We start from the raw sequence: 230,686 nt of genomic DNA, 5'->3' as shown, positions 1-230,686 counted from the left end.
CAAACCGTGTTTTATTGATATCTGCTCTATCATGTGATGATTTAACAGAAATTAAAGGTTTATTATATTCCGATGATACAAATGTAATGATAGATACCTTGATAGATCTAGGTATTCAAATATATCGTAAATCTCAAGACTGTATAGAGATTATTGGTAGGGATGATTTTAATAAAAAGTGTAACAATTTATTTTTAGGGAATGCAGGTACTGCTTTCCGTCCTATAGTTGCTGCTTTATCTTTTATGAATGGAAATTATATTATTTCTGGTGTACCAAGAATGCATGAACGACCTATTGCAGATTTAGTAGATTCTCTTAGAACTTTAGGTTGTAATATAAATTACATTGAAAAAAATGGTTATCCTCCTTTGGAAATAAAGCCGTTTATTCATAATGGATCAAATCATATTTTTGTGAATGGATCCGTTTCTAGCCAGTTCTTAACTGCTTTATTAATAGCCTCTCCCATTTTAGTTAAGAAAATAAATAATTCATTAACTATAGAGATTGTAGGTAAATTGATTTCCAAGCCTTATATAGATATAACACTGAATCTTATGCGTAAATTTGGGGTCAATGTAGAAAATGACTCATCTAATAGGTTTGTTATAGACAGGCTTTCTAGTTATAAAAGTCCTGGCAAGATTCTTATAGAAGGTGATGCATCATCAGCATCATATTTTCTTGCTCTTGGAGCCATTGGAGGAGGACCTGTCCGTGTTAATGGCATAGGGCATGATAGTATACAGGGTGATGTGGCTTTTTCCAAGGTGTTAGCAGAGATGGGTGCTGATATTAAAATTTATGATAGCTATATAGAATCATCAGGCTTTCTTGTCTCTTCTGGTAAAAAACTAAAGTCATTTGATATAGACTTTAATATGATACCAGATGCTGCGATGACTGCGGCTGTGTTAGCTTTGTATGCAGATGGTAAATGTTTCCTTAGGAATATAGGCAGCTGGAGAGTAAAAGAGACTGATCGCATTCATGCAATGCATACAGAACTAAGCAAATTTGGTGTTAAAGTAGAATCAGGAGAAGATTGGATTTCTATAGACCCTATAGACATATCTAAATGGCCGGAAGAAGTGAGCATTGATACATGGGATGATCATCGTATGGCGATGTGTTTTTCTTTAGCAACATTTGGCAATACAAAGGTTAAAATTATGAATCCTTCTTGTGTTAATAAGACATTTCCGAATTACTTTAGTATCTATAATGAAATTATATTTACGCAAAGATAATTTATATTTATTATGAATAATAAACATTTGGGTGAGTTAAGTTGAGTATTAAATTACCACCTATAATTACAATAGATGGACCAACTGCTTCTGGAAAGGGAACTATTGCAAGAATAATAAGCAAAAAATTAGGGTGGTTATTACTTGATAGTGGGTCTATATATAGAGCTCTAGCTTTTGCAGTTATAGAAAGCAATATATCGGTTAACGATTTTGAGAGTATTAATAAATTAGCAAGAAATTTAGAAATATCTCTTAGGGAAGGAGAGATATATATTGATAGCTTGATTGTCAGTGAAAAAATTCGTACTGAAGAAATTAGTAGAATAGCTTCTATATTAGCTACAGATCATAACGTTAGGCAAACTTTGCTAAAAAAACAGAGAAGTTTTTTATCTTACCCAGGTTTAGTAGCAGATGGTCGTGATATGGGAACGGTTGTTTTTCCTTATGCCTCGTTAAAAATTTTTTTAACAGCTGATATATCAATAAGAGCACAAAGAAGATATAACCAGTTGATTAACAAAGGTAATATTGTTAATATCATGAGTATAATGGATAATATCAGCGAGAGAGATGAGCGTGATGCTAGACGCCTACATTCACCGCTTGTGCCCGCTTTAGACGCACATGTTGTAGATAGCTCTGTCTTGGATATTAAACAAACATTAGGTATTATATTAGATTTATATAAATATAAATTCGGCCCTAGTTATAATTAATTACTTAAATTTTTTATTATATTATTAGGTATTTTAAACTACCGTTTTAATCGGTTTTTACTTTGGCCATATGGCCATATGGATTAACAACCCATGTCATCATTTTCCTCAATCACATTTGGCAGAGAAAGTTTCGCTGATTTATTTGCAGAAAGTCTTAAAAAACAAGATATGAAATCAGGCGAAGTTATCAGTGCTGAAGTTGTGCGTATTGATCATAATTTCGTTGTTGTAAATGCGGGCCTTAAATCAGAGGCTCTCATCCCTATAGAAGAGTTTCTGGATGATAAAGGTGAGCTAGAAGTTAGCCAAGGAGATTTTGTTTCTGTTGCCATTGATTCTTTAGAGAATGGTTATGGAGACACCGTCCTATCACGTGATCGTGCAAAACGTTTGTCTGCTTGGTTAAAATTAGAACAAGCTTTAGAAAGTGGAGAGCTTATCACAGGATCTATTACAGGCAAGGTCAAGGGAGGCCTTACTGTAATGACTAATGGAATTCGTGCATTCTTGCCTGGTTCTTTGGTTGATTTGCGCCCTGTTAAAGACACAACTCCATATGAAGGCAAAACTATGGAGTTTAAGGTTATAAAACTTGACAGAAAGAGAAACAATGTAGTTTTATCTCGTCGTCAGGTTTTAGAGGCCAGTATGGGAGAAGAGCGTCAAAAACTCTTAGAGAATTTATACGAAGGGGCTGTAGTTAAGGGAGTTGTTAAGAATATTACTGACTATGGTGCTTTTATAGATTTAGGAGGAATAGACGGTCTATTACATATTACAGATATGGCTTGGCGTCGTGTAAGACATCCTTCTGAGGTTTTGCAAGTTTGCCAAGAAATAGAAGCTAAGGTATTAAAATTTGATCAAGAGAAAAATCGCGTATCACTAGGAGTTAAACAGTTAGGAGAGGATCCTTGGGTAGATTTAGCTCGTCGTTATCCGCAAGGAACTCGTTTATTTGGAAAAATTACTAATCTAACTGATTACGGTGCATTTGTAGAGGTTGAGTCGGGCATAGAAGGATTAGTCCACGTATCGGAAATGGACTGGACTAATAAAAATGTCGATCCACGCAAAGTAGTTACTCTAGGGGAAGAAGTAGAAGTAATGGTTTTAGAGATAGATGAAGATAGACGTCGTATATCTCTTGGAATGAAGCAGTGTCGTCCTAATCCTTGGGAAGAATTTGCTGTAAACTTTAAAAAAGGCGACAAAGTTAAAGGAGCTATTAAATCTATAACAGATTTTGGCGTTTTTGTTGGTCTTCCTGGTGGAATCGACGGTTTAGTACATCTGTCAGATTTATCATGGATGGATAATGGAGAAGAAACGGTAAGAAACCTTAAGAAAGGAGATGAAATAGAAGCAATTGTTCTTGGTATAGACACAGCTAAAGAACGCATTTCCTTAGGAGTTAAACAACTTGAAGGTGATCCATTTCAAAACTTCGTATCATCTCATGATAAGGGAGCAACTGTCCATGGCACAGTGAAATCAGTAGATCCTAAAGGAGCTATTGTTAATCTTTCTTTAGATGTCGATGGTTATCTGCGTTCTTCTGAAATTTCTTCTGGTCGTATTGAAGATGCAACTTCAGTATTAAAAGTTGGTGATAGTATAGAGGCTCTTATTATTAATGTAGATAGAAAGACTCGTTCTATACAATTATCAGTTAAAGCTAGGGATACTATTGATACAGCTGATGTAATTCAAAGAATGTCAGACGCTAGTGCATCTTCAGGAACCACTAACCTCGGAGCATTGTTAAAAGAGAAACTAGATCAACAACGTAATGACGGCTGATTCTTTGAAGAAGATCGATTTGTTAAATGCGTTGTCCAGCAGATTAGATTATATATCTATTCATGACCTGGAACGAGCAATGAAAGCTATTCTTGATATATTTGAGGATTGTTTTGCATCAGAAAAGCGTATAGAGATACGTGGTTTTGGAAGTTTTTTTACAGCCAAGAGATGTTCTAGAATTGCTCGTAATCCAAGATCAGGAGAGGCTATTTTTGTTTCTGACCGATTAGTGCCATGTTTTAGACCGAGTAAGCTTTTAAGGAATAAATTAAGCGTAGGAAAAAAATAGATTTGTAAGAATATTTGTAGCATTGCTGATCTTTTAAAACACACAGTATTCATATACAGTATGGTACTGTGTGTTTTTATTTATTAAATAAATTAGATTATATCTATATAATCAATAGATTTAATCTTTAGTATTTTTAAAGCACGAAAAATAGATATTTATTATATGTTTTTATTAAGATACTAGTAAAATGCTTTTGCTTATTATAAGGCTCGTAATTTAATTAATCTTCTATTGTATTATATAAATTATATTCTAGAAGATAATTGTAGTAGTATTTTGATAAGATGAATTTGACTATTTTATAAATTTCAAAATCTGGTAAAAATATATTTTTATGGATACGATGTATATCACTCATCCTGCTAGTTACTTACATGAAATGGGCGTTTTACATCCTGATAGCCCTAAAAGAATCGATGCAATTTCTGATCAATTAATTATGAGTGGTGTAATGCCATACATAATTAATTGTCATAGCTCTTCAAGTGCTTCAGATAAAGATATTCTAAGAGTTCATACTATAGATTATCTTAATTATTTACGTAGTCATAGTCCTAAGGAAGGTAGTTACTATTATATAGATATGGATACTATTATGAATTATTATACTTTGGACGCTGCTTTTTATTCTGCCGGAGTTGGTTTATTTGCAATAGATTCAGTATTTAATAAACATGTGAACAATGCATTTTGTGCAACAAGACCTCCTGGACATCATGCTTGCAGTAATAGGGCTATGGGATCATGTTTTTTTAACAATATCGCTATAGCGGCAAGATATGCTATAAGCAAGTATAACTTGAAAAGATTAGCTATCATAGATTTTGATGTACATCATGGTAATGGAACAGAAGAGATATTTGCAAATGATCCATCTGTATTAATGTGCAGCTTTTTTCAACATCCATTTTATCCTGACACCAAACTAATTTATAGTGCAAATATGTGTAATATACCTGTTGAAGCTTATGCAGATGGTGCATTTATAAGAGACATAGTAAGTAGTAAATGGGTGCCAGCCATAGAATCTTATAGACCAGAATTGATATTAATATCTGCTGGATTTGATGCCCATAGGGAAGATGATATGGGACAGTTAAATCTTCATGAATCTGATTATAAGTGGATCACTGATATATTAGTAAATATGTCTGAAAAATATTCTTCTAATAGAATAGTTAGTTTCTTGGAGGGAGGATATGATATGTCATCTTTAGGACGTAGTGCTGTTTTGCATATACGTTCTTTAGCTAAAATATAGTTATTTTTTAGGTGTATTGATGAAAGTATTAGTAACTGTTAAATCTGTAATTGATCATAATACTAAAATAGAAATTAATAATGATTGTTCAACAATCAATTCAGAAAATTCTAAATTATCCATGAATCCTTTTGATGAAGTTGCTCTAGAAGAAGCAATAATTCTTAAAGAGAAAGGATTTGTTGATGAAATCGTAGCTTTATCTTGTGGTGATATTAATAGTAAAGATATTTTAAAAACTGCTATGGCTATGGGTGCAGATAGGGGCATTTTAATAGAATCTAAATTTAATTTGCAACCACTATCTGTAGCAAAAGCAATAAAGCATATCGTTGATAAAGAATTTCCTAAAATAGTCATCTTGGGAAAACAAGCTATCGATGATGATTCATGTCAGACTGGGCAAATATTAAGTAGTTTATTAGGTTGGCCTCAAATAAATTTCGTTAGTAATATAAATATCTGTATTGATAATTTGATTGCAATAAGAGAACTAGACAATGGTACTGATATGATTAGTACCAAGTTGCCTGCTGTTATTATAGCTGATCTCAATCTAAATAAGCCAAGATATATCACATTACAGAATCTATTAAGGTCCAAAAATAAAAAAATAGAAATGATAGATATGAATGATATCTGTATAGATTATACACCACGTATTGAATTATTAAAAATTGAAGAATTGCAATATGAAAGAAAAAGAATGTTTAAAAAAGATGCTTTTTCTTTATCAGAAATTATTAAATCAGAACTTGGAGAGTTAGATAGATGATACTTGTTATTCCAGATCATAATAATAATTCTTTTGATATTTCGACATTTAATCTTTTGAATGCTGCCTGTAAGTTCAATTCAGATATACATGTTTTAATTATTGGAGAAAATATTAAAGATTTAGCTTATAAGATAAGTAAATTTAGAAATGTATCTAAAGTCTTTATGGCTGATGCTCCTCATCTTATTGATCTTTTACCAGAAAACCACGCTGATAATATTTTGAAAATAGCAAATAATTATACTCACATAATATTTAATGATTCGTTTTATGGAAAATCTATTGCCCCTAAAATTGCTGCTAAACTAGACGTGGCTCCTGTTTCTGGTGTAATGAACATTATATCTAATGATGTATTTGCTCGTACTATGTATGCCGGTAGCATTATTGCTCATGTTAGATGCTTAGATCCTATTAAAATTTTAACTTTGCGAAGTTGCTCATTCGATAATAAAAACATCAATAATGATATTAATAATTGTGCTGATATAGAAAATATTACTGTTTCTTCAGATTTACAATTATCAAAATTATTAAAAGAAAAAAATAGAGAGATTAGTTCTAGTATTGATCTAACAGAAGCCAAAATTATAGTTTCTGGCGGTCGTGGTTTGGGAAGTAAAGAAAATTTTAATAATATATTGATGCCTCTGGCAAAAAAATTAGGAGCTGCAATTGGTGCTACTCGTGTTGCTGTTGATGAAGGATATGCTCCTAATAGCTGTCAAATTGGTCAGACTGGCAAGATAGTATCGCCTATACTATATTTAGCCATAGGTATATCTGGATCTATGCAACATTTAGCAGGCATCAAAGGCTCGAAGACAATAATTGCAATCAATAATGATATTAACGCTCCTATATTTAATGTTGCCGATTACTGTTTATGTGGTGATTTATTCGATATCGTTCCAAAATTATCGTCCTATTTATAGGCTTGATTTTATATTACATATCCTAGTACAATTAGAGACCCAATTTTTAATATCATCCTCTTTTGTATTAATAAGTAAAATCCTTAATTATAAAGTATAATACGTTAAAAGATGAACCAGGAGTTTGTATGAATTTAATTGCTGCATTAGAGCAAGAAGAAATAGATAGGCTGAGTCATAATAAGAATATTCCGATTTTTTCCCCAGGAGATACTGTTACAGTTAGTGTTAATGTAATAGAAGGATCAAGAAAGAGAATCCAGGCTTATGAAGGTGTTGTGATTGCCAAGCGTAATAAAGGACTGAATTCTTCATTTATTGTGAGGAAAATTTCTTCAGGAGAAGCGGTAGAAAGAACATTTCAGCTTTATTCTCCACAAATAGAAAAAATAGAAGTTAAAAGATTAGGTAGTGTTCGAAGAGCTAAGTTGTATTATTTACGCTCTAGATCAGGTAGATCAGCTAGAATAAAAGAAAAACTGATATCAAAGAAGTAACTAGGTAGTCTAATTATTATGGGTGAGTATATACTTGCCCATAATTTTTTTGTACAAATAATATATTCTCTCATCTATTATACCATTAATTTTAGATTCAATAATTTTACATCCAGGTTCGTGACAATGAGTACAGTTATAAAATTTGCATTTATTGTTAAATTCACGAAATTCTGAAAATGGTTTTATTATCTCATTAAAACTTAGGTGATTTAGACCGAAGTCTTTGAATCCTGGAGAATCTATAATATAGCTATTTTCAATTGCTAGTTTGTATAATTTAGTATAGCTCGTTGTATGTTTACCAGTATTTAAAAATCTAGAGTATTCTCTTGTTGTTGCATGGGCTTCTGGTATTAATAAATTTACTAATGTAGATTTTCCCATCCCACTTGGACCAACTAGTAATGTAACTTTATCCTTTACAATATTAAGGATAGATTTTTCTTCTGAACCTGGATATTTTGCGCTTATCTCTAATAAAGGTATTCCTAAAATTTCTGTAAAATAAAGCTTATCTCTGGCAATTTTTATAGATTCTTTTATGTCTTTTTTATTAAGAATAATAGTAACTTTTGTGTCGCATCTTATAGCCTCAATAATAACTTTAAATATCAACTCAACTGAAAAATCAGGCTCGGCTGCTACTATTATCATAACATTATCTATATTGGCTGCTATTTTTCTTGATTTTGTCATATCTGATCTTAAAAATAGATTATTTCTTTGAATAACTTCAGTAATAGTATAGTATCTGTTAGATTTATAGTCTATGTTAACAAAGTCTCCAACAACAGCTTCATTTTTTTTTCCTTTTGGAAAGCATCTGATAATAGATTCATTATGACTAATTATATAATTTTGTTTATATAGACCTATAACTCTTCCAGTAATATTTTTATTCATTTGAAAATTGCTAATTTTATATTTATGTGAAATAGTATACGATTATTTTTAATAATTAGCATATTAAAAATAATTAAAATTTATTTATTTATATAAGGATTAATTAAATAATGAATTTAGATAATAACAAATTAGTATGGTTAGATATGGAGATGAGTGGACTTGATCCATCAAAAAATAAGATCCTTGAGGTTGCAGTGGTCATTACAGATGAAAATCTAGACAAAATAATAGAGGGTCCTGTGATCGCAATTCATCAAAATAATGAAGTATTGGAGTCAATGGATAAATGGAATAAATCGGTTCATGGAAAAAGTGGATTGGTTGATAGAGTTTTATCTTCAAGTGTTTCAGAAAAAGAAGCAGAAAACTGTATTTTATTATTTTTGAAAAATCATATTAATCCCGGCAAATCCCCACTATGTGGTAATACAATCAGTCAAGATCGAAGGTTTATGAGTATATATATGTCTAGATTAGAAAATTTTTTTCACTATAGAAATATCGATGTTAGTTCTATAAAGGAACTTGTGAAAAGATGGTCTCCCAGCATATATAAAAATTTTTCTAAAGATAGTAAACATCAAGCTCTTTCAGATATATATGATTCAATAAATGAATTACGTCACTATCGTAAATATTTTTTTAAATTATAATAAAAGTTTCTTGATTACTTTTTCTTTATATAAAACATACAAAGAAAAAGCAGATATCGCTAATCCGCTGGTTGACATTATCCACATACTACTTGCCCCTATAGGTGCTCCACTAAATAAAATTTCATGTATAGGCTTATAAGTTTGCACACCTGGACCAAAATCAAACCACCATCCACCACCTAAACCTACAACTCCAAGTGATACAGTTTGTAATATAAAAGGTAATGCTGTGATATTATAAGCTCTAAGTATGTAGGAATTGAAACATTGAACAGAGTCAACAATTAGAAAGAATGGAACTATAAACATCATATTAGAACAGGTAACACTTATAGATAAATCATTTGTATAAAGTACTGGAAGTTTGTTGCTGAAATAATATATAGCTATGCAGCTAATCATAGCAATTAACATTGTTATTTTTATGCCTATTTTGCCTATTTGTATAGCAACATCATTGTTTTTTGCTCCTAAGAATTGAGCGGTCATTGAAGATGTTGCTAGACCAAGAGAGATAGGAATTATGTAAAAGACAGATACTATATTAGTTATAATTTGATGTGCTCCTACAGCCACTATTCCTTCTCTTGTTATAAGTATTGTCATGAATGAGAAAGTTAAGACCTCTACCAAATATGATCCTCCCATAGGTAACCCTAGTTTTAATATTTCTTTTATTTTTAAAATGTCAGGTTTTCTGATACGTATATTGAATTGTTTATAAAAATTATCTGTGTATATAATCAATATACCTATAAATAAACTGATCCATGATACTATCGTGGTAGATACGCTCGCGCCAGTTGATCCCATAGGTGGAATTTTGAGACAACCATAAATAAGAATATAATTTAAGGAAGCCTTACATATTACTGAGACCATACTAACGATTATCATAACTTTTGATTTAGATAATGCAGCGCAAAGGTTATATATAGTCCTAAAAATTAGTGCTGCAGGCAAGGCTATTATTAATATTTTTAAATAAACCACGACTTTGTTATATACATCTATATTTATGTCGCCTATAAAGTAGAACCATATTTCGGAAAAAAATAGTGGTATTGTGCCTACTATCGATAATACTATAGATACCCAAAATCCTTGTCCCCAGTATTCACCGATCTCTGTATTGTTACCGCTGCCAAAACTTTTTGCTATTATAGGAACTAATGCATTTATTACTCCAAGCAATCCAACAAATATTATCACATATATAGATGTTGCTAATGAAACTGCAGCCAGATCATTTTTATTAGTATGACCAGTCATTATAGTATCAAGCAGACCAAATGATATGCCAGCTAACTGGCTAACTAAAATAGGAAAAGATTGTCTGGTTAATTTTTTAAAAATCTCTAAATTTGATAATTTGCTCATATATTTGGTATATAAAATATTTATGAATTTTTATTTCAGTTAGTTTTACAATTTTAATTAATATTTATATTTTCTTAGAGAAACATGAGCTTATAGATTTATAGAAATGAAAAATGCATTAAGCTTAACAGTTGTAAAATAATTTAGAGTAATGTACCAAACACAAGTATGCCATTCTCAAAACAACAAAATTTAGAAGATCATACATGTGTATTGGCATTTTTGTTTCTTATTATTTGGTTTTGTTTATGCCTTTTAGATTAGAAAAGCGAGCACGGAATTTTTCTACACGTCCAGCCTCTACTATCCTTGTTTGTGCACCTGTATAAAAAGGATGAGATTTTGATGTTACATCGCATTTAAACAATGGATATGTCTTATTATCAATATCAATTGTTTCTCTACTTTGCACAGTAGATTTTATGATAAATTTATGGTTTGTTTGAACATCAAGAAAAACAACTTCTTGATAATTTGGATGTATGCCAGATTTCATAACTATTTTCCAATAAAGATTTTCATAGTAGTTTACTAAATTGTTATTCTACCATGGGATTTAAACATATACTTATAATTTGATATTATAGGTTTGCCTTAACAAATTTTATTGCAACATTTTCGATATCATATTATATATTTGATTGAAAATCTTGCAGATACTATTGAGTTAGCATTATACAATGTATGATAGTTCGATCAAAGTACTAGTGAAATTAATTATTTATGACTTTAAATATAAAATGGAATTCAAAGTTTCAATACATAAGAAAGATATAACTTTAGCTGCACCTAGGGGTTTTTGTGCTGGAGTAAAGAGAGCTATAGCTATTGTTGAGAAAGCTATATCATTATATGAATCTATTATATATGTTAATCATGAGATTGTTCATAATAAACATGTCATAGATTATTTTAAAAGTAAAGGTGTAGTTTTTGTCAATAATATTATTGATGTACCTGAAGGAAGTATTATAATTTTCTCTGCTCACGGTGTATCAAAGGATGTAATTGCTATAGCAAAAAAGAAAAAACTACTTATTATAGATGCCACTTGTCCACTAGTAACTAAGGTTCATCTTGAAGTTCTTAAAATGCGTAGAGAAAATAGAGAAGTTATAATCATTGGTCATAAAGGTCATCCAGAAATAGATGGAACATTGGGTCAAGATTTTAGTGGTATACATGTTGTTGAAAATGTAAGAGATGTTTATCTTTTAGATATTAATGATAATGAGTTAATTGGCTATGTAACTCAAACAACATTATCTCTTGATGACGTTGTTTGTATCGAAGAAGCCTTGAAGAATAGATTTCCTAAGATAGTTGGTCCTAAAAAGAGTGATATTTGTTATGCTACGCAGAACAGACAAAATGCACTGAAATATATTGTTAAAGATTGTGATTTAATATTAGTAGTTGGAAGTATTAATAGTTCCAACTCAAATCGATTGGTTGAATTAGCAAGGCAAAGTAGTGTAGAGTCTTACCTTATCGATAGCTTTGATTCTATAAATCCTATTTGGCTAATTGATAAAAAACATATAGGTATAACTTCTGGAGCTTCAGCTCCAGAAGTTATAGTCGATCAAGTAGTAGAATTCTTAAAAAGTAATGGATTTGGTGACCGTTTTGTCAATTTTGTATCCATAACAGAAGAGACTATATCATTCCCTTTGCCTAGATTTCCTTAGAGATTTTTGGTGCCGACAAGAGGAATTGAACCTCCGACCTTCGCATTACGAATGCGCTGCTCTACCTTCTGAGCTATATCGGCTTTTATTGAATATTGAGTCAACAAGCAGTGTTGTTTCTATAATACAAGGAAATATATAATATGAATATGCTAATTAGCAAGAATTTTTTATTATTAACCAAGTCTTTATTTGTTAAATAATACAACCAGAGTTTGTTTGTTTTGATATTTTCTTAATATTAATTGATTATTTTACTAATTTAAGTTTGCACAGTATATTCCTCTGGAATATACTGCATTTTTATAGGAATATTGCTTTTGTATTAAATTTCTTGTTGATAATCAAATTATCTTTAAGCAATATTCATTATTGTTTCTTTTATATAATTTTTTCTGTATTTTGAATTATTATATATCTAGCTGCTAAAATACTTTATTAATATTAATCTGAACTTGTGATTTGGAGTTGTCTTGGTGAAGACAAGTAAGACTGTTAAAGAGAATTTACATGATTCAAAAAATATTGTAAATTCTGATAAGAAAAACATAGTAAAAGAAAAATTAGGATTCTCATATCGACATAATAAGTGGAGCAAGTTGCGCACTCCGTTTAGAAGAAGAAGAATAGATAATGAGAAAATTACTACTATTAATGCGGATGATCTTGTTCAGGATGATAAAGATTCTATATTAAATAATCCTAAACATAATAATGATGAATCTCAGTACGATAAAATCGTATCTCCTTATTTAAACAAATCAAGTAATTTGGCTGAAATTAATTTAAAAAAATACTTGAATGAAGATGTTGTTCCAAAATTACATAAAGTTCTGGCTGATCTAGGTATAGGCTCCAGGAGAGATATGGAGGAGCTAATAATTTCAGGAAGGGTATCTGTTAATGGAGCTCCTGCTCATATTGGTCAGAGAGTTAAAGGTACCGATATAGTAAGGCTTAATGGTAAAATAATACAAAGAGCAGGTATAAAAAAAATTCCTCGTATTATCGTATACCATAAACCATCTGGAGAGATAGTAAGTCATGATGATCCTCAAGGTAGAGATAGTGTTTTCTCTAATTTGCCAAAAATCAATCTAGGAAAATGGATATCTATAGGTAGACTTGATATTAATACTGAAGGTTTACTGATTTTTACAAATTCTGGAGATTTGGCAAATTACTTCATGCATCCTAGAAATGAAATTGATCGTGAATATGCTGTAAGAATTCTAGGAGAGCTAAGTGAGGAACAAAAATCTAAATTAATTAATGGAGTGTTGCTTGATGATGGCCTAGCTTCTTTTAACTTATTGTCTTATCTTGGCGGTGAAGGTATTAACAAATGGTATAAGTTAGTAATCAAGGAAGGACGTAATCGAGAGATTAGAAGGGTATTTGATAGTATTGGTATTACTGTTAGTAGATTAATGAGAATACGTTACGGAGAAATATTTCTTCCAAGAAATTTGCATCGTGGAAAGTGGATAGAATTAGATGAATCCATGGTTTTAGCAATAATGGCAAAAAACGGATTATCAAAAAATGATTTGGACGGTAAAGGAAAGATTTCTAGCGGTATTGAACACTATAAATATCATGGAAAGCGTTCTGAAGAAGTTGATACCCATAATAAAAATGATTCTGCTAAAATTAAAAGAAATTTAGATCGTAATACTAAGATAAATAACAAAAATATAAAAATTAGTTCTCACGATATTAGCAATAACTCTATTTTGAAAAAAGATAAAAATGATATTTTAGTTAAAGAAATTAGATGCAAGAAAGATAATAATATTATTAGCCATATACCTAAAAAATATATAGATATTAAAGATAGATCAATATCAATCAATAAAACTCATAATGCTAATCAAGATCGTCAGCCAAATAATCCTAATGCACATGAATCGCATCTAGGTTTTTTGACAAAGAAGAAAAGGACTTTTTGAATTATTATGATGGTTATTTCTGTATGAATTTTTAGAAATGTCTGTTAAAATTAGAAATTAGCTATGGTTATATATTAAGCAGACTAGTTCGTATCTAATTATTGATGTAAGATAATCTAGTTAAATTTTGAATTCTTGTTTTATACAAGATACTTCTCTCTATTTTTTGTTTATAATGGTATATGGTAGATTTATTTGCATTGATTAAAAATTCTTTGCATGGAATTGCAAATGATATTGAGCTTGTTGATATTGAAAGACTTTCATCAGGTATACTGCGGGTTACTATTGATAAGACCTGTGGAATATCTATAGATGATTGCGAGATAGTTACTCGTCATCTATCTTGTGTATTTGCTGCAGAAAACATTGACTATAGGCAATTAGAAATTAGTTCACCTGGTATAGATCGTCCTTTACGTAAGGAATCTGATTTTACGCGTTTTTCAGGGGAGCGTATTGTTTTGAAATTAAACAATCCCTTTGACGGGCAGAAGGTTTTTCATGGGATTCTTCGTGTGCAAAATCCTTTATTGTTAAATAATAGTAGTGTTACATCTCCAATTAATACTATGTTCAGTATTGAATTTGATGATAACGAAAAGAAAAATAATTTAAAGGTCATTAATTTTAACATAAATGATGTTTGTTATGCAAAATTGGATCCAATTCTCGATTTCAAGGGCAGAAAGCAATGAGTCGTGAAATTCTTATGTTAGTTGACGCACTAGCGCGTGAGAAAAATGTTGCTAGAGAAGTTATCTTTGAGGCATTGGAAAGCGCCTTGGCATTTGCTATGAAAAAAAGATTTAAGGAAGATGCTGATATACGTGTTCTAATAGATCGAAATCTTGGCAAATATGAAGGATTTCGTAGATGGTTGGTTGTACCTGATGAAGATGGCTTGCAAGAACCAGATAGACAGGAATTATTATCAGAAGCAAAAGAAATTGATTCGAATATAAATGTTGGAGGTTACATAGAAGAACCTTTAGATCCTGTGGAATTTGGTAGGATTAGTGCACAAACAGCTAAACAAGCTATTTTGCAAAAAATTCGTGATGCTGAAAAAGAGCAAATATTAAATGATTTTTTAGAGAAAAATGATAAAATTTTATCAGGTATGATTAAAAGAATTGATAAAGGTGATGCTCTCATAGATATAGGAAAAATTGAAGCAAGATTACCTCGTTCCGAGATGATACCAAAAGAAAATTTAAGAATGGGTGATAGAGTAAGAGCTTTATTCCTTAGAGTGGAAAATAATATTCGTGGTAAGCAGGTGATTTTATCAAGAACATCTCCAGATTTTATTAAATATTTATTTGAAAATGAAGTTCCTGAGATCGAGCAAGGCCTACTAGAGATAAAAGCTGCTGCCCGTGACCCTGGGATCAGGGCAAAAGTAGCTATAATTGCTTATGATAAAAGAATAGATCCCATAGGAACTTGTGTTGGTATGAGAGGATTGCGTGTAACTGCTGTTCGTAATGAATTGGGTGGTGAACAGGTAGATATAGTTCTATGGTCTGAAGATCCAGCTCAGTTTGTTGTTAGCGCATTATCTCCTGCAAATGTAATATCTATAATTGTAGATGAGGATAGTCATTCAATGGATGTTGTTGTTGATGATGAGAATTTGCCTAAAGCGATAGGATCGAAAGGTCAAAATGTTAGGTTAGCTTCTGATTTGACTGGATGGAAAATTAATATAATTACTTCAGAGGAAAGCCTTAATCGTCACCAGATAGAAAGAAGATCTTTGCGTGATGATTTTATTAAAAAGTTAGAAATAGATGAATTTATCGTAGATAAATTGATAGATGAAGGTTTTACTGGAATTGAAGAAATTGCTTATATACCTTTACAAGAATTATTAGATATAAATGGCTTTGATGAAAATATCGTCAATGAATTAAGATCAAAAGCTAGAAATTCTTTATTAACTGAGGCTATTGTAAAAGAAGAAAATCTTGAAATAGAGAGTGAATTACTTCATATAAATGGAGTTAGTAAAGATATGGTTTTAAAGTTATCAGAAAGAAAAATTTTCACAAAGAATGATTTGGCTGAGTTAGATGCTATAGAATTATCCGAAATATCCGGATTGAATACTGATGAAGCGGCTGATATTATTATATCAGCTCGTGCACACTGGTTTGAGTAATGGTGTAAGTTAACAATAAGTTAAATCTTATTATTTTGTAACTGTTAGTTAGTCGCTATATAGGGAAGAAATCTTAATGTCGAGTGTTACCGTAGCTCAGTTTGCTGTTGAGCTTAGCATGCCTTCTGATATTTTATTGGATCAGTTAAAATCAGCTGGAGTAAATGTTAAAACAGTAAAAGATTTTGTCACAAATAGCGACAAGTTGAAGTTATTAGGATCTTTACGCCGTGCCAATGGCGAAGGTCAAAAAAAAGATCAAAAAATTGTTCTAACAAAAAGAAAAACCACCGAGATTTATCAAGCAGATGCAAAAGGTCGATCAAGAACAATTCAAGTAGAAGTTCTTAAAAAGCGTACTTTTATAAAGAAAGATCCATCTAAATATCAATCCGACGATATAGATAACAATACTGTAAATTCACAATCCATAGAAAACTCTAAAGATAATAAGATTACTAGTGAACCTAATTCAAATGCTCTTAATGAAATTCTTAATGGAACACCCGTTATAACTGATAATACTACTAGTAATAAAAATTATGAAAATAAAGTGAATTTAATAAAAGATAATGTTGATATTACCTCTAATAGGCATGAGAGTAATATATTGCCAACAATAGAAAATAAAGCACAAAATTCTAATAAAGAGTCAGAAAAATCGACACTTATTCCTAGATCTCAAATTATGAAAAATTCTAAAAACGAAACAAATTTTCGTCGTTCTTCATCACAAAACCACAACATAAAATCCAAAAGTGAAAAATTATTAGATAGACCTAATAAAGATGAAGCTAGGAAAGTTGTAGAGAATGAAGCTGCTGCTTTGCGTGAGATGTTGACTCGTCCTCGTAAAGTAGTAAGTTCAAGTGATTCTACTTCAGATAATTTTTCTAATACTAAATCTGCTGGTAAGAAAAATTTAATTAATAAAAAAGAATCAAAGTCTTCGACCCCTTTAAAAAAGGTGTCGAAATCTGCTGATGTTCCTTCTGGATGGAGTGATGATAGTAGCCGTAAAAAATCTCTTGAAAAAGATAAAAAGTCTGGTGTGCATAGTGATTCTGAAGAATGGAGAGTTGTAGGTGTAAAGACCTCCAAGAATTCTGGAGGAAAATTTTCTCGTTCTGCTCAGAACAACAATAAAAATGGTACCATTAATCAATCACAAGAGTTTATTTCCCGTGTAATTAATGTTCCAGAGACGATAAGTGTAGCTGAATTAGCTCATAAAATGTCGATAAAGGCCGGTGAAGTTATCAAAAACCTAATGAAATTAGGACAAATGGTTACAATTAATCAGGTCTTAGATCAAGAAACAGCTATGATTGTAGTTGAGGAGTTTGGTCATACTTCTATAGCAGCCAAGATAGATGATCCAGAGATTTTTTTAGATACTACAGATGCTTCTAACGCTGATAGTACGCACAGAGCACCTGTCGTTACTGTTATGGGACATGTTGATCACGGTAAAACATCTTTATTAGATTATATAAAAAGGACAAAGGTTACTAACAGTGAAGCTGGAGGTATTACCCAGCACATAGGAGCTTATAACGTTAAAACAGATATGGGTTCCATTACTTTTCTAGACACTCCAGGACATGAAGCTTTCGCAGCTATGCGTGCTCGTGGTGCTAAATTGACAGATATTGTAATTTTAGTGGTTGCTGCTGATGATGGTGTTATGCCTCAAACACGTGAAGCTATAAATCATGTTAAGGCTGCTAATGTCCCTGTTATAGTAGCTTTAACTAAATCTGATAAGTCTTCTGCTAATTTAGATAAAGTTAAGCAAGAGTTGATTACTGAAGAAATTATCCCAGAAGAGTACGGTGGTAGTGTTCCTTTTGTACCAGTTTCAGCAAAGACTGGTGATGGTATAGATATTCTTTTAGAAAATATTATCTTGCAATCAGAAGTTTTAGAATTAAAAGCTCAAGTAGATACTAAAGCGAAAGGTATTGTGATAGAAGCTAGTTTAGATAAAGGACGTGGTCCAGTTGCAACTGTATTGGTCCAAAATGGCACATTAAAGAAAGGTGATGTTATTTTAGTAGGAGCAACATTTGGTCGTGTAAGATCTATGCTAAATGAAAGTGGTAATCCTATAGAAAAAGCTGGTCCTTCTATACCAGTAGAGATACATGGTCTTACGGATGTTCCTTCTGCTGCTGATTTTCTGGTTGTTTTATCAGATGAGCGTAAAGCTAGAGAAATAGCTCTTTTTAGACAAGGTAAATTCCGTGACTCTAAGTTAGCAAGAAAACAAGCTGATAAATTAGAATCTATTTTTGATAATATTAGTGATAGCTCAATACAGTCTATATCTATAATTGTGAAATCTGATGTTCAAGGATCTCAAGAGGCTATAGCCTCATCTTTATTAAAATTATCCAACGATGAAGTTTGTGTAAAAATAGTACATGCAGCAGTTGGTGGTATTTCTGACAATGATGTAAATTTAGCTATTGCTTCTAACGCTGTAATAATAGGTTTTAATGTTCGAGCAGATTCTATAGCAAGAAAGAATGCAGAATTAAATAATATTAATATACGTTACTATAGTATAATATATGATGCTATAAACGATATAAAACAGGCAATGTCTGGAATGTTAATTCCAGAGAAAAAGGAAGAAATAGTTGGTTTAGTGGAAATTCGTGAAATATATAGTATACCTAAAATAGGAAAAGTAGCTGGTTGTATGGTTCTTGATGGTACCGTAAAAAAAGATTCCAGGGTTCGTTTGATTAGGAATAATGTAGTTTCATGGACAGGGCAGATAGAATCTTTAAGAAGATTCAAGGATGATGTCAAAGAGGTGAGATCAGGATTTGATTGCGGTATTACTTTAAAAGGCTATTCAGATATAATGAATAATGATCAATTAGAGGTATTTGAAATCAAAGAAATCGCAAGAACAATGTGATTTTTATTCTCAATAAGACATGAAAAATAATTCTACATTTAATCGAAACATTCGAATCGCAAAACAAATTCAGAAAGATCTGTCTGATATTATACGAAAATCCTACAGCTTAGATCAAGTTGGGGTGTGTACTATATCTAGAGTGGAATTGTCTGTAGATTATGCGCATGCAAAGGTATATTTTACTGTATTTGGATTAGATCATCTTTTAGTAGAAAATTTTCTTAATAAAAAATCTGGATGGCTCCATTCTTGTCTCTATAAAATATTAAAAATTCATACAATTCCTAATATACAATTTTTATATGACAGCCAATTTTATGAAACAGATAAGTTATTAGATTTAATAAAACAGGCTAATTCGCCTGATAAACGATTTATTAATTAGATTTATGGATCCTCATCAAATTGATGGTTTTTTCTTGTTAGATAAACCTGCCGGTATTACTAGTAATTTAGCTTTGCAAAAAGTAAGGCGTTTTTTAAATATAAAGAAAGCAGGTCACACAGGAACTCTTGATCCTTTCGCTACTGGGCTTTTAGTTTGCTGTTTTGGTAAGGCAACAAAAAAGTCTAATATCTTTCTCAATGCATCTAAATCTTATATTGCTACTATAAAGTTAGGAGAAGAGACAGATACTGGCGATTTAACAGGAAAAGTAGTATCACAATCTTCAGATTATAAATTTATTGATATTTCATCTATAGAAAAAACACTTGTCCATTTTATGGGTGAAATAGAACAAATACCTCCAATGTATTCAGCTATAAAAGTCAATGGTATGCCTTTATATAAATATGCACGTACTGGTATAGATATATACAGAGATCCTAGAAAAGTGACTATATATAATATTAATTTAATTAATTTTAGTGATCATACTTTTAAGCTAGAGCTTTCATGCAGTAAGGGCACATACATTAGGACACTTGCTCAGGATATAGGAAGGAAACTTGGTTGTTTTGCACATTTAATAAGTCTAAGGAGAACAAAAGTCGGTCCATTTCTATTAGAAAGCTCGACTACTTTGGAAAATTTATTAAATAGCCCCAAATCTCTCGATAGACTGTTATGTAACGAAGAGATATACAAAGATTTCATTTAACAATATAAATATTTTAAGGATTATATATGACTCGTGCTTTACGCAATGTAGCCATAATAGCACACGTTGATCATGGTAAAACTACATTAGTTGATCAATTACTAAAGCAATCTGGTATTTTTAGAAAAAATCAAAATATAGTTAAACGTGTTATGGACTCTAATGCTTTGGAAAAAGAGAGAGGTATAACAATTTTATCTAAAAACTGTGCAGTAGAATATCAAGGTGTGCATATAAACATTATAGATACTCCTGGACATGCCGATTTTGGTGGAGAGGTTGAGCGTGTTTTATCTATGGTGGATGGGGTTTTATTGCTTGTAGATGCAGTAGAAGGTCCTATGCCGCAGACAGTATTTGTTACAAGAAAAGCTTTAGCTTTAAATCTTAAGCCAATTGTAGTTGTAAATAAAGTTGATAGACCAGGAGCTCGTCAAGATTTTGTTATTAATGAAGTATTTGACTTGTTTGATCGTTTAGGAGCTACAGAAGAACAGCTAGATTTTCCAATTGTATATGCCTCTGGATTATCAGGGTATTCTGGAGATACTGCTGATGTTAGATCAGGGGATATGAGTGCGTTGTTTAATGCAATTTTAAAATATGTTCCTGAGCATAACAATTCTTCTAATGGTCCATTTCAGATGCAGATTGCCTCTATAGATTATAGTTCTTATGTAGGCAAGATCGGGATAGGAAAAATAAATCGTGGTATTCTATATCCAGGTATGGATGTTGCTATGAAATTGGGACATGACGGAGTACTTGAAAAATCTCGCGTTAATCAAATCTTAAAATTCTCTGGACTTGAGAGAATTTCAGTAGACAAGGCAGAGGCTGGTGATATTGTACTTATAAATGGAATTGAAAATATAGCTATCGGCACCACTTTGACTGACATTAACTGTGTAGAAGCATTGCCTGTATTACATATTGATGAGCCTACTTTGACAATGAATTTTATGGTCAATACTTCTCCATTAGCTGGTAAAGAAGGTAAGTTTGTAACTAGCAGACAGATATTTGACCGTCTATCGTTAGAATTAAAATCTAATGTTGCATTACGTGTTTCTACAACGGATGATGACACTGTATTTGAGGTTTCAGGTAGAGGAGAGTTACATCTTACTATTTTACTAGAAACAATGCGCAGAGAAGGATATGAGCTTGCTGTATCTAGGCCAAATGTAGTTTATAAAGATATTGATGGTGTAAAAAATGAGCCGTATGAAGATTTGACAATATATGTTGATGATATTTACCAAGGTGGCGTTATGGAAGAATTAGGACGTCGCAAGGGTAATTTACAAAATATGTTACCGGACGGATTAGGAAAAACTAGATTAGAATATATAATATCAGCTCGTTCACTCATTGGTTTTCAGAACGATTTCATGACTTTAACTCGTGGTAACGGTATAATGAGTCACGTTTTTAGAGAATATGCTCCTGTTAATGATGTTTCTAATTGTGGCAGACGAAATGGCGTTTTGATAAGTCAATATTCTGGTGCTGCAGTAGCTTATGCGTTATGGAAATTGCAAGATCGTGGAAGAATGTTTGTCAATCCTGGTGATGTGTTGTACGAAGGAATGATCGTTGGTATACATAGTAGAGATAATGATTTAGTAGTTAATCCTACAAAAGAGAAACAGTTGACAAATATAAGGGCTTCTGGAACTGATGAAGCTATACGTTTAACTCCACCTGTCCAATTATCTTTAGAATATGCTATAGAATTCATAGAAGATGATGAATTGGTAGAAATTACACCCAAAGCTATTAGATTAAGGAAACGTTATTTACAAGAACATGAAAGGCGCAAGGCTAGCCGTGAGCGTAATAACTAAACACAATTCTTTTTAAAAATTTAATTTATAAATTATGCCTGAAAAGTTATTGCTATTAGATGGTTCCAGTTATTTATATCGTGCTTTCTATGCTATGCCTGATTTGCGCAATTCATCAGGAGAGCCTACAGGAGCCATATACGGCGTCATTAATATGGTTCGCAAACTACTTTTTGACTATAATACAAATTACATTGCCTGTGTTTTTGATTCTTCAGAAAAAACCTTTAGGAAAGAGATATTCCCTTCCTATAAGGCAAATCGTGCGCATATGCCTGAAGATTTAATTAAACAGACAAAATATATTTATAAGATAATAGAGGCTTTAGGACTACCTATTTACTATTCCAATAATTTTGAAGCGGATGATATTATTGGATCTATAGCTGCAAAAATTTCAAAAATATCTGATCTTGATATCGTAATATCATCTGGTGATAAAGATCTGTCTCAGTTAGTGAATAATCGTGTATCAATAGTTAATACTATGAATAATGAGGTATTAGATGAAAAAGGAGTAACAAAGAAATTTGGTGTGCCTCCTCATCTAATTATTGATTATCTGATGTTAATTGGTGATTCTGTAGATAATATACCAGGTGTTAAAAATATTGGACCTAAGACTGCTGTAAAACTTTTAAATAAATATGGATCTCTAGATAATATTATATTAAATATCAAAGAAATAACTGGATTAATAGGTATAAATTTACGTGATTTTATAGATAGATTTGAATTAACAAGAAAGTTATTAACAATAAAATGTGACTGTGACTTGATTACAAGCATAAATTCAAAAGAAGATTTTTTAATAAAACCAGTAAATAATAACGTATTAATTGACCTTTATACAAAATTTGAGTTTAGTTTATGGTTGAATGATATAAATAAAGAATATACTGATAATCTTAGTATTAATTTAGAAAAATCATCTATGGATGATTCATTAAGTAATATTGAAATAGTTGATAGCATATGTAGTTTAGATTTGTTTTTAAGTTGTTTAAATAATTCGGAAATAGTTGCGGTTGATTTTGTTTTTACTTCAACAAGACCTATGTTATCGAAATTAGTTTCTATTTCTTGTTTATCAAATAGAAAGTTATTTTATATTCCAGTCGTAAGTCAAAAATCAGATAAATATTTACAAAAAAAATATATATTGTCTTTGCTTAGGCCATGGCTAGAAGATGTTACCAAGCAGAAAATAGTACATAATGCTAAAAATTGTTTCCACGTTTTATATAATGAAGGAATTGAGCTAAGAGGAGTAAAGGACGATATTATGCTACAAGCATATGTCCTAAATTCACATAACAATACATCTATAGATAAGCTTTCGGAAAAATTCCTTAAAATAAAACATAATTCATACAAAGAGATGTATGGGAAATGTACGGAATGTGACGATTTTATTAATTTTGATATCATTTATGCTGCTAATTATTCTGCTAAAAATTCCTTAATCATAATGGAATTATATAGAATATTTTCTAAATTACTTTCAGACGAAGTTGATTTAAATTCAATTTATAAATTAGAAATGGAAATATCAACTATTCTTAGTATTATTGAAATAAATGGAGTAGCTATAGATTCAGACAAGCTACAAGAACATGGTTTTAAATTATCTGAAATAATTTCACAATTAGAATTAAAGATTTACAATATAGTAGGTAAAAAATTCAATATAAATTCTCCAAAGCAGCTAGGTGAGATTTTATTTAATTTAATGAAATACCCTCTTGTCAAGAAAACATCGGCAGGAATACCATCCACTGATGAGTCTGTATTAAAAAAGTTATCTAATGATTTTCTCTTACCAAATATACTTCTAGAGTATAGATCTCTAACTAAATTAAAATCTACTTATACTGATAAATTACCTAGTATGGTTAATATCAATACAGGAAGATTACATACTAATTATTCACAAATAGGTGTGGTAACAGGCAGATTATCATCTTCAGATCCTAACTTGCAAAATATACCAATTCGTACAGATTTAGGTAAAATGATAAGACAAGCTTTCGTTTCTAGAGAGGGATACTTATTAATGTCAGCTGATTATTCACAAATAGAGTTAAGAGTCATGGCTCATGTTTCCGATGATTCTAACTTGAAAACTGCTTTTTCAGAAGGGAAAGATATACATTCAGTTACAGCTTCAGAAATATTTAACATAGATGTAAGTAATATTACTCAAGAGCAACGAAGGGCAGCTAAAGCAATAAATTTTGGCTTACTTTATGGTATGGGTATTTTTGGTTTGTCAGCAGCTTTAAAAATTAGTAAGAATGATGCAAAGCAGTATATTGATCAATATTTTTTCCGTTACCCTTTTGTAGCAAATTATATGGAAAATATATGCAAGAAGGCTAAAAAATACGGATTTGTTGAAACAATATTCGGTCGTAGAATATATATTCCAGAAATATCTAACTCTTCTTTACATAATCGTCAATCATCAGAACGAGCGGCTATAAACGCTCCTATTCAAGGTGCAGCAGCTGATATTATGAAAATGGCTATGATATCTGTTCAGAATTGGTTATTAAAAAATAATATGATGACTAGGATTGTAATGCAGGTTCATGATGAATTAATATTTGAAGCTAATGAAACAGAAGTTTCTGAGCTAAAAGATGTTTTACCTTCTTTGATGTGTGATATAGTTAACCTTAGCGTACCTTTAGTAATAGAAATTGGTATTGGCAAAAACTGGTCTCAGGCTCATTAAGCACAATTTATTTTAAGTATGATAATTACATATATATTAGTTACTACTATTTCTAGTGGTTTAATAGCCGTATGCATGGCTAATTGGTTAACCTATAATGTTTTTTCTAAATATTTGCACTATATGGTTAGTTCGTCGGTAGGTGTTTTTTTATCAGTATCTTTTTTGCATTTGTTACCAGAGGCATTCAATAACCTTTCTGAGCACTCTGATAATTTATTATTAGCAATGTTGGTTTCAATAGTATGTTTTTTTATTTTAGAAAAAATATCATTAATTAGGCATAATCATCATTATGAAGGTGATGGACATGGTCATGTTCATGGGCATGATAGATATGATGCAGGTAAAGGCGGTGTCGTTATTTTGATAGGAAGTTCTTTACATAATTTTTCTGATGGAGTACTAATTGCTGCCTCTTTTATAGTGTCCCCTTCATTAGGTGTTTTAACAGCATTATCTATTATTACTCATGAGGTTCCTCACAAATTATGCGATTTTGTGGTGCTAAGAAATGCTGGGCTAGACAGAAGAAGAATTTTTTGCATGATTCTTGCCTCTAGTTTTTGTTCATCCATAGGCGGTTTGTTTGGATATTTTGTTTTACAGCATATAGAGCAGATAACACCATATGTATTGGTAGTAGCTGCCAGTAGTTTTATATACATATCCATATCAGATTTAATACCTAGAATGAACGAACAGGAATATCCTACAGAGCATATCCCTCAATTAGTTTTTGTAATACTTGGAATTTTTATAACCTATGCAATTACTAGCTTTAGTCATAATCACTTAGGTCAATGTAATTGTTTTGTTAGCATATAAATCTATAAACCGTAACAATTTTTAGTATTTTTATAATTATTTATTATAAAATTTCATGCCAATTTTTATTCTTTCAGATCCTCGAGATATTCTATATTTATTAGTATCCCTTAAAGAGTAAACACATCCACAGTACTCTTGTTGATAGAATTTTTCTTTTTTACTTATTTCTATCATTCTTTGTGAGCCACCTTTTTTCCTCCAATTATATGTCCAGTAAATTAAATTATTATATCTTGAAGCTGCATTTATGCCTGATGAATTAATTTGATCCATATCTTTCCACCTAGAAATTCCTAAAGAGCTAGTTATAGTATCAAAACCATTTTCATGAGCATATAAAGCTGTTCTTTCAAATCTCATATCAAAACATGCCGTACATCTTTCTCCTCTTTCCGGCGAGTTTTCTAAACCTTTTATTCTGCCAAACCAATTATCAGTATCATAGTCAACATCTATAAAATTTATATTATTTTTCTCTGCAAATCTAATATTTTCTCTTTTCCTTATTTCATATTCTTGTTTTGGGTGAATATTTGGATTGTAAAAAAATATTTCATACTGTATAGATGATTCAGTCATTACTTCCATTACTTCGCAAGAACATGGAGCACAGCAAGAATGAAGAAGAACTTTTTTAGAATTAGCAGGCAATGTAATAATCGGTCTTTCTGATATTTTTGCGGAATTTTGCATGATAAATATTATCCAGAAATATTTACTTTGTAATATTATTTACGGTTTTATTTATTTTTTCATCATTTCAAAGAAATCGTTATTATTTTTTGTATTACGCATTTTATCAAGAATAAACTCCATAGACTCTATTTCATCCATATCATGGATAAATTTTCTTAAAACCCAAACTTTTTGTAAAATATCAGGCTTAATTAATAACTCTTCTCTTCTTGTTCCTGATTTATTTAAATTTATAGCAGGGTACACACGTTTTTCTGCAATACGTCTTTCCAAATGTATTTCTGAGTTACCTGTTCCTTTAAATTCTTCGTAGATAACCTCATCCATTCTGCTACCTGTTTCGATAAGAGCAGTTCCTAAAATAGTAAGAGAACCACCTTCTTCTATATTTCTAGCAGCTCCAAAAAATCTTTTAGGACGTTGCAAAGCGTTAGCATCAACTCCTCCAGTTAGTACTTTCCCAGAAGACGGAACGACGGTATTATATGCTCTTGCTAATCTTGTTATAGAATCAAGAATAATAACAACATCTTTCTTCATTTCAACCAATCTTTTTGCTTTTTCGATTACCATTTCAGCAACTTGTACATGTCTTGTCGCTGGCTCATCGAATGTAGAGGCTACCACTTCTCCTTTAACAGTACGTCGCATTTCAGTGACTTCTTCTGGTCTTTCATCTACTAGTAATGCTATTAAAACAGCATCAGGATAACTAGATGCAATAGCATGTGCTATATGTTGCATCATGATAGTCTTACCTGATTTCGGGCTTGCGACTATTAAGCCCCTTTGACCTTTACCTATTGGAGAGAATACATCTAATATTCTGCCTGTAAGATTTTCTTCGCTTTTTATTTCTCTTTCTAATAGCATATGTTGACAAGGATGTAATGGTGTTAAATCCTCAAACATGATTCTATGTTTAAGTAATTCTGGAGTAACTCCATTTACTTTATCTACTTTTACTAATGCAAAGTATCTTTCTCCATCTTTTGGTGTACGAACTTCTCCTTCTATTGAGTCTCCAGTATGGAGGTTTATTCTTCTGATCTGAGATGGTGATATGTATATATCATCAGTGCTAGCTAAATAAGAAGTTTCCGGTGATCTAAGAAATCCAAATCCATCCGGTAGGACTTCTAATACTCCATCACCAAAAATTTGTTCTCCTTGTTTGGCCCTTTTTTTCATTATTGCAAACATCAATTCTTGTTTGCGTAAGCGGTTAGCATTATCTATTTCTAAGCTCAAAGCTATTTCTAGCAATTGTGAAACATGTAGCGTCTTTAGTTCGTTTAGATGCATTGTGATTATTATTTTTGTTACATATGATCATGAATTATAAATGTTAATTTTTCTATATATTAAAAAGAAAAAATTTCATCTAGCATGGTCATTAAATGGTTGATTTAACAAGTGATGTGAAAACGATATTACATAATAGTACATATCGTATATTTTGTAGTTTCGACTAATATTTAACTGAGTTTATCAGTAATTTACTCTTAGTCAACAATCATTATAGATTTTCAATTTTTGATCTTGAAGTTGAGATTATATATTTTTAGTTCATCATTGCAGTATTTTTATAAACTAATGTTATATAGATAATCATTAAATACTGTTAATTGCTTATTTGTAATTAGGTTTTTCTATTTTATCTAATAATTTTAAAAAATTAATTTTATTGAAGTATTAGCTTTAATTTTATAAAAAACTATTGCAATGGTTTTGATCAAATGTTGGTTTTTTACAAATTAGTTTATTGATAAATATAGAAGAAATGTATTTGTAAGCTATAAGCTTGAAATATTAGTTATAAACAATTATTTTGATTAAGTGTTTTAATATAAAATGTATTTTTATGTTTAATATATTATTAATTAAATTTAAATAGTTTTAAATAAGGCAAAAATGAGTTTTAGTATTATCATAAAACCAAGTGATGAGAAGTTTACTGTAAAAACAAGTAAATCTATATTGGAATCAGCAACAGAATCTGGTATACATATTCCACATGGCTGTAAAATTGGTAATTGCAATAGATGCAAATGCAAAGTGTTATCAGGTTCATTTAAAATAAAAAATTATTTAGCAGAATGTACTGATGAGTACGATAACTTCAATATACTTGCTTGTAAAGCATATCCATTATCTGACATGGTTATAGAATGTGAAAATATTAATCATTCAAAAAAGCATTTAGGTAAAATTATAGCAATAGAAAAGTTAACAAATGACGTTATTTCTTTAGATATTAAGCTATTAGAAAAAGATCTTTTTATTTTTAAAGAAGGTCAATATGTAGATATGGTTTTTGATAAAAATATTAGAAGAAGCTATTCAATATCGAATGCTCCTCGCATAAATAATACTTTAAATTTTCATATTCGACATTTACCTGGTGGTTATTTTACGGACAAGTTGTTTGGATATGATCCTGAAATCATATTTCGAACAAACGATATTATAAATTTAGAGGGTCCTTTTGGTGATTTTACCCTAAAAAAAGAAAGCAATAATCCAATTATATTTTTAGCCAGCGGTACAGGTTTTGCTCCAATAAAATCTATGATTGAGTACATATTAAATTTTAAAAAATGGAGGCCTATACATTTATATTGGGCTGTTAGGAATGTTAAAGATATATATATGAGTAATCTTATAAATTATTGGACTAATGAAATACCTTATTTCAATTATACTCCGGTCATTTCAAGCAATTTATTAATAAATGATGATTGGAGTGGCAGGACAGGTAATTTACATAGTATAGTTATGGAAGATATATCTGATATGATAGAATACGAAGTATATGCAAGCGGATCTCCCGATATGGTTGAATTGTCCAAAGTTAATTTTATTTCACAATGTAACTTAACAGAATCAAATTTTTTTGCAGATCCTTTTTACACATAGTTAAATTATTGCTTGTGTTAAAGTTGTATAAATTTGCAGTTTTATTTATCATAAACAATTCTAATAAATATTATATTAATCTGTTTGAGGTTTGATTTGTATTATCAATATCAAATGGTTGTTTGTTAATAACTCTAAATAAATAATTGATATATTGATCTATGTCTTTTTTATTATTTTTATTCCCTAATATTGTATTTAATCTGGATTAATTATTTTTACAATTATATAGTTTTTAATAGTTATTACCCTAAGCGGTTATATTTTTTAATATAACTACAGTGATTTTGCTAAAAATTTAGTACTCTAAAAATGTTTATGCAAAATTAATTACTTATATATTTAAGTTTAATTTCTTTATTTAGCTAGTCTTTTAATGAAAACATCAGATATACGTATTAAGTTTTTGAAATTCTTTGAGTCGAAAGGTCATACTATATTACCTTCTTCTTCTCTTATTCCAACAAATGATCAAACTTTGTTATTTACAAATTCAGGAATGGTTCAGTTTAAAGATATTTTTACCGGACATGAAACTAGTAATTATAAAAGTGTCACTACAGCTCAGCGTTGTTTTCGAGCTGGAGGGAAGCATAATGACCTTGAGAATGTTGGTTACACTGCTAGACATCATACATTTTTTGAAATGTTGGGTAATTTTAGTTTCGGAGAATATTTCAAAAAAGAAGCTATACATTATGCATGGGAGCTATTAACTTCAGTATATAAAATACCAAAAGATAAGTTGCTTGTAACTGTATATTATGATGATAACGAAGCTTATGATATATGGAATAAAGAAATTGGCTTGAATCAATCTTCAATTATAAGAATAGGTGATAATAAAGGATCTAAGTACGCATCTGACAATTTTTGGCAAATGGCTGATGTTGGTCCGTGCGGACCTTGTTCAGAAATATTCTACGATCACGGACCTAATGTGGATGGAGGACCACCAGGATCTGATAATTCTGATGGTGACAGATACGTAGAAATATGGAATTTGGTTTTTATGCAATTTTATATCGACGTCAATGGTAACATAACTAATTTAATGACACCATGCATTGACACTGGAATGGGTTTAGAAAGAATTGCTGCTGTTTTGCAGGGAGTTCACTCTAATTATGATATAGATCTTTTTAAAAATCTAATCAAATCTTCTGCTAGAATGGTAAATATTGATGATTTGTCTAATAGTTCTTTAAAAGTTATAGCTGACCATATTAGAGCTACTGCTTTTCTTATAGTTGACGGAGTGCTTCCAGCTAATGATGGTCGAGGTTACGTTTTAAGGCGAATAATAAGAAGGGCTTTGAGACATGCTTACAAATTGGGAGAAAATAAAGTTTTTCTTCATAAATTAATTCCTGACTTGATTCAGGAAATGGGTACTGCTTATCCGGAAATAATATCAGGTTCTAATCTAATAGTTCGAGTATTAAAACAAGAAGAAGAAAGATTTATAGAAACACTATCTAATGGAATGAAAATTCTAAATAATAATTTAAACCATATGAAATCTGGTGACATGCTTAGCGGTGATATTTTATTTAATTTATATGACACATATGGTTTCCCAGCAGATTTAACTGCAGATGTTTGTAGGGAGCAAAATATTAGTGTTGATATAGATTCTTTCGAGCTAGAAATGTCTAAGCAAAGAGATAAAGCTAGGTTAGCTGGTAAGTTTAAAAATCTAAACAATCAAATAAATTATTATGATGGTCCTGCTACAATTTTTGATGGATATAAAATTTTTGATTTGTCAGCTAAGGTGGTTGCTATCTATTCTAAAGGTAAATTTGTGAATAGTATAGTAATGGAAGATAGTGCTGATATTGTCTTAGATCGAACTCCTTTTTATGCTGAATCTGGTGGACAGGTTGGAGATAAAGGATTTTTAATTAGTGATATTTCGAATTTTCGAGTTAATAATACTACTTTACATTCTAATGTTTTTATGCATCATGGATATTTAGAATCCGGTTCTATTAGAGTTGGAGATATTTTAAGAGCTTCTATAGATATAGATAATCGTAAGAATATTTCAAGAAATCATTCTGCAACACATATCATGCATAAAGCTTTGCGTACTGTTTTGGGTACACATGCATTACAAAAAGGGTCTTTGGTAGATTCTGAGAGAATTCGTTTTGATTTTTCTCATGATTTCCCAGTTAGTATTGATCAGATAAAGGAAGTAGAAAAAATTTCTAATGAAGAAATATTATCTAATAGTTTAGTAAATATAAGTAATATGGACTATTGTGATGCTATAAGTATTGGTGCTATTGCAGTGTTTAGTGAAAAATATGAAAACAGTGTACGGGTTGTAAATATTGGATCATCTTTGGAATTATGTTGTGGTACACATGTAAATAGAACTGGAGATATAGGTTTTTTAAAAATAATTTCTGAGAGTAGCGTCTCTGCTGGAATACGGAGAATAGATGCCGTTACGGGCAATAATACGCTTAGATTGATTCAAGATCAACAGGATATATTTTTAAGACTTTCATCTTCTTTAAATACAAATATATCTAATATAACAACGAAAGTAGATGGTCAGATTAATTATATAAAAAATATAGAAAAAAAGATTTATTTACTAGAAAAAAATATAGCTAATGTTATAGTTGATAATTTTGCTATAGATAAAATCAAATTTATAAAAGATATTGGTATACTGATATCAATCGTTCATGGTTTAGAGCATAACGTTTTATGTAACATAGTAGATTCAATGAAGTCCCGTTTTCAAAAAACCATAGTTTTATTAGCTTCTGTTTCATCTAACGGTAAAGTTAATGTAGTTTGTGGTATATCGAATGCTATTACAAATTTAATAAATGCTAAAGATATTATAAGTTTAGTATTAACTAAAATTAATGGCAAAGGAGGTGGCCGTAATAATATGGCTACTGGTAGTGGTTATAATGATAAGAAATTACCAGATATATTAGATAATATATTTGGTTTTATAAAAGAAAAAATTTAGGTATTTTATGAAAATACTAGATAAAAATCTTGATAATGATATGCATTATTTGGATGTTGCTAAATTAGCATGTCCACTTCCTATATTAAATACAAAGAAAGCATTATCTAAAATGGATAGTGGTGAAATTTTACGTGTTACTACTACTTCCAATATTGAATCATTAAATGATTTTACAATTTTCGCAGAACGTACTGGTAATTCAATAGTTTTTAAAGAAAAATATATAAAGGATGGAATAGAATTTACAGTAATCTATATCAGAAGGCGTTGATTTTTATTTTTTGTAATTTATACTTAATTGCTGGTAGAATTAAAATCTTTATGGTTTATTAAATTTTAGGATTATTATGGTTATTATTCGTTTAGCACGTGGTGGGTCAAAAAAAAGACCTTTTTATAGTTTAGTTGCTACAGACTCCAGAAATCGTCGTGATGGAAGGTTTATAGAGCGTTTAGGTTTTTATAACCCGCTTAGTTCTTCATTGGAAAACAAATTAAAAATATCATTGAACAGAGTTGAGTTTTGGAAAAATAATGGTGCCTGTTTGTCTCCAGTTGTCGAGAGACTAGTCTCGGAATTTTCGAAAAATACAAATTGTGTCTAATTATTTAGAATCTATTAATACCCCTCCTGGTGACTTAGTAGATTTAGGCCGTATTGTTTCTTCATACGGCGTTAATGGTTTGTTGAAGATATATCCTTATTCTGATGATAAAAGTATTTTATTAAACATAAGTGATTGCTGGATTTTCAATGACAAATCTAAATCGTGTAATATTGATGGTAAATTTAAGTTTTATCATCATAATATTATAAATGCTAAGACCCATGGTAGATTTATCATAGCAAAATTTAATGAAAATTTGAGTCGTGAAGATGCTAATGAATTGCGTGGCTATACAGTTTGTGTGTCCAGGAGTTTATTTCCAGCTGCAGATGATAATGAATATTATTGGGTAGATTTAATTGGTTGTATTGTACATGGGTATGAAAATGAAACATCATGCTGTATCGGAACAGTTAGTAACATTTTTGAAAATGGAGCTCATCCTATATTGATAGTTAAATCTGATAGAAATGTTACAAAAAATTATAACAATAAACTTAAAACAGAAGATATTTTAGTCCCTTTTGTAAAATCACACATAATTAATGTTAATTTGGCAGATCGCTGTATTTTTACTAATTGGCAAATAGATTAATGCGTCTAGACATAGTTACTATATTTCCAGAGATTTTTGATTTTATTAAAGATATTGGGGTTGTTGGTAGAGCTTACAGAAACAAGAAATGGGAATTAAATACTTGGAATCCTAGGGATTTTACAGATAATAAAAATAGGAGAGTAGATGATAGTCCCTATGGTGGTGGGCCAGGAATGGTTATATCTGCAGAATCTTTAGAAAATACTGTTAACTCTATAAAAGATAGACATAAGTTATATAAACTTGATGAGGCTCCTGTTATATTGTTTTCTCCAATTGGAGATATTTTTAATCAAAGTCATGCTCTTAGATTATCTAAACTATCTGGGATGATATTGGTCTGTGGTCGCTATGAGGGAGTTGATAAGAGATTTGTTAATAATTGTGTTACACAAGAAATATCTATAGGTGATTTCATCCTTTCAGGTGGAGAAATTGCAGCACTGGCATTAATAGATACCATAGTAAGATTACTACCTAATGTTCTGGGAAATAACAACTCTAAAGTTTATGAGTCATTTGACATAAATAAATCAGGATTATTAGATGATTATCCATACACCAGACCAAGAAACTTTAAAGGAAAGAAAGTTCCAGAGATTTTGCTAAGTGGAAATCACAACGACATAGCGAAATGGCATAGAGAACAATCTCTCACTATAACTCTTGCCCGTCGTCCCGATTTAATTATAAAAGCTCGCAACCAAGGTTTACTCTCAGAGGATGACGAGCGTTTTATATCTAATATAAATAGTTACAATATTTTATAATCTTATCTTCGAATTAAAAATTCAATCATATTTTATATTTTTTATCTCAATACATTGCTTATTAAGACTTATTAGAGTTTTTTCTAAAATCTCGAGTTTATTTTTTTCTTTTTCTACTACTTTTATTGGTGCATTTTTTACAAAACCAATATTTCCAAGTTTTATTTTTGATTTATCTATTTCTTGTGAAATCTTAAATAATTCTGTATTTAATCGAGACAATTCTTCTTTTGGATCTATCCTTACATTTAGCATTATATGAGTTGATCCAACTATTTTTAGTGGAGCATTGATTTTAGGAATATAATCAACAATCTCCATTTTTTCTAATTTAGAAAAATATATAAGATACGGAGTATTTATGCTTAATTCCTTTTTATCTCCTTTAATTATCAATGGCACTTTATGAGATGGTGGTATATTCATACTTCCCCTTAATGCCCTTATAGACTCTATTTGTGATTTCAAATCCAAAAATCTAGATTCTATTTTTTGATCTACTTCTTTTATATTTATTTTTGGATAAGATTGGATACTTATACTTGTTTTATTTAATGAAGGAGTTTGCATTTTTTGCCATAATTCTTCAGTTATAAATGGCATAATAGGGTGAAGTAAAAGTAAAATTGTCTCAAGAACATTAAATAATGTTATCTTAGTAGCATTTTTTTGAGAATCTGAAAATTGCTGTAAATTAACTTTAGCCATTTCTAGATACCAATCGCAAAATTCATCCCAAACAAACCTATATATAGATGTTGAAATATTATCTAAACGATATTCTGAGAATCCTTTTTCAATATCAAGAATAGTATTTTGTAACCTTGATTTTATCCATTTGTCTGCGAATGAAAATTCTACACTGCTTTTATCTATCATTGAAATATCTTTTGCATTTATAAGAACAAAACGAGAAGCATTCCATAGTTTGTTACAAAAATTATTATATCCTTCGCATCTTTTGATATCAAAATTTATATCTCGACCAAGTGTAGCATATGATGCCATAGTGAATCTTAAAGAATCTGTACCTAGACCAGTTATCCCTTTTGGAAATTGCTTACGGGTGTTTTTTTCTATACTACTTACTTGTTTATTGTTAAATAGTCCAAATGTTCTTTTTTTAATTAGATTTTCTAAATCAATGCCATCTATTATATCTATAGGATCAAGAGTATTTCCTTTTGATTTGCTCATTTTTTTGCCATCAGAATCACGAACAAGGCCGTGTATATAAACATCTCTAAATGGTATTTTGCCGGTCAAATATTTTGTTAACATTATCATTCTAGTTACCCAAAAAAATATGATATCAAAACCGGTAACTAATATGCTAGATGGAAGATATTTATTCAAATCTAATGTATCATTAGGCCATCCCAAAGTTGTAAAAGGTACTAAGGCTGATGAAAACCAAGTATCCAAAACATCTGGATCTTTTGTTAGAGTTCCTGTTATTCCTAAATCATATGCTTCTTTATATGCTTCTTCCTCATTTCTAGCTACAAATATCTGACCATCTTCAGAATACCAAGCTGGTATAGAATGTCCCCACCAAAGTTGCCTAGATATACACCAATCTTGAATATTGTTTATCCATTGCCTGTAAGTATTTTTCCAGTTTTCTGGGTAGAATTTTATTCTGTTTGTATCGACTTCTTCTAGTGCTATCTTAGCTAAGCTTTTATTAGAAAAAATTTGATTATTTGTATCTTTGCTTACAGAAACAAACCATTGGTTAGTAATCATTGGTTCAAGAATTGCACCTGATCTGTCTCCTTTTGGGATCATAATTAAATGTTCCTCTTCTTTAACCAAAGAGTTTGATTTTATTATATCCTCGATAACAATTTTTCGAGCTTGTGTACGATCTAATCCTCTATATTTTTCTGGAACATTGTCATTTAAATGAGCATTTTTGGTGAAAATCTCTACTATTGGTAAATTATGTCTTAATGCGCATTCATAATCATTAAAATCATGAGCTGGAGTAATTTTTACGCATCCAGTACCAAAATTTATATCAACAAAATCATCAGCAATTATTGGTATTTCTTTATTTATTAAAGGAACATTAACTGTTTTTCCTATAAGATCATTATATCTATGATCCTTGGGATTTACACATATGGCAGAATCAGCAAATATTGTTTCAGGCCTTGTCGTCGCTACTATTATTTTTTTAATTTCATTACTTTCAGTAGTAAATTCTTTTGATAGTGGATAAGATATGTACCACATATAACCATTAACTTCTTCTGTAACTACTTCTAAATCTGATACAGCTGTTAGTAAATGTGGATCCCAATTAACTAAACGTTTTCCTCTGTAAATTAGTCCATCTTTGTAAAGTCTAACAAATGCTTCTACAACACCTAAAGACATTTTACTATCCATAGTAAAATATTCTTTATCCCAATCTGCTGATACACCAAGTCTTTTTACTTGGTTAGTTATTGTATTGCCAGAATGATCTTTCCATTTCCATATTTCTTCTATAAATTTTTCTTTTCCTAAACTGGCACGGGAAATATTTTTCTTATCAAGTTGTCGTTCCACAACCATTTGTGTGGCTATTCCAGCATGATCTGTACCTGGAATAAATATTGTGTTATCTCCTGACATCCTATGGTATCTGACAAAACAGTCCATAACCGTTTGATTAAAAGCATGTCCCATATGTAAGGTGCCAGTTACATTAGGTGGAGGAAATTGGATTATAAAATCTTCAGTATTTTTATCATTTTTTACTTGTTGACCAGATTTAAAATATCCTTTTTCTTCCCACTCAGAATTCCATTTTTTCTCTATATAACTAGGGTCAAAACTCTTTGAGAGATTATCTTCATAGTTAGATAAAGTATCCTTTTTTGTATATTCATTTAATACCAACTTATTCATCGAATATGATTCCAAAAATGCATTTGAAGTGGTTTAGATATAAACTAATCCAGTGCTTGATCTTTTTATGTTGTTAATAAGTATTAACTAATACTTATTTTCCATATCTATTTAATACGATTATTTTATAATAAACAAATTAATCTGTACATTTTATCAAATACTAATCTTCTTTAGTATAAAAAATAAAGTTTCTTTTGTTAAATTAATTTGATTATTCAGTTAGAATATCACTCTGTTTTATAAAAACTATTATATAAATTTTATTGGATTCATCTTTATGTTAAAACAACGAACTTTGTCAATAATAAAACCTGATGCAGTACGCAAGAATGTTATTGGGAAAATAATAAATCGTTTTGAAGAGGCAGGATTGTGTGTAATTGCTGCGAAATTCAAAAAATTGTCACGTGATGAAGCTGTAAATTTTTATTACATACACAAAGATCGTTCTTTTTTTAAAGAATTGATAGATTTTATGGTTTCTGGACCATCATTTATTCAGGTTCTTGAAGGGAATGATGCTGTCCAAAAAAATCGAAATATAATGGGTAACACTGATCCAAAGAAAGCTGAAGCAGGTACTATTAGATCTGATTTTGCTGATAGTATAGATGCCAATGCAGTACATGGCTCGGATTCTATAGATAATGCATCTAAAGAAATTTCTTTTTTCTTTTCTGAGACAGAAATCTGTAGTAAGGAATATGAGTAATATAAATATTACAAAAGACTTTCATGAAGAAAAATTCTCTTGTTAATTTAATAGGATTGGATAGTGAGTCATTGAGTTTATTTTTGGAAGAAAATTCTATTAAAAGTAGCTTCCGTATTGGTCAGTTACATAAATGGATTCATAAATTTTCTGCTGATTCCTTTGATGTTATGACAAATATTTCGTGTCAATTAAGACATAAATTAAAAGAAATATCAAAAATAGAAGCTATGCCAATTGAAAGTGAAACCCTTTCTAAGGATGGAACAATAAAGTGGCTATTTGATGCTGGAAATAGCAATGCTATTGAGACAGTTTTTATTCCTGAAAAAAATAGACGTACTCTTTGTATATCTAGTCAGGCAGGTTGTGCTGTTAATTGTGCATTTTGTGCTACTGGACACCAAGGTTTCAACAGAAACCTCAGTGCCAATGAGATTGTAGGTCAGTTATGGTCTGCTCAAAGGTCTATCAATTTAAATTTAATTACTGGTATTGAAGATTTAAACAATAAAAATACAATTAAATCAGGTAATAATCTCATAACAAACGTAGTTTTTATGGGAATGGGTGAGCCATTGTTAAATTATAAGCAGGTTATAAAATCAATAAAATTGCTGCTTGATGTAAATGCATATGGTTTTTCAAGAAGAAAAATTACAGTTTCAACATCAGGTATCGTGCCTATGATAGATAAATTAGCAAGAGATTGTCCTGTATCTCTCGCTGTTTCTTTACATGCAGCTAATGATGATTTGCGTAATAAGCTAGTACCAATAAATAAGAAATATCCTTTAAATGAGCTAATTGAATCATGCAAAAGATATATTACAAGATCACCTAGGGATTTTATAACATTTGAATATTGTATGCTATCTGGAGTTAATGATACAGACAAACATATTAAGGAACTTATAAATCTTGTTTCGCAAATTAAGTGCAAGATCAACTTAATACCATTTAATTCTTTTGAGAGTTCTGACTTCAGGGCACCAACAATAGAAAAAATTAATTCTTTTGCTAATAAATTACTTAATAGTGGTATTATGACTACGGTGCGGAAAACTAGAGGCGATGATATACATGCGGCTTGTGGACAATTAGCCGGTAATGTTAAGAACGTAACCAAAATAGCGATGCATATTCCTATAAAAATTATATAGTCTGTTAAGTTGTTCAGTTAAATATTTTTGTTTTAATTGTTTATTTTTTCATATTGTTTAATATAGCTCAGATAACTATTTTATTTAGTTTATTTTTAATAATAAAAAATCATGTCTATGGCAGAAACACTAGAATATTATGATTTAAATCGTAGAAAAACTAATGCTGTTAGAGTATCTTGGAATGACAAAATCGTTACAATAGGCGGAGGATCTCCCTTAGTCATACAATCTATGACTAACACAGATACTACTAACTATATTGAAACTTCTCTACAGATTAAAGAATTGTTCTTATCCGGAGCTGAGCTAGTTCGTATAACCGTTAATTCTCCAGAAGCAGCCAGATCTGTTATAAATATAAGAAATCAATTGGATAAGATTGGAATTTATGTTCCATTAATAGGAGATTTTCATTACAACGGTCATAAGTTGTTATCTGATTTTCCAGATTGCTCTAAAGCTTTATCTAAATATAGAATAAATCCTGGAAATGTTGGTTCTGGACATCACAAGGACGATAATTTTAGCAGTATCATAGAGATTGCCTGTAAATATGATAAGCCAGTTAGAATTGGTGTCAATTGGGGAAGCATAGATAAAAATCTATTATCACTAAAATTAAATGAAAACAACAAACTTAAAGAAAATCAGCTTGATTATAAATCAGTAATGCTGGATACATTAATTGCATCTGCATTAAATAGTGCTAAACAAGCAGAGGTATTAGGTCTTGGTAGTGATAAAATAGTTATATCTTGTAAGGTAAGTCAAGTTAGAGAACTTATATACGTGTATAATTCTCTTTCTAATTCTTGTAACTACCCTCTACATCTAGGACTAACTGAAGCTGGAATAGGTGATAAAGGAATAGTTTCATCAACATCTGCATTATCTATATTGTTACATCAAGGTATAGGAGACACAATACGTGTTTCAATAACACCAGAAGGTAACAATCCTAGATCAAGAGAAGTTTTGATAGCAAAGGAAATTCTCCAGTCTTTGGGAATTAGGTTTTACTCTCCTTCTGTTATTTCTTGCCCTGGTTGTGGCAGAACCAATAGTAATTTTTTTCAAAAACTAGCTAGTGATATTGATATTTTTTTGAAAGAACATATGCCTATTTGGAAAGATTTATATCCAGGTGTTGAAAAGATGACTGTCGCTGTTATGGGATGTATAGTTAACGGGCCTGGTGAGAGCAAGAACGCTGATATAGGTATAAGCTTACCAGGTGATGGGGAGCTTTCTGTTGCTCCAGTATTTATAGAAGGTAAGCGAGTTATGACTCTAAAGGGTGATGATATATCATCAGAATTTAAAGTTATAGTAGCTAACTATGTTTCTACTCGCTATGGTAGATTTTCTCTATAGAAATTAAAAAGAGAATAGTATGTCTGACAATAATAATATTTCAAATAAAATCTTAGCTGTTCGGGGCATGAATGATATTCTTCCACCAGATAGCACCAACTGGGAATATCTGGAAAGAGTAATAATAGATTGGCTTCATAGCTATGGTTACATGAATTTGCGTGTACCGATAGTAGAACAGACTAGGTTATTTGAAAGAGGTATAGGATCAGTCACGGATATTGTTGAAAAAGAGATGTATTCTTTTGTTGACGGTTTAAATGGGGAATGCTTAACAATACGTCCAGAAATAACTGCTGGTATAGTTCGCTCATTTATAGAGCATAACTTTGCATATAAAAGGCCAAGAAGAGTTTACTCTATAGGCCCTGTATTTAGACATGAAAGACCACAAGCTGGTCGTTATAGACAGTTTAACCAAATAGATGTTGAAACTATTGGGTTTAATGATCCTGATATTGACGCTGAATTGATCATTATGGCTTCAGATTTATGGAAAAAATTAGGAATAAGTAATATACGTCTTGAGTTGAATTCAATAGGTTTACTTGAAGATAGAACGTTATATAAACAAGAATTAGTTAGTTTTTTTGAAAAAAATATTGATTCTTTAGATAACGTGAGTAGAAACAGAATGTATTCCAATCCATTACGAATATTGGACAGCAAAAACCTTGAAATGCAATCATTACTAAGCAAAGCACCAAATTTATTTGATTTTCTATCTACTAGTTCATTAAATCACTTTGAAAAGGTTTGTTCTTTTTTAGACAAATCAGGGGTAAAGTACAATATTAATAATCGCTTAGTTAGAGGACTGGACTATTACAACTTAACTGTCTTTGAATGGATTTCTAGCGAACTGGGATCTCAAGGTACGGTTTGTGGTGGCGGTAGATATGATGGTTTAATAGAGTCGCTTGGTGGTAAAAAAATTCCAGCTGCTGGTTTTGCTATAGGATTTGAAAGAATATTAGAAATATGGAAAAAATCAAATATTGATAACAATTGTAATAATAGCGAGTGTGATATTTACATAATGCATGATAGTTTAAAGAATCAGTTAATTTCATTAAAAACTAGTGAACAGCTACGTAATTTAGGTTTTTCTGTTATTTTACATAGCGGTAGAGACAATTTTAAACGTCAATTCAAAATGGCTGATTCTTGTGGTGCTCTTGTTGCTATCATATTTGGAGAAAATGAAATAATAAATAATTCAGTTAGTGTGAAATTTTTAAATAAGTATCAAAATGGAATTTGTAAGGAGCAGGAAATTGTGCCAATTGAAAAGTTAGCATCTTTTTTAAAAAAAAGGTTAAAAGATGACTAAATTATTACAAAAAAAATATTTTTTAACTAGTTTTCTTGAAAATCGTATTGTAAAAATATGTTTTCTATCTTTTTTTATTTTAGCTATAATTGCTTCCTTTTCATGGAAAGTTAACTCTAAAAACAGATTAGAAAAATCACTAGAATATTTCGAAGTTTTAAATAAAAACTTAAATGTAGATATTGTTGATTTAGATAAAGTTAAATATATTATGAATATATTACATAAAAAATATTCTGATACTAATTATGCATATTTTGGAAGTTTACTCACATCACGTGCATTATATGATAACGGTGATCTACAAGGTGCCTGTGATGAATTAAAGTGGGTTTATAATAATTCCAATAGCGTATTAATTAGATCTATTGCTAGCTTGCGAATCTCTTCTTTATTGTTAGATCAGTGTAAATATAAGGAGTCTATTGCCTATTTAGACAAACCAATTGACTCTTTTTTTACTTTATTTGCAGATAAAAAAGGCGATATATTTTTTGCTCAAGATAATATTAAAGAGGCTAATTATTGGTGGTCAAAAGCTATGGAGTCAATAGAGGAAAATGATCCTTTGTTACCTATTATTCAGTCAAAAATTGATTCATTGAGTTTTTACTAATACTTGAAATTTAACATCCTTATTTCTTTATGTGAAATAATAATTTTATTATTCTATTATTTGATTTTGAAATATATTTTATAAAGTTTTTATCGTGTCTTATAAGCCAGTAATTGTTTTAGTAGGAAGGCCGAACGTAGGAAAATCTACACTGTTTAATCGTTTTACGAAATCCAAGGACGCTTTAGTAGCAAATTTTTCTGGGTTAACAAGAGACAGAATTTACGGTGATGGTGCATTTGGTCAGCATGAGTTTATTATAATAGATACTGGTGGTTTTGAACCATTATCTAAAGATCAAATGTATATGAAAGTAGCTAATCAAACTAATCAAGCTATATTAGAATCTGATATAGTGATTTTCTTGCTCGATGGTAAAGATGGCTTGTGTAACACCGATTATGAAATTGCTAATTTTTTGAGAAAGTTATCTATCAAAAATATATTACTTGTGGTTAATAAATCAGAAGGGAAAACTATTGATACAGTCATAAGTGAGTTTCATGAATTAGGATTTGGATCACCATTTTTGATTTCTGCTTCTCATGGTGATGGTGTTGGACATCTTATAGAAAGTATTTTTGAATCTAAATTAAATTTTATCGATCAAAAATATGATAATGATGTTATTCAAGATATTGATCTAGACAAAAAAATAAGATTGTCTATAGTTGGCCAACCTAATGTTGGTAAATCTACCCTTATTAATAGCATCTTAGGAGAGGAGCGTTTAATAACCTTCGATTCTCCAGGAACAACTCGTGACTCCATAAATGTTAATTTTGATTTTTCAGGAAGATCTTATATATTTATAGATACTGCTGGTATAAGGAGACGTAGCCGTGTGTCAGACTATATAGAGAAATTCTCTGTTGTTAAAACTCTTCATTCTATAGAAAAAAGTAATGTAGTAATGCTAGTATTAGATGCTAATATTGGTATTTCAGATCAAGATGCGCGAATAGCAAGTTATATCTTAGAATCTGGAAAAGCAATTGTTATAGCTATTAATAAGTGGGATTCTATTTCAATAGAAAGGCGTTCTGATATAGAAAGAGAATTTAAAAGAAAATTACACTTTCTCTCATTTGCAAATATGCATTTTATATCAGCATTGAGAAAAACTAATATAAATAGATTATTATTTTCCGTAAATGATGCTTACGATGCTGCATTTGCTAAATTATCAACTCCAAAAGTAACAAGAGTTTTACTAAATGCTACGAAGCAACAGCCACCACGTAAAAATGGTATCTTTGTCCCGAAATTACGTTATGCTCATCAAGGTGGCCAAAATCCTCCTGTTATAGTTATTCATGGTAATTGTTTAACTAATATACAAGATTCATATATGAGGTATTTGGAGTCTTGTTTTAGGAAAGAATTTAAATTATCTGGAACACCTCTTAGGATTCAGTTTAAATCATCTAAAAATCCTTATATTTAGTTTTTTACTATTTAAGATAATGATTGTATGATCAAAACAACGACAAATTATATAAAATATGCTTTTAAAAAATTATTTGTATTTGGACTAAGTATAAACATTTTCATTTTATATTAATCAATAATTTAAAATTCAAAAGATTATATAATTGCATATTTAAAGTCATATTTATGGTGATTAAGCCTTACTTTTAATCTAAATTAGAATTTGAATTAAAACTATAAAAGATAAAGATTTTATGTTAATTTTTAAATTATTATTTAGTTTAAATGTCCGTAAAATAAGAAATTTATATCTAAAGTTGCAGCTTTATTTTCATTTTGCTATTAGAATTGATAAAAAGCTTTTAAAACTAAAATAAATCTATGTTTATAATAAATATATGGGACGTTACTGATGAATAATAAAGGACAAATGCTTCAAGATCCATTCTTAAATATATTGCGTAGAGATCATGTACCAGTTTCAATATATTTAGTTAATGGCATTAAACTTCAGGGACAAGTTGAAGCTTTTGATCAATATGTCGTACTGCTGCGTAATACTGTAACTCAGATGATATATAAGCATGCTATTTCTACTGTTGTTCCTTCCCGTATTGTAGATTTACAATATAACTCTGACTCGGAGTAATTTATTCAAAGCTTCTGGTTTATTAAATTTTATTAATAGGTATATATTTTAATTAATTTTATGCGTGCATTAGTTATTGGTGTTAATTTAAATAACAATAATTTTCAGTGTGATATTGAAGAATTCAGCATGTTGTCACAATCAGCTGGAGCTGATATCGTACATGTTGAATTATCTAGAAGAGACATACCAGATAATAAGTTTTTTATAGGATCTGGAAAAGTTCAAGAAATATTGTCATTGATAGATGATTTGTCTATAGAAATTGTTTTATTTGATCATGCATTATCACCTTCCCAGCAGAGAAACCTTGAAAATATATGGGGTATACGAGTAGTTGATCGAGTATCACTTATTTTAGATATTTTTGCATTAAGGGCAAAAAGCCACGAAGGTAAGCTACAGGTTGAGCTTGCACAATTGCAACATTTATCTACTAGGCTAACTAGATTATGGACTCATTTAGAACGTCAAAGAGGTGGTATAGGCATGAGAGGTCCTGGTGAATCTCAGCTAGAGATGGACCGCCGTATAATTGGTTCAAAAGTAAAGATTTTGAAGGAGCGTATAAAAAAGATTAAATCAAGAAGATTTTCTCAAAGAGGATTACGTGAGCGCAATGGTGCCTTTTCTGTATCTCTTATAGGATATACAAATTCTGGAAAATCTACTATCTTTAATATACTTGCTAAAGATAAAGTATATGTAGCTGATCAATTATTTGCTACTCTTGATATTACTTCTCGACGTATCTGGGTAGGAGATAATGTTGACAAAGATGTAATTTTATCTGACACAGTAGGTTTTATAAGAGATTTGCCACATTCAATAGTTGAAGCATTTCATGCTACTCTTGAGGAAACAGCTAGTGCTGATCTACTATTACACGTTGTAGATTCATCTAGTAAAGATATGTATGATCAAATTGAGAATGTAAATAAAGTCATTAAGGAGATAGGGGCGTCAAATATACCTACTGTTTTGGTATACAATAAAATTGATAAGTCAGAAATTGCTTCTAAAGTAATTTATGACAGTAGTGTGGGGCTTGTAGCAAAGGTTTTTATAAGTGCAGTAAGTCTTGATGGTGTAGATCTCTTGAGAAATGTAATATCTGATGCTAGTAGGGTAATAAGTAATAATGTCTAAGATGCTATTAAATCTAAACGATTCGGAATGTGGTCGTAAACAAGATAGGGAAGAAAAAGTGAAGAACCTATCAAATAATAATTCAATAAATAAAAATATCAACGAAGGTCCTCCTGATTTATCTGAGATATGGGATTCTTTGAATAAAAAAATTAACAATATTTTTGGAAAAAAAAATAATAATCTAGAATCAAATAATTCTGGATATAATGGATTCAATAATAAAAATACTTTTAATATTTTATTCATGTCATTCGTATTATTATTTGTTATATGGATGGCCAGTGGTTTTTTTGTAGTTAAAGAAGGTCAAGTCGCTGTTATTACTAGATTTGGAAAATATTTAAAAACAACTCATGCTGGTTTTAGCTGGATATTCCCAGCTCCAATTGAGAGACATGAGATTGTAAATATTTCACAACTGAGAACATTTGAGGTTGGTTCTAGGGGAGGTTCTAGGAATAAGGTTTTAACAGAATCACTAATGCTAACAACTGATGAAAATATAGTGGATATGCAGTTCGTAGTACAGTATAGGCTAAATTCTGATGGAGCTCCTAATTATTTGTTTAAAACAAGAGATCCAGATGAGTCGGTTCGTCAAGCTGCAGAGACATCCATGCGTGAGATCGCTGGTAAAAAAACTATGGATTTTGTTTTATATGAAGGAAGAACATTAGTAGCATCTGAAGTTCAAAGCCTTATGCAAAAAATATTAGATAATTATAATACTGGCATTCAAATAACAGCAGTAGCTATACAAAATGTTCAGCCTCCAGAACAAGTTCAGGATGCTTTTGATGATGCTGTAAAAGCAGGTCAAGATAGAGAAAGACAAATAAATGAAGGCCAAGCCTATGCTAACCAAGTTGTTCCTTTAGCTAGGGGACAAGCTTTTAGAATAATAGAACAGGCAGAAGGGTACAAAGCAAGAATTATTGGAGAGGCTAATGGTAATGCTTCTCGTTTTACTAGCGTTCTAACAGAGTATGAAAAATCACCAGATGTAACTAAAGATCGTTTGTATTTAGATACTATGAAAGATATATTCTCTAGTGTTAGTAAAGTAATGATAGATTCTGGTAACAACAATTTTATGTTTCTACCATTAGATAAAATGATTCAAAACACCTATAGTGATGATGAAAATTTTAAGTCAAATTTAAATTCGGAGTTACGTAATTATCAAAATATTAATTCTCAATTAGCCAGTAAAAAGCAAGATGGCAGTAAAAAGCAGACATGTTCTGAAAACCTAAAAAATGACTTATCTGTTTCTGAATTGAATAAGTTACAACGCAACCGTTAATATTATATAAAGTTATGCAACGTATATTTTTAATTTTATCTGGAATATTTCTATTAATATCAATTATTGGTTCTACCTTGTTCATTGTTCGTGAACAAAATTACGCATTAGTTTTTTCTCTAGGAGAATTAAAGAGAGAGATTAGCGAACCTGGTTTATACTTTAAATTACCATCACCCTTTCAAAATATTGTTTTTCTTGATAAGAGAATCTTAACAATAGAATCTAAGGATGCTGAAAGAATACAAACTTCAGAAAAAAAGAATTTATTGATAGATTCTTTTGTTAAATGGAAGATAGCAAATCCAAGGTTATTTTATGTTACTTTTGAGGGAAACGAGAGAGCGGCACAAGACAGATTGCAAGCTCAAATCAGAGACGCTCTGAATGCTTCTGTAAATATTAGAACAGTTAAAGAAGTTGTCTCTGTAGAACGGGCTAAAATAATGGCTGAAATATTAAATAATGTTGCTAATAGAGCTGGCCCATTAGGAGTAGAAATAGTAGATGTAAGATTACGTCATATAGAATTTGCTCCAGAGATATCAAAATCTGTTTATATGCGTATGGAGGCTGAAAGAACTCGTGTGGCGAATGAATTAAGATCTATTGGAGCCGCTGAAAGTGAGAAGATTAGAGCAGAGGCAGATAGACAACGTGAAGAAATATTGGCTAAAGCAAATGTTACGGCACAAGAAATTATGGGTAATGCGGATGCATCTGCTAGCGTTATATATTCTTCATCGTATGGAAAAAATAAGGATTTTTACAAATTTTATAAGAGCCTAGACGCTTATAAAGCTTCCTTTTCTACAAAAAACGATGTTATGATAGTAGATCCTAGTTCTGAATTTTTTCAATTTATTAAGAGATCATCAACAAAGTAGTGAATTTATTTTTAAAAGTATTTACTAATATTAATACAATACTTACTTTTATTATGAATATTTTATATTTATCAATTATTGCCCAAGGATCATTATAATGAGTAATTGGTTGCTTCCTGAAAATCTTGCAGATGTACTTCCTATGGAAGCTAGACAAATAGAAGATTTACGTCATAGGTTGTTAGAATTATACAAAAAGTATGGTTTTGAGCTTGTATGCCCTCCTTTAGTAGAATATATAGATTCTTTATTATCTGGAACCGGCAGCGATCTAAATCTGCGTACCTGTAAACTCATTGATCAACTATCAGGTAAAACTATGGGTATTCGTGCTGACATGACTCCACAGATTAGCCGTATAGATGCGCACTTACTAAATCGTAATGGTGTTACTCGATTATGTTACTGCGGTAATGTTTTTCATGCTCGGCCTGCAGATGCTTTGTCTAGTAGAGAGTTTCTTCAGATTGGAGCGGAGATATACGGCCATGCTGGTGCAGAAGCAGATTTGGAAATTATTCAAATGGCTTTAGATACTGTTAATGCTGCTGGTATAACCTTGCCAAGATTAGATTTATCACATCCAGGGATAGTTCGTAGTATCTTAGAACTAGATCATAATGCTTATAGCAATTCTGATTTAGTTGTTTCTCTATTAAGAGAAAAGGATGTTTCTGGTATATCTGAATTAACAAAGAAATTTATAAGACCTGATACTGTAAAGATGCTGCAGTCAGTATGTGCTTTATATGGAAACGTCGATGATGTCATTATAAATGCTCGTAAGATATTACCATCTGTTCCCGGTATTATATCTGCTCTAGATTCATTACAGATTTTGATAGATGCCTTGTTGCCAAACGTGCAATTAAGTATTGATCTTGCTGATGTTTGGGGTTATGGTTATCATTCTGGTGTTAAATTTGCCCTTTATGCTGATGGGTGGAGGGAGGTATTGGTTACTGGTGGTCGTTATGATAATGTCAGTTGAGCATTTGGTAGGGCTAGGCCAGCTACTGGTTTTAGCTTAAATCTGCGTTCATTAGCATCCGGATTAAAACTAGCAAAATCTAAAGCCATATTAGCTCCATGGGGTCGGGATCCTGTATTGTTAGAAACAATTCGTGGTTTACGTAGAAAGGGTGAGATAGTAGTTCAAATACTACCAGGTGATTATCCTGATCAAGATGAATTTTTGTTTGACCGTAGATTAGTTTTATTTGAAGGCATCTGGCAGGTTAGCTATATCTCTTAGTAATCTGGATATATACATATAAACTTATTAAATTTAAATATGATATGAGCAAAAATATAGCAATAATTGGCACTCAATGGGGTGATGAAGGTAAAGGTAAGATTGTTGATTGGCTAACAGATTCAGTCAGTGGTGTTGTCCGTTTTCAGGGTGGTCACAATGCTGGGCATACTCTCTGGATAAATGGCTTAAAAACAGTACTAAGATTAATTCCTTCAGGAATAATGAGATCTCATGTTACTTGTTTTATAGGTAACGGTGTAGTTCTTTCTCCAGAAGCATTATTAAAAGAGATTGCTGAACTTGAATCTGCTGGTATAGATGTTAGATCAAGGCTTCAGATTTCTAATATATGTCCATTAATATTACCTTATCACGTAGCTATAGATAATGCTCGTGAATTACATAGGGGTAAAGAAAAAATAGGTACAACTGGTAGAGGTATAGGTCCAGCTTATGAAGATAAGGTTGCTAGAAGAGCATTAAGAGTACAGGATTTATTTAATGAGACTTATTTTGAAGACTTGTTGCGAGATAATCTAGAGTATCATAATTTTATTTTAGCTAATTATTTTAAAGCAGATATCTTGGATTTCCAAGAGATATTGGATCAGTCTCTAAGTTTTGCTCCTATACTAGCTCCAATGGTTCATGATGTTTCCACTAATTTATTTAATATGCAGCAATCTGGAAATAATTTGCTATTTGAAGGAGCTCAAGGAGTTATTCTAGACGTTGACCATGGAACTTATCCTTATGTTACTAGCAGTAACTGTATTGCAGGTTCTGCTTCAGCTGGATCAGGTATAGGTCCGCAATCTATAGATTATGTATTAGGAATAACTAAAGCTTATACAACTCGTGTTGGATCTGGTCCTTTTCCTACTGAATTATCTAATGAATTGGGATTACATATTGCTACTGTTGGTAAAGAATTCGGATCAGTTACAGGAAGGCCTAGACGTTGTGGATGGTTTGATGGAGCTGCTTTAAAAAGGTCAGTAAGACTTAATGGAGTTTCTGGCTTATGTATTACAAAACTTGATGTGCTTGATGGTTTGAGTTCTATTAAGTTATGTGTAGGCTACCGTTCTGAAGGGAAATTTTGCGACGTTTTACCATATGGATCCTGTGCTGTTTCTAAATTAGAGCCAGTATTAGAAGAAATGCCAGTATGGAATTCTTCGACTGTTGGAATAAAAGAATTTGACAAATTGCCTATTGAAGCTAAACATTATTTAGGAAGGATAGCAGAGATCTGTGGAGTTCCTATAGATTTAGTATCTACAGGTCCTGATAGAAATGAGACTATAGTGCTTCGTCATCCTATTGGTTAATTTACATTTTAAAAATACACAGAAAAGGTCAAATCAATTATATTTGACCTTTTTATTTATTATATGTTTCATTATAAATTTCTAATTTAATTAAAAATTTCTTAATTTTAAAGTGTTTTTGCTAGTATAATAAACCTGTTTCTAGAAATTAATATTTTCAACTTATTAATGTATAGTACATAATTAAATATTATATGTTATGTATGACGTACTATATAAATAGAAATTTTTTAGGAAATCTAACGAATCATTGATCATATTTATTAATAGTTATTATAAAATAGTGTTATAATTCGAAGCTATGTGATATCACTGTAATGTGAATGTTGTTATTGTATCTAGCATATTGCTTGTGGTCCAAATTTTAATAATTTTTTGAGTGTATTATTTCTATGCCTATTGTTAGACTTAAAGAAAATGAACCGTTTGAATCAGCCATGCGACGTTTTAAACGTAATATTGAGAAAACTGGATTATTGACAGAATTAAGATCCAGAGAATTTTATGAAAAACTAACAGCAGAACGCAAACGAAAATTAGCTGCTGCTGTAAAAAGACATTATAAGCGCATCCGTAGTCAGCAACTACCACCACGTATGTATTAGAATCAATTTATTAGTCAGATAGTTGATACCTAGATCTTTTGTTCAGGATTTATTGGCTCATGTAGATATCTTAGATATTGTGTCTAAGTATGTGCAATTAAGGAAAGCTGGCTCTAATTTTGTTGGTTTATGCCCATTCCATAATGAGAAAACTCCTTCTTTTACAGTTAATAGAGTAAAACAAACCTATCATTGTTTTGGTTGTGGAGTTCATGGCGATTGTCTGTCTTTTCTTATGAGTCATTTAGGATTAAGTTTTACTGAGTCAGTGAAATCACTTTCATCTCAAATTGGCTTGGTATTTCCAATGATTGACAATAAGAAATCTCAAGATGAATACAAAAAAGAAAAGTCATATTATAATGTAATGGCTAAGGCCCAGTCTTGCTACTCTCGTTTATTAGATAATTCGTTTGTGGCTATTTCTTATTTAGAAAAAAGAGGTATAAGTCGTGAGTTTATAAAATTTTTTGATTTAGGATGGTCCGATGTTGGGCACAACTCTCTATCTAATATATTCGAAGATTACTATAATAATGATTGTTTAGTTGATGTTGGACTAGTTATTAAAAAATCTGATGAAAATCGGTATGATAGATTTAGAGAACGTATAATGTTTCCTATTAAAAATCAATATGGATCTGTAATTGGCTTTGGTGCTAGGACAATAGCTAATATTCAACCTAAATATTTAAATTCACCAGAAACAGTTATTTTCTCTAAAGGTAGGGAACTTTATGGTTTATGGGAATCTAGAATTAACATAAAATCAAAAGGGCTGATTATTGTAGTAGAAGGATACATGGATGTTATTAGTCTAACTCAGCATGGTATAAATAATGTAGTAGCTACATTAGGAACTTCTATAACAAAAGATCAGATAAAAAAATTATTAATTGTTAGTGAAAAAATAGTATTCAGTTTCGATGGAGATATAGCAGGTAAAAATGCAGCTTGGAAAGCTCTTTTGTTATGTATTTCAGAAATAAAAGATGGCAATGAAATCCGTTTTCTGTTTCTAAAAGATGGATACGATCCTGATTTATATATTAAAGAAAATGGTAAAGATGTTTTTGAGAATTGTTTAAAAAATTCTATACCACTATCTAAGCTATTAATAGATACTTATATTAATAAATATTCAATTAATGAAGCAGAAGGTAGAGCTGCTTGCTGGACTGAAATAAGTAAAATATTAAAACATATGCAAAATTGTCCTATGTTAAGAATTCAGATCGAAAAAGAAGCTTCACAAATTCTTAATTTTAGTAAAAATGATTTTAATAATCTAACGGATAATAATTACTCATATACAAATAAATCAATTTATAATAAAAATTCGCAAAATATAACCAATAGTTCTAAATCGCGAAATAAATATTCAATAGGTATAAAGTCTAAACCATCTTTTATGAAAAGACTACTTTATCTATTGCTATCTAACTTAACGTTGATTGATCATATTGGTGATCAACAATTAGAAATTTTGGATAAAAATCCAGATCTAAAAATAATTAAAGATCTATTATTATTAGCTGAAAATACAAGCTATAAAGATTTAGATTCTATAAAGAAAATTGTAGACCCTAATTCAGAATTAGGAATAGCTATAAATAGTTTTATACAGGAAGATCTACTTTATAAGAATAAATTGCCAAACCCTTTAAAAGAATGGGAGGATTCTCTTTTGCTTATAGAGTATCAGTCTATAAGCAATGAAATGAGAATTCTTGTTGAAAATGGCTTGTCCTCAGAAGAGGATATAGAAAAATATAAAGATTTATCAAAAAGAATAATATCTATTAAGGCAATAAATAACTCGTAATTATCTATTTTTTTAATATCTACTAATTCTAAATTATATTTTTTGTGCGGTAATATATGCTTGAAATTTTATTACGCATGTTAAATATCTATTCTATTTGTTCATAATAATTTTAATGTCACGGAAGCTATATGAGCCTTATTAAATCTAATGAAAAAAATATTTCGAGGATCAGTACATCTAGAAAGAAAGATAAAAAACCTATAGATGGTGATAATCTAAATGTGGAAAGCAATAATTCTGGAGATTTTTTGATTAGCAGTGAAGATCTAGATGATCAATTTTTTGAAGCCGATAATTCTAAAAATAGTTCTAAGAAGATTATTAATAATACTGATGATCATGAAAACGATTCTTTTGACGAAATAGAAGAAAATGATGTTGATATTCTCCCTTATCTAAAGGTTCAAAAGAGGATTAATAGAAAAAGAAAAAATGAACAGAAAGATTTAGTTTTAAATAGAAAACCTATTTCTCAAGAGGAGTATGAAGAACGCAGAAATGTTCTTAAATCTTTAATTAAGTTAGGTAAAGATAGGGGTTATCTTATCTACAGCGAGATTAATGATAGTTTACCAGATGATCTAGTAGACGCTGAATCTATTGATAGTATAGTTAGCACTTTTGGAGATATGGGAATTACAGTTTATGACCAGGCACCAGACGTAGATACACTGTTAATGAATGAGAATGCAGCGTTGGCTTCTAACGATGATGATGTCAAAGATGAAGCAGAAGCAGCTCTAACAACTGTTGATTCTGATTTTGGAAGAACTACTGATCCAGTAAGAATGTATATGCGAGAAATGGGTATAGTAGAACTACTGACTCGTGAAGGTGAGATAGAAATAGCAAAAAGAATAGAAGATGGCTTAAAACATATGATTATGGCCATCTCTTCTTGTCCGATAATAGTGGATGATATTTTACAAAATATAGAAAAAATTCATAATGAACAAATACCAATAGATGATGTTATTGATGGATTGATTGACCCGGAGGACGGTGAAGAATATGCAGGTATTGGAGTTGCGGACAATAATAATTTTGATGATCCAGTTGCTGGCGGGATGTCTATTAAACAATTAGAAGAATTAAAAGCAAAGAGCCTATTAAAATTCAGCAATATTTCTGAAATTTATAAACAAATGGGAGATAATTATAAAAAAAATGGATATCGCTCGGAAAAATATTTTGATATGCTTAGATCAATACAAGAAGAATTGCTTGGCGTACGTTTTACAGCAAAAATAGTAGAAAGGCTTGCTGATTGCATAAGATCGTATGTAGATAAAATAAGACAAATAGAGAGATCTATATTAAATATTTGCGTAGATAAAGTTGGTATGGCAAGAGATTATTTTATAGGCTCATTTGTTAACAGTGAGATAGATCTCAATTGGATAATTAATGAAATAGAATTTGGTAATAGCTATTCTGAATCATTGAAGAATTATGTTCCTATAATACAAGATTTACAAAAAAAACTAATTGATCTTCAGAGAGAGATTCTTTTGCCGATTAGTGAATTTAAAGAAATTAATAAAAAAATGACCATGGGTGAAGCTATGGCAAGAAAAGCAAAAAGGGAAATGATAGAAGCTAATTTACGTCTAGTAATCTCAATAGCAAAAAAATATACCAATAGAGGTTTACAATTCTTAGATCTTATACAGGAAGGCAACATAGGCTTAATGAAGGCAGTTGATAAATTTGAATATCGTCGTGGTTATAAATTCTCAACATATGCTACATGGTGGATTCGTCAAGCAATTACAAGATCAATAGCAGATCAAGCTAGAACAATTCGTATTCCTGTTCATATGATAGAAACTATAAATAAAATGAATCGTATAAGTCGTCAAATTTTACAAGAAACTGGTTTTGAGCCAGATCCATCTGTAATTTCTCAGAAAATGGATATACCTGAAGAGAAAATAAGAAAAATATTAAAAATTGCTAAAGAGCCTATATCAATGGAAACTCAAATAGGTGACGATGATGATTCTCATCTAGGTGATTTTATAGAAGATACAACAACATTAGCTCCTTCTGATTCTGCTTTACATGGATCAATGAAAAATATTGTAAAAGAAGTGTTAGACTCACTGACTCCAAGAGAAGCGAAAGTACTTCGAATGAGATTTGGGATAGAAATGAATACAGATCAAACTTTGGAAGAAGTTGGGAAGCAATTTGATGTAACCAGAGAAAGAATTAGGCAAATAGAAGCCAAGGCACTAAGAAAATTACGTCACCCTAGCAGAGCAGATAAACTCAAAAGCTTTTTAGATAATAAATAAAAACATCTTTTAATTAGTTTATTTTTATATTATAATTTAAAAAAGTTTGGGCCTCTAGCTCATGCCTGGTTAGAGCAGCGGACTCATAATCCGTTGGTGCCGAGTTCGACTCTCGGGGGGCCCACCAAGTATTATTCATGTATAATTGCTGATACAACTTATATTGAGAGTTGTTTTTATCTTATGATAAATAAAAATCAACAAATATTATGTTTATCATTGATATAGCTAATTAATAATTCTATACAGTTGGATCACTTTAATGTAGATTCAATAGTTTTTACTCAAAAAGAATAATGTCAATTAGATATGATTAATCTTATTTTTAATAATAAATTTATAGCTAATCTAAATTCTGCAATATCAATTTATCCTAAAATCTGTTTATTCTTGCCCTAGATATTTATATATAAAAATATCTAGTAAATACCGTTTAATTGATTGTTGTTTTGTTGTAATTTGTCGATTCCAATAATTTATATTGTTTGAGCGATAGCTGAAGCATTATTTACGCTTTAAATGATACAGATTAAAAAATTATGAAACCTATTATAAATAAAATGTCAAATTAACTTATGTTTTTTGAATTTCTATATATCTTTGTGGAAAATTAAAAAACATTTTATTTTTATTTGATATATATATTTATTTACGGATGATTTTAGTAATTATACTTGAGCATAACTTTTTTATTAGTAATTTAAAAATCAAAATATAATATGGATTATAATAAAAATGGATAATGTGTATTATAGCTATTTTTTTAAAAAATAACTTTTAAAATTTAATAATAAAATCATTCGAATAAATTCAAATTTGGAGGCAGTATTGATTACTAAAACAAAGAAAAAGAAATCTATTTCTAAAATAGACTTCGAAGCTGCCATGTCTGAATTAGAAAAGCTAGTAGCTTCAATGGAAGCTGGTGATATAACTCTTGATAATTCTTTAATTCTATATCGTCGAGGTGTTGATTTAGTTCGTTTCTGTCAAAATCAATTATCTAAAGCAGAGCAAGAGATAAAATTTTTAGATGAAGAGGTATTAAAGCCATTAGATGATGATTTATTAAAAGAAGATAAATTTTAATGAATGAGAACAATTTATCATTTTCTGACTGGATATCAAATATTATGAACAACATAAATGATAACCTAAATAAAATATTGCCAGATTATGATTCAAGTTCATCTATATTACAGAAAGCTATGAGATATTCAACTGTATCTGGTGGTAAACGTATACGTGCTTTACTTGTTTATGCATCATTCATTGCTTCTAATGATTATTTAGTTGAAAAAGATGATATCTTGATTGCTTTGGATAAGGCAGCTATTGCCATGGAACTGATTCATTCATATTCTTTGATTCACGATGATCTTCCTTCAATGGATAATGATTGCACAAGAAGAGGAAAACCTTCTAGCCACATAGTATTCGGAGAGGGAATTGCGATACTAGCCGGAGATGCACTACAATCACTAGCTTTTGAATTACTTTCCAGAATTTCAATTTCTCATGAAACTAGATTAAATCTTATAAAAAATCTTGCTCAATCTGCTGGTTATTTAGGTATGTCTGGAGGACAAGCTATAGATTTAGATAATATAGGTAATAATATCTCTTATGATCAATTAAAAAATATGCACTCAATGAAAACCGGAGCGATTATAGCCTGTAGTATAAAATTCGGTTACCTATTAGCTGGAGCTAATCAAATTGTGCGTTGTATGCTTGATGATTTTGCAAATTATCTAGGTATAATATTTCAGATTGTTGATGATATTATTGATGTAACTTCTAGTGGCGAACAACTTGGTAAAACAGCAGGTAAAGATCATAAATATAATAAGCCTACATATGTATCTATATTTGGAATTGTAGAATCAAGAAAAATATTAGATGAACTTAAAAATAAAGCTATAAATACAATAAAACCAATGGATTCATCTAATAAAAGATTATTGGAAATGCTTGATTTAATAGTTTGCAGAAATCATTAAAGATTAAATAAACATCGATATAAGAGTTTTAAATGGCTACTAATTTATTGGATAGTATTTCATCACCTTGTGATTTAAAAAAATTAAATAATATTGAACTTAAAAATCTTGCAAAAGAATTAAGGCAAGAAATTTTAGAATTAGTTTCTAAAACTGGTGGTCATTTATCATCTAATTTAGGAGTAGTCGAATTAACATTAGCCATTCATTATATTTTTGATGCTCCTTTTGATCGTATTGTATGGGATGTTGGGCATCAATCATACGTTCATAAGATACTAACAGGACGTCGTGGGTCAATGAACACATTAAGGCAGTATAATGGTATATCTGGTTTTCCTAATAGACTAGAGTCTTGTTATGATGCTTTCGGCACAGCTCATTCTTCAACATCTATTTCTGCTGCTTTAGGTATGGCAGTAGCAGCTAGAGCATTTAATATAGACAGAAATAATATTGCGATTGTTGGTGATGGAGCAATCTCATCGGGAATGTCATTTGAGGCCCTAAATAATGCAAATAACATAAAAGATATAAACCTAACAGTTATATTAAATGATAATCATATGTCTATTTCGGAGCCAGTTGGTTCTTTAAATAATTATTTTTCTCAATTAATGAATGGCCGCTTTTATGCTAAGGCTAAAAATGTTGGTAAGGTTGTCCTGAAACATATACCATCAGTGCTAAAATTAGCTAAGTCTTTAGAAAGCCATGCTAAAGATATAATAAAAACAAACATAATTTTTGAAGAATTTGGTTTTAAATATTTTGGTCCAATAAATGGTCATAATATAGATGATTTAATATATGAGTTAAATAAAGTTAGATCTTGTCCAGGACTGAAATTATTGCATATTGTTACAAAAAAAGGAAAAGGTTATAAATTAGCTGAAAAAGATCCAATTCTTTATCATGGTCCTGGTAAATTTAATATTAATACTGGTATTAAATTAACAGAAAAAAACATTACTAAAACATTTACTAATATTTTCAGTGAATGGATCTGTGACATGGCCCGTAGTGATAATAGATTAATTGCTATAACTCCAGCGATGAGTGAAGGTAGTGGATTGGTTAAGTTTGAGGAATTATTTCCTGAAAGATATTTTGATGTTGGTATATCTGAACAACATGCCATTACTTTTGCTGCTGGTATGTCATGCGAAGGCTTAAAACCAGTAGTTGCTATATATTCAACTTTTTTACAAAGAGGATATGATCAATTTATACATGATGTTGCTATTCAGAATTTAGATGTTACTTTTGCATTGGATCGTGCAGGAATAGTTGGGTCTGATGGTCCAACTCATGCTGGTAACTATGACATAGCATTTCTTCGTTGTATTCCTGGCATGGTAATAGCAACTCCTTCTGATGAAAATGAAGAAAGGATATTATTAAATACTTGTTATAAATATCAAGGACCTTCTTCTGTAAGATACCCTAGAGGTAATGTAACCGGAGTTGAAGTAAATATAAGCTTAGATACAGTAGAAATCGGTAAAGGATTTATAAGAAAAATAGGTAAAAATATTGCTATATTGTGTTTTGGTACTTTATTACAAAAGGTATTGGATGTTGCTGATCGTTTAAATACTAGTGTAGTGGACATGAGGTTTGTTAAGCCAATTGATCATGAAATGATATTAAATATAAGTAAAAATCATAAGGCTATAGTTACAGTTGAAGATTCTTCTATAATGGGTGGTGCTGGTAGTGCTGTGCTAGAAATATTACAGAAATTTAATTTATTAATACCCGTTTTACAACTTGGGATACCAGATTACTTTATTCCTCATGGAGATACAAATATATTAATGTCTAGTATAGGTTTGGATGTATATGGGATTGAGAATTCGATACGTTCTCGTTTTTATGATTTGCTCGATTGAGTAATACATATATTTTATTAGATGTGTATTTTTATTTTTCAATAAAGTGTATATTATTCTGTATCTTAGTTAAAACCATATTAATTTTATCAAGAAATGAAAACAATCAAATCAACTTTAGAAAATATTTCAGAAATACCTGATATACAGGATTTAGTAGATACTAGATGTATTCCTATTAGCAGGGTAGGTGTGCATAACGTACGCTTTCCTATAACTGTTTTAGACAAGAACAATAATATCCAAAATACTGTTGCTAACTGGACTATGACTGTTTCTTTACCTGCTAATAAGAAAGGCACTCATATGTCACGTTTCTTAGTTTTACTAGAAAAATTCAAGAATAGATTGATGGATTTATCTAGCTTCTCTGAAATGAACACAAATATGTTAAATTTATTAAATTCAGAAAACGGTGATATTAGTGCCTCTTTCCCTTTTTTCCTAGAGAAAAAAGCACCTGTCTCTAACGTAAGTAGTTTGATGAGTTACGATGTTCAGATAAACATACGCACTTTTTATAATAAAACTGAATTTGAAATAGTGGTTGTTGTACCAGTCACAAGTTTATGTCCATGTTCAAAAGCTATTTCTGAATATGGTGCTCATAATCAAAGATCTAATATTACATTATCTATAACTTCTAATAAATTGTTAAGCATTCACATTGAGGATCTCATAACTTTAGTAGAAAAAGAAGCATCATGCGAACTTTGGAGTATATTAAAAAGACCTGATGAGAAATACGTTACAGAGTACGCATATAATAATCCAAAATTTGTAGAAGATTTAGTGCGTGATCTAGCTTTTCGGATAGATACGATATTTCCTTATATAAGCAAATATCGCGTAGAAGCAGAAAATTTTGAATCTATACATAATCATTCTGCATATGCTGTGATAGAAAAAAAGATTAATAATTAGGTAAATAAAAATATATGCATAGTACACAAATATTGTATATAATTTAGCCTACTGTCTGTTATTTATTTTCCTGCCAGACTAATTGTTTAGCTGGCTTTTTTAGTTTGATTTCCATCTTTAAAAGAATCTGTCTAAATTATCCATTAGGAGTTAATTGTGCGTGATTATGAAATTGTTTTTATTATACACCCTGACCAAAGTGAACAGGTTCCAGTTATGCTCAAGAGATATCAATCACTTGTTACTGAGAAAGGTGGATTGATACATCGTACTGAAGATTGGGGACGCCGTACACTGGCTTATCCAATACAAAAATTGGTTAAAGCACATTACATATGTATCAACATAGAATGTGATAATAGTACACTATCTGATCTAGAAAATTCATTTCGTTATAATGATGCTGTGTTAAGATACTTGCTTATAAAGACCAAAAAACCTCATACTAGCCCTTCTATAATGATGAAAACTGTTGAGAAAGAAGTAGTATCTAAGGACTCATCAGAAAATTCTGAAGATGTATAGTTTAATCATATAGTATGAATAATCTAGAGATTGATGTAACTTTTATAGAAAATAAAGGTTTACGCTATACTAAAACTGGGATTCCCGTTTTAGAAATGCTACTAGAGAATTATTCAAAGGTCATGGAGTCAGGTCTTGAGCGTGAAGTTAGATTTCAAATACTTTCTGTCGCTATAGGGTATATAACTGATATTTTGATTAATATGCCCATAGGTTGTAAATTTAGCGCCAAAGGTTTTATAGCTCCAGCTTACAGAGGTTCTGCCTTGTTAAAATTTCATTTACAAGAAATTTATAATACATAATAAAATATATAAGATATACTGCAACATCTGACATTTTAGTAAAAGCATATGAAAGATGCTTTATTAATAACAAATGTTTTAGTGGATGATAGTAGTTATCATAAAAATAAAAGGTGTAAGAAATGTCATTCTTTGGACACACGAAAGAAAAACGTAAATTTGTACAGCAAAATCCTTTATTTAAACGTCGTAAATTTTGTAGATTCACTGCAGCAAAAGTTGATGAAATTGATTATAAAGATACGGATACGTTGAAGGATTTTATACAAGAAAATGGAAAAATAATCCCATCTCGTCTTACCGGCACTAGGGCAATTTATCAGCGTCAGTTAAGTTTAGCTATTAAACGAGCACGTTTTCTAGCTTTATTGCCTTATACAGATAATCATAACTAATTAAGCGAGCTAATTAAAATGGAAGTAATTTTATTAGAGAAAGTTTCTACTCTAGGAAATTTAGGCGATATAGTTCGCGTCAAAAACGGTTACGCTAGAAACTTTTTAATACCAAATAAAATAGCCAAAAGAGCTACTAAAGTAGCTATAAAAGAATTCGAAAACAAAAGGTCAGAATTAGAAAAAATCCAATTAAATAAATTGAATGATGCTAAGGAGCTTGCTGACAAGCTAGATGGATTTGTAATGCGAATTTCTCAAAAATCTAGTGTAGATGGTAAATTGTTTGGTTCTGTTAATAACATAGATATAGTGCATAATCTGAAGAAATTTGGATTTACCTCTATAGAAAAAACACAAATTTATTTATCGGAAAATCATATAAAGACTATTGGTGAGTTTGTAGCAAAAATAAAACTCCATCCTGACGTAGAAAAAGAAATTTCAATAGTAGTTACTAGGGAAGAATTATAAAAACAAAGCTGCCAGTGTCAACTGGCTTTTTGTTTAATTAATTTGATAATTCTTGATTGCTCTCATAATCTAAAGTGCTGTTATAATTGTTGTGTAAACTAAAATAGTGCTTGTATTGTTCAATAAAATATGACTATTAACGATAATAAATTAGACTATTTGCGAACACCACCAAATTCTATTGAAGCAGAACAATCCGTGCTTGGTGGTCTATTGATCGATAATAGCACTTGGGATAAAATAAGTGGCGTTATAACCGCTGAAGATTTTTATAGACACGAGCACCGTACTATATGGAAACATATTGATTCTTTAATAAATCTAGATAGACCAGCAGATGTAATTACTGTAAATGATTCTATAGTAAATTCTGGAAAAACAAATGATATCGGTGGTATAGAATACCTGAATTCTTTGGCACACAATACTCCATCAGCGGCTAACATAACAAGATATGCCGAAATAGTTCGTGAGCGTTCAATTTTGAGGAAATTAGTAGCTATCTCTGATGAGATTTCAGAAATAGCTTTAAATCCAAAAGGTAAAGAAGCAAGGCAGATATTAGATGAAGCTGAGGCCAAAGTTTTTAAAATTGCGCAGGATAAATCTTCTAACTCTGCTGGTTTTCAAGAAATACAACCATTGCTAGCTCAAGTGGTAGAAAGAATTGATGAGTTATATCATAGAGAAGGTGATACTGATATAACAGGCGTTCCAACTGGATTCATAGATTTAGATAAAATGACATCGGGTTTACAACCGGGAGAATTAATAATTGTTGCTGGTAGACCATCTATGGGCAAAACAGCTTTTTCTATGAATATAGGAGAATACGTTGCCATTGAACATGGTCTTCCAGTCGCCGTTTTTTCCATGGAAATGGGAGCTTCTCAACTTGCAATGAGAATGTTAGGCTCTATAAGTAAAGTTGATCAACATAAGATGCGTACCGGTAAATTATCAGAAGAAGATTGGCCCAAAATTACAGATGCTATTCAAGCAATGCAGGATATTCAATTGTATATAGATGAGACTCCAGCATTAAATGTAATTGAGGTTAAAGCCAAGACAAGGAGATTATCTAGACAATGCGGTCAATTGGGATTAATAATCATAGATTATATGCAGCTAATGTCTGGAAGCGGAGAAGAAAATAGAGCTACAGAAATTTCTGAAATTAGTAGATCATTGAAAAGTTTAGCTAAAGAACTCAATTGTCCGTTGATAGCTTTATCACAGTTGAACCGTAGTTTAGAACAGCGTCAGAACAAGCGACCAGTTATGAGCGATCTTAGAGAGTCAGGTGCTATAGAACAAGATGCTGATCTTATATTGTTTATATACAGGGATGAATTCTATAATCAAGACTCTCAGGAAAAAGGAATAGCCGAAATAATAATAGGTAAACAAAGAAACGGTCCTGTAGGAACAGTGAAGCTTACATTCCAAGGTCATACAACTAGATTTTTGAATTATGCAAGTAGTATATGAATTATTAAATTTTGCAATTAAATTTAGAAATCATCTTTATTGCTGAAACTAAAGAATCATCATTGGCTTTATTCTTCCATGATATATCAAAAGCTGTTCCATGATCAACACTTGTTCTAAGAAATGGTAGTCCTATTGTAACATTCACACCATGATCAATACCTAAATATTTTATAGGGATTAGTCCTTGATCATGATATTGAGCTACTACCATATCAAATTTACCTAATCTAGCCATCATAAAAATAGTATCTCCAGGCAATGGTCCAGAAAGAAGTATCCCTTCATTACGAGCTATCTCGATAGCTGGTTTTATAATATCTATTTCTTCTGTCCCAATTATACCATTCTCACCTGCATGAGGATTAAGACCAGCAACTGCAATGTGCGGATTCTCTATACTCATCATATTACAAGCTTTATATGCTAATCTTATAGTATCTATTTCTTTTTCTATAGTAATAATATTAGGGATATCTACTATAGGTACATGTATGGTAACTAACATAACTTTAATCAGATCATTTATCATTAGCATTGCATATTTTTTTGTATTTGTTAGCTCTGCTAATATTTCAGTATGTCCTGGATATTTAATACCAGCTTTAAACAATGCTTCTTTGCTTAATGGTGATGTAACTATAGAATTTATTTTCTTGTTAATTGCGTCTTTTACTGCAGTTTCAACATACATATAAGAATGATAACCAGCTATAGAACTAACTGTTCCTGGTCGAAAATATTTTATATTCATCTCATTACAACAGTTTACGACGTACAAGGAATCATTATCAAATGATATACTTTCTATGTCATTAGAGTTTATTGTTATTATATTTATATCGTGTCCTAACAGCTTTGAGGCCTTAGATAATACGAACTTATCACCATAAACAACACAAGACTTTAAATATTTTTTTAGATATGCCTTGATTATAATTTCAGGGCCTATCCCAAAAGGATCTCCCATGGTAATACCAATCGGTAAATTATTCATAACTGCGCTTTATAATAAATTAAATATAAATTTCAAGATTCACTTTATCTAAAGAACTTCAAATGTCTTGAATATGATGATTAATTTTTACAGATATCTATCTTTAAACAATAAAGCCTTCTTTATTTGTTTAAAAGTTTAATCTATCTAGAAATTTTATCATATATATTTTTTCATAATTGCGTTATATAAATGAAATAGGATTTCATCCTTATATGGAATTAAAGTTAAATGTATTCAAATTTTATGCATATATTGATTACTAGATTTAATAAAATTTCTAGATATAATACAAATTAATATGTTTTTAATGAATCAATTGCTGAATATTTATATTTTATTTTGTACGTTCTGCATAATTGTATTTTTAATTTCATGATGCTCTTATCTCTTATAGATTCAAAAACAAAATCTAATTTTTTAAAATTAATGCATATTATTTTAATCTCCAAGTATTAATGCGATTAATACTTGTCTGTCTTGCATTAGCATGGCGTTATATGTATATACTGCTGATTGTGTTTTCATTATTTCAATGCCTATGCCAATATTTGATACAATATTTGTTATATTATTAATTGTTTCACCATTATATTTATTACCAGCTCCTATCAATATGAATTCTATGGGTTTTTTTGAATTATCTGGATATCCGATGGATTCAAGCATATAAAGTAGAATTTTATAATTTATATTATGTACATCTAATATATCCCATTTCAATATTTTGCCGTTTTTACTAAATAAAATATTATCTGTATAGATGATCCCATTAATACTTATAGATCCTTCTTTATACGAATTTATAACATTATTTGATGTGTTATTTTCATAATGCAATTTCAAGAGTATTTCCTATAAAAAGTTAAAATACTAATACTTATATGTTTCTCATGATATTATAAATACGTGGATAATATTTCAAAAATGCATAAACTGAAAACATATTAAAATTGATCTCACATTCAAAAGATATAATTTCCGTGGACAAGTATTGTACGCTCATTCTTACTAAAGATTAAAATAAAATTGTATAAATTTTCACTTATAATAAAGGTAAAATTAATAATTAAATAAATAGAATATAGATATTTATAGATTTTTAATCATGTTTTTTCTGATATTCATATTATTTATCATATGTTGCCTTGGAATATTTTATTAAAGGATAGGTATATTAAATGAACTCTGTTAAAGTTGGTCTACTTGGTATGGGTGTTGTTGGTAGTGGCACATGGACTGTTTTAGAGCGAAATGCAAAAGAAATAGCTCGTCGTGCTGGTAGCATTATAGAGATAACTAAAATTGCTGCACTAAATGTTGAACATGCTCAATCTTTAGTCAATAGCAAAGTAAAAATAACTAAAGATGCTTATGAGGTAATAAAAGATCCAGATATAGATATAGTTGTAGAGTTAATTGGTGGTGACAAAATAGCCTTAGATCTAGTTATGGCTGCAATTGCTAATGGAAAACATGTTGTGACTGCTAATAAAGCTCTCTTAGCTAAGCATGGCAATAAGGTTTTTGCTAAAGCATCCGAGCACGGTGTAATGGTTGCTTTTGAAGCAGCTGTAGCAGGTGGAATTCCTATAGTAAAATCAATAAGAGAAGGCCTAACAGCTAATCGTATTGAGTTTGTTGTTGGTATTATAAATGGCACAACAAATTTTATTTTATCAGAAATGCGTTCTACAGGATTACCTTTTAATGACGTTTTAAAACAAGCACAAGAACTTGGGTATGCTGAATCTGACCCAACATTTGATATTGAAGGGGTTGATGCTGCTCATAAATTAACATTACTAGCATCTCTAGCTTTTGGTGTTCCAATACAATTTGAGAAATCGTATATAGAAGGTATTTCCAACTTATCTTCAGATGATATAGTTCATGCAGAAAGACTGGGATATCGGATAAAATTACTAGCTATCACAAAACGTAAGGCTGAAGGTATAGAGCTGAGAGTTCACCCAGCACTTATTCCTTCAGGATGTTTATTGTCTAACGTAGAAGGTGCTATGAATGCAGTATTAGTAAAAGGTGATGCTGTTGGTCCAACTTTATACTATGGTCAAGGTGCTGGTGGAGAACCAACTGCCTCTGCAGTAATTGCTGATCTAATCGATATCACAAGACTACATACTGCTGATCCTGAGAATAGAGTTCCACATCTAGCATTTCAACCCGAATCATTATGCAATATACCTATACTACCAATTGAAATGGTATCTACCTCATATTATTTACGCATGAGAGTTAAAGATAGACCAGGGGTATTGGCAGATATATCTAAAATATTATCAGATCTCAATATATCTATTGGGTCTATGATACAACAATGTTCAGATACAGAAAACGAAGCAGATATTATATTTATAACACACGATTCTATTGAAAAAAACATAAACATATCTATAAAGAAAATTGAATCTTTAGAATTTATGTGTTCTAAAATCACTCGTATAAGAATAGAAAATATCAGTTAGTAAAATATAAACACCTACTTGTGTTTTATATTTAGTAGGTGTTTATATAAGATCTTAATAATATATTTACTTCATCACTAGAACCTAATATTACACTGGTACGTTGGTGTAATTTTTCTGGAATGATTTCTAAAATTCTTTTATTTCCGTTGGAGGCAATTCCTCCTGCTTGTTCAACCAAAAAAGCCATAGGATTTGCTTCATACATAAGTCTAAGTTTTCCAGGAATACTAGGATTTCTAGAATCCCATGGATATAGAAAAATTCCACCTCTAGTCATGATTCTATGGACATCAGCAACCATTGATCCAGTCCACCTCATGTTATAGTTTTTGCGTAAAGGACCATCAGTTCCAATTAGACAATCTTGCACATAGTTATATATGTTTTCGTCCCAATGCCTTGAGTTAGATGAATTTATAGAAAATTCATTTGTGCAATTAGGTATATTCATGAGTTTATTATCAAGAATCCATTCGTTTATATTTTTATCTAGAGTAAAACTATGTACACCTTTGCCTAAAGAAATAACAATACTGGTCTGAGGCCCATATATTGCATAACCTGCTGCTATCTGATTTATACCTGGTTGTAAAAAATCATTAATAATTATTTCTTTGTTATTATTAATTTTTCTATTAATTCTCAATATGGAAAATATTGTTCCTACAGAAATATTGACATCTATATTAGAAGATCCATCTAAAGGATCGAACAGTAGTAAATAATCACCAGTTTTATAGTCATCTGGTATTCTATAAAAATCTTCCATTTCTTCCGAGGCTAGGCCAGCAAGACTACCTATACAATTATTTTCATCTACAATAATATCATTAGCTATAACATCTAATTTTGCTTGCATTTCTCCTTGAACATTTATCTTGTTATATTTTCCGAATATATTATTCAAATTTCCTTTGTCTAATAGATTACTAATTTTCCGACAAGATACTGCAATATTTTTTATCAAACCAGATAACTGGGAGTCATTCATTAACGATGTATATTCTTTATATAAGAATTCTAGCAAAAAATTATTATTCAAATCTATCTCCTTATTTTATTGTTAAAGATTTTTCAACTATTTCAAGAACATTTCTAGAAATATCTCTTTTATTATAAATCTCTAAGAGAGATGTTTGTGCTTTATCTTTTAGATTAGGAATTAAACTTGACCAATTATCTAAAACACGAACTAAGCTAGATGATAATTCTTGATTTAAAGAATCAAGTACTATCACTTGTTCTGACCAAAAATTATATCCTGATCCATCTGCATTATGCATTCCTCTTGCATTATTTATACAAAACTGAAATATCAAAGAACGGACTCTATTTGGATTTTTAAATGTAAAATATTTGTTACTCATAAGTTCTTTTATATCATTTAAATTTTTCTTTCTAGAAGCTGCTTGGACCGAAAACCATTTATCCATTACGTAGCTATTTTTATACCATTTATTATAAAAAAAAGATAATAATTCATTAGATATATTTGAATCTCCAAAATCTATAATGTTTGATAACAATTCTATACAATTAGTCATATTTTTAGATTTATAAAAATGTTTTTCAAAAATATTAAACATATCAGAAGTATTACTAGCCATTATATATCTTGCAGATAAATTTTTTAGCATTCTCTTATGATATAAATCTATAGAATACGTATTATCACAATCTTGATTATCAACGAACGTATTTTCCCATAAAGGTAGTAGATATTCACCTATTTTTCTAATCAATAAGTCGCGAGCTATAGCTATAGCAGATGGATTAATTATAGGCAAACGTTCTGCTATCGTTTTTTCGTTTGGAATAGTTAATATTTTTGCTTTATAACCACAATATAGATTCTTATTATTTATAATTTTATTATATATATATATTAAATCACTATTAATCTGTATATCTAATCCACAATTAATTTGATCTAATATACTAAACACCTGAGCTATCGATAATTCTTGAACGGCTTCCCATTTTGCAAAATAGTCATTGTCATGCAAAGCTATAATCTTAAGATCATTATTCTTATATTCGTATTTAACTTTCACTGGTGCTGAAAAATTTCTTAACAAAGACAATACAGGCAAATCAGATATTTCTTCAAAAATCCATTTTTGTTTTTTTTGAAAAAATTTCAGAGTGATAGTTTCACCATCTATAGATAGATTTTTATCTTTAGAAAAAATTTTATATGGATTACCATTTTTATCAAGTATAGAAATAGAAAATGGTATGAAAAACGGTTCTTTTTCTTTATTTTCTTCTTTTTCAGAGCCCACATTGTTACAATATTGTGATAAAGTTATAGTACAAGATTTTGATTCATGTTTATAGTCCATCTTTACTATTACAGTAGGTGTTCCAGCTTGGGTGTACCAGTTCTTAAAATTTTTAAAATTAGTACTATTATGATTCTTTGAGTAGTATATTGATTCAACTATATTAATAAAATCCTCACACGTCACTGCCATACCATCATACAATTGGAAATATTTATCCATTGCTGCTCGAAATCCTTCGGTGCCTAATAAATTATGTTGCATCCTTATTATCTCGGCCCCTTTTTCATATATAGTTGGAGTATAAAAATTACTAATTTCTTTATAATTATCTGGTCGAACAGGATGTGCCATGGGACCTGAGTCTTCTGGAAATTGATTTGAGCGTAAATATATAACATCATCTATGCGTTTTATGGCACGAGCGCTAATAGACATATCGCCATTCAAATTTTTAGATACCATATCAGAAGTAAATTCTTGTTCTCGAAAAACAGTTAATCCTTCTTTAAGGCTGAGCTGAAACCAGTCTCTACAAGTAACTCTATTTCCGGTCCAATTATGAAAATATTCATGAGCAATAGTTGATTCTATATTGTTGTAATCATAGTCTGTTGATGTTTCATGACTTGATAAGATATATGATGAGTTAAATATATTTAATCCTTTATTTTCCATTGCTCCCATATTAAAATCACGTACAGCTACCAACATAAATCTATCGAGGTCCAATTCAAGGTTATATTTTTTCTCATCCCATCTAATAGCATTTATTAATGATTGCATCGCCCATTCTGTGTAGCAAATTGATTCTTCACTATATATTTGTAATTTAATATTACGGCCGCTTATAGTTTTTATACTTCTTTCTCTAATATTAAAATTACCAACTACCAATGCAAATAGATAACTAGGTTTTGGGAAAGGATCTATCCATTTTGCCTCAGTGATATTATTGCTAATATCTTTTTTATATAATAAATTACCATTTGATAGAAGTATTGAGTATTTTTTGTTAGCCCTTACTGTAACAGTATACCTTGACATAACATCAGGACGATCTGCAAACCAAGTTATTCTTCTGAATCCTTCTGGTTCGCATTGAGTAAAGAAATTACCGTTTGATATATATAATCCGATCATCGAAAAATTTTTATTAGGAAAACATTCGCTAGCTATTTTAATAAATGATTTGCATGGAATTTCTTTGATTATTAATATATTTTCTTTAATAATATATTGACTCTTATTCAGACAAATATCATTAATAGATATACTTAACAATTTTATTTCTTCCCCATATAAAATTATGTTAGTACAATTTTCGAACTCTGCTTTACGTTCTACATACATTGTATTTGTTACTCTAGTCACTTTAAAATCCAGATCGAACTGTAAGTCTATTTGATCTATTAAATATGGATATGGTTTGTAATCTTGTAAATTTGTTTTACAGAATGATCTATGGTTATTCATTTTTAAGCGTTATTATCTCTAATGTTGATATAAGTAATATTTCAAAATTTATTTATTAAATATTTCTTATATTTTTTCATAAATGTTTTTAATAACAATTAAAATTTATTTTATTTTTATCTTATATAATCCACATAATTGTTGAATATCATGATAAAAACACGAGAAAATCACTATAATAATTTTTTATATGATTTTTTAATAACATTCACTATCTAAAATAAAAGGCTATTAAATTTTAATATGAATACAAGTAGCGCCAATGACTCATTAAATATAGCAAAATCTAAATTATTAGAACCATGGAATATAACAGAAAATTTAATTATTAATGCTATCAATGACATAATCACTAAAAATGTTGATTATGCTGATATGTATTTTCAACATTCATCTCAAGAAAGTTGGGGGTTGGAAGAGGGTATAGTAAAGAATGGAAATTTTTCTATAAGTAATGGAGTCGGGATAAGAGCGTTAAGTGGTGAAAAAACTGCCTTTGCATATTCTGACTCTTTATCTTATGAGGATATAATAAATTCAGCAAAAACAGTAAGATCAATTAATAATTCTGGAACAAATAGTTCAAAGATCTATATTCCTCCTTCTAGAGAATATAGATCGAATAGCTTATATGGTAATTGTAGTCCAATGGATAGCATGGAAACTAGTCAAAAAATTTTCTTATTAGAGAAAATAGAAATGATGGCAAGAAGATTGAGTACAAATATATCTCAAGTTATGGCTAGTTTATCATCTGAAAGAGATATAGTAATAATAGCTGGTAGTGACGGACGTTTTATTTCTGATGTAAGGCCACTTGTAAGAGTGTCAATCACAGTGATAGCAGAAAGTAATGGTAGAAGGGAAATAGGTAGATCAGGAGGCGGCGCTCGGGCAGATCTTCTATATTTTTCTGATGAAATTCTAATGGGTTATGTAAAACAAGCTGTTAATGAAGCTCTGATAAACTTAGAAGCTATTTCAGCTCCAGCTGGAGAAATGACAGTAGTTTTAGGTAATGGGTGGCCTGGAATATTATTACATGAGGCTGTAGGACATGGATTAGAAGGAGACTTTAATAGAAAAGGATCAAGTGTATTTTCTGGACGTATAGGAGAAAAAGTTGCATCTAAAGGAGTAACTGTTATAGATGATGGAACTATTCCAAATCGTAGAGGATCACTTAATGTAGATGATGAGGGAAATATAACAAAGAAAAATGTTTTAATTGAAGATGGTGTATTAAAAGGATATATGCAAGATATAATGAACTCTAATCTAATGGGAGTCCTACCAACTGGTAACGGTCGTCGCGAGTCATTTGCTCATATTCCATTGCCAAGAATGACAAACACTTACATGCTTGGTGGAACTAATAATCCAAAAGAAATTATTTCTTCTGTAAAAAAAGGCTTATATGCTGTTAATTTTTCTGGTGGACAAGTTGACATAACGAGTGGAAAATTCGTCTTTTCAGCATCTGAAGCATATATAATAGAAAACGGAAAGATCACTAACCCTGTCAAAGGTGCAACCCTTATAGGTAACGGCCTTGATGTCATGCAACAAATATCTATGATAGGAAATGATTCAGTACTAGATTCTGGAGTTGGTGTTTGCGGCAAAGATGGACAGAATGTTCCTGTTGGTGTTGGTATGCCAACTATTCGTATAGATAAATTAACAGTAGGAGGAACAGTTTAGCTCATAAAAATGTAATTTAATTTTCTAAAGAATTTACTCATGTGCTAAAATTAATAAAGCAAATTTTAAAGTATTATAATTATATCATGGAGCAATATAGTGTCTCATAATACAGATGACCTTCGTATACGCGAAATTAAAGAATTAAATCCTCCCGCTACGGTAATGAAAGAATTAGAATGTACAAAGGAAGCATCAGCAGTAGTACACTTGGCAAGAGATACCATACATAAAATATTGTATGGTATGGATGATAGGTTAATAGTTGTAGTAGGGCCTTGTTCTATACATGATGAAATATCTGCCTTAGATTATGCTAAAAGATTAAACGAAGTTAGAAAAAAACTCAAAAAAGAATTAGAAATAGTTATGAGAGTTTATTTTGAAAAACCTCGTACTACTGTTGGATGGAAGGGTTTAATAAATGATCCAGATTTAGATGATAGCTTCAATATAAATAAAGGCATACGTATAGCAAGAAGACTATTGTTAACAATAAATGGCTTTGGCTTGCCTGCAGGTTGTGAATACTTAGATATGATAACTCCACAATATATAGCAGATCTAGTTTCCTGGGGAGCTATTGGAGCAAGGACTACTGAAAGCCAATCTCACAGGGAATTAGCTTCTGGTCTATCTTGCCCTGTAGGATTTAAGAATGGTACTGACGGTAATATAAAAATAGCAATTGATGCAATAAAAACTGCATCACAACCTCATCATTTTTTGTCAGTAACTAAAGGTGGGCATTCTGCAATAATATCTACAGAGGGTAATGAGAACTGTCATATTATATTAAGAGGAGGCAAGAAGCCTAATTATGATGCCGAAAGCATTCAGAGCTCGTGTGAAGAACTTGGAAGAGCCGGTCTTGCCTCTAAGATCATGATAGATGCAAGCCACTCTAATAGTAATAAAAATCATAATAATCAACCAATAGTAATAGAAAACATATCTGAACAATTAGAGAGTGGAGATTCAAGAATAGTTGGTATTATGATAGAAAGTTTCATAGAATCAGGAAGGCAAGATTTAAGCAATGCTCATGATCTTGTTTATGGCAAAAGTGTTACAGATGCTTGTATTGATTGGGAAACAACAGTTAGTGTATTGGAACGTCTAGCCAAAGCCGTTAAAATTCGTAGGCAAGTTTTAGCTCATGAACATGATTAATGAAATTTAGATATATTACTATTTAGTTTTTTTATGTAAGTAATACTTATTCATTCTAATGTAATTATTTTACTTTTATTTGAAAATAATTTCATTAGGACCATGCTGGGATTTATTATGTTGCAATTATAAGAATAATTTATGAATCAAAATATTGATATGTTTCTTTTAAATAATGCAGATAATATTAATAATAAAAACAAATTAGTAGTAGTTGGAATGTCTGGCGGAGTAGATTCTTCTGTAGCCGCTTGGATACTTAAACAGAATGGCTATAAGGTCATTGGTTTGTTCATGAAAAACTGGGAGGATGAAGAATCATCTAATTGTACATACAAAGATGATTTATTAGATGCTGCAAGCGTTGCTGATAAAATAGGTATAGATTTTGAATACATAAATTTTTCTAAAGAATATAAAGATAAAGTTTTTTCAATTTTTTTGAAAGAGTATTCATTAGGTAGAACTCCAAATCCAGATATATTATGCAACTCAGAAATAAAGTTTCGAGTTTTTCTGGATTACTGCTTGAATCTTGGAGCTCAATATATAGCTACTGGTCATTATGCTCGCATAAGGAAAACAGGATCTAAATATCAACTACTAAAAGCTATAGATTTAAAAAAAGATCAAAGTTATTTCTTATATAGGCTAAATCAAGAACAATTATCTCGTTCTATATTTCCATTAGGAGATATATGCAAAACAAAAGTTCGAGAAATTGCTAAAAAAATAGGACTACATAATTTTAACAAGAAAGATTCTACTGGAATCTGCTTTATAGGCGAAAAATCATTTTCATCATTTTTGGAAAGGTTTATACCAGTCAAAGAAGGAGTTATTCTAACTATTGATGGAAAAAAAATAGGAACCCATAAGGGAGTTCATTTTTACACATTGGGTCAGAGAAAAGGTCTGGGTATAGGGGGAGTGAAAGATTACAGCTCTTATGATGCTTTAGATACAGGTGCTTGGTATGTAGCACGTAAAGATTTAAAAAAAAATATAATCTATGCAGTTAGAAGTAAACATCATCAATTATTAAATACAAGTCGATTACAGGCTGCTAATATCCACTGGATAGACAACTCAATGCCAGCTATAAAGAATAATTTATATCATGCTAAGACAAGGTATAGGCAATTAGATTCAGAGTGCAAATTATTAAATCTTAATGATGATGAATTAGAAATTATGTTTACAGAAAAGCAATGGGCCATAACACCAGGACAGTCAGTTGTAATTTATGATAATGATATTTGTATGGGAGGAGGAATAATTTATTAATTTCCAGCAATATTTTATACAAATACTAATAATAATTTAATGAATTTAAATATTCTAAGATAAGGGGTATGTAACATGAATATTTCAAAACAACTTAATGCAATTTCTCCATTAGATGGAAGATACTCTTTATATGTAGATATTCTTAGACCACTTCTTTCAGAAGCAGCTTTCATGGCACATAGAGTTGAGGTAGAAGTTGCTTGGTTGATCAATTTAGCAGATTCAAATCTTCCTGGTCTAAAATCTTTTTCTGATAAATCTAAAGAAAAATTAAATTATTTGGTAAAAAATTTTTCTTTAGAAGATGCAGAAAAAATAAAATCCATAGAAAAAATTACTAATCATGATGTTAAAGCTGTAGAATATTGGTTGAAAGATAAAATAACTAATTCTGGTAATAAAGAATTAATTGATGCTATTGAATTCATTCATTTTGCTTGTACGTCAGAAGATATTAATAATGTATCTTACGCATTAATGTTATCTAGGACACGTGATAATGTTATATTGCCAATAATAGAAAAACTAACTGATAAAATTGCTAGTATAGCAGAACTTCATAGTTCTCAACCAATGTTATCTAGAACTCATGGGCAACCAGCTAGTCCAACTACTGTTGGTAAAGAATTAGCTAATGTGGTTGTAAGGTTGTATCATGCAATCGAAAAAATAAAAGATGTAACTATATTAGCAAAACTTAACGGAGCAACTGGTAATTATAATGCTCATATAGCGACATATCCAAATATAGATTGGAAACTATTAACTAAAAATATAATATTAAAATTAGGTCTTACTCAAAATACTCATACAACTCAAATAGAACCACACGATTGGATAGCAGAACTATTTGATTCAATATCTCGTGTAAATACAATAATATTAGATTTAGATAGAGATATTTGGGGATATATATCTTTGGGATACTTTAAACAAATACCTAAAGAGGGTGAAATTGGTTCCTCAACAATGCCTCACAAAATAAATCCAATAGATTTCGAGAATTCTGAAGGTAATATAGGAATAGCTAATTCTTTATTAAGGCATATGTCTGATAAATTACCAGTATCTAGATGGCAAAGAGATTTAACAGATTCTACAGTATTGCGTAATATTGGAGTAGCTATAGGTTACTGTATTATTGCTTGGGAAGCATGTCTGCGTGGTTTAAATAAATTATCAATTAATAAAGAATCTATTGATAATGATTTGAATAATTCTTGGGAAGTTCTAGCAGAACCAATACAAACAGTAATGAGAAGGTATGGTATTGAAAAACCATATGAGCAACTTAAAGAATTAACGAGAGGCAAGAAGATCAATAAAGATGATTTATACATTTTCATAACCAATCTAAATATTCCATCAGAAGCAAAAGAATATCTAATATCTCTAGAGCCAAGATCTTATATAGGATTATCTGAGGAACTTGCCTTAAGCTTGAATGAGGTAAAATCAATTAAATAAAAACTGGTGGCGCATCCCTGACTCGAACAGGGGACCTGCGGATTATGATTCCGTCGCTCTAACCGACTGAGCTAATGCGCCACTTTAATGACAGTTAGATTCTAACATAATTATTTGAATGTATAATAACAATTATTACAAATAATCATATTTAAATTGAAAATTTAATATAGACAACTTTATGGTGCCCAGAAGAGGACTTGAACCTCCATGTCACTAAAGACACATGGACCTGAACCATGCGCGTCTACCAATTTCGCCATCTGGGCAAGTTTGCTTGTTAGAGTAAATTATCAAAATAAAACATAAGTTACAAATTATATACGGAAATACTAACATTGGCAAAATTAAAAGACACCAGCAATATTATCAACAAGTCCTTAATACATTCTGATCGCATTTGGGCTGATCCTAATGTTCCAAGTCGTGAAGATATTTTATCTGCTATAAGAAAAAGTGAAATTATTGTTAAATCAGAAATAGCAAGCATTTTTTTTATAAAGAATGACATTACTTTATCTGGCATCGATAAACGTTTACTTGCTATGGAAAAGGATGGTCTGATTACTATAGATGACAATTTAATAAGAGAAAATAAAAGAACCAAATTTATATATGGTCAAATAATATATACGAAATCAGGAAATGGGTTTTTGAAACAAAATATTCATAAAAAAAACAACCTATACCTTTCGCCGAAAGAAATGATGAAAGTATTTCACGGAGATTGGGTAAATGTTAAAAAGAAGGTAAATTCAAGAACAAAAAAACATGAATATATTATAGTTGAGGTTGTAAAAAGATCTACAAATAAATTATTGGGGAAAATCTCAATAGAAGAAGGTGTATATCTATGCATTCCTATAAATAATATTAATAAAAAAATCATATTAACTAATGCTAGTGATTATAATTTAAAAAATGATTATATAGCTTATGTACAGATAACTAGACAGCCATCACAACAACTTCAACCATTGGGTGTCGTAACATTATTGATTGGAGATATACATGACAATCAAATAGAAAACAAAATAGCTATAGAAAATTTTAATATACCTAGTTCTTTTTCTAAAGAAGCTATAGATCAATCTGAATTGGCTTTTAGCGATGTAACAGAACATGATATAAAAACTAGAACTGATTTGCGTAATCTGCCCTTTATAACAATAGATGACGATAATGCCAGAGACTTTGATGATGCTATTTATTGCGAAGAAATACAAATTAAAGATGGTGATAGAACAAAATCTTCATATAGATTATTAGTTGCAATCGCTGATGTAAGTCATTATGTCAAAAAAGATAGCGTATTAGATAAAACTGCTTTAGAGAGAGGTACCAGTATTTATTTTTCAAATGAAGTTATACCGATGTTGCCTGAAAAATTATCTAATGATATATGTTCTCTATTGCCTAATAAAGATAGACTAGTTTTGGTATGTGAGTTATTGATTTCATCAAAATTCTCAGATAAGGAAATAAGAAATAATTGCAAATTTTATGAGGCAATTATAAATTCAAAAGAAAGATTAACTTATGATAAGGTCATGGGAGTTATAAATGGTTTGAATATAACACAAGACATATTGGTTAATAAAAATATTAGTAATTTGCGTGAGTTGTTTAATATTTTAATAGAAAAACGTATTAATAGAGGCGCTATTGACTTTAATATAGCAGAAACTCAAATTTTATTTGATAAAAAAGGAAAAATTTCTGATATCTCTCTAAGAAAAAGAAATGATGCTCATAGAATTGTGGAAGAGTGTATGTTACTTGCTAATACGTGTGCGGCTCATTTTATAGAAAAAAATAAATTTGAATGCATTTACAGGATACATGATAAACCATCCAAAGAGAATATAAAAAATTTAAAGATATTTTTAAGTTCTATAGGAATAAATATATCTAATACTTTGAACAAACCAAAGCACTACCAAAATCTACTTAAATTTATATCAAATCATAGCAAATTTAACATATTGCAAACATTGTTACTACAATCACTACAAACTGCTACTTATAGTGTTGATAATATTGGACATTTCGGCCTTTCATTTGAATTATATACTCATTTTACTTCTCCAATAAGGAGATATCCTGATTTAGTTAATCATCGCATTATAAAAAATATACTATCTTCTGATGGTTGTTCTAATTTAAGTAAAATAAAGCATGTTTATACATATGATGATTTAGAAAAGATAGCAGATATCACATCTTGTTATGAAAAAAGAGCTCTCGAAGCATCGAGGTATGCAGATAATTGGCTGAAATGTGTTTTTGCTAAAAAATTTGAAAAAGAATCATTCTATGGTTTAATTTCTGCTGTAGTAAATACAGGTATTTTTGTCAATATAGATTCTATAAAAATAGATGGATTCATACCTATTTTAGAGATAACAAATAAATTTAAGCATAATAAGGGATTAAAATATATCGAATGTGAAATATCTAATAAGCGTTATCAACTAGGTGATAGTATTTTAGTAAAAATAAACAAAATTATTATTGAATCAGGACAAATATTTTTATGTATTGTGAAAGATTATAAAGATAATAATAATTTGATAGCATAACTATTATAACGATAATTGATGTGTTTAAAATTAAACTAATTATTGCTATAAAAATTTTAGGATTTAAATATATGTCTTCCATACAAACTATAATTGGTTTCCATTCAATATTAATGAGATTAAATCAAGATCCTGTTTCTATAAAAACTATATATATAGATAATAAAAGAAAAGATAAAAGAACTGCAGATATTATTAAAAGAGCTGAAGAAAACAAATGTAAACTATGTTACATTGAATCAGATAGACTAGATAATTTGTCTAATGGTATGAGACATCAAGGAATAGTAGCAACTTGTAGCAAATCCAATATAAAAATACTTAATATAGAAGATGTTCTTGACTCTAGTAGTGAAAATACATTGTTACTAATTCTTGATGAAATAACAGACCCACATAATTTAGGATCTTGTTTTCGTTCAGCAAATGCATCAGGGGTTGATGCTATAATATCACCTAGAGATCGTTCAGCAAATGTTACTAATCCAGTGGTAAGCAAAGTTTCTTGTGGTGCATCTGATATAGTACCTTATATACCAGTTACTAATCTTGCGCGAACTATGAGACTACTTAAAGATTATGGAATAACATTAATAGGAACTGACGGCAATGCTAGTAAAAGCATATATGAAATAGATACAAATAAACCAATAGCTTGGGTTGTTGGCTCGGAAGGAAAGGGTATGCGTAGGTTAACAAGAGAAACATGCGATGAAATCGTTAGAATTCCTATGAGCGGTGATGTCATGAGTTTAAATGTAGGGGTTGCAACAGCTATTTGTCTTTATGAAACAGTACGTCAAAGACAATTTACTTGATTATTGTAACAATTTAGCTAAATACATATCAAAAACAACATTTTAAATTTATTTGTACTTGACAGTATTATTATTAACAATGCCTAATAATGGTTATAGATCTAAATCATGGTATTTGAATTTCATATGTAATACGCATGATAATGTTTAGTTGGAATTGTGATTCAACTGCAATATGACAGTCTCCAAATTTTTAAAGGATAAAATAAATGAATAAGACAGAACTCATCGATCACATTGCCGTTAATACTGGCATATCAAAAGCAGCAGCTAACAGAGCGATTGATTCTTTCCTAGATGCTGTTAAAAATACAATGAAAAAAGGGGAAACTGTAACACTAGTCGGTTTTGGATCTTTTGCCGTGTCAACTAGAGCAGAGAGGACAGGTCGTAATCCACGTACCGGTGAAGCAATAAAAATAAAAGAAACCAGAATCCCTAAATTTAAGCCAGGCAAAGCTTTAAAGGAAGCTGTAAATTAAAATTATAAGTATTAGAAAATATGCTTGCTATTTTATGGATAAAGTGTATAATCTGACGTTATATTGGGTTGTGTGCCTTGATTTAATTAGGGTGCTTAGCTCAGTTGGTAGAGCGGCGCCCTTACAAGGCGTAGGTCACAGGTTCGAATCCTGTAGCACCCACCAAATAAGAAAAATGCCTATAATTCCTATGTGGATATAGGCATTTCTTGTATATCAAAGTTTCCCTAGTATTAGAAATTCCATTAATGCTTTTTGCACATGCATACGGTTTTCTGCTTCATCCCATACAACACTCTGTGGTCCATCTATAACGCTTGCTTTTACTTCCTCACCTCTATGTGCTGGCAGGCAATGCATGAATAAAGCATTACTATTTGCCATAGACATCATATTATCGTCTACTATCCAATCTGCGAAAGCTTCTGATCTTTTTTCATTTTCTGATTCGTACCCCATACTTGTCCAAACATCTGTTGTTACAAGATCTACACCTTTACATGCATCTCTAGGATCATCAAATTTCTTTAAAAAAGAACTTGAAATATTACCTACTATAGAACTATCCATATTGTAATCATTTGGAGAAGAAAAATGTAGAGTAAATCCAAGAATCTCAGCTGCTTGTAACCATGTATAAGACATGTTATTAGCGTCACCTATCCATGCTATTTTTTTTCCAAATATAGAATCTCTGTGTTCCAAAAAAGTAAATATATCAGCTAGAATTTGACAGGGATGAAATTCATTAGTCAAACCATTTATAACAGGAACACGTGAATGTGCTGCGAATTTTTCAATTCTAGCTTGGTCAAAAGTTCTAATCATTACTATATCAACCATCCTGGATACAACTTTAGCTGTGTCCTCAATAGGTTCTGATCTTCCAAGTTGAGAATCATTATTTGTTAAGTTAATAACTGACCCTCCCATTTGGTACATTCCTGCCTCAAAAGATACTCTAGTCCTCGTACTTGCTTTTTCAAAAATCATAGCTAATGTACGATCATGCAAAGGCATATGTGTTTCGTATTTCTTAAATTTTGATTTTATTAAACTAGCACGCTTTAAAATATAAAGAATTTCTTCTTTATTAAGATCTTTTAATTGTAGAAAATGACGTATATTGACGTTTTTACAAGAATGTTCTGTCATAGTTGTATTACCACCATTAATAAATAATTACATCTTGCATACTGTTATAAACAATAATAAGTTAAAATGACTTAACATGTTATTAATCAGAATTAACGAATACTATAATAATTTTTACATGTGAAAAATTATTATAGTATCCAGGAGTAATAATTATACGTAACAAAATATTATTAATAAAGGATAATAATTTAATGATAATAGAAACTATTATTGAAAATACAGCATATGATACTATTCGGTAACATAAAATAAAAAATTGAAAAAATTATTTTCTACAATTAAAAGAAATTTCAGATGGAATCAAAAAAAATTAATAAATTGGTTTTAGCCTCTACAAATTCTAATAAAGTTAAAGAATTTATAGATATTTTTTCGAAAAATGATGTAAAAATAATACCACAAAGCAGATTTGGTATTGATTCTGTTAATGAAAAACATATTACGTTTGTAGAAAATGCTATAGAAAAAGCCAGACATGTTTCTAGACTTACTAAGTTACCAACCATCGCAGAAGACTCTGGTTTATGTGTTGATGCTTTAAATAATAATCCTGGAATATTTTCATCTAGATATTCTTCATTAGATAAAAAAAACTGTAGCATATCGAATAATAGTTTATTAATAAAAAATCTACATAATATAGAGAATCGTAAAGCTTACTATATAAGTATTATCGTTTTCATAAATTATCCAAATGATCCAATACCATTGATTTCTGAAGGAAGATTGTACGGTAAAATAATAGATGAAGCATCAGGAAATAATGGATTTGGTTATGATCCTCATTTTTACATACCAATATTTGGGAAAACAGTTGCATCAATGACTAATGAGGAAAAAAATTCTATAAGTCATAGATCTATTGCAATAAATAAGCTAATGAATAAAATTATTTATGGATAGTAATTATGATTACAATTCCTATAAAGATAGAAGAGAAAAAGAATAATATTAATTCTGATAATATTGTTTATATAAAAAATCTTCCTCCTCTATCTATTTATATACATATTCCTTGGTGTGTTAGTAAATGTCCATACTGTGATTTTAATTCGCATAGTATAGATCCAAATTCGATTAATGAAATAATATTTTTAGAATCTTTGCGATGCGATTTGGAGCAATCTATACCTCTGATATGGAATAGATCTATTATTTCCGTTTTTATTGGAGGAGGCACACCTAGTATTTTATCAGTTAAAGCTATAGATAAAATACTAGAGATGCTAAGAACTTATCTGAAGATTTTACCTAATGCTGAATTAACTATTGAGATAAATCCTGGTACAGTCGACTCATCAAAAATGAAAGGTTTTAAAGATAGCGGGATAAACCGTTTTTCTATAGGAATACAAAGCTTTGATAATGATAATTTAAAAAAAATAGGAAGAATACATGATGGATTAGATGCATTAAAATCAATTGCCAGTGCTCGATATTTACTGGAAAATATAAATATTGATATAATGTTTTCATTACCTGGACAGACTATAAGCAATTTCATAAATGATTTAAAGATAGCAAAATCATTTGATACTAAACATCTTTCTATTTACCATCTTACAATAGAACCTAACACTTTATTTTCAAAAAATTTACCAATAGATCTACCTGATGAGGAAACCTCATCAGAAATGGAGGATTTAATAGAATCAGAGCTTAAAGAAATAGGCATGAGAAGATATGAAATATCGGCTTACTCAAAGGATAGATTCAAATCAATACATAATTTAAATTATTGGACATTTGGAGATTACTTAGGTATAGGTCCTGGCGCACATAGCAAAATATCTTTTCATAATAGAATAATAAGGCAGAAAAGAATTTATAATCCTAAATTATGGATGAATAAAGCTATAAAAATGAATAATAGCCATGTTATTGAAGATATTTGTATTCCGAATGAAGAATTGCCATTTGAGTTTATGTTGAATGCTTTAAGGCTAAAAGATGGGGTTAGTAGACAACTATTTAAATTTCGTACTGGTCTATCTATTGATGTGATGAAAGAAAAGCTAAATATAGCTTATAAAAAAAAGTTACTATCTGAAGATAATGAAAAATTTATAGCAACACATCTTGGATGGAAATTCCTTAATGATCTACAAGTAATTTTTATAAAATAATATAAATATAATAGAGACATTGTTACTTGCTTTGTGTTTTTAAATAAAATTTATAAATCTTATATTAAATATGAAATTGTAATGAATAATATAAATATTGAAAGAATTATAGACATCCACCATTGGAGTGAGAAAATTTTTTCATTCCGAACAACTAGAAACAGATCATTCAGGTTCAGTAATGGGCATTTTGTCATGATAGGCTTGATGTCTAATAACAAACCATTAATGAGAGCTTATAGTATAGCTAGTGCAAATTATGAGGAACATTTAGAATTTTTAAGCATAAAAATTCCAAATGGCTTACTAACTTCTAAGTTAAAACAATTAAAAGTTGGAGATGAGATATTAGTCAACAATAAGTCTGTTGGAACTCTGGTTATTGGTAATTTAAAACCAGGGAAGAGATTGTTTCTATTTGCAACTGGTACTGGATTAGCACCTTTTTTAAGTATAATAAAAGACTATAAAGTTTACGAGGTTTTTGAAAAAATAATTCTTATACATTCCGTAAGATTTATAAATGAATTGGCATATAAACATATGATTGAAGAACAATTACCAAATAATGAATTGATTGGTAATGAAGTAAGAGATAAACTAATTTATTACCCTACTGTTACTCAACAAGATTTCTGTAGTAACTTCAGAATAACAGATCTAATAAATTCTAACGAATTTTTTAATAAAATAGGAATGCCTAAAATCAATTGTAAAACTGATCGTGCTATGATTTGTGGTAGTCCTCAAGCTTTGATTGATATAAGTAAAATACTAAATGAACTAGATTTCAGAGTTTCCTCCAATTCAAATGGTATTGGTGATTACGTAATAGAAAGAGCTTTTGTTAATAATTAATTTTTAAGGTAAATTGTCATGAATAAACAAATAATTCACACTGATAAAGCACCGTCTGCTGTTGGACCTTATTCTCAAGCAGTATCTTGTTGTCCTAATAAAATAGTATTTTTATCTGGACAAATAGGTTTAAACCCTAATACCGGAAAACTTGAAGAAAAAAGTTTCGATCTTCAAGTTAGACAAGCATTCAAAAATATGCTTTGCGTTATAGAAGCCTCGGAAGCGTCTATAGAGAATATAGTCAAGACTACTATCTATTTAACTGATTTAAGCAAATTTGAAATAGTTAATAGTATAATGGCAGATTTGTTTCTCAAACCTTTTCCAGCTAGAACTACTGTAGAAGTGTCTAGTTTGCCAAAGGGAGCACAATTTGAAATTGAAGTTATACTTTCACTATAAATAGAATCTAAATTATTACCAGTGTTTTTAAATTCAATATATTGATATTTTCTTTAAACGAAGTATCATATTGCTAAAAGCACTGGAAAATAATTGAATTATTAAATAAATATGGAATTAAATGAACAATACAGTTTAATTCTTCATATGCCGTTTCGTTATGAAAATGAAACAGCTGTGACAAAAATAGAAACATTACAACAAAGTTCTTATTCTATAGTCGACGGTATCATTAGAGATGTTTATATAAAATATCACAATAAAAAAAAGAATTTAATTGTTATATTAACAGATGGTAGCGGGGATTTACAATTAAGGTGGATTAATTTTTATGATTCTTATTCAAAGCAATTTATTATTGGAGAAAAAATAAGGATTGGTGGCGAAGTGAGAAAAAATTTCTTGCTTGCTGAAATAGTACACCCGAAAGTATATAACTATCAAACAAATCTACCTAAGTTCTTAACTCCAATATATCCATCTATTAAAGGTATAAGCCAATTAAAAATTAGAAAAAATATATCAGAAATAATTAATAATCAAAATATATATGATACTTTACCGGACGATATAATTAAATCATTCAATTTGATGACATTTTCTGATGCTATAAAAATCATACATAGACCATCTGTAGATATATCAGTTAATTCACTTTTAAAAAAAACACATCCAGCTTGGTTTAGAATAAAATTCGATGAATTATTAGCAAATCAGTTATCTTTAGAGATTTCACGTAATAATCGAAAAAAAAATAAATCAAGATCGTTGAAAGCAAATAAAGAATTCTGGATCTATGTAAGAAACCTTATAGATATAACTAATATTGATCTAACAAACGCACAGAAAAGAGCTGTTAAGGAAATATCTTTCGATTTAACTAACAATTATCCAATGTATCGTCTCTTGCAAGGAGATGTTGGTAGTGGCAAAACAATAGTTGCTGTTATTGCTGCTTTGCAAGCTATAATAAATAAAACTCAAGTGGCTATAATGACGCCTACTGAGATATTAGCAGAACAGCATTTCTCTAAAATAAATATATGGTTTTCTACTCTAGGAATCAATACGGAATTAATTACTAGTAGTAAATCTATTAGGGAAAGAAATATAATTAAAGATAGCGTATTGAAAGGAAATACTAGCTTAATTATTGGAACACAATCTTTAATACAAGAATATATAAAATTTAAAGAATTAGGCTTATCTATAATAGATGAAGAACATCGCTTTGGAGTTGAACAAAGATCATCTTTATATAAGAAAGGATTTGAATCAGGAAATGAAATTACATATCCTCATTTATTATCAATGAGCGCAACACCTATACCAAGAACATTGGCTATGACATTTTTATCTGATATGGATGTTTCTATTATAGACGAGCTTCCTAAAAATAGAAAACCTATAATTACAAAATTAATATCAAATGATCGCCGAGAAAAAGTATTAATGCATGTAGTAACAGCAGTTAGAAGTGGTAATCAAGCTTACTGGGTATGTCCTTTAGTGCAAAACACAGAGAAAAATGATCTGCAAAACGCAGTTAATACTTTTCATTATATAAAAGATAAATTTACTGATTTGAATATTGGCTTAATACATAGCAACATATCTAGCCATGAAAAATTAAATACTATGAAATCCTTCCGAGATGGCAATTTAGATATTTTAGTAGCTACTACTGTCATAGAAGTCGGCGTTGATATTCCAAATGCATCTATGATGATCATAGATCATGCTGAAAGATTCGGGTTGGCTCAACTGCATCAGTTACGTGGTAGGATTGGAAGAGGCGATGCTGAATCTATATGCGTTTTATTATATAAAAACCTTTTATCAGAAGTTGCAAAATATAGATTAAAAGCAATGTTTGAAACCTCTGATGGATTTGAAATTGCACGTCGTGATTTAAAAATAAGAGGTCCTGGAGACTTTCTTGGGACTAAGCAATCTGGAATCAATATACTAAAATTTTGTGATTTAGAAAATGATACTAAAGTTATAGAATTAGCTAATAGAGCTGCTAGTATTATATACAATAAATATCCAGAATTTGTGGAAAAACATTTAGAGAGATGGCATAAAATCACAATATTTTCACAATAAACATATAGTATATTATTAGACTATCATGGTAGTCTAATAATAATAATTTTAAAAATTCCGTGCATTAGACAACACAGTGCCATATAATTCTTCAATATTCATTATAAGTTTTATTATGGGAGATTGACACTATACACAATAAAATAAATATCCATATATTTTAAAAAAACTAAATTACTAAATTAATATAGTTTCATAAAGTTTCTTAAATTTTATGAAAATGTTTTATATATTTCTTATGAACAACATACCACTCTGAGAGAAAACTACTTTTCTCAGAATCTAAGTCTCGTAGGAATTATTTCATACGAGAGGAGTCTATTATTATGCAAAGTAGTAGGAGCTTTAGTAAGCACCTAATCTGGATAGCACTTTCAATTATAGGTGCATCTTCCCTGGGAGTTATTGCTTTAAATCGCGGTGAAACTATAAACGCCTTGTGGCTTTTGACAGCTTCTGTATGCGTATATTTAATAGCTTATAGATACTATAGTAAGTTTATTGCAGAAAAAGTGTTTCAATTAAATCCTGAACGTATAAGTCCAGCTTGGAGATTTAATGATGGGATAGACTATGTTCCAACTAATAAACATATACTATTCGTTCATCATTTCGCAGCAATAGCAGGTGCTGGTCCTTTAGTAGGACCAGTATTGGCAGCACAAATTGGTTATCTACCAGGAATGTTATGGATTCTTGCTGGTGTGGTTTTCATTGGAGCTGTCCAAGACTTTATTGTATTATTCATTTCAACAAGACGTGACGGTAATTCATTAGGTGAAATTATAAAATCAGAGTTGGGACCAGTACCTGGATTGATAGCTTTATTTGGCACATTTATTATAATGATTATAATATTGGCTGTATTAGCATTAATAGTTGTTAAAGCCCTAACACACTCTCCTTGGGGAGCTTTTACAGTATCATCAACTGTTCCAATTGCTCTGTTTATGGGAATTTATTTGCGTTATATAAGACCTGGAAGAATTGGAGAAATATCAATTATCGGATTTACATTATTGATGGGTGCAATAGTATTCGGGCAGGAAGCAATGACCAATCAAACATTGTCATACATATTTGATTGGGATGGAAAAACACTTACATGGATATTAATTGGTTATGGTTTTATAGCTTCTATATTGCCTATATGGTTATTACTTGCCCCTCGTGATTACTTATCAACTTTTTTAAAAATAGGAACAATATTAGGTTTAGCTGCAGGCATAATTATTATGGCACCAGAGATTAAGATGCCTGCATTTGTACCACAGTTTGCTGATGGCAATGGTCCTGTTTGGTCAGGCAAGTTATTTCCATTCTTATTTATTACTATAGCATGTGGTGCTGTTTCTGGATTTCATGCTTTAATAGCATCAGGCACTACTCCTAAACTAATAGAAAACGAAGTTCAAACGAGGTATATTGGTTATGGAAGCATGATCATGGAATCTTTCGTAGCGATCATGGCTTTGATAGCGGCATGCATAATAGATCCAGGTGTATATTATGCAATGAATAGCCCAGCAGCTTTTATTGGAACAACTCCAGAAGAAGTTGCTCAAGTTGTATCTAACTGGGGATTTGTAATAAAACCTGATGAATTAGTACAGATTGCACAAAATGTTGGCGAACCAACTATTATCTCGAGAGTAGGTGGAGCTCCTACTTTAGCAGTTTGTATGGCACATATATTTCATCAGTTAATTGGCGGCCCTTCTATGATGGGATTTTGGTATCATTTTGCTATATTATTTGAAGCATTATTTATATTAACTGCAGTTGATGCAGGAACTAGATCAGGTAGGTTCATGTTACAGGATTTACTAGGAACATTTGTTCCTTCATTGAAACGGACTGATTCAATTTTTGCAAGCATATTGGCAACTAGCTTTTGTGTAGCATCCTGGGGTTATTTCTTATATCAAGGTGTAGAAGACCCTCTCGGTGGTATAAATACTTTATGGCCACTATTTGGAATGGCAAATCAAATGTTAGCAGCTATAGCTTTGATAATGAGTACAGTTATCTTATTTAAGATGAAAAGAGATAAATATGCATGGGTCACAATAATACCAACTATATGGTTATTGATATGCACATTATGTGCTGCATGGCAAAAATTATTTGATTCTAACCCTAATGTAGGCTTTATATCTCATGCAATATTATATAAAGAATCAATTAGTCAAGGAAATGTATTGTTCCCTGCTGTATCAATTGCAGAAATGCAAACAATCATAACTAATGATTACGTAAATGCCACTTTATGCTCTTTATTTATGCTAGTAGTTATAAGCTTAATGTTTTATGGAGTTAAATCCATATTACAAGCAAGAAGAAATATTAATCCGACTTGCATAGAATCAAAAATATAGGAAACACTTAAATGTTATTCAATTTTAGCAAAAGAGCAATAGAAGCTAGTAAATACCTTGGAGATACTCTTAGATTGATGGTTGGAATTCATAGTTATGAAAACTATCTTAACCATATTAAAAAAATACATCCAGATAAAGAACCTATGACATATGAGGAATTTTTTAAAAAGTGCCAAAATTCCAGATATGGGGCTAATGGTAATGTTAAATGTTGCTGAAAAAATAATAATTTAAATTATACTAATAAAAAAGCGTGACTTTATAAAGTCACGCTTTTTTATTAGTAATTTATAAAGTACAATCTCAAGAATATAATTTTAAAGTACTACGATGCGTATATCTAAAAAAGCCCTAACATTTGATGATGTTCTATTAGTTCCATCATACTCTGAAGTTTTGCCTAAAAATGCTTCTTTATTAACTAAACTAACAAGAAATATTAATCTTAACATTCCTCTAATATCTGCTGCAATGGATACTGTGACAGAATCAAGTCTCGCGATAGCCCTTGCTCAAGAAGGAGGGATAGGCATAATTCATAAGAATTTAACAATAGAGGAACAAGCAAAAGAAGTCTCATGTGTTAAAAGGCATGAATTTGGAATAGTTATAGATCCAATAACAGTAACTCCAGAAATGAAAGTAGGAGATGCTATATCTTTACAAAGGAAATTTGGTATTTCTGGGTTACCAGTAGTAAATAATGACACTGTTGTTGGAATTATAACTAATCGTGATCTAAGATTTGAAGACAATCTTAATCAGCCACTTAGAAATATTATGACTCCAAAAGAACGTCTAATAGTAATGAAAGAAGGTGCTACTTTAGATGAAGCTAAATCTTTGATGCATAAACATCGTCTTGAAAGAGTGCTCATAGTAACTGATGATTTTAAACTACGTGGTTTAGCCACTGTTAAAGATATAGTGAAAAATACTGAACATCCAATTGCTAGCAAAGATTCTAGAGGACAGCTAATAGTTGGTGCTGCTGTTGGCATTAATCAAGGAACCGAAGAAAGAATTGAAGCGCTTGTTAATTCAGGCGTTGACGTTATAATTGTAGATACTGCTCATGGACACTCTAAAGGAGTTTTAGATAGGATTAGGTGGATAAAAAATAATTTTCCTGATCTTAATGTAATAGGCGGTAATATTGCTACAGGAGCAGCTGCAAAAAGCCTAATAGAACATGGAGTAGATGGAGTTAAGGTTGGAATAGGTCCTGGATCTATTTGTACAACTAGAATAATATCTGGAGTTGGTATACCTCAAATAACCGCAATATCTGATGTAGCCAAGGCTATTAAAGGATCTAATATCCCAATAATAGCAGATGGTGGAATTAGATATTCAGGTGATATAGCTAAAGCTATATCTGCTGGTGCATCTTCGTGTATGATGGGTAGTATTTTTGCAGGAACAGAAGAAGCTCCTGGAGAAGTTACAATTTTTCAAGGAAGAACCTATAAATCTTATAGGGGAATGGGAAGTATTGGAGCAATGGCAAATGGATCTGCTGATAGATATTTTCAGAGCAATAAAAATACTGATAAATTAGTACCTGAAGGAGTAGAGGGGAGAGTTGCTTATAAAGGTAGTGTTATATCTATAATATATCAACTTCTAGGTGGTTTACGTGCTTCAATGGGTTACTGTGGTTGTTCTTCTATAAGAGATATGCAAGAGAAAACAGAATTTGTTGAAATTACATCCTCTGGTATATATGAGTCTCATGTGCATGATATAAGTATCACAAAAGAAGCTCCTAATTATAGATCAGATTAATTCAAAGTTATATACAGATAAATTTTATATATGAATCAACATATTTTAGTAATTGACAATGGCTCACAGGTTACACAACTTATAGCTAGAAGAATAAGAGAAATAGGTGTTTACACTGAGGTTGAGCCTAATGATATCAGTGAAAAAACTATACAAAAGCATATAAGTAGAGGATTGAAAGGTATTATCCTATCTGGTAGTTTTGCTTCTGCTTCTGAAGAAAATCTTAAATTAAAATTACCATCATCCATATTCTGTCTAGGTATTCCAGTACTCGGAATATGTTACGGGATGCAGGCCATGGCAATGGAATTAGGTGGCATGGTTAGTAGTCTGGAAAACAGGGAATTCGGCTATACAGAAGTAATAAATTGTGAGAATAGTCAATTGCTAGGTAATATCAATGATTTTTCGACAGATAATAAAGAAAAAATCTTGAGAGTATGGATGAGTCATGCCGACACTGTAACGTCTCTACCCAAAGGTTTTAAAAAAATATCCTATTCCAAAATAACATCAGCTATAGCTGGGATGGAGAACGTAGATAGAAAACTATATGCTTTGCAATTTCACCCAGAAGTTACACATACTATTCAAGGATACGAAATATTAAAAAGATTTGTAGTTGATATATGCGAATGCAATCTAAAATGGAACATGCCTGATTATGTGTGTAAGAGCATAGACGAAATAAAATCTTCGATTGGAAAAGATAAAGTAATATTAGGGTTATCTGGAGGTGTGGATTCTTCAGTAGCGGCTATATTAATACATAAAGCTATAAAAGACCAATTAACATGTATTTTTGTAGATAATGGCTTAATGCGTCTTGAAGAATTAAATCAAGTAAAAAAAATGTTTTCTGATAAGATGAAAATGAATATTATTTACGTAGACAGTTCAGAAACATTTATAAAGAAATTAGCTGGTGTAACTGATCCAGAAATGAAAAGAAAGATTATTGGAAATGAATTTATCAATATATTTCAACAAGAGGCCAATAAAATTAAAGATGTATGTTGGCTTGCTCAAGGCACAATATATCCTGATATAATAGAATCATCTCATGGCAAAAAAGTTATAAAGTCTCATCACAATGTTGGTGGCTTACCAGAAAAAATGAGCCTGAAACTTCTGGAACCTCTTAAACATTTATTTAAAGATGAAGTAAGAAAATTAGGAAAAGAGCTAGGATTAGATGATGAGATGCTTTTTCGTCATCCTTTTCCTGGTCCTGGACTTGGTGTCAGGATTATAGGAGAAATAAAACCAGAATTTTTAATACTTCTTAAAAAGGCTGATAATATTTTTATCGAAGAGCTAAAAAATAATATAAATAAAGAAACTAACAAGCAATGGTATTATAGCGTATCACAAGCATTCGCTGTTTTTTTACCTATTAAATCTGTTGGGGTAATGGGTGATAATCGTACCTATGAGTACGTTATTGCTTTAAGAGCTATAAAAACCAATGATTTTATGACTGCAGATTGGTTCCACTTGCCGTTTGATTTACTATCAAAAATATCATCAAGAATAATTAATGAAGTAAAAGGTATTAATAGAGTTGTGTACGATATTTCCAATAAACCTCCAGCAACAGTAGAATGGGAATAGCTTTTCTATGCGTATAATGTATATTATGTAAAGTTTTATATATTAGTTAAATTTTAAACATGTGATAGGTATAAGTGTGATTCATGTTGGATATAAAGTTCCCAATGGAAAACTAATAGAAATTGATTTTGAAATAACTGAAGACAAAAAATTTAAAAATGTTCAGATTAGCGGTGATTTTTTCCTGGAACCTCCAGAATTTTTAGATATTATAAATAATAAATTGAATGGTTTGCCTATATCATCAAATGAATTAGATATAAAATATGTAATAGAAAAATCTATAGATGAAAATGTTGAAATGTTTGGATTCTCTCCAGTCGATATTGCTATAGCAATTAAAAGAGCCATTATATGAATACAGCAAAAAAACTGGAAGATTGTGAATGGCAATTAATTCATACTGTACCACAAAGCCCGAATATACACATGGCCCTTGATTCTATCATTACAGAAGAGGTTAATAAAGGCATACGTTTACCAACTCTTAGAATATGGGAATGGGAATCTAGTGCTGTTGTACTAGGTAGATTCCAGTCATTTCGAAATGAAATCAATGAAGAAGCTGCGAAAATACATAATATTCAAGTAGTTAGAAGAGTAAGTGGTGGAGGTGCTATGTTTGTAGAGCCAGAAAACTCTATTACATATTCTATAAGCATTCCAAAATACTTTGTTTCTAATCTAAGTTTTCAAGAATCATATCAATTATTAGATAATTGGATAATAGAGACACTAAATAGTGTCGGAATAGAAGCAATTTATAAACCTATAAATGATATTATACTGACCTCTGGTCAAAAAATTGGTGGCGCTGCTCAGGCTAGGTTTTCAAATGCTATATTACATCATGTAACAATGTCATATAAAATGAATACTAGCAAAATGGTTGAAATATTAAGAATTGGAAAAGAGAAAATATCTGATAAAGGTATAACCAGCGCAAAAAAAAGAGTAGCAAAAGATGGTATAAGCAAATCAGGTATTTCAAGATCTAATTTTATTAATCATATGATCTATATTTTTTCAAAAAAATATAGATCAATAAATAAAATAGATTTAACAGAAGATACTATTGCTCATGCCAATAAGCTTTGCAGAGAGAAATTTGAAACATATGATTGGTTACACGTAGTTAAATAATACCGAAGTTTAAGTAACTTTTTTGAAAAGATCAAAAAAATTTTTTGAAGAGGACATGCCTATTTCTTCGATGTCAATATTACGCAATTCAGAAATTTTTTTTGCTACATAAAATACATTTGATGGGTCATTTAACTTGCCTCTGAACGGTTCAGGTGATAAATAAGGCGAATCAGTTTCTATTAACAATTTATCTAGTGGAGTTTTTAAAGCTAACTCGCGTACAGTGGCGGCATTTTTAAATGTTACAATTCCAGATATAGAAATAAAAAAATTTAAATCTATAGCCTCTTTTGCAATACTCCAACTTTCTGTAAAACAGTGCATTACACCACCAACCTCATGTGCTTTTTCTTCTTTTAATATTTTTATAGTATCAGTGGCTGATGAACGAGTATGTACTATCAATGGCAAATTTAAAATTCTAGCTGCACGAATATGTAGGCGAAATCTCTCTCTTTGCGATTCCAAATAATCGTTGCATTTATAATAATCGAGACCAGTTTCTCCTATCGCTATTATTTTTTTATGCAAAGATGCAATATTACAAATTTCATTTATTGAAAATTCCTCATCAGCACCATATTCTGGATGAGTACCTATAGACGCTAACAAATTATTGTGATTAGAAACTAAATTAATCAATGAATCTATACTTTTTTTTCCAACATTAACAACAAGTGCATGCGTTACTTTATTAATACGCATAGAATCTTGAATAATATGAATTTTGCTAGAAAGTTCTGGAAAATTTAGATGACAATGAGAATCTATAAACATATTTATATTTTTTACTTAATTTGTGAGATTATCTTTTGTAACAAAACATTAACTAAAAGTCTAGCATTAATATTGTTATTATTATTAATTAATAAGTTTTTATTATTTAAATAAATAATCATATTCATTATACTACTAATATCTATTTTATTAGATATTTTTAAAATAGTATTTTTTATTTCTATAAAATACCTAACATCATCATTAAATTTTGTTAACATTAAATCAAAATATAACTTCTGAAAAAAATCAATCCATTCAAATAATGACATTTTGTCAAAATTAACATCTAAGAAAGAATATAATTTAAAATTTTTATTTTCATAAATATTACAGAGTAGTTCCATAATCCACATAGGACAAATATCATTTGAGCTCTTAATAAGAAAAAATGATTTTAAAGGAGCTCCTCCTGTGAAAGCTAAATATTTTTCTATATTTAATGAATCTAATTTTGTAGCATTTGATAACCAATTTAAAGAAACGTTTTTTGCAGGTATTGGTAAATGTATTAATTGACAACGAGAAATAATAGTAGGAGATAATTTATGCAGAATGTTTGTTACTATTAAAAATACAACTCCCAAAGGTGGTTCTTCCAATATTTTCAATAAGGCATTAGAAGAGATTTCGTTTAAACAGTTAGCAGAATGAATAATTATAATTTTTTTTCTACCTCTATGAGCAGTTATATTTAACCAAGGCAATAAATCACGTATCTGTTGAATACGAATTTCTTTAGAGAGATGATTATTTTCTATTATATCTATATATCTAAATATCTTACCTTCTATAGATATTTCGAATTTATTCATGTATTCCGGATATATTAATTTTAAATCAGGATGATTGTTCTTAGCTATTAGTTTGCAAGAAACACAGATACCACATGCAATAGAATCATGGTCTGATTCACAAAGTAGTGAGGCTGCATAAGAAAAAGCAAATTCAAACTTCCCTACTCCATTCGAGCCATATATTATATTTGCATAAATTTTATTTTTATTTTTTAAATATATCTCAGCTAATTTTAACTGCCAAGGAAAAAAAAATGACATTTTTTATAAAAATCCTAAAAAATTGTTCATTATTTTATTTAAACTAGCTTGAGTATGTTTTAAATCTTCAGAGGAATCTATGATTTTTACTCTACTAGGATTCTTTTTGGCTATTTCTAAATAAGAATTTCTGACTTTATTAAAAAAAACATAATCGTTTTTCTCAAAACGATCTAATTTTTTTATATGAGAGATTCTTTGAATCATTAGATCAAAAGGTATATCAAACAATAAGGTCAAATCAGGAACTATATTTGTAATTAACAAATCTTCTAAAGTTTTAATAAAACTTGTGCTAACGCCTTTACCTGAACCTTGATAAGCATATGTAGCATCCACAAATCTATCACATATTACCCATATATTATTTTTTATTGAAGGTTCTATAATTTTTTTAAAATGCTCAACTCTAGCAGCAAAAATTAACATAGTCTCAGCTTCAGATGACATTTCGTCCTCTAAGATAATATGTCTTATTTTATCACCTAATTCGGTTCCTCCGGGCTCTCTGGTATTTATGACATTTAAACCTTTAGAGCGAAGCATGTTTGCTAACCATAAAGAATTAGTACTCTTTCCTGCACCATCAATCCCCTCTAGGGTTATAAATTTACCTAACAAAATGAAGACCTCTTTTTATAATAAAATTATATACTTTAGTATTATGTGAGGATAAATCCTCTGAGAAATCAGTTGTCCCATCTCCCTTAGATACAAAATAAATGTAATTATGTTTTTCTGGGTGAAGTGCAGCCATTATTGACGATATATTAATTGATGATATAGGAGTTAAAGGTAAACCAAACCTGGTATATGTATTCCAAGGAGTATCTTTTTTTAAATCAATATGTCTTAACTTACCATCAAACATAGCTCCCATCCCATATATAACGGTCGGATCAGATTGCAAACGCATACCTAATTTTAATCTATTAATAAAAACACCGCTTATAAGGCTACGTTCTTCGGCAATACCAGTCTCTTTTTCAATAATAGATGCTAAAATTAAAGCTTCATAAGGGGTATTTATTGGTAAATCTTTCTGTCTATTTTCCCATAAATTTGTAATAATAGTTTGATTCTTCTTGTAAGAAGTCTTTAATATATCTAAATCAGATAGACCAGGGGTTATATAATATGTATCAGGATAGAACAAACCTTCTGGATATAAAATATCAGAACCAATCATTTTCATTAAATCATCATCACTGATGCCAATTATTGTTTGTTTAAGATTTGGATTATTTCTTAGCTCTTCACGAAATTGATTGAATTTCCATCCTTCTATGAAAATTACTTTAGAATTAGCATTCTGTATGCAGTCCCCATTAACTAATTTCTTCATTAAGCTTATGGGACTATCAATATTAGTAATTTTATAAATACCAGCTTTAAAATTTTTATCAAGCCTACAAATGTAAGAAACACATATAAATTTATTTTCAGATATATCTAACCCACTATCTTTAATAGATGTTACGATATTTCTAGTATTATCTCCAGATTTAACAATAAATTCATAACTAATATTTTTGCTCGTATCTAAAGGTTTAATAATCCATACAAAATAATCCATTATTAAACATAAAAAAAAACAACCAGCAATAAAAAAAAATAATTGTACAACTGTAAAAAATTTCTTTAAAAACATTATAAATCTTGTTCAATAGTCAAAATAATATCAAGTCACTCTAATTACCAATAACGCCAAATAACGAACCTGTACTTGAGACAAATAACATAGATATTGCTCCAAGTATAGTTATTCTTTTAACAGCAGGCCATATGTTTGCCCCACCAGTTTTTGCTGAAATAGCACCCAATACGCCAAGACTAAAAACTGAACTTATTATAATAGTTGGAATAAATAATTCTATAGGAGCAAATAAAGATACAGCTAAAGGCACCATTTCTCCAATCGCAAATGATACTGCCGATGCGAAAGCAGCCTGTAAAGGTTTTGCTCTATTATGTAATGATATTCCTAGCTCATCTCTAGCATGAGCATCTAGAGCATCATGATTCGTCAATTCTATAGCAACTTCTTTTGCTAATCGATTAGAAAGTCCTCTATTTATGTAAATTTGTGCTAATTCTTCTAGTTCATCATCGTGATTTTTTTTTAAAGAGTGTTGCTCCATTTGCAGATCTGCAGATTCAATATCTGACTGTGATTTTACTGAAACATACTCCCCAACCGCCATAGAAAGCGCTCCAGCTATCAATCCAGATAAACCAGCGCTCATAATAGAATAGTAACCGCAATTAGCAGCAGCAATACCGGTCATTAAACAGGCCGTAGAAATTATACCATCATTAGCTCCCAAAACTGCTGCTCTCAACCAACCTGATCTGAAAATTCTATGATGTTCTTTTGCTGACATTTTCACCTACCTTTCTTAAAAGGTTAATATTTTTTCTCTGAATAATACTTTTAATTCTTCTGGACTTTTTTGGATCATTCAGCAACGGTCTATATATCTCTATTCTATCACCATCAGCTAATATAGTATCTATCGTCTTTATTTTACCAAATATACCAACATTATTATTGTAATAATCAATATCTAAGAAATAACTGTTAATTTTGGAAAAAATTATAGCTTCGTTGATAGTAGATCCTGCAGGTATAATTAATTTTTTTAAGAAAGATTTACCATCATTTTTTATATAACAAATAGATACAGATATATTAATCTTTTTCTCCATATATATGATTTGCTCTTTCTTTAAATTTACATATAAAACTATTAGCTATACGACTAAATACTGGAGATATAATCATACTTAATAATTTATTAGAAAAACTGTATTCTAACTCGAACTCAACTATACATGAATTTTTTACTTTTTCTGTAAAAGTCCAACTGCCTGATAAATATGAAAACGGTCCATCAACTAACTCTATATCAATTTTATTTGGATATTTATACTTGTTCATAGTTGTAAAACTATTGCTAATACCATATATAATCATAACTATAGAAGCTTTTGTTTGAATGTCATCGTGATACTCTATCTTTGATCCACCGCACCAAGGCATAAAATCTTGATACTCATCAATATTAGATACTAGATCAAACATTTGGTTAGAACTGTAAGGAAGTATAGTAGATTTATATATTTTATGCATAGCATACACACAATAACACAATAATATATTTAGAAAAAATTATGAAAATAACTGAGAATAGGAAATTATATCACGATTATTTTATTGAAGACAGCTATGAAGCAGGTATAGTGCTTTGTGGATGGGAGGTAAAGTCTATAAGAAACAAACAAGTTCAGATAAAAGATGGATATATAATAATAAGGGATACAGAATTATTTATAATAGGCATGAATATAACACCAATGATAAGTGCTTCTAATCATGTAAATATAGACCCTTATCGCAGTAGAAAATTATTGATGAAATCTGATCAGATAAAACGATTAATAGGAAAAGTAGAACAAAAAGGTTACTCTCTATTGCCTTTGAATTTACATTACAAGAAACATTTAATAAAATTAGATATAGCCTTAGGAAAAGGAAAAAAATCTTATGATAAAAGACAAACAATTAAAGAAAAAGAATGGGAAGAAGAAAGAAAGAATAATAAATATAAATTAAAATAAAAATAAAAATAAAATACGAAAATCCACGATGCCATCCACAAAATTAGATATCTTATAGATGGCATTTCAAAATATTATATTTTACTTATTATTAGCTAGAAGCTTCCAAGTATCAACAACAGAATCAGGATTCAAAGATATTGATGATATTCCCTTATCTTTTAACCATTTAGCGAAATCAGGATGATCACTAGGACCTTGTCCACAAATACCAATATATTTCTTGGATTTTATACACGACTGTATCGCTCTATTTAACATGAATTTAACAGCCTCATCCCTTTCATCAAAATCAGCAGCAAGTAATTCCATTCCAGAATCTCTGTCAAGACCAAGAGTTAATTGGGTCATATCATTAGATCCTATAGAAAAACCATCAAAATATTCTAGGAATTTCTCTGCCAAAATAGCGTTACTAGGAATTTCACACATCATTATAATTCTTAGTCCATTTTCTCCTCTCTTTAAACCATTTTCAGCTAATAAATCTATAACCTTTTTAGCTTGGTTAACAGTTCTGACAAAAGGCACCATTATTTCAACATTAGTCAATCCCATGTCATTACGAACTTTTCTGAATGCTTCACATTCCATAAGGAAACAATCTTTAAAGTCTCCAGCAATATACCTAGAAGCACCCCTAAAACCCAGCATAGGATTTTCTTCTTCAGGCTCATATCTAGATCCACCTATTAGCTTTCTATATTCATTTGATTTAAAATCAGATAAACGAACAATAACCGGTTTTGGCCAAAAAGCAGCAGCAATAGTTGAAATACCTTCTGACATTTTTTCTATAAAAAACTTACGTGGACTAGAATAACCTCTGGCAGAAGACTCTACTGCTTTCTTTAAATTATTATCAACATTTGGATAATCTAAAACAGCTTTAGGATGAACTCCAATATTATTGTTTATAATGAATTCTAAACGAGCTAAACCAACACCATTATTAGGTAATTGTGAAAAATCGAAAGCTAGCTGAGGATTACCAACATTCATCATTATTTTTAGATCTATGCTTGGCATATCTCCTCTACATACATCTTCAATCTCAGTTTCTATCAGTCCGTCGTATATATAACCCTCATCACCTTCTGAACATGAAACTGTGACATTTTGGCCATCTTTAAGGATATTAGTTGCATCGCCACATCCAACAACAGCTGGAATACCAAGCTCTCGAGCTATTATAGCAGCATGACAAGTTCTTCCTCCTCTATTTGTTACAATTGCTGAAGCTTTTTTCATTACTGGTTCCCAATTAGGGTCAGTCATGTCTGTAACTAATACATCACCTGCTTGAACTCTATCTATTTCTGAAGTATCAAAAACTACCTTTACTGGACCCGATCCTATTTTTTGTCCTATAGCTCTACCACTTATTAATATTTTACCAGTAGCCTTTAATTTATAACGCTGTTGAATATCTTTATTAACTTGTTGAGACTGTACTGTTTCTGGACGAGCTTGCAAGATATAAATCTTGCCATCAATTCCATCTCTACCCCACTCGATATCCATAGGCCTACCATAATGACGCTCGATTATAACAGCATATTTTGCTAGCTCAGTAATCTCTTGGTCATTTAAAGAATATTTATTTCTATCTGATAAACTAACATCAACAGTGCGGACTGCAGAACCAATACTAAGATCATCGTTAAATTCCATCTTAATTAATTTAGATCCGATACGACGGCTTACTATAGCATCCAAATTCTTTTCCAAAGAAGTTTTAAATACATAAAACTCATCTGGGTTCACAGCCCCTTGCACAACTGTTTCGCCTAAACCATATGAAGAAGTTATAAAAACAACATCCGAAAAACCAGATTCAGTGTCGATTGTAAACATTACACCAGCGCTTCCCTTATCTGACCTAACCATTTTTTGTATGCCTGCAGATAAAGCAACATCAGTATTATCATATCCTTTATGAACTCTATAAGATATTGCTCTATCATTATACAAGGAAGCAAAAACATGCTTTATTTTTTCTAAAATATCTACAATACCTACTACATTAAGAAATGTTTCTTGCTGACCAGCAAAAGAAGCATCTGGTAGATCTTCAGCAGTAGCCGAAGACCTAACTGCGAATGATCCGTTTCCATCAATATCTAATTTTTTGAAAGCATCCCTTATACTTTTTTCAAAATTCTCAGAAAATTTGGTATTCATTATTAAATCTCGAATCTCAGATCCTGCTTTAGATAATTCATAAATATTATCCGGATTCAAGTTTCTTAACTTTTCAGATATTTTTTCATCTAAGTTAGAAGATTTTAAAAAATCTCGAAAGGCATGTGCTGTTGTAGCAAAACCACTAGGAACTCTGACTCCAGCATCTGATAATTGACTTATCATCTCACCTAGAGAAGCGTTTTTACCACCAACTGAAGCTACATCAGACATACGTAACTTCTCAAATGGAATTATGTAAGACATTTAAATCACCTATAAAAATATAAAAACAATATGATTAAAGAATTAAATCTATTAATACATTTATCATATTATTCTGATAATAATGCCCATTATAATGAAAATTTTCAAACTATCACTATTTAAGCTCTAAAATGTAATATTAGATCAATTTTTTTAAAAGGATTTGAAATAAATGAAACAAAACATCATCGAAAGAACAGTGTATCTTGTATCAGATAGCACAGGCATAACCGCTGAAACATTCAGCAATGCTGTTTTATCGCAGTTCGATACAATGAAATTTAAACAAATACACTTACCATTCATATTCTCCCTAGAAAAAGCAAAAGAAGTAGTTAATAGAATCAATCAGAATGCACTTGATACAGGTAATCTACCTATCGTATTTAGTACATTAGTAAACCATGAGATAATGAATACTGTACGTAGTGCGAACGGAATATTTTTAGATATATTCGGTACTTTTGTAAGCAACATAGAACAACTTATAGGTCATAAGTCTAATAATTCTATAGGAAGATCACATAATGTGACTAATACGGAAAAATATCGCAATAGAATTGATGCTATAAATTTCAGCTTATCACATGATGATGGTCAATTCGTACATCAATTAAATCAAGCTGACGTTATTTTAATAGGTGTATCTCGTTGTGGAAAAACTCCAACCAGTCTGTATTTAGCTATGCAATATGCTATAAAAGCTGCAAATTTTCCGTTAACACCAGATGATTTTGAAAGAAATACTTTACCATCTACAATATTTCCATACAAAAATAAACTTTTTGGTCTATCAATACACCCAGAAAGACTATCAGAAGTTAGGAATGAAAGACGCCCTAATAGCAGTTATTCTACTATAGAGCAGTGCCGTTATGAAGTAACAGAGTCAGAAAAGATGATGAGAAGAGACGGTATACCATGGTTGTCTACAACTACAAAATCAATTGAGGAGATAGCAACTACTGTCTTACAAGAAATTGGTCTAGATCGTAAATTAGCCTAAGTGCATGCTGATAAAAGTTTTTACTGGAGAGAAACTTTTTCTATGTTCTTTACATGGGCCATATTTTTTCAACAAAATTATATGTTCTTTCGTTCCATAGCCTTTGTGTTTATTGAGCAGATAGCATGGATATTGATAATGTAAATTTAACATTTCTTTATCCCTTTCTGTTTTTGCTATTATAGAAGCAGCTGATATTGCTGGTATGGTGCTATCACCTTTCACTATTGTACTTACTTTATATTTTAAATTTGGTGATTGATTACCATCAATGAGAACAATGTCTGGTAATACTTGCAATTTTAATACTGCGTTCTTCATAGCTAGCAAAGTTGCTTGCAAAATATTTAAATTATCTATGTCACTAACATTTATACTAGAAACACTCCAACATATAGATTTTTGCTTTATTATAATGGATAAATCTTCTCGCTTTTTTGGAGATAATTTTTTAGAATCATTTAAACCTTCAATAGGAAATCTTTTATCTAAAATAACTGCTGCAGCATATACTGGTCCAGCTAATGCTCCTCTACCTGCCTCATCAACACCAGCTATGATATCTGAATAATTGTTTATATATTTTGATTGTGAATAAATCATTTTTTTTAAGTCTCAAATGTGTTTTATGCTATCAAATTAATTGTATCTATTTTCAATTCATTATGAATATAAATAAAATTTCTAATAATTTTGTTACAATAACTAAAAGATCATCAGTAAAAACATTATGAAATTAAATTCACAGAATATAAGAATGCTGCTGACCTAATTTCCATAACATTATTTTTTGGGTTATTAATGATAAAATATAATAAATAAATACTGGTCTTTTTAAACTAAAAACTCTCTAATTTGCCTTACTAACAAAATCGCATCATTAGCTTAGATAGCATAACAATTTCTGAAGGTATACTGCCTGGCAATATTGCTAAGAGATTCTTGATAGCGTTAAAATTTAAAATTTTTCTGGTATATTATTGCGATAATATATAATTAATTATATAAATCCTAATGTATATTTTTTATCATTAAGAATTAGGAACTACGCCAATGTCTCATAAAAAAACATTATCTTTTACTTATAGTAAATAACACAATGACCTACTACTACTTGTTCCTGAATTTACGAATACTTTAGTTCCTGTCAACTTGTGTAGCGTCCTATAGCGACAGAATATCAATATTATCTGAAACATTTTCAATAGCAGTTGAATGTATATTTCTATTCATTTAATTTGCGAATTGCACACATTAATTTAGTTTCAGCTACAATTTGAGAATCTACTAAGGCTCGTGCTTTGTATTTGCAAATAGAACGACTTAAACGTTCTGCATTAACCTCTAAACGTAATTGATCACCTGGCACAACTGGACGCCGAAAACGAGTTTCATCAATACCAACTAAGTAATATGCTGTATTAATATCAATCTTCCCAAGATTGCCATCATCTATAAAAGAAAACAAAGCTGCTGATTGTGCCAATGCCTCTATGATTAAAACTCCTGGCATGATAGGAAGATGTGGGAAATGACCATTAAAAAAAGGTTCATTAATAGACACGTTTTTGATAGCTACTATAGATTTACCGGGAATCATCTCAAGTACACGGTCTACTAACAACATAGGATAACGATGAGGTAATCGTTTCATTATATCCTGTATATTTAATTCCATCTATAAAATCCTAAAATTTTCTAATATAAAACTATTAAGTATATATTTATCATTTTCTAAAAAATTATTTAATAATTTTTCTTCTTTCAAAATGAGTAAAATAAGGATAAATACTGGTACATCTACTAGATTTTATAATATTTGATCTAATTGCATTAGAACCCAGACATATGAGCGTCATTTACAATAGTTAACTGACCTGAAACATAGCTGTACCAGCTATTATACATCTTTATTTGATTATGCTATACAAACTCAAACTATAGCTGTGTTATCCACCTATTTTCACATTGTGATATATCATTATCTGATTATCCAGCCTTACTCCATTATAATAGATAATAGTTTTATATAAAGCTCCTTTATAGGTTGTCTGTTACATTTATAATATAGTTGTGAAATAAAGATAATCATTTCTCCAAGTTTATAGATTTATCTTAATTGTATAAATCATTTATTTAAAAGGCTAATAACCTGATCTGTAATATCAATTCTAGGATTTACTGCTATAGCATCCTGTAGTATTAGGTCGAAATTATCTTGCTCTGCTATATTTTTAATGCTCTCATTTACCATTGAGATAATAGAAGAAAATTCTTCATTTCTCCTTCTATTGAAATCTTCTTGAAATTCACGACGCTTGCGTTGAAGATCCACATCTAGATTATTCAAGTTCCTCTGTAGCTGTATCTTTTCATTCTCTGATATAACCAAAGATTCTTTGTCAAATTTTTCAATTTGAGAGCGCAAGCTTAGACTTAGTTTTTGTAACTCTTCATCTCTTTTTTTAAACTCAACTTCAATTTTCTTTTGTGATGCCTTAGCAGGATTAGACTCTTTTAAAATACGGTCAGTGTTTACAAAACCTATTTTTATTTCTTCAGCAAAAGAATGAAAAGGTACGGTAGCAAAAAAAACGAAAATAAAAAGAGTTTTGAAAATCAGTTTATTTTTTGTATTTCTAGAAAAATTACAAATAAATTTATCAAACTTAAAGTTAAACATAATATAAATATCACTCTTAATAAAATAAAAAATCAAATTGCTCAAAAATTAGTTCCCAATTGTATTTGCAGATTTTGTATGTCATCGTCAATATGTCTATTCAAAGGCACTCCATAAGAAATCTGCATAATTCCAACTGGAGATTTCCAAGAAACACCTAAACCAGCAGAATATCGCCATCCACAATCAATAGAATCATTATATTTTTTAATGCTTTCATTAAAAACTCTACCAGAATCGATAAATAAAAAAGGCCTTAAAGTTTTATCTACAGATTCATTCGGAAGAGGTATATAAAATTGGGCATTAGCTAAAATACGTTTAGACCCTCCAATATACTCTCCAGTAAAAAAATCTCTAGGACCTACAGAGGAATTTCTATAGCCACGAACACTACCTATTCCACCTGCATACATATTTTTTATAGATGGATAATCTTTACTACCGTAACTTATTCCATAATCAATCAGTCCATTGATAGATACTATATATTTATCAGCAAATAGTAGATAACGTTGATAATTAGCAGTTATAAGAAAATACTTCATATCCATAAATGAAAAATCTAATTTTGCACCTTTAAACGAACCTACTCTTGGGAAAACATTACTATCACGAGTATCATCTGATATGCCTAAATTTATGTTAATTGATTTTGTGTTACAACCATATTGATTTACAAATCTATTATAAACTGAAGATAATTTGTTAAAGGAAATAATGTTATTTTGCTCTATGGAAGAACCAAAGGATAAGGCACTTGATTCTGAGATAGGAATCTCTAAATTAAATCCTTGCTTAAAGGATTTAATTTTACAATTATTACCTACTTCATGCTGATTATTGATTTTATAATCAAGCATTATAGTACTTTTGATTTTCTTATCTAAAAAATATGGATCCGTATATGATATAGTGGCTGAGCTGTTTGCTTTGCTACGATTTAGCTGTAGCGTTAACTCTGAACCATTTCCAAATAGGTTTTCATCACTTACCATAGCAGAAAAAACAGTCTTATCTGAAGAACCATAGCCAAAACCAATATTAAAAATACCTGTAGGCTTTTCTTCAACATCTATATTTATATCAACAAGATCGTTAGAATCAGGACATGAATTAAATTCCATCACAACCTTATTAAAAAAACCCAACCTATCTAGTTTTTCTTTAGATAATTTGATTTTTTGATGATTATATATCGACGATTCAAGCTGACGCAGTTCTCTTCTTATTACTTTATCATGTGTATAAGAATTACCTGTTATATTAATTTTGTTAATATAAACAGTATCTCCGATATCTACACTAAAAATAATATCAATCAAAGATTCTGCTTCTTTAGTTTCTATGAAAAAATTTATATCAGCCAAAGCAAATCCAAAATTGCCTAAATATTCTCTTATTGAAAGAATGGTATTATTAATATTAGATATAGAATATATATCACCATTCTTAATTTTTATTATATCAAAAACCTTTTTATAAAGCTCACATGAATTACATAGTAATTTTATATCGTTGATTTTATACAATGATCCTTCATCGATAGAAATAAGTATATCTACCATATCTTTATTATAGGAAAAATTAATCTTTTGATCTTGGACTTTAAAATCAGCATAACCGTTATTCATATAAAAAACACGTAATCTATCTAAATCAGATTCTAGAATATCACTGATAAATACATCATTTTTTTTGTACCAAGAAAACAAATTAGTAGAATTAGACTTGAATAACTTTAATAATGATTTTTCTGAAAAAATTTTATTGCCTTTTATATGAATACTTCTTATTTTTGATATAGGACCTTCATCAATATTAAAACTAATGTCAACTAATTCATTAGAAAGAATTTTTTTGTCTACAGATATTTCTATACCGTGTATACCTTTAGCAGAATAATTAAGCTTTATTTCATTTTTAATTTTGTTTAAAGAATTTAGGTTTAAAAAAGATCCTTCAATAAAATTAAATTTATTTAAAATATTTAGCATATACTCTTTACTAAAATTATTAACTCCGTGAAATTCAACTGAATGTAAAAGAGGCATTTCTTTAACACTAATAATAGCAATATCATTTTCTATTTTTATAGAAACATCATCAAAAAAACCGATATCATATAAATTATTTACGGTTCTAGATAACTCTTGTTCTGATATTTTTTCTCCTATTTTGAATGGCAATTTTTCAATAATTACAGATCTATCAACTTTATTAATTCCATCTATATATATATCTTGCACAACAAAATCGCTAGAAGTATAAGAAACTACAGGAAATAGAAATGCAGCAAATGCTAATAATATATTTACTCTAAATAAAGACATCGTAAACAGATCCTAATATGTTAAAGGAGTTTAATAATCCTAAAGAAATTTTCTCAAAAACAAATAAAAAATTCCTGTAATATCAGTGCAACACTTTATATTATTTAATCATACATGACAAATCTTACGAGCAAAATCACGAGTAATCCTATCTAAATGCAATATATCATCCAGATTATTTAAAGAATAAGGAATTTTTTGCTCATACCAATTTATAGAAGCATCTATAATTCTTGAAATACTTGTATATCTTATATTTTCATTAAGAAAAGCATCTACAGCAACTTCATTAGCAGCATTTAAAACAATACAATGAGCTTGTCCTAATTTTAAAGCATCAAAAGCTAATGATAAACATGGAAATTTTATAAAATCAGGCTGGTAAAAATCAAGTTTTCTAAGCTCTGTAAAATCTACAAAACCAACTTTATTTTTTGTTCTAATTGGAAAACCCAAAGCATAAGATATAGGAATACCCATATCTGGCTTACTTAATTGTGCTATGATTGAACCATCAATGTACTCAACCATAGAATGTATTACACTTTGTGGATGTATTAATATTTCAATTTTTCTTGTAGGAATATTAAACAACCAATGCGTTTCAATAACTTCAAATCCTTTATTTATCATAGTTGAGGAATCTACTGATATTTTAGGACCCATGTTCCATCTTGGATGCGAGCATGCCTTTTCTGGAGTTACATTCTGCAAACTATCTAGGCTATATCCACGAAATGGACCACCAGAAGCTGTCAACAGTATACGATTGATGCTATTTTCTATTTTTTTAAAATCAATGCCATTTTCATTTCCACATAGACACTGAAAAATGGCATTGTGCTCACTATCTATAGGAATTAATTCTGCTTTGAAAGTAAAAACATACTGCATAAAAAGGTCTCCTGCTACTACTAAGACTTCTTTATTTGCCAACAAAATACGCTTACCTGCTTTAGCAGCAGCTAGAGCAGATGGCATACCAGCTATACCTACAATTGCAGCAATAACAGTATCATAACTGCTGTCATAAGCCATATCCACAAGGGATTCAGAACCAATTAATATTTTAGGGATAAGATTTTTGTTAGTCCATTTTTTATGAAAAAGTTCTTTAGCTTCAAGATTGGGAACAACAACTACCTTAACTCTATATTTAATCGCTTGAGCAACTAAACAATCTATACTGCTATAAGCACTAAGGCCAAAAACTTCAATATCCCCATGAAACGTGTCAATAATTTCAAGGGCTTTTTTACCAATTGATCCAGTAGATCCAAAAATAAAAACGCGACGAAACACACTCAAAATGATACCTCTGATAATAAAAACGCCGTAGGAACAACTGAAATTATTGCATCAAACCTATCATATACACCACCATGGCCAGGTAGAAGATTGCTTGAATCTTTAATACCAGAATTTCTTTTTAGTAAAGACTCAAACAAATCACCAAATATGGCAAGAAAAGATAATATTATTGAAAATAGCAATGCTAAAAATAATGACCATTTATCTATTAAAATACTAGAAAAGCTGCCCTCAATGAAGCTGCTTACATAAAACCATATAAAGGAAGCACAAATACCTGATACTGCTCCAGCAATAGTTTTATTAGGACTTATTTCACATGCTAATTTCTTTTTTCCAATAGATTTTCCTACAAAATATCCAGATATATCTACTGCACATATAAAAATCAACATAGAGATTATAAACCAGGAACCGTAACTGATATAGTAAAATACTATAATAAACCAAACAGAAGAACATAAGAAAATTGAGAAAATAGATATAAATAAACGCTCTGCATTAGAGAATACCCTAGCATAGGATACAGAAATTAAAGATAAAAGTAACCAAATCACATCAATAATTAATATTGCTTTATATAGTATGTTACTGTATTTAAAAACGATATTTATACTTACAAAAGGCAATGACAATGTTGCAATCATAAATAATAAAATTGGTAATAGCATGCAGTTTTTTTTTGAAACATAGGCAGGAACGGACATTAGAAGCCATTCCCATAAAACAAATGATATAATTACAGATAATAATACTATGAAGCTTCCTTCATATCTTGACAACAAAGACAAAGCAAAGACCGATACTAGCATTATCGCCGTTAAAACTCTATGTTTCAGCATTTAATAACTCACTTTGTTTTATTATTGCCTTGAATCTTTTTCTATTTGAGCACTTGTTTTTCCAAATCTACGCTCTCTTGTGAGATACCAGCGAAATGCTTCTTCCAATTCATTAGAACCAAAATCAGGCCAACAAATATCAGTAAAGTATAATTCTGTATATGCTAATTGCCATATTAGAAAATTAGAAATACGCCTCTCTCCTCCAGTTCGTATTAATAAATCTGGCTCCGGAGCCCAAGGCATAGAAAGATAGCGTGACATGATATCTTCATTTATATTATCTATATTATCTAAAATATCAGGCTCTTTTTTTAACATTTTTTTTACGGCCTGTAAGATATCCCATCTTCCGCCATAGTTTGCTGCTATTGTAAGATAAAGATTATTATTATGTGATGTTTTACAAATGACGCTCTTTATTAGATCTTGAAGGTATTTACCAAACCCATTAATGTCACCAATTATACGTAGATTTATACCCTTATCTACTAATCTATCTACTTCATTTTCTAAAGTTTTTATAAATAAATTCATTAGATATTCAATTTCATCAGCAGGCCTCCGCCAATTCTCTGAACTAAATGCAAATAAAGTAAGATAACGAATATCTAATTGACTAACTCTATCTATAATTTGGCCAACAGATCTTACCCCCTTAAAATGACCTGAAGATCTTGGTAGTAATCTCTTATTTGCCCAGCGACCATTACCATCCATAACAATCGCAACATGCTTCGGAAGCTGTTTATTAATCAACATGACTTATATACGACAGACCATTATAAACAATAAAGTCCAAGATTGCATTTCAAAGAAATTATTATATCTTATCAAATTGCCATTATTTCAGTCTCTTTTTTAGAGATTATCTGGCCTATTAATACAATATTATGGTCTGTTATTTTTTGTATCGATTCCTGAGATCTTTTTTCATCATCTTCAGATATGTCTTTATCTTTAACCATTTTTTTTAGAAGATCGTTAGCCTCTCGGCGAATATTGCGTACAGCTACTTTTGTTTCTTCGCCTTCAGATTTCACAACCTTAACCAAATTTTTACGTCGCTCTTCAGTTAAAGGAGGCATAGGAACTTTAATACTATCACCAAATGATATTGGATTAAGTCCTAAATCAGATTCTCTTATAGCCTTATCTATTACATTAATCATCTTCTTCTCATAAGGCACAACCTGTATGTTCCTAGCATCCAATAGATTAACATTAGCTATCTTGTTTATTGAAGTAGAAGAACCATAATAATCTACGGAAATATGATCAAGAATACCAACATGGGCACGACCTGTGCGAATTTTTGCTAAATTAGATACTAATACATCAACAGATTTAGACATTTTGCTTTCAATAGAAAGACGAATTTCATCTATATTCATAAAAAATTATCCCATTAAAGATGAACTAATGTGCCTTCATTTTCACCTATCACTACACGTTTCAAGGCACTAGATTTATATATAGAAAATACATTTATTGGTAATTTTTGGTAACGACATAATGCAAAAGCAGTAGCATCCATGACTTCAATTCTACGTACAATAACCTCATCAAAACATATGCGCATATATCTAGTAGCTGTAGGATCTTTTTTTGGGTCAGCACTATATATTCCATCAACCTTAGTAGCTTTTAACACAATTTCAGCACCAATTTCCGCACCACGTAATGCAGCTGCTGTGTCTGTGGTAAAAAAAGGATTTCCTGTTCCTGCGGCAAAAATAACTACTTTCCCCTCTTCTAAGTACCGTAGAGCCTTGGGTCTTATATAAGGCTCTACGACTTGATCTATATTTAAAGCAGACTGTACCCGAGCATCTACACCAAAACGTTTAAGTGAGTCCTGTAAAGCAAGAGCATTCATGATAGTAGCCATCATTCCCATGTAATCAGCAGTAGCACGGTCCATACCTTGAGCTCCTGGGGCGACGCCACGGAAAATATTACCTCCACCTATAACAATAGCTAATTCTACACCTAACTCAATAACCTTTAATATCTCTTCCGTGATACACAAAATGGTTGATCTGTTTATTCCAAAAGAATCATCACCCATAAGTGCCTCGCCAGAAAGTTTCAACAAAACTCTTTTATATGGTTTATTGTACATGCTTGAAATTCCGATGATTTACATACCAGTAGTAAACAACTCAACAATCTAACCAAAATAATAAGCTAATAAAAATCTTTCGTTATGGCAGATAAACTACATAGAACTAACCGCCGCGACTTCTGCAGCAAAATCTATCTCTTTTTTTTCAATACCGTCTCCAACAACATAAAATACAAAACTTTCAACCGACGAAGATTTTCCATCAAGCATTTGTTTCACAGTCTGTTTCTCATCTTTGACAAACATCTGAGACATTAATGTAACCTCTTTCAGAAATTTTTGTACAGACCCATCAACAATTTTCTCTATTATGTCATTTGGTTTACCAGATTTTTTCGCTTTTTCTAGGGCTATTGAACGCTCAGAATTAATTTCATCTATGTTGACACCAGAAGCGTCTACAGATTTTGGTTTAGCTGCTGCTATATGCATAGCGACATCTTTTCCTACATCTTCATTTCCAGAATGATCTACTAATACACCTATTCGACCATTATGACTATATCCCGATAAAGATCCACTTGCAGCTAATCTGATAAAACGACGAATAGAAATGTTTTCACCAATCTTGCCAATCATAGACCTTCTAACACCATCTACAGTATCAGTATCAAAAACTGTATTACTTAATCCTAACAAATCAGCTGGGTTATTAATTGTTACTATCTCTGCTAGTTTGTTTACAAAAGAAATAAATTCTTTATTTTTAGCAACAAAATCAGTCTCGCAATTAACCTCAATCAGAGCTCCTGACTTCAAGTCATCTGAAATATATAAACCTATTAAGCCTTCAGCAACTACACGAGAAGCTGCTTTATTAGCTTTGTTACCTAATTTTATTCTCAAAAGACCTTCTGCTTTTTTTATATCACCATCAGATTCGACTAGCGCTTTTTTACATTCCATCATAGGAGCATCAGTCTTTTCTCTCAATTCTTTTACAAGAGAAGCATTAATATTGGACATACTATTCCTAAAATATCTAACAAAAATAAAACTAAAAAGTAAATGTTAAAGACCTATCTCGACAAAGTCTTCAGTATTTTCTTTAATGCTATCAACAACGTCATCTAAATTTTTTTTACGACCTTCCAACACTGCATCTGCTATTCCTTTACAATAAAAAGATATTGCTTTTGCAGAATCATCATTACCTGGAATAACATAATCAACCCCATCAGGAGAATGATTAGTATCAACAACCGCAACCACTTTTATTCCTAAAGCTCTAGCTTCTGATATAGCAATCTTATGATATCCAACATCTACAATAAATATTGTATCTGGAAGGTTATTCATATTTTTAATACCGCCAATGGATTTATTTAGCTTGTCTAGCTCTCTATGAAATAACAATCCTTCTTTTTTTATCATTTTGTCGGCATGACCACTGGCAACAATATTTTCCATTTCTTTCAATCTTTTAATAGAAGATTTTACTGTTTTAAAATTAGTAAGCATTCCACCAAGCCATCTAGAATCAACATAAGGCATATTACATCTACTAGCTTCACTAGCAATAAATTCACGAGCTGCTCTTTTTGTGCCAACAAATAAAATATTATTATTGCTAGATGAAGATTTCTTAACGAATTTTAATGCTTCTAGATAATTCTCTACTGTTTTCTCAAGATTTATTATATGTATCTTATTTCTTTGACCAAAAATATACTGTGCCATTTTTGGATTCCAGTATCTTGTCTGATGTCCAAAATGAACACCTGCCTCTAACATTTCTCTCATCATAGACATAAAAACCTCCAAGGGTTAATTTCTTACAATACGTAAGCATCTATAATAACAAGACACCCCTGATAACGTATCGTGCGATTTGTGAATTTATATTTTTATATATCATTTAATATTTACAGCTGACAATTATACACAAACTAGTTAATTATGGCTTTAAGAATTAAAATAATAGTTAATTTATTTTATAAAAATAGCAATTATTTATAAGTAAAGCAAAATAATTATTGCAATCAATAATATTGAGATTTAATATCAATTTCATCATATAATTATTTGTCATAAATTATTATATTAACTCTCTATAAAAGAAAAATTTTTAAAAATATAAAATGGGTATTATTAAAAATAAAAATGATCTAAATAAAATGAGATCTGCTTGCCAGGATGCTGCAAAGATATTAGATTTCATAACAAATTATGTAAAACCAGGAGTTACAACAGGATATTTAGATAAATTATGTCTTGAATATCTAACAGATGAACTGAAAGTTAAATCAGCAACTGTCGGTTACGCTCCACCAGGACATTCGCCTTTCCCAGGATCAATATGTACTTCCGTAAATCATCAAGTATGTCATGGAATTCCTGGCAATAGAATTTTAAAAAATGGTGACTCTTTGAATATAGACGTTACTATCATAAAAGACGGATGGTATGGTGATACAAGCAGAATGTACTATGTAGGTGATCAATCAATACAATCGTTGAGACTATCAGAAATAACATATGAATGCATGTGGAAAGGCATACAGAAAGTAAAAAATTATGCCAGATTAGGCGATGTTGGGCACGCCATACAAAAACATGCTGAAGAAGCAGGTTTTTCCGTAGTAAGAGAATTTTGTGGTCATGGAATCGGAAAAAATTTTCATGAAGATCCACAAGTGCTTCACTATGGGAAACCTAATACCGGAGAATTATTAAAAACTGGTATGCTAATTACAATAGAACCAATGATAAATGCAGGAAAAAAAGGAATAAAACAATTGTCAGATGGATGGACAATAGTAACAAGCGATCATAGTCTTTCTGCACAGTGGGAGCATACAATATGCGTAACTGATACCGGATATGAAGTTTTAACTTTGTCATCAGGAACACCAAAACCACCATCATTTATTGATAATCGAGATATATTTTAAATAAATCTGTTATAATCGATCTGTCATGTCAATTGACTTAGTTAAATTTTAAATGCGCAAAATTATTAAGAGCGAGGAGAAATTATTACCACATATTCTTTTTAGAATTTTAATTAACTCGTAATTAGCAGTATGTCTAATGACACAAAATAATCGTTTAATTTTCAATTTACTTAAATTATGCTACTTTCAGAATTCTTATCCCCCTTAACAAAAAGTTTTTTATTCACTTTTGGAACATTGCTTCCTTTTTTGAATCCACCAGCAATTGCTCCAATATTTCTTTCCATGACAGAAAATGCATCGCCGGATACAAGGTTAATGTTAGCAAAAAAAGTTGCTAGTAACGTAGCTATTATGCTAGTGGCTACATTATTGATTGGAAATGCTATATTAGCCTTATTTGGAATATCCTTACCAATTGTAAGGCTAGGTGGTGGAACATTAATAATATTCAGTGCCTGGAACCTTATAACTTCTTCAGACGAAGGAAAATCTATTGTAGATGAAAAACAAGAATTAATGAGTTTAGAGCAAGCAAATTCTCGAGCATTTTATCCTTTAACATTTCCTGTAGCTTTTGGGCCAGGAGCTATATCAGGTGCTATAGCAGTAGGTATTTATCTAATCGAGAGTACTAATAGTATTAATACAATAACCATGAAATTATCGGGGTCTGTTTTAGCTATACTTTTACTATCATCGATACTTTATATATGTATGAAATTTTCAGCGCAGATGTTAAATAAATTGGGACGAAGCGGTACTACTGTATTTATGAAGCTTTCTTCCTTTATTATGCTTTGTCTTGGAGTTCAAATTTGTTGGGCTGGTGTAAATGAATTAGTTAGAACTTTTCTATAATTCAAAATTATATACAAAAGATAATTTTACTTATACTAAGATTTTATAGAGCCTATTATGCAAAAGACTTATCGTAATAAATTATTTATTTTGGTTTCTATACTTTGCTTCACTTCGATATTCGCAGCTCTTATATCTCAACATGTATTTGATATGAAGCCATGTTCTTGGTGTATTGTACAACGTTTTATTTTTTTTATAATAGGGATTGTTTCATTCTTAGGCTACTATGTAAGAAGTGATATATTGTCTAGAATTATAGCTATAATAATATCAGCATTAAGTGTGTTTGGTGTATGGGCTGCATATATGCAAAAGGTATCTTATTCTGAGAGTTTATCATGTATGACAACACCAGCAGATACATTAATTAACAGCACAGGATTTGATTCATCAATTCCTTGGTTGTTTAGTGTATATTCATCATGTGCAGATGATCCTGTTTTCTTATTTGGTGTCGAATATTTCGTATGGAGCTTATCTTTATTTGTAATATTAGCAGTTATAGCAATATCAGCAGCTATAAGAAATACTAATTAACCATATTTCTTTTTAGGTAAAAATAAAAACAGCATGTCCTATGCATTATAGGAAACTTGCTGTTTTTATTTTTAACAACGATACTTATTAAGATACTCTACTATTGCTTAAATTAGCTAAATAATTGGAATCTATATCCCCAGTTATATATTTTCCATCAAAACAAGAAGCATCAAAATTTGTAAGAGAATTATTGATATCAGTAATGGATTTCTTCATGTCCTCAATATCCTGATAAATTAATGCATCTGCCCCTATGAATTTTGCAATCTCTTCGTCTGTTCTGTTAGCAGCTATAAGCTCATTTTGAGTAGGCATGTCTATACCATAAACATTTTGATACTTTATTTGAGCTGCAGCTGATGCAAAATAAACTTTATTTGCTCCAGATGAGCGTGCCATCTCTACAATCTCTTTACTAGTAGTACCGCGAACAATAGAATCATCTACTAATAAAACATTTTTATTCTTAAATTCCATACTTATTGTATTTAATTTCTGCCTAACTGATTTCCTACGCATAGCCTGACCAGGCATAATAAAAGTTCTTCCAACGTATCTGTTCTTTATAAGACCTTCACGATAATCAAGGTTCAAAGAATGAGCTAATTGCATTGCTGCAGGACGTGAAGAATCTGGTATGGGTATAACAACGTCTATATCTCCGGAATTTACATATTTAGTTAATTTTTTAGCTAAATATTCACCCATTTTTAGTCTAGCATCATACACGGGAACTCTATCCATAAAAGAATCAGGGCGTGAGAAATATATATATTCAAATATACATGGAGAAAGTTTATGGTTTTCTGCACATTGTTTACTAAATAAATTACCATCCAAATCTATAAATATAGCTTCACCTGGATCTATATCACGAACAAAAGTAAATCCATTACCTTCTAAAGCAACTGATTCTGATGCAACCATCCATTCAGTACCCTTATTTGTCTCCTGTCTTCCAATACATAGTGGACGTATACCATTAACGTCACGGAAAGCAACTAATCCATAACCTGAAATAATTGATACAACGGCATAAGCACCTCTTACCCGTCTATGAACACCAGATATAGCTTGGAAAATTGAATTTTCATCAAGAACAACTCCATGAACAGCTGATTGTAATTCATTAGCAAACACATTAAGCAGAACTTCTGAATCAGAATTAGTGTTTATATGTCGCAAATCAACTCTAAATAAAGATTCTCTTAATTCTTGCCAGTTAGTCAAATTACCATTATGCGCAAACATAATACCGAAAGGTGCATTAACATAAAATGGTTGTGCTTCTTGTTCATTTACATTAGATCCAGATGTAGGATATCTTACTTGTCCTATACCACAATTACCTGGTAAAGAAAGCATATTATGGGTACGAAAAACATCTCTCACAAGACCATGTGATTTATGAAGATAAAACTGCCTATTATCAGATGTGGCTATACCAGCTGCATCTTGCCCCCTATGTTGTAAAAGCAACAAACTATCATATAACAGCTGATTTACCTGACTACGTCCCACGACACCAACTATTCCACACATAAAATAATTCCTAATGATATTAAGATTTCTATTAATGAGATTTTTAAATCTCTGATAGTAGAAATTCCCTAATTTTATAAACTAGATCCATAGCTGGTTTTACGAGAACTGAATCCATAAACCAATACTCTGTGGACAACATACTACAACATAACAAAAATAACAGAATCAATAATAAGCCACGCAATACTCCAAAGACAACACCTAATGCACGATCAATAGAGGACATTCCTGTCTTAACGACAAAGAATGATATTAAAATATTAATAAAACTACATGCTAATAAAACAGAAAAAAACACAACTAAATAAGATAAACAAATGCTAATTAACTGAGAGTCTATGTATCTTTCAATAAAATAATTAACATCCGGTGCAAATAATATAGTTAATAAGAATGATATGAAATAAGAAAAAAAAGAAAACAACTCTCTTACAAAACCACGAAAGTATCCAGTTATGCAAGAAACCAGCAATACACCGGTTAAGATATAATCAAAAAGATTCACTTTATTACCAAATAAATATATCTACTAATTTATAAATACAAAAATAGAATGCAATCATATTAATAAAGATTAAATTAATTACTGCAATAAAATTTCAAAATCAAAAATTATAAAAAATAAAATTTTATTTGAGCCTTCAATTGTAAGATAACAGAATTTGCATAATTAGACTAGATAGTAAAAATTCTACATAGAATTTTACTAATAAATTAGATTGTAATTTGCAGATATTATCTCAAATATAATTGATAAATATCACTAACAGTTAACATAGAATTTTACTAATAAATTAGATTGTAATTTGCAGATATTATCTCAAATATAATTGATAAATATCACTAACAGTTAAAAAAGACCCAAAAACTAGTATACGATCATTTTGATCGGAATTTTGAAGTGCAGTATTAAATGCATCAATAACATTAGGGCAACATATCACGTTTGCTGATTCTAAATTATCTTTAATGATATTGAATAGTAAATCTGAAGATAAACCTCTAGCGCCAAAAGTACTGCAACAATACCAATAATCAACATAAGAATCTAATATTTTCACAACTTCCAATATGTTTTTATCCTTTAACATTCCTATTACTACATGTGTTTTAGAAAAACCATTATTATCAGCAAGATTTGCTACTAAAGAATTAGCAGCATGTGCATTATGAGCAACATCTAAAATAATGGTAGGATTATTCCTAATAATTTGAAATCTGCAAGGCAGAAAAGAATTTAAGATTCCATTACTTATATTTTCATATGAAATATTCAATCTATCTTTGACTGATCCTATTGCTGTTAACGCCATCGATACATTTAACAACTGATATTTTCCTAACATTTTCGGATACGGCAGTTTATCAAATTCATAATATTTACTGCAGTAAGACCAAGTATTATTATCATTAGTTGAGTATTTGAAATCCCTATCAACCAAAATAAAGTCTGCTTCTATCTTATCAACATAATCTAATAAAGATATAGGAGGACTAATATCACCGCAAATAGCTGGTTTATTTTTTCTATAAATATGAGATTTTTCTAACCCTATGAGTTCCCTAGATTCACCTAACCATTCCACATGATCAAGACCAATATTTGTAACAATTGAACAGTCAGAATCGATAATATTAACTGCATCTAAACGCCCACCCATTCCAACTTCAAATATTAAAACCTCTAATTTTTTTATTGAAAATAAATAAATAGCAGCCAGAGTAGTGAACTCAAAGTAAGTTAAGGAAATATTACCTCTTACTTTATCTATAAAATCTAGAGAATCAATAATATCATTATCACTTACATTAATACCATTGATTTTGAATCTCTCATTAAAAGAAACAATGTGTGGAGAAGTATATAATCCAACAGTGTAGCCAGATTCCAATAAGATCTTTTCTAAGAAACTACAAGTTGATCCTTTTCCATTTGTTCCTCCAACAGTGAACACTATACCATCTATTTTTATACCTATAAGTGAAGTAATTATTCTAACTCTATCTAAATTTAAGTCTATACTAATTGGATGAATAGACTCTATATACCTAAGCCAATCTGACAATGATGAATTTTTTTCATTCACGATAAGAATCTTATAAAGATTAATTAACTAAAACATTCTTTTTGTATATTAATAAGTTTCGAAATACCTTCTTCTGCTAAATCTAGCATAGCATTTATATCATTTCTAGAAAGTAATGATTTTTCTCCAGTAGCTTGAACCTCTACAAACTTTCCTTGAGAATCCATAACTACATTCATATCAACATCACAATTACAATCTTCTAAATAATCCATATCTAGTAATAATTCACTTCCTGATTTTCCAATAGAGATAGCGGCTATATGATTACAGATTGGGTTTTTATTTATAAAATTATTATCAAGTAAATAATTAACAGCATCAAAAGCAGCAACACAAGATCCAGTAATACTAGCACATCTAGTTCCACCATCTGCTTGTATAACGTCACAATCAAAGTGAATAGTTCGCGCTCCCAATAATTTTAAATCAAACATAGATCTAATACTCCTACCTATGAATCGCTGTATCTCCTGAGATCTTCCTGTTTGTTTACCGAAAACAGATTCTCTGTTAGATCTAATTTTTGTAGCACAAGGTAACATACTGTATTCTGCTGTAACCCATCCACAATGTACCTGTTTTCTCACAAAATCAGGTACATTTTCTACTATAGAAGCATTACATAAAACATAAGTATTACCTGCTTTAACTAAAACTGAACCGGCAGCTTGATTAGTAAAATTTCTTATAATTTCAAAATTACGTAATTGATTGAAAGAACGATTTAAAGTACGATTAAAGTTCATTTTATTTTAATAAAAACAAGAAAATTAACTAAAGATCATTAGTTTTTCTAATGATCTTTTTTATTTGTTATTCGAAACAAGCACGAGCATTACGGAACATTTTAATCCATGGACTATATTCATAATTCTTAACCCATTCTACAGGAGCCCATGATAGCGTTGCATTCCTTAGTACTCTTTCTGGGTGAGGCATCATAATAGTACAACGACCATCTAACGTTGTCACAGCAGTAATACCGCCAGGACTACCATTAGGATTAAATGGATAATTTTCAGTTCTATTACCATAATTATCTACAAAGCATGCGGAGACATATGTATTTTTCAGATCGCCAGATTTTGAATAATCTGCATATCCTTCGCCATGAGCAATAACAATAGGTATTCTAGAACCATCCATTTCTTTGAAAAATATAGAAGGAGATTTCAATATTTCTATAGTTGATAGACGGGACTCATATCTCTCTGATTTATTTCTAGTAAAACGCGGCCAATTTGTAGCTCCAGGAATAATTGAAGATAATGCCGATATCATTTGACATCCATTACACACACCTAAAGAAAAAGTATCTTTTCTGGCAAAATATTCGGAGAATTGATCATACATTAAATTATTGAACAATATTGTGCGAGCCCAACCTTCACCCGCTCCTAATACATCACCGTAACTAAATCCTCCAACTGCAACTAATCCCTGAAATGAAGATAAATTAACACGACGTGATAATAAATCAGTCATATGAACATCAACAGTATTAAAACCAACTTTATCAAACGCCCAAGCCATTTCTATATTGCTATTGCAACCTTGTTCTCTAAGTATTGCAATTGAAGGTTTGATGCTCTTAGAAATGAATGGAGCAGATATGTCATCTTTCATCTCAAAAGATATAAATGGATTTATTCCTGGGTTGGAAACATCATCCCATGTATCAAATTCTAATTTAGCACATAATGGGTTATCTCTTATTGAAGAAATGTTATAACTTACTTCACTCCATATCTTTCCTAAAACAGAACAATTTTCAGACCATATTACTTTATCTTTATAATTTATATTTATATTGTTAGTATTATTTATAGTACCTATTATGTAAGATGAAGAATTTAAATCGAATTTTTCTAAATATCCAATAATTTCATCTTTATTATCTTTAGGTATTTGAATAACAGCTCCTATTTCTTCCGAAAATAAGACTTTTATCAGTAAGTCATTCAAATTTTCATTATCGAGATTTTTTATATTAGATATAATAGAATCTAGATTTATAGACAACCCAGAATGACTAGCCAAAGACATCTCAATAAGAGTAGTAATTAAGCCACCATCAGAGCGATCATGATATGAAAAAATAAGATTTTTACTAGATAATAATCTTATAAGATTAAAGAAAGAAGCTAACTTATCAGGTGATATATCGGGAGACTCATTTCCAATCTGATCATACACCTGAGCAAGAATTGAACCACCCATACGATTTTTTAAATCACCTAGATCAATTAACATCAATAAAGTATCAACATCACTCATGAGCTCTGGTGTTAAACTTTTACGAACATCACTAATTGTTGCAAATGCTGTTACTATAAGCGATATTGGTGATACAACCTGTTTAGTCTTATTATCAAAAACAGTCTTCATTGATAAAGAATCTTTACCTACAGGTATAGATAATCCAATACTTTTACAAAATTCACTAACAGCCGCAACAGTGTCATATAAGTCAGCGTCTTGTCCATCAAAACCACATGCTGCCATCCAATTTGCTGATAACTTTATATCATCAAATTTATCGATACCAGCAGGTATTAAATTAGTAATAGCCTCTGCTAATGCTATACGACCAGATGCAGGTGCGTTAATAACAGCAATAGGAGAACGTTCTCCTATTGCCATTGCTTCTCCAGAATATTTTTCATAATCAGATACTGTGACAGCAAAATCAGATACAGGAACTTGCCAAGGACCAATCATTTGATCTCTGCAAATCATACCGCCAACACTACGATCTCCTATCGTAATCAAAAAAGATTTGCTTGATACTGTTGGATGTCTTAATACTCTAGGAATTGCTTCCTTAATTAATACATTATCAAGAACTAATCTCTTATTAGTTTTAATTACTCTATTAACTGAACGCTGTAATTTAGGAGGATTCCCGAAAATTGTATCTAAAGATATATTTACTGGATTATTTTTTAAAGAATTATTAGCATTAATGAGATCATTAATCTCTACATCTTTTTCAATATCAACAACTTTAAGAAGACGATCTTTAGTAGAAACACCAACTACAGAATACGGGCAACGCTCTCTTTTTGCTATATGATCAAATAAAGTTAAATCTTTTTTATCTATCGCAAGAACATACCTCTCTTGTGATTCATTGGTCCATATTTCAGCAGGTGACATACTATTCTCTTCTATAGGTATTCGTCTAATGTTGAAAATAGCCCCCATTTTAGAATCATTTACTAACTCTGGGAAAGCATTTGAAAGTCCGCCAGCACCAACATCATGTATAGATATAATTGGATTGTTTTCACCTAATTGCCAACAACGATCTATAACCTCTTGAGCTCTTCTTTCTATTTCAGGATTTCCTCTCTGTACAGAATTAAAATCAAGATCTTCGGAATTACTACCTATATCAGTGCTAGAAGCAGCACCACCACCTATACCTATACGAAACCCTGGTCCGCCAAGCTGTATTAATAAAGAGCCCTCTTTAATATTTTTTTTATTTGATAAACTGTCATCAATAATTCCTAAACCACCTGCGAGCATTATAGGTTTATGGTATCCCCAATGAATATCATGTACTTTTTGTTCAAAAACTCTAAAGTAACCTAAAACATTAGGTCGACCAAACTCATTATTAAAAGCAGCACCACCTAATGGGCCATCTATCATAATAGAAACAGGTGAAGAAACTCTTTTAGGCGTATCCTCGTAAGTAGATTCCCAAGGTTGAATTGAATTACTTAATCTTAAATGAGATACAGTAAAACCAGTCAAGCCAGCTTTAGGTTTAGATCCACGTCCAGTAGCTCCTTCATCACGAATCTCTCCTCCGGCACCAGTAGAAGCACCTTGAAAAGGTGCTATTGCTGTAGGATGATTATGTGTCTCTACTTTCATTAAAATATCCATATTAACATCTGAGGTAACATATTCTGCTATCCCATCTTCATTAGGTATTTTTGGATAAAAAAGAGAAACACTTCTGCCTGCCATAATAGCAGCATTGTCAGAATAAGCCACAACCGTTCCTTTAGGCTGAGCTAAATGAGTGGACTTAATCATTTCGAAAAGCGAATAATCTTTTCTTTCTCCATCAATTACCCATGAAGCATTAAATATCTTATGTCTACAATGTTCACTGTTAGCCTGGGCGAACATTATTAATTCAACATCTGTTGGATCTCTGCCAAGAATAGTGAAAGAATTGCTTAAATAATGAATTTCTTCCTTTGATAATGCTAGACCTAAATTATTATTAGCTTCCTGCAAAGCACTAATTCCATTATCCATTAAAGGAATAGTTTTAAGATCTGAAATACCAGAAGTTTTAAACAACAAATTGATATCAAAATCATTTTTAATGATAAATTCGGTCATCTTATCATGCAAAATGCTTAATGTTTTATCTAGATCTTGTTCATTAAAGATGACTTTTGGATCTGTCTCAATTATAAAGTGAACTCCGCGTTCTATACGATTTACCTCATAAAAACCACAATTATGAGCTATTTCTGTTGCTTTACTAGACCAAGGAGAAACAGTACCTATTCTAGGGACAACTATTAATTCCAATATATTTTTATTATTATTTATAGAATTTCTATCAAAAATGTTACCCCCATATGTCAATAATTCATTAAGCCTAGATAATTTTTTAGCATTGAGAATGCTCTCAACACAAATAAAATGATCATAATAAGATGAAATATTCGATACACAAAGACCAAAATCTTTGAATTTATTTAAAAGCTGATCTATGCGAAAGCTTGAAAGAGCAGCAGAACCTGGAAAATATTGTACTGTTGACACGATATGATCTTCACCTTCTTGTACATTATAAAATAATACCCCTACAATGAATTATTCTATCAGCAAAATCTATATATGGCTTTATAAAATAATATAATGTCCGAATATAATACTTCACTATGAATATTCGTTATATAGTAAAAATACTGTGCTCTATAAGAGTAACTCTGAATGTTGTTATTATGAATCATTTATGCTATCAATTTATAGTAAATAGTTAGCTAGAAGATTTTTTGTAAATTTAAAAACTAAACAATGCTAATTCATTAGAAGATTCATCTTTTCTCTATGTATTAAGTAAAAATACAATAAAATTACTTGCTATTACAAATGAAGTAATTTAATTTAGGAATTAGATTAACTACATTTTTAGTAGTAACATTTGCGATCTCAGCAAGACTACAGTTACGCAAATTTGCTAAGACTGAAGCTATTGATGCTATCTCGCAGGGGCTATTAAAAAATCCCCCATCTTTATTCAGCCAACTTGGCAACATGTATGGAGAATCTGTCTCTAAAACTATAGATGTTAAAGGCAATGAACTTACATTATGACGTACTCTCGTATTTCTTTTGTATGTTATCGATCCACCAAAACCTAGCAGAAAACCAAGATCAATAAAACTATTTGCTTGCTGATAACTTCCACTGAATGAATGAATAATACCACCACTATTATGTCTTTTTTTTAAAAAACCAAGCAAAATATCTTGTGATTTCACTGAATGTATTATTAGAGGCAAACTGAATTCTTCAGCTATTGAAAGTTGTTTGACAAAAAATTCTTTCTGGAGAGTGATATTTCTATCATCATAAATATTACGAAAATCTAATCCTATTTCTCCAATTCCTATGAATTTTTTATCATTAATCACATTAGTTACTAATTTATATAGAATATCCAAATTACTATGAGTATTTGGAATAACACTTAAAGGATGTATTCCAAGAGAGTAAAAAATACCACTGTTATTATGAGATAGATTTTTAATATCATCAAAGCCATAGATATTCGTAGATGGAACAAGAATAATATTAACTCCGAGAAATTGTGCTTTTTGATATATTTGGTCACTAATAGATTTAAATAAAATATCATCTAAATGACAATGTGTATCAATAAAAAACATTTAATATTGTCTCAAATAAAAGATAAATTTCCATATTCTAAACACATCCTTATATTAGCCTTGGAAGCAAGCTCTAAATCGTGTGTCGCTATTATAAAAGAAGTCCCATATTCATTTTTCATTTCTAAAAAATAATCAAACATTACCATAGAATTTTTTTTATCTAAGTTCCCAGTTGGCTCATCAGCTATTACACAATTCGGCTTAGTAATTAAAGATCTTGCTAAGGCAACTCTCTGACGCTCTCCTCCTGACAATTCACAAGGAGATTTTTTCTCTTTACCTCTTAAACCTAATTTTTCTAATAAATTTTCAGCAAGTTGACGAGCCTTTTCATATGAATTATCTCGAATAATTATAGGCAAAGCAACATTATCTAATACATTAAATTCCGATAATAGATGATGAAATTGATACATAAAACTAATACTATAGTTATGTATTCTGTCTATCTCACTTCTAGAAAAATTAGCTGTGTCTAAACCATTTATGATAATTGATCCAGAATCTGGTAAATCTAAAAGACCAATTATATGTAATAAAGTACTTTTACCAGAACCAGAGGATCCAATAATAGCAAGAATTTCAGATTTAAATAGTGAAAGATTAATATTATTCAATATATTAATCTTATTATTCTGATCGCTATAAGATTTACATACGTCAACTATATTTAAAACATAATCATTTTTATTTAACACGGTTTAATACTTTTGCAGGTTGTAATCTGGATGCTCTGTAACTAGGAAAAATAGTTGCCAGTAAAGATAATAAAACAGATAAACAAGATATTAAAATTATATCTCTAATTTTAATATCAACAGGAAAATTATTAATAAAATAAACATCAGCTGGTAAAAAATCTATCTGCATAACATTTTCAATAAGATTTACACAAGAATCCAGATTATATAGTATGAAAATACCTGAAATAATACCAATAATAGTACCAATTAAACCAATAATTAATCCTGCTGATACAAATATGATTAATATCTTGAAAGAACTAATACCTATAGTTCTCATAATAGCTATTTCACTTTCTCTATCTTTGACAACCATAATTAAAGATGAAAAAAGATTAAAAGCAGCTACAATAATGATCATCGATAAAATTATAAACATCATACGTTTCTCTGTTTGCACAGCAATAAATAAATTTTTATTGCTACAAGACCAATCTTGCACTAAAAATTTCCAATCTAAACTATCGCTAATTTTCTTGCTTATATAAGGAGCTGTTTGTATGTCGTTTAAAAGTATACGAATTCCACATCTACAGTTTTCTGAAAATAATTTAAAGGCACTATTTATATCTATAAATACAACGTTTGCATCGTAATCATAATATCCAGATTTGAAAATACCTGTCACAAGTAATTGTTTTGTTTTTGGTACAAAAGAATTTAGATCAGATGAAAAATCTGGAGTTATGATACTTAAGCGATCTCCTAAACTTATGTTCATTAGCATAGAAAGCTCATTACCGATAATAACACCGTTAGATTTCTCTAAATCAAGATTTTCTAAATTACCAAAGATGATATTCCTTTCCAAATCAGAGACATCAAAGTAGCTTTTCAAATCTATACCGATAACTTGAATTCCTCTTATTTTAGACAAACCTGATTCTGATAAAAGCATAGCTTGCGCTGCTACAAAAGGTGCATATGCAGAAATACCACTGTATGAATCTTTGCCGAGAACGTTATTCATAAAATCTTTTTTCAAATCATTATATTGAAACTTATTTGAAGAAATTTCTATATGAGATGTTGTGGAAAGAATTCTATCTTTTATTTCTTTCTGAAAACCATTCATAACAGATATCACTACTACTAAAGCAGCAACTCCAAGTGATATACCTATAACTGAAGAAATAGAAATGAATGAAATAAATTTATCTCCAGTTCTTTTTATAATCCCGACATATTTTGCTGCTATCCATAACTCATAAGGTAATTTGAACACAATATTAATAACCACTTAAAATAAGATATTACAAAGTAATATAGATACTATACTTTGTGATAATGTAGTAAACATTATTAATAATATAATATATTACTACGGAAAATGAATATTATAATACCAGGACTTATACTTCCTAAAGAAATGAATATAAAATCATTTGATATGATTCAAACTTATGCACCTTATCTATATGAATTTATAAATACATCATATGCCAAATCAAATTTCTCTAATTCTACAGAAGAAAATGGATGTACAGCCTTTGAAAAATGGAAATTAAAGAGCTGTGGGTTTGAAAATGAAAAAAATCAGTTATTTTCATCAGGTCTTGGACCTTTCCTTGCCAAAACAGAACCTAATGATCCTTATCCAGTTTGGTTACTAGAACTAATTCATTTAGATGTAGGTATAAATGGAGCAACAATTTCGAATCCAAAAATAGAAAAATTAGACAGTAGAGAAAGTATATCTTTACTTGAAAGTATATTACCTATTATACGCAAATCAGAATTTAAAATTGAATTTATATCTCCTGAAAGATGGCGTTTATTTCCACCATATAATATTGATATTGAATCCTTTAGTCCAAAATCAATAACGGGTAAGAATATAAATAATTTTTTAGATTACAAACCTAAACTAAGTAATTGGAGAAAATTACTGAATGAAATACAAATTATGTGGAATAAACATGATGTAAACATCAATAGACTTAATAATGGTTTAGACACAATAAACTCACTATGGTTATATGGAGGGGCTATGTCATGGAATTTTAAAAAATACGAAGGCATAATATTAGATGATCTGGAAAATATAGAAATATATGACAATATAGAATTATGGATAAACAAATTAGCAAATATTGACCTTTCAGTAAAAAGTCATCTTTTTAGTAAAAATAATAAGAAAAAAAAAGATATAACATTAACGATATTTGGTACAGATATCTCAATTGAGATATCTGTACCAAATATCTTCAAAAGAATAATATATGGCTATGGTAGAAAAAATAAATGGCAATATTACCTATAGTAACAATAAGATCAGTAGAAGAAAAATATCTTCATATGTTGGAGAAATTTGGAATACATCCTCTCCTAGCAAAATTATGGACATCTAGAGGAATAAACAATATAAATCAAATCCAATATGATTGGATATCCCTAATACCACCAAATTATTTAAATCAAGTAAATGATGCTGCTAAACATTTAACCGATGCCATTATAGAAAATAAAAGCATATTGATAGTAGCTGATTACGATTGTGATGGAGCAACAGCATGTGCTTTAGGAATAAGGGCATTAAGGGAAATGAAGGCAAATGTTGATTTTATTGTTCCTAATAGATTTAAAAATGGATATGGCCTATCTGTAGATATTATTGAACAAATATTATTAAATAGAAAATGTAAACCTGACATAATTCTTACGGTTGATAATGGAATATCCAGCATTGATGGGATACAGTATGCAAATGAGAATAATATCCAGGTTATAGTTACTGATCATCATCTTCCAGGAATTAAACTTCCAAATGCATTATCTATAGTAAATCCTAATCATCCTGACTGTAAATTTCCTTCTAAAAATTTATCAGGAGTAGGTGTTATATTTTATTTAATGATAGCAGTCAGAGCTGAAATGCGTAGACGAAAAATATATTGTAATAATACAGGTCCGAAGTTAAATGAATTAGTAGATTTAGTAGCATTAGGTACAATTGCAGATTTGGTTAAGCTAGATGCTAATAATCGCTTAATAGTTACGCAAGGATTAAATAGGATAAGAAATGGTTATACAAAGCCAGGTATAAAGGCATTATTTAAGATAGCAAATAGACAAATAAATAAAGCTGATAGCTGTGACCTGGGATTCTATATAGCCCCACGTTTGAATGCAGCAGGACGTTTATCTGATATGAGCCTAGGAATATTATGTCTGATAACAGATGAATATGATGAAGCTCTGCAAATAGCAATGGAATTAGATAATATTAACAAATATCGTAGATCCATAGAGAATAAAATGAACGAAGAAGCGTTATCAGACATAACAGATTATAATAAATTTGAAGAAAAAAATACCATATGTATTTATAATGAAAAATGGCATAGTGGTGTAGTTGGACTAGTTGCATCAAAACTAAAAGAGAGATTTTGGAAACCAACAATAGTATTTGCAAACTCTAGTGATATTGAAATAAGAGGATCTGCCAGATCAGTAATGGATTTAAATATAAGAGATATCCTAGATATCATAGCTAAAAATCATCCTAATATAATAAAACACTTTGGTGGACATGCTATGGCTGCAGGATTAACTTTAAATATTAATGACTACGTTGAGTTCACAGAAATATTCGAAAATACAGTAAAATCAATAACTAATAATAGTAAAATAACACCAAAAATTGAAACTGATGGCTCTCTTGAAATCGAATATACAAATCTGGAAATTTCTCGCTTATTAAAAAAGCAAGTATGGGGATCAGGATTTCCTTCTCCAATATTTGTCGATGATTTTAAAGTAATTTCACAGAAAACGATCAAAGGTCATCACAAAAAACTTATATTAAAAAGAGAAGAAATAAAATTCGATGCTATTTGGTTTAATAATATAGATAATTTGTCGGAAAATATAAAAGCAGTATATAAAATTGATGAAAATATATGGAATGGCAAGAGTCATTTACAACTGTTAATTGAGCATATACACAAACAATAATATTATGTTTATCCAGAAAATTTATTTGTTATAGGATATCTCCAGTCTTTACCGAAAGAACGTTCGCTTATTCTTATTCCTGGTGGCGATTGATAACGTTTATATTCGCTAGATCGTAATAGACTAAATACTTTTAAAACAATATCTTTGCTATAACCAGAATCTATTATTTCTTTTTTAGTTTTACGATCCACAATATGCAACTTTAATATGCTATCTAAAACATCATATGGAGGTAAGATATCTTGATCGGTTTGATCGAATTTTAATTCGGCTGTTGGTGCTCTTGATATAATTCTTCTTGGTATGATTTCTTTATTTCTATTATACCATTTAGCAAGTTTATATATCATACATTTAGATACATCTTTAAGAACAGAAAATCCGCCTACCATATCGCCATAAATAGTACAATATCCAACACTAGTCTCAGATTTATTACTTGTATTTAAAACTAATTTGCCACTAGAATTAGATATGGCCATTAATAAAACTCCCCTAATACGAGCCTGAATATTCTCATAGGTGGAATTATTATAATTTTCTGTTGAATCATTCAATGGAATTGAGTGCGACAAGATCTTATTAAATGATGAAACTATATCATCAATATTGATAATACTATAGTCTATTTTAAAATAGCTAGCTAAGGATAATGCATCCTCCATAGAGACATCAGATGTATATAAAGACGGCATCATAATAGCACTAACTTTGTCATAACCAACTGCCTCTACTGCGACTAAAAGTGCTAATGCTGAATCTATTCCTCCTGATAATCCCAATAAAATCCCAGGAAATTTATTTTTGTATATATAATCTCTAAGACCCAGGACTAGAGCATTCCAAATTCGAAATTCTTCAGAATCTTTCTTAACACAAGAAATAGTTTTTGTGAATCCAACTTCGTAATAATCGTAATCTTCATGCCAAGAATTTAGTTTCTTTAGATAATCACCTTCTTTATTAATTATAAAAGAAGATCCGTCGAAAACTAGTTCGTCCTGACCACCTACACTATTAGCATATACTATGTCACAACTTAATTCTTTGGCAGATTTTTTAGCAATATCAAGTCTTTTATCTTCTTTATTAATATCGAAAGGAGAAGCGTTTAGAACAGTCAAAACATCAATTTGCATACCATTGTACATTTTCATAACATCAGGGGTCCATAAGTCTTCGCATATAATTACACCTATGGTAATACCTTTAATAGAAAATATAGACGGTTTATTGCCATTATCAAAATATCTTTTTTCATCAAAAACTGAGTAATTAGGTAGAGCACATTTATAATAAGTAAATATTAAATTACCTTGATGTATCAGTGATGCTGCGTTGTATATTAATTTAGAGCTTAAGTATATTACGTGACCAACTAGCAAATTTAATTTTTTAAATTTTATCGATTCATTTATTAATTTATTTATAGCATTATTCTGACATTCAATGAAATCGATATTAAATAATAGATCCTCAGGAGGATAACCTGTAATTACTAACTCAGGAGTAACCAACAAATCAACTCCGTCATCACAAGCAGAACTTGCTGATAATAGCACTTTGTTTGTGTTTCCTTCAATATCACCAACACAAGAATTTATTTGTGCTATAGCAATTTTAACTTTATCCATAAATTACTCAACTTGTACTAAATTAAAAATTAAATAACGATTAATCTATGTTTTAGATTTTAGAAGATCAGTCCCAGAAGGTTTTTGATACATTGATAAATTAAACTCAGGCAAAATTGTAATTAAATGATCAAAAACATCTCCCTGTATACGTTCATGTTCAATCCAAGCTGTTAAAGATGTAAAGCAATATATTTCTAATGGAACACCTTCATTTTGTGACTCTAACATACGTACAACCATGGTCATATCTTTACGCAATTCATGATGCGATTTTAGAAAAGCTAATGCATAATACCTAAAAACACAAATATTAGTTACATTATTTCTGCTTGTTTTATCAAAAATATTATTATTAGAGTTATCACTAAACAACTCAGAGCTGCATATTCTAGAGTTGAAATATCCATCTAATAACTTAAAATGCATTAAAGATCTAACCTCATTAATACTCAAGAATTTTATGCTATTGATATCAATATTCATACTTCTTTTTATTCTTCTGCCGCCAGACTCAAACATTTGCCTGTAATTTCTATAGCTTTCAGAAAATAATTTATAAGTTGGTACTGTGGTGAATGTATTATCCCAATTTTGAACTTTTACAGTATGTAATGCTATATCACGAACAAAACCTTCAGCATTAGACTGAGGCATTTCAATCCAATCACCTATTCTTAGCATGTCATTACTTATAAGTTGAGTACTAGCTACTAATGACAACAAAGTATCTTTAAATACTAATAGCAATACTGCAGATAAAGCTCCCAAACCAGAAATCATTAATAGAGGAGAACGATCTATTAATATAGACAAAACCAACACAATACATATGACAGCAAGTAATAATTTGCCTATTTGTATATAGCCTTTGATAGAACGAGTTTGAGCCATAGTACTAAAAGAATATCTATCTTGTACTACACTTAAAATACCTCCTAATACTAAGAAAAAATATATTAAAACAGATGCTCTCGCTAAACGACCTACAAAATCAGCAAGCTTATCTATATGAGGGATGAGCTCTATGCCTCCAGAAATAACAAAAAATGGCACTGAATACCTTATGTATTGATATACATTGTATTTAGCTAAAGCATTATTCCAATCCTCATATCCACCAAGAACTAATAATCTATTAGAAATTGATAAGACTAAGTATCCTACAAGGATCTGCAAAAATAACGATATTAAGATTAATATCAAAATACCAAGAATACTCTGAACCCAGCATTGCTGAGGAACATAGTATCCAAAAAACTCAAAAAAGCTGTTTAATTCCATCAGAAGATCTTAATGATATGTTATGTTATTCAAAATTTTTAATAATTTTCTCTATAAAATTACTTGTCAATTGATGATGGAGGCAAATCAGTACAACTACCAATAGCGGACTCAGCAGCCATACGAATAGATTCAATGAGAGTAGGATGAGGATGGATCGTTTTGGCTATATCAACAATATCAGATCCCATTTCAATTGCTAACGCTAGCTCTCCAATTAAATCGCCAGCATGAGGCCCAACAATACCACCACCGATTATACGTTCACTTTTATAGTCAAAAATCAATTTTGTTAATCCTTGATCGGCGTTCATAGATATAGCTCTTCCAGATGCACTCCAAGGGAAAATACCTTTCTTTATCTTTATACCTTTTTTCTTAGCCTCATCCTCAGACAAACCCACCCAAGCTATTTCTGGATTAGTATAAGCCACAGAAGGAATAATTTTTGTATCAAAAAATATATTTTTCCCAGAAATATTTTCAGCAGCAACATGGGCTTCATGAACTGCCTTATGGGCCAACATTGGGTTACCAACCACATCACCTATAGCAAAGATATTATTCACATTGGTACGCATTTGATTGTCTACTATAATAAAACCATTTTCATTTACAGTTACACCAATTTTTTCTAAACCAATATTTAAACTATTAGGTTTTCTACCAACTGCCTGTAAAACTAAATCGTAACAAGCACTATTTTGAGCATCTTTACCTTCAAAGTAAACTTCAATACCATTCTTTTTAGACTCAGCCTTTATGACCTTAGTATTTAACATTAAACTATTAAAACGATTAGAGTTAATTCTATACCAAGCATTAACTAAATCTCTATCTGCCCCAAGCATTAAACCATCGGATATTTCAACTAAATCAAGACTTGCTCCTAATGAAGAATATATTGTGCCTATCTCAAGGCTTATTATACCTCCACCAATCAACAACATTTTTTTAGGAATTTTTGATAACTTCAACGACCCAGTAGAATTTACTATTCTGTCATCTTTAGGAAGAAAAGGAAGACTTATTGGACTGCTACCAGTAGCTATAATTGCATATTTAAAACGAACTATAACATCAGGAGACTCATTCTTAGATTTAACATATAAACTATTTGAATCAATAAATTCACCTATACCATTAATCAAGCTAACTTTTCTCATTTTTGACATGTTAGTTAGACCATCAGAAAGTTTTGATCTAATAGAGTTTGTATAGATATTTAATTTTTCTATATCAATATTTATTTGATCAATATTGATACCCATATCTTTTAAATGTTTTGTGCTGTCTAACAAAGAAGTACTATGCAATAAAGTCTTAGTAGGAATGCAACCAACATTCAAACAAACACCACCTAAGGAAGAATGTTTCTCTACCATAACCGTTGTTAATCCTAAATCTGCAGCACGAAATGCTGCAGAATAACCTCCAGGACCTGAACCTAGTACTAATAAAGCACAATTTATCTCAGAAATATCATCATTATTATGTATCAAGGGATTTATATGTTTATTTTTCGAAATAATATTTTGATCGATAGTAATGTCAATAAAATCAGTACCAGATTGAACTATATCTCCATTCTTTACTTTTATATTTTTAATAATTCCTTTACATGTAGATGGAACATTCATTACTGATTTCTCGGACTCCAAAGTTATCAGGTCCTGTCCATCCTCTATCGAATCTCCTACTGAAACCAGGATCTCTACTACATGGGCTTCAGTTATATCGCCCAAGCTTGGTACTTTTATTGTATAAGTATTGCTCATATTAATTTAATATATTGTTTACAAAAATACACGACGAAAATCATTCAAAATACTGCATAAATAGACATTAAATCTAGCAGCTAGTGCTCCATCAACAACTCTATGATCATAAGACAATGATATTGGCATTATTAATTTTGGAATAAACTGATTTCCATCCCATATTGGTTTAATAAAAGCTTTTGATATACCAAGTATAGCTACCTCAGGTGCATTTATTATCGGAGTAAATGAAATTCCACCAATTCCACCTAGTGACGAGATTGAAAAACAACCACCTTGCATTTCTGTAGGTAATAACGTCCCGTTACGGGCTTTTTTCGATAATGAATTGATATCTGATGATATATCAAGCAATCCTTTTTTATCTGCGTCACGTATTACAGGAACTACTAACCCATTATCAGTATCAACTGCTATGCCTATATTATAGTAATTTTTTAATATAATATTATCGCCTTCCAAAGAAGAATTTACATCTTGGAATTTTTTTAATGAAGAAACAACTGCTTTTACTATAAACGGTAATAGAGTAAGCTTTCTAGCGGAACCATCATTAGAATTCTCCTGATTTATTTTTTTGCGAAATAGCTCGAGATCAGTAATATCAGCTTCATCATTATTAGTTACATGAGGTATGTTTACCCAATTGCTATGTAATCTTGATGCAGAAATTTTTCTAATGCGACTTAATGGTTTGATATTAAAATCACCAAACTTCGAAAAATCGGTTTTGGGTAAATCATAACTATTTAATGAAATATTATTACTTTCTTTATCAAATTTATTTCTTATAAATTTGTTAATATCTTCATGTAAAATTCTACCTTTTTTCCCAGAACCAACAACTTTAGAAATATCTATTCCTAAATCTCTAGATAATTTTCTGACAGATGGGGATGCATAACTAATAACATTTTCATTAAATGAAGTTATTTCATTATCAATACTATCTTTTTGCAGAATAATATTTTTATTTATGATTTGCTTTGAAGATTTAGGATCGTTTGAATTAGTATAATTATCCTTATAATTTTTTGAATTGTTAATAGATCCTTCCACTTCTAGTGACAAAATAGGAGAATTCTCCGATATTTTATCACCAATTTTAACAATAATAGATTTAACTATACCTTCTACATTAGAGGGAACTTCCATTGAAGCTTTTTCTGATTCAACTGTAATCAAACCTTGCTCTAAACGAATTTTATCACCAACTGAAACCATTATTTCAATGACCTCAAAATCTTTAGAATCGCCAACATCTGGCATATTGAATTGTATCACTTCACTCATATTTTTATCCTAAACTCTTTGAGGATTAATTTTATCAGGATTAATTCCGTATTTTATTATGGCTTTACCTGGTATATCAGATCCTATTTTTCCATTGTTTGCTAATGCTTTCAAAGCACTTAGAACAATATAATGACGATCTATTTCAAAATATTCTCTTAATTTGAAACGAAAATCGGATCTTCCAAAACCATCGGTACCAAGTACATAATAATCTCTTCCTTTAGGGATAAAAGATCTTATCTGATCAGCAAAAGATTTCATATAATCTGTAGAAGCTATTATAGGACCAGATGAATCTAAAAGTTTTTCTGTTATATAAGGAATTCTATAAGAATCTGGAGACTTTTGCAGTAAATTGTAACGTTCCGCATCTAAACCATCTCGTCTTAATTCTGTAAAACTAGTGACGCTCCATACATCAGAAGAAATACCCCATTCAGACTCTAGCAAATCTTGGGCGGCTATAGATTCTCTTAATATAGCCCCTGATCCTAACAATTGAACTCTATTTTTACAAGACCCCACAGAACGGAATTTATAAATTCCCTTCAATATACCATCTTCATCTCCATCAATCAAACCTGGTTGCTCGTAATTTTCATTCATGAGAGTAATATAATAATATATGTCTTCTTGATTCTCTATCATGCGCCTTAGACCACTATGTATAATTACTGCTAACTCGTGAGCAAAAGCAGGATCATATGAAACACAGCTTGGTATTGTTGATGCTATTACGTGACTATGACCATCTTCATGCTGCAATCCTTCTCCATTAAGAGTAGTTCTACCAGATGTTCCTCCAAGTAAAAATCCTCTTGCTTTCATATCTGCAGCCGCCCATGCTAAATCACAAACTCTTTGAAATCCAAACATTGAATAGTAAATAAAGAATGGAATCATTGTGTAATTATTTGTAGAGTATGAAGTAGCAGCTGCAATCCAAGAACTCATTGCTCCTGCTTCATTAATACCTTCTTGTAGAAGCTGCCCATCACTAGTTTCTCTATAATACATAACCTGATCTTTATCAACTGGTTCATATCGTTGACCACCAGGTGTATATATTCCTAGTTGTCTGAATAAACCCTCCATACCAAAAGTTCTAGATTCATCTGCTAATATAGGGACAACTCTTGAACCTATCTCCTCACTTCGTAATATTATATTCAAAATTCGAACAAAAGCTTGAGTAGTTGATATTTCACGACCGTTAGAAGTCGGATCAAGTACAGGCCTGAAAGTTTCTAAAGATGGAATCTTAATGATATCATCGGACATTTGTCTTCTACGAGGCATATAACCACCAAGCGCTTGACGATGATCTCTCATATATTTCATCTCAGGAGAATTTTCTGAAGGTTTAAAATATGGTAAATCTGCCAACTTATCATCTGGTACAGGAATACCAAAACGATCTCTAAATTCACGTATAGATTCTAAATCTAACTTTTTATGCTGATGAGTTGCATTTCTAGATTGACTAAAGTGACCTACTCCGTATCCTTTTATTGTTTTAGCTAGTATAATACTGGGTTGACCTACATGTTTATTTGCAGAGTTAAAAGCAGCATAAACTTTATTAGGATCATGTCCACCTCTATTTAGTCTCCATATTTCACTGTCACTCATATGTGAAACAGCTTCTAAGAGTTTTGGATGTTTTCCAAAAAAATTCTCTCTTACGAATTTGCCATCATTAGCCTTATAAGTTTGGTACTCACCATCAACAGTTTCTTGCATTACCTTTCTGAGTATTCCATCTTTATCATTATCTAATAAAGAATCCCAATAACCTCCCCAAATCAGCTTTATGACATTCCACTCTGCTCCGATAAATATTCTTTCTAGCTCTTGAATTATCTTTCCGTTACCACGTACTGGTCCATCTAAACGCTGAAGATTGCAATTTACTACAAAAATTAAATTATCTAGATTTTCTCTTGATGCTAAAGAAATAGCTCCTAAGGATTCAGGTTCGTCCATTTCACCATCACCGCAAAATACCCATACCTTGCGATCACTAGTATCGAGAATACCTCTAGCATGCAAGTATTTTAAGAATCTAGCTTGATATATTGCCATAATTGGACTTAAACCAACAGAAACTGTAGGGAATTGCCAGAAATCTGGCATTAATCTAGGATGTGGATATGATGGAAGTCCATTTCCATTAACCTCTTGACGGAAATTATCAAGATGATTCTCAGACAAAAAACCTTCCAAATAAGCTCTACTGTATATTCCAGGTGAAGAGTGTCCTTGAAAATATACTAAATCACCAAGTTTTTCTCCATTGTCAGACTTCCAAAAATGATTATAGCCACAGGCAATCATAGTTGCTAAAGAAGCAAATGATGATATATGACCACCTAAACTACCTCCGTCTTCTGGGTTATGACAATTTGCTTTAACTACCATTGCCATAGCATTCCAACGTATATAAGCATTTATCCTAGACTCTATTTTTAGATTGCCAGGATGAATAGACTGTAAATGAACTGGTATTGTATTGACATAGTCAGTATTTAATGAGATTGGTGTCTTTATACCGAGACTACGTAGTTTTTCAATTAAACTCTCTATTAAATTGCGAGCTTGTTCTGGCCCCTTATGATTCAAAACAGCTTCTAATGATTCTAACCACTCTTTCCGTTCTTGATCATTATCGTCTTCTGTTTTATCTGAATTTTGATACAAAGAGGACATGCTATATATCTCCAAGTTTGATTAATATTTCAAACAAAATAATAATTTTAAAAAATAACAAAAATAATATTAATGATGACTATCTCATGTTTTAGTTATTACTAAATGAGTAAAAGCATTAACAAAATAGAACTTTAAATAAAAAATATAACTTCACATAATTATATATCTTTAGTCCTAATTGTATTCATAAATCAAAATCTTATTTTAAATTTAGTTTAAAATAAGAAAGATGCTATATTATCCAGAAGCAGTTGATTATTTACAATATCTAAAATAAATACTTATGCCAAATAAATTTAACTTAATAAATGTACAATTTCATTCAACAAAATAGGTTAATAAGCATGGAAACTAAAATTATAGACGGTCTTGCATTATCAAAACAAATATACGATGATCTAGAAAAAAGAATAAAAAAATTAAAAAATATTGGAATAACTCCTGGTTTAGCTGTAATCCTTGTTGGTGAAAGCAGTGCCTCACAAATCTATGTTAGAAATAAAGTTAAGGCGTGCGAAAAAATTGGAATAATATCCAGGCAAGAAAATTACCAAGATAATATATCAGAGAGTGAATTACTAAAACATATTTATAGACTAAATAAAGATAATAAAATAAATGGAATTCTTATCCAACTGCCATTGCCTAAACATATTGATACACACAAGGTAATAGAAGCAATAGATCATAATAAAGATGTAGATGGATTTAATGTTTTAAACGCAGGATTATTAATGACTGGAAATCCATTATTTTGTCCTTGTACTCCATATGGAATAATGAAAATCATAAATAATGAAAATATTAATATACGCGGAGCAAATGCAGTTATCGTTGGAGCAAGCAATATAGTAGGAAAACCTATAGCAATGCTCCTACTTCAAGCAGGAGCAACAGTTACAATATGTAATTCAAAAACAAAAGATCTTGAATCACATACCAGAAAGGCAGATATACTTATAGTTGCAGTTGGAAAACCGAAAATGATAAACGGATCTATGATCAAACCAGGATCTATATTAATAGATGTTGGTATTAATCGAAGTTCAGAAAATAAAATATGTGGAGATATAGATTTTACATCTGTCAAAAGTATTGCCGGCTCCATAACTCCGGTTCCAGGAGGAGTTGGCCCGATGACGATAGCAATGCTTTTAACAAATACGGTTGAGTCTGCAGAAAGATTAATTAAAGATTAGTAAAACTATAACCTATATGTATAGATGAATTATTTATGCATATAGATTAAAGCTTTAGATAGAATGATTTTATATTACTATTTTTCGACTACCATTTAAATACATTAATTGATTATCATGGAATTTTGTTAGAGTTTTTGCCGTGAAAATAAATTATCAATTATTCATTATTAAATTTTCATCTATCCACTTATTAGCAAATATCTCGGCCAAATTGACTGCCTCATATAAAGACCCACAATCACCAAGATATGAGAAAACATTATCAATCTCAGAACCACTATCAGATGTTATTTTTAAGAATACACCGTAACCACCAGTATCCATAGCAGCAGTCGATATATCTACTAATATGTCGTTTTGACTGTAAAAACACATAACATGACTACCTCAACTATAAATAAAAAGTCAGTATAAATAATTTTCTAAAGAATATTTTAAACGATACAACTTATCGAAATAATTAATTAGAACTAAAACTTTTTTAATTATTCAGAATCTATAATTGCATCTTCTAATAAAGCAATAGATTTCTCTATTTCTGTATTTAATATATTTAATTCAGAACCAGTTAAGCTTACAGCATAATTTAAATTATAGTAAGAACAGTCTTTAACTTTAGATAACATATTCTTTACTCTATGAATAGTAAATCCTTTATTATAAAGCAAATCCTTTATACGCTTTATCAAAAACAATTCATTTCGACTATAGAATCTACGATTAATTCTTTTATTTATTAACTCAGACTGCATAAACTCGCTATCCCAATATCTTAGTACATGTTGTTTGATTTCACATAAATCTAAGACTTCTTTTACTGTAAAATAGGGTTTCGAAGGAATGGATGGTAAATTTCCTGACATCATAGAAAGCTCAAATAAAATAAATATTAACTATCAGTTACAATTATTAATATAAAAAACTAAAACGTGTTTTTGTTATTTATATTTCTCTTTAGCTTGTTACTAGCATGGAAGGATACAACTCTGCGAGCAGAAATATCAAATGATATGCCTGTTCTTGGATTTCTTCCAGGTCTTTTATTTTTATCTAATAAGTGAAAATTACCAAAACCTGATAGTTTAACATTATATCCATCAGACAAAAATTTTACTACTTCCTGAAAAAAAGATTCTATGATAAATTTAGAATCACGCTTGGTTAATCCAGTCCTCTCAAATAATAAATTAGCTAATTTAGCTTTGGTTAGAGTGTTAAATTCTGACACTATAGCCTCCAATAACTTAATGAAATTATACACGCTGACTGACATTAAAAACTTTGATAAGCTCATTCAATATAAGACTCATACACAAAGAAATTCTCGCCTCATCTAAAGTAAATACATCTTGCATATAGAAACGCATGGTAATACTTTTTTGTTTTTTGATAGAATTATTAATATCATTCCATATATCAAAAACTATAAAATCTTTAACTATTGAGATATTATCATCAGATTTTATTAATAAATTAATTGCATCTTTAATTGATTGAAACTCAATATCAAAATCCAACCATATTGATAAGTCTCTTGTTACTATTGGTTGCTTTGAGTATTGTTTGAAACAAGGCAAATTTCTTTCCATTAAGTATTTTAAATCAATCTCAAAAACAATTGGAGGAGTTAATAATCCAGAATCAGAAGTTATTTTGGGATTTATTTCTCCAATCCATCCAACAACTTTATTGTCATTTAAAACTAAACTAGCACTACGACCAGGATGTAATGCATTATGAAAACACTTTTTAAACTTTATATCTAAATAAGTATTTCCAAACAAAGACTCAATATCAGATTTAACATCATAGAAATCAACTAATCTTTTCTTCAATCCCCACTGATCTTCAACAACAGAACCCCAAGCAGCACCAGATAGAAAAAATGACTGGCGAATACCACTTATATCCTCATGATTATCAACAACAGATTCGTCCTTAATAAAAACTCTACCCATCTCAAAGACTCTAGCACGAGTCAATTGTCTATTTGCATTATGTATTATATTATTAACTATACCTGCAATAAGACTAGATCTCATAACAGACAAGTGGCTAGAGATAGGATTGAGTATTTTTATTGGGTCTAGATTATTGCAGTATACGCGCTCCCATTCAGCATCAACAAAACTATAATTTATAACTTCCTGATATCCTCTATCAACCATTAAATGACTGAAATAATGTCTATTTAATTTTTCTTCAGAGACCGGTAGCATTTTAATATTGGTCAGTGGTGGAGAAATTGGTATATTTTCATAACCATACATTCTTGCCACTTCTTCAATCAAATCTTCTTCTATAGATATATCAAATCTGTATGTTGGAGAATCAACAGTAAAAATCTCATTAAATTCTTTGAAATGAAAACCTAATTTTGTAAATATACAATTAACATCCTCACTGCTTATATCTATACCTAGTACCTTCCTGCAACGAGATAACCTCATTTTTATAGGATTTTTATTAGGAATTTCTTTAATCACGTTGGAAACAGGACCGACAATACCTCCGCAAATCTCTACTATTAAACTAGTTAAAATATTAATAAAATCTAGTGTTTTAGAATAATCGACACCACGTTCAAATCTATATGCTGATTCAGAGTTTATTTTATATAATCTAGATTTTCCTAAAATAGCATTAGGAAACCAAAAAGCAGATTCCAAAAAGATATTTTTAGTTTCTATACAAACAGATGTTTTTTTACTACCCATAATACCAGCTAAACAAATAGGTCCATTGTTGTCACTTACAACACCTATTTTTTCATCAAGAATTATATTCTTGCCATCTATTAGGCTTATACTTTCTCTATTATTAGACCAACGAACATTCAAACTACCTTTTATGGAATCTAAATCATAGATATGAGAAGGTATCCCAAACTCCAACATCAAGTAATTAGATATATCTACTAATACTGAAATACTTTTTTGTCCAGAATTCTCTAATCTAGACTTTATCCAAGTAGGAGTGAGTACGTTTGCATTCACATTACGTATGATTCTACCAGAATAGTGCCCACACAATCCATTAGAAGATATATTTACCGGTAAAAAATCATTTATAGATTCAGATACGGATTTATACTCAGGTAAGTTGATTTTGGTGTCAGTTATGGCTGAGACCTCTCTAGCTAAACCGACAATAGACAAGCAATCAGCTCTATTAGGTGTTAATTTTATTGTAAATATATTATCAATATTTAGTAGGTCATTTAAATCCATACCAGGAATAAAACTTTCATTCAATATTGGTAGATTTTTAGCACTATCTAAAATTCCTACTTCCTCAGAGGAACATATAACACCATTGAAGGTTATACCCAGCGATAAAGATTTATATTTATTAAATATAGAAGAATCTGGATCTATGCAGAACATAGGAAGAATCATTCCAGATCTAACGGAAGAAATATGACATATAGCATAGCAAATGCCATGCGAAGAACCACTATCTACTGTACATATATAGCAATCATCATTACCTTCTGACAAAACTATCAGTTCTAATATTTTAACTGATATAACTTTGTTAGAGAAAGTGCTTGCAGAATAAGATATGTATTCTACCTCTAGACCAGCCATTGTTAGTTTTTCAGCTAGATCGTTACTTGTAATATCAGGATTAACTATAGATCTTAGCCAAGATTCTGGAAATTGCATTATAAAAAACCAACTTTAATATCTAATTTGACGTAAAAAACGTAGATCATTCTCGTAAAAACAGCGTAAATCGTTAATTCCGTAGCGCAACATTGTTAAACGTTCTAAGCCAGAACCAAACGCAAAACCTATATAGTCTTCAGGGTCTAAACCAAAATTACGAATTACATTTGGATGAACCTGTCCAGAACCTGATATCTCTAACCATTTTCCACGATTTGCGCCAGTAGTAAACATCATATCTATTTCTGCTGATGGCTCAGTAAACGGAAAGAATGATGGACGAAATCTGATTTTTAAATCATCATCTTCAAAAAAACATTTTAAAAAACTAGTATAAACTCCCTTAAGATCAGAAAACGATACATTTCTATCTATCCATAATCCTTCTACTTGATGAAACATAGGCGAATGCGTAGAGTCGCTGTCTACTCTATAAGTTTTACCGGGTGATATAATCTTAATCGGAGGTTTATTGATACTGGAATATCTAACCTGCATAGGACTTGTATGAGTTCGCAATAGAAGCTGCAAATTATTTTTATCTTTTATATCTATATAGAAAGTGTCTTGCATTGAACGAGCAGGATGTCCTATAGGACTATTTAATGCTGTGAAATTATTCCAGTCATTTTCTAGCTCTGGACCATCAACAATGTCAAATCCTATAGAATGAAATATTTGCTCAATTCTTTCCCAACTACGCATTATGGGGTGTATAGACCCAGTACTTATACCTCTACCGGGCAATGTTACATCAATAGCTTCAGAAGAAAAACGAAGCTCTAATTCTTTATTCAGTAATCTTTCCCTATATTGAAATAGTAAAAACTCTACCTTTTTCTTAGCTGAATTTATAATAGAACCATAATCTTTTCTATTTTCTAAGCTTACAGTGCCAATTTCCTTGAACAAAGAAGCAAAAACACCATTTTTACCTAAAAAATGAGCTTTGGCCTTTTCAAGGCTACCGGAATCTTTAGCCGATTCAAATGCATTCTCAGCCTGTCTAATAATATTATCTAGTGATAAATTCATTTGTTTGCTAAACACTTTTTCTCTGTAAATATATTGCAATATATTTACAGAGAAACATTAATTTATAAAATATCTTTTACCTTCTGAACTAAGAAAGAAAACCCATTTTTATCATTCACAGCCATATCTGATAAAACTTTACGATCAATTTCTACCATAATTCTTTTTAAACCAGCCATGAATGTACTATAGTTTAGATCATGCTCTCTGACTGCTGCATTTATGCGAGTAATCCACAATGAACGGAAAGTACGTTTTTTATTTCTACGATCACGATATGCGTATTGACCAGCACGCATAACAGCCTGTTTAGCAACTCTAAAAACATTACCACGGCGACCTAGGTAACCCTTGGCTGCATTGATTACTTTTTTATGACGAGCGTGTGCGGTAACACCACGTTTTACGCGAGGCATATTAGTTCTCCATTAATTTAAGCGTAGGGCATCATGGCTCTAACTAGGGCCACATCTGAATTATGAACCACTGCAGATCCACGTAATTGACGCTTCACTTTAGTATTTTTCTTTGTAAGAATATGGCGCTTAAAAGCTTGTGCCCGCTTTATGGAACCGCTACTACGAAACTGAAAACGTTTTGCAGCGCCTCTTTTAGTTTTCATTTTAGGCATAATTGCCCCTAAAAATATTGTTGTTATATAGCAAGAATGGTGACCATGCAGAAAAAATTTAGTATGGAGCTTTAACCAAATTACCACTTATAAAAAATAAACACCAAATCGTTATAGATTAAGTGCTATTGAATTGTAGCATGATCATCACAAAAACTAAATAAATATGAGCAAAATCTATTTGTTATTTTCCAGTTCTTCTACTCGTAATTCCAAATTAGTAACCAATTGATTTAATTTAGATAATTCTTCTCTTATAAGTTCTAATACTTCTACTTGTGAGTCTAATTCTTCATTAGTAACTAAATCTAATTTAGACACAGCATTATTCACTAAAAGATTAACCCCGTTTTCTATATCTCTCTTTAAGCTGGAAGCGCCGCTAACAATACTATTTCCTATATTCTCTTGCAGTTCCTCAAACCATTTATTCTTTTTCATAACATTGAATCCTAAGACAAATTGAAAAAATTTCATTGAATACTAAAAATATAAATCAAATATCCACATATGTTGTAAAAATAACCTTAAATGTTGGAATAACGATATAAATGTAGGAAAATTATTATAACTAGTGCTCACTCTATTGACTATATAAAGGAAAAAGTAGCATTATCACAATGTTGGAATGTTTAATCTCGCTAGTTATATTGTTGCTTAGGTAGCAAGAATCTGGCGCTCTATTCATTTTTATTTTTTTATCTGCAAGCGTGTGATTTAAAGAGGCAGTCTGCATGTCCAGTACAAACGACACATTTAATACCGATCGTAACCAAGCCAAATCAATAGGAACAGTAAAATGGTTCAATGATGCTAAAGGTTTTGGTTTTATTACTCCAGATAATGGTGGAGAAGAGATATTTGCTCACTTTTCATCAATTGAAATGGATGGTTTTAAAACATTAAAAGAAGGTCAGAAGGTATCTTACGAAACTGTTCAAGGACCTAAAGGAAAACAAGCACTTAATATTACATCTGCTTAAAGTAACAAGAGAGAGTAATTACTCGGTTGTTACATTAATTAAATATTTGTTAATTAGATATTTATTAAGATTTAATTTTGAGATTTTTAATTTTAGTAAAAGGACGGCAACACAATTATGTTGACGTCCTTTTACAATTTATAGAAAAAATCACATATCTAGTCAGCAAAATTTGAATCGACAAATTTCCAATTTATTACTTTCCAAAAATTATCCAAGTATTTAGCACGCGCATTGCGATAATCTATATAGTAAGCATGCTCCCATATATCACAAGTTAACAAGGCCTTATCTTCAGTAATAATAGGACAGTTTGCATTGCTTGTATTAATGATATCTAAAGCACCATCTGTTTTTTTAACAAACCAAGTCCATCCAGATCCAAAATTACTTAATGCTGACTTAATAAAATCTTCTTTAAAATTCTCAAAATTACCCCACTTTGATTCTATCGATTTTAATAGTAATTGAGACGGATGTTGATTTAAAACAGGTGTAAGGCTATTCCAATAAAAATTATGATTCCATACTTGTGCAGCATTATTAAATATAGCACCAGTAGATTTCTTAATAATTTCTTCTAAGGTGGATCCTTTTAGCTCATTGTTGTTAACAATAAGATTATTTAAATTATCAACGTAAGTCTTGTGATGCTTTCCATAGTGAAACTCTATAGTTTCTTTAGAAATATAAGGCGACAATGAATTCACATCATATGGCAAAGTGGGAAGAGTATAAATCATAAACGTAAAAACTCCGTTAAAAAATTTTATTTAATTTTACTGCCATATACTATGGCCTCTATAAAACCATCGGATACTTGAATCTTTAATTTCTGTCTATCTGATACATGATCATAATTTTTAACTACATTACCATCATCATCACGAACAACAGAATAACCTCTAGATAAAATATTTTCAGGATTTAAAGCACTAAGACTAGCTATTCTAGCTTGAAGCAAAGTCTTTTTTGTAACAAGATTCTCAATATAAATTCTTTTAAGTCTATCTACCAATAACAAAAATCTCCTCAACCTTATACTAATATTTGGTGTATGAAAATGCAAACTATTCGAAATCAAACTAAATCTTGATTTATTAGAAGCTAGCTTATTTTTAATGCAAGAGATTAATAATTTTTTCGAAATATTAATTCGCTCTAAATTATTTCTAATGTTTATTAAATGTGATAAAAATTTTTTAGATGTATTGTCTAAAAATTGGAAGTAGTTATCTAAAATATGTCTTTGGGATCTATTTATATGTTTCCAAAAAAACTGAATCTTATCTATCAAATCAAGAATATTAGGACAAGAAAGTTCAGCAGCAGCTGTAGGCGTAGTAGCTCTTAAGTCTGAAGCGAAATCAGCTATAGTAAAGTCAGTTTCATGACCTATTCCGCTTATTATAGGAATAGAACTATTAGATATAGCTCGAGCTAAAGACTCATCATTAAAACAACATAGATCTTCCAAATTGCCACCTCCACGAACTAGTAAAAGTGTATCAACTTCTAATCTATTATTTGCAATAATAATTTGCTCTAATATCTTATTTGCCGCATCAACTCCTTGAACGGGAGTATTATATATGATAATTTTAATATAAGGAGCTCTTCTTTTTAATGAAGATATAACATCTCTGAGAGCAGCTGAACGCAGAGATGTTATAATACCAACCGATAGTGGTATTGTTTTCGGTGTACGATTAGCTTGATTAAATACTCCGTCCTCGTATAATTTATTTTTTAAAGCCAAAAATTTTTCATATAATCCACCAATCCCTGATCTTCTTACTAAAAGAGATTGTAATTGGTAATCCCCTTTCGGCAAATATAAAGAAGCATTTGAATAAACTTCTACTTCATCACCGTCTTTTGGTATCTGTTTTATTGAATTTGTTCTGCCCTTGAACATAACAACTCTTACTGAAGATTTACTATCTTTTAGAGTAAAATACCAATGACCAGAGTTAGCAATTATAAAATTAGAAATCTCCCCTTTAACCCATATAAAAGAAATTTCTTTTTCAATTAATAAACTGACTTTTCTATTCAACTCTGAAACAGTATAAACATCACTTATATCGTTATTGCTATAATTTTCCATTTAATTAACCAATTAGCTATCCACAGGGCAATACAAGATATAAATATCGCGTATATCTTAACAAAAAATAATTAAATAATAGTAAGAGGTTACTAAATACATTGTATCTCATTGATAAATATGATTTTTTGACAAAAGTGTATAATTATTGTACAAACTACTTAAATAATAAGCAATACAATCTATTTGTAAAGTTAATAACAGAATTATCCACAAAATCTGTGGATATATTTTTTTACATAAATTTCTATGTACAATTATCGTATAACTTATCAAATACTTTCCAAATTACTAGTTGATTCTGACTATATGAAATCTCTTTAATTTAATGAGATGAGTAAGTTATAAAAAACTCTTGAGTATATATTACATAAATAATAGATGAAAAAAGTCTTATCAAGCAACATACTATATCTATTGTCATATATAACAAGATTTTTGTATTCATTAAAAACTATTTATATAAATCTACAATACTAAAAATTTTTAAAATAAAAACCCTTATCATTTTATTAAATATCTAATTAGGAGTAAAATGAAAAACACCACTTGTGAGATCAATATCTAAATAATTGAAATACAGATTATTTAAATCTATCAGTATAAACAGATGTTATGGGATTGATTTTGAAAAAAATACAAAGGTGGGTTTCAAATATGTAGATTTTTTCGAAATTCGGATATGAGTCCACATTAATTACAAAAAACAATGTTTCCAATTGTTGATATTATAATTTTATACTATGGATTACAGCACATTGCCATGTATAGAGATTTTGATATTAAATTTTAATATAAATAGAGAATGGAAGATTAATCCCACCACCCTGGCTGCTCAGAGAAAAATTTTCAGATACGGTCAAGAAAATATATTTGTAGTAATATGAAGAAATGATGGAAACAAATGTATATTGAATAACAAAATATTTATTAATACTTTTATTAACTGTATGATATATACATAATCCTCTTTATAACCAACAAATTATTGTAAACTCAATAACTTTTTATTTTATTATATATCAGCTAATGATATCTTAGTAACATTAAAATATGTCGTTAAATGTTCTAATAATAAAGATTCTATAATTTAGTAAATAAATACTGCTGAAGAATTTTCAGATAATAAATTTTTTCAATATTTGTCAGATCAGATGCATCAATCCAGCATAAAATTAAAAGATCATTTATAATATTTGTGACAATTCACATAATTCACATTAAATAATAATGAAAGATAAATTTATAGATATACTTGTTTGTCCTAAATGTGGTGGAAAACTAAGTTATGATAGAAAGGAAAATGAGCTTATTTGCAATAATGACATGATAGCATTTCAGATACTTGATGGTATTCCAATTATGTTGTGTGATCAGGCAAGATCGATTCAAAACATAAAACATGATTAAATAATATATCAAAAATAAATCAGATCTTATAGTAACAATACCTGCTAAAATAGTATCTACTAAAGTATCTATTAAACTATTAGAATATACATGGCATGCCAATTATTGTTAGAGTAGCGCAACAGTCAGCATTATCTATGGCTAGAGAAATTCACATTGCAACAGATAGAGCACAAATTTGTGATAATGTTAATAAACATGTTGTTAAGAACATAAATATTATCAGAAGCTATAGAAATACCAAGGAGATAATAATTCATTAAAAAACTAAAATAATCTAATTTGGCGAATATAGTAATGTGCAAATTTAAAATCAACGACAAAAAAGATCTTTTTAATAAAAATTTTGTTAAAGTAGTTTGTGATATAGAAAATAACGCACTATACTTTTCAATTTTCAGTATACCAGGGAGAAATGAAAAATTTGATAACATATAAAGGGGTTATGGACACATTTGAATATATGTTTATAGGGTATATTTTAAAAAAATTTCCGTTTATAAAAAATGAAAGTTGGAAAAATTGTAATAACTATGACAACTTATAGCTTTGAAAATGGTTATAAAATATTATTAGATATTATGAATAAAGAACTACTATAAGAATTTGATACCATTAAAGATTTAGAAAAAGTAAAAGATATATTTAGTAAGAAAATGCAAGTTTGTTGCCAATAATATTTTTATAAATAATTTATATTAAAATTCAGGAGTATTCATGCGTCTAATATTGCTCGGACCGCCAGGAGCTGGCAAAGGCACCCAAGCAGCTTTTTTAACAAAGCAATTTAATATTCCACAGATATCTACTGGTGATATGTTACGCACAGAGATTAGAGCTGAAACAGAATTAAGTATTGAATTAAAAAAAATAATAGACTCTGGTAGATTAGTACCAGATGAAATCATTATTAAATTAGTAAAATCTAGGCTCAATAATCAAGATTGCACAAATGGTTATTTGCTAGATGGTTTCCCCAGAACTATTCCACAAGCAGATGCTTTAAAAAATGAAAAAATAGAGCTAAATTATGTATTAGAAATTCAGGTTCCTGAAGATAGTATAATAGAGAGAATTAGCGGAAGGAGAGTACATATCACAAGTGGTCGAAGCTATCATACAACATTTAATCCTCCATATATTCCAGAAAAAGATGATATTACTGGAGAAGATTTAATTCAAAGGGAAGATGACCGTGAAGAAACCGTTAAGCGCAGATTAGACGTATATAAAAAACAAACTAGGCCATTAGTTGAATATTATTCAGATTGGTATGAAAATGATCCACACAAGGCTCCTAAATATTTCAGAGTATCTGGAATTGGATCAGTTGAAGAAATAAGAAAAAGAATCCTTTCTTGTCTAGTTGATTAAATATGCAGATAGTATACCCTTAGCAAATTTTAATCTAATAAAGATAGCTTGTATTTGCATTTAATTAAAAAATATTATGTGTGCGATATTTAAACTAAGAGACAAATTGAAATTATGATTTTGAAAGGAACGCTACGATCTATATTAACCGTGAGTGTTTTTACTTTGCTGTCACGCGTGACTGGACTTGTTCGTGATATAGTAATAGCAAAAAACATAGGGGCAAACTCTTTAAGTGATGCTTTTTGGATATCTTTTAGAATACCAAATATGCTTAGAAAAATTTTTGCAGAAGGATCATTTGCACAAGCATTTATACCGACTTTAAGTCTGGCGAGAAGCGAATCAAAAAATGAACATAATCTGAGCGAAAATATACATAATCTGATCACTAGGATGGCTCTATTACTAACAACATTCTTAATATTAATTACCATAATCGGTGTGATATTCACCCCTTTCATAATTAGGATATTTGCTAGCGGAATATGCAAAAATACCAACGATATCAACCAGTTTTATGCTACTGTATTAATGACAAGAATAATGTTTCCTTACGTTATTCTTATTTCACTAACAGCATTTGCCTCTTGTATATTAAATACATGGAAAAAATTTTCTATACCTGCTATCACCCCAGCATTACTTAATATTTCAATGGTTTTAACCTGTTTGATATTGGCAAAAGAAAAAATCCAACCTATATATGCTTTATCTATAGGAGTTGTAGTAGGAGGCATAGCACAACTTTCTATACAGTGGTTGGCTATATCAAAAATGAATCTACAACCATCTTTATCTTTTGATTTTGTTAGTGCATATAATGATAAATATGTAAAAAACATAATAAAGAAAATGATGCCAGCATTAATTGGCGTCTCAATATCTCAAATTTCTCTATTAATCAACACAAATATAGCAACTTGGTTGGCACCTGGAAGTTTAACATGGTTAACTTTAGCAGATAGAATAGTAGATTTACCAACTGCTTTAATAGGATTAGCATTAGGCACAGTAATGCTACCTGATTTATCAAAATCATATGTTAGCAAAAATCACAATAAATATAATTTATTAATAAATAACAGCTTAAAGATAATATTATTATTTGGAGCTCCTTCAATGGTATGCATGATTTCAATACCGAATGGACTAGTGACTGTGTTATTTCATTATGGAGAATTTAATCAAATAGATGTATATAACACAAAATCAGCTGTTCTAGCTTATTCAATAGGATTGCTAGGAATGATGATGATTAAAATATTATCTTCTGCATTTTATGCAATGCAGGATACCCTAACTCCCACAAAAACTGCATTGCTATCTTTATTTCTTGCTCAAACATTGAATATATTTTTGGTGCCACTATATTCTCACATTGGCATTGCCATATCTTATAGTGTTGGAGCTACATTGAACTCTATATTTATGCTATTTATTTTAAATAGGAATAATGTATTTAATTCATACAAACGTGGATGGATAACTATACTATTGCGTTTAATACCCTCATCAATTTTAATGGGGTTTTTTTTAAATTTCTTTGAAAATAAAATTAACTGGATTGAACTACAATCAAACGTAATACAGAGATTTTCAATTTTATCATCTTTGCTAGTAGCAGGGTTGATAATATATGTTGGTTTATTATTTATATTTGGTATGAGGTCAAAAGATTTTCTTAACCTATTTGTTACAAAATAAGAATATTAAAATAATTGCTTTTTTAAATAAAAATAAACATATAATGATGATAGTTCCAAATAGAAAGATTATTAAATCATACGAATGATCGTTTTATAACTAAAAAATATTTTACTTAAATTATAAAAACTTTATAATTAAATACTTTATAACTTTCAATTAAAGAATTAAGAAAAAATGGCTAACACATCACAAGCTCGTAAACGCGCACGTCAATCAGCAGAAAAAAATAAACATAACTCAAGTTTAAGATCAATGTTGCGCACTGCTATAAAAAGAGTAAATCAATCTATTGAATCGAAAGATAAGAGCACATCTCAGGATATTTTTATAAAAGCAACAAGTATAATAGACAGGGTAGCAGATAAAGGAATCATTCATAAAAACAAAGCTGCTCGTCACAAAAGTCGTCTAGCAACTTCTATAAAGAACATGTTATAGAATTAATATCAATTTGATAAAACTTTAAGTAAGCATCTTTTGATAATCTATCATTTGTTGTCATTTTATAACATGTTGCATGGTTGTTTTATATGAATATAGCGACCTGGAATGTTAACTCTTTAAGGATACGCTTAAATCAAGTGTTAAACTTTCTAGATAAAAATGATATTGATGTTCTATGTTTGCAAGAAACCAAAATAACTGATGATAAATTTCCATATGAATCATTTAAGAATATAGGTTACAACAGCTATTGGCTTGGACAAAAAACATTTAATGGTGTAGCTATTGTTAGTAGATATGAATCTGTAAGAACCTCATATAATCTACCAGATAATTTTGATGAGCAAAAAAGATTAATATCTATAACTATTCGATCAGAAATTGGAGAAATCTGTGTTATATGTGTATATTGCCCCAATGGCCAAATGATAGACAGTGAAAAATATGAATATAAAATTAAATGGTTTGAAAAGCTAACAAATTTAGTAAAAAACGAATTATTAAAGAATGATCAGTTAATATTAATAGGTGACTATAATATAGCCCCAAATGATGATGATGTTTATAATATAGAACTTAGTAAAAATCAAATATTAACATCAGAGACTGAGCGTAAATTATTTAATAACCTTGTACATTTGGGTTTAGTAGATGCCTTTAGATTATTTGAGCAGCCTAAAAACTCTTATAGTTGGTGGGATTATAGAAAATATTCTTTTAAACGTAATATAGGATTCAGAATAGATCACATATTACTGACAAATTCTTTGAGAGGATTATGTCAGGTTTGCAAAATAGATAAGTCATTAAGGGAATTTGAAAGACCATCAGATCACGCTCCAGTAATTGCTATACTGAAGCATAAACTTACTTGAATAAATGGGGCGGTAGCTCAATTGGAAGAGCGTCGCGTTCGCAATGCGAAGGTCGGGAGTTCGATCCTCCTCCGCTCCACCATTAAATATTATTGAAAAGCTGTTTCCATAAAAGTTCTTAATTTTCTGGAATGCAATTTTTCCGATGGCATATCTCTCAGATATTCAAGAGTTCTTACCCCTATTTCTAAGTGCTGACTAACTTGTTTTAAATAAAAATCACTAGCCATTCCAGGCAATTTCAATTCTCCATGAAGCGGTTTGTCTGAAACACATAATAATGTTCCATAAGGAACACGTAAACGAAAACCATTAGCAGCTATAGTAGCTGATTCCATATCAAGCGCTATTGCTCGAGATTGAGCAAAACGTTTTACAACCTCAAGCTGGTCGTGCAATTCCCAATTTCTATTATCAATAGTAACTACTGTACCTGTTCTCATAATACGCTTCAGATCCCATCCTTGTAAACCAGATATTTCTGCAACAGCTTTCTCTAATGCTACTTGAACTTCTGCTAATGCCGGGACTGGAACCCACAAAGGCAAATCTTCATCTAAAACATGATCATCACGTACGTATCCATGTGCAAGTACATAATCACCTAATTGTTGTGAATCACGTAAACCAGCACAATGACCAAGCATGAGCCAAACATGTGGTCTTAATACGGCAACATGATCAGTTATAGTTTTAGCATTTGAAGGACCTACTCCAATATTTACTAACGTAATCCCAGAATGATTTGGTCTAGTTAAGTGATATGCTGGCATCTGAGGAGTTCTTATATTCAAATTTTGATTCTGATCAGAGCCATCATTGCTAGTAATAATATGTCCAGGTTCTACTAATGATACGTAACCACCTGTGCCATCTATTACTAATTTTTTAGCCATCTCGCAAAATTCATCAACATAAAATTGATAATTGGTAAATAAAACATAATTTTGAAAAAAATGAGGAGCAGTTGCTGTATAGTGCTGCAGACGCTGCAAAGAGTAGTCTATGCGAGCAGCAGTAAATGGAGCTAATGGTTTTATATTATCTCCTTCTTTCTCTCTCCATGTGCCATTAACAATAGCATCATCTGTAACTGAAAGATCTGGAACATCAAATATATCTCTTAATGGTCTATTGATAGACTTAGTATCACTATATTTAACATGAGCACCTTCTGAAAATGCAAAATGCAGTGGTATAGGAGAGTTGGATTCTCCTACACTAACTGGAACTCGATGATTATGGAGTAATTGATTAATTTGATCTACTAAATAAGATTTAAAAAGTTTCGGCCTTGTAATAGTAGTTTGATAAATTCCCGGCTCGGCAACGTGTCCATAAGAAAATCTAGAATCTATAGAATCGTGAGTACTAACCTGTATCCTTATAGCTGGATAACAGGCTCTTACACGATAATTTATATTATTACTTTGCTGATTTGTTAAAATATTACTAAATTCATTTCGCAAGAATTCAGTATTGCGTTCATATATTTCAATTAATCGATTAACAGCTAATTCGGCGTCTTGAAAGGTGTCGAAAGGAAAACATTCTGGGATTTTAAAATCTTGCTTTTGCATATTTTCCATAAAAATTGGGTCCATGTAACCTACCTAAATTTAAAGTAATTTAAATATAATAAGCAATACGCTAAAATATTTTAAAATAAAACAAATCAATTATGTTATAAATTATTAAGCTAAAAACACAAAGAATATTTTAAATATAACATAACTCCTATAATTGTTTTCTATAATATGAAATAATTATGTAAACTAAAACTCTAATAGATTAATTAAGGTTATATAATAAAATTAATGACTAATACGATCAACAACAATTTATTTATTGTAACGGCACCTAGTGGTTCTGGAAAATCCAGTCTAATAAAAGCACTGCTAAAAGACAATGAATCAATATCAATGTCTATTTCTTATACTACAAGAAAACCCAGAATAAGCGAAAAAGATAGAGTTGATTATCATTTTGTATCTGTAGAAGATTTTTTAAAAATGCGTAATAACAACGAATTTATAGAATGGGCTGAAGTGCATAATAATTTCTACGGAACACATAAATCTGTTGTGAATAATAGAAATATTAATACTAGTGATATAGTAATAGAAATAGATTGCCAAGGATCAGATCAAATAAAAAACTATTATCCAGATGCAATCAGGATTTTTATCCTACCACCTTCAATAGAAGAGCTGAGAAAGCGTTTAATTCTTCGTGCATTAGATTCTATGGATATTATAGAGAGAAGATTATCTGTAGCTAAAAATGAAATCATGCATGCTAGAGATTATGATTATGTTATAATAAACTCTGATTTCAATTTGGCATTATCAGAAATAAACTATATCATCAAATCAACAAGATTGAGATTTCAATATCAGTACATTAAAAATAAAAATCTATTTAACAAGCTAGGCATTACAAATTAGCTCATTAGACGATAGTATTTTCTCATATTATTTGAAGCATATTAATTTTAACAGTAAAAGCGAACTAAAAGATGGCACGTATAACAATAGAAGATTGCTTAAAAAACATAAGTAATAGATTTGATCTTACATTAGCTGCAGCATACCGCGCTCGTGAATTGGCACAGGGCCATGCTCCAAAGTTAGAAAGTAAGGATAAACCTACCGTTCTGGCATTGCGTGAGATAAGCAGAGGACTTTCAGGTTTAGAAATGTTATCTAAAGTTCCTGGTTAAATATAATGTTCAATTATGGATTCAAATGAATTCAGGACGATATCCAGTAACTTATTAAGATTTTTTAAGTTTCTGAATTTTTGGAGTAAAGATTATTTCAGTATACAGAGTAATCTTGGTCATTTTTTACTTATTAAAAATAACTCCTTTTTGTCACTGCTGAAAAAATTAAAATTATATTTATCTAAAGAAGACTTAAAATTAGTTTGTGAGGCTTTTATATTTGCAGATAAAGTACATGCTGGACAGAAAAGAGAAAGTGGATCTCCTTATATATCACATCCTATAGCTGTGGCTGAAATATGCTCACAATGGAAACTTGATAAAGATGCAATATCTGCAGCATTATTACATGATGTAATGGAAGACCATGGTATATCAAGACTAGAATTAGAGATAAGATTTGGCAAAAAGGTTGCAGCACTAGTTGATGGACTATCAAAATTTGACAAGATAAATTTCAATAATAAACTTGAACAACAAGCAGCAAATCTACGAAAGATGTTATTAGCTACAGATAAAGATATTAGAGTAATGATTATAAAGATAGCTGATAGATTACATAATATGCGTACTATAAATGCTATAATCAACCCTAATAAAAAAAGAAGAGTTGCTAATGAGACATTAGAGATATATGCGCCAATGGCGTATAGACTTGGATTGAACCTTACACATAAAGAATTACAAGATTTAAGTTTCGCTGTAATTTACCCATATAGATTCGAGATAATGCGTAAAGCGTTATTATTTAAGCGTCAAAAACATAATAAACTAAGTGATAAATTAAAGTACAATATATATAAAGAAATATCGAAAAGTAGTCTAAATATCGAAATTAGAAATAGAAGTACAGATTCATTATTCAGTATATATAAAAAAATGTTGTCATATGGTAAAACCTTTTCTGAAATAACAAATACACACTGTTTTAGTATTACTACAAATAAGATATCTGATTGCTATTTAATAATGGGAATTATACATCAAGCATATAGGCCAATACATGGAAAATTTAAAGATTACATAGCAATGCCAAAAATAAATGGATATCAATCTTTGCATACTACAGTAATTAGTTTAAGTGGAATAAAAATAAAATTTCAAATTAGAACAAAAAATATGGATAATTTAGCTGAAAATGGTATTACTAATTATTGGATACAAAAACAGGATAATACCGAATTTCAAAGACATCTAGAAAATTATAAATTTCAATCTGTATTAGACATACAGAATAAAATAAACGATCCAAAAGAATTTTTAGAATACATAAGAATTGATCTTTTTCAAGATTCTATAAATGTTTTCTCGTCATCAGGAAAGGTGGTTACTTTACCAAAAAATTCTACTGTTATAGACTTTGCATATGCTATTAAGATTAGTTTAGGAAATAAATTATTTATTTCCAAGATTAATGGTAAATGGAGTTCTCCTTGCAGAATATTAAATAATGGCGACAAAGTAGAGATTATAACATCAGATCAATCTAATCCTGATATTAAATGGCTCAATCAAATAAAATCTAGAAGGGCTATTTATGAAGTACGTAAATATTTAAGATCAATTGAATATGAGGAAAAGACACATTAATAATTATTAATAATAATCATTGATTATAAAATTATTTATACATAAAAACTTGTCTAATCTAATATATGAGTTATTAAGTAATATAAATTTTATTTTCTTAAATAAATAATCTTAATTTTACAATAAGTATCTTAATAAAAAATTATATATAATCATAAAATGAAATTCATAAAAAAAGTTGAAAACTCCTGCAATAGAAATAATTCACTATTACAAGTTAGCTTAGATCCAGATCCAAAACGATTTCCTAAAGAATTAGCAGGAAATAAAAGATCTATATTAGAATTTTGCAAAGGTATAATAGAATCAACTGCTGAATATATATCTAGCGTTAAAATGCAAATTGCATACTTCTCTGCCTGTAGGGCTGAAGATGAATTAGAGGAAATATGCTCATATATAAGATATAATTATCCTTATCTACCTATTATTTTAGATTCTAAAAGAGGAGATATTGGAGACACCTCTGAAAAATACGCAATTGAAGCATTTGACAGATACAAAGCTGATGCCTTGACAGTGAATCCGTTTATGGGATTAGATTCCATAGAACCATATTTAGAATGGGAAGATCGTGGAGTGTTAGTTCTTTGTAGAACTTCTAATCTTGGAGGATCTGATTTTCAATCGTTAAAAATGGCAAATGATACTCCACTATACTTACACATAGCACAATTAGTATCAAAAAAATGGAACACTAATTCACAATTTGGGATTGTAGCTGGTGCTACATTCCCGAAAGAATTAGCAATAATCAGGAAAGCTATTGGCGAAGATATGCCGATACTTATTCCAGGAATAGGAACTCAAGGAGGAAATATACATTCTACTGTAATTTCAGGAACAAACAATGATTGTTCCGGAGCAATGATAAGCTCCTCAAGATCAATATTATATGCATCAAATAATGATAATTGGCGAGAAGCATCATCAATAGTTGCAAAAAAATTCAGAGATGATATAAACTTTTCTAGAAAAGAGAAAATGCATTTGAGCAAACTAGAATCTACAAATAAAAGTAACTAGTGCTATTGTATAAAATGCAGCTATCAAATCATCTAGCATAATACCTATACCGCTGCTCACTTCTTTATCTATTTTCTTAATAGGATAAGGTTTCACTGTATCAAAAAATCTAAAAATTACGAATGACAGGAGCTGAATATAAAAAACATTAGGGACAATCAACAAAATTATAATAAAAGAAATAATCTCATCCCATACTATACCTACATGATCATGAGCTCCTAATTCATTATCCACTTTTTTGCATGCAACACAACCATATATAAAACCTAATAATACGATAAACGACGCCACAAAATTACTCATAAAATGCCAAGGAATTGCATACCACAATAACCATGCAAAAACAGTACCCCATGTGCCAGACCCAGGTCTTATAAGACCACTACCAAACCCAAATGATACTAATCTTTCAGGTTTCTTACAAATCCAAGAAAAGTTTGGAAAACCTACAGAATAACGATTTCTCATAATATGATAATAAAACACCTATAAAATAAAACAAGTAAACAGTATTTAAATCAACCATAGAATAATATATGACCTACAAACTATTTATATCTAAAACCATTTATTAAATAATAAAGATTATTATTTAATTATTTCTAATATCGCTAGCCAATTTATCTAGGACGCTATTTATAAACTTAAAACCATCAGTTCCGCCAAAGGATTTTGCCAATTCCACTGCTTCATTTATAGTAACTTTATATGGAATTTCAACGTGATTTATTAACTCAAAGCTACCCATTAGTAGAATAGCGTACTCTACAGGTGAGATTGAATCTAATGATCTATCTATGTATGGAGTAAATCTTTCACACAGCAAGTCATGATTATCTAAAACCCCATTTATTAGAACCTCAAACCAATCATTATCAATTAAATTACTTTTGCAATTATCATATATATCATTATGAATGTCATTAACATTTTTATATATATTGCCAGATAAAATCCAAGCATAAATACCTTGAAGAGCAAGTTCACGAGCAAGGCGTCGTGCTCCTTTATGAACATTACGCATATGATTAAGCCTCTATATTTGTTGGAAGTTTACTCATCTTCATATTTTTGATCTGATCTAAGTTTTATTATAAGATTAGAAATTTCGACGGAAACCCTAGCACAGTCATAACCTTTTTTAGCTGCTCTTATATTTGCTTGTTCTTCAGAATCAACAGTAAGAACACCATTAGCTATCGGTATACCAGTACTCAATGAAACATTTGATATAGCGGATGACATTTCATTACTAACAATCTCAAAATGAAAAGTATCCCCTCTAACAACAGCTCCTAGGGCAATCATTGCATTAAAATCATATGTTTCTATCATATGTGATAATGCGACTGCTATTTCTAAAGCTCCTGGAACTGTAACTAATACAATATCATCACTAGAAACTCCTAGGTTATTAAGTTCTTCAACACAATAGTCTAATTCTATTTGGCTGATGTCACTATTAAATCTCGATCTAACTATACCAATGCTAAGACCTTTGCCATTTAAATCTGGATCAATGCTATAAATACCCATAATATGAAAAATATCCAATAATTAAAATTTATAAATAAAACCTATTAAAACCAAATAACATACATAATTAATATTATTTATAATAAAGATTAGTTAATATTTCTAACCCCTAATTCATATAAAATTTGATCTCTTATACCACAACTATATGCACCAATACTATCACTATTTACATTGTTATTATCTTCTAGATTTAATATTTTATTAATTTTATCTGACATATTATTATCTATCGATTGACAATTTATTAACACTATTACCCCAGATAAAGAATTAGCTATATTTTTTAATGCATTGTTGAAGCTTAATGGTTTTTCATTAACATTCATAATATTTACTATGGATATTGATTCATAAACATAAACTAATGTTTCTTTAGACTCTCTTACATCTCCGCCAACTAAAGCAACATGCAACGATTCATTGTGAAATAAATCCTTATAAAAAACCAATTTGAAAGTTCCTTCAATAGTTTCTATAATGCGCTGCCCTATTCTATTTATTAGAGACTCATTTTTAGTTCTATAATTTATTAAATCAGATATTGTGCCTATTTTTATATTATGCTTTTGAGAGAAATTTATTAAATCAGGCAATCTAGCCATTTTACCATCATCATTTAAAATTTCACATATTACTGATGATGGTATTAAGCCTGCTATTGATGTTAAGTCGCAACCAGCTTCAGTATGACCTGCTCTAACTAAAACTCCTCCTGATACAGCACGAACAGGAAATATATGGCCTGGTTGCACAATATCATTAGGAGTTGCATCAGGTGATACAGCAACTTTAATTGTACGAGCACGGTCTGAAGCAGAAATGCCAGTATCAATACCATAAGCAGCTTCTATAGATTGAGTAAAATTTGTGCCATATCTTGATCGATTTTTATCTGACATCATAGATAAACCTAACCTATCACAATATTCATGTGTTAGTGTAAGACATACTAATCCTCTACCATGGGTCACCATAAAATTAATAGCATCTGCAGAAATAAATTCTGATGCTATAAGTAAATCTCCTTCATTTTCTCTATCCTCTTCATCTACTAATATAATCATACGTTTTGATTGTAATTCATGAACAAGTTCTGAAGTGGAAGATATATGCAAACTCATCGCGTCTCTCTTTAAATTTAAATCTAGCTCATTACTAGATAATAAAATAATAAAATTACTTATATAAATGCTATTCACATAAAATAAATCAGAGTCATCTTAGCTATTAAAATTAATTCAATAATGCATCAACAAACTCAACAGCTTTAAATTCATATAAATCAGATATGCCTTCACCTAAACCAACCCAATACACAGGTATAATATTTGAATGATTTTCAAACATATCAGATATAGCAACCAATATACCACCTTTAGCTGTGCCATCCAATTTAGTAATAATTAATCCACTTACATTAACTATACTATTAAAAGATTCTAGCTGCAGCAAAACACTCTGTCCCATATTACCATCTACTACGAAAATAGATTCATGTGGAGCATCATTATCTATCTTAGAAATAACTTTCTTAATCTTACCTAATTGTGCCATTAAGTTTTGATTGGAAGTGAGTCGACCTGCTGTATCTATTATAATGATATCAATATTTTTTGATTTACCATAATGTATACTATCAAATACAACTGATGATGGATCAGGAGAATCTGTATGAAAAACTGGTATATCGTTTCTAATTCCCCAATTTTTTAGCTGTTCACAAGCTGCAGCACGAAATGTATCAGCAGCTACAAGTAATACAGATAAACCACTTTTCTTAAAATGATACGCTAGTTTTGCAATAGAGGTTGTTTTTCCAACACCATTAGAACCAGAAGTTAAAATTATAAATGGTTTTTTATTTATGTTAACACTTGACTCCAATGGCTTTAATTGGTCGATTAAAATAGCTCTAAGTAAATTTTTAATATGTATAGGATCTGAAGTTTTTTCTTTTTTAACTTTATCTTTTAATTTCGACAAAATCTTTTCCGTAGTTTTATAACCAACATCGGATGTTATTAATATATCTTCTAAATTTTCAAATAAATCTTCATTACTCTTGAAATTATAAAAAATTTTACTTAATTTCTTGCTGGTATTAGATAAGCTTTTTCTTAAGAAACCGAACCAGCTATTATCAATATTCGAATATTCTGATTCTAAAGATGATACATATTCAATATTATCTGTATAATTTAAATTATTATTTTTGATAGTACCGTGATGGCTTTTACTATCATCTTGTATTTTTTCTAAATTATTACAATCTATTAATTCTTTATCTTTAATATCAGATGATTTTTTTTTAAAAAACTTAAACATGATTAAAAACTCTATTCGTATAATATCTGGACAATATAGGAATACTAAAGTTACATTCCCAACTATGCAAGGATTAAGGCCCACTCCAAATAAAGTAAAAGGTACCTTATTTAACTGGATAAGTAATTATTGGAATAATAATTTTACAGACAAAAATGTTCTTGATTTATTTGCTGGAAGCGGATCATTAGGTTTTGAAGCTGCTTCCAGGGGTACTAATTTTGTACAAATGGTAGATAATAATAAAGAAGCTATAATATTCATAAAAAAGACAATTGAGAAAATAAAAAATAAAAATATATATATTTATTACGGTGATGCTATTGATTTTATATGTAAAAAAAATACAAAACAATTCGATTTAATTTTATTAGACCCACCATTTAATCAAAATATTTTAAATCAACTATGGACACTAATACCTAAAACTCTCAAAAAAAGTGGAATTATATATTCGGAATCAGAATTAGATATGATGACTCCGGAAAATTTTACTCTGTTAAAAAGTAATAAGAGCGGTATGGTTTATTCTAAATTAATGCTATATGATCATAAAATTTAATCGAAAATTTAGCGTTAATCTCTAATAACATCATCAACATGATCAAGTAGTTTGAGTTTATATTTATTTTTCAAAAATCTTAAAGATGCTAACCATTCCGATTTGCCAATAGAATCTAATAAGGAATCACATATCTGTTTATCCATTAAATTATCATTTTGTTTTTTCAAAACATTTTCTAAACGAACTAATAGAATACCTGAATCCACTGTAAACTTATCATAATAAGGCAATCTTTTTATTGGCATAGACATAACAAAATTTACTAACTCTTTCGGTAATCTAAAATCAGATTCTAATCTAGATATCTCTATTTTTTCAGAAAATTTATTATCAAATTTAATATTTTGAGAGATATTTTCCATGTCTTTATTAATATGATCAATAGCAAGAGCTCTAGCTTTATCTTCTAAGATCAAAGATTTTATTTTACTAGAAACATCTGCTAACGAAAAAATAGAAGGAGGGTTATATCTTAGTACTTTTACTATCAGGAAAACGGTTGGTGATACCTGAATTAATCCATAATAATTTTTATCAGATGAAATCTCGTTAGAGAAAATAACATTCAAAACTTGAGAATTATTTAAATAGTTATTTTTTACAGAATCATCATTTTTTTCATCAAAAGCTGTCCCGATCTTGTTTAAACCTTTTAAAGACAAAGTTTTTGTTCCTATCTCTAATGCGATAGATTCGATATCATAATCTTTGTTATATATTAATTCTCTTACACGATCAATTTTTTCAAGAAAACATTTACGTCTATAATCTTGTTGTATTTCAGTAATTATTTTATCTTTAGATTCTTTACATGTTAATAAATAAGGGAGTGACACTTCATTCAATCTAAATATATATAACCCATATGGAGTTTCTAACAATTCTGAATGCTGTCCTTTAGACAGTTCTAAAATAGCATCTTTAGCTTCCGGACCAAATGCCTCTAATACTTCTTCATAAGTACTTGATTTATTATTTGTATAGATATAATTTAAATTAGAATCTTCTTTAGAAGAAAGTATATATCTTGGATTTTTATCTAATTTTTCTAAAATAATATTAGCATCATTAAATAAATCTAACTTTTCTTTATTTGATTTAACATCGTCGAAAGAGAAGAAAATACTCTCAAAAGATACTTTTTTAGGTACAGTAAACCTATCAAGATTTTTTTTATAAAAAGACTCAATCTCATCATCTTCAATATCTAAGGTTTCATTGCAGTTACTTTCATCGATTACTATATAATTTATATCAACATTTTCTGGTTTTTTAAAAAAATCTTTATGTTTTAAATACCATGAATTAATCTCTTCTGAATTAATATCAATATGATGTTTATAGCTATCAAAGTTATACATTTTGGTACGTATAATCCTTTTCTGAGCTAAATTTTCTATATAGTTGCTTAAAACAATTTTTGAAGTTATTCCTGAAGACACTATAGAATCAGTTATTTGTTTAGCAGAAAGAAATTTCCTCTGGTTATATTCGAATTCAACAGGAGTCATGCCGTAGTTTGATAATACTTTTACATAACTATCATTTGAAAAGTTATCTTTACCATTACCCCAATCTAAAGAAGATATATAATTTCTAAGCCTTTCGTCAGTAACGGATATATTCATATCTGATGATACTAAGCTTAATAATTTAGTATTGATCAATTCTTCTAGAAAATGCTCTCTCATCTCTGGAGTATCAATCATACTTATATCTGTACAGTCTCTTACATTTGAGCGCAATTGATCTAGGAATCCAGAATATGCAATATTGAATTCCCCAAGTGTAATATAGCTATTACCAAACTTAGCAATTTTAGGGTCATCTTGCTGAGTTTGGTAATTGAATACTCCGGAAAAAAATATAGCAGGAGTTATCAATAAAAACACAGTTAAAATTATGAAACGACTTTTATTACGAATAAACTCAAACATAAAATAAAATTTTGATATATCAGAATATTAAATTGACTCTATTATTTTTATAGAATCGTTCTAGGAATAAAATAAAATCACAAAAAACAAATAAACAACAAGATATGTTCTACTTATCAAACACAGTTATAGATTCTACATGACTAGTATGAGGAAACATATTAATAATACCAGAACATATGATTCTATAGCCACCATCAATCACTAACACAGAAGAATCTCTAGCAAGAGTATGGGGATTACATGATACATAGACTATCCTACGAGGTTTTTTATTACTATCTAAATTAGCTATTGACTTTATTAATAAATTTGCTCCACTCCTAGGAGGATCTATTAGTATAATATCAAAATGATCTAATCCATTAAAAAAATTGTCATTACATAAAAACAAATTCATCTTTATGAAATTGACAATACCATGTAGTTTGTAATATGAAGCAATTTTATTAGCTCTATAGATTAAATTATCATCTATATCTACACCTGTAACTTTGTTAGCTATTTTAGCTATTGGGAGAGTAAAATTACCTAATCCGCAAAACATATCAAGAACAGTATCATTCGGTCCTATCTCCATTAAGCTTATAACTTTCGATACTAATATGCTATTAACATTGTGGTTAATTTGAGTAAAATTTTTAGGCCCAAAAGGTATTGATATTCCGAATTCTGGTAAAGAATAGCAAGTATCTTTACCAGCAATACAGTCAACTCTGTATATACTATCTTTATATGAGTGTAGCCAAACATCAACAGAGTTAATTACACTGAAATCTACTATTTTGATTATATCACACTTAGATAGACTGCATGAATTATATATAAGTAATGATAAACTGCTATCACCATTAGCAATTTCTACTTGAGAGATACAGTTTCTTATACTTAAACTAAGAATCATTTCTCGTATAGCAGTCAGTATTATATTAATTTTCTCGGAAAGTACTGGACAATATAAAATATCAATAATTCTATTACTTTTTTTCTCATAAAAACCTAAAAGCAGTTTCTCTGTATTTTGTGAAAATCTTACAAACAAACGAGCTCTATTTCTATAATTCCAAGTTTCACCGTATATAGGGGAAAATAAAAAATTTGGTTTAACCTTCCCTATATGGCAAAAACTATCTTCTAAAACACGTTGCTTTATTGCTACCTGTGCTTTAGCATCTAAATGCTGGATAGAACAACCACCACAAATGTTAAAATATTTACAATGAGGGACTACCCTATACGGTGAACTTACTATTATATTTGTTAGAACAGCAATACTATAAGATGACTTAACTTTAATAGTCCTGAATTGCACTAACTCTCCTGGCAAAGCACCATCTATAAAAACAACTTTACCGTTGTCATCATGTGATATTCCTGTACCTTTAGCATCAATAGATTCAATAAGTAACATTTCTTTCAAATTATATTCCAATGATATGATTTATAGTTATTTTCATAATATTTCGTTTAATATATAAATTTTTATTTGTTTCAATAATTAAAAAATTATTTATAATAATCTCACGTATGATGTTTTCTTTTTTGTTAAATTAATTTAGTTGTGACACGAGTCCTTATTTCGTTACCATTTAAATAAACAATATCAACAATATTAGTTTCATAATAACAAAGTATTTCAGAAATTTTATTGCCAAAACAATAATCCCGAACATTGCTAAAATCTATGTTTATTTTTCTCGAAAAAATTATATGATTATCTAATTCATTATTTATGATGCTAGATTTTCGATTCTACTTAGACAAAATATACATCAAATATAAATGTATACTATACTGACTACTAATATAGCTATTGATATATTGCGATCATTATACCAATATCTGAGAGTAGAAATGTAGTTCACTATAATAAGATAATGTATTAAGGAAAAATCAACGCTTGTAATATTTAAACTCAATAATCTTTATGAATATCTGTCAATAATATGTCTAATTATTTAGGTAGATAAATCAAAGGATCAACAGGCAAACCATTTTTCCTAATCTCGAAGTGTAGTTTTGGAAAATCAGAATCACTATCTCCCATTTCAGCTATCTTATAACCTTTTATAACTTCTTGACCATTATAAACAAAAAGTCTGCTATTGTGAGCATATGCTGTTATAAATCCTCCATCATGACTCAAAATTATTAGTTTCCCTAACCCTCTAACACCATCACCGCTATACACAACCTTACCACTAGCAGCAGCTAAAATAGGTTCTCCTATATTACTAAATATATCTATACCCCTATTTTTTGAATCAAAATATTCTTTTATTAGTCCACTACAAGGCCATTCCCAAAACATTGCACGCTCATATGTACTACTTTGAGAGATATCATCATCGATTATGTTTTTAACAATTGACTCCTTACAGGAGTAATCTCTTAAAGGTATATATAACAAACTACCAGTATTTATTTTGCAAGAATTATCTATATTATTAATTTTTTTTAGAGACTCAATATCCACATCGTAAAATTTTGCTATTTTATATAGATTATCCCCTTGCTTAACTATATAAGCATTTATAGATTGTTTATCGCAAATAAAAACTTCAAATATAGGAGCACATTTAAATTTAACTGCTTCTCTACTACATCCAGGAATTAGTAAAATTAACCATAACATACTAAGAAATATGCACTTTGTTGATATGTTTGTAATACGTAATATATAAATCATTAGCTATCTAATATGAATATGAATAACTTAATTACTATAATAATTTCAAACATCCACAACCCATTTATTGATTTTATCTAAATTGCTCATTATGGTTAAATCAATTTCTAATGGAGTAATAGAGACAAAATTATTAGATATGGCATTAAAATCAGTTCCATCAGATTTGTCAGAAATTTCACCAACTGGTCCTATCCAATAAACTATTTCATTACGAGGGGTTTTATGCTGTGTAGATAATTGTGATGGATATCTCCTTCCTATTCTTGTAGCTTTTATACCATTAATGTGATCTATGCCGGCATTAGGTATATTTATATTCCATAAGAATGACTCTTGAAAAGGATTTTTAATCAAATTTAATACTATATTACGCAAAATCATTGTAGCTGGTTCTAAATTTCCCCATCCTTTTTCAACTAAAGACACTGCAATTGAAGGAATGCCAAACATGTAAGCTTCTCTTGCAGCTCCAACAGTACCTGAATACAAGACATCACTTCCAAGATTTGCTCCGTTATTAATACCAGAAATAACGAGATCAGGTAAACTATCCAGCAACCCTGTCATAGCTAAATGTACACAATCAGTTGGAGTACCATTTACAATCATATAATTATTCGAATCAAAATTAACACTTAATGGTCTGCTAAGAGTTATAGAATTTGAAGATCCACTACAATTCGATTCAGGGACAACTACTGTTATATCTGCTATATTAGCTAGTACATCAACCATAGCCCTAAGGCCAGTTGAAGAGTAGCCGTCGTCATTCGACACTAAAATGTGCATTAAAATTTTATCCTAAAAATAGTATACTATACATGTTGATATTATATATTTACTTATCTTGTATACTTAAACCAGGATTATAGATCAAAAAAATTATTATGACAGATAACAGTTACATAAATATTCATTTTCTTATAGTATCTATTTCTTCTTATATTATTGGATCAATACCATTTGCGATTTTAATAAGCAAATTTCTAAAATTAGAAGACCCTAGGAATTTTGGATCAAGGAATCCTGGAACCACTAATGTACTAAGGACAGGAAATAAAATAGCAGCCATGTTAACACTTTTAGGAGATATGGCAAAGGGATTCATAGCTATAAAGATAACAGGCATAATATATGGAGAAATTTATCCAAAATTAGTGAATGTTTCTTCTATATTTGTAGTGTTAGGACACATGTATTCAATATTTTCTAATTTCAAAGGAGGGAAAGGAATAGCAACATTTTTTGGTATATTAATTGCAACAAACCCTTTGCTATCATTATTTTCGGCAATATCTTGGACATTAACAGCTTATATTTGGAAATATTCTTCCTTAGCTTCTATAACAACTATTGTCATATATACAATCCATAATTTTTTAGTTTACAAGATATGTGGTTATGATTGGAAAATGTTAGCATATACTTTAGTATTAAGCATAATGTTAATCTTAAAACATAAAGAAAACATAAAGAGACTAATAAACGGCACAGAAAGCCGTATGATTATTTAATCTTTCATTTACTTATATCTTCAATACTCCACCTTGATCTCACTTGTTGATAATCATAAATATTTGTAAAATCAACTAGACCAAGTTTTATTTTATATGCAGCTGTGAATGCTATCATAGCTGCATTATCAGTGCATAATTCTATACTTGGTAAATAAACATTACCACCAATGCTATTTAATGCACAAGTCAATTTACTTCTCAAAGATTTATTAGCGCTGACTCCACCAGCAATAGCAACATTAATTATCCCAGTCTTTTTAACAGCAAGAATTACTTTATGAACAAGTATATCAGTTATGGCATCTTGCACAGATGCTGCTATATTTGCTTTTGTTGAATAATCAAAACTATCATTTGATTTCAATTTTTTTATTTTTAACATAACAGATGTTTTTAATCCGCTAAAGCTGAAATTGAAATCATTGGTTTTTAGCATCGGTCTTGGAAAATCAAAATAACTACTATCACCATTATCTGCCAATTTCGATAATTCCAAACCATTACAAGGACTTAGTCCTATTAATTTAGCAATTTTATCGAAAGCCTCACCAGCTGCATCATCCAATGTATCGCCTAGAACAAAATAATTACAAAAGCTCTTAACTAGAATAATCATTGTATTGCCACCAGATACTAATAGGCAGATAAAAGGAAATTCTAAATTTTTATTTGTAATTAAAGGAGATAGCAAATGCCCTTCTAGATGATTTATTGGTATGGATGGTATATTTAGAGACCAAGCAACAGATTTAGCAAAACTAGATCCTACTATTAAAGATCCTAACAAGCCAGGTCCAGCTGTATAAGCTACAGCATTAATATCTTGAAAATCTAAATCTACAGCAAGCATAGCTTCTTTAGTTAATCTAACTATATGACTCAAATGATCTCTAGATGCTAACTCTGGTACTACACCACCATAGTCAATATGTGTATCTTTTTGAGTGTGAATAACATTAGAAATCAATCCCAAACTTGTAGAAAAAACTGCAACACAAGTATCATCACAAGAACTTTCAAAACCAAGAATTATCATTTCATCATCTTATAATGTAAAACTTTGTCTAGTAACATATAAATCTAAGACAATAGTACTCTAAAGGTGTTTTATCCCAAATATATTATACTATATAAAACTATTGCAATAAGTAAATAGCAGGGTCATATTAATGATATTATATAAAATGAGATATAAGCAATTTTATAAAAAAGGATACATAAATGAGCGTAATAGAATTAAACAAAAAAATATTTAATGAAACTATAGATAATAACGATACAGTAGTTATAGATTTCTGGGCTCCTTGGTGTGGTCCGTGCAAGAGTTTTGCCCCTATCTTTGAAAATGCAGCCCAAAATAACACTTCAGCTTTATTTGCTAAAGTGAATGTAGATGATGAAAAAGATCTAGCTTCCGAACTAAAGATAAGTGCAATACCAACTATCATTATTTTCCATAAAAGAAAACAAATATACTCAAAACCTGGATCTATTAGTATTAATAAAATTAATGAGCTTATTCAAAATGCAAAAGATGAAAAATAATAAGTTATTCTTTCGTCTTTTAATAAAGAAATAGCAATTTATGTTTAGATTTGTTATAACATTAATATCTAAAGGCAATGTAACATTGCCTTGCCTTTAGATAGCTTGTTGATTGTGTTATTTATATAATCTAATTTATCTTTTTGAATTTTTATAATGAATTCACAATTATTGTTATTAAAATTATTGGAAACAATAACTACACTATTATCTATATTATAGATAATATGCATATCTTTAACTTCTAATATACATTTTATTAATAATGTATCCTTTATTTCGATGAAATTGCAATTAGATAAACAGTCTACAACAGAATCTCTATAAGCTCTCATGAGGCCACCTTTCCCAAGTTTTATACCTCCAAACCATCTGGTTACTAATACAGCAATCATATTTAGTTTTAGATCATCTATTGCTTGTAGTATTGGTCTACCTGCAGTACCACGAGGTTCTTTATCATCAAAGTAACGATATAAATCGTTTACACGATAAGCCCAGCAATTATGGTTTGCAATACTATCATGTTTAGAGCAAAAAAAATTATTAGCCTCAGAAACACTATCGATTGGAACTGCTTGAACTAAAAAACGACTTTTTTTTATTAAATTTATAAATTTGTAGCTAGTATTAATAGTTCTCATAATTATCAATTTTAATAGAATTAATGATTACTTATGATTGATTTTCTTTTTTCTGCGTAAATCATAAAAAAAATTTTTCATTATTTGACTACAATCAATCAATAAGCTGCCATCAAAAACAGTCGTATGATGATTGATTTTTTTGATAGTGGTTATATCTAAAACTCCACCACAAGAACCAGTTTTAAAATCCTTAGCTCCATAAATAACTTTAGATAACCTAGAATTGAAAATAGCACCCATACACATTACACATGGTTCTAAGGTTACATACATACTCATACCATTTAATCTATAGTTACTAAGCTTATTAGCTAATATTCTTATTGCAATAATCTCAGCATGTGCTGTTGGATCTTTATCTGTTATTGTTCGATTATAACCAAAAGAAACTGGTACATTATAATTATTAACTATAACAGCCCCAACAGGAACCTCTCCTTTACAGTAAGCCATTTCTGCTTGCGCTAATGCTAGCGAAAGCATTGATTTATCAAAATCATTTAACAAAATTGAAACCTATTGAATCTGTATTATTCAATATATTCTGACCAGCAATTAGGAGTTTCATATAAGAGAACCTTTTTTAAATTCAAGTTATTTTTATAATGCTTATTATAAACAGGTTTTAATATTTTATAGGCAATAATTGCCAAATTCTCAACAGTAGGAACCTTATCCAAAATTACAGTCTTATTGTTAGGCAAATATTTCAATAGATTTAGAATATCATAATCATCATTAGATACCAAAAATGCATGATCCTAAATATTTATGATGTTTTCTAAAGCTAAAAGCTTAACATCATTAAAATCCATCAACATACCGTAGTCACTACTTGAAGATGATTTAGAAACTTCTCCTTCTAGTGTCACTATCAAAGAATATCTATGACCGTGAATATTACTACATTGACCATTATGATTCGGTATCCTGTGACCAGCATCAAATTCTAATTTTCTTGAGATTGAAATCATGGTATTCCTATATATTTATGTGTCTGAAGACTTAGTCTCCACTTTGGATTTTTTTTACAATAATCAACTGCTAAATTAATATTTGATGCTAGATCATCGCTATACATTGGCTGCAAGTAGAAATTCTGAAAATCCATATTAACAAAATTATTTGGACAGATTCCATCTTGAGGAAAAACTAACTTTAATTCATTACCTTTTCTTAAAATCATACGGTTTAGATCTTTTGGACTAACACAAATCCAATCTATACCTTTAGGAGGCATAATACTTCCATTTGTCTCTATACCGACCTCAAATCCATTGTTATGCAACTCACTTAATAGATCACTATCAGTTTGTAGCAATGGCTCTCCTCCAGTTAATACTACATAACGACCAAAATTATCTCCCCCCCATATTCTGGATATTTCTCTAGCAAGTGAACTAGCAGATTTAAATTTACCACCATTAAATCCATTTATACCAAGGAAATCAGTATCGCAAAACTTACATACCGAATGAATACGATCTAAATCATTGCCATTCCAAAAATTACAACCTGTAAATCTACAAAATACAGCAGCTCTTCCTGTATGAAATCCCTCGCCTTGTAACGTTTTGAAAATCTCTTTCACAGAATACGTCATTAAATACTCTCTAGAACGAACACGTTAATGAAATTTATTAAAAATAATGCATAATAATTATATAAACAATTGGCATATTTTTATTTATTCTTCAAAATATATCAATAAATTACTAAAATAAACTATTTTTTCAAAATTAAGTTCTTAAATCCGAACTTAATGATAAGTAAATCATAGGATAAAGATCCAACTTATTTATACAGTAAATAAAATTATAAACTTAAAATTTACATAAAAATATTACATAGTAATATAAATACTCTTATCTATTAAAAAATTAATAACTTATATAATATGTTATTAATTAATAAATACTTAGAATAAAGAGAGTTTAATAAATGAATATAGAAAATAAAAATCAAATCATTACAAGTCTTAAAGACTACGCACAAAGAGAATTAGATCTTCGGAGGTATCTTGAGTATAATAAAAAACAAGAAAGATTACACATTATAAATTCCGAGCTAGAAGACCCGAATTTATGGGACAATATAGGTTATGCTCAAGATCTAAATAAAGAGAAAAAACATATAGAAAAAATTATCAATACTTTAGAGCTACTACATAACGAAATCAATGATTCCATTGAATTATTTTATATGTCTGAAATAGACAATGATTTTAAAACAATAAAATCTATAGAGAATAATTTGGATCTATTTAATAATAAAATAAAAGAAATGGAATTCTGCAGAATGTTTGTTAATGAAACTGACAAACTAAATTGTTTCTTGGATATACAATCAGGAGCAGGTGGAACAGAAGCACAGGATTGGGCATCAATGCTACTAAGGCAGTATATTAGATATTCTGAAACAAAAGGTTTTAGCTTTGAGCTCATATCAGAGTCAGCAGGAGAGATTGCCGGAATTAAATCAGCTACAATTAGAATTATAGGTGAATATGCTTTTGGTTATTTAAGAACTGAGACAGGTGTGCATCGTTTAGTTAGAAAGAGCCCATTTAATTCTTCCGGAGGAAGACATACTTCATTTGCAAGTATATTTGTATATCCAGAAATAGATGATTCTTTTGATATTATAATTAATCCGGCTGATTTAAGAATTGATACCTATAGAGCTAGTGGAGCTGGAGGACAACATATCAATAAAACTGATTCAGCTGTACGTATTACTCATAACACAACCGGTATAGTTGTCCAATGTCAAAACGATAGATCACAACATAGAAATAAAGCAGAAGCTATGAAAATGCTAAAATCGAAACTATTTGATTTAGAGATGAGGAATCGATTAGTAGAGCAAAAAAAATTAGAAGACTCAAAAACAGATGTCGGATGGGGTAATCAAATACGTTCATATGTATTAGATAAAAGCAGAATAAAAGACTTGAGGACAAATATAGAAGTATCTAATGTACAAAAGATACTTGATGGTGATTTAGATATATTCATTCACGAAAGTCTAAAGATGGGTATTTAATAAAATTTAAAAATTTATAATAAACTATTTAAGAAAAATTATGACTAATAAGACTGATACTGTAAATTCTGATCATGAAGAAAATAGACTTGTCCTAGAGAGACGCTTAAAACTTAATAAATACAGAGAAACAGGTTTTACATATCCCAATAATATTGTTCCAACTGAAAGCAATATAGATATTATTAATAACTATAAAGATCTTGATTCGGATGTTATTAACTTGAAGGATGTACAAGTTAAAATTTCTGGACGAATGATGTTAAAAAGAATTATGGGCAAGGCAAGCTTTTCAACAATTCAAGATAGTACAGGTCGTATACAAATATATATATCTAAAAAAAATGTTGATGAAAAAATTTATAATGATTTCAAACAGTTTGATTTAGGTGATATTCTTTCAATAGAAGGAAGAGTCTTTAAAACAAACAAAGGAGAATTATCAATAAATGTTAAATCAATATCATTGATTTCTAAAGCTATAAGACCTTTACCTGAAAAATTTCATGGCATATCAGATCCAAATATAAAATATAGACAAAGATATATAGATCTGATAGTAACTGAAGAAACAAAAAAAACATTTGAATTGCGTAGCAAGATAATAACTAATATTAGACAACACATGTCTAAAGAAGGTTTTATGGAGGTTGAAACACCAATGCTACATACAATTCCAGGTGGAGCCGCTGCTAAGCCATTTACTACACACCATAACTCGCTCAATATGGATATGTATTTACGTATAGCCCCTGAATTGTATTTGAAAAGACTTATAGTAGGTGGTTTTGATAAAGTATTTGAATTAAATCGTAATTTTAGAAATGAAGGAATAAGCCCAAGACATAATCCTGAATTCACAATGATGGAGTTCTATGCTACATATACAGATTATAATTGGATGATGAATTTCACTGAAAGATTAATATGTGAAATATCAATAGCTATAAACAATAAAAATTATTTGGATTATCAAGGCAAAACTATAAATTTATCAAAACCATTCGAACGCTTAAACATACGTAGTGCAATTTGCAAATATAACAAGAAATATAATATAGAACAACTTAATGATTATGCTTTTTTACAAGAAGAACTAAATTTAATTGATAAAATGATACCAAAGGATTTTTTAAAATCTTCCAAATTAGGAGAATTACAATTATGTCTTTTTGAAAAAACAACAGAAGAAAAAATTTGGGATCCAACTTATATAATAGACTATCCGATTGAGACATCACCATTAGCAAGACAGTCAGATATTGATAAAAAGATAACGGAAAGATTTGAATTATTTATAGCGGGAAAGGAAATAGCAAATGGATTTTCTGAATTAAATGATCCAGAGGAACAAGCAAGAAGGCTACTAGAACAAGTTGAAAATAAAAATGAAAATTCAGAAGAAAATCATCAAATGTTTTTTGATTCTGATTATATTACAGCCTTGGAATATGGCATGCCACCAACTGGTGGATGCGGCATAGGAATAGATAGATTAGTAATGCTAATAACAAACAAATCAAATATAAAAGACGTAATACTATTTCCTCATCTAAGAGAAAAATAATAAAAATTATTAAGAACACATATCTAAGAACTTAGATATGTGTTAAATAACTTTTTATATATTTTCTTTCGCATGATTTATTGTATATTTAGGTATTTCAATAGATAAATCAGATTTAGAAACCTTGCATTGACATGATAAACGAGAATTTGAAGATAAACCCCAGGCTTTATCTAGCATGTCATCTTCTAAATCAGATGATTTTTCTAATGATAAAAATCCTTCCTTTATTATAACATGACATGTTGTACAAGCTCCTACCATACCGCAAGCGTGTTCTATATTAATATTGTTATCTAATAAAATCTTACAGATAGAAACCCCTTCAGGGGCATTATTTATAGTAATACCTTCTGGACATATATCTTTGTTAGGCAGTATAGTTATCTTTGACATATATTTTTATTCAATATTTTTATACAATAAAGCCTCTTTGAGAGACTTATTAATTTTCAATTTTAGAAAATTCTCATTTAAAGCTGAAAAATAATTTATTTCATCCTTAATAATCTCAGAATTATCATTGTATATTTTCAATATATTATTTGCATTAATAATTCTATTTTGTAGATTAAATAATTCGTGTTCGTTAATAAGATCAGAATCCTTACTAAGTATTGTGTTTATAGATTCTAATAAATCTCTTAGTTTTGACTTTAATTTGAAAGATAATGAAAAATTTTCTTTATTTTCTGAAGAGGAATTCTCTGATAAAAGCAGGCTTCTTATTTCATCATGTGACATTTTACTTAAATTATTAACTTTTATGCTTGATATCAAACCAGAACTCTCTTCTTTAGCTGATACTAATAACAACCCATCAGCATCTATTTGAAAAGTCACGTTAATACGGGCCTGACCAGCTGGCATAGATGTAATATTATTTAATTCAAAATATGCTAAAGAACGACATTGTGATACTAAATTACTTTCACCTTGAAGAACATGTATCTTCATAGAAGATTGTCCATTTTTCATGGTAGTAAAATCCTGAGAGTGAGCAATAGGAATTTTACTATTCCGAGGAATAATGTGCTCTACTAATCCACCTGCAACTTCTATGCCTAGCGACAAAGGCGTAACATCTAAAAGTTGCCATTCTTTACTCAAGGATCCTCTATTCAATAATATATCACCATAAAGAGCTGCACCAATAGCAACAACTTTATCTGGATCAAGATTAAATAATGGCTCTTTTTTAAAGTATTTAGTTACAAAATTACGTATTATAGGCATTCTAGTAGATCCACCTACCATTATAACCCCTGAAATATCTTTAGTACTTAATTTAGCATCCAATAATGAGTTTTTTATACATGTAGATATTCTCATAAGTAAATGATTTACTAGGTTATGGAAAATATCATTGCTTATTTCTATAGTATTTCCGATTTCTGATGGCAAATAGAACATTGATGATTCATTACATGATAAATGTTCTCTAGTTTCTCTTGCTATTCTCATCAAACTCTTTTTTTTCTCAAAAGTTACTTCATTATCAGGCAATAAGCTTAAAACATGATTAACAATTGCCAAATCAAAGTCATCTCCTCCTAACGCATTATCCCCTGAGGTAGCTATAACATCAAAAACACCATCAGTTAATTTTAGAATAGAAATATCAAAAGTACCTCCACCTAAATCAAACACTGCATAGGTGCCTTCTTTATTATTATCAACGCCATAAGCAATAGCAGCAGCCGTAGGCTCATTTATCAAGCGTAATACATTTAGGCCTGCTAGTCTTGCTGCTTCCCTAGTATCTTGTCTCTGAGTTTCGTTAAAATAAGCAGGAACAGTAATAACAACATCTTTAACATCCTTTCCTATTTTATCTACTGCTAGCTTATGCAAGTGACTTAATATTTTGGATGATATCTCTAAAGGAGTAAAATCACCGTATGAAGTGTGTATTTTTAAAACACCATCTTTATCTAATATTTTATAAGTTGAATGCAAATATTTTGAGTCATCAAAAGATCTTCCCATAAACTTTTTAAAAGAAGATATTACTTCATTTATACTTGGTTCCAAAGCATTATGACCAACTAAAATTTCACCATTATCTAGAAAACCAATAACTGATGGAAATAATGATCTATTGAGATTGTCACATATAACCTCCGGAATATCATTATCGTTTACAAAAGCAACTAAAGAGTTTGTGGTTCCTAAGTCAATTCCAAGAATCATTTTCTTAGATCTTTCATTAGGCTCAGATATTTGTAATAGTTCCATCTATATAGACTTTATTTTTGTTAAATTAATATGAAAATCTTCTAGTCAATAAAGACAAGAATTTTTTCTTTTATGTTATTACAAATTTTATCAATAAACATCAATTCATTAATTAATATAGATGCATTGATATAATCAAAATTTACATCTAACAAGTTAGACAATATTAAAAATCTTTCATCTCTTTCTGTATAAAGCACCTTTTCTAATTTTTTTAAGCCGTCAAGATCTTTACTTTTATATAAATCATCAACAGATTCTCTCCATAACAACTGTTGCTCAAGAAAAACAATACTATTATCAGATGTTTTTTTACAGCTAATGCCATTAATTTTGCATATATGGATAGCACGTGATATAGGATCCTTTAACACCTTATAAGCTTCATTTACAAATGATGCCATCTCTATAGAAGATTTACGATCTATATCATCAGAATTTATATATCTATCTGGATGAACAATACAAGATAAATGCCTCCAAGATTTTTCTAACTTATTTTGATCTATAGAAAATGAGACTGGCAATCCAAATGTACTAAAATAATTTAATTGATGCATATAAAATTAATTTTTATACCATAAAAGACTTACCACAACCACATTTAGATTTTTCATTAGGATTCATATATTTGAATCCTTCTTTAAATCCATCTCTAACATAATCCAGTATAGTTCCATCCAGATATATCAAACTATCTGGATCAACAAAAATCTTTATGCCAAAATTTTCGAAAATTATATCATTTTGATTAGAATCATCAACGTACTCTATTTTATAAGAAAGACCAGAGCATCCGTTTATTTGAACTTTCATTCGCAAACCGATGCCCTTACCTCGTTTTTTTAAAAAACGATCTATATGTGAAGCAGCATTTTCAGTTAACTCTATAGACATTTCGTGTCTCTTAAATATTAATCTATCTTATTTTTTAACTTGTAATCATTTATAGCTGATCTTATAGCGTCTTCTGCTAATATAGAACAGTGTATTTTTACAGGTGGTAACGCCAACTCTTCTGCTATCTGCATATTACTAATCTCTTCAGCTTGCGTAAGAGATTTCCCTTTTATCCATTCTGTCACTAATGAACTAGAAGCTATAGCAGACCCGCAGCCATATGTTTTAAAACAAGCGTCTTCGATAATACCATTACCATTAACCTTAATCTGTAATTTCATAACGTCGCCACAAGCAGGTGCTCCGACCATTCCAGTACCAACAGAATCATCATCTTTACTGAAAGATCCTACATTGCGAGGATTCTCATAATGATCCAAAACTTTTTTGCTGTAAGCCATAAATAACATCCTTTTAAAAACTAAACATCAGTGAGATGACCAATCTACCGACCCTAAATCCATGCCGTTTTTAACCATTTCCCATAAAGGAGACATTTCTCTCAATTTACTAACATGTAAATTCAATTCTTGTATGGCGAAATTAATATCATCATCGCAAGAGAATCTACCTAAAGTGAAGCGAATAGAGCTATGAGCTAACTCATCACTTCTTCCTAAAGCACGTAGCACATATGATGGCTCTAGACTGGCTGATGTGCATGCAGAACCACTAGAAACAGCTAGATTTTTCAATGCCATAATTAAAGACTCACCCTCTACATAATTGAAGCTTACATTCAAATTATGTGGAACACCATGTTCAATACTGCCATTTAAATAAACATCATCAATATTAGAAATGCCTGCCCACAGCTTATCTCTCAATAAAGCTATACGTGTATTATCTATATTCATATCCATCTTAGCAATGCGAAATGCCTCTCCCATCCCAACAATCTGATGTGTTGCTAATGTTCCAGATCTAAGACCACGTTCATGACCTCCGCCATGAATTTGTGCTTCAATACGAACTCTAGGCTTGCGACAAATATACAGTGCACCAATACCTTTAGGGCCGTATACCTTATGAGCAGAAAAAGACATCAAGTCCACAGGCATTTGTTGTAGATCTATTTCTAATTTACCAGATGCTTGAGCTGCATCTACATGGAAAATAATTCCTTTATCTCTACATATTTCTCCTATCGATTTTATATCTTGAATAACACCAATCTCATTATTAACTAACATTGTTGAGACTAATATCGTATCTTTTCTAATAGAGTCCTTGAAATAATCAAGATCCAAAAGTCCATTATTCATAACATCAAGATAACTTACATCAAAACCATGTTTCTCGAGATTACGACAAGTATCTAATACTGCTTTATGTTCTGTTTTGATAGTAATTATATGTTTACCCCTTTCAGAGTAAAAATTAGCAGCACCTTTTATAGCTAAGTTATTGGATTCAGTTGCCCCAGAAGTCCAAATAATTTCTCTAGGATCTGCATTGACTAAAGCCGAGATATCTGTTCTAGCACTTTCTATTGCATTCTCAGCTTTCCAACCGAAACTATGACTTCTAGAAGCAGGATTTCCAGGATTATCATACAACCATGGTATCATTTTCTCTATAACTCTTGGATCAACAGGTGTCGTAGCAGAATAATCCATATAGATAGGAAATTTATTTTTTTTTTCCATAATAACCTTCATGTTCTTCTAAATAACTATTTTCTTAAATAGCAGTCAAATTAAATCTGAAATTTTTCATTATATATACTTTATGGTCATTTTGAGCTGAGTGATTTAGACCATTATGATGAATTGTAAGATCTAGTAAAGAAATAGAGCTAAGATAATCAAGCATTTTTTTATTTAAGTCAGACCATAAATCATGAGTTAAACATTTTTTATATTCACCAGTTAATTTATCCTTTATACAATTAACCTTTCCTCCACAACTAGTAGAATCTATACATTCCTCAACAGCAAATATAATATCTGCTAAAGTTATCTTATCTGGTAATTTAGCCAGATAATAACCACCTTTGGGTCCACGCATACCTCTGACTAGAGAACATTTTCTCAATTTAACGAATAATTGCTCTAAATAATATAGTGAAATATTGTTGCGCTGACTAATAGAAACAATGCTAACCCTGCCAGCATCTTGATTCAATGCTAAATCCAACATAGCAGTAACAGCGAAACGACCTTTAGTAGTTAACCGCATTATAAAATCCCGTAAGCAATTCCATTGGAACATTGTATCACAATTCCAGAGTATTTCTATAAGGAATTAATAAGCAAGAAATTTTTAATGTATCTAAAATAAATACGTTTAAAAACCTATGTAATCAACTAAGCCATTACAAGCATTTTCAATGTAATCTATAACTAATTTAAATCCATAGCAATTTCCGTAATATGGATCAGGAACTTCAAAATTCTTATACAAATTGGAAAAATGAGTTAAAAGTTTTAGCTTGTTAAAACACTCATAGGGACAAATCTCTTTCATATGTTGGATATTTTTAAAATCCATAGCTAGTATAAAATCAAAACAGAAAAAATCTATATTTTCTAATTTTCTTGCTATATGATTACTGATGTCATAGCCCCTTAATAATGCTTCTTTTACTGATCGATCATCAGGTTTTCTTCCAATGTAATATGGATGAGTCCCTGCAGAATCTACATTAAAACTTCCTTCTATTCCTTTTTCTATTAATATCTTTTTAAATATTCCTTCTGCCGTCGGAGAACGACAAATATTACCAGTACACACGAAAAGAATATTATTCATAGTTATGTCCTAAAAGACTATAAGAATATTTTAACTAAATAAAAGAAGTTCTTTTAATGCATTCAGAGAATCACGAGCCTCAGCAGCTTTTTCAAATTCTAATTTATTAGCGTGGTCTACCATAGATTTCTCCAGTCTTTTAATTTCCTTCGATAATTTTTTATGAGATTTTACAATTTTTTTATCGAAATTAACTGGTAAGGATTTGTTATTAACAACAACTCCATCTATAAGCTCTCTTATATCTTTTTTAATACCAGTTGCTTTGATTCCATGTAGGGAATTGAATTCTAATTGTCTTTCTCTTCTCCTTTGCGTTTCATCTATAGCTTTTCGCATAGATTCTGTCATTTTGTCAGCATATAATATTGAGTGACCATTCAAATTCCTAGCAGCTCTACCTATAGTCTGAATCAAACTACGTTCTGATCTTAAAAAACCTTCTTTATCTGCATCAAGGATAGCTACTAAAGATACCTCTGGTATATCTAGTCCTTCTCTTAGTAAATTTATTCCTACTAAAACATCAAAAGACCCGATACGCAAATCTCTTAATATCTCAGCTCTTTCAACAGTATCTATATCTGAGTGTAAATATCTTACTTTTATGCCATTTTCCTTCAAAAAATCGGTTAAATTTTCAGACATTCGTTTTGTTAATGTTGTAACAAATATTCTCTCTTTTAATACAATTCTTTTTTTTATCTGATATAAAAGATCATCAATCTGTGTTTTTGCTGGCCTAACCTCAACAACTGGATCAACTAATCCAGTTGGTCTAACTAATTGCTCAACCACATTGCTAGAATGTTCTTTTTCGTAATTAGAAGGAGTTGCTGAGACGAAAATGCATTGCTTAACCATATTTTCAAATTCTTCGAACTTTAATGGTCTATTATCCAGTGCTGAAGGTAAACGAAAACCATGTCTTGCTAAAGTTTCTTTTCTGGATCTGTCTCCATAATACATACCTGATAATTGACCGAGGGTTATATGACTCTCATCGATAAATATAATGGCATCTGATGGTAAATAGCTCATCAAAGTACTTGGAGGAGCTCCTGGCAAGGATTTAGAAATATGTCTAGTATAATTTTCAATACCTTTGCAAAAACCTGTTTCTTGTAACATTTCTAAATCAAATCCTGTTCTCTGTTCTAAGCGTTTTGCTTCTAGAATTTTATTATTCTTTATTAAAAAATTTAACTGCTGTCTTAGTTCATCTTTTATAGTATCAATAGCTGATAGTATTGTTTCTCTGGGAACAGCATAGTGAGAAACAGGGTATAAAGCAAAGCGAGAAACATCTTGAAATATTTTACCAATGACTGGATCAAATAGAGATAATTTCTCTATCTTGTCATCAACCAAATAAACTCTCAACGCTAAATCAAAGCTCTCAGCTGGGAAAATATCTATATATTCGCCACGAACACGAAATTTAGATCTAGAAAATTCTTCATCATCCCTAACATACTGCATATCTATCAAATTTTTTAAAAATTCATCTCTAGATACTAAATTACCTAAACGTAACGAAAAGGCCATAGAATTATAACAAGTCATGTCACCAATACCATATATACAAGATACAGTGCTGACTATAATGGTATCACGCCTTTCTACTAGACTTTTAGTTGCTGATAAACGCATTTGCTCTATGTGAGCATTAATGCGAGAATCTTTTTCAATAAAGATATCTTTTGATGCTATATAAGCCTCTGGTTGATAAAAATCATAATAAGAAACAAAATACTCAACTGCATTTTTAGGAAAAAAGTCCCTCATTTCTGAATATAATTGTGCAGCTAATGTTTTATTTGGAGCCAATATCAAAGATGGTCTGCCAGTTCTTGCTATCACATTTGCCATAGTATAAGTTTTACCAGAGCCAGTAACCCCTAATAAAGTCTGATAACGTAAACCATCTTCTAAACCATTCATTAATTTATCAATTGCCTCTGGCTGATCACCTGCTGGCTTATAAGGCTGAAAAAGATTGAATGGACTGTTGCTAGAAAAAGCTACAAATCTATTATTTGTCATGTTAGACTCTAAACTGTAAAGGGATTGTTTAAATTCATTATACTAAATCTATAACATTGATGAGCATCATGAAAGATATATTTAAATCTGTCAAACTAGCAGCTAATGATCCTATATTAGGGTTAAATGAAAAATTTAATTCAGACAATAGATTGGATAAGGTAAACCTAGGGGTTGGTGTATACTACGATAAAAACGGTCAAATTCCTTTAATGGAAGTGGTTAGCGAATCTGAAGAGTTTTTTGCATCAAAAAAACTACCTAGAGGTTATTTACCTATTGATGGTATTCCCAACTATAACAAGAATGTAATGAAATTACTACTTGGAGCTAATTCAAGTAAAATTAAAGAAAAAAATGTACTAACAGTGCAAACGATTGGTGGGACTGGAGCTCTAAAGATTGGAGCAGACTTCTTGCATCAATTATCGCCAAATTCTAAGGTATTAATCAGCGACCCAAGCTGGGAAAATCATAGAGCTATATTCGAAAAATCAGGGTTCTTAGTTGATACTTACCCATACTATGATTCAGATATTAACGATATTGCATTTGATAAAATGATTGAGCATTTAAATGCCACATCTAGTGGAACAATAGTAGTTCTGCATGCTTGCTGCCATAATCCTACCGGTATTGATCCAACTGAAAAACAGTGGAATATAATAGCAAAAATAATTAAAGAACGAAATTTAATACCATTCTTAGATATTGCATATCAGGGTTTTGGTAATGGATTATCTGAAGATGCATATGTAATTAGAATGTTTGCAGATATGCACATACCATCATTTATAAGCTCTTCATTTTCAAAATCATTCGCATTGTATGGTGAACGTGTTGGTGCATTAACAATAATAACTAACAGCGAAGATGAAACAATTAGAGTACTTAGCCAAATTAAAAGGTTAATAAGAACTAATTATTCAAATCCTCCTACACATGGAGCCAATATAGTCAATCATGTATTAAGTTCTGATGATCTTTTTAAGAAATGGGAAAATGAACTATCAGACATGAGAGATAGAATTAAACTGATGCGTAAAAAACTTGTTCAAAAAATCAGTAATTGTAGCAATAAAAAAGATTTTAGTTTTGTATTAAATCAAAGAGGGATGTTTTCTTACTCTGGATTAACATCACATCAAGTCGACATACTGCGCGAACAACACGGCATATATGCCGTATCTAGTGGCAGGATATGTGTTGCAGCGCTAAATGACAATAATATTGAAATCGTTGCAGATAGCATAGCACAGGTCTTAGATAAATAGCAAAATATGAATATGAGCAGGAATTATAAAATTCCTGCTCATATATTGTTGTTGCTTAATGTTTTGTTATTTTATTATCGTTATTTTTTGTATTCTTCTTTCCTACTTTACTTTTAATAGAATTGTCTACAAATTCAGGTGATCTTTCCAGCGATATCTCGAGAACTTTGTCTATCCATTTTACAGGAATTATTTCTAAGCTTTCTTTTATAGAATCAGGTATTTCAGACAAATCTTTTATATTATCGTTGGGAATTAAAACTGTTTTTACTCCTCCTCTACGAGCTGCTAGCAGCTTTTCCTTTAATCCACCGATTGGAAGAACCTCACCTCTTAATGTAATTTCACCTGTCATAGCAATATCAAATCTAACTGGTATACGTGTTAATGCAGAAACCATTGCAGTAGCAATAGCTATGCCAGCAGAAGGACCGTCTTTGGGAGTAGCTCCTTCAGGAACATGTACATGCATATCTCTTTTATCAAAGACGTCATCTTGTAAACCAAATGAACTCAATCTGGATCTAACTACAGTACGAGCAGCTTCTACAGACTCTTTCATGACCTCACCTAAAGATCCTGTGCGTAATATATTACCTTTTCCAGAGACATCTGCCACCTCAATAGTTAATAAATCACCACCAACCTCAGTCCATGCTAAACCTGTTACTTGCCCTACTCTATTTTCATGATATACTGAATCAAAATCATACCGACGAACACCTAAATAACTCTCAAGGCTATCAGAATCAACTTCAATTAACGAGCTGATCTGATTTTTTTCGCTATTTTCTAATATTTTTCTTACTACTTTGCGACATATTTTACTCATCTCTCTTTCTAAAGAACGGACTCCAGCTTCTCTAGTATAGTATCTTACTATACCTATTAATGCAGAGTCATCTATCTTCAACTCATTTTCTAAAATTCCATTATTTTTCATTATCTTTGGCAAAAGATGATATTTAGCTATATGTAATTTTTCATCATCGGTATACCCTGATAGATTTATAATCTCCATTCTATCTAATAATGCAGGTGGTATATTGAATGTATTACTAGTAGCCACAAACATCACATCAGAAAGATCAAAATCTACTTCTACATAATGATCTTGAAATGTATTATTTTGCTCTGGATCTAATACTTCCAATAAAGCTGAAGCAGGGTCTCCCCTAAAGTCCATACCTATTTTATCTACCTCGTCTAACAGAAATAAAGGATTGCCAACACCAACTTTTGATAAATTTTGTAATATTTTCCCAGGCATAGATCCAATATATGTACGACGATGACCTCGGATCTCAGCTTCATCTCTAACACCACCTAAAGCCATTCTAACAAATTTTCTATTAGTTGCTCTAGCGATAGATTGACCTAAAGAAGTTTTACCAACACCAGGTGGTCCTACTAAACATAAAATAGGAGCTTTTAACTTTTTAACTCTTTTTTGAACAGCAAGATATTCAATAATACGATTTTTTACTTTCTCAAGTCCATAATGATCATTATCTAAAATACTTTCAGCGTTGATTAAATTTATATTTATTTTACTCTTTTTTTTCCAAGGTAAATTTATGACAGTCTCTATATAATTGCGAATTACATTTGCTTCTGCTGACATAGGAGACATCAATTTTAACTTGGATAATTCTGAGTCAATTTTTTTAAAAGCTTCCTTAGATAAACCGGTAGAATTGATCTTTTTTTCTAAATCTTCTAAACCGTTGTCTTCTCCCTCACCAAGCTCTTTCTGAATAGCTTTAAATTGCTCATTAAGATAATAATCTCGCTGGCTCTTGTCCATTTGTTTTTTCACGCGACCACGTATCTTTTTCTCAACTTGTAGAATATCTATCTCTATATCTATATAAGATAGTAATAAATTCATCTGCTCTAATAAAGAGATAGTTTCAAGTAGGCCTTGTTTGTTTTCCAGCTTAATAGGCAAATGTGCAGCTATTGTATATGCTAAACGCTCAGCATCTTTTATATCAAATAATGACGGAATTATCTCTGATGGTATTTTTTTATTTAATTTAAGATATTCATCAAACTGTTCTGTCAGAGCACGACGCAATGCCTCTAATTCTGTTTTGTCAATATTAATATTTTCTATGTAATCAACATTACAAACAAAATGAGTTTCTAGATTATCTATAGATATAATGGATACGCGTTTAATGCCTTCTACTAAAACTTTAACAGTACCATCAGGAAGCTTAAGCATCTGCAAAATGTTAACCAAACAACCTATATTATATAGATCTTCTGCATCAGGATCATCTTTGCTAGCAGACTTCTGAGCTACTAAAATTATTTTCCTGTCAGCTTCCATAGCTATTTCAAGAGCTTTTATAGAGCGAGATCTTCCAACAAATAAAGGTATAGCCATATTTGGGAAAACTACCACATCTCTCAAAGGTAGCAACGGTAAACCTACAGATTCTGAGTGAACAGGCTTGCTGTCCGACATAAGCACATCCTTGAGATAATAAAAATATTAGTTTACGAAAATTATAATTTCTTGATACTTGAATTTTAATCAATAATGGTAATATTGGTATCAATCGTCTATAATTCAATAGTAAAAGATAATAAACTTAAATAAAAATTTAAATAAATAAAAACTATATTCAATTATTTTTTATTACTATAGTTTTTAAGTCATTGTTTTCTGTAATATCTAAAATAACCTTGTATATATCTTCGTTATCAGGAATATCGTACATTATATCAAATAAAGCACTTTCAACTATTGATCTTAAACCTCTAGCACCAGTTTTTCTAGTTAATGCCTTACTAGCAATAAGATGCAACGCTTTTTCTGTAACTTCAAGATCAACATTATCAAGAGAAAATAATTTTTTGAACTGTTTAATGATAGCATTTCTAGGCTCAACTAATACCCTAACTAAAGCAGTTTCATCAAGTTCATCAAGTGAAGCTATGACAGGCAACCTACCGACTAATTCCGGTATCAATCCAAATTTAACCAAATCCCTTGGTTCTACTTTATTAAAATTGTTAAAATCATCATTTTTTGAAAAAACATTTGCAGAGAAACCTATACCTGACTTTTCGGCCCTAAATCTTATAATTTTATCTAATCCATCAAAAGATCCTCCAACTATGAATAATATATTGGTAGTATCTACTTGAATAAAATCTTGATTTGGGTTTTTTCTTCCACCTTTTGAAGGAACTGAAGCTACTGTTCCTTCAATAAACTTTAGTAAAGCTTGTTGCACACCTTCTCCAGAAACGTCTCTTGTTATAGAAGGATTTTCAGATTTTCTAGAAATTTTATCTACTTCGTCAATGTATATAATAGCTTTTTGAGCCTTTTTAATATCGTTATCACAAATTTGCAGCAATTTATGAATAATATTCTCAACATCTTCACCAACATAACCTGCCTCAGTTAACGTTGTAGCATCTGCTATTACAAATGGAACTTCTAAAAATTTTGCCAGAACCTGAGCCAATAAAGTCTTTCCTGATCCAGTAGATCCTATAAGTAAAATATTACTTTTAGATAACTCTACTTCATTGAGGCTATTAGAACTATCAATATCATTAATACGCTTATAATGATTATATACAGCTACAGAAAGTATACGTTTTGGGATATCTTGTCCTATTACATATTGATCAAGATGGTTTTTGATTTGCTTAGGTGTTGGTAGGTTAATTTCAAAATCTTTGCTTATGTGAACAGATGATGTTTTAGATTCCTCAAACATAACCTCATTGCATAAATCAATACACTCATTACAGATGTATAAGGATGAAGGTCCTGATATCAGGCGCTCTACTTCATCCTGTTTCTTTCCACAAAAAGAACAACAAACAACACCATCTAAAGATTCACTTTTTACTGACATAAATTACATCTCTAAATATATAAAATTAGCAACAAAATATAAAACATCGAATAACATAAATAGCAATTATCAGATAGTACGACTAACTAATATCTTATCGATCAATCCGTAATTCAAAGCATCATTAGCTGACATGAAATTATCTCTATCAGTATCATTAGAGATTTTTTCCATAGTTTGACCAGTATTATCTGCTAAGATTTTATTCAGACGATTACGCAATCTAAGTATTTCTTCAGCGTGAATCTGAATATCACTTGCTTGACCCTGTGCTCCACCTGATGGTTGATGTATCATCATGCAAGCATTTGGTAACGAGAACCTTTTCCCTTTTGTGCCAGAAGCTAATAAAAAAGCTCCCATACTTGCAGCAATTCCTACACACATAGTGGAGATATCAGGTTTAATAAAATTCATAGTGTCAAATATAGCCATACCTGCATAAACAGAACCACCTGGAGAATTTACGTAAAGGAATATATCTTTACTTGGGTCATCCGATTCTAAGAATAATAACTGTGCAATTACCAAATTAGCAGAATAATCCGTCACTGGACCTGATAAAAAAACAATCCTTTCTTTTAAAAGCCTAGAATATATATCATATGCACGTTCAGATCTTCCAGACTGTTCGATAACAGTAGGCACATAGTTGAAACTTGTTATTTCTGTATAATCTGTAATTATATTTTTATTTATCATTGTATTCCCATCAAATCTTCAAATGATAGAATTTCATCAGTAACTTTAGCAAGGGAAAAAATATAATTAACTACATTATCTTCTAAAATTAGCATTTTACTATTTGAGTAATGTTTCTTATCAGAAAGATATTGCTTGATAAGTTTTTCAGAATCTTGATAATTTTTTGCAATTGATTTGAAATATTCATTAATTTGTTCATCTGTAGGCAACAAATTATTCTTATTAGATAGTTCAGAAACTAACAGTCCAATACCCACCCTTTTTTTTGCTTCTTCCGAAAAAAGATTAGAAGAGATATTTTCTATATTCTCAGAACTATTCTTTGATTTAATGTTCTCTTTAAAGGCATTCAGCAAGTTATTTTTTTCATCTTCTATCAAAATTTCAGGAATATCAAAACCTATTAAGTTTGAAAGAACATTCATAACAGATTTTTTATTTTTATTCTTTAGTCTAAAATCAATATCACGCTCCAAACTATCTAGTACTTCTTTACGAAGCATTTCAAGATTAAATGATTGGTCATGACTAAATAATTTAGCAAATTCATCATTCAGTTCTGGGAGAATATTTTCGCAAACATCTATAATTTTAATGCGAAATTCAGATGTTTTGCAGGAGAGAGTTTTATCGTGATAATTCTCTGGAAATGTTAAATTAAAGACTTTTTCTTCATTATCAATCATTCCTAGAACAGCATCATCAAATTCAGATAAAAGTTCTCCTCTACCAACCACAAAAGAAAAAGAATCCGAGTTTCCTCCTTGGAAAGGTTTACCATCTATGGTCCCAATAAAACTTAGAGTTACCTTATCTCCTTTAGAAACAACTTTGTCTTTTCTGCGAACAAAAGATGATTTTTGCTGACGCAAAAAATCTATAGTTTTATCTACATCCTTATCTTTTACCTCTGAGGTGTATCTAACTATATCAACATTACAGAAGTCTGGAATAACAACTTCTGGATAAATCTCAAAAGTTGCCTCGAATGTTAATGTGTTGTTATTATTTTCGGTAGGTTTTTTAATAGGAATAATATTTGGCATTCCAACTATATTAATATTCCCTGATTTAATAACTTTTTCGAAAACATCACTCAATTCACTACTAATAATATCTTGTCTTATACTAAAACCATGAGAACGCTCAACCATATTAATAGGGGCCTTACCTGGTCTAAAACCAGAAATTTTTGTTTTCTTAGTAATGTCCTTTAATTGTTTATGAAATTTATCCTCTACATTTGCAACAGAGACTTCTAAAACCACACGGCGCTTCAAACCAGAAAGCGATTCAATCACAGGCTGCATTTAAAAATCCATTAAAATAAATAGTTAAAAAAATTACTGATTTCGGAGATTTTACAGGAAAGTTTTAATATTATAAATTTTTCAAAATTAAATTAGATATAGATAATTCAAAAAAAACCTATCATAAATTAGTATTTTACTATATTTAAAAAATTAAACCTGTATTTAGTTTATCATTCGATAACTAATAAAAATAAAGACCACTTCCATAGTTACAGAAGCGGTCCTCATGCGTAAAAATATTTTATCTATGTATAAAATATTTTTTACTATTACAGTATTTGAATCTTTGTGGCTTGTAAACCTCTAGGTCCATTTGTAACCACAAAGCTTACTCTCTGATTTTCTTCAAGAGATTTAAATCCAGTACCTTGGATTTCAGAAAAATGCACAAAAAGATCTTTGCCTCCAGATTCAGGGGCTATAAAACCGTAACCCTTTTCAGCATTAAACCACTTTACTACTCCAGTTTCCAACATATTATATTTTCCTTGAAACACACAGGCCTAAGCCTTAAAAAACACAATCAAGGAGAGAGCTAAAGAACAATAACCATAACCCGAAGTAGGCAAAGCACTGAACAAAAAACCTCAACACCCAAAATCGTGTTGTAATACTATCCTAATCTTCTAAAATCAAGTCAATAAGATTTCAATATTTAGTGCTAATAATGCAACATTTTATATATTTCGAATGTCTATATAGCAAAAATTCACAATTTATCAAAAAAACAATAACTGTAAATATGAAATTATAATAGTCAAACTATATAAAAAATATTATTGAAACTACTTTCATTTACAATGAAAAAGAATAAAAAACAGTATAAAACAATAGTCAAAATCACAGCTGAGCTGCATAATGACAGAAAACAATGGTGCGAAGGAGGGGACTCGAACCCATACGCCTTGCGGCGCCAGGACCTAAACCTGGTGCGTCTACCAATTTCGCCACCTTCGCTTAGCCATTAATGGTATTATAGCACTTTAATGATTAGAATTGTATATTATGAACAAAAGATTAAATAAATTAAATCCTTATCCATTTGAAAATCTACGTACTCTTTTAAAGAATATAGATAATACAAATGCAAACTATGGTTATATTCCTATTAATTTGTCTATAGGTGAGCCTAAACACGCATCACCACCAATAGTAAAAAACACAATTATAGATAGTTTATATGGACTTTCTATATATCCTTCGACAAAAGGTGATGTGGCTTTAAGAGAGGTTATTTGCAAATGGATAAAAAATCGTTATAAAATAGGATCTGTAGATGCGGAATCACAAGTTTTACCTGCATTGGGTTCTAGGGAAGCATTATTTTCTTTTACCCAAATTGTAATTGATTCAGATTCAGATTCTATTGTGATTTGTCCAAATCCATTTTACCAAATTTATGAAGGAGCAACACTTTTAGCCGGTGCTAAACCATATTATATAAATTTAAATCAAGAAAACAACTTTTCATATGATTGGGATAGTATTCCAGAAAATATTTGGAAAAAAACAAAATTGGTATTCGTTTGTTCTCCAGGGAATCCTGCAGGTAATGTTATAAATCTAGATGAGTGGAAAAAAATATTTTACTTGTCTGATAAATATGGTTTTATTATAGCTTCAGATGAATGTTATTCAGAAATATATGATGAAACGATTACCCCTCCTCTCGGTGGTATGCAAGCTGCTGATATTATTGGTTTAAAAGATTACAATAATCTAGTTGTTTTCTCTAGCTTATCAAAACGGTCAAGCTTACCTGGATTAAGATCAGGCTTCATAGCAGGTGACTCTAAATTATTAAGTAAATTCCTGCTATACAGAACATATAATGGAAGTGCGATGGGACCAGTAGTTGTTAGTGCTAGCATCGCAGCTTGGAGTGATGAAGAACATGTAAAAGAGAATCGTAAATTGTACACTAATAAAATTAATGCAGTTTTACCAATACTACAGAAGGTATTAGATGTAACAAGACCACAAGCCTCATTTTATTTATGGGCAAAAACTCCTGTTGTATCAGATATTACATTCACAAAGGAATTATATAAAAAAACGTCAGTGACTGTACTTCCTGGAAGTTTCTTAGCTAGAGAATCTTTGAGTGGAAACCCTGGTAATAATAGGATAAGAATTGCTTTGGTTTCTTCATTGGAAGAATGTGTTGAAGCAGCAAATAGAATTGTTAACTTCGTTAAAAGCAATATTTAAAATAGCAATATCTTTCATTTACATAAAATATCATGATAAATACAAAATTAAAAAATACGATTGAAAATATTTGGGAATCCAGGTTAAATTTATCCCCTTTAAACTTAAGTACAGAAGCATCTGATGCTATTATAGATACTATAGAATTATTAGATTCGGGTAAGCTAAGAGTCGCTGAAAAAATAAATGACGAATGGATTGTTCATCAATGGCTAAAAAAAGCAGTCTTATTATATTTTAGAATAAAAGAAAATAAGACTGTAGGTAGTGGATCCATGTTGTTTTATGATAAGGTTCCTCTAAAATTTTCTGGTTTTGATGATAAAAAATTTATGGAATCTGGATATAGAGTTGTTCCAGGCGCAATAGCAAGAAAAGGATCTTTTATTGCTAACAATGTAGTTTTAATGCCATCTTACGTTAATATAGGAGCACATATAGACGAAGGCACAATGGTTGATACCTGGGCAACAGTTGGATCATGTGCCCAAATAGGTAAAAATGTACATCTTTCAGGAGGTGTTGGTATAGGCGGAGTTCTAGAGCCTCTACAATCAAATCCAACTATAATAGAGGATAACTGTTTTATTGGAGCACGGTCAGAAGTAGTAGAGGGAGTAATTGTAGAAGAAAATTCTGTTTTAGCTATGGGTGTGTTTATTTCACAGAGCACAAAAATTTTAGATAGAACAACTGGAAAAATAGTTTATGGAAGAGTTCCTTCCGGGTCAGTTGTCGTACCAGGATCAATGCCTTCTTCTGATGGATCACATAGTTTAGCATGTGCTGTTATAGTAAAGAGAGTTGATGCTAAAACTAGATCAAAAACAAGTATAAATGACTTGCTGAGAACATAATGAGCAGTAATTCATCAGTAATCGATATTGCAAAAAGGCTTGTTTCTTTAAAGTCTATTACTCCAGATGATGCTGGATGTCAGAAAATAATATCTGATATCCTATTAAATATTGGGTTCAAATGCAAGACAATAGATAAGAATGGAGTAACTAATCTATGGGCTATAAGGGGTTGTGATAAACCATTATTTGTTTTTGCTGGACATACTGATGTAGTGCCAGCTGGTAAAATAGAAGAATGGATTAGCGACCCTTTCGTACCAACTGAACGTGATAATTACATATATGGGCGCGGAATTTCTGATATGAAAGGTTCTATAGCAGCTTTTTTAGTAGCTACTAAAGAGTTTGTAGAAGAATATCCGAAACATAATGGATCTATCGCTCTTCTTATAACTTCAGATGAAGAAGGAGATGCAATTAATGGCACATCTTTAGTTTGTGACTATTTGAGAGAAAATGATATATCAATAGATTTTTGTGTAGTTGGAGAACCTACTTCAGAAAAAAAACTAGGAGATATTTGTAAAAATGGAAGAAGAGGATCATTATCTGGGAATCTTATTCTAAATGGAATTCAAGGTCATGTAGCATATCCGCAACTAGCTTTAAACCCAATACATTCTTTCTCTCCTGCATTGTCAGATATTATGAACTATAAATGGGACCAAGGAAATGAATATTTCCCTCCTACGACATTTCAGATATCTAACATTCACTCCGGTAATGGTGCAACTAATGTCATACCTGGTGAATTAGAAGTAAAATTTAATTTTCGATTCTCAACAGAAAATACTCCAGATAATCTAAAAAAAGTAATTCATTCGATATTAGATAAATACAAACTAAAATATAAACTAGAATGGATTTTGAATGGAGAACCTTTTATAACCCAAAATGGATCTTTGATAGAAGCAATAACAAAATCTATACTTGAAGAAACAAACATAAAAACTACACTTTCAACATCAGGTGGTACTTCTGATGGACGCTTTATAACAAAAATTAGTAAACAGATCATAGAATTCGGACCTTGCAATGATACTATACATAAAGTCAATGAAAGGATAGAGATTTCATCTCTCAATATACTAAAAAATGTATATAAATCAACATTAAAGAAATTACTTTTAATCTAAATTTTTATGATCAACTACTCTTGCATAAATCAGTTAAAAACCTTGAAGGATATTATTAGATATACAACAACTATATTTAATGAATCAGATATTTTTTTCGGTCACGGAAGTGATAATGCATACGATGAAGCTGTATATCTTATATTGCACGCATTGAATTTGCCTGATGATAATTTAGATATGTTCTTAGATGCTAATATCACAAAAAATGAAATAAGAAAAATACTTTATTTAATTAATAAAAGAGTTACTCTTAGAATACCAATTTCATACTTAACAGAAGAATCTTTATTGCAGGGATATAAATTTTATATAGATAAAAATGTTATAGTACCAAGGTCTCCAATTTCTGAATTAATACAAAACTGTCTATACCCTTGGGTCAAAAATCCAGAATCAATCACAAGTATTCTAGATTTATGCACCGGATCAGGATGCCTTGCAATATTGTCTGCGCTTGCTTTTCAGGAATCTATGTTAACCGCAACCGATATTTCTGTAGAAGCATTAAAAATAGCTAAAAAAAATATCAACTATTACAACTTACAAAATAGAATCACTACAATAAATAGCAATCTGTTTGATGATATACCAATTCATCAGTATGATATTATTATATGTAATCCTCCTTATGTAAATACTCAATCTCTCAACAAACTACCTAAAGAATATTTACACGAGCCAATGATAGCTTTAGATGGAGGTAATGACGGCATGGATATTATAAAAAAAATACTAAAGAATGTTAAAAATTTTCTAAAAAAGGAAGGTATTTTAGTTTTGGAAATAGGTAATGAATATAATAATTTTGTAAAGAATTTTCAAAATATAAATCCAACATGGGTAACTACAATTAATACTGAAAAAAGCATTATGTTACTAAATCAAGAACAGATTCCATGATATAAAGATATCTAATTTTTAATTTCTAACTTGGCTATAGTTAAAGCTAAAGTCTTCATACCATATTTTTGAAAATTAACTTGTGCTTGTGCTGAACTTCCTTCCCCTATCAATTTTACTATAATACCATCACCAAAACGGTTATGATTTACAGATTGACCAACCAAGAATAATTTATCATTTACGATTGAACTTTTATTAGAAGAAGTCGAACCAGAAGTATGAGCTAGATTATTTTTGCTTGGTTTATTGTAATCAATATTTAATTTTTCTTTAAATAATCTACTAGAGTTATTCTTATAAATGTTTTCAAATTTATACCGTTGAATATGATTAGCATCTATCTCATTTAAAAAACGAGAACTTAAAGAATAACGAACCTGCCCCCTCAACATGCGACTGTTCGCCATAGAAATATATAACTTTTCTTCTGCTCTAGTTATTGCAACATACATTAACCTACGTTCTTCCTCTAATCCAGAATCTTCTAATATGCTGTTCTCATGAGGGAATAATCCTTCCTCCGCTCCTGTAATAAAGACAACCTTAAACTCTAAACCTTTAGAAGCATGAACTGTCATTAGTTGTACTGAAGATGCATGATCACCAGATAAGCTTTCATTAGCTTCTAGAGATGAATTTGAAAGAAAGGATAATAGTGGAGTAGAAATAATCTCATCTTCTGTATGTTTATTCACAGAGAATGAACATGATGCAGGGATACTAATACATTTTTCTTCTATAGAAAATACAGTAGCAGCTGTTATGAGCTCTTTCAAATTTTCTAAGCGTTCATACAAATCTTTTTCGCTTTTGTAGTATGAAACCAGGCCGCTACGTTCTATAGTGTAATTTATTAATTCTGGCAAAGTAAGTTTAGTAGAGTTAAGAATAAGATCATCAATTAGATTTGAAAAGGATAATATGCTTATTCCTCCTCTACCAGAAACTTGTTTTGCAGAATCTCTCAAGCTTAAGTTATTTGATTTTGCTAATTCTAAATGGTTTTCTATAGTACGTGCACCAATGCCACGTGATGGGAAATTTACAACTCTCAACCAAGCATTATCGTCATTTGGATTTGCTATGAGTCTTAAATAGGCTAAAGCATGTTTAACTTCTTGACGCTCAAAAAATCTAAGACCACCGTAAACTATATATGATATATTACTAGAAAATAAAGCATGCTCAATAACCCTAGATTGCATATTGCTTCTATACAAAATAGCAATTTTATGAGCATCTGTGCCATTTCTTATTAGATTTCTTATTTCCTCAACTATCCAATGAGCCTCACCTACATCATTAGAATTTTCAACAACCCTAATAAGCTCTCCATCTCCTTGGTCTGTCCATAAAGTTTTGCCAAGACGTCCTTTATTATGTTTTATTAAAGAATTTGCTGCTCCTAGAATATGTCCGAAAGATCTATAGTTTTGCTCTAAACGAATAATGGATCCCTTAGCATAAGTCTTTTCAAATGATGACATGTTATCTACATTTGCACCACGAAATGCATAGATAGACTGATCATCATCACCGACTGCGAAAACGAAGGTTTTTCTTCCAATAAGCAAATCTATCCAACTATATTGCAAATTGTTAGTGTCTTGAAATTCATCTATTAGTATATGAGAAAATTTGTCGTTATATCGTGCTCGTAGATTTTCATTGTTTTTTAAAAGTTCGTAGCATCTTAGCAGCAATTCAGAGAAGTCCACTAAGTCATGCTTAAAACAATAATCTTCATACAATTTATAAAAATCCAACAAATTACGATTACAATTTCTTTGGATATTAACACTAATAAACCTAATCCCATTTTCTTTATGAGAATTTATAAAACGTTGAAAATCTTTTGGCTGATACTTTAAATCATTGATATTATTACTTTTAATTAGCTGTTTTATCAGTGACAATTGGTCTGAGGCATCTATAATTTGAAAATTTCTAGATAGGTTTATATCATCGCAATGAATCCTCAACATTCTATGGCATAAACTATGAAAAGTTCCTATCCAAAGCCTACGTGTGTCGATATTCACCATTCTCAAAACACGAGAAATCATTTCTTTTGCAGCTTTATTGGTAAATGTTACAGCTAAAACGTTAGATATATCAACTTGATTAGTATCTAATAGCCAAGCTAATCTTGATGCTAACACTTTGGTTTTGCCACTGCCTGCTCCAGCTAAAACCAATGCATGTGAAGATTCAAGAGTTACTGCTGCTTTCTGCGCTTTATTAAGTTCTTCTAGAATCATATTTATGATGACCTAACATTAAAACAATTTTAACGAACACATTGGCATCATTATTATGATCCCTATGAGACTAAAATCAAAAATTAATAACAAACTAATTCAAGAGCATATAAAAATCTACAAAACATATCAGAATCTTTTGTTATCTCGATCAAGATATAAATTGGCTATTTCTCAAGCTAAAAAATCAAAATTAACCATAATATAATTATGCAATTACTATCTATGATAATGTATTGTTAAAAACATACTAAACAATAATAAAAAATAATATCATTAGAATTTTATTCTAAATGACATGAGTCAGGTTAAATGTAATACCAATGTAGTACTTTAATCTATGATATTCAACATCATAAAACATGAACCTGCAAAGTAAAATGGTACAAAAAAGATTAGAAAGTTAGCTTTACAAATAAATAAAAATAACAATCGCAAAATTAGAGGCAGATGGTATCATATTTTTTAGAAAATAGTAATTTCAGCAAAAATATGTAGATTTTCTAAAAAATTGATGAAAAAGTGATCCAGACAAAAAACTGACTTGTAAGGATAAAGTAAATAACTATTTAAAATTTGAATAAAAGTTATGTTTCAATAATACAACAATAAAAATTAACTATTGCTTAATTTATCTTAAAAATTAATCATAAATAAAATAAGCCATTATGATTATTCAAAATCATGACTTTATCTTGCTCATCAAGCATAATCTCACTTAAAGTTAACCAGCGAGCCACTGAAGGTAAAACCTTATGCTCAACTTTAAGAACCCTTTCTGATAGAGTTTTAACATCATCATAAGAAAAAACATTAGTATATCCCTGAGCTATTATCGGGCCACTATCTAGCTCTGGAGAAACAAAATGAACAGTACAACCATGAATACGCACACCGCTCTTAATAGCATTACTATGAGTATTTAAACCAGGGAAAGCTGGTAATAAAGAAGGATGTATATTTATTAATTTTCCATAGTATTTTTTTACAAAAGAATAACTAAGTATTCTCATAAAACCAGCTAGCAAAATATAATCCGGAGAGTATTTATCTATCTCTATACTTAAATCTCTATCAAACTCATCTCTACTAGAATAATAGCTACTATCTAAAGAGATGCTATTCAAGCCCTTCTCCTTAGCCCAATCAAGACCTGTTGCTTTAGGATTGTTAGATATCACAGCACTTATATCTGCAGACCAATTCTCATTATTACAAGTTTCAACTAGTTTCTGCATATTGCTTCCTCTACCTGATATAAGTATGACAAATCGACATTTTTTATTAGAATATTTAGCCAAAATAAAATTTTCCTTTTTATTTAGTGTATAAACTATTTATTTGACTCTTATAAATCAAAGTTGTTAACTGTGAAAGAAAAATTATACATAAGTAGACATATTAAACCTAATGATAAATTCAAACCCTGTGCAATAACAATAGGGAATTTTGATGGAATTCATTTAGGACATAAAAAAATTCTTGCATGCCTTTGTAATGAAGCTAGAAACAGAGGTTTGTTGCCCTCAATATTAACATTCTATCCACATCCAAAAGAATATTTTTCAGGACAAAAACAAAAAAATATTTGTGGTATTAGAGATAAAATTTCGATATTGGCCCAGCAAGGAATTCGTCAAATTATAATCAATAAGTTTAATAAAGAGACAGCAAAAATATCTGCAGAGAGTTTTATTAAAGACTACCTGATAAATATACTAAAAGTACGTCTTGTAATAGTTGGAGAAGATTTCAGGTTTGGTTATAACCGCACTGGAGATATAAATACATTAAAAAAAATAGGATTGAATTCAGGTCTTGAAACTATAAGTATAGAAATGTTAAAAGACAAAGAATACTGTAATATATCAAGCTCTAGGATAAGGTCCATACTAACAAAAGGAAATATAGGTTCTGCCAACAAATTATTAGGAAGAAATTTCTCAATTAGCGGACATGTAATACATGGTAATAAAATAGGTAGAACTATAGGTTTCCCTACTATGAATTTAAAAATACAGCAAGATTGTGCAGTGAGTACTGGTGTTTATGCTGTTTTAGTACATGGCTTAAAAAATGAGTCACTACCAGGTGTAGCATTCTTAGGAACCAGAAAAACACTTGAAAATAATGGTCAAATGTTGCTTGAAACATACTTATTAGATGAGAAAGTAAATGCATATGGTGAAATTATATCAGTTGATCTTATAATGAAACTTAGAGATGAAGAAAAATTTACTAACATTAGTACTCTTGTCAAAGCTATAGAAAGAGACGTACAGAATGCACGATATTACTTTTTAAAATATGGACTATAAAAAAACACTTAATTTGCCTGAAACATCTTTTCCAATGCGTGGAAATTTAGCACAAAGAGAACCTATTTGGGTAAAACAATTAGAAGACGAACGGATATACAGGGCTATTGAGTCGATATGTGTAAACAGATTGAAATTTACCTTACACGATGGACCCCCTTATGCAAATGGTGATATACACCTAGGTCATGCTATTAATAAAATTTTAAAAGATATAATTATTAAAAACAAACTCTTGCTTGGATATGATGCAAAGTATGTACCTGGTTGGGATTGTCATGGTATGCCAATAGAAATTCAGATAGAAAAAAAATATGGCAAAAATCTAGATATCAAAGATCTACAGCAAAAGGCCAGAAAATATGCAGGTCAGCAAGTCGAAAGACAAAAGTCTGAGTTTAAGCGATTAGGTATTTTAGGATACTGGGATAACCCATATTTAACAATGAATTTTAAAAATGAAGCTAATGAGCTTAGGGTATTAGCTAAAATTTTAAAAAATGGATATCTTTACAGAGGATTGAAACCTGTTAATTGGTGCTTCGATTGTGGGTCAGCTCTGTCTGATGCAGAAGTCGAATACAGCGACCGCTTGGATACTTCCATATTTGTATCCTTCAAATTTACAGATAAAAATCAATTATCAAAAGTATTTAACTTAGACAAAATCCAAGAAGACGGTGGTATTTTAATATGGACAACAACTCCTTGGACTATACCAGTAAATCAATTTATAAATGTAAATCCTAATTTAGAATATTCTATAGTACGTGTGTATCCATCACTAAGCCATGGCTCTTTGATAATAATAGCAAAAGAAAGAATCAGTTACTTTGTGGAAAAAGTAAATATCGAAAAATATGAAATAATCGCTACTACTAAAGGAAAATCTTTATTAGGTTTAGAATTTTTACATCCATTATCAAATACACACGATTTTTATCATAGAATATCTAAGGTTTATATAGCTGATTATGTAACACTAGATAATGGTACAGGTGTAGTACACTCTGCACCGGCACATGGTATGGAGGATTTTGCTGTTTTCAAAGAAAATGGTTTTAAAGATATAGATATACTTAATATGGTCAATGGCGATGGTAAGTATGATAAAAAATTACCAATCTTTAACGGTAAAATAATTTGGGATACAAATAAAGAGATAATAGATTTTCTCAAAAAAAATGGATCATTGGTAAAATCTGAAGATTATTCACATAGTTACATGCACTGTTGGCGTCATAAAACGCCAATCATCTTAAGGGCAACACGTCAATGGTTTGCTGGAATGGATATCAAACATGATGACATAACAATAAGAGAATCAGCATTATCTAATATTGACAACATATCATTTTATCCTGCATGGGGAAAAGAACGTCTGAAATCTATGATAGCCAATAGACCAGACTGGACACTATCTAGACAAAGGAAATGGGGAGTCCCCATAGCTTTTCTTGTAAATAAAGAGACTGATGAAATTCATCCTAGAACTATAGAACTTCTGGAAAAAGTAGCTACAAGAATAGAGAAAGGAGGAATAGAGGAGTGGCAAAAAATAGATATAAATGAACTAATAGATGATAGTGAAGTAGATATTTATAAAAAGAACCAGGATACATTAGATGTATGGTTTGACTCTGGATCAACACATGCAACTGTAATAGGAGGTCTAAATAATGACATTGATGGATCTCATAAAAATATACTGAACTGGCCTGCAGATTTATATCTAGAAGGATCAGATCAACATAGAGGATGGTTTCATTCTTCTTTATTAGTTGGATGCATGCTATATGGAAAATCTCCTTACAAATCAGTTTTGACACATGGTTTCTTTGTGGATCAAAATGGTCGTAAAATGAGCAAATCTTTAGGTAATATAATATCACCTAAAGAAATCTATAATTCTCTAGGTGCTGAAATACTAAGGCTATGGGTTGCTACTACAGATTATTCTGCAGAAATGCACATTTCTGATGAAATACTAAATAGAGTTGTTGAAAGCTATCGCAGAATACGTAATACATTAAGATTTCTCTTAGCTAATCTTACTGATTTTGATAGAGAAAAGCATTTTATAGGATACGATAATCTATTAGAAATAGATAAGTATTTTCTATGTGTGACACATAAAACACAAAAAGATGTGATTGCTAATTATGAAAAATATGATTTTCATACAGCAATATCGAAATTACAAAATTTTTGTTCAGAAGAATTAGGGGCATTTTACTTAGATATATTAAAAGACAGACTATACACTACAAAACCAGATAGCTTAGCTAGAAAATCTGCTCAGAGCACTTTATCAGAAATTACACAAGCTCTTATAAAGATGTTAGCTCCGATATTGTCATTTACCGCAGAAGAAGCATGGAAAACATTACTAGAAACAAAAGCAATAGATAAAAATATAAAACTTAATCACAATATTACAATATTCACAAGTGTATACCATGATTTAAAACTTGATTTTACTGAAAATAATTTACTGATTAAAAAATGGGATCGCATCAGAGCAATTAGAGATTTGACGCAAAAAAAGATAGAAGAAGTTCGCAATACTGGAAAACTTGGATCATCTCTGCAAGCTGAGGTCTGTATATATGCAAATTCATCTGATAAAGAAATCTTAGATAGCTTGAAAGATGACTTTAAATTTATATTAATTGTATCAAAAGTATTAGTTTATAAACATGATAACAATGATATAAAAATTGATGTAAATATATCAAAAAATAAAAAATGTGAACGTTGCTGGCACTATACTGAAGATGTTGGTCATGATGATATATATAAAGATATATGCATTAGATGTGCCGAAAACTTACATAATAAATGACACATGAATAGTTATAGTTTTGTACTGATAGAAGAAGGATACTGGTTTTGATTCACAACAGATTTATAACTAACATTTTAAATCTTAATAATACATTATATTTTATTAGCATACTGTCATTAGTTTTCTTAGATAGAGTAACTAAGATTTATTATAAAAATCTATTGTATTCTGGCAGCAATTTAAAAGTTTTTTCGTTTTTAGATTTCACGCTTGTATACAACTATGGAGCTGCTTTTGGTATGCTATCAGATCAGCAATCCTGGCAAAGATATTTACTAATATTTATTGGGATTATTGCATCAATATTTATGTTAATATTTTTATATAAATTAGATGCTGATAAAAATACTTCAAATATTAGAATTAAATTTGCTACTATATTAATATTAAGTGGAACTCTTGGAAATATCTCTGATAGAATCTACCATGGATATGTAATAGATTTCATATCCATGCATTACAATGATTTTTACTTTCCAGTATTTAATATCGCTGATATTATGATAAGCGTAGGATTTTTGTTTTTTATTACAAATGAGTTTATGTTAAAAAGTTTAAACAATTATAAAAATCAATGAATTTAAAAAATTAATAAAATGCTAGATCTTTATAAAAAACATATAGTTTTAGGAATGACTGGTAGCATAGCTTGTTATAAAACAGCAGAATTAACTAGAAGATTAATAAGTAATGGGGCAACAGTAGATGTTGTGATGACAAAATCTGCACAAAAATTTATTACTCCACTTACAATGCAAGCCTTATCTGGTAGACCAGTTTTTACTGAAGAAAATGAGGATAAATTTTACAATGGTATGACTCATATAAGTCTTGGACGTTATGACTTAATATTAATAGTACCAGCAAGTGCAAATTTCATAGCAAAAATAGCTAATGGAATAGCAGATGATTTATTATCGTCAATCTGTTTAGCTAGAAAATGTCCATTATTTATAGCACCAGCGATGAATAAAGAAATGTGGAGTAATATATGCACACAAAGAAATATTAATCAATTAAAAAAAGATAGCATAACTATTATAGGACCATCTTCTGGACAGCAAGCATGTGGTGATATCGGTATTGGTAGGTTATCAGAGATTACTTATATAGTTAATCAAATAATAGCTTCATTACAGAATAAAATATTAAAAGGAAAAAGAATACTTATAACTGCCGGACCAACTATTGAACTAATTGATCCTGTTAGGTTTATTAGTAATAGATCTTCCGGTAAGACTGGTTACTCTATAGCAAGAGCAGCAAATGAATTTGGAGGAGTAGTAACAATGATCACTGGCCCAACATCATTGGATATTCCTGATAATATTGAATTCCATAAAGTAAAAACTGCTGAAGAAATGTATGAAGCTGTGATGAACAATATCCATAAGACTGACATATTTATATCTGTAGCAGCTGTATGTGATTGGAAAATAAAAAAATTTAGTAATCATAAAATTAAAAAAGATAGCAATTTAAAAACTATTCCTAACCTTTCATTAGTTTTTAATAAGGATATTCTAGCAGAAGTAGCTAAGATTGATAATGGCCCTTGGTGTGTAGGTTTTGCTGCAGAAACAGATGATTTAGATAAAAATGCTAGAATGAAACTTTTAAATAAAAAAGTACAATTGATAGTAGGTAATTTGGCTAATGAAACATTTGAGTCAGATACAACAACATTAGTGCTCTTTGACTCTAATGGATCGTATAAATTCCCTAAAATGAGTAAAATGCAAGCAGCAAGAAAGTTGATGCTTGAAATTTACAATAGAATAAAAATATTTTAATTAAGAATATGTCCAAAATTTCAATAGAAATAAAAATATTAGATGATCGCATAATAAAATTATGGGGAACTCCAACCTATCAAACAGATCTTGCTGCTGCCATAGATCTCTACGCATGTATAGATAATACAATAAAAATAAAACCAGGAAATCCTGCTCAACTATTATCATCTGGAATATCTATACATATGAATGATAAAAATATGATGGCAATGATACTACCAAGGTCTGGATTAGGACATAAGAAAGGTCTAGTGTTAGGGAATACAGCAGGAGTAATTGATGCAGATTATTCAGGCACTATATTAATGAGTGTTTGGAATAGAAACACCGTTGAATCAAACATAGATATAGAAATTGTCCCGGGAGAAAGAATAGCTCAAATGATATTCCTCCCTATAATAAGGCCAAGTTTTAAAATTGTCGAAAATTTCTCATCTCAAAATCCTAGAGGAGAAAGAGGCTTTGGATCAACAAATGCATAAAAAAATAACTGATTAGCTCAATTTAGCATTTGTTGAAAAAAAATCAACAATAGCCTCCATTGCTTCTTCTGAGTCTATTCCAATAGTCTCTATTTTAATATTTGAGCCATTGCAAGCAGCCAGCATCATAACACCCATTATGCTTTTTGCATTTACTCTGCGAGAGTTGCTAGAAATAAAAATATCACTTTGAAAACTACTAGCAATATTGGTCAATTTAATAGACTCAGTCGCATTTAAACCATATTCATTATTGACAGTAACATTTTTGGCTAACATAATACACACTATTTATAAATAAATTGAAGTATAAAGTCTAATTTGCTTTTTTCTCTAAAAAATCTACGAAGATATTTGCAATATCAAGACCGGTTTGATCTGAAATCTCTACAAAACAAGTAGGACTGGTTACGTTTATTTCAGTTAAGTATTCACCTATTACATCTAAGCCAATTATATAAAGACCACGCTTATATAACTTATTGTAAACTATATTAGCTATATTAATATCTTGTTCAGATAATTTTTGAGCTCTACCCTTTCCTCCAGCAGCCAGATTGCCTCTGTGTTCACCAGACAAAGGCAATCTGGCTAAACAGAATGGAATTATTTTATCACCGACAATTAGTATCCTCTTGTCTCCGTTAGATATATCAGATATATACTTTTGAGCCATAACAGTAGTTTTACTGTTATTTGTAGAAACCTCTAAGATAACATTTAAATTTGAATCGCCTTCTTTTATCCTAAAAATACCAACTCCACCCATTCCATCAAGTGGCTTAACTATAATATCTTTATGTAAATAACAAAAATCTTTCAAAAAATCTATATTACTAGTAACTACTGTGGGTGCTATTAATTCCGGAAATTCCATTATAGATAATTTTTCAGGATGATTACGTATTGCGCTAGGACTATTAAAAATCTTCACACCTTGTTTTTCTGAAATTTCTAATAAATGAGTTGTATAGAGATATTCTAAATCAAAAGGTGGATCTTTACGCATCAATACCACATCAAAATTATTCAACGGCATTTTAAAAAAGCTATCATTAACAGACCACCATTTCTTTTCACTTAAATTTCCAGCAATAGATATTGACTTACTATTTGACTTAACTATATTATCAGAATCAATAAAGATATCACTCTGCATTGCAATGCTGATATGATGATTTCTATCAATCAAAGCTCGCATCACAGCAACAGAAGTATCTTTATGTACCTTCAAAGAATTTATAGGATCGATGATAAATAAAACATGCATAAAAGCAACCTTAGTCTACATGGCTCGTATAAAATAATCAGAAACGAGCCACAGAGTCATAATAGATAATCAAAATATTTTATATTTTATTGAAAGGTAATAAATAATATCAATCTTTATTAGGCATAGTCTTTTTGTTAGGAGCAAGCATCATTACCATTTGCCTTCCTTCTAATTTTGGCATAGACTCTACTACAACAGAATCTGATAAATCTTTGCGAATTCTCTCTAATACGCGCATGCCTAATTCTTGATGAGCCATCTCGCGGCCTCTGAAACGCAATGTTACCTTAGCTTTATCCCCTTCCTCCAAAAAACGTCGCAAATTTTTAAGCTTGACATGATAATCACCATCATCAGTAGAAGGCCTAAATTTTACTTCTTTTACCTGAATTACTTTTTGTTTAGCTTTTGCCTCAGCTTGACGTTTCTGTTCTTTATATCTAAATTTACCGTAATCCATCAATCGGCAAACTGCAGGTATAGCATTAGGGGCGATTTCAACCAAATCCACCTGATGCTGTTCAGAAAGTCTTAAAGCCTCAGAAATCTTTACAATCCCTAATTGCTCCCCATTTATTCCTATAAGACGCACCTCGGGGATACGGATTTCACCATTGATGCGATTAGTTTTTTCGGTGACGATATCAAAAACTCCTAAAAAATATTTATCTTGTAATCTAAGAAGCTACTACGCGCTTCATGGATATATCTGAATGCAAACGAATTATAAAATCTTCCAAGCTCATAAGCCCAAGATTCAAAGAACCATGACATCGAACTGAAATGTTAACATTATTTTTCTCATTTTCACCAACAACAATAATATAAGGTATCTTTTTTATACTATGTTCACGAATTTTACGTCCGATTTTTTCATTACGCAAATCAATCTCAACTCTAAATTCTTTGCTCAATAAAATTGAATAAATTGATTTTGCATATTCGATAGATTGTTCTGATATGCAACATATAACTACCTGAACTGGAGCTAGCCATAATGGCATTGCTCCAGAATAGTGCTCAATTAAAATACCTATAAAGCGCTCCATAGATCCTAGTATAGCTCTATGAATCATGACTGGATTTTGGCGGCAGTCATCACTATCAACATATTCAGCATCTAATAGATTAGGCATTGAAAAATCAACTTGTATAGTTCCACATTGCCAACTCCTACCAATAGCATCTTTAAGAGTATATTCAATCTTTGGTCCATAAAAAGCTCCTTCCTCTTTATTAATAGAGAAATTACAACCAATATTATTTAAACTCTCCATTAAAGCAGATTCGGCTTTGTCCCAAATTAAGTTACTACCTATTCTTTTCTTAGGCCTAGTTGCAACACTGTATGTAATATCGTTGAAACCAAAATCCATGTATACTTTTTGCAACAATTTTGTAAACAAAGTACATTCTTCATGTATTTGGTTTTCTGTACAGAATATATGACCATCATCTTGCGTAAACCCACGTAATCTCATTAATCCATGTAAAGAACCGGAAGATTCATTTCTATGGCAATTGCCAAATTCTCCGTACCTAACAGGAAGCTCTTTATAAGAATGTAGTTTAGAGTTAAATATTTGTATATGACCTGGACAATTCATTGGTTTTAAAGCATAGGTTCTATTTTCAGAATTGACAGTAAACATATTTTCACGATAATTTTCCCAATGTCCTGTTTTCTTCCATAATGACACATCTATTATCTGAGGAGCTTTTACCTCTTTATATCCATTCTTATAATAAACATCCCTCATATAATATTCAACTTGTTGCCATATTAATAAACCATTAGTATGCCAAAACACCAAACCAGGAGCTTCTTCTTGAAAATGAAACAAATCAAGATCCTTTCCTATTTTACGGTGATCGTTGTTTTCTGCAAGTTTTAACATTTCTAAATATTTATTTAGATCATTCTTAGTTACCCATGCTGTTCCATATATCCTTTGTAACATCTCATTATTACTATCACCATGCCAGTAAGCACCAGATAATTTCAATAATTTAAAATATTTTAAGTATCCAGTTGATGGAACATGAGGACCTTTACATAAATCTACAAAAACACCTTCTCTATAAATAGATATTTTTTCATCAGTTGGTATTTTGGATATTAGCTCAATCTTATAAAATTCACCTCGGTCTTTAAAAAAATCTATAGCATAATTTCTATCCCACTCCTCTCTAATGATATCCTCATTTCTAAGAGAAATATCCATCATTCTCTTCTCAATCATATCAAGGTCATCTTCACTAAATGACTTTTTACAGGAAATGTCATAGTAAAAACCATTTTCTATCACTGGGCCTATTGCTATTTGTGCATCTTTGAATAATTCTTTAATAGCATAAGCAAGTAAATGTGCTGTTGAATGTCTTATTATAGTCAACCAATCACTATCACTTTTTTTTATCAATCTGACTTGAGCATTACTTTTTATAGAGAATTTAGTGTTTACTATACCTAATTGTTTACCATCCATATCTACTTGCGCAGCAATTATTTCTTCAGGATTACAATTAATATCTCTAATTAATTGTGAAACTGTAACCTGATCCTTATAACTAAGCTGAACACCATCTGGAAAGGTAATTATTATCATCAAATATCCGCTATCTAAAAATTAACAGTTAGAACAATACTAGCAAAAATAAATTTTGCCTGGTATAGCAGAAAAATAATATTAAAAACAAATTTCTCTGTAATGGCAAATAAAGTATGCATGCTAGAACGTAAAATAATTTAAGTTATTGACTCAGATAAGATAACAATTTGTGCTATATATGTTCCATATCTATGATGAGCAATCAAATTGCTAACATTAATCATCATATAAATGGTAGGCGGTATTGGAATCGAACCAACGACCTCTACGATGTCAACGTAGCGCTCTAACCGTCTGAGCTAACCGCCTTCATAAGGTTGTAATTCTATATCTTATTTGAAAAATCTGCAAATAAAAACATAATACATATTTACAGTAATATCATTTGACTGATGAGTTAGTAACACATTTATTCACCGCATTTATTATTTCTTGAATTTTAGTAGATGACTTTACACCAGGTTCTATTTCAACTCCACTACTTATGTCAACAGCCCAAGGGTGCAAATAGTTTATAGAGTCAACGATATTATTTATAGTCAAGCCACCAGATAATATTATAGGTCTTTTATGCATTAATTTGGAGCATATAGGCTTTAGTATATCATGATTAAAAGTCTTCCCACTTCCACCATAACTACAACTATAGCTATCAAATAACCATCCATCTGCATTAATATACTTTAAGCACTCATCTAACAGAATATTGCTAGAGTGTAGTTTAGGAGAACCAACACGGAAGGTTTTGAGATATTTTTGTTTAAAACTATCGCATAATTCTGGAGACTCATCACCGTGAAACTGCAGATAATCAGGATAAATAGCATCTTGAATCTCTTTAACCCTATCTGTTGATGCATCAACAAATAAAGCAACCAAATCCACAAATGGCGGTATTTCTTTTTTTAATGCAATTGCCCTATCTAGCGAAATGAAACGTTTACTTTTTTCATAAAAAACCATACCTAAAGCATCTATTCCTGAGTTTACAGCAGAAATAATATCTTCTTCTCTGGTGAATCCACAGATTTTTATTCTAACTCTATCATTAATCATAATAATTATTTTAAAAATGCAAAAAAAATTGATTATCAAATTTTTTTTTATTTATGCAAAAATTAGATGGGTATTCAACATCCATTAAATATAAGCCATTAGGAGAGAAGGTAGCCCCCCCTTTTGTTCTATCTTTAGCTAACAATAATTCTTTAATCCAAATAGGATCTTTATTACTCCGCCCAATACAAATTAATGAACCAACTATATTACGAATCATATGGTGAAGAAAAGCATTGGCAATTATAGTAAAAATTATGAATGGTCCATGTTTTTGGATATTAGCACTATAAATAGTCCTAATAGGAGTTTTTGATTGACATTGTGATGATCTAAAACTGCTAAAGTCATGTTTTCCTACCAATAAATTAACAGCACTTTTCATCAATTCAATATCTAAAATATAAAAATTCCATCCAACTAATTCATTATAAATGGCAGAACGTACTTTTGAACAATATATAATATAAGAATAAGTTCTAGATATTGCGCTAAAACGGGCATGAAAATTTTTATCTACCAATTGAGCCCATGTTACAGAAATAGACTTAGGTAAAAAAGAATTGACTCCTCTGATCCAAGATTCAATTTCTCTGTTTAGATTTGTATCAAAATGTATTACCTGATTAACAGCATGCACTCCTGCATCAGTACGCCCAGCACAAACTACTCTAGTTTTCTTGGATCCAGAGAAATTATACAAAGCATTTTCTATAATATCTTGTATTGAGCAAGAATTAGATTGAGTTTGCCATCCACAGAAACCAGAACCATTGTAAGAAATGCCCATAGCAATTCTATACATACTAAAAACACTCTTTAATTTTTAATTAAAAATATAAAATCTGAATACTGAAGCAATAAAAGTAACAGCGTAAAATGCTAATACTTTTATTGCAATATAAATATCTAGAATTCTCCTAAAACTATACGCAACATACGTCGTAGAGGTTCAGCAGCTCCCCATAACAACTGGTCTCCAACTGTAAAAGCACTTAGATATTTTGGACCCATAGACAACTTACGTAGACGACCTACTGGAATATCTAAAGTCCCAGTTACTGCAATTGGAGTTAATTTCGATATGGTTTCTTCTTTATTGTTAGGAATTACCTTCGCCCATTTTGTGCCTGCATTTATAATATCTTCTATTTCTTCTAATGAGATATCTTTTTTAAGTTTTAAGGTAAGTGCTTGACTGTGACATCGCATAGCACCTATACGAACACATAAGCCATCTATATTTATAGAATTAGATGTTCCGTGACCAAGAATTTTATTGGTTTCAGCTCCAGCTTTCCACTCTTCTCTAGATATACCATTACCAAGATCTTTGTCTATCCATGGTATTAAGCTTCCAGCTAATGGAACTCCAAAATTCTTTTGAGGCAAATTGCTACTATTCTGAAGACATAAAACTTTCCTATCAATCTCAAGAATTGCTGAAGCTGGATCATCCAATAAATCAGACACTGATTTGTTTATAAATCCAAACTGATTTAGCAGTTCACGCATGTGTTGAGCACCACCACCAGAAGCTGCTTGATAAGTCATTGAGGTAGCCCATTCGATAAGATTACTATTGAATAGCCCAGCTAAACCCATCAACATACAACTTACAGTACAATTTCCACCTATAAAATCTTTAATACCTTTTTGTAGAGCAGAATCTATAACTGAACGATTAACTGGATCAAGAATAATAATGGCATCATCATTCATTCTGAGGGTACTGGCAGCATCTATCCATATGCCTGTCCAACCATCTTTTCTGAGTTTACCATGTACTTGTGTTGTATAATCACCACCTTGGGCGGTAACAATAATTGGTAATTTTTTTAATTCTTTAATATCGTAAGAATCTTTTAATTTTCCTGCCCCATCAGCCCATTCTGGAGCATCAGCACCAGCATTACTACTAGAAAAAAAAACTGGTTCTATGAAAGAAAAATCCCCCTCATCTCTCATTCTTTTCATAAGAACAGAACCTACCATCCCACGCCATCCTACTAAACCGACTGCTTGAACCATTTTTATTCACTCTTGCAAAATAAGTTTTAAATAAAACTAGATTGTATTTAATTAAGAAAATACAAACAAATTTTTATGGAAGCTAAGCCATCCTTAATTCATTAATGACAGCATCTCCCATTTCAGATGTTCCAACTTTGTTAGTTCCATTTTCATAAATATCAACAGTACGAAATCCATTGGCTAGAACATTATGTACTGCCTTATCTATCAAATTAGCATAATCTGATAAATCAAGCGAATATCTTAATAACATTGAAGCTGATAATATAGTTGCCAAAGGATTTGCTATTCCCTTTCCTGCTATGTCAGGAGCAGAACCATGGCTTGGTTCATACAACCCTTGGTTATTAGAATTTAACGAAGCAGAAGGCAACATTCCTATAGACCCAGTCAACATTGCTGCCTCATCTGACAATATGTCGCCAAATAAGTTTCCTGTAACAATTACATCAAATTGACATGGATTCTTTACAAGCTGCATAGCTGCATTGTCAATATACATATGAGTTAGCTCTACATTAGGATATTCTTTAGCAGTATCAGTCATTATGTCTCTCCAGAATTGAGAAGTTTCTAGGACATTTGCCTTATCTACACTACATAATCTTTTGCTTCTTTTCATTGCTGACTCAAATGCCACCTTAGCTATCCTGCGTACTTCAGACTCTGCATATCGCATTGTATCAAAACCTTCACGCTCTCCAATAAAATTACCATCATTTGCATTTCTAACACCTCTAGGTGTTCCAAAATACACATCTCCAGTTAACTCACGAACTATCAATAAATCTAATCCTGAAACAACTTCTGGCTTTAATGTTGATGAGTTTGATAAATCATCATATAAAAAAGCAGGTCTCAAATTAGCGAATAAACCTAAGCTTCTACGCAACCCCAAAATTGATTGTTCTGGGCGTAATTCTCTAGGTAAATGATCATATTTCCAGTCACCAACAGCACCAAAAAGCACAGCTTGGGAATTTTTTGCCAAATCTAAAGTAGATTTAGGCAAAGGATGCTCAAATCTATCAAAAGCAGCACCTCCTACTAAGGCTTCTTTCATTTCAATGTTTAAACCCAATGAAGATAGAACACGGACTGCTTGTTCAACAATTTCAGGTCCTATTCCATCACCAGCTAAAACAGCAATACTCTTAGTCATCTTCCCTACCTAATAGCAATTATTAATTTAAAAATAAATACTCAAATATTTAACCAAGGATGTTCCTTTAAATGAACATCTTCAAACTCTCTAATATTTTCTTTATGTTGCAATGTAAGACTTATGTCATCAAGTCCATTAACTAGACAATATTTTCTGAATGGTTCTATATCAAAATTTATCTTTTTACCATCAGTTGTTATAACAACCTGATTAATTAAGTCTACTTTAATTCTATAACCAGGTTGATTCTTTACTAACTCAAACAAAGAATCTACATCATTTTCAGATAATACAATCGGCAATAAACCATTCTTGAAACTATTATTAAAAAATATATCGGCATAAGATGGGGCTATAATAACCCTAAAACCATATTGGGTAAGAGCCCAAGGTGCATGTTCTCTACTTGATCCGCAACCAAAATTTTTCCTAGTAAGCAATATAGTAGAATTTTTATACCTATCTTTATTAAGGACAAAATCTTTATTTAAAGGACGGATGCTATTATCCATTCCTGGTTCGCCATGATCCAAATATCTTAATTCATCAAACAAATTTGGACCAAAACCTGTACGCTTAATCGATTTTAAAAATTGCTTAGGGATAATAAGATCGGTATCGACATTCTCTCTATCTAACGGAGCTACTAGACCTTCATATACATTGAATTCTTGCATAGTGTAATAATACTTAATTATCAAATTCTCTATAATCTACAAAATGACCAGCAATTGCTGCAGCTGCCGCCATAGTAGGGCTTAATAAGTGTGTTCTACTGCCTTGACCTTGACGTCCCTCAAAATTACGATTGGAGGTTGATGCACAACGTTCTCCAGGATTTAATTTATCAGAGTTCATAGCTAAACACATAGAACAACCAGGATCTCTCCATTCGAAACCAGCATCAATAAAGATCTTATCAAGACCTTCTTTTTCAGCTTGTTTTTTTACCAACCCAGAACCAGGAACTACCATGGCTAATTTAATATTAGAAGATATTCTCCTTCCATTAACCACAGAAGCTGCAGCACGTAAATCTTCGATTCTAGAATTAGTACAAGATCCTATAAAAACTTTATCTATTTGTATATCAACTATAGGCGTATCTGGCAAAAGCCCCATATATGATAAAGCCCTCTCTATACTATTTCTTTTGACAGGATCTTTCTCATTATTGGGATTAGGAACTTTTGCACTAACAGGCAGAACCATCTCTGGAGATGTTCCCCAAGTTACTTGTGGCTGTATTTTGTTAGCATCTATAGTGATAATACTATCAAAAATAGCTCCTTCATCGCTATGTAGACTTTCCCAATATTTTACAGCCTTATCCCACATTTCACCTTTAGGAGAAAATGGTAAGCCATTAAAATAACTGATTGTTTTGGAATCAACAGCTACCAGACCTGATCTTGCACCAGCTTCAATAGCCATGTTGCAAATAGTCATTCTACCTTCCACAGACAAATCAGAAATAGCCTTGCCAGCAAATTCTATTGCATAACCTGTGCCACCTGCTGTGCCTATTACACCAATAATATAAAGAATAATATCTTTTGCTGAGCAGCCATCTGGCACAACACCTTCTACATTTATTAGCATATTTTTATTTTTCTTCATCAATAATGTTTGAGTTGCTAAAACATGCTCAACATCAGAAGTTCCTATGCCAAATGCTAATGCTCCTATTGCACCATGGGTGCTAGTATGAGAATCACCGCAAACAATTGTCATGCCTGGTAGAGTAGCACCTTGTTCTGGACCGACAACATGAACTATTCCTTGTCGCAAATCATTCATTTTGAATTCAACTATGCCATATTTTTCACAGTTGTTATCTAAAGTATCTACTTGTAGCTTAGATATAGGATCATCTATCCCATTGCCACGATTACTCGTTGGAACATTATGATCTGCTACAGCTAAATTAGCATTTATACGCCATGGCTTCCTATTAGATATAGATAATCCTTCAAAAGCCTGAGGACTAGTTACCTCATGAAGTAAATGTCTATCAATATAAATTAAACTTGTGCCATCTGACTCTTTTCGAACAACATGCGCATTCCAAAGTTTGTCATACAGAGTTTTTGCCATAAAAACCTCTTAAAAAATAATAATTATAAGAAATTTATAGATAATACATTAAATATAAAACTGTATCTATAAACCACATTGACCCCTATATCTCAAAACATGATCCATCAGGACTATAGCTAGCATAGCTTCTCCTATAGGAACTGCTCTTATACCTACACAAGGATCATGCCTACCAAATGTTTGTACTAAGCATTGGTTATTTTCTCTATCTACAGATTTTTTTGCTATTCTAATACTAGAAGTAGGCTTAATAGCTAAAGAAACAGTAATATCTTGACCAGTTGAAATACCACCTAATATACCACCAGCATTATTTGTTAAAAACCCAGAAGGAGTAATTTCATCACCATGCGTGGATCCAAGCTGAGATATAGAATCAAAACCAGATCCTATTGAAACACCTTTTACAGCATTTAATCCCATCATTACATGAGCTATGTCGGAATCTAATCTATCATAAATAGGTTCACCTAAACCACATGGTAAATTTTCTGCCAGTATCTCTATGCGAGCCCCAACAGAATTTCCATCTTTTCGTAAATCATCCATGTAGTTTTCAAGCTCTTGAACTATTTTTTGGTTTGGTGAGAAAAATGGATTATCTATTTCACTCCAAGATACAAAAGGTATTTTTATAAATCCTAACTGGCTCATGTATCCACGAATAATAATATTTTTATGCTTTAAAAGCCATTTTTTAGCAATTGCACCAGCGGCAACTGTAGGAGCAGTTAATCTTGCTGAAGACCTACCTCCTCCCCTAGGATCCCTAATTCCATACTTATGCCAATATGCATAATCAGCATGGCCAGGTCTAAAAGTATCTTCTATATTATCGTAATCTTTACTACGAGCATCTGTATTTCTTATAAGCAACCCAATAGGAGCACCAGTTGTTTGTCCCTTATATAATCCTGATAGAATTTCAACTTTATCCTCTTCTTGTCTCTGAGTAACATGGCGAGATGTTCCTGGACGACGTCTATCTAGCTCATTTTGAATATCAGAAACACTAAGTTCCATACCAGGTGGGCATCCGTCAACTACACAACCAATGGCAGGACCGTGCGATTCACCGAAATTAGTTACAGAAAATAACTTACCTAAAGAATTACCAGACATATCTTATCGCATAAAATGTGTTGAGTTGTTCACTTAATTACTACTAGAATACAACCATAATATACTTTTCTTAAATATAGAATCAAAAAATCTATTGATAATCTTCATCTATGAACAAGATAATTAGAATATTATGAATAAGAGAATTAAGCACTTGAATCAAAAAATTGTTTAAATATTATAAAATAGAGGACCTTTTACATATAGCATCCCATGCCGCATATATTAACTCCGGTTTATTGTTTGATAAAGATGCTGTATGAGATAGAGTTCTGCGCCATAATCCAGCACCATTGGTGCCTTTAAATAAATTAAGCATTGGTTGAACTATAGCACGAAGTTGTACCCCCTTGTTTATTTCAATATGAGCGTATTCAATTAAAATATTTATTAAATTATTGTAATCAAATACACCTTCTTCCTTGTAGAAAGCAGATTCTATATCTAATAAAAAAAGTGGATTAGACATGATACAACGTCCAATCATAAATCCATCAACAAAATTTTCTATATTTCTTATGGAATCTATACTAGATATACCTCCATTCAAAACAATCACGGCATCTGGAAAGTCTTTTTTTAGCTTGTATACATAATCGTATTTTAGTGCAGGAATCTCTCTGTTCTTTTTTGGAGAAAGGCCTCTCAAAACAGCATTTCTTGCATGAACTATGAACACATTACAACCAATATCATGAATTTTACCAACAAAATCTCTAATGAATTGATAAGAATCAACGTAATCTATCCCAATACGATGTTTTATTGATACAGGGATGCTAACAGCATCCATTATAGCCTTTAAACAATCTATCACTAGATTAACATCTTTCATTAGGTAAGCGCCAAATGAACCATTTAAAACTCTACTTGATGGACATCCACAATTTATATTAATTTCATCATAACCACACTTTTCTCCTATACGAGCAGATTTTGCTAAATCTACAGGATCATTACCACCTAATTGAAGAGCAATAGGATGCTGTGAATTATCAAAAAGTAAATATTTAGAAAAAATATTTTTGTTTCTAATTAAAGCAGCGGTGGTAACCATCTCCGTATATAGGCGAACATGAGAATTTAGACATCTATAAAGGAAACGACAATGTCGATTAGTTACTCCAAGCATTGGAGCAACACAAAATTTCCAAGAGTCCTTGTTAATAGTTTCCACTTTTATGACTAATAATCTCTATTTTAGGGAAAATCCTAATTTTATTAACATCAATAATCTTTTGATTCCCTAAAGGTAATTTGAGGATAAAATTACATAAAAATATTAATATCTAACTGAATCAGCTATATATCTATATATTATATTGAATTTTATATGCCTTGATACTACTCAAAATCTCTTCATGTGCGTTTCTACTGTCTTTCCACCCTTTTATTTTAACCCATTTTCCTCTTTCAAGATCTTTATAATGCTCAAAAAAATGCTGTATGCGTTTTATTTCATTTTCTGGGAAATCTGTATATGAGTTTATATTACTATATGTTGCATATATCCTGCTTATAGGAAGTGCCAGTATTTTAGAATCAATACCAGACTCGTCTTCCATTTCTAACATTCCAATAGCTCTACATTTAATAACAGATCCTGCTTGTACGGGAAATGGTGTAACTACAAGAACATCAGATGGATCGCCATCTTTAGAAAGAGTTTTAGGTATATATCCATAATTGCAAGGATAATTCATGGAAGTCAGGATAAAACGATCTACAAAAATAGCACCAGTTTCTTTATCAACTTCATATTTAACTGGCATTGAATTCATAGATATCTCTACAACCACATTGAATTCTTCCGGAATATTATCACCAGATGTTACATTACTTAAACTCATAAAAATATAAACCTTTAAATAAAAAATTCACTGTTACTTTAGTATATGATTAACTCTTGTTTGTTTTGCCATCATCTATATCATTAAAAAATAATCCAGGTAAAGGCGCACTATCAAAATACTGATCATCTATCTCTTGCTTATCTTTACTTGTTTCTTTATCTGAATATTGAAACATTTCATTGTTATTTAAGTCATTAGCTAATACTTCAATTGAAGATTTATAACTATTATTGATTATTTTTGGAATAAATAAATCATCATTACAGTTTAAGGATTTAAGCAATTGAGATATTGCCTCCTCTACTTTATTAAGACATTTATACAAAATACTTAATAATACATGAATTTGAGAATCATCTCTTATCCCTAAACTTTTGTTGAAGTAATAATCAGCTTGTCCCCATAACTGTGCATGTAAGCATAAAATACCTAGTGTATTTAACAAATCTGGATCATCCCCATAAACATCTATCCAAGACTCAACTTTAGATAAACGTCTAGATATTTGCTCTGGTTTACATTTTGTGTATTCATAAAGAAGCTTATTATTAAGGTTCTTTGAAAGAACTGATTCTAACAATTTTTCTGATTCTGCATAATCACCATCACTAAAAAAAGCCCTAGAAGAAACTAAAGCTATTTCAGGCAATAAACGTTCATTTTGACTAAAATTTTTCCATTGTTGTTTCCATGGCAAACCTTTGTTTTTCATATCTTTCAGAAGTTCTGAGCCAGACTTGTTTATTACATCATACAAGAAGTTTTTATCTATATCGTAGTCATATAACAGTAACCTAGCAAGATCAATTGCCTTAATATTATTTCCCAACATGATTTCTACTTTCAATGATAATTGCAAAATAACAGAATACTGGATGTCTATTATATCGTTAAGTTTTAATAAACATTCAGCAGCCTCTTCTGGCAAATTCATATCTATAAGAATAGAAGATTTCAACGTTAATAAATCTTCAATTAGTTCTGAACTATTACTTGAAAGAACTTCTGCATGTCTTATCATTTTCATAGACTCATCATTTTTGCCTAGCAAAAAATATGCTTTAGCAGCTGACAATGAAACGATAATTTTTGATCGGATATCAATATCAGAATTTACCAATTTTGAAAATATTTCTGAAGCTTCAACGATCCTATTTTCTAAAAAAAATAGCCATCCCTGTTCAATACTTCTTTTATTAAATTCCAATAATTTCCTTTTTCTATATGAATTGATCCTAGGAAATATAGTAAAAACATAATAAAATAATTTAAATGTATAATAAAGCAATAGATTGAGTAATATTATTATAAAAAAAGCCGATAGTACTGATAGGCGTAGATGCCAGGAATTAAATTCCACAACAATATAATTGTACTTATTGTCAGGAAAAGATAAACTTAACAAAAAAATACAACAGACTATAAGAAGTTTATAAAACCAAGAACGCATATATCAAGTACCCATAATTGATTAGTCATAACATAATTTTTTTATGCTATTTAAACTTCTAGATATATCAGGAAGTTTATTTTCGATGTTTAAAGAATTAATAGCTCTAGCTATCTCTAAGGCTTCCAGTACATTAGTAGCATTAATATCAAAAAACGTATTTATTGTCTCTATTATACAATTCATACTAGATCTTAATAAAAAAGGCTGATTAATAACCAAAGAAAACTGTGCTATGGAAATTTGCTGTATTAGTAACAAATCTATATTTCTATAATTAGAATTTGGCACATCATCAACTTTTCTTAACTCTATGACATTAGATAATCTGTTAATCAAAGATTTCATAATCTTGCTCATATTGTCAAAAATTCTATTAGTAAAAAATGACCAGTAACTAACTAAAGATTTATCACTGCAATTTTCAGTACCGACTATAATATTCACACATTCATTGCTTGGTAAAAATTTTTTATTAGCAAGACCTGCTTTTATAAGATCCGATAATTTACTCAATCTTTCCATATTATCCGCAGTATCGATAATACGAATACTACGTAGTGCTGATAAATCTATTTTAATATCTTCTAATAACTTTTTGAACAACAAGTTATTAGAAGATACTTCATTTACAAATAGTATAATAGACTCCAGCGTAGATGCTGTGCCTTCAATATTTTTACCAATAGACAACTGACAGTTTGCAATAAATAACAATCTATCTATTTCCTTTATTAATAATTCATCTTTCGAAGAATTAGTCAAGTGAAATAAGTAATCTTGTTTATGTTTTATATCAATAAGTACTTTATTAACCTTAGATAATAAATCATTATCACGATTTATTATCTTTTCTTCCAATGAATTGATTTTATTGATGTTATCTAATTTTTCGAATTCAATATAATTTATTACTTGTTTTTTAAGAAAAAAGAAAAGAAGAATAAAAACAAAAAATAATAAAAAAACCAATGATATTTTTTTAAAATAACGCATAGATGCTTACATTTCCAGTATTTTTAAAAAAATTATAATATAATTGCTTATATAAAAGAATATAAAACTTTATCAACCTAAATATCAACACATGCCTTAATAATAGATTCGTTATAAGGCAAACAATCTTTTATGACAAGCTTATCTGAAACTCCACATTCTATTAAATAATTTAATAAAAAATCATAAATTCTTTCATGGGTAACTATGAATTTACAACTATTAAACCAGTTACTAAGATTTAAAAAAACTATATTATCAATAGTAGCTTTTATACTTTCTATACTAGTGAATAGCCATATGACTATAGGAGTTTCCTGAGAAATTTTTTTTAATTGGTCTGAATCATGTTGAGACCATTGTATATTATCTCTACAATATACAGAACATAGATCCACTTCACAATACTCAGAAACTTTATTAACAAGCCAATCTCTACCTTTGTTTCCTCTAACAAAAAGAAATCTTTTACCGTATAAATTCTGCTTTTTTAGAACTTCCCATAGAGATTCGGAATCTAGTTTCGCCTTAGAATCATCAGGATTCAATATTGTTAATAAATCTATATTAACAAAACCAGAAGAACGAAAACTATCAGCAGTTGCGTTACCTACTGTAACTACTGAAGTTTTGAGAGGCCACTTCTTTATAAGGCCATAAGTTTTATTTATTTGAACTAGATAAGATCTAACAGCATTACTACTTGAAAAAAAAATAAAATCATAGATCTCTGGCGAAGGAACATTATGCAAATCCAAAGGTTCAATTCTTAAAGAAGGAAGAGATAAAGACTTAAAACCAATACTGCTGAGACTATCAGATAGTATTTTATTATTGTTTGGTCTTGTTAAAATAAAAACTTTTTTGGAAAGCATATATTCCAATATCGCAGAGATTTATAAAAATAAAAAACCTGTATTAAACATTATGTAAGATCTCATAAGCACCTTTGCTCAATAAATCATTAGCTACACTTTCACCCAGAATCTGCCAATTATCAACATCAACAGATCCATTTGAATGGATAACTTTTTTACCATCTATAGAAGAAACCATCGCCCTTAGGAAAATATTTCTATCTTCTATATAAGCATTAGCAGCCAAAGGTACCTGGCATGACCCTCCTAATACCTTCATGACAATTCTCTCTGTCTTAACACATATTGTAGTATCATTACACGATAGAGATGCTACTAAATCTCTAATGTCAATTCTATCATTTCTGATTTGTATTCCTATAGCACCCTGGCCAGCTGCTGGTAAACTAATACTAGTATCTATATAAGATGATATGCGGTGACCTAAATTAATTCTTTCTAATCCTGCAGCTGCAAGTATTATTCCTGAATAATCTCCGTCATCTAACTTCTTTAGTCTAGAATCTACATTACCTCTCAAACATTTAACAGAAATTTTAGGATAAACAGACTTTAATTGAGCTTCTCTACGTAAACTAGAGGTTCCTACAATCGATCCAAGAGGTAACTCTTCTAAAGATGAATACTTGTTAGATGCAAAAACATCTCTAGGGTCGTGTCTTTTGAGAATAGAACAAATATCTAAGGAATCTGTCATCTCTGCAGGAACATCTTTCATGGAATGGACTGCCAGATCAGCATCACCATTCAACAAAGCTAATTCAATTTCTTTTACGAATAAGCCCTTTCCTCCAACTTTAGCTAAAGCCCTATCAAGTATCTTATCACCCTGAGTTACTATAACTAAAAAATCAATCATTACCTCTGGATATAATGATTTTATAAGATCACGAACATACTCCGCCTGTGCGGAAGCAAGTTTGCTAGCACGAGTAGCTATAGTTATTTTTTTATTCATTACACTTGTTTTATAAAAATATTATTAAAAATATAGTTAAAAGAATATATCATAAAGAATAAAACTTCTAACTATGTCTATCAAAATGTGTCCAACATATTAAACAACATAATGACAAGACATATTTAAAAATCAGCTATTTGATATATAAAATAGCTGAGGATAAACCTCAGCTATTTACTAAAGAACAGACTTAAGTAATTTACCCATTTCTGATGGATCTCTTGTGGTTCTTATTCCACATTCTTCCATAACTTCAAGTTTAGCAGAAGCTGTATCAGCACCGCCAGATATTAAAGCACCGGCGTGACCCATCCTCTTACCAGGAGGAGCGGTAACTCCAGCAATGAATCCAACAACTGGCTTTTTCATATTGTCTTTAGCCCAAATGGCAGCATTAACTTCATCAGGACCACCAATCTCTCCAATCATAATTACAGCATCTGTGTCTGGATCATCATTAAAAAGTTTTAGTATGTCTAAATGTTTTAATCCATTTATAGGATCTCCACCTATACCAACAGCGCTAGATTGACCGAGACCTAGCTCTGTAACCTGTGCCACAGCCTCATATGTTAGAGTTCCAGAACGACTAACTACGCCTATGCGACCTTTCCTATGTATGTGTCCAGGCATAATTCCTATTTTAATCTCATCAGGAGTAATGAGACCAGGACAATTAGGACCAAGCAATAAAGTTTTATTATTAATAGTGGACATTCTATTTTTAACTTCAAGCATGTCCTTCACTGGTATTCCCTCAGTTATACAGATAACTAATTCCAAATCTGCTTCAATCGCTTCCAATATAGCAGCTGCAGCGCCTGCTGGAGGAACATATATAACAGACACTGTTGCTCCAGTCTGCAACTTGGCTTCTTTAACAGAAGAAAAAATTGGAATGCCTTCAAAATCTTCACCTGCTTTTTTAGGATTAACTCCAGCGACAAAAGCATTTTTACCGTTTGCATAATCACGACACATGCGAGTATGAAACTGTCCTGTCTTGCCGGTAATACCCTGAGTAATGACTTTGGTATTTTTATTTATTAAAATCGACATTTGTAAAAATCCTTGGCAATTTTTATTTAACAGCAGAAACAACTTTAGTTGCAGCTTCAGCCATAGTATCAGCACTAATAATAGGCAATTTAGATTCAGCTAACATTTTCTTGCCTAATTCTTCATTAGTACCTTTCATTCTAACAACTAAAGGTACTTTCAGATTTACTGCTTTGCATGCCTCTATAACACCTTCAGCTATAACATCACAACGCATAATGCCACCAAAAATATTAACAAGAATAGCTTTTACAGACTTATTTTTTAGCATAATTTTAAAAGCTTCTGTGACTTTAGTTGCAGTAGCTCCACCACCAACATCAAGAAAATTTGCAGGCTCACCACCAAACAATTTTATTGTATCCATGGTTGCCATAGCTAAACCAGCACCATTTACTAAACAGCCTATGTTTCCATCTAGCTGAATATATGCAAGATCAAATTTACTAGCCTCGATCTCAGAAGGATCTTCTTCATCTAAATCCCTATACTCAAGGATTTCAGGGTGTCTAAATAAAGCATTAGAATCAAAATTAAATTTGGCATCCAAGCAAATTATATCCCCATTCCCACTTAATATCATTGGATTTATTTCAACTAAAGATGCATCTGTATCGCAATATGTCTTGTATAGTTTTATGAATTCTGATGAGGCTTTTTTTACAGATGACTCTGGAATACCAATACCGCGAGCTAAGTTTTCTGCCTCTAAATTTGTTAGCCCATCTGATGGACTGACAAAGACTTTCAGTATTTTTTCTGGACTTTTAGATGCAACTTCTTCTATATCCATGCCACCTTCGCTAGAAGCCATGATACAGTTCTTCTGAGTACTTCTATCTGTTAATATGCTGAAATAATACTCTTTTTTTATATCAGCACCTTCTTCTACCAAAAGTCTATGAACCTTTTGACCATCAGAACTAGTCTGATGAGTTATTAATTGCATTCCTAATATCTCTGATGAGATTTTTTTAACCTCATCTATAGAGCGTGCTAATTTTACGCCACCACCTTTACCTCTACCACCTGCGTGAATCTGAGCTTTAATAACCCAAGCTGCACCACCAAGTTTTTTTGCTGCAGAAACAGCTTCTTCAACAGAAAAAGCTGGAATGCCCTGAGGAACAGTCACATTAAACTGCCTAAGCAATTCCTTGCCTTGATATTCGTGAATTTTCATGTGTTACCTGTCATGACTTGTTAAATAAGAAAACCAACAGTCATCTCTGACTTGACTAAATATAAAATAAACAACAATAATCTAAATTATGTAGCAAAATATATGAGCACTCTATAATTTTTTTGATTAATATAATAAAAATAATTAAATTTTAAATATAATTATTCCCAAAAAATCATAAATATCCATAATCATCATCACTAAGTATACAGCAAATATATCTTCTTCAGAAGATCAAAATATTAGCAATCATCAAATATAATAAATACTATATGTTAATTTAATCAATACTGATAGATGTCGCTTTAATAACTTTGTATACGACATCTCTAGTGAATCCTCTATTACTCAAAAAACGAGCATACTTATAATAAGATTTAATATCTGATGAAACACCTTTTGGAAATTTTCTTATCATCAAAGAACATGCCCGGTCAAATTCGCTATTTTTTAAGAAAGAAATTCTTTCCAAAAAGAGATCACTGTCTACACCATTGTTTTTTAGTAAATTAGTTATAAAACAATATCCATAGTTTGTAGAATATTTATCTATAATATTATCTACAAAACGCTTGTCAGAAACGAAACCTTTAGTTTTTAAATATTCAATAACATCATCTATGTCAGAATTACTATCACAATGAACACTTAATTTTTTACGTAAAGATTCTTGGGAGTAATCTTTTTTTGATAAATACTTAACAGCTAAAGACAATAAACTTTTAATCACAATTTTCCACAAAAATAAATCATTCTAACGTATGTTTATCAATAACATTGTCAATAGAAAGGACAGTACGATTTGTAGCTATAGCATTATCTCGAATTCTTTTTTCTATTTCGGAAGCAATGCTTTTATTATTTTTCATATACTCACGAACATTATCTTTTCCCTGTCCTATTCTATTACCAGAATAACTGTACCATGCTCCAGCTTTATCAATTATTCCTGTAAAAACACCCATATCAATTATCTCTCCTTCTCGTGATATTCCATAACCATACATGATATCGAATTCAGCTTGCTTAAAAGGTGGAGCAACCTTGTTTTTTACAACCTTTACTCTTGTTTCACTTCCTACAACTTCGTCACCCTTCTTTATAGATCCAATTCGTCTTATATCTAAGCGAACGGATGCATAAAATTTTAATGCATTTCCACCTGTAGTAGTTTCGGGATTTCCAAACATTACCCCTATCTTCATTCTTATTTGATTTATAAAAATAACCATACAGTTTGTTTTTTTTATAGTAGCAGTAAGTTTCCTTAAAGCCTGACTCATTAAACGAGCTTGTAATCCTGGTAACGAATCACCCATATCTCCTTCTATTTCAGCCTTTGGTACTAAAGCAGCGACCGAATCAATTACAATTAAATCAACAGACCCTGAACGTACCAATGCATCTGCTATTTCTAATGCTTGTTCACCAGTATCAGGTTGTGCTATCAAAAGATCAGGCAATACAATACCTAGCTTTGATGCATATTGAACATCTAGTGCATGTTCTGCATCAATAAAAGCGCACGTTCCGCCTATTTTTTGCATTTCCGAAATTATTTGAAGTGTTAAAGTAGTCTTCCCTGATGATTCTGGACCATAAATCTCTATTACACGTCCTCTTGGTAAACCACCAACTCCAAGAGCTATGTCCAGACCAAGAGATCCTGTAGAAACTACCTGTATGTCGTTTTGTATATCATTATCACCATAGCGCATAACAGAACCTTTTCCAAACTGTTTCTCAATTTGAGACAGTGCAGCTGAAAGAGCTTTTTCTTTGTCAGACTTTTCAACTTTAATATTTTTTTCACTCATATTTAATCCTGAAAATAATTACTAACTGCGTAATAAACAAATATTAAGCATTCACAAATAAACTAATTTATCCTAGATAAAATAATCACAAACAATAAAAAGGAGAGTCATCTGGCCCTATATAAGCAGGTAAAGACCACTGCACATCATGTAATGAATTATTAACTAAATGATCTACACCCAATAGTATTGCAAATATTGCCATTCTTACTGGAATTCCATTATCGGCCTGACGGAATATTGCCAAACGATTATCATTATTTAAATCAGTGCTTAAATCATTAGCACCAGGACGACCATCACGAGGTAAAGGATGCATTATAATAGTATCCTTTTTGCAATTAGAATTTATTTTAGAAAGATCTATTTGAAATTTTTTATCAAAATATTCATCATTTGGATTTTCAAATCTCTCTTTTTGAACACGAGTAGCATAAACAACATCAACGCCATCTAACCCCTCTTCCAAAGAAGATTTTATATCAATATGATTCCCATTAACTGATGCATAATTAATTATGCTATCAGGCATTTCGAGACCTGGTGGGGAAAATAATGATATCTTTAACCCTTTATACAAAGAAAGTAGCTTTAGCAAAGAATGAACAGTACGACCGTATTTCAAATCGCCAATCATTACTACGGAAGAGCCATCAATGCTCTTTCCTAATCTAGAAAATTCTGTACGTATAGTATAGAGATCTAATAAAGCTTGGCTAGGATGTTCACCAGGACCATCTCCACCATTAACAATTGGAATATTTGTAGATCTAGAAAATTCAGCAACAGATCCTTGCTCAGGATGACGAACTACCATTATGTCAACATACCCTCCCATAACCCTACTTGTGTCATATATAGATTCTCCTTTAGCCATAGAGGAAAATGTAAAACCAGTAGTATCACAAACAGATCCTCCTAAACGACAAAAAGCAGCTCCGAAACTAACCCTAGTACGGGTACTGGCTTCAAAAAATAAATTTCCTAAAACAGCACCTTCTAGTATTCTAGATATCTTTTGACGTCTAGAAATAGGCTTCATTGAATCAGTTACTCGAAAAAAATCTTCCAAAGAGTCTCTATGAAATTGATCTACTGATAAAAGATGATTTTTACCATTTACAGCAATACTATCTCTTAAGTAATATTTTCTAATATTATCTTTATCACATAATAACTGCTTGGAAATAAATCTTTTTATTGTGGTAGGCATTATTAGAAATTCTGCCGAATCTTCCGGCAATAGCCATGAATTTAGTGTACACAAACTAACTCCTAACTTGACCGCAAGAATATTTTTTGTAATATCTAACCTTTTAATAACAGAAAATAGAAATTCTTGTTGGGAGATAAACATTTATCAACAGCTCCGTAATTATATAAACAAAAGAATAAACAAAGCTAAATATCTCTTAATTAAAAGAAACTGCTTTTATAAAAAGATCTTTCAGAGAAAATCCAGCAATCTTAACGAACATCAATTATGGATTCTATCAGTCAACGATTATCTGGTTCAACAAGAAGATTATTATGGGAACTTAAAGACTACAAAGAAAAAATATAGATATAACTGAATGGTTGCGGGGGTAGGATTTGAACCTACGACCTTCGGGTTATGAGCCCGACGAGCTTCCAGACTGCTCCACCCCGCGCCAGTTATTCCATAACTATATATCATTTTTTTAAAATACACAATTATTTTTTTTAAAAACTTTATTTTTTGGAAATCAAACAAAAATAATAAACCGGAATATTTAATATATTTGAGATTTAAAGTTGTACATATGCAATGTTAATTAGCAATATACTTTTGTTTTATATGTAATTCTACAATACAATAATCTCATATAGCAACACATTAAAAATATATTTTTTAACAAAATTATTCCATAGAGTACATTATGGCAGGACATAGTAAATGGGCAAATATACAACATCGCAAAAATCGCCAAGACGAA

At 30.3% G+C, this 230,686-nt stretch carries 207 protein-coding genes, 9 tRNA genes and 3 pseudogenes (2 of these 219 cut by a window edge); 106 read left to right on the top strand and 113 right to left on the bottom strand.

Annotated features, from left to right (window positions below; translation table 11 throughout):
* The 8 genes from aroA to rplS form a co-directional block, all read left to right on the top strand.
* Positions 1–1,253 carry the 3' portion of a 3-phosphoshikimate 1-carboxyvinyltransferase gene (gene aroA / locus CONE_RS02135; RefSeq protein WP_015397103.1) on the top strand. It extends 91 nt beyond the left edge of the window, so only the last 1,253 of its 1,344 coding nucleotides appear in the window; the start codon falls outside the window, past its left edge; it ends in the stop codon at positions 1,251–1,253.
* 41 nt (positions 1,254–1,294) lie between these two features.
* On the top strand, positions 1,295–1,975 hold the full coding sequence (gene cmk / locus CONE_RS02130) for a (d)CMP kinase (RefSeq protein WP_015397102.1): 681 nt from the start codon (positions 1,295–1,297) through the stop codon (positions 1,973–1,975).
* 93 nt (positions 1,976–2,068) lie between these two features.
* Entirely contained in the window at positions 2,069–3,781 is a 1,713-nt protein-coding gene (gene rpsA, locus CONE_RS02125) for a 30S ribosomal protein S1 (RefSeq protein ID WP_015397101.1), read from the top strand.
* Entirely contained in the window at positions 3,771–4,073 is a 303-nt protein-coding gene (locus CONE_RS02120) for an HU family DNA-binding protein (protein ID WP_015397100.1), read from the top strand. The genes rpsA and CONE_RS02120 overlap by 11 nt, the downstream gene beginning before the upstream one ends.
* A 337-nt stretch (positions 4,074–4,410) precedes the next feature.
* Positions 4,411–5,337 (top strand): histone deacetylase family protein, encoded by a 927-nt coding sequence (locus CONE_RS02115; protein WP_015397099.1) that lies wholly within the window; start codon positions 4,411–4,413, stop codon positions 5,335–5,337.
* Positions 5,338–5,356: 19 nt separating this feature from the next.
* The gene (locus tag CONE_RS02110; protein ID WP_015397098.1) at positions 5,357–6,112 is read left to right on the top strand and encodes an electron transfer flavoprotein subunit beta/FixA family protein; all 756 of its coding nucleotides are present in this window, start codon (positions 5,357–5,359) and stop codon (positions 6,110–6,112) included.
* Positions 6,109–7,050: an electron transfer flavoprotein subunit alpha/FixB family protein gene (locus CONE_RS02105; RefSeq protein WP_015397097.1), complete on the top strand. Its 942-nt coding sequence runs from the start codon at positions 6,109–6,111 to the stop codon at positions 7,048–7,050. Before CONE_RS02110 ends, CONE_RS02105 begins: the two co-directional genes overlap by 4 nt.
* Positions 7,051–7,178: 128 nt before the next feature.
* Positions 7,179–7,547 carry a 50S ribosomal protein L19 gene (rplS, locus tag CONE_RS02100; RefSeq protein WP_015397096.1) on the top strand — a complete coding sequence of 123 codons (369 nt, stop codon included), beginning with the start codon at positions 7,179–7,181 and terminating at the stop codon, positions 7,545–7,547.
* A gap of 9 nt (positions 7,548–7,556) precedes the next feature.
* On the opposite strand, the gene rsgA is transcribed toward rplS, so the two are convergent.
* Complete coding sequence (rsgA, locus tag CONE_RS02095) at positions 7,557–8,453, bottom strand: ribosome small subunit-dependent GTPase A (RefSeq protein WP_015397095.1); 897 nt, start codon at positions 8,451–8,453, stop codon at positions 7,557–7,559.
* Between the two features lie 110 nt (positions 8,454–8,563).
* On the opposite strand from rsgA, the gene orn reads away from it, so the two are divergent.
* The gene (orn, locus tag CONE_RS02090) at positions 8,564–9,109 is read left to right on the top strand and encodes an oligoribonuclease (RefSeq protein ID WP_015397094.1); all 546 of its coding nucleotides are present in this window, start codon (positions 8,564–8,566) and stop codon (positions 9,107–9,109) included.
* Here the strand turns inward: orn and CONE_RS02085 are convergent.
* Both CONE_RS02085 and CONE_RS02080 read right to left on the bottom strand, forming a co-directional pair.
* On the bottom strand, positions 9,104–10,492 hold the full coding sequence (locus CONE_RS02085) for an MATE family efflux transporter (RefSeq protein WP_015397093.1): 1,389 nt from the start codon (positions 10,490–10,492) through the stop codon (positions 9,104–9,106). The two genes, orn and CONE_RS02085, sit on opposite strands and share 6 nt — an antisense overlap.
* A gap of 232 nt (positions 10,493–10,724) precedes the next feature.
* Positions 10,725–10,988: a type B 50S ribosomal protein L31 gene (locus tag CONE_RS02080; protein ID WP_015397092.1), complete on the bottom strand. Its 264-nt coding sequence runs from the start codon at positions 10,986–10,988 to the stop codon at positions 10,725–10,727.
* Positions 10,989–11,232: 244 nt separating this feature from the next.
* Between CONE_RS02080 and ispH the strand changes: the two genes are divergently transcribed.
* The gene (ispH, locus tag CONE_RS02075; protein ID WP_015397091.1) at positions 11,233–12,183 is read left to right on the top strand and encodes a 4-hydroxy-3-methylbut-2-enyl diphosphate reductase; all 951 of its coding nucleotides are present in this window, start codon (positions 11,233–11,235) and stop codon (positions 12,181–12,183) included.
* Between the two features lie 7 nt (positions 12,184–12,190).
* On the opposite strand, the gene CONE_RS02070 is transcribed toward ispH, so the two are convergent.
* Positions 12,191–12,266 (bottom strand) — tRNA-Thr (locus CONE_RS02070).
* A gap of 393 nt (positions 12,267–12,659) precedes the next feature.
* On the opposite strand from CONE_RS02070, the gene CONE_RS02065 reads away from it, so the two are divergent.
* The 9 genes from CONE_RS02065 (at position 12,660) to CONE_RS02025 (ending at position 25,758) form a co-directional block, all read left to right on the top strand.
* Positions 12,660–14,135 carry a pseudouridine synthase gene (locus CONE_RS02065; RefSeq protein ID WP_015397090.1) on the top strand — a complete coding sequence of 492 codons (1,476 nt, stop codon included), beginning with the start codon at positions 12,660–12,662 and terminating at the stop codon, positions 14,133–14,135.
* A gap of 182 nt (positions 14,136–14,317) precedes the next feature.
* Positions 14,318–14,833, top strand: coding sequence for a ribosome maturation factor RimP (rimP, locus tag CONE_RS02060; protein WP_015397089.1), 516 nt, complete (start codon positions 14,318–14,320; stop codon positions 14,831–14,833).
* On the top strand, positions 14,830–16,302 hold the full coding sequence (gene nusA, locus CONE_RS02055) for a transcription termination factor NusA (protein ID WP_015397088.1): 1,473 nt from the start codon (positions 14,830–14,832) through the stop codon (positions 16,300–16,302). The genes rimP and nusA overlap by 4 nt, the downstream gene beginning before the upstream one ends.
* Before the next feature lie 76 nt (positions 16,303–16,378).
* Positions 16,379–19,234, top strand: coding sequence for a translation initiation factor IF-2 (gene infB / locus CONE_RS02050; RefSeq protein ID WP_015397087.1), 2,856 nt, complete (start codon positions 16,379–16,381; stop codon positions 19,232–19,234).
* Between the two features lie 19 nt (positions 19,235–19,253).
* Entirely contained in the window at positions 19,254–19,622 is a 369-nt protein-coding gene (rbfA, locus tag CONE_RS02045; RefSeq protein ID WP_015397086.1) for a 30S ribosome-binding factor RbfA, read from the top strand.
* A 4-nt stretch (positions 19,623–19,626) separates the two neighbouring features.
* Positions 19,627–20,340 carry a tRNA pseudouridine(55) synthase TruB gene (gene truB, locus CONE_RS02040; RefSeq protein ID WP_015397085.1) on the top strand — a complete coding sequence of 238 codons (714 nt, stop codon included), beginning with the start codon at positions 19,627–19,629 and terminating at the stop codon, positions 20,338–20,340.
* A 26-nt stretch (positions 20,341–20,366) separates the two neighbouring features.
* Entirely contained in the window at positions 20,367–22,190 is a 1,824-nt protein-coding gene (gene typA / locus CONE_RS02035) for a translational GTPase TypA (protein ID WP_015397084.1), read from the top strand.
* A 34-nt stretch (positions 22,191–22,224) separates the two neighbouring features.
* Positions 22,225–24,930, top strand: a complete 2,706-nt coding sequence (gene polA, locus CONE_RS02030; RefSeq protein ID WP_015397083.1) for a DNA polymerase I — start codon at positions 22,225–22,227, stop codon at positions 24,928–24,930.
* An 18-nt stretch (positions 24,931–24,948) separates the two neighbouring features.
* Entirely contained in the window at positions 24,949–25,758 is an 810-nt protein-coding gene (locus tag CONE_RS02025) for a ZIP family metal transporter (protein ID WP_015397082.1), read from the top strand.
* 36 nt (positions 25,759–25,794) lie between these two features.
* Here CONE_RS02025 and CONE_RS02020 read toward each other — a convergent pair whose 3' ends face one another.
* The gene (locus tag CONE_RS02020) at positions 25,795–26,454 is read right to left on the bottom strand and encodes an epoxyqueuosine reductase QueH (RefSeq protein ID WP_015397081.1); all 660 of its coding nucleotides are present in this window, start codon (positions 26,452–26,454) and stop codon (positions 25,795–25,797) included.
* 51 nt (positions 26,455–26,505) lie between these two features.
* Positions 26,506–27,762 (bottom strand): transcription termination factor Rho, encoded by a 1,257-nt coding sequence (gene rho, locus CONE_RS02015; protein WP_015397080.1) that lies wholly within the window; start codon positions 27,760–27,762, stop codon positions 26,506–26,508.
* A gap of 609 nt (positions 27,763–28,371) precedes the next feature.
* On the opposite strand from rho, the gene CONE_RS02010 reads away from it, so the two are divergent.
* The 6 genes from CONE_RS02010 (at position 28,372) to trmD (ending at position 34,356) form a co-directional block, all read left to right on the top strand.
* Complete coding sequence (locus CONE_RS02010) at positions 28,372–29,376, top strand: 2Fe-2S iron-sulfur cluster-binding protein (protein ID WP_015397079.1); 1,005 nt, start codon at positions 28,372–28,374, stop codon at positions 29,374–29,376.
* Positions 29,377–29,752: 376 nt separating this feature from the next.
* Entirely contained in the window at positions 29,753–32,377 is a 2,625-nt protein-coding gene (gene alaS / locus CONE_RS02005) for an alanine--tRNA ligase (RefSeq protein WP_015397078.1), read from the top strand.
* Between the two features lie 7 nt (positions 32,378–32,384).
* Complete coding sequence (locus tag CONE_RS02000; protein ID WP_015397077.1) at positions 32,385–32,651, top strand: sulfurtransferase TusA family protein; 267 nt, start codon at positions 32,385–32,387, stop codon at positions 32,649–32,651.
* 76 nt (positions 32,652–32,727) lie between these two features.
* Positions 32,728–32,985, top strand: coding sequence for a 30S ribosomal protein S16 (rpsP, locus tag CONE_RS01995; protein ID WP_015397076.1), 258 nt, complete (start codon positions 32,728–32,730; stop codon positions 32,983–32,985).
* Positions 32,978–33,583: a ribosome maturation factor RimM gene (gene rimM / locus CONE_RS01990; RefSeq protein WP_015397075.1), complete on the top strand. Its 606-nt coding sequence runs from the start codon at positions 32,978–32,980 to the stop codon at positions 33,581–33,583. Before rpsP ends, rimM begins: the two co-directional genes overlap by 8 nt.
* Positions 33,583–34,356 carry a tRNA (guanosine(37)-N1)-methyltransferase TrmD gene (trmD, locus tag CONE_RS01985; protein ID WP_015397074.1) on the top strand — a complete coding sequence of 258 codons (774 nt, stop codon included), beginning with the start codon at positions 33,583–33,585 and terminating at the stop codon, positions 34,354–34,356. The genes rimM and trmD overlap by 1 nt, the downstream gene beginning before the upstream one ends.
* A gap of 21 nt (positions 34,357–34,377) precedes the next feature.
* On the opposite strand, the gene CONE_RS01980 is transcribed toward trmD, so the two are convergent.
* Entirely contained in the window at positions 34,378–37,257 is a 2,880-nt protein-coding gene (locus tag CONE_RS01980; RefSeq protein ID WP_015397073.1) for a valine--tRNA ligase, read from the bottom strand.
* A 280-nt stretch (positions 37,258–37,537) separates the two neighbouring features.
* Between CONE_RS01980 and ndk the strand changes: the two genes are divergently transcribed.
* From ndk to dnaB, 25 genes and pseudogenes are all read left to right on the top strand, one after another.
* Positions 37,538–37,972, top strand: coding sequence for a nucleoside-diphosphate kinase (gene ndk / locus CONE_RS01975; RefSeq protein ID WP_015397072.1), 435 nt, complete (start codon positions 37,538–37,540; stop codon positions 37,970–37,972).
* A 23-nt stretch (positions 37,973–37,995) separates the two neighbouring features.
* On the top strand, positions 37,996–39,135 hold the full coding sequence (gene rlmN / locus CONE_RS01970; protein ID WP_015397071.1) for a dual-specificity RNA methyltransferase RlmN: 1,140 nt from the start codon (positions 37,996–37,998) through the stop codon (positions 39,133–39,135).
* A gap of 111 nt (positions 39,136–39,246) precedes the next feature.
* Entirely contained in the window at positions 39,247–40,512 is a 1,266-nt protein-coding gene (gene ispG, locus CONE_RS01965; RefSeq protein ID WP_015397070.1) for a flavodoxin-dependent (E)-4-hydroxy-3-methylbut-2-enyl-diphosphate synthase, read from the top strand.
* Positions 40,513–40,531: 19 nt separating this feature from the next.
* Positions 40,532–41,845, top strand: a complete 1,314-nt coding sequence (gene hisS, locus CONE_RS01960; protein WP_015397069.1) for a histidine--tRNA ligase — start codon at positions 40,532–40,534, stop codon at positions 41,843–41,845.
* Positions 41,838–42,461, top strand: coding sequence for a YfgM family protein (locus CONE_RS01955; protein WP_015397068.1), 624 nt, complete (start codon positions 41,838–41,840; stop codon positions 42,459–42,461). The genes hisS and CONE_RS01955 overlap by 8 nt, the downstream gene beginning before the upstream one ends.
* Positions 42,462–42,555: 94 nt before the next feature.
* Positions 42,556–43,908: a ribosome biogenesis GTPase Der gene (gene der, locus CONE_RS01950; RefSeq protein WP_015397067.1), complete on the top strand. Its 1,353-nt coding sequence runs from the start codon at positions 42,556–42,558 to the stop codon at positions 43,906–43,908.
* A 396-nt stretch (positions 43,909–44,304) separates the two neighbouring features.
* Positions 44,305–44,541 (top strand): RNA chaperone Hfq, encoded by a 237-nt coding sequence (hfq, locus tag CONE_RS01945; protein ID WP_015389576.1) that lies wholly within the window; start codon positions 44,305–44,307, stop codon positions 44,539–44,541.
* Positions 44,542–44,601: 60 nt separating this feature from the next.
* Positions 44,602–45,690: a GTPase HflX gene (gene hflX, locus CONE_RS01940; protein WP_015397066.1), complete on the top strand. Its 1,089-nt coding sequence runs from the start codon at positions 44,602–44,604 to the stop codon at positions 45,688–45,690.
* Positions 45,683–46,999 (top strand): FtsH protease activity modulator HflK, encoded by a 1,317-nt coding sequence (gene hflK, locus CONE_RS01935; protein WP_041862202.1) that lies wholly within the window; start codon positions 45,683–45,685, stop codon positions 46,997–46,999. Before hflX ends, hflK begins: the two co-directional genes overlap by 8 nt.
* A gap of 14 nt (positions 47,000–47,013) precedes the next feature.
* The gene (gene hflC, locus CONE_RS01930; protein ID WP_015397064.1) at positions 47,014–47,886 is read left to right on the top strand and encodes a protease modulator HflC; all 873 of its coding nucleotides are present in this window, start codon (positions 47,014–47,016) and stop codon (positions 47,884–47,886) included.
* Positions 47,887–47,983: 97 nt separating this feature from the next.
* Positions 47,984–49,141, top strand: a pseudogene (locus CONE_RS01925) (ATP phosphoribosyltransferase regulatory subunit).
* A gap of 44 nt (positions 49,142–49,185) precedes the next feature.
* The gene (locus CONE_RS01920) at positions 49,186–50,478 is read left to right on the top strand and encodes an adenylosuccinate synthase (RefSeq protein ID WP_015397063.1); all 1,293 of its coding nucleotides are present in this window, start codon (positions 49,186–49,188) and stop codon (positions 50,476–50,478) included.
* Between the two features lie 392 nt (positions 50,479–50,870).
* Positions 50,871–51,083 carry a 30S ribosomal protein S21 gene (gene rpsU / locus CONE_RS01915; protein ID WP_015397062.1) on the top strand — a complete coding sequence of 71 codons (213 nt, stop codon included), beginning with the start codon at positions 50,871–50,873 and terminating at the stop codon, positions 51,081–51,083.
* Between the two features lie 22 nt (positions 51,084–51,105).
* Entirely contained in the window at positions 51,106–52,908 is a 1,803-nt protein-coding gene (gene dnaG / locus CONE_RS01910; RefSeq protein ID WP_015397061.1) for a DNA primase, read from the top strand.
* A gap of 131 nt (positions 52,909–53,039) precedes the next feature.
* Positions 53,040–55,211 (top strand): RNA polymerase sigma factor RpoD, encoded by a 2,172-nt coding sequence (gene rpoD, locus CONE_RS01905; protein ID WP_015397060.1) that lies wholly within the window; start codon positions 53,040–53,042, stop codon positions 55,209–55,211.
* 48 nt (positions 55,212–55,259) lie between these two features.
* Positions 55,260–55,338, top strand: a tRNA-Ile gene (locus CONE_RS01900).
* 704 nt (positions 55,339–56,042) lie between these two features.
* On the top strand, positions 56,043–56,300 hold the full coding sequence (locus CONE_RS01895; RefSeq protein WP_041862243.1) for an exodeoxyribonuclease VII small subunit: 258 nt from the start codon (positions 56,043–56,045) through the stop codon (positions 56,298–56,300).
* Positions 56,300–57,214 carry a polyprenyl synthetase family protein gene (locus tag CONE_RS01890; RefSeq protein WP_015397058.1) on the top strand — a complete coding sequence of 305 codons (915 nt, stop codon included), beginning with the start codon at positions 56,300–56,302 and terminating at the stop codon, positions 57,212–57,214. The genes CONE_RS01895 and CONE_RS01890 overlap by 1 nt, the downstream gene beginning before the upstream one ends.
* Before the next feature lie 32 nt (positions 57,215–57,246).
* Positions 57,247–59,109 (top strand): 1-deoxy-D-xylulose-5-phosphate synthase, encoded by a 1,863-nt coding sequence (gene dxs, locus CONE_RS01885; protein ID WP_015397057.1) that lies wholly within the window; start codon positions 57,247–57,249, stop codon positions 59,107–59,109.
* 105 nt (positions 59,110–59,214) lie between these two features.
* A complete protein-coding gene (gene folE2, locus CONE_RS01880) occupies positions 59,215–60,033 on the top strand; it encodes a GTP cyclohydrolase FolE2 (RefSeq protein ID WP_041862242.1) in 819 nt (272 codons plus the stop codon).
* Between the two features lie 156 nt (positions 60,034–60,189).
* Positions 60,190–60,558, top strand: a complete 369-nt coding sequence (gene rpsF / locus CONE_RS01875; RefSeq protein WP_015397055.1) for a 30S ribosomal protein S6 — start codon at positions 60,190–60,192, stop codon at positions 60,556–60,558.
* A 14-nt stretch (positions 60,559–60,572) separates the two neighbouring features.
* Entirely contained in the window at positions 60,573–60,863 is a 291-nt protein-coding gene (locus CONE_RS01870; RefSeq protein WP_015397054.1) for a primosomal replication protein N, read from the top strand.
* A 122-nt stretch (positions 60,864–60,985) separates the two neighbouring features.
* Positions 60,986–61,258, top strand: coding sequence for a 30S ribosomal protein S18 (gene rpsR, locus CONE_RS01865; protein ID WP_015397053.1), 273 nt, complete (start codon positions 60,986–60,988; stop codon positions 61,256–61,258).
* A gap of 18 nt (positions 61,259–61,276) precedes the next feature.
* The gene (gene rplI / locus CONE_RS01860; protein WP_015397052.1) at positions 61,277–61,732 is read left to right on the top strand and encodes a 50S ribosomal protein L9; all 456 of its coding nucleotides are present in this window, start codon (positions 61,277–61,279) and stop codon (positions 61,730–61,732) included.
* 129 nt (positions 61,733–61,861) lie between these two features.
* Positions 61,862–63,223 (top strand): replicative DNA helicase, encoded by a 1,362-nt coding sequence (dnaB, locus tag CONE_RS01855; protein ID WP_015397051.1) that lies wholly within the window; start codon positions 61,862–61,864, stop codon positions 63,221–63,223.
* Between the two features lie 4 nt (positions 63,224–63,227).
* Here the strand turns inward: dnaB and pdxA are convergent, their stop codons facing one another.
* Entirely contained in the window at positions 63,228–64,220 is a 993-nt protein-coding gene (pdxA, locus tag CONE_RS01850) for a 4-hydroxythreonine-4-phosphate dehydrogenase PdxA (protein ID WP_015397050.1), read from the bottom strand.
* A gap of 441 nt (positions 64,221–64,661) precedes the next feature.
* On the bottom strand, positions 64,662–65,066 hold the full coding sequence (locus tag CONE_RS01845; protein WP_015397049.1) for an Mth938-like domain-containing protein: 405 nt from the start codon (positions 65,064–65,066) through the stop codon (positions 64,662–64,664).
* Positions 65,067–65,401: 335 nt separating this feature from the next.
* Here CONE_RS01845 and CONE_RS01840 point away from each other — a divergent pair, with 335 nt between their 5' ends.
* A complete protein-coding gene (locus CONE_RS01840; RefSeq protein WP_015397048.1) occupies positions 65,402–66,709 on the top strand; it encodes a homoserine dehydrogenase in 1,308 nt (435 codons plus the stop codon).
* Between the two features lie 31 nt (positions 66,710–66,740).
* On the opposite strand, the gene CONE_RS01835 is transcribed toward CONE_RS01840, so the two are convergent.
* Entirely contained in the window at positions 66,741–67,754 is a 1,014-nt protein-coding gene (locus CONE_RS01835; RefSeq protein WP_015397047.1) for a class 1 fructose-bisphosphatase, read from the bottom strand.
* 10 nt (positions 67,755–67,764) lie between these two features.
* Positions 67,765–70,473: an aminopeptidase N gene (gene pepN, locus CONE_RS01830; RefSeq protein ID WP_015397046.1), complete on the bottom strand. Its 2,709-nt coding sequence runs from the start codon at positions 70,471–70,473 to the stop codon at positions 67,765–67,767.
* Positions 70,474–70,716: 243 nt separating this feature from the next.
* On the opposite strand from pepN, the gene tldD reads away from it, so the two are divergent.
* The 4 genes from tldD to purB all read left to right on the top strand — a co-directional run bounded on the left by tldD (position 70,717) and on the right by purB (position 76,107).
* Entirely contained in the window at positions 70,717–72,177 is a 1,461-nt protein-coding gene (tldD, locus tag CONE_RS01825) for a metalloprotease TldD (RefSeq protein ID WP_015397045.1), read from the top strand.
* Positions 72,178–72,276: 99 nt separating this feature from the next.
* Positions 72,277–73,350: a 3-deoxy-7-phosphoheptulonate synthase gene (locus CONE_RS01820; protein ID WP_015397044.1), complete on the top strand. Its 1,074-nt coding sequence runs from the start codon at positions 72,277–72,279 to the stop codon at positions 73,348–73,350.
* 141 nt (positions 73,351–73,491) lie between these two features.
* Positions 73,492–74,637, top strand: coding sequence for a tRNA 2-thiouridine(34) synthase MnmA (gene mnmA / locus CONE_RS01815; protein ID WP_015397043.1), 1,146 nt, complete (start codon positions 73,492–73,494; stop codon positions 74,635–74,637).
* A 75-nt stretch (positions 74,638–74,712) separates the two neighbouring features.
* Entirely contained in the window at positions 74,713–76,107 is a 1,395-nt protein-coding gene (purB, locus tag CONE_RS01810; RefSeq protein ID WP_015397042.1) for an adenylosuccinate lyase, read from the top strand.
* A gap of 4 nt (positions 76,108–76,111) precedes the next feature.
* Here purB and CONE_RS01805 read toward each other — a convergent pair.
* Together CONE_RS01805 and CONE_RS01800 are read right to left on the bottom strand one after the other, a co-directional pair.
* Positions 76,112–76,188: transfer RNA gene (locus tag CONE_RS01805), tRNA-Met, on the bottom strand.
* Positions 76,189–76,289: 101 nt separating this feature from the next.
* Positions 76,290–76,376: transfer RNA gene (locus CONE_RS01800), tRNA-Leu, on the bottom strand.
* A 69-nt stretch (positions 76,377–76,445) separates the two neighbouring features.
* Between CONE_RS01800 and rnr the strand changes: the two genes are divergently transcribed.
* The 4 genes from rnr (at position 76,446) to CONE_RS01780 (ending at position 80,154) form a co-directional block, all read left to right on the top strand.
* Positions 76,446–78,689: a ribonuclease R gene (gene rnr / locus CONE_RS01795; RefSeq protein WP_015397041.1), complete on the top strand. Its 2,244-nt coding sequence runs from the start codon at positions 76,446–76,448 to the stop codon at positions 78,687–78,689.
* A 71-nt stretch (positions 78,690–78,760) separates the two neighbouring features.
* A complete protein-coding gene (gene rlmB / locus CONE_RS01790; protein WP_015397040.1) occupies positions 78,761–79,507 on the top strand; it encodes a 23S rRNA (guanosine(2251)-2'-O)-methyltransferase RlmB in 747 nt (248 codons plus the stop codon).
* A gap of 209 nt (positions 79,508–79,716) precedes the next feature.
* Entirely contained in the window at positions 79,717–79,989 is a 273-nt protein-coding gene (locus CONE_RS01785; protein ID WP_015397039.1) for an HU family DNA-binding protein, read from the top strand.
* Between the two features lie 89 nt (positions 79,990–80,078).
* Positions 80,079–80,154: transfer RNA gene (locus CONE_RS01780), tRNA-Val, on the top strand.
* 51 nt (positions 80,155–80,205) lie between these two features.
* On the opposite strand, the gene argF is transcribed toward CONE_RS01780, so the two are convergent.
* On the bottom strand, positions 80,206–81,144 hold the full coding sequence (gene argF, locus CONE_RS01775) for an ornithine carbamoyltransferase (RefSeq protein WP_015397038.1): 939 nt from the start codon (positions 81,142–81,144) through the stop codon (positions 80,206–80,208).
* A 297-nt stretch (positions 81,145–81,441) separates the two neighbouring features.
* Between argF and rdgB the strand changes: the two genes are divergently transcribed.
* The 11 genes from rdgB to CONE_RS01720 all read left to right on the top strand — a co-directional run bounded on the left by rdgB (position 81,442) and on the right by CONE_RS01720 (position 93,574).
* Complete coding sequence (gene rdgB, locus CONE_RS01770) at positions 81,442–82,050, top strand: RdgB/HAM1 family non-canonical purine NTP pyrophosphatase (RefSeq protein ID WP_015397037.1); 609 nt, start codon at positions 81,442–81,444, stop codon at positions 82,048–82,050.
* A gap of 5 nt (positions 82,051–82,055) precedes the next feature.
* Positions 82,056–83,273 (top strand): radical SAM family heme chaperone HemW, encoded by a 1,218-nt coding sequence (hemW, locus tag CONE_RS01765; protein WP_015397036.1) that lies wholly within the window; start codon positions 82,056–82,058, stop codon positions 83,271–83,273.
* A gap of 81 nt (positions 83,274–83,354) precedes the next feature.
* Entirely contained in the window at positions 83,355–84,131 is a 777-nt protein-coding gene (locus CONE_RS01760) for a ferredoxin--NADP reductase (protein ID WP_015397035.1), read from the top strand.
* Between the two features lie 18 nt (positions 84,132–84,149).
* Entirely contained in the window at positions 84,150–84,536 is a 387-nt protein-coding gene (locus CONE_RS01755; protein ID WP_015397034.1) for a Rid family detoxifying hydrolase, read from the top strand.
* 111 nt (positions 84,537–84,647) lie between these two features.
* Positions 84,648–86,645, top strand: coding sequence for an ATP-dependent DNA helicase RecG (gene recG, locus CONE_RS01750; protein ID WP_015397033.1), 1,998 nt, complete (start codon positions 84,648–84,650; stop codon positions 86,643–86,645).
* Positions 86,646–86,971: 326 nt separating this feature from the next.
* Positions 86,972–89,023 carry a carbon starvation CstA family protein gene (locus tag CONE_RS01745; RefSeq protein WP_015397032.1) on the top strand — a complete coding sequence of 684 codons (2,052 nt, stop codon included), beginning with the start codon at positions 86,972–86,974 and terminating at the stop codon, positions 89,021–89,023.
* 11 nt (positions 89,024–89,034) lie between these two features.
* Positions 89,035–89,244: a YbdD/YjiX family protein gene (locus CONE_RS01740; protein ID WP_015397031.1), complete on the top strand. Its 210-nt coding sequence runs from the start codon at positions 89,035–89,037 to the stop codon at positions 89,242–89,244.
* A gap of 112 nt (positions 89,245–89,356) precedes the next feature.
* Positions 89,357–90,814 (top strand): IMP dehydrogenase, encoded by a 1,458-nt coding sequence (gene guaB, locus CONE_RS01735; RefSeq protein ID WP_015397030.1) that lies wholly within the window; start codon positions 89,357–89,359, stop codon positions 90,812–90,814.
* A gap of 30 nt (positions 90,815–90,844) precedes the next feature.
* Positions 90,845–92,431 carry a glutamine-hydrolyzing GMP synthase gene (gene guaA, locus CONE_RS01730; protein WP_015397029.1) on the top strand — a complete coding sequence of 529 codons (1,587 nt, stop codon included), beginning with the start codon at positions 90,845–90,847 and terminating at the stop codon, positions 92,429–92,431.
* 76 nt (positions 92,432–92,507) lie between these two features.
* Complete coding sequence (gene lplB, locus CONE_RS01725; RefSeq protein WP_051033134.1) at positions 92,508–92,789, top strand: lipoate-protein ligase small subunit; 282 nt, start codon at positions 92,508–92,510, stop codon at positions 92,787–92,789.
* Positions 92,786–93,574 carry a lipoate--protein ligase family protein gene (locus tag CONE_RS01720; protein ID WP_015397027.1) on the top strand — a complete coding sequence of 263 codons (789 nt, stop codon included), beginning with the start codon at positions 92,786–92,788 and terminating at the stop codon, positions 93,572–93,574. The genes lplB and CONE_RS01720 overlap by 4 nt, the downstream gene beginning before the upstream one ends.
* A gap of 9 nt (positions 93,575–93,583) precedes the next feature.
* Here CONE_RS01720 and CONE_RS01715 read toward each other — a convergent pair whose 3' ends face one another.
* Genes CONE_RS01715 through CONE_RS01685 form a run of 7 tightly spaced genes read right to left on the bottom strand, consistent with a single transcriptional unit; the run spans position 93,584 to position 98,545 of the window.
* Entirely contained in the window at positions 93,584–94,354 is a 771-nt protein-coding gene (locus CONE_RS01715) for a TatD family hydrolase (protein ID WP_015397026.1), read from the bottom strand.
* A gap of 11 nt (positions 94,355–94,365) precedes the next feature.
* A complete protein-coding gene (locus CONE_RS01710; protein WP_015397025.1) occupies positions 94,366–95,412 on the bottom strand; it encodes a DNA polymerase III subunit in 1,047 nt (348 codons plus the stop codon).
* A gap of 3 nt (positions 95,413–95,415) precedes the next feature.
* Positions 95,416–96,033: a dTMP kinase gene (tmk, locus tag CONE_RS01705; RefSeq protein ID WP_015397024.1), complete on the bottom strand. Its 618-nt coding sequence runs from the start codon at positions 96,031–96,033 to the stop codon at positions 95,416–95,418.
* A complete protein-coding gene (gene mltG / locus CONE_RS01700) occupies positions 96,023–97,063 on the bottom strand; it encodes an endolytic transglycosylase MltG (RefSeq protein WP_015397023.1) in 1,041 nt (346 codons plus the stop codon). Before mltG ends, tmk begins: the two co-directional genes overlap by 11 nt.
* 40 nt (positions 97,064–97,103) lie before the next feature.
* On the bottom strand, positions 97,104–97,796 hold the full coding sequence (locus tag CONE_RS01695; RefSeq protein WP_015397022.1) for a VIT1/CCC1 transporter family protein: 693 nt from the start codon (positions 97,794–97,796) through the stop codon (positions 97,104–97,106).
* Entirely contained in the window at positions 97,774–98,121 is a 348-nt protein-coding gene (locus CONE_RS01690; protein WP_015397021.1) for an RnfH family protein, read from the bottom strand. The genes CONE_RS01695 and CONE_RS01690 overlap by 23 nt, the downstream gene beginning before the upstream one ends.
* Positions 98,105–98,545 (bottom strand): type II toxin-antitoxin system RatA family toxin, encoded by a 441-nt coding sequence (locus CONE_RS01685; RefSeq protein ID WP_015397020.1) that lies wholly within the window; start codon positions 98,543–98,545, stop codon positions 98,105–98,107. Before CONE_RS01685 ends, CONE_RS01690 begins: the two co-directional genes overlap by 17 nt.
* 41 nt (positions 98,546–98,586) lie before the next feature.
* Here CONE_RS01685 and smpB point away from each other — a divergent pair, with 41 nt between their 5' ends.
* Complete coding sequence (gene smpB, locus CONE_RS01680; RefSeq protein WP_015397019.1) at positions 98,587–99,033, top strand: SsrA-binding protein SmpB; 447 nt, start codon at positions 98,587–98,589, stop codon at positions 99,031–99,033.
* An 81-nt stretch (positions 99,034–99,114) separates the two neighbouring features.
* Here the strand turns inward: smpB and ppsA are convergent, their stop codons facing one another.
* Positions 99,115–101,484, bottom strand: coding sequence for a phosphoenolpyruvate synthase (gene ppsA / locus CONE_RS01675; protein ID WP_041862199.1), 2,370 nt, complete (start codon positions 101,482–101,484; stop codon positions 99,115–99,117).
* Positions 101,485–101,656: 172 nt separating this feature from the next.
* Between ppsA and ppsR the strand changes: the two genes are divergently transcribed.
* Positions 101,657–102,490 (top strand): posphoenolpyruvate synthetase regulatory kinase/phosphorylase PpsR, encoded by an 834-nt coding sequence (gene ppsR / locus CONE_RS01670; RefSeq protein ID WP_015397017.1) that lies wholly within the window; start codon positions 101,657–101,659, stop codon positions 102,488–102,490.
* On the opposite strand, the gene rnhB is transcribed toward ppsR, so the two are convergent.
* The 12 genes and pseudogenes from rnhB to rpsB form a co-directional block, all read right to left on the bottom strand.
* On the bottom strand, positions 102,482–103,093 hold the full coding sequence (gene rnhB, locus CONE_RS01665) for a ribonuclease HII (RefSeq protein WP_015397016.1): 612 nt from the start codon (positions 103,091–103,093) through the stop codon (positions 102,482–102,484). The genes ppsR and rnhB overlap by 9 nt on opposite strands.
* A gap of 622 nt (positions 103,094–103,715) precedes the next feature.
* On the bottom strand, positions 103,716–104,168 hold the full coding sequence (gene fabZ / locus CONE_RS01660; protein ID WP_015397015.1) for a 3-hydroxyacyl-ACP dehydratase FabZ: 453 nt from the start codon (positions 104,166–104,168) through the stop codon (positions 103,716–103,718).
* Between the two features lie 277 nt (positions 104,169–104,445).
* Positions 104,446–104,541 (bottom strand): annotated as a pseudogene (locus CONE_RS03850) (hypothetical protein); the annotation flags it as partial.
* A gap of 77 nt (positions 104,542–104,618) precedes the next feature.
* Positions 104,619–105,173: an OmpH/Skp family outer membrane protein gene (locus CONE_RS01655; protein WP_015397014.1), complete on the bottom strand. Its 555-nt coding sequence runs from the start codon at positions 105,171–105,173 to the stop codon at positions 104,619–104,621.
* Between the two features lie 41 nt (positions 105,174–105,214).
* The gene (bamA, locus tag CONE_RS01650) at positions 105,215–107,506 is read right to left on the bottom strand and encodes an outer membrane protein assembly factor BamA (RefSeq protein WP_015397013.1); all 2,292 of its coding nucleotides are present in this window, start codon (positions 107,504–107,506) and stop codon (positions 105,215–105,217) included.
* A 108-nt stretch (positions 107,507–107,614) separates the two neighbouring features.
* Positions 107,615–108,814, bottom strand: a complete 1,200-nt coding sequence (dxr, locus tag CONE_RS01645) for a 1-deoxy-D-xylulose-5-phosphate reductoisomerase (protein WP_041862198.1) — start codon at positions 108,812–108,814, stop codon at positions 107,615–107,617.
* On the bottom strand, positions 108,811–109,659 hold the full coding sequence (locus tag CONE_RS01640; RefSeq protein WP_015397011.1) for a phosphatidate cytidylyltransferase: 849 nt from the start codon (positions 109,657–109,659) through the stop codon (positions 108,811–108,813). The genes dxr and CONE_RS01640 overlap by 4 nt, the downstream gene beginning before the upstream one ends.
* Positions 109,660–109,680: 21 nt before the next feature.
* The gene (uppS, locus tag CONE_RS01635; protein ID WP_015397010.1) at positions 109,681–110,421 is read right to left on the bottom strand and encodes a polyprenyl diphosphate synthase; all 741 of its coding nucleotides are present in this window, start codon (positions 110,419–110,421) and stop codon (positions 109,681–109,683) included.
* Positions 110,422–110,492: 71 nt separating this feature from the next.
* A complete protein-coding gene (gene frr / locus CONE_RS01630) occupies positions 110,493–111,053 on the bottom strand; it encodes a ribosome recycling factor (RefSeq protein WP_015397009.1) in 561 nt (186 codons plus the stop codon).
* Between the two features lie 14 nt (positions 111,054–111,067).
* Positions 111,068–111,784 carry a UMP kinase gene (gene pyrH, locus CONE_RS01625; protein WP_015397008.1) on the bottom strand — a complete coding sequence of 239 codons (717 nt, stop codon included), beginning with the start codon at positions 111,782–111,784 and terminating at the stop codon, positions 111,068–111,070.
* Positions 111,785–111,880: 96 nt separating this feature from the next.
* Positions 111,881–112,753 carry a translation elongation factor Ts gene (gene tsf / locus CONE_RS01620; RefSeq protein WP_015397007.1) on the bottom strand — a complete coding sequence of 291 codons (873 nt, stop codon included), beginning with the start codon at positions 112,751–112,753 and terminating at the stop codon, positions 111,881–111,883.
* Between the two features lie 45 nt (positions 112,754–112,798).
* The gene (gene rpsB, locus CONE_RS01615) at positions 112,799–113,539 is read right to left on the bottom strand and encodes a 30S ribosomal protein S2 (RefSeq protein ID WP_015397006.1); all 741 of its coding nucleotides are present in this window, start codon (positions 113,537–113,539) and stop codon (positions 112,799–112,801) included.
* 329 nt (positions 113,540–113,868) lie between these two features.
* On the opposite strand from rpsB, the gene map reads away from it, so the two are divergent.
* The 3 genes from map to CONE_RS01600 all read left to right on the top strand — a co-directional run bounded on the left by map (position 113,869) and on the right by CONE_RS01600 (position 116,085).
* Positions 113,869–114,681: a type I methionyl aminopeptidase gene (gene map / locus CONE_RS01610; RefSeq protein ID WP_015397005.1), complete on the top strand. Its 813-nt coding sequence runs from the start codon at positions 113,869–113,871 to the stop codon at positions 114,679–114,681.
* A 180-nt stretch (positions 114,682–114,861) separates the two neighbouring features.
* Positions 114,862–115,545, top strand: coding sequence for a MarC family protein (locus CONE_RS01605; RefSeq protein WP_015397004.1), 684 nt, complete (start codon positions 114,862–114,864; stop codon positions 115,543–115,545).
* Positions 115,546–115,602: 57 nt separating this feature from the next.
* A complete protein-coding gene (locus CONE_RS01600) occupies positions 115,603–116,085 on the top strand; it encodes a disulfide bond formation protein B (RefSeq protein WP_015397003.1) in 483 nt (160 codons plus the stop codon).
* Positions 116,086–116,172: 87 nt separating this feature from the next.
* Here CONE_RS01600 and purF read toward each other — a convergent pair whose 3' ends face one another.
* From purF to CONE_RS01560, 8 genes are all read right to left on the bottom strand, one after another.
* A complete protein-coding gene (gene purF, locus CONE_RS01595; protein WP_015397002.1) occupies positions 116,173–117,630 on the bottom strand; it encodes an amidophosphoribosyltransferase in 1,458 nt (485 codons plus the stop codon).
* Positions 117,631–117,673: 43 nt separating this feature from the next.
* Entirely contained in the window at positions 117,674–118,138 is a 465-nt protein-coding gene (locus tag CONE_RS01590) for a CvpA family protein (RefSeq protein ID WP_015397001.1), read from the bottom strand.
* A 310-nt stretch (positions 118,139–118,448) separates the two neighbouring features.
* Positions 118,449–119,720: a bifunctional tetrahydrofolate synthase/dihydrofolate synthase gene (gene folC / locus CONE_RS01585; protein WP_015397000.1), complete on the bottom strand. Its 1,272-nt coding sequence runs from the start codon at positions 119,718–119,720 to the stop codon at positions 118,449–118,451.
* A 23-nt stretch (positions 119,721–119,743) separates the two neighbouring features.
* Positions 119,744–120,469, bottom strand: a complete 726-nt coding sequence (rph, locus tag CONE_RS01580; protein ID WP_015396999.1) for a ribonuclease PH — start codon at positions 120,467–120,469, stop codon at positions 119,744–119,746.
* A gap of 67 nt (positions 120,470–120,536) precedes the next feature.
* Positions 120,537–124,523 carry a phosphoribosylformylglycinamidine synthase gene (purL, locus tag CONE_RS01575; RefSeq protein ID WP_015396998.1) on the bottom strand — a complete coding sequence of 1,329 codons (3,987 nt, stop codon included), beginning with the start codon at positions 124,521–124,523 and terminating at the stop codon, positions 120,537–120,539.
* Between the two features lie 314 nt (positions 124,524–124,837).
* Positions 124,838–125,653, bottom strand: coding sequence for a TatD family hydrolase (locus CONE_RS01570; RefSeq protein ID WP_015396997.1), 816 nt, complete (start codon positions 125,651–125,653; stop codon positions 124,838–124,840).
* An 11-nt stretch (positions 125,654–125,664) separates the two neighbouring features.
* Positions 125,665–126,354: an ABC transporter ATP-binding protein gene (locus CONE_RS01565; RefSeq protein ID WP_015396996.1), complete on the bottom strand. Its 690-nt coding sequence runs from the start codon at positions 126,352–126,354 to the stop codon at positions 125,665–125,667.
* Positions 126,344–127,624, bottom strand: a complete 1,281-nt coding sequence (locus CONE_RS01560; RefSeq protein ID WP_015396995.1) for a lipoprotein-releasing ABC transporter permease subunit — start codon at positions 127,622–127,624, stop codon at positions 126,344–126,346. Before CONE_RS01560 ends, CONE_RS01565 begins: the two co-directional genes overlap by 11 nt.
* A 105-nt stretch (positions 127,625–127,729) precedes the next feature.
* Here CONE_RS01560 and CONE_RS01555 point away from each other — a divergent pair, with 105 nt between their 5' ends.
* Together CONE_RS01555 and recJ are read left to right on the top strand one after the other, a co-directional pair.
* Complete coding sequence (locus CONE_RS01555; protein ID WP_015396994.1) at positions 127,730–128,662, top strand: hypothetical protein; 933 nt, start codon at positions 127,730–127,732, stop codon at positions 128,660–128,662.
* Positions 128,644–130,356, top strand: a complete 1,713-nt coding sequence (gene recJ / locus CONE_RS01550) for a single-stranded-DNA-specific exonuclease RecJ (protein ID WP_015396993.1) — start codon at positions 128,644–128,646, stop codon at positions 130,354–130,356. The genes CONE_RS01555 and recJ overlap by 19 nt, the downstream gene beginning before the upstream one ends.
* Before the next feature lie 8 nt (positions 130,357–130,364).
* On the opposite strand, the gene CONE_RS01545 is transcribed toward recJ, so the two are convergent.
* From CONE_RS01545 to aceE, 5 genes are read right to left on the bottom strand one after another with little or no spacing between them, the layout of a single operon-like run.
* Entirely contained in the window at positions 130,365–131,993 is a 1,629-nt protein-coding gene (locus CONE_RS01545; protein ID WP_015396992.1) for an NAD+ synthase, read from the bottom strand.
* Positions 131,994–132,038: 45 nt separating this feature from the next.
* Positions 132,039–133,277: a mechanosensitive ion channel family protein gene (locus CONE_RS01540; protein ID WP_015396991.1), complete on the bottom strand. Its 1,239-nt coding sequence runs from the start codon at positions 133,275–133,277 to the stop codon at positions 132,039–132,041.
* 59 nt (positions 133,278–133,336) lie between these two features.
* Positions 133,337–135,055 carry a dihydrolipoyl dehydrogenase gene (gene lpdA, locus CONE_RS01535; protein WP_015396990.1) on the bottom strand — a complete coding sequence of 573 codons (1,719 nt, stop codon included), beginning with the start codon at positions 135,053–135,055 and terminating at the stop codon, positions 133,337–133,339.
* A gap of 18 nt (positions 135,056–135,073) precedes the next feature.
* Positions 135,074–136,351 carry a dihydrolipoyllysine-residue acetyltransferase gene (locus CONE_RS01530; RefSeq protein WP_015396989.1) on the bottom strand — a complete coding sequence of 426 codons (1,278 nt, stop codon included), beginning with the start codon at positions 136,349–136,351 and terminating at the stop codon, positions 135,074–135,076.
* Between the two features lie 9 nt (positions 136,352–136,360).
* Positions 136,361–139,063: a pyruvate dehydrogenase (acetyl-transferring), homodimeric type gene (gene aceE / locus CONE_RS01525; RefSeq protein ID WP_015396988.1), complete on the bottom strand. Its 2,703-nt coding sequence runs from the start codon at positions 139,061–139,063 to the stop codon at positions 136,361–136,363.
* A 347-nt stretch (positions 139,064–139,410) separates the two neighbouring features.
* Here aceE and folD point away from each other — a divergent pair, with 347 nt between their 5' ends.
* A complete protein-coding gene (gene folD, locus CONE_RS01520) occupies positions 139,411–140,265 on the top strand; it encodes a bifunctional methylenetetrahydrofolate dehydrogenase/methenyltetrahydrofolate cyclohydrolase FolD (protein ID WP_015396987.1) in 855 nt (284 codons plus the stop codon).
* Positions 140,266–140,421: 156 nt separating this feature from the next.
* Here folD and CONE_RS01515 read toward each other — a convergent pair whose 3' ends face one another.
* The 8 genes from CONE_RS01515 to CONE_RS01480 form a co-directional block, all read right to left on the bottom strand.
* The gene (locus CONE_RS01515) at positions 140,422–140,643 is read right to left on the bottom strand and encodes a hypothetical protein (protein ID WP_015396986.1); all 222 of its coding nucleotides are present in this window, start codon (positions 140,641–140,643) and stop codon (positions 140,422–140,424) included.
* Positions 140,644–140,753: 110 nt separating this feature from the next.
* Entirely contained in the window at positions 140,754–141,131 is a 378-nt protein-coding gene (locus CONE_RS01510) for a MerR family transcriptional regulator (RefSeq protein WP_015396985.1), read from the bottom strand.
* 59 nt (positions 141,132–141,190) lie between these two features.
* Positions 141,191–141,541, bottom strand: a complete 351-nt coding sequence (locus tag CONE_RS01505) for an integration host factor subunit alpha (protein WP_015396984.1) — start codon at positions 141,539–141,541, stop codon at positions 141,191–141,193.
* Positions 141,522–143,936, bottom strand: coding sequence for a phenylalanine--tRNA ligase subunit beta (pheT, locus tag CONE_RS01500; protein ID WP_015396983.1), 2,415 nt, complete (start codon positions 143,934–143,936; stop codon positions 141,522–141,524). Before pheT ends, CONE_RS01505 begins: the two co-directional genes overlap by 20 nt.
* Positions 143,937–143,951: 15 nt before the next feature.
* Positions 143,952–144,974, bottom strand: coding sequence for a phenylalanine--tRNA ligase subunit alpha (gene pheS, locus CONE_RS01495; RefSeq protein WP_015396982.1), 1,023 nt, complete (start codon positions 144,972–144,974; stop codon positions 143,952–143,954).
* A 62-nt stretch (positions 144,975–145,036) separates the two neighbouring features.
* Entirely contained in the window at positions 145,037–145,390 is a 354-nt protein-coding gene (rplT, locus tag CONE_RS01490; protein ID WP_015396981.1) for a 50S ribosomal protein L20, read from the bottom strand.
* Positions 145,391–145,407: 17 nt separating this feature from the next.
* A complete protein-coding gene (rpmI, locus tag CONE_RS01485; protein WP_041862238.1) occupies positions 145,408–145,605 on the bottom strand; it encodes a 50S ribosomal protein L35 in 198 nt (65 codons plus the stop codon).
* A 177-nt stretch (positions 145,606–145,782) separates the two neighbouring features.
* Complete coding sequence (locus CONE_RS01480) at positions 145,783–146,082, bottom strand: accessory factor UbiK family protein (RefSeq protein ID WP_015396979.1); 300 nt, start codon at positions 146,080–146,082, stop codon at positions 145,783–145,785.
* Positions 146,083–146,339: 257 nt separating this feature from the next.
* On the opposite strand from CONE_RS01480, the gene CONE_RS01475 reads away from it, so the two are divergent.
* On the top strand, positions 146,340–146,588 hold the full coding sequence (locus CONE_RS01475; RefSeq protein ID WP_015396978.1) for a cold-shock protein: 249 nt from the start codon (positions 146,340–146,342) through the stop codon (positions 146,586–146,588).
* Positions 146,589–146,746: 158 nt separating this feature from the next.
* Here the strand turns inward: CONE_RS01475 and CONE_RS01470 are convergent, their stop codons facing one another.
* Positions 146,747–147,331, bottom strand: a complete 585-nt coding sequence (locus CONE_RS01470; protein ID WP_015396977.1) for a superoxide dismutase — start codon at positions 147,329–147,331, stop codon at positions 146,747–146,749.
* A 26-nt stretch (positions 147,332–147,357) separates the two neighbouring features.
* Positions 147,358–148,698, bottom strand: a complete 1,341-nt coding sequence (gene xseA, locus CONE_RS01465) for an exodeoxyribonuclease VII large subunit (protein WP_015396976.1) — start codon at positions 148,696–148,698, stop codon at positions 147,358–147,360.
* Positions 148,699–149,928: 1,230 nt separating this feature from the next.
* Between xseA and CONE_RS01460 the strand changes: the two genes are divergently transcribed.
* From CONE_RS01460 to CONE_RS01430, 7 genes are all read left to right on the top strand, one after another.
* Positions 149,929–150,108, top strand: a complete 180-nt coding sequence (locus CONE_RS01460; protein WP_015396975.1) for a Trm112 family protein — start codon at positions 149,929–149,931, stop codon at positions 150,106–150,108.
* 95 nt (positions 150,109–150,203) lie between these two features.
* A complete protein-coding gene (locus CONE_RS03825) occupies positions 150,204–150,371 on the top strand; it encodes a hypothetical protein (protein ID WP_235043370.1) in 168 nt (55 codons plus the stop codon).
* A gap of 454 nt (positions 150,372–150,825) precedes the next feature.
* Positions 150,826–151,482 carry an adenylate kinase gene (adk, locus tag CONE_RS01450; protein WP_015396974.1) on the top strand — a complete coding sequence of 219 codons (657 nt, stop codon included), beginning with the start codon at positions 150,826–150,828 and terminating at the stop codon, positions 151,480–151,482.
* 114 nt (positions 151,483–151,596) lie between these two features.
* Positions 151,597–153,189, top strand: a complete 1,593-nt coding sequence (gene murJ / locus CONE_RS01445) for a murein biosynthesis integral membrane protein MurJ (protein ID WP_015396973.1) — start codon at positions 151,597–151,599, stop codon at positions 153,187–153,189.
* Between the two features lie 177 nt (positions 153,190–153,366).
* Positions 153,367–153,630 (top strand): 30S ribosomal protein S20, encoded by a 264-nt coding sequence (gene rpsT / locus CONE_RS01440; RefSeq protein ID WP_015396972.1) that lies wholly within the window; start codon positions 153,367–153,369, stop codon positions 153,628–153,630.
* A gap of 92 nt (positions 153,631–153,722) precedes the next feature.
* Positions 153,723–154,511, top strand: a complete 789-nt coding sequence (xth, locus tag CONE_RS01435) for an exodeoxyribonuclease III (RefSeq protein ID WP_015396971.1) — start codon at positions 153,723–153,725, stop codon at positions 154,509–154,511.
* A gap of 6 nt (positions 154,512–154,517) precedes the next feature.
* A tRNA-Ala gene (locus CONE_RS01430) sits at positions 154,518–154,593 on the top strand.
* Positions 154,594–154,600: 7 nt separating this feature from the next.
* On the opposite strand, the gene CONE_RS01425 is transcribed toward CONE_RS01430, so the two are convergent.
* Positions 154,601–156,115, bottom strand: coding sequence for an AMP nucleosidase (locus tag CONE_RS01425; protein WP_015396970.1), 1,515 nt, complete (start codon positions 156,113–156,115; stop codon positions 154,601–154,603).
* Positions 156,116–156,328: 213 nt separating this feature from the next.
* On the opposite strand from CONE_RS01425, the gene gmk reads away from it, so the two are divergent.
* From gmk to pyrF, 4 genes are all read left to right on the top strand, one after another.
* The gene (gene gmk, locus CONE_RS01420; protein WP_015396969.1) at positions 156,329–156,958 is read left to right on the top strand and encodes a guanylate kinase; all 630 of its coding nucleotides are present in this window, start codon (positions 156,329–156,331) and stop codon (positions 156,956–156,958) included.
* Positions 156,959–157,029: 71 nt separating this feature from the next.
* The gene (rpoZ, locus tag CONE_RS01415) at positions 157,030–157,233 is read left to right on the top strand and encodes a DNA-directed RNA polymerase subunit omega (protein ID WP_015396968.1); all 204 of its coding nucleotides are present in this window, start codon (positions 157,030–157,032) and stop codon (positions 157,231–157,233) included.
* 150 nt (positions 157,234–157,383) lie between these two features.
* On the top strand, positions 157,384–158,826 hold the full coding sequence (locus CONE_RS01410; protein WP_235043369.1) for a RelA/SpoT family protein: 1,443 nt from the start codon (positions 157,384–157,386) through the stop codon (positions 158,824–158,826).
* A 159-nt stretch (positions 158,827–158,985) separates the two neighbouring features.
* The gene (pyrF, locus tag CONE_RS01405) at positions 158,986–159,852 is read left to right on the top strand and encodes an orotidine-5'-phosphate decarboxylase (RefSeq protein ID WP_015396966.1); all 867 of its coding nucleotides are present in this window, start codon (positions 158,986–158,988) and stop codon (positions 159,850–159,852) included.
* On the opposite strand, the gene CONE_RS01400 is transcribed toward pyrF, so the two are convergent.
* From CONE_RS01400 to ftsY, 5 genes are all read right to left on the bottom strand, one after another.
* Positions 159,826–160,323, bottom strand: coding sequence for a phosphatidylglycerophosphatase A family protein (locus CONE_RS01400; RefSeq protein WP_015396965.1), 498 nt, complete (start codon positions 160,321–160,323; stop codon positions 159,826–159,828). The two genes, pyrF and CONE_RS01400, sit on opposite strands and share 27 nt — an antisense overlap.
* Positions 160,324–160,447: 124 nt before the next feature.
* Positions 160,448–160,879: a transcription antitermination factor NusB gene (nusB, locus tag CONE_RS01395; protein WP_015396964.1), complete on the bottom strand. Its 432-nt coding sequence runs from the start codon at positions 160,877–160,879 to the stop codon at positions 160,448–160,450.
* 29 nt (positions 160,880–160,908) lie between these two features.
* Positions 160,909–161,391: a 6,7-dimethyl-8-ribityllumazine synthase gene (gene ribH, locus CONE_RS01390; RefSeq protein ID WP_015396963.1), complete on the bottom strand. Its 483-nt coding sequence runs from the start codon at positions 161,389–161,391 to the stop codon at positions 160,909–160,911.
* An 89-nt stretch (positions 161,392–161,480) separates the two neighbouring features.
* Positions 161,481–162,515, bottom strand: coding sequence for a 3,4-dihydroxy-2-butanone-4-phosphate synthase (ribB, locus tag CONE_RS01385; protein WP_015396962.1), 1,035 nt, complete (start codon positions 162,513–162,515; stop codon positions 161,481–161,483).
* Positions 162,516–162,627: 112 nt separating this feature from the next.
* Positions 162,628–163,719: a signal recognition particle-docking protein FtsY gene (gene ftsY, locus CONE_RS01380; protein WP_015396961.1), complete on the bottom strand. Its 1,092-nt coding sequence runs from the start codon at positions 163,717–163,719 to the stop codon at positions 162,628–162,630.
* On the opposite strand from ftsY, the gene rsmD reads away from it, so the two are divergent.
* Positions 163,718–164,281 (top strand): 16S rRNA (guanine(966)-N(2))-methyltransferase RsmD, encoded by a 564-nt coding sequence (gene rsmD / locus CONE_RS01375; RefSeq protein WP_015396960.1) that lies wholly within the window; start codon positions 163,718–163,720, stop codon positions 164,279–164,281. The genes ftsY and rsmD overlap by 2 nt on opposite strands.
* A 14-nt stretch (positions 164,282–164,295) precedes the next feature.
* Here rsmD and CONE_RS01370 read toward each other — a convergent pair whose 3' ends face one another.
* The 4 genes from CONE_RS01370 to surE form a co-directional block, all read right to left on the bottom strand.
* Positions 164,296–166,176: a SurA N-terminal domain-containing protein gene (locus CONE_RS01370; protein ID WP_235043368.1), complete on the bottom strand. Its 1,881-nt coding sequence runs from the start codon at positions 166,174–166,176 to the stop codon at positions 164,296–164,298.
* Positions 166,177–166,330: 154 nt separating this feature from the next.
* A complete protein-coding gene (rlmD, locus tag CONE_RS01365) occupies positions 166,331–167,632 on the bottom strand; it encodes a 23S rRNA (uracil(1939)-C(5))-methyltransferase RlmD (protein ID WP_015396958.1) in 1,302 nt (433 codons plus the stop codon).
* Between the two features lie 543 nt (positions 167,633–168,175).
* Entirely contained in the window at positions 168,176–168,856 is a 681-nt protein-coding gene (locus tag CONE_RS01360) for a LysM peptidoglycan-binding domain-containing M23 family metallopeptidase (RefSeq protein ID WP_235043367.1), read from the bottom strand.
* 99 nt (positions 168,857–168,955) lie between these two features.
* The gene (gene surE, locus CONE_RS01355; protein WP_015396956.1) at positions 168,956–169,702 is read right to left on the bottom strand and encodes a 5'/3'-nucleotidase SurE; all 747 of its coding nucleotides are present in this window, start codon (positions 169,700–169,702) and stop codon (positions 168,956–168,958) included.
* A gap of 98 nt (positions 169,703–169,800) precedes the next feature.
* On the opposite strand from surE, the gene plsY reads away from it, so the two are divergent.
* Positions 169,801–170,427: a glycerol-3-phosphate 1-O-acyltransferase PlsY gene (plsY, locus tag CONE_RS01350; protein ID WP_015396955.1), complete on the top strand. Its 627-nt coding sequence runs from the start codon at positions 169,801–169,803 to the stop codon at positions 170,425–170,427.
* A 4-nt stretch (positions 170,428–170,431) separates the two neighbouring features.
* Here the strand turns inward: plsY and tsaD are convergent, their stop codons facing one another.
* Complete coding sequence (gene tsaD / locus CONE_RS01345) at positions 170,432–171,466, bottom strand: tRNA (adenosine(37)-N6)-threonylcarbamoyltransferase complex transferase subunit TsaD (RefSeq protein WP_015396954.1); 1,035 nt, start codon at positions 171,464–171,466, stop codon at positions 170,432–170,434.
* A gap of 185 nt (positions 171,467–171,651) precedes the next feature.
* Between tsaD and trxA the strand changes: the two genes are divergently transcribed.
* A complete protein-coding gene (gene trxA / locus CONE_RS01340) occupies positions 171,652–171,975 on the top strand; it encodes a thioredoxin (protein ID WP_015396953.1) in 324 nt (107 codons plus the stop codon).
* A gap of 68 nt (positions 171,976–172,043) precedes the next feature.
* On the opposite strand, the gene CONE_RS01335 is transcribed toward trxA, so the two are convergent.
* From CONE_RS01335 to queE, 4 genes and pseudogenes are all read right to left on the bottom strand, one after another.
* Positions 172,044–172,619 (bottom strand): YigZ family protein, encoded by a 576-nt coding sequence (locus CONE_RS01335; protein WP_015396952.1) that lies wholly within the window; start codon positions 172,617–172,619, stop codon positions 172,044–172,046.
* Positions 172,620–172,646: 27 nt separating this feature from the next.
* A complete protein-coding gene (tadA, locus tag CONE_RS01330) occupies positions 172,647–173,105 on the bottom strand; it encodes a tRNA adenosine(34) deaminase TadA (RefSeq protein ID WP_041862237.1) in 459 nt (152 codons plus the stop codon).
* A 47-nt stretch (positions 173,106–173,152) separates the two neighbouring features.
* Positions 173,153–173,596 (bottom strand): annotated as a pseudogene (locus tag CONE_RS01325) (6-pyruvoyl trahydropterin synthase family protein).
* Positions 173,593–174,225 carry a 7-carboxy-7-deazaguanine synthase gene (gene queE / locus CONE_RS01320; protein WP_015396950.1) on the bottom strand — a complete coding sequence of 211 codons (633 nt, stop codon included), beginning with the start codon at positions 174,223–174,225 and terminating at the stop codon, positions 173,593–173,595. Before queE ends, CONE_RS01325 begins: the two are co-directional and overlap by 4 nt.
* Positions 174,226–174,563: 338 nt before the next feature.
* On the opposite strand from queE, the gene prfB reads away from it, so the two are divergent.
* Together prfB and lysS are read left to right on the top strand one after the other, a co-directional pair.
* Positions 174,564–175,667, top strand: coding sequence for a peptide chain release factor 2 (gene prfB, locus CONE_RS01315; protein WP_015396949.1), 1,104 nt, complete (start codon positions 174,564–174,566; stop codon positions 175,665–175,667).
* A gap of 40 nt (positions 175,668–175,707) precedes the next feature.
* Positions 175,708–177,234: a lysine--tRNA ligase gene (lysS, locus tag CONE_RS01310; protein ID WP_015396948.1), complete on the top strand. Its 1,527-nt coding sequence runs from the start codon at positions 175,708–175,710 to the stop codon at positions 177,232–177,234.
* A gap of 54 nt (positions 177,235–177,288) precedes the next feature.
* On the opposite strand, the gene fdx is transcribed toward lysS, so the two are convergent.
* The 9 genes from fdx to uvrB all read right to left on the bottom strand — a co-directional run bounded on the left by fdx (position 177,289) and on the right by uvrB (position 185,172).
* Positions 177,289–177,630 carry an ISC system 2Fe-2S type ferredoxin gene (gene fdx / locus CONE_RS01305; RefSeq protein WP_015396947.1) on the bottom strand — a complete coding sequence of 114 codons (342 nt, stop codon included), beginning with the start codon at positions 177,628–177,630 and terminating at the stop codon, positions 177,289–177,291.
* A gap of 6 nt (positions 177,631–177,636) precedes the next feature.
* Positions 177,637–179,472: a Fe-S protein assembly chaperone HscA gene (hscA, locus tag CONE_RS01300; RefSeq protein WP_015396946.1), complete on the bottom strand. Its 1,836-nt coding sequence runs from the start codon at positions 179,470–179,472 to the stop codon at positions 177,637–177,639.
* A 41-nt stretch (positions 179,473–179,513) separates the two neighbouring features.
* The gene (gene hscB, locus CONE_RS01295; RefSeq protein ID WP_015396945.1) at positions 179,514–180,032 is read right to left on the bottom strand and encodes a Fe-S protein assembly co-chaperone HscB; all 519 of its coding nucleotides are present in this window, start codon (positions 180,030–180,032) and stop codon (positions 179,514–179,516) included.
* A gap of 13 nt (positions 180,033–180,045) precedes the next feature.
* Entirely contained in the window at positions 180,046–180,369 is a 324-nt protein-coding gene (locus CONE_RS01290; protein WP_015396944.1) for a HesB/IscA family protein, read from the bottom strand.
* Between the two features lie 17 nt (positions 180,370–180,386).
* On the bottom strand, positions 180,387–180,773 hold the full coding sequence (gene iscU, locus CONE_RS01285; RefSeq protein ID WP_015396943.1) for a Fe-S cluster assembly scaffold IscU: 387 nt from the start codon (positions 180,771–180,773) through the stop codon (positions 180,387–180,389).
* Positions 180,774–180,800: 27 nt separating this feature from the next.
* The gene (locus CONE_RS01280) at positions 180,801–182,021 is read right to left on the bottom strand and encodes an IscS subfamily cysteine desulfurase (protein WP_041862193.1); all 1,221 of its coding nucleotides are present in this window, start codon (positions 182,019–182,021) and stop codon (positions 180,801–180,803) included.
* Between the two features lie 34 nt (positions 182,022–182,055).
* Positions 182,056–182,553 (bottom strand): Rrf2 family transcriptional regulator, encoded by a 498-nt coding sequence (locus CONE_RS01275; RefSeq protein WP_015396941.1) that lies wholly within the window; start codon positions 182,551–182,553, stop codon positions 182,056–182,058.
* Positions 182,554–182,661: 108 nt separating this feature from the next.
* Complete coding sequence (locus CONE_RS01270; RefSeq protein ID WP_015396940.1) at positions 182,662–183,126, bottom strand: low molecular weight protein-tyrosine-phosphatase; 465 nt, start codon at positions 183,124–183,126, stop codon at positions 182,662–182,664.
* Between the two features lie 30 nt (positions 183,127–183,156).
* On the bottom strand, positions 183,157–185,172 hold the full coding sequence (gene uvrB / locus CONE_RS01265) for an excinuclease ABC subunit UvrB (RefSeq protein WP_015396939.1): 2,016 nt from the start codon (positions 185,170–185,172) through the stop codon (positions 183,157–183,159).
* Positions 185,173–185,240: 68 nt separating this feature from the next.
* Between uvrB and CONE_RS01260 the strand changes: the two genes are divergently transcribed.
* Positions 185,241–186,446, top strand: a complete 1,206-nt coding sequence (locus CONE_RS01260; protein ID WP_015396938.1) for an amino acid aminotransferase — start codon at positions 185,241–185,243, stop codon at positions 186,444–186,446.
* 55 nt (positions 186,447–186,501) lie between these two features.
* Here CONE_RS01260 and lon read toward each other — a convergent pair whose 3' ends face one another.
* The 6 genes from lon to CONE_RS01230 all read right to left on the bottom strand — a co-directional run bounded on the left by lon (position 186,502) and on the right by CONE_RS01230 (position 193,308).
* Positions 186,502–188,922: an endopeptidase La gene (gene lon / locus CONE_RS01255; RefSeq protein WP_015396937.1), complete on the bottom strand. Its 2,421-nt coding sequence runs from the start codon at positions 188,920–188,922 to the stop codon at positions 186,502–186,504.
* Positions 188,923–189,082: 160 nt separating this feature from the next.
* The gene (gene clpX / locus CONE_RS01250) at positions 189,083–190,333 is read right to left on the bottom strand and encodes an ATP-dependent Clp protease ATP-binding subunit ClpX (RefSeq protein ID WP_015396936.1); all 1,251 of its coding nucleotides are present in this window, start codon (positions 190,331–190,333) and stop codon (positions 189,083–189,085) included.
* Positions 190,334–190,402: 69 nt separating this feature from the next.
* Positions 190,403–191,035 carry an ATP-dependent Clp endopeptidase proteolytic subunit ClpP gene (gene clpP / locus CONE_RS01245; protein WP_015396935.1) on the bottom strand — a complete coding sequence of 211 codons (633 nt, stop codon included), beginning with the start codon at positions 191,033–191,035 and terminating at the stop codon, positions 190,403–190,405.
* Entirely contained in the window at positions 191,032–192,348 is a 1,317-nt protein-coding gene (gene tig / locus CONE_RS01240) for a trigger factor (RefSeq protein WP_015396934.1), read from the bottom strand. Before tig ends, clpP begins: the two co-directional genes overlap by 4 nt.
* A gap of 272 nt (positions 192,349–192,620) precedes the next feature.
* Positions 192,621–192,824 (bottom strand): cold-shock protein, encoded by a 204-nt coding sequence (locus CONE_RS01235; protein ID WP_041862236.1) that lies wholly within the window; start codon positions 192,822–192,824, stop codon positions 192,621–192,623.
* A 399-nt stretch (positions 192,825–193,223) separates the two neighbouring features.
* Positions 193,224–193,308: transfer RNA gene (locus tag CONE_RS01230), tRNA-Leu, on the bottom strand.
* A gap of 48 nt (positions 193,309–193,356) precedes the next feature.
* On the opposite strand from CONE_RS01230, the gene dapC reads away from it, so the two are divergent.
* From dapC to prmB, 4 genes are read left to right on the top strand one after another with little or no spacing between them, the layout of a single operon-like run.
* Positions 193,357–194,562, top strand: coding sequence for a succinyldiaminopimelate transaminase (gene dapC / locus CONE_RS01225; protein ID WP_015396932.1), 1,206 nt, complete (start codon positions 193,357–193,359; stop codon positions 194,560–194,562).
* A 35-nt stretch (positions 194,563–194,597) separates the two neighbouring features.
* Positions 194,598–195,419 carry a 2,3,4,5-tetrahydropyridine-2,6-dicarboxylate N-succinyltransferase gene (dapD, locus tag CONE_RS01220; protein WP_148283591.1) on the top strand — a complete coding sequence of 274 codons (822 nt, stop codon included), beginning with the start codon at positions 194,598–194,600 and terminating at the stop codon, positions 195,417–195,419.
* On the top strand, positions 195,419–196,558 hold the full coding sequence (gene dapE / locus CONE_RS01215) for a succinyl-diaminopimelate desuccinylase (protein WP_015396930.1): 1,140 nt from the start codon (positions 195,419–195,421) through the stop codon (positions 196,556–196,558). Before dapD ends, dapE begins: the two co-directional genes overlap by 1 nt.
* A 6-nt stretch (positions 196,559–196,564) precedes the next feature.
* A complete protein-coding gene (gene prmB, locus CONE_RS01210; protein WP_015396929.1) occupies positions 196,565–197,461 on the top strand; it encodes a 50S ribosomal protein L3 N(5)-glutamine methyltransferase in 897 nt (298 codons plus the stop codon).
* An 11-nt stretch (positions 197,462–197,472) separates the two neighbouring features.
* On the opposite strand, the gene CONE_RS01205 is transcribed toward prmB, so the two are convergent.
* Both CONE_RS01205 and purN read right to left on the bottom strand, forming a co-directional pair.
* Positions 197,473–199,725, bottom strand: coding sequence for a UvrD-helicase domain-containing protein (locus tag CONE_RS01205; RefSeq protein ID WP_015396928.1), 2,253 nt, complete (start codon positions 199,723–199,725; stop codon positions 197,473–197,475).
* Between the two features lie 647 nt (positions 199,726–200,372).
* Positions 200,373–201,026: a phosphoribosylglycinamide formyltransferase gene (gene purN, locus CONE_RS01200; RefSeq protein WP_015396927.1), complete on the bottom strand. Its 654-nt coding sequence runs from the start codon at positions 201,024–201,026 to the stop codon at positions 200,373–200,375.
* Positions 201,027–201,095: 69 nt separating this feature from the next.
* Between purN and CONE_RS01195 the strand changes: the two genes are divergently transcribed.
* The 5 genes from CONE_RS01195 to dut are packed head-to-tail and all read left to right on the top strand — an operon-like array spanning position 201,096 to position 207,169.
* Positions 201,096–202,043 carry a bifunctional riboflavin kinase/FAD synthetase gene (locus tag CONE_RS01195; RefSeq protein ID WP_041862192.1) on the top strand — a complete coding sequence of 316 codons (948 nt, stop codon included), beginning with the start codon at positions 201,096–201,098 and terminating at the stop codon, positions 202,041–202,043.
* Positions 202,033–204,888, top strand: coding sequence for an isoleucine--tRNA ligase (gene ileS / locus CONE_RS01190; protein WP_015396925.1), 2,856 nt, complete (start codon positions 202,033–202,035; stop codon positions 204,886–204,888). Before CONE_RS01195 ends, ileS begins: the two co-directional genes overlap by 11 nt.
* A 47-nt stretch (positions 204,889–204,935) precedes the next feature.
* On the top strand, positions 204,936–205,469 hold the full coding sequence (gene lspA / locus CONE_RS01185) for a signal peptidase II (protein WP_015396924.1): 534 nt from the start codon (positions 204,936–204,938) through the stop codon (positions 205,467–205,469).
* A gap of 18 nt (positions 205,470–205,487) precedes the next feature.
* Positions 205,488–206,684 carry a bifunctional phosphopantothenoylcysteine decarboxylase/phosphopantothenate--cysteine ligase CoaBC gene (gene coaBC / locus CONE_RS01180; protein ID WP_015396923.1) on the top strand — a complete coding sequence of 399 codons (1,197 nt, stop codon included), beginning with the start codon at positions 205,488–205,490 and terminating at the stop codon, positions 206,682–206,684.
* Positions 206,685–206,692: 8 nt separating this feature from the next.
* A complete protein-coding gene (gene dut / locus CONE_RS01175) occupies positions 206,693–207,169 on the top strand; it encodes a dUTP diphosphatase (RefSeq protein ID WP_015396922.1) in 477 nt (158 codons plus the stop codon).
* 12 nt (positions 207,170–207,181) lie between these two features.
* Here dut and CONE_RS01170 read toward each other — a convergent pair whose 3' ends face one another.
* The 24 genes from CONE_RS01170 to CONE_RS01055 form a co-directional block, all read right to left on the bottom strand.
* The gene (locus CONE_RS01170; RefSeq protein ID WP_015396921.1) at positions 207,182–207,448 is read right to left on the bottom strand and encodes an HPr family phosphocarrier protein; all 267 of its coding nucleotides are present in this window, start codon (positions 207,446–207,448) and stop codon (positions 207,182–207,184) included.
* A 37-nt stretch (positions 207,449–207,485) separates the two neighbouring features.
* Positions 207,486–208,439, bottom strand: a complete 954-nt coding sequence (gshB, locus tag CONE_RS01165; RefSeq protein WP_015396920.1) for a glutathione synthase — start codon at positions 208,437–208,439, stop codon at positions 207,486–207,488.
* 109 nt (positions 208,440–208,548) lie between these two features.
* Entirely contained in the window at positions 208,549–209,085 is a 537-nt protein-coding gene (infC, locus tag CONE_RS01160) for a translation initiation factor IF-3 (protein WP_015396919.1), read from the bottom strand.
* Between the two features lie 34 nt (positions 209,086–209,119).
* A complete protein-coding gene (thrS, locus tag CONE_RS01155; protein WP_015396918.1) occupies positions 209,120–211,051 on the bottom strand; it encodes a threonine--tRNA ligase in 1,932 nt (643 codons plus the stop codon).
* Positions 211,052–211,286: 235 nt separating this feature from the next.
* Positions 211,287–211,363: transfer RNA gene (locus CONE_RS01150), tRNA-Val, on the bottom strand.
* Between the two features lie 72 nt (positions 211,364–211,435).
* Positions 211,436–212,110, bottom strand: a complete 675-nt coding sequence (locus CONE_RS01145; RefSeq protein WP_015396917.1) for a phosphoribosylanthranilate isomerase — start codon at positions 212,108–212,110, stop codon at positions 211,436–211,438.
* Positions 212,111–212,120: 10 nt separating this feature from the next.
* Positions 212,121–212,915 (bottom strand): tRNA pseudouridine(38-40) synthase TruA, encoded by a 795-nt coding sequence (truA, locus tag CONE_RS01140; protein WP_015396916.1) that lies wholly within the window; start codon positions 212,913–212,915, stop codon positions 212,121–212,123.
* Between the two features lie 104 nt (positions 212,916–213,019).
* On the bottom strand, positions 213,020–214,141 hold the full coding sequence (asd, locus tag CONE_RS01135; RefSeq protein ID WP_015396915.1) for an aspartate-semialdehyde dehydrogenase: 1,122 nt from the start codon (positions 214,139–214,141) through the stop codon (positions 213,020–213,022).
* Between the two features lie 82 nt (positions 214,142–214,223).
* The gene (gene leuB / locus CONE_RS01130; protein ID WP_015396914.1) at positions 214,224–215,306 is read right to left on the bottom strand and encodes a 3-isopropylmalate dehydrogenase; all 1,083 of its coding nucleotides are present in this window, start codon (positions 215,304–215,306) and stop codon (positions 214,224–214,226) included.
* A 41-nt stretch (positions 215,307–215,347) separates the two neighbouring features.
* Entirely contained in the window at positions 215,348–215,986 is a 639-nt protein-coding gene (gene leuD / locus CONE_RS01125; RefSeq protein WP_015396913.1) for a 3-isopropylmalate dehydratase small subunit, read from the bottom strand.
* A gap of 13 nt (positions 215,987–215,999) precedes the next feature.
* Positions 216,000–217,406 (bottom strand): 3-isopropylmalate dehydratase large subunit, encoded by a 1,407-nt coding sequence (gene leuC / locus CONE_RS01120; RefSeq protein ID WP_015396912.1) that lies wholly within the window; start codon positions 217,404–217,406, stop codon positions 216,000–216,002.
* A 66-nt stretch (positions 217,407–217,472) separates the two neighbouring features.
* On the bottom strand, positions 217,473–218,531 hold the full coding sequence (gene aroC, locus CONE_RS01115; protein WP_015396911.1) for a chorismate synthase: 1,059 nt from the start codon (positions 218,529–218,531) through the stop codon (positions 217,473–217,475).
* Positions 218,532–218,709: 178 nt separating this feature from the next.
* On the bottom strand, positions 218,710–219,708 hold the full coding sequence (gene dusA / locus CONE_RS01110; RefSeq protein ID WP_015396910.1) for a tRNA dihydrouridine(20/20a) synthase DusA: 999 nt from the start codon (positions 219,706–219,708) through the stop codon (positions 218,710–218,712).
* Positions 219,709–219,841: 133 nt separating this feature from the next.
* On the bottom strand, positions 219,842–220,381 hold the full coding sequence (ppa, locus tag CONE_RS01105; protein ID WP_015396909.1) for an inorganic diphosphatase: 540 nt from the start codon (positions 220,379–220,381) through the stop codon (positions 219,842–219,844).
* A gap of 49 nt (positions 220,382–220,430) precedes the next feature.
* Positions 220,431–221,834, bottom strand: coding sequence for a heme biosynthesis protein HemY (locus tag CONE_RS01100; RefSeq protein WP_015396908.1), 1,404 nt, complete (start codon positions 221,832–221,834; stop codon positions 220,431–220,433).
* Positions 221,835–221,855: 21 nt separating this feature from the next.
* A complete protein-coding gene (locus CONE_RS01095; RefSeq protein ID WP_015396907.1) occupies positions 221,856–222,830 on the bottom strand; it encodes a uroporphyrinogen-III C-methyltransferase in 975 nt (324 codons plus the stop codon).
* Between the two features lie 77 nt (positions 222,831–222,907).
* On the bottom strand, positions 222,908–223,705 hold the full coding sequence (locus tag CONE_RS01090; protein ID WP_015396906.1) for a uroporphyrinogen-III synthase: 798 nt from the start codon (positions 223,703–223,705) through the stop codon (positions 222,908–222,910).
* Between the two features lie 43 nt (positions 223,706–223,748).
* The gene (hemC, locus tag CONE_RS01085) at positions 223,749–224,666 is read right to left on the bottom strand and encodes a hydroxymethylbilane synthase (RefSeq protein WP_015396905.1); all 918 of its coding nucleotides are present in this window, start codon (positions 224,664–224,666) and stop codon (positions 223,749–223,751) included.
* Between the two features lie 180 nt (positions 224,667–224,846).
* Positions 224,847–225,728, bottom strand: a complete 882-nt coding sequence (gene sucD / locus CONE_RS01080; RefSeq protein ID WP_015396904.1) for a succinate--CoA ligase subunit alpha — start codon at positions 225,726–225,728, stop codon at positions 224,847–224,849.
* Positions 225,729–225,750: 22 nt separating this feature from the next.
* Entirely contained in the window at positions 225,751–226,911 is a 1,161-nt protein-coding gene (gene sucC / locus CONE_RS01075; protein WP_015396903.1) for an ADP-forming succinate--CoA ligase subunit beta, read from the bottom strand.
* A 280-nt stretch (positions 226,912–227,191) separates the two neighbouring features.
* A complete protein-coding gene (locus CONE_RS01070; protein WP_015396902.1) occupies positions 227,192–227,641 on the bottom strand; it encodes a regulatory protein RecX in 450 nt (149 codons plus the stop codon).
* A gap of 19 nt (positions 227,642–227,660) precedes the next feature.
* Complete coding sequence (recA, locus tag CONE_RS01065) at positions 227,661–228,728, bottom strand: recombinase RecA (RefSeq protein ID WP_015396901.1); 1,068 nt, start codon at positions 228,726–228,728, stop codon at positions 227,661–227,663.
* Positions 228,729–228,813: 85 nt separating this feature from the next.
* Entirely contained in the window at positions 228,814–230,085 is a 1,272-nt protein-coding gene (locus CONE_RS01060; protein ID WP_015396900.1) for an aspartate carbamoyltransferase, read from the bottom strand.
* A gap of 218 nt (positions 230,086–230,303) precedes the next feature.
* Positions 230,304–230,380: transfer RNA gene (locus CONE_RS01055), tRNA-Met, on the bottom strand.
* Positions 230,381–230,629: 249 nt separating this feature from the next.
* On the opposite strand from CONE_RS01055, the gene CONE_RS01050 reads away from it, so the two are divergent.
* A protein-coding gene (locus tag CONE_RS01050) for a YebC/PmpR family DNA-binding transcriptional regulator (RefSeq protein WP_015396899.1) crosses the window boundary here: on the top strand, positions 230,630–230,686 show its beginning. 675 nt of this gene lie beyond the right edge of the window; 57 of the gene's 732 nt are visible here — the first part of the coding sequence; the start codon lies at positions 230,630–230,632; its stop codon lies beyond the right edge, outside the window.

Source organism: Candidatus Kinetoplastibacterium oncopeltii TCC290E (assembly GCF_000340865.1).
Lineage (GTDB): Bacteria > Pseudomonadota > Gammaproteobacteria > Burkholderiales > Burkholderiaceae_B > Kinetoplastidibacterium > Kinetoplastidibacterium stringomonadis.
This window is presented reverse-complemented; position numbering and strand designations above follow the sequence as displayed.

Bases quoted from the DNA above. Each gene is read 5' to 3' on its own strand.
- tldD (WP_015397045.1), top strand. From the start codon at position 70,717: ATGAATACAAGTAGCGCCAATGACTCATTAAATATAGCAAAATCTAAA.
- CONE_RS01760 (WP_015397035.1), top strand. From the start codon at position 83,355: ATGAATAATATAAATATTGAAAGAATTATAGACATCCACCATTGGAGT.
- CONE_RS01715 (WP_015397026.1), bottom strand. From the start codon at position 94,354: ATGTTTATAGATTCTCATTGTCATCTAAATTTTCCAGAACTTTCTAGC.
- hscB (WP_015396945.1), bottom strand. From the start codon at position 180,032: ATGCATCAATTAAATTATTTTAGTACATTTGGATTGCCAGTCTCATTT.
- adk (WP_015396974.1), top strand. From the start codon at position 150,826: ATGCGTCTAATATTGCTCGGACCGCCAGGAGCTGGCAAAGGCACCCAA.
- CONE_RS03825 (WP_235043370.1), top strand. From the start codon at position 150,204: ATGCCAATTATTGTTAGAGTAGCGCAACAGTCAGCATTATCTATGGCT.
- CONE_RS01275 (WP_015396941.1), bottom strand. From the start codon at position 182,553: ATGCGGTTAACTACTAAAGGTCGTTTCGCTGTTACTGCTATGTTGGAT.
- queE (WP_015396950.1), bottom strand. From the start codon at position 174,225: ATGACGTATTCTGTGAAAGAGATTTTCAAAACGTTACAAGGCGAGGGA.
- tsaD (WP_015396954.1), bottom strand. From the start codon at position 171,466: ATGATAATTCTTGGTTTTGAAAGTTCTTGTGATGATACTTGTGTTGCA.
- CONE_RS01710 (WP_015397025.1), bottom strand. From the start codon at position 95,412: ATGTCATTTTTTTTTCCTTGGCAGTTAAAATTAGCTGAGATATATTTA.
- CONE_RS02105 (WP_015397097.1), top strand. From the start codon at position 6,109: ATGATACTTGTTATTCCAGATCATAATAATAATTCTTTTGATATTTCG.
- CONE_RS01505 (WP_015396984.1), bottom strand. From the start codon at position 141,541: ATGTCAGTCAGCGTGTATAATTTCATTAAGTTATTGGAGGCTATAGTG.
- map (WP_015397005.1), top strand. From the start codon at position 113,869: ATGGGTATTATTAAAAATAAAAATGATCTAAATAAAATGAGATCTGCT.
- rdgB (WP_015397037.1), top strand. From the start codon at position 81,442: ATGGAATCAAAAAAAATTAATAAATTGGTTTTAGCCTCTACAAATTCT.
- ileS (WP_015396925.1), top strand. From the start codon at position 202,033: ATGGACTATAAAAAAACACTTAATTTGCCTGAAACATCTTTTCCAATG.
- CONE_RS01400 (WP_015396965.1), bottom strand. From the start codon at position 160,323: ATGAGAAATCGTTATTCTGTAGGTTTTCCAAACTTTTCTTGGATTTGT.
- CONE_RS01555 (WP_015396994.1), top strand. From the start codon at position 127,730: ATGAATATTATAATACCAGGACTTATACTTCCTAAAGAAATGAATATA.
- CONE_RS01755 (WP_015397034.1), top strand. From the start codon at position 84,150: ATGAATAAACAAATAATTCACACTGATAAAGCACCGTCTGCTGTTGGA.
- truB (WP_015397085.1), top strand. From the start codon at position 19,627: ATGGATCCTCATCAAATTGATGGTTTTTTCTTGTTAGATAAACCTGCC.
- guaB (WP_015397030.1), top strand. From the start codon at position 89,357: ATGCGTATATCTAAAAAAGCCCTAACATTTGATGATGTTCTATTAGTT.
- purF (WP_015397002.1), bottom strand. From the start codon at position 117,630: ATGTGTGGAATAGTTGGTGTCGTGGGACGTAGTCAGGTAAATCAGCTG.
- coaBC (WP_015396923.1), top strand. From the start codon at position 205,488: ATGCTAGATCTTTATAAAAAACATATAGTTTTAGGAATGACTGGTAGC.
- CONE_RS01060 (WP_015396900.1), bottom strand. From the start codon at position 230,085: ATGTTTATCTCCCAACAAGAATTTCTATTTTCTGTTATTAAAAGGTTA.
- thrS (WP_015396918.1), bottom strand. From the start codon at position 211,051: ATGATAATAATTACCTTTCCAGATGGTGTTCAGCTTAGTTATAAGGAT.
- rpsR (WP_015397053.1), top strand. From the start codon at position 60,986: ATGTCATTCTTTGGACACACGAAAGAAAAACGTAAATTTGTACAGCAA.
- CONE_RS01540 (WP_015396991.1), bottom strand. From the start codon at position 133,277: ATGGAATTAAACAGCTTTTTTGAGTTTTTTGGATACTATGTTCCTCAG.
- CONE_RS02115 (WP_015397099.1), top strand. From the start codon at position 4,411: ATGGATACGATGTATATCACTCATCCTGCTAGTTACTTACATGAAATG.
- lysS (WP_015396948.1), top strand. From the start codon at position 175,708: ATGACTAATAAGACTGATACTGTAAATTCTGATCATGAAGAAAATAGA.
- hemW (WP_015397036.1), top strand. From the start codon at position 82,056: ATGATTACAATTCCTATAAAGATAGAAGAGAAAAAGAATAATATTAAT.
- CONE_RS01570 (WP_015396997.1), bottom strand. From the start codon at position 125,653: ATGTTTTTTATTGATACACATTGTCATTTAGATGATATTTTATTTAAA.
- dapC (WP_015396932.1), top strand. From the start codon at position 193,357: ATGAACAAAAGATTAAATAAATTAAATCCTTATCCATTTGAAAATCTA.
- rpoZ (WP_015396968.1), top strand. From the start codon at position 157,030: ATGGCACGTATAACAATAGAAGATTGCTTAAAAAACATAAGTAATAGA.
- CONE_RS01695 (WP_015397022.1), bottom strand. From the start codon at position 97,796: ATGTCAGCAAAAGAACATCATAGAATTTTCAGATCAGGTTGGTTGAGA.
- hisS (WP_015397069.1), top strand. From the start codon at position 40,532: ATGTCTGACAATAATAATATTTCAAATAAAATCTTAGCTGTTCGGGGC.
- ppsR (WP_015397017.1), top strand. From the start codon at position 101,657: ATGAAACAAAACATCATCGAAAGAACAGTGTATCTTGTATCAGATAGC.
- purB (WP_015397042.1), top strand. From the start codon at position 74,713: ATGAATATTTCAAAACAACTTAATGCAATTTCTCCATTAGATGGAAGA.
- CONE_RS01545 (WP_015396992.1), bottom strand. From the start codon at position 131,993: ATGGATAAAGTTAAAATTGCTATAGCACAAATAAATTCTTGTGTTGGT.
- hflK (WP_041862202.1), top strand. From the start codon at position 45,683: ATGTCTAAGATGCTATTAAATCTAAACGATTCGGAATGTGGTCGTAAA.
- rpsU (WP_015397062.1), top strand. From the start codon at position 50,871: ATGCCTATTGTTAGACTTAAAGAAAATGAACCGTTTGAATCAGCCATG.
- rsgA (WP_015397095.1), bottom strand. From the start codon at position 8,453: ATGAATAAAAATATTACTGGAAGAGTTATAGGTCTATATAAACAAAAT.
- ribH (WP_015396963.1), bottom strand. From the start codon at position 161,391: ATGGGTATTTATAGCATTGATCCAGATTTAAATGGCAAAGGTCTTAGC.
- folD (WP_015396987.1), top strand. From the start codon at position 139,411: ATGGAAACTAAAATTATAGACGGTCTTGCATTATCAAAACAAATATAC.
- ispH (WP_015397091.1), top strand. From the start codon at position 11,233: ATGGAATTCAAAGTTTCAATACATAAGAAAGATATAACTTTAGCTGCA.
- frr (WP_015397009.1), bottom strand. From the start codon at position 111,053: ATGAATATAGATGAAATTCGTCTTTCTATTGAAAGCAAAATGTCTAAA.
- dut (WP_015396922.1), top strand. From the start codon at position 206,693: ATGTCCAAAATTTCAATAGAAATAAAAATATTAGATGATCGCATAATA.
- CONE_RS01515 (WP_015396986.1), bottom strand. From the start codon at position 140,643: ATGTGTTTTTACAGTCAAAACGACATATTAGTAGATATATCGACTGCT.
- CONE_RS01470 (WP_015396977.1), bottom strand. From the start codon at position 147,331: ATGATTTATACTCTTCCCACTTTGCCATATGATGTGAATTCATTGTCG.
- argF (WP_015397038.1), bottom strand. From the start codon at position 81,144: ATGACAGAACATTCTTGTAAAAACGTCAATATACGTCATTTTCTACAA.
- rpsP (WP_015397076.1), top strand. From the start codon at position 32,728: ATGGTTATTATTCGTTTAGCACGTGGTGGGTCAAAAAAAAGACCTTTT.
- guaA (WP_015397029.1), top strand. From the start codon at position 90,845: ATGAATCAACATATTTTAGTAATTGACAATGGCTCACAGGTTACACAA.
- leuB (WP_015396914.1), bottom strand. From the start codon at position 215,306: ATGACTAAGAGTATTGCTGTTTTAGCTGGTGATGGAATAGGACCTGAA.
- CONE_RS02020 (WP_015397081.1), bottom strand. From the start codon at position 26,454: ATGCAAAATTCCGCAAAAATATCAGAAAGACCGATTATTACATTGCCT.
- CONE_RS01205 (WP_015396928.1), bottom strand. From the start codon at position 199,725: ATGATTCTAGAAGAACTTAATAAAGCGCAGAAAGCAGCAGTAACTCTT.
- plsY (WP_015396955.1), top strand. From the start codon at position 169,801: ATGACAGATAACAGTTACATAAATATTCATTTTCTTATAGTATCTATT.
- dxs (WP_015397057.1), top strand. From the start codon at position 57,247: ATGGCTACTAATTTATTGGATAGTATTTCATCACCTTGTGATTTAAAA.
- ppsA (WP_041862199.1), bottom strand. From the start codon at position 101,484: ATGTCTTACATAATTCCATTTGAGAAGTTACGTATGTCTGATGTAGCT.
- CONE_RS01980 (WP_015397073.1), bottom strand. From the start codon at position 37,257: ATGAATAAGTTGGTATTAAATGAATATACAAAAAAGGATACTTTATCT.
- CONE_RS01745 (WP_015397032.1), top strand. From the start codon at position 86,972: ATGCAAAGTAGTAGGAGCTTTAGTAAGCACCTAATCTGGATAGCACTT.
- rplI (WP_015397052.1), top strand. From the start codon at position 61,277: ATGGAAGTAATTTTATTAGAGAAAGTTTCTACTCTAGGAAATTTAGGC.
- CONE_RS01690 (WP_015397021.1), bottom strand. From the start codon at position 98,121: ATGGAGAAAAAGATTAATATATCTGTATCTATTTGTTATATAAAAAAT.
- CONE_RS01840 (WP_015397048.1), top strand. From the start codon at position 65,402: ATGAACTCTGTTAAAGTTGGTCTACTTGGTATGGGTGTTGTTGGTAGT.
- uppS (WP_015397010.1), bottom strand. From the start codon at position 110,421: ATGTTGATTAATAAACAGCTTCCGAAGCATGTTGCGATTGTTATGGAT.
- rsmD (WP_015396960.1), top strand. From the start codon at position 163,718: ATGATTAAAAACTCTATTCGTATAATATCTGGACAATATAGGAATACT.
- CONE_RS01260 (WP_015396938.1), top strand. From the start codon at position 185,241: ATGAAAGATATATTTAAATCTGTCAAACTAGCAGCTAATGATCCTATA.
- CONE_RS01170 (WP_015396921.1), bottom strand. From the start codon at position 207,448: ATGTTAGCCAAAAATGTTACTGTCAATAATGAATATGGTTTAAATGCG.
- CONE_RS01870 (WP_015397054.1), top strand. From the start codon at position 60,573: ATGAATAATCTAGAGATTGATGTAACTTTTATAGAAAATAAAGGTTTA.
- rplT (WP_015396981.1), bottom strand. From the start codon at position 145,390: ATGCCTCGCGTAAAACGTGGTGTTACCGCACACGCTCGTCATAAAAAA.
- orn (WP_015397094.1), top strand. From the start codon at position 8,564: ATGAATTTAGATAATAACAAATTAGTATGGTTAGATATGGAGATGAGT.
- CONE_RS01740 (WP_015397031.1), top strand. From the start codon at position 89,035: ATGTTATTCAATTTTAGCAAAAGAGCAATAGAAGCTAGTAAATACCTT.
- alaS (WP_015397078.1), top strand. From the start codon at position 29,753: ATGAAAACATCAGATATACGTATTAAGTTTTTGAAATTCTTTGAGTCG.
- rlmB (WP_015397040.1), top strand. From the start codon at position 78,761: ATGTCTTCCATACAAACTATAATTGGTTTCCATTCAATATTAATGAGA.
- surE (WP_015396956.1), bottom strand. From the start codon at position 169,702: ATGCACATTTTAGTGTCGAATGACGACGGCTACTCTTCAACTGGCCTT.
- CONE_RS01480 (WP_015396979.1), bottom strand. From the start codon at position 146,082: ATGAAATTTTTTCAATTTGTCTTAGGATTCAATGTTATGAAAAAGAAT.
- CONE_RS01890 (WP_015397058.1), top strand. From the start codon at position 56,300: ATGAATGAGAACAATTTATCATTTTCTGACTGGATATCAAATATTATG.
- nusA (WP_015397088.1), top strand. From the start codon at position 14,830: ATGAGTCGTGAAATTCTTATGTTAGTTGACGCACTAGCGCGTGAGAAA.
- CONE_RS01270 (WP_015396940.1), bottom strand. From the start codon at position 183,126: ATGAATAATATTCTTTTCGTGTGTACTGGTAATATTTGTCGTTCTCCG.
- CONE_RS01095 (WP_015396907.1), bottom strand. From the start codon at position 222,830: ATGCGTTATTTTAAAAAAATATCATTGGTTTTTTTATTATTTTTTGTT.
- typA (WP_015397084.1), top strand. From the start codon at position 20,367: ATGACTCGTGCTTTACGCAATGTAGCCATAATAGCACACGTTGATCAT.
- CONE_RS02110 (WP_015397098.1), top strand. From the start codon at position 5,357: ATGAAAGTATTAGTAACTGTTAAATCTGTAATTGATCATAATACTAAA.
- CONE_RS01955 (WP_015397068.1), top strand. From the start codon at position 41,838: ATGACTAAATTATTACAAAAAAAATATTTTTTAACTAGTTTTCTTGAA.
- dnaB (WP_015397051.1), top strand. From the start codon at position 61,862: ATGACTATTAACGATAATAAATTAGACTATTTGCGAACACCACCAAAT.
- CONE_RS01655 (WP_015397014.1), bottom strand. From the start codon at position 105,173: ATGTTTAACTTTAAGTTTGATAAATTTATTTGTAATTTTTCTAGAAAT.
- pheT (WP_015396983.1), bottom strand. From the start codon at position 143,936: ATGCAATTTCCAGAATCTTGGCTAAGATCTATAGTTAATCCTGATATT.
- smpB (WP_015397019.1), top strand. From the start codon at position 98,587: ATGAAAATAACTGAGAATAGGAAATTATATCACGATTATTTTATTGAA.
- tig (WP_015396934.1), bottom strand. From the start codon at position 192,348: ATGCAGCCTGTGATTGAATCGCTTTCTGGTTTGAAGCGCCGTGTGGTT.
- iscU (WP_015396943.1), bottom strand. From the start codon at position 180,773: ATGGCTTACAGCAAAAAAGTTTTGGATCATTATGAGAATCCTCGCAAT.
- aceE (WP_015396988.1), bottom strand. From the start codon at position 139,063: ATGTCCTCTTTGTATCAAAATTCAGATAAAACAGAAGACGATAATGAT.
- sucD (WP_015396904.1), bottom strand. From the start codon at position 225,728: ATGTCGATTTTAATAAATAAAAATACCAAAGTCATTACTCAGGGTATT.
- CONE_RS01460 (WP_015396975.1), top strand. From the start codon at position 149,929: ATGAAAGATAAATTTATAGATATACTTGTTTGTCCTAAATGTGGTGGA.
- prmB (WP_015396929.1), top strand. From the start codon at position 196,565: ATGATCAACTACTCTTGCATAAATCAGTTAAAAACCTTGAAGGATATT.
- pepN (WP_015397046.1), bottom strand. From the start codon at position 70,473: ATGAATAACCATAGATCATTCTGTAAAACAAATTTACAAGATTACAAA.
- prfB (WP_015396949.1), top strand. From the start codon at position 174,564: ATGAATATAGAAAATAAAAATCAAATCATTACAAGTCTTAAAGACTAC.
- truA (WP_015396916.1), bottom strand. From the start codon at position 212,915: ATGTATAGAATTGCTATGGGCATTTCTTACAATGGTTCTGGTTTCTGT.
- clpX (WP_015396936.1), bottom strand. From the start codon at position 190,333: ATGTCAGTAAAAAGTGAATCTTTAGATGGTGTTGTTTGTTGTTCTTTT.
- nusB (WP_015396964.1), bottom strand. From the start codon at position 160,879: ATGCGTAATGTTCATAAAGGAGCACGACGCCTTGCTCGTGAACTTGCT.
- CONE_RS01530 (WP_015396989.1), bottom strand. From the start codon at position 136,351: ATGAGTGAAGTGATACAATTCAATATGCCAGATGTTGGCGATTCTAAA.
- hflX (WP_015397066.1), top strand. From the start codon at position 44,602: ATGCGTGCATTAGTTATTGGTGTTAATTTAAATAACAATAATTTTCAG.
- fdx (WP_015396947.1), bottom strand. From the start codon at position 177,630: ATGTCAAAGATAACTATACTGCCTAACAAAGATATATGTCCAGAAGGT.
- pheS (WP_015396982.1), bottom strand. From the start codon at position 144,974: ATGAATTTATCACTAGATAATATTATTAGACAGGCTGAGAATGCATTT.
- rlmN (WP_015397071.1), top strand. From the start codon at position 37,996: ATGAAGAAAAATTCTCTTGTTAATTTAATAGGATTGGATAGTGAGTCA.
- rho (WP_015397080.1), bottom strand. From the start codon at position 27,762: ATGCATCTAAACGAACTAAAGACGCTACATGTTTCACAATTGCTAGAA.
- recA (WP_015396901.1), bottom strand. From the start codon at position 228,728: ATGAGTGAAAAAAATATTAAAGTTGAAAAGTCTGACAAAGAAAAAGCT.
- hscA (WP_015396946.1), bottom strand. From the start codon at position 179,472: ATGGAACTATTACAAATATCTGAGCCTAATGAAAGATCTAAGAAAATG.
- xseA (WP_015396976.1), bottom strand. From the start codon at position 148,698: ATGGAAAATTATAGCAATAACGATATAAGTGATGTTTATACTGTTTCA.
- CONE_RS01145 (WP_015396917.1), bottom strand. From the start codon at position 212,110: ATGATTAATGATAGAGTTAGAATAAAAATCTGTGGATTCACCAGAGAA.
- CONE_RS02080 (WP_015397092.1), bottom strand. From the start codon at position 10,988: ATGAAATCTGGCATACATCCAAATTATCAAGAAGTTGTTTTTCTTGAT.
- CONE_RS01090 (WP_015396906.1), bottom strand. From the start codon at position 223,705: ATGCTTTCCAAAAAAGTTTTTATTTTAACAAGACCAAACAATAATAAA.
- lon (WP_015396937.1), bottom strand. From the start codon at position 188,922: ATGTCGGACAGCAAGCCTGTTCACTCAGAATCTGTAGGTTTACCGTTG.
- trmD (WP_015397074.1), top strand. From the start codon at position 33,583: ATGCGTCTAGACATAGTTACTATATTTCCAGAGATTTTTGATTTTATT.
- lpdA (WP_015396990.1), bottom strand. From the start codon at position 135,055: ATGAGCAATACTTATACAATAAAAGTACCAAGCTTGGGCGATATAACT.
- CONE_RS01360 (WP_235043367.1), bottom strand. From the start codon at position 168,856: ATGTTATGGTTAATTTTACTAATTCCTGGATGTAGTAGAGAAGCAGTT.
- CONE_RS01290 (WP_015396944.1), bottom strand. From the start codon at position 180,369: ATGTCTATAGAGTTAACTGAAAATGCTGCTTCACATATAGATCGTTTT.
- hfq (WP_015389576.1), top strand. From the start codon at position 44,305: ATGAATAATAAAGGACAAATGCTTCAAGATCCATTCTTAAATATATTG.
- ispG (WP_015397070.1), top strand. From the start codon at position 39,247: ATGTCTATGGCAGAAACACTAGAATATTATGATTTAAATCGTAGAAAA.
- CONE_RS01425 (WP_015396970.1), bottom strand. From the start codon at position 156,115: ATGGACCCAATTTTTATGGAAAATATGCAAAAGCAAGATTTTAAAATC.
- ftsY (WP_015396961.1), bottom strand. From the start codon at position 163,719: ATGTTTAAGTTTTTTAAAAAAAAATCATCTGATATTAAAGATAAAGAA.
- CONE_RS01920 (WP_015397063.1), top strand. From the start codon at position 49,186: ATGAGCAAAAATATAGCAATAATTGGCACTCAATGGGGTGATGAAGGT.
- CONE_RS01720 (WP_015397027.1), top strand. From the start codon at position 92,786: ATGAATACAGCAAAAAAACTGGAAGATTGTGAATGGCAATTAATTCAT.
- recG (WP_015397033.1), top strand. From the start codon at position 84,648: ATGGAATTAAATGAACAATACAGTTTAATTCTTCATATGCCGTTTCGT.
- rpoD (WP_015397060.1), top strand. From the start codon at position 53,040: ATGAGCCTTATTAAATCTAATGAAAAAAATATTTCGAGGATCAGTACA.
- mltG (WP_015397023.1), bottom strand. From the start codon at position 97,063: ATGTTTTTAAAGAAATTTTTTACAGTTGTACAATTATTTTTTTTTATT.
- ndk (WP_015397072.1), top strand. From the start codon at position 37,538: ATGTTAAAACAACGAACTTTGTCAATAATAAAACCTGATGCAGTACGC.
- ribB (WP_015396962.1), bottom strand. From the start codon at position 162,515: ATGAGTTTGCATATATCTTCCACTTCAGAACTTGTTCATGAATTACAA.
- mnmA (WP_015397043.1), top strand. From the start codon at position 73,492: ATGAATCAAAATATTGATATGTTTCTTTTAAATAATGCAGATAATATT.
- gmk (WP_015396969.1), top strand. From the start codon at position 156,329: ATGACTAATACGATCAACAACAATTTATTTATTGTAACGGCACCTAGT.
- pyrH (WP_015397008.1), bottom strand. From the start codon at position 111,784: ATGTACAATAAACCATATAAAAGAGTTTTGTTGAAACTTTCTGGCGAG.
- aroC (WP_015396911.1), bottom strand. From the start codon at position 218,531: ATGTCTGGTAATTCTTTAGGTAAGTTATTTTCTGTAACTAATTTCGGT.
- dapE (WP_015396930.1), top strand. From the start codon at position 195,419: ATGAGCAGTAATTCATCAGTAATCGATATTGCAAAAAGGCTTGTTTCT.
- bamA (WP_015397013.1), bottom strand. From the start codon at position 107,506: ATGTCTTTATTTAGAGTAAATATATTATTAGCATTTGCTGCATTTCTA.
- sucC (WP_015396903.1), bottom strand. From the start codon at position 226,911: ATGAAAATTCACGAATATCAAGGCAAGGAATTGCTTAGGCAGTTTAAT.
- polA (WP_015397083.1), top strand. From the start codon at position 22,225: ATGCCTGAAAAGTTATTGCTATTAGATGGTTCCAGTTATTTATATCGT.
- recJ (WP_015396993.1), top strand. From the start codon at position 128,644: ATGGCAATATTACCTATAGTAACAATAAGATCAGTAGAAGAAAAATAT.
- CONE_RS02000 (WP_015397077.1), top strand. From the start codon at position 32,385: ATGAAAATACTAGATAAAAATCTTGATAATGATATGCATTATTTGGAT.
- CONE_RS02025 (WP_015397082.1), top strand. From the start codon at position 24,949: ATGATAATTACATATATATTAGTTACTACTATTTCTAGTGGTTTAATA.
- rph (WP_015396999.1), bottom strand. From the start codon at position 120,469: ATGAACTTTAATCGTACTTTAAATCGTTCTTTCAATCAATTACGTAAT.
- rnhB (WP_015397016.1), bottom strand. From the start codon at position 103,093: ATGATTTATTCACAATCAAAATATATAAACAATTATTCAGATATCATA.
- gshB (WP_015396920.1), bottom strand. From the start codon at position 208,439: ATGCATGTTTTATTTATCATCGATCCTATAAATTCTTTGAAGGTACAT.
- CONE_RS01785 (WP_015397039.1), top strand. From the start codon at position 79,717: ATGAATAAGACAGAACTCATCGATCACATTGCCGTTAATACTGGCATA.
- pyrF (WP_015396966.1), top strand. From the start codon at position 158,986: ATGAAATTCATAAAAAAAGTTGAAAACTCCTGCAATAGAAATAATTCA.
- leuD (WP_015396913.1), bottom strand. From the start codon at position 215,986: ATGCAAGAATTCAATGTATATGAAGGTCTAGTAGCTCCGTTAGATAGA.
- rplS (WP_015397096.1), top strand. From the start codon at position 7,179: ATGAATTTAATTGCTGCATTAGAGCAAGAAGAAATAGATAGGCTGAGT.
- rpsA (WP_015397101.1), top strand. From the start codon at position 2,069: ATGTCATCATTTTCCTCAATCACATTTGGCAGAGAAAGTTTCGCTGAT.
- uvrB (WP_015396939.1), bottom strand. From the start codon at position 185,172: ATGACAAATAATAGATTTGTAGCTTTTTCTAGCAACAGTCCATTCAAT.
- asd (WP_015396915.1), bottom strand. From the start codon at position 214,141: ATGGTTCAAGCAGTCGGTTTAGTAGGATGGCGTGGGATGGTAGGTTCT.
- CONE_RS02120 (WP_015397100.1), top strand. From the start codon at position 3,771: ATGACGGCTGATTCTTTGAAGAAGATCGATTTGTTAAATGCGTTGTCC.
- CONE_RS01510 (WP_015396985.1), bottom strand. From the start codon at position 141,131: ATGTCAGGAAATTTACCATCCATTCCTTCGAAACCCTATTTTACAGTA.
- CONE_RS02010 (WP_015397079.1), top strand. From the start codon at position 28,372: ATGAGTTTTAGTATTATCATAAAACCAAGTGATGAGAAGTTTACTGTA.
- fabZ (WP_015397015.1), bottom strand. From the start codon at position 104,168: ATGGAATTAAATATACAGGATATAATGAAACGATTACCTCATCGTTAT.
- trxA (WP_015396953.1), top strand. From the start codon at position 171,652: ATGAGCGTAATAGAATTAAACAAAAAAATATTTAATGAAACTATAGAT.
- xth (WP_015396971.1), top strand. From the start codon at position 153,723: ATGAATATAGCGACCTGGAATGTTAACTCTTTAAGGATACGCTTAAAT.
- pdxA (WP_015397050.1), bottom strand. From the start codon at position 64,220: ATGAATAATTTACCGATTGGTATTACCATGGGAGATCCTTTTGGGATA.
- rpsT (WP_015396972.1), top strand. From the start codon at position 153,367: ATGGCTAACACATCACAAGCTCGTAAACGCGCACGTCAATCAGCAGAA.
- tadA (WP_041862237.1), bottom strand. From the start codon at position 173,105: ATGCTTTCGCTAGCATTAGCGCAAGCAGAAATGGCTTACTGTAAAGGA.
- CONE_RS02085 (WP_015397093.1), bottom strand. From the start codon at position 10,492: ATGAGCAAATTATCAAATTTAGAGATTTTTAAAAAATTAACCAGACAA.
- CONE_RS01605 (WP_015397004.1), top strand. From the start codon at position 114,862: ATGCTACTTTCAGAATTCTTATCCCCCTTAACAAAAAGTTTTTTATTC.
- hflC (WP_015397064.1), top strand. From the start codon at position 47,014: ATGCAACGTATATTTTTAATTTTATCTGGAATATTTCTATTAATATCA.
- murJ (WP_015396973.1), top strand. From the start codon at position 151,597: ATGATTTTGAAAGGAACGCTACGATCTATATTAACCGTGAGTGTTTTT.
- ppa (WP_015396909.1), bottom strand. From the start codon at position 220,381: ATGAGTTTAAGTAATGTAACATCTGGTGATAATATTCCGGAAGAATTC.
- rpmI (WP_041862238.1), bottom strand. From the start codon at position 145,605: ATGCCTAAAATGAAAACTAAAAGAGGCGCTGCAAAACGTTTTCAGTTT.
- CONE_RS01335 (WP_015396952.1), bottom strand. From the start codon at position 172,619: ATGAGAACTATTAATACTAGCTACAAATTTATAAATTTAATAAAAAAA.
- rpsB (WP_015397006.1), bottom strand. From the start codon at position 113,539: ATGTCTATGATGAGAGAAATGTTAGAGGCAGGTGTTCATTTTGGACAT.
- rbfA (WP_015397086.1), top strand. From the start codon at position 19,254: ATGAAAAATAATTCTACATTTAATCGAAACATTCGAATCGCAAAACAA.
- CONE_RS01100 (WP_015396908.1), bottom strand. From the start codon at position 221,834: ATGCGTTCTTGGTTTTATAAACTTCTTATAGTCTGTTGTATTTTTTTG.
- CONE_RS01685 (WP_015397020.1), bottom strand. From the start codon at position 98,545: ATGCATAAAATATATAAATCTACTATACTTCCTTACAGTTCTAACCAA.
- tsf (WP_015397007.1), bottom strand. From the start codon at position 112,753: ATGTCCAATATTAATGCTTCTCTTGTAAAAGAATTGAGAGAAAAGACT.
- hemC (WP_015396905.1), bottom strand. From the start codon at position 224,666: ATGAATAAAAAAATAACTATAGCTACTCGTGCTAGCAAACTTGCTTCC.
- rimP (WP_015397089.1), top strand. From the start codon at position 14,318: ATGGTAGATTTATTTGCATTGATTAAAAATTCTTTGCATGGAATTGCA.
- CONE_RS01475 (WP_015396978.1), top strand. From the start codon at position 146,340: ATGTCCAGTACAAACGACACATTTAATACCGATCGTAACCAAGCCAAA.
- CONE_RS01600 (WP_015397003.1), top strand. From the start codon at position 115,603: ATGCAAAAGACTTATCGTAATAAATTATTTATTTTGGTTTCTATACTT.
- leuC (WP_015396912.1), bottom strand. From the start codon at position 217,406: ATGGCAAAAACTCTGTATGACAAACTTTGGAATGCGCATGTTGTTCGA.
- infB (WP_015397087.1), top strand. From the start codon at position 16,379: ATGTCGAGTGTTACCGTAGCTCAGTTTGCTGTTGAGCTTAGCATGCCT.
- CONE_RS01280 (WP_041862193.1), bottom strand. From the start codon at position 182,021: ATGGAAAAAAAAAATAAATTTCCTATCTATATGGATTATTCTGCTACG.
- clpP (WP_015396935.1), bottom strand. From the start codon at position 191,035: ATGATAAATAAAAATATAATTACAGATTATACAGAAATAACAAGTTTC.
- CONE_RS01640 (WP_015397011.1), bottom strand. From the start codon at position 109,659: ATGCTGAAACATAGAGTTTTAACGGCGATAATGCTAGTATCGGTCTTT.
- rlmD (WP_015396958.1), bottom strand. From the start codon at position 167,632: ATGTTACTTATTGAATCTATTGATGCTAAAGGTACAGGAATATCACAT.